The sequence below is a fragment of the Micromonospora sp. IBSANI012 genome, assembly GCF_052814045.1.
In genome coordinates, this window is sequence record NZ_CP199933.1 from 3116832 (window position 1) to 3338206 (window position 221375).

Sequence of the window (221375 nt, forward strand, 5' to 3'; positions counted from 1 at the left end):
TGGGGCCTGGGCGGCATCGGCCGCACGACGAGGATTGTCCTGGTCAAAGGCCGTCCGCGAAGGCCCGGTGGGCGGCATGTTTTTGGCCGGTGGAGGTGGTCATCGAGCCGGGGCGTCGTCGCACTGACGTCCGTGGCGGGGATATGGCCTCCCGGCCGCCCACCGCCTCGTGGTGGCTCCGGACGGCCTGGCGGTGCAGTCAGGTTGGGTGCGTGAGCCACGGTGCCGCAGGGCGTCTCTGGCCCCGACCGCGCCGGGGTTGAGGATCGCGGGTCTGACGGAGGGCCCAGCCCTGCCCGGGAGCAACCTCGCCGGGCCGTCAGTTCGCGTTGAGCTTCAGCGCCGGCCGGGCGGTGAGCGATTGGCCCTCCAGGAAGGCCAGGTCGACAGCCACGCCACTGAACGTGACCGGGCCCGGCGAGGCGGTGGCGATCCCCGGGGGGAGCGGCAGGTCGGGGCTCAGCGTGATCGTCACCCCGAGGATTCGTCCGACGAACCGGGTGGCGTAGACGGCGATGTCGCCGCTCAGCCTCAGTTGATCGGTGGCGACCCGCAGCGTGCGGCCGGCCCGGCCGGGCGCGCGCAGCCGGGCGTCGTCGGTCATCACCTCATCCATGCTGAACTTCAAGGCCCGCAGGGTGCCGCCGGCGGTGGGCAGCTCGACGATCCCCTCGATCCGCAGCCCCGTCATGGTCATGGTGGAGCCGGTCAGGTGGACCGGGCTCTCCGCGACCAGCGGCTGGCCGGGCTCGGCGGGGATCCGCGGCAAGGTTCTCCCGGCCCCGGGGGCGGTCGGGGTCGGCTCGGGGTGGCAGTCCAGAGCCAGGACGATCGGCCCCGAGCTGGTGGCCAGCAGGTTCGCAAGCGGTGGCGGGCCGGGTGCGGCCGCACGCTCCGGCTGCGCCCTGGCACCCTCCTCGTCGTCCTGGCCCCCGTGAAACGGGCCGAGGCCGCTGAGGGCGAGGACGTTCGCCTTGGCGTACCCGCTCGGGCTGATCGAGGACGAACCGGCCGGCCCGCCCGGCGCCGGTTCGGTCGGGCAGGTGGGTCCGTCCCGAGCCGGGGCGGGTACGCCCGACGCCCTCGCCGGGCCGGGCGCGGCGAGCGTCACGGTGGCGGAGATCCCGAGCAGCCCCAGCAGCGCCGCGAAGAACCGTAGGCCGCGCTGTGGGGGCCCCGGCTGCTCGGCCTTCGTCCGCTCGGCCGGCCAGCGCCTCGGGGCCGTGGCGGACTCCTGGTACGCGCCGGGCGACGGCCGGGTGAGGTGCAGCCCCAGGCTGTCCCGGCCGGACATCAGTTCGTCGACGAGGGCCGGCTGCCCGTGCTGGGGGCAGCGTCGGGGGCCGACAGGTCAGCTCCCGTACCGGCCGTGGGCTGGTCCCGCCCCGTCCCGTCCTCCGACGTCCCGGGCCGCGCAGTTCGGTCGCCCGCGGCCTCGTCGGGCTCGCTCGCGTCGTCGGCTGTCTCGTCCCGTACCCCTGCCTCGCCGGCCGGCTCGCTGGCCGGCGCGGCGCTCGGCGGGGTGTCCGGCGTCCAGGCGAAACCGAGGGCGCTGCCGACCAGGCCGAGCAGCAGGCCGACGAAGAAGCCGCCGAGGTTCACCCCGATCAGCGAGAAGAGCGCGGTCACGGCGGCGACCACGGCGTAGAGGACCCGGTGGGGGGGCTTGAACCACATCAGCAGCCCACAGGTCACCAGGATGGTGGGGATCAGCCAGGACAGGAAGCCGGTCGGCCCCGTCTGGAGAGTGAGGCCGGCGAGCGACATCTGGGTGGTGCCGAAGATCTGCAGACCGGCCAGTGCGGTGAACAGGCCGCCCCAGAACGGTCGGGTCCGTCGCCAGCGGCGGAAGCCGCGCCGGTCGCGGAGCCGCTCCGGCCGGGCGTTCCGCGGTTCGCCGTTGTCCACCCATGCCTCCTGCCGAATGAGGGGTCGAGCGCAGCCCCCCGCCACACGGAGAGCGGGGCGGTGGTCAGCTCAGAAGCACTCCTTGGCGGCCGCGCCCGTTTTGACCTTCAGCTTCAATCCGGTGAGGTTGAAGGTCCCGGCCTGGGTGGAGCGGGCCACCTGGCGGAGGTTCGTGATCGTGACGGTGTCGGCCTGCTGGCCGAACGTCCCCCGGGGGCCCTTCGCGTTCTCGGGACCGCCCTCGAGGGTCGACGCGTCCCGGTTGATCTGGATGTTCGTGAACCGGGCCTCACCCTCGAGCTCTTCGGCGTCGATCAGCAGATCCGTGGCGGTGGCCGGCCTGCCGCCGCCGCCGGCGGTGAGGGTGATCACGGCGGGCGCGCCGGGCACCCTCACCGACTGGCAGAGGTCGAAGAGCTGCGCCCTGCGGATACCGGTGGTCGCCACGACGTGCCTCGTCCCGTCGACCTCCTGGGCGACGCCGCCGTACTGGACGAAGCCCTCACCGCGCAGCTCCGAGGCGGAGACCTTGAACGTCTGCCCGGAGACGGCGAACGAGGCGGCCATGGCGCCGTTGGCCATGCCGAGCACGATCGCGCCGGCGACCGCGGTCGCCGGGATCGCCAGGGCGGCGAAGCGCCGCCAGCGGGTACGTCCCGGGATGTCGGACCTCTCCTGCACGGTTCCTCCTCAGGGTGGATGTCGTGCCGGTGGTCGGACGAGCGCCAACGAGGGCTCGTGGCCAGCTGGGCGATGACGGCGGCCAAGATGGGCCATCCCCTGCGCGTACGCCAGCAGGCACCGCCGCCCCGACGCTAACACGCTGTAGACAGCCAGGTGCGGATTCGTCACCTAGCGTCAGGCGCCGTGGGTGGCTCGGCGTCGCCGCGTTCGTTCGCCGCACTGCCCGTTGCCACCTTCGACACCCTCGTCCCAGCGGCCACGACTTCTCGCGATGCCCTGCGGGGTCACCCGAACGAGAACCATGATGCCGGTGTCGGCTGCCATCCCACGTCGGTGCGTCGACGACTGTGCCCACGTGCAACCGAATGTGCCAGCCCAACGGCGGGAGCCGTCCCTTCGGAACGGACAGCAGGGCGAAGGCCTCACGTGATCCGAGCAGATACGCGGTCCGAGGCCGCGGCATCAATCCCGGGAGGTTGTGGAATGTACGCACGGAAGCGGCGCTTCTACCTGTCCGCGCTGGTGCTGACGCTCGTCTTTCCGGCCCTGTCGTCAGCGGTCACCGGAGCGAACTCGGCTGCGGCGCGTGCCGACTCGTGCGCGAACCCCACCACCGGCCGGGAAGCCGACGCCGTGGGTCGGAAGTTCATGGTGGCGGCGGCCAATCCCTTCGCCGTCCAGGCCGGCTGCAAAATCATCGCCAAGGGCGGCACGGCCGCGGATGCCGCGGTGGCCGTGCAGGCGGTTCTGGCCGTCGTGGAGCCACACGCCTCCGGACTGACCGGTGGCACGCTCATCAACTACTGGGATCCCGACAAACACACGGTGCGGTACTTCGACGGCATGTCCCGAGCGCCGAAGAACGTGCCGCAGAACCTGATGACTCCCACCGACCAGGAGCGCAAGGCGCTCGGCGTCGACCGGTTCCCGTACGCGGCGTCGTCGACAGCCCGGGCGTTCGCCGTACCGGGCACGCTGCGGGTGCTCTCGGACGTCCATGAGGTGTACGGGGACCTCCCCTGGGACGAGCTCTTCGACGACGCCATCAACCTGGCCGCGAACGGCTTCCCCATGCCGGAGGCCCTGAGCAGTGGACTCGACGAGCGCAACAACGGGCGCAAGCGCTGCAACTACCCCGATCTGCGCCCCCGTTACTGCAACGGCGACAAGGCCAAGAAGCCGGGTACGACGATTCGCAACCCGGAGATCGCGCAGGTGTTGCGGGAGGTTCGGGACGGCGGGGCGGACGCCTTCTACGACCCGAAGGGCAAGATCGCCCCGGCGATCGTGCAGCAGGCGGCGAAGGGGCCGTTCAAGTTGAAGGGAAACACCGCCGGACCGGTCGTGATCCCCAGTCTCATGACCGTCGGGGACTTCGCCGAGTACGCCCCCATCGAACGCAAGCCGCTGTGCCGGAAGGTGTTGGGCGTGCTGGTGTGCACGTCGGCGCCGCCCGCGTTCGGGGGAGTGTCCGTACTGGAGATGCTGGGCCTGCTCGACCGCGGTCAGGTGGGCAGGAGCGAGCCGGACTCGGCCGATCGGATGCACCTCTTCGTCGAGGCCAGCCGCCTGGCGAACTTCGATCGCCGGGGGTACATCGGGGACCCGGCGTACCACAAGGTGCCGGCGGCCGGCCTGCTGGACAGCAAGTATCTCGACCAGCGCTTCTCCCTCTATTCTGCGGACCGCGCGATCGACCCGATCACACCGGGAGAGCCGCCGGAGCGGATCCCTCCGGGGCCCACCGGGGACGTCCCGAGCACCATCGACGTCGGCGACCCGACCAGCAACGTGAGCATCGTGGACAGCGACGGCGACGCCGTCTCCATGACGACCACCATCAACACGCACTTCGGGGCGCACATCGAGGCGCGGGGGATGATCCTCAACAACGCGATGAACAACTTCACCGACACGTCGTCGGTGTCACCCGGCAAGCCGGTGAACGTCATGCAGTCGAAGAAGCGCCCCACCGCGTCGATGGCGCCGACCATCGTCCTCGATGAGCAGGGACGAAAGCTGAGGCTGGTGGTGGGCGCGGCCGGCGGCTCGCACATTCCGGACTACGTGACCCAGGCACTGGTGGGTGTGATCGTCGACGGCATGGGGCCGGCCGAGGCCATCGACCAGGGGCATTTCAGCGGGCAGGACATCACGCGCAAGTGCGGGGGGTCGGTCGGGGCGCCTTCCGAGCTCGAAGCGGGCCGGAAGATCAGCGCGATCATGGCCGAACTCGTGGTCCGGGAGCACCCGTGTCCCCGGCTCATCGCACTGGACAGCGGTCTCACCGCGATCGAGATACGCGGCGACGAGCTGCTCGGCGCGGCGGACAAGCGCCGGGACGGCAGCGCGATCGGGCGCTGACGGACCGGTTCACCTCCGTGGTGTGAGGCGGCCTCACCCCGCCGGCCGCCACGCTGGTGCCACCGCTCGACGCGGCCGCGACGCGGATTCGACGCCCGCCGAGTTCATCCCGGTCGGGTGAAGTCTCCTCACCCTGCCGAGTTCGATGATCGACATGACGCGCAAGTTCCGATGTCGCCGAGAGCGAAGGGTTGCCATGAAGAGCACGAACGGAGGCGAACAGCCCGCCCCCGACCGGGGTCGCGATCAGCAGCCCTTCCGCGGCCGCGCGTCCGTGCCGTCAGTGCCCTCCGACCCACCGCAGGAGCAGGCGGTCCCGTGGCGGCGGCGGGCGCTGGACCAGCAGCTCCCGACAGCCGGCTTTCCCGCCGGCTCCGGTAAGCCGTCACTGCTGTATTTCTGGGCGATCATGTGTCTGGCGGCCGCCATCGTGCTCGGGTTCGCCATCAACAACCAACGGGGCGTCCCCCCGGCCGTCGTCGACTCGCAGCGGGACAACGTGTCGAAGGTCGCCTCCAGCATGCGGCTGACCATCAACCACTACGTGGAGGACCTCGACCAGCGCATCGCGGCTCGGCCGCCGACGACGCCCGACCCCGAGTTCGTCAAGCAGGTGGTGGGCAACGGTACGGAGTGGACCGGGGCCGCGATCGTGGAGACCGCCTCGCGGCGCCCGCTGGCCACCGCCGGCAGCGGCGTACCGATGGAGCTGCTGCCACCGGCGCTTCCCGCCAAGGACACGTTTCCGATCACCACTCCGGACGGGCCGGCGCTGGTCCGCAGCGTCGCGCTGGACGGGTCGCGGACCCTGCTGGCGACCCAACCGCTCGACGTGGACGAACTGCGCCTCAACCCCAACGCCCGACAGGGCATCTTCGTCATCACACCGGACGGCAAGAGCACCCTGATGCAGGGGGTCAGTGCCGTACCCGATGTCCACCTGCCGGTGGTCTTCCAGGGGCTGGCGCAGTCCCAATCCACCGAGGGCCACCCGATCCGGGTGACGGAGTGGCTGAACAAGCAACTGGTCGTCTCCTCCGCTCCGGTGGGGGAGACCGGGGCGACGGTGGCGACCCTCGTCGTCGCCGAGGAAACGGGCGGCACCTCCACCCTCCATGGCTTCCTGCTCGGCCTGACCCTGCTGGCGATGGCGGTGCCCAGCTTCCTGCTGATGCGGCTGGCAATGGTCAGGCCCGTGCGGTCGCTGCTGGAGCGGGCCAAGGCGGACGCCTGTGGCGAAGTCCTCAGCAAGCGGCACCCGTTGCGCAACGCGGAGGCCCACCGCATCGCCCGGGCGCTGTCGCTGACGTCCGACGATCCATCGTCCGGCACCGGCGGCCGGAAGCGGTGGCGGTGGCGGTGGCGTCCGACCGTGAACCAGGGCCTGGCCCTGGCCACCGTCGTGGCGCTGCTCTGGCCGGCGGCGGCGGTGGCCTACACGCTGAGGTCACCTGAGCCGCCGATCCCCAACCAACTCGTCCGGGACGAGGAGAGCAGGGCCGAGGCGGCGAGCAACGTCATGGGCAAGGCGCTGAACAACGGCCTGCAGACGGTGACCCGGATCTCCCAGGCGTCGGAGGCGACGCCCGACCCGGCTCAACTGGCCCCGCAGCTCAAGCAGGAGCTGGCCGACAAACACCGCTTCCGGAGCCTCTACCTGATGGACCCGAGCGGATCGGTCGTCAGCGCCGCGGGACGGGAGCCGCTTCGCAAGGAGCCGCTGCACGGTGAGACCGGCATCGACCTGGACGGCGAAACGGCGCGCGTGCCGCTGGTGTACGCCTTCCGGGTCGCTCCCAACGGCGTCGCGACCGTCGGCGAGTTCGACATCGACTACCTGCTGGAGATGATCCGGGCGGTGGACGGGCAGGTACGGGTCGTCGACGAGGATCTGCGCACCGTCTTCGACTCCAACGGCTTCCGCGCCTTCCAGCAGTTGGAGGGCACCGCCCGGGTTGCCGCCTCCGAGGCGCTGAAGGGCGGCACCGTGGGTATGGCGAAGACGCCGGACGGCAGGCCGGCGCTGATCGCCGCCGCCGGCCTGAACAAGCCGAACACCGTCGCTCCGCTGAAGTGGTCGCTGGTGGTGGAGCAGGACCTGGCCGGGCTGCGGCTGCCGCAGAGCGACGGCCGGCGGTGGACGCTACTCGTCGCCGGTGCCACGACGGGCGTGGTGCTGCTGACCCAGACGTGGCAGTACTTCGTCTTCGCGCGGCCACTGCGCCGCCTCGCCGTGCAGGCCGACCGGATCAGCGACGGGGACGTGGAGGAGCCGATCTCGCCGCAACGCCACGACGACATCGGGGCGCTGGCGATGTGCCTGGAGGTCTGCCGCCAGGTCCGGCACACCGGCTCCAGCCGGCTGGGCGGTGCGAGCCGGCTGCGCGGCACGGAGGAGGACCGCACCGTCGTGCTGCCCGAGGTCCCGCCGCAACCCGAAGCCGGTCGGGCCACTCTCTGGCTGAGCGAGAGTTCCGACACCCGCGCCGACGACCGAGACGAAAGGAGTTGACGTGGTATACCTCTACGTCGTTTTCGTCCTCTGCTGTGTGGCGCTGTTCGGCGCGGGGATGGTCGAGCAGCGTAACCACTATCGGAACCTGACCATGATTCCGGACCGGGTGCTGGTCAACGGCATCCGGGGCAAGAGCTCGATCACCCGGCTCTGTGCCGGCGCGTTGCGCGGCGGTGGGCGGGTGGTGGTGGCCAAGACCACCGGCACGGCGGCCCGGTTCATCTTCCCGGACGCCAGCGAGGAGCCGGTGCACCGCAAGTTCGGCATCGCCAACGTGGTCGAGCAGATCGGCATCGTGCGGCGGGCCGCCGTCTACCACCCGGACGCTCTGGTCATGGAGTGCATGGCGGTGATGCCGGCGCTCCAGGAGGTCAACCAGAGCAAGCTGATCCGGTCGAACATCGGGGTGCTGTGCAACGTCCGCGAGGACCATCTCGCCGAGATGGGGCCCACCCTGGACGATGTCGCCCGGTCGCTGAGCCGGTCCATGCCGGTGGGCGGCACCTGCATCACCGCCGAGCGGGAACGGCTCGCGATCCTGCAGGAGGAGGCCGATCGGCGGGACTGCCGCCTGATCGCGGTCGACCCGGAGTCGGTCAGCGACCACGAGATGAACGGCTTCGGCTGGATCACCTTCAAGGAGAACGTCGCGATCGCGCTGGCCGTCGCCGGGGAACTGGGCGTCGACCGGCAGAGCGCGCTGCGGGGCATGTGGGAGGCGCCGCCCGACCCGGGCGTGCTCTCCGTGGCCCGGGTGATGCACGGCGACAAGCGGTTCCGGTTCGCGAACATCTTCGCCGCCAACGATCCCGAGTCGACCTTCATGAACATCCAGCAACTGGAGGACCAGCAGCTCATCACCCGCCCGCTGACGATGGTGATCAATTGCCGGCCGGACCGGATCGAGCGCAACGGGCAGATGGGCGAGCTGAGCGGCCGGGTCAGACCGGAGACCATCGTCCTGATCGGAGAGGTCACCAAGAGCGCCCGGACGACCGTGCCCGCCGACCTTCAGGACCGGGTGATCGACCTCGGCGGCAAACCGGACCCGGACAGCCTGCTGCAGGGCGTGAGCGCGGCGACCCCGGACGACTCCTCGATCGTCGCCGTCGGGAACATCCACGGGCAGGGTGAGGTGCTGGTCCACCAGCTGGCGACACTGCCGGGCTGGACCTGCGAGGACGGCTCTCCCTCCGCCTCCACCCTTCGTACGTCGACCGGAGAAGGGAGCCAGTGATGACCTTCGGCGGAGAACTCAGCGCCCAGATGGCCACGGCGAGCCTCGGCATCGGGCTGGTGTTCGCCCTGCTGTGTTACCTGACCACCAACCTCTCGCCCGGCGGCATGATCACCCCGGGCTGGATCGCGTTGACCCTCATCGAGGACCAGCTCCAGGCGGTGATCGTGGTCGCGGTCACCATCGTCACGTACCTCATCGCCCGGCTGATGCATCGGGTGATCATCCTTTACGGGAAGCGGCTGTTCGCCGCGATCGTGCTGGTCAGCGTCCTGTTGCAGCTGACCATGTTCCTGCTCGTCCAGCGCGACCTGCCACTGCTGTTCGCCCACCAGACGCTGGGCTTCGTGATTCCCGGGCTCATCGCCTACCAGCTCGTACGCCAGCCGCCCAGGGCGACCATCCTGGCGACCGTCATCGTCACGGCGATCACCTTCGGCATCACGTACAGCGGCGTGGTCGCGGGTTTCGTGCCGGTGACCTGATCGTTCCGTCCGCCTCGCAAACGTCTCGAAAGGAGAAGCAGGAATGAGCTACCGCAGGTATCTCCGCAGGCCGGCCGTGTCGAGCATCCTCGGGCTCGTCCTGCTGATCACCGCGAGCATGCTCACCTACCTGGTGGCCCGGCCGTCGCCCGGGGACGAACCCGAGCTGACCCTGGGCCTGGCGAAGGCGACCGAGGGCCAGGCGGCCGGCGCGTCGGGCTACCACTACCAGCGGTCGTCCGAACCGGACCGTACGGAGATCATCGACTCGTCGGGGGAGCCGGTCGCGATCATGACCGACGGCGCGCGGACCGCACACATCTACGGTCCGTCCCGGACGTTCGAGGAGCCGCGCTACACGGACGCGAAGATCGAGACCGACATGTGGGTCCGGCTCGCGCCGCAGCCGTGGCGGGCCGGCGCCGAACAGGAGCAGTGGTTCGTCGACTGGTTCGCCGCGGCCCGCCGGGACCGCTCGCCGGACGTGCTGTCGATCGCCTTCGAGTACGTCGACGGGGCCCCGGTGAAGCGGGACAACCAGGGGCAGCAGTATTCCGGCGACGCCTCGTTCGGGCCGCCGGACCCGGCGGACCCCGACGGCCGTCAGGAGCGCTCCGACTTCTACGACTACCTGGGTCTGCCCTGGTCGTTCCTGGACGGCAAGGCGGCAATCCCCGAGCCGCAGCGCAAGCTGGCCCTGGACTGCTCCGGTTTCCTGCGGATGGTCTACGGTCACCGGCTCGGCTATCCGCTGCGCGGTACCAACACCCCGGGCGAGGGCCTGCCGCGCCGGGCGTACGCCATGGCGGAGGTGGGCCCGGGAGTCCAGCTGATGCCCAACTCGGGCCAGCGGGCCCGCGGGATCGACAAGCTGCTCCCCGGCGACCTGGTCTTCTTCAACGCCCAGCCGATACCGAGCCGCCAGGTCGACCACTCCGGGATCTACCTCGGCATCGACGACGGCGGCCACCACCGGTTCATCTCCAGCCGGTCGCAGACCGACGGCCCCACCATGGGTGACCTCTCCGGGGCACCCCTGCTTGACGGGGTCGGCTACTGGCCGGACCGGTGGCTCACCGCCCGCCGGCTCTGATCGACCCCCACCGGGGGTCCGCCGCTGCCCAGGCGGCTGCTCAGAGGACCTGGGAAAGGAAGCGGCGCAGCCGGGGGTGCTCCGGCGCCTCGAAGATCGCGGCGGGCTCGCCGGCCTCCAGCACCACCCCGTGGTCCATGAAGGCGACGGTGTCGGCGACCTCACGGGCGAAGCCCATCTCGTGGGTGACCACCACCATGGTCATGCCGCCGGCGGAGAGGTCGGCCATCACCGCGAGGACGCCCTTGACCAGTTCCGGGTCGAGCGCCGAGGTGGCCTCGTCGAAGAGCATCACCTGCGGTTGCAGCGCCAGCGCCCGGGCGATGGCCACCCGCTGCTGCTGCCCGCCGGACAGGTGCGCCGGTCGGGAGTCCGCCTTGCCGGCCAGCCCGACCAGCTCCAGCTGGGCGCGGGCGACCGCGGTGGCCTCCTCCTCGGAGAGCTTCCTGATCCGGCGCAGCGCCAGGGTGATGTTGCGCAGCACGCTCATGTGCGGGAAGAGGTTGAACTGCTGGAAGACCATGCCGATCCGCTGGCGTAGCGCGTCCGGGTCGTCGCGCAGCACGCTGCGCCCGTCGAGCAGCACGTCGCCCCGGTCCGGCTCGATCAGCCGGTTGATGGTGCGCAGCAGGGTGGACTTGCCCGAGCCGGAGGGGCCGATCACGCAGGCGGTGCCGCCGCGCCCGACGTCCAGGTCCGCGCCGCGCAGCACCCGGTTGGCGCCGAAGGCGAGGTGGACGTCCCGGACGGCGAGGCTGACCGAGGTGGTGGTGGCGGTGCCGGTCATCGGTGATCCTTCCCGGTCGGGGTCTGCGGGGGCAGGGCGGTCTCGCCGGCCAGGGCCAGCCCGCCGTCGTCGTCGGGGTCGACGGTCACCGACCGTCCCTGGCGCAGCCGCCGGTCGATCCAGTTGACCGCGTGGGTCAGCGGCACGGTCAACGCCAGGTAGAACAGGCCGGCCAGCAGCAGCGCCGACTCGTTGCCGGTGGTGGCGGCGTAGTCCTGGCCGATCCGGAACAACTCCCGCTGGCTGGCCACCAGGCCGAGGAAGTAGACCAGGCTGGAGTCCTTGATCAGCGCGATCAGCTGGTTGACCCAGGCCGGCAGGACCCGGCGTACACCCTGCGGGATGATCACCAGCCGCATCGCCTCGCCCCAGGAGAATCCGAGCGCCCGGGCCCCCTCCAGCTGCGCGGCCTCGACGCTCTGGATGCCGGAGCGGAAGATCTCCCCGATGTACGCGCCGGCGATCAGCGACAGCGCCAGGATGCCCAACGGGTAGGGGTTGGGTCCCCAGACCTCCATGCCGAGCGGCGCCAGGCCGACACCGATGAGCAGGATGGTCGCCGCGGCCGGCAGGCCGCGGAAGACGTCCGTGTAGACCCGCGCCGGCCACCGCAACCATCGGGTACGCGAGATGCCCGCGATGGCCAGCAGCATGCCGAGGATCGAGCCGAGCAGGGCGGCGGAGATCGCCAGGATCAGCGTGTTGGGCAGCCCGACGGTCAGCATCTCGGGCAGCGCCTCGCGCATCGAGTCCCCGTCGAAGAAGGTCTCCCAGAGGGTGCTCAAGGTGTCCATCGGTCTCCTCCCCGTCCGCCCCGCTCGCTCGTCATCCGTACCGTCAGGAGGTGGTCGACGCCGAGGCCGCCGGCACCGCGACGGTGCCGCTGCCCGGCTTGAAGTCGGCCGGGATCGGCCGGCCCGGGTAGTACTGCGCCTGGAGTCGGGTCCAGGTGCCGTCGGCGATGACCTCGTCGAGGCCCTTGTTCAGCGCCTCGCGCAGCTTGTCGTTGCCCTTGGCGAACGCGTACGCGGTGGGGGCGGGGCTGAGCTGCTTGGCCGCCACCGTGATCTTGCCGTTGCTGTCCGCCGCCGACTTATCGCCGATCTCGGCCGGGGCGATCCAGGCGTCGGCGGTGCCGGCCTTGAGCTGGTTGATCGCGCCGTTGTAGTCGGGCACCCGGACCGGGTCGAGGTTCCGGCCGGTGGCGTAGTCGTCCTGCACCGTGCCCTGCACGACGACGACCCGCTTGCCGGCGAGCTGGTCGAAGCTGGTGATCGGGGAGCCGGCGGGCACGTCGAGTCCGAAGTAGCCGAAGTCGTAGCCGTTGCCGAAGTCGACGGTCTTCTTGCGCGCCTCGGTGATGGTGATCGAGGAGCTGCCGATGTCGAACTTGCGGTTGTTGACCTGGGACAGCAGCGCGGAGAAGTCGGTCCCGACGAACTCCACCTTCAGGCCGACCTTCGCCGCGGCCGCGGTGAGCAGGTCGTTGTCGAAGCCGGTGAACGTGCCGTCCTTCAGGTACACGTTCGGCGGCGCGTCGGTCAGCGTGCCGGTGCGCAGCACGCCCGGCTGGAGCAGGCCGTACGGGTTCTCGGCGGCCTCGGACGAGTCGTCGCCGCAGGCGGTCAGCGCGGTGGCGGCGAGGACGGCGGCGGCGCCGAGCGCGGCCACCTTGGACAGAGCGGGAAGAAATCGCACAGGTGTCTCCGGGTTGATCGGTCGGCGGGCACACGGGCACGCCGGGAGACGGCGTGCCGGACCGGCACACCGCTGCGGTGGTACGAGGAAAGGGGTCGTCGACTACGCGGTCGGGCGGCGACAGCCGTCGCTGCAGACCCGCATCAGGTCGACGTGTCGCCGCTTGACCAGCATCAGGCGAGCAGCCGGCGCGTCGGACCGGGCCGCGGGCACGGCGCCGCCGACGGGCGGGGCGAAAAGCTGTGCAGACATGGCTCTCCTAGGTCGGTGCTGACCTGGGAACCAGGCCACGCTTGCACCGGTGCCACACCGGTGCCTGGTCTTCACCCGGAGCACCCCACCGTGGAGGAGGGTTGCCGGCCAGCGAGCCGGGGCTTGACGCTGGCGCTCATGACCTGCCGAGAAGGCTAGCAGCAGGGCCGGGCCGATCGTCCAGCCGTTATGACGGCCCTCACGTCCGCCCCTTACCGGCGGGCCGCGTCACCGGGCGTAGGAGGTCGTCGGGTGCGCCATCCTCCGCGGGCCACCGCGGCGGAATTGGCCGGCGCGAACCGCGCCGACCGGTGCGAGGGTAGGGGAGGACCGGGCCGGCTCCGTCGGGATGAGGCTGCACCAGGGCTGCCGCTCCACCGGCGTCCCGACCGCCACCCGACCGCCGAGGAGGGCGCTGCGATGACCGATCCGCTGCGGGACGCCGACGGGGACGAGGCGCTGCGCCGGGTGTACGAGGCGGCCGGGCCGTACCTGTCGTCGTTGGCGGACCGGCCGGTGCACGACCCGGACAGCCAGGCGCTGCTCGGCCAGCTCTGGCACCCGGCCGACGGCGGCGCGCTGCCTGAGCGGGGCGAGGGCGCGGCCGCCGCGCTGGACCGGTTGCTGCGGGTCGGGACGGCCGCGGCCACCCACTCGGCCGGCCCCCGCTTCTTCCACTTCATCATCGGCGGGACGACCCCGGCCGCCCTCGCCGCCGACTGGACCGCGGCCCTGCTCGACCAGAACGCCGCCTTCCGCGCCTCCTCGCGGCTCGCCAGCGAGGTCGAGACGATCGCGCTGACCTGGCTGCGGGAACTGTTCGGGCTGCCCGCGACGTACGGCGGCGCGCTGGTCACCAGCGCCACCTTCGCCAACGTCACCGGGCTCGCCGCCGCCACCCACTGGTGGGGCGAGCGGCACGGCGTCGACGTCGCCGCGGACGGGCTGGCCGGGCTGCCCCGGATGCCGGTGCTCTCCGGCGGCTACCTGCACCCCAGCGACCGCAAGGCGCTGCAACTGCTCGGCCACGGCCGCAACACCGTCGAGATCCACGCCCGTGACGGCGCGGGCCGGGTCGACCTCGTCGCCCTCGACCGGCGGCTCGCCGAGCTGGCCGCCCCGGCGGTGGTGATCGCCAACGCCGGGGAGGTGGACACCGGTGACTTCGACCCGCTGGCAGACCTCGCCGACATCGCCGAACGGCACGGCGCCTGGCTGCACGTCGACGGCGCGTTCGGCATCTTCGCCGCGCTCTCCCCGCGCACCGCCGGGCTGGTCGCCGGCATGGAACGCGCCGACTCGATCGCCGGCGACGGGCACAAGTGGCTCAACGTGCCGTACGAGAACGGCTTCGCCTTCCTCAAGGACCCGTCCCGGCTGGCGGTCGCGTTCGGCATGCCCGGCGCGGCGTACCTGCCGGGGGAGGGCAGCGCGCTGCCGACACCGGGCGAGGGCGCGGACTACGCCCTGCTCGGCCCGGACTCCTCCCGCCGGGCCCGGTCCCTGCCGATCTGGGCGACCCTCGCCGCGTACGGGCGGGAGGGCTACCGGTCCATGGTGGAACGGCACCTCGACCTGGCCCAGCGCCTGGCGCGCCGGGTCGACGAGACGCCCGAGCTGGAACGCCTCGCCGAGGTGCCGCTCTGCATCGTCTGCTTCCGCGCCCGGCCGGCGGGCGTTCGCGAAGCGGCGCTCGACGAGGTCAACCGGCGGCTCGGCGCGGCCCTGCTCGCCGACGGCCGGGTGTACGCCGGCACCACCGTCCACGACGGACGGGTGGCGCTGCGCCCGGCGATCGTCAACTGGCGTACCACCGAGGCCGACGTCGACCTGCTGGTCGACGTGGTCCGCGAACTCACCGCGAAGGTGGTCGCCGAACTCGGTTGAGGCGAGGTGCATCCACCGGGCGTCAGTCCACCGGATCGGTCGGCCCGGCCGGCGGGCCGAACAGCGGCAGCAGCCGGTCCGCGTCGAGGTAGGTGGTGATGCCCCGCACCCGGTCGCCGGCCAGGTCCAGGATGACCAGCCCGAAGGGCCGGTGGACGCCGTCGGGCCCCGGCCGGGTCTGCCAGTACGCCGGTGCGCCGTTCGCCGCGGTGGGCACCAGCCGCGAACCCGCGCACGAGGCCGCCGGATCGGAGAGCGCCTGCGCGATCCGGTCCCGGCCGCGCAGCCACCAGCGCAACGGCGGCATGGACATGGTGGCGTCGGCGTGCAGCAGCGCCACCAGGGCCGGTACGTCGTGACGTTCGAACGCGGTGCAGTACTGGGTCAGCAGCTCGCGCTGGGCCGCGTTGGCGGGCCGGATCGGCTCCCCGGGGTCGGGGGCGACCGCGCGCAGGGTGGACCGGGCCCGCTGGAGCGCGCTGTTCACCGACGCGACGCTGGCCTCCAGCAGGTGTGCGACCTCGTCGGCCCGCCAGCAGAGCACGTCGCGCAGGATCAGCACGGCCCGCTGTCGGGGCGGCAGGTGTTGCAGGGCGGCCACGAACGCCAGCCGGATGCTCTCCCGCCGCAGCGTCTGTTCCGCCGGGTCGCCGTACCCGGGCAGCACCCGGTCGTCCGGGACCGGCTGGACCCACACGTGCTTCGGCTCCGGCGCCCCCAGCGCCGCACCGGCCTCGGCGGCGGGGCCGAGGTCCATCGCCCGCGCCCGGCGTTGCGCGCCGCGCAGCATGTCCAGGCAGACGTTCGTCGCGATCCGGTAGGCCCAGGTCCGCAGCGACCCGCGGGTCGGCTCGTAACGGTCGGCGGCCCGCCAGATGCGGGTCAACGTCTCCTGCACGGCGTCCTCGGCCTCGAAGCCGGAGCCGAGCATCCGGTAGCAGAAGCCGGTCAGCTCGGTGCGCAGCAGCTCGACCGGGACGTCCTCGGCCACCGCTTCCTCCCGCACCCGGCGACCATACGCCGACCGACCGATGAGTTTCGCGGGTCCGGCCCGTATCAGGTGCGAGGGCCCCGGCGAAGGGTGCCCCGCACTGGACGGGAGGAATCCGGATGACCGACGACGACGTCCGCGCTGCGGTGGTGGCGGAGCGAACGGAACTGGCCGACCTGCTGGCGGCGCTGCCCGCCGACCGGTGGGACGCGCCGACGCTGTGCGACGAGTGGCGGGTGCGGGAGGTCGTCGCACACACCACGATGCCGTTCCGGACCTCGCTCGGGCGGACCCTGGTGGAGTTGGCCAGGGCGCGCGGGAACGTCAACCGGATGGCCGACCGCACCGCCCGCCGCGACGCCGCCGCGCTGTCGCCCGCGCAGTTGCTCGCGGCGCTGCGGGACAACGTCGACCACCGGTGGACGCCGCCGGGCGGGGGCGTGCGCGGGGCGCTCTCCCACGACGTCATCCACGGCCTGGACATCACCGTCGGCCTCGGGCTGGACCGCCGCGTCCCACCGGAGCGGGTCGCCATGGTGCTGACCGGGATGTCGCCGCGCAACGTGGCGTTCTTCGGCACCGACCTGACCGGTGTCCAGCTCCGGGCGACCGACCTCGACTGGTGCCACGGCGAGGGCACACCCGTGCGCGGGCTCGCCCAGGATCTGCTGCTGGTGGTCTGCGGGCGCCGGCTCCCGTCCGGCCGGCTCGACGGCCCGGCAGCGACCCGGTTCAGCCGGCGGGACCCGTAGCGGGCGGCGCCTCGCCCCGGGCGCCGTCGTGGCGGCGTCCGCCCCGGCGCGTCCGGGGCGAGGCGGTATCCCGTCGCCACCGCCTCCGGCCATGGTCGACAATGGTGCGATGGACGATCGGGCGCTGGTGCGGCTGAGCAAGCGGATGTCACTGGCACTGCGCCACCAGCCCGGGAAGTTCGGCCTGGCCCCGGACCGGGCCGGCTGGGTCACCGTGGACGACCTGCTCGCCGCCCTGCGGATCGACCGCGCCGATCTCGACGCCGTCGTGGCCGGCAACGACAAACAGCGTTTCGCCGTCGAGCGGGGCGCCGACGGGGTGGACCGGATCCGGGCCAGCCAGGGGCACTCCATCCCGGTCGACCTCCAGCTGGAGCCCACCGCGCCGCCGGAGCGCCTCTACCACGGCACCGGCGCCGCCGCGCTCGACTCGATCCGGGCCACCGGCCTGCACCGGGGCGGGCGGCACCACGTACACCTCTCGCCGGACGTGGCTACGGCCCGGCGGGTCGGCGCCCGCCGCAGCGGGGCGGTGGTGGTGCTCAGCGTCGACGCGGCGGCGATGGCCCGCGACGGGCACGTCTTCTACCGCAGCGCGAACGGGGTGTGGCTCACCGACGCGGTGCCGCCGGCCTACCTCGTCGCCTGACGGCGCGTTCCGCGCCCGATCGGCCGCGACGCCCGACCGCGCCGGATTACCCTCGGACCACGACCTGGAGGGAGCGGCATGAGCGGTCAGACCAGCCCCGGCACGATGCCCGCCGCCTTCTTCGGCCACGGCAATCCGATGAACGCCCTGGCGGTCAACCGGTACACCTCGGCCTGGCGGGCGTTCGGGCGGGCGGTGCCGCGCCCCCGGGCGATCCTGGTGATCTCGGCGCACTGGTACATCGGCGCGACCGCCGTCACCGCGATGCCCCGGCCGCGCACGATCCACGACTTCTACGGCTTCCCCCCGCAGCTCTTCGACGTCGAGTACCCGGCCCCGGGCCTGCCCGAGCTGGCCGAGGAGGTCAGCGACCTGGTGCATCCCACCTGGGTGGGCGCCGACGTGGACTCGTGGGGCATCGACCACGGCACCTGGTCGGTGCTGACCCACGCCTTCCCGGCGGCGGACATCCCGGTGGTGCAGCTGAGCATCAACGCCTTCAAGGGGCTGGACTACCACCTGGGGCTGGGCGCCCAGCTCGCGCCGCTGCGCGAGCGCGGGGTGCTCATCGTGGCCAGCGGCAACGTGGTGCACAACCTCGGCGGGGTGGATCCGCAGCTGGTCGACCAGGGCTTCGACTGGGCGCGACGCTTCAACGACGCGGCCCGCGAGGTGATGCGGGACGAGCCCACCGAGGCGGCCCGGCTGGACGCCCACCGCGACTTCGGGTCGGCGGTGCCGACGCCGGACCACTTCATCCCGCTGCTCTACCTCGCCGGCATCGCCGGTGCGACCAGAACCCGGCCCGAGGTGCTGGTGGACGGGTACGCGTACGGGTCGCTGTCGATGACCGCGTACACCCTGGGGTTGGCCTGCCGGGGCGGCGACCAGCCGGCGGGTGCGCCGTCGCTGCCGGCTGACGTGCCGGCCGACTCGGCGAACATCTGACCCCGGCCGGCGTCAGCCCTGCACCGCGTTCCCGGCCGGCGCGGACTCCGCCGGGGCGCGCACGCCGTCGACGAACAGCGCGACGAGCTGGTGGCCGACCTCGGTGAAAGTCAGCGGCCCGTCCGGGTGGAACCAGGTGTGGACGTTGCCCAGGGCGCTGAGGAACGTGTGGGTGACCACGGTGGCGGAGACGTCGGTGCGGACCACGCCGGCCAACTGGGCCTCGTGCACCAGGTCGCGGAACAGGTCGTGGTAGCGCCGGCGCTCCCGGCGGGTGGCCTCGGCGTGCTCGTCGTCGAGCAGGTGCGCCGAGCGGGCCCAGACGGTCAGCTCGGCCAGGTGTTCGGCGGTGTGCTCGACCACGTCGAGGGCCGCGGCGCGCAGCCGCTCCCGGACCGGCCCGTCGCCGGCCGCGATCTCGGCCAGCCGCCGGGTCTGCTCCGCGAGCAGTTCCCGGTAGATGCTGGTCAGCAGCTCGGACTTCGACCCGAACCAGTGGTACAGCGCCCCCTTGGTCACCTCCGCCGCCGCCACGATCTCCTGGACGCTCGTCGCCTCGTAGCCGCGCCGGGCGAACAGCTCGGTGGCGGCCGCGACGATGCTCTGCCGGGCCGACCCGCGGGGCGCCCGCCGCCGCTCGGGGGTGACGGAGGGCTCGGTCGCCACGGTCACCGCGACTCCAGCTGGCGGCGGATCTCCCGGCGGGCCACGTCGCGCACGTGCACCTCGTCGGGGCCGTCGGCGATGCGCAGGGTACGGGCGCCCGCGTACATCGACGCGAGCGGGAAGTCGTCGGAGACGCCGGCGCCGCCGTGCACCTGGATGGCCCGGTCGAGCACCTCCAGCGCGACGCGGGGCGCGATCACCTTGATCGCGGCGATCTCGGTGCGGGCGGCCTTGGCGCCGTACCGGTCGATCATCCAGGCCGCCTTGAGGGTGAGCAGCCGCGCCTGCTCGATCGCCATCCGGGACTCGGCGATCTGCTGCTGCACCACGCCCTGGCGGGCCAGCTCCTGACCGAAGGCGACCCGGGTGGTGGCGCGGCGCACCATCAGGCTCAGCGCCCGCTCGGCCAGGCCGATGGCGCGCATGCAGTGGTGGATGCGGCCGGGGCCGAGCCGGGCCTGGGCGAGGGCGAAGCCGCCGCCCTCCTCGCCGAGCAGGTGCGACGCCGGCACCCGGACGTCGGTGAAGACGACCTCGCCGTGGCCGTGCTGGTCGTGGTAGCCGAAGACGGGCAGCGAGCGCACCACCTCGACGCCGGGGGTGTCCACCGGGACCAGGATCATCGACTGCTGCCGGTGGGTGTCGGCCGACGGGTCGGTCTTGCCCATCACGATCATGACGGCGCAGCGCGGGTCGGCGATGCCGGTGGTCCACCACTTGCGGCCGTTGATGACGTACGAGTCGCCGTCGCGCTCGATGCGGGTGCGGACGTTGGTGGCGTCGCTGGAGGCCACGTCCGGTTCGGTCATCGCGAAGGCCGACCGGATCTCGCCGTCGAGCAGCGGGCGCAGCCAGCGCTCCTGCTGCTCGTCCGTGCCGAACATGTGCAGGATCTCCATGTTGCCGGTGTCCGGGGCGGCGCAGTTGACGGCCTCCGGGGCCAGCTCGATGGAGCGGCCGGTCAGCTCCGCGAGGGGGGCGTACTCCAGGTTGGTGAGCCCGGAGACGTCGGGCAGGAACAGGTTCCACAGCCCCCGGCGGCGCGCCTCGGCCTTGAGTTCCTCGACGACCGCGGGCAGGTGGTGGCGGCGGCCGGCCTCGGTGAGCTCGGCGCGCTGGGCCGCGTAGACCGGTTCGGCGGGGTAGACGTGGTCGTCCATGAACTCCTGGAGCCGCTTGAGGTACTCGGCGGACCGTGCGCTCGGTTCGAAGTCCATGGCTGTCTCCCCATTGACGGGTGTGTCGGCGGCTCGCTACCGTCGCCGGACGCCGAACATACCGGCTGGTCGGTATGGCGTCCAGAGCACCGTGACCGTGAGGAGTCCCAGGTGAGCGTGATGGACCGGTTCCGCCTCGACGGGAAGGTCGCCGTCGTCACCGGCGCCTCCTCCGGCCTGGGGGTGTCGTTCGCCCGCGCGCTCGCCGAGGCCGGTGCCGACGTCGTGCTCGGCGCCCGCCGCGTCGAGCGCCTGCCGGAGACGGGCGCGCTGGTCGAGGCGGCCGGCCGGCGGTACGCGGCCCGCGCCACCGACGTCAGCCGGCCGGAGGACTGCCAGGCGCTGGTCGCCACCGCCATCGCGCAGTTCGGTCGGGTGGACGTGCTGGTCAACAACGCCGGGGTCGGCACCGCCGTGCCCGCCTCCCGGGAGACCCCGGAGCAGTTCCGCTCGGTCGTCGACGTCAACCTGATGGGCAGCTACTGGATGGCCCAGGCGTTCGCCCGGGCGGTGACCGGCGGCGGCGCCATCGTCAACATCTCCAGCGTCATCGGCCTGCGCCCGGGCGGCATCCCGCAGGCCGCGTACGCCGCCAGCAAGGCCGGTGTCATCGGCCTGACCCGCGACCTCGCGGCACAGTGGACCGGCCGCAAGGGCATCCGGGTCAACTGCATCGCCCCCGGCTTCTTCGCCTCGGAGATGAGCGACCAGCTCGAGCCGGGCACCTTCGAGATGGTCAAGGCGCTCGCCCCGGCCGGGCGGCTCGGCGAGCACGAGGAGCTCGCCGCCACGCTGATCTGGCTGGCCAGCGACGCCTCGTCGTACGTGACCGGAGTGACCGTGCCGGTCGACGGCGGCCTCGTCATGCCTTGACGCCCGAGGGTGGAGGGCGTAGACCGGCTGTCACGTTGCTCGATGTCCCAGCGACTCGCCGCACAGGAGGAGCACCGATGAGCTTCAACCTCGCGACCATCCTCCGGGAGCCCCGCCGGGCGCATCCCGACAAGCCGCTCTGCCACCTCGACCACCTGAGCTTCAGCTACCGCCAGGTGGACGAGATCTCCGGGCGGGTCGCCACCGCCCTGCTCGGGCTGGGTCTGCGCCGGGGCGACAAGGTGGCGGTGCAGCTGCCGAACGTGCCGCAGTTCCTCTTCGCCTACTTCGCCGTCCTCAAGGCGGGCCTGGTGATGGTGCCGCTCAACCCGCTGCTGCGCGCCGGTGAGGTCGCGTACCACCTGGCGGACTCCGACACGAAGGTCTTCATCACCTTCGAGCTGTTCGCGCAGGAGGCGGCCAAGGGGGCCGCCGAGGTCGAGGGCGTGACGACGTACGTGGTCAACCTGCCGGGCAGCGACCGGCGGCCCGACGGCACCCGGCACTTCGACGAGCTGTACGCGGCCGAGGACACCGGCGAGATCGCGCCGACGAACGCCGACGACACGGCCGTGCTGCTCTACACCAGCGGCACCACCGGCCGGCCCAAGGGCGCCGAGCTGACCCACTTCCAGCTCTACATGAACTGCAGCGTCGGCGGCGACCTGTTCGGCTTCCGCGACGACGACATCGGCCTGGCCGTCCTGCCGCTGTTCCACGTCTTCGGCCTCTCCAGCGTGCTCAACGTGGCCGTGCGCTACGGCGGCACCATCGTGCTCGTGCCGCGCTTCGAGGTGGGGCCGGTGGTCGACGCCATCGAGCGGCACCGCTGCACGATCTTCTCCGGCGTACCCACCATGTACTTCGCCCTGTTGCAGGCCGACCTCACCGGTCGGGATCTCTCCTCGCTGCGGGTCGGCGTCTCCGGTGGGGCGGCGATCCCCGGCGAGGTGATCCGGTCCTTCGAGGAGCGGTTCCCGGGCGTGGTGATCCTGGAGGGGTACGGGCTCTCGGAGACGGCCAGCACGACGACGTTCAACATCAGCGCCGAGCAGCGCAAGGTGCTCTCCATCGGCAAGCCGATCTGGGGTGTGGAGACCCGCATCGTCGACGACGCCGACCGGCCGCTGCCGCCCGGGCCCGAGCACGTCGGCGAGATCGTGGTCCGCGGCCACAACGTGATGAAGGGCTACTACAAGAACCCCGAGGCGACCGCGGAGGCGTTCCGTGGCGGCTGGTTCCACACCGGAGACCTGGCGTACGCCGACGCCGACGGCTACCTGTTCATCGTCGACCGCAAGAAGGACATCATCATCCGGGGTGGGTACAACGTCTACCCCCGGGAGGTCGAGGAGGTCCTGTACGCCCACCCGGCGGTCGTCGAGGCCGCGGTGCTCGGCCGCCCCGACGCCAAGCTGGGGGAGGAGGTCGTGGCGGTGCTCAGCGTCACGCCGGATGCCGAGTTGACGCCCGACGACCTGGTGGCGTACTGCCGGGAGCGGCTCGCCGCGTACAAGTACCCGCGGCAGGTCCGCATCGTGGCCGAACTGCCGAAGGGCCCGACCGGCAAGCTGCTCAAGCGGGAACTGAAGCAGGACCTGTTGGAAACCCCTGCACAGCAAGTGCAATAGCCGCCGAAACCTGGGTCGGCAACGACCCGGGCGCACCGCCATTGTCCTGGTACGACCCGTCCACATCACAGCGTCGTAACAAGTCATTGACGGTCTCCACTCGAAAAGTACACTCCCGATGTAATAACTACCCCCTGATGCTTCGCCCGAGTCGCACCGCGCTCTCCCCCGTCGCCGTGTCCCGTAAGAGGTGAAGATGAGCCCACCACCCACCGACACTCCCGCCGGCGGCACCGACCTGGTCCTGCGCGACGTCGGCGTCCGGTTCGGCGGACTGGTCGCGCTGGACGGCGTCTCCCTGCGGGTGCCGCCCGGCCGGATCGTCGGCGTGATCGGCCCGAACGGCGCCGGGAAGACCACCCTGTTCAACGTGGTCTGCGGCTTCGTCCCGCCGACCAGCGGCTCGCTCACCCTCGACGGCCGGCCGTTCCGGCCGCGTCCGCACCGACTCACCCGCCTCGGCATCGCCCGCACGTTGCAGGGCGTCGGTCTCTTCCCCGGCCTCACCGTCGTCGAGAACGTCATGGCCGGCGCCAGCCACGCCGCCCGGGCCGGCTTCACCACCGCCCTGTTCGGCCTGCCCCGCAGCGACCGCGACGAACGGCGGCTGCGCGAAGAGGCCCTCGACCTGCTCACCGAGCTGGGTGTCGGGCGGCACGCCGCCGCCGCGCCCGGCACCCTGCCGTACGCGGTGCGCAAGCGGGTCGCCCTCGCCCGCGCCCTGATCGCCCGACCCCGCCTGCTGCTGCTCGACGAGCCGGCCGGCGGGCTCGGCGCCGAGGACATCGGCGAGCTGGCCGAGCTGATCACCGCGCTGCCCGGCCGGGCCGACGCCGCCTGCTCGATCATGCTCGTCGAGCACCACATGGACCTGGTCATGTCGGTCTGCCACGAGATCGTGGTGCTGGACTTCGGCAAGGTCATCGCCGCCGGCACCCCGGAGCAGGTCCGCGACGACCCGCTGGTGACCGAGGCGTACCTCGGCGCCGACGTCCCGGCCGGCGCCACCGGCACCACCGCCGGTCCGGTGGTCGCGCCGTGAGCGCCATCCTGGCGGTCGACGGGCTCAGCTCCGGCTACGGCCCGGTGCCGGTGCTGCGCGACGTCACCTTCGAGGTGCCGACCGGAACGATCGCCGCCGTCCTGGGCGCCAACGGCGCCGGCAAGACCACCCTGCTGCGTACCCTGTCCGGCCTGCTGCGTCCCACCGCCGGCCAGGTCCGGTTCGACGGCGCGGACCTGCGCGGCGTCCGCGTCGAGGCGCTGGTGCGCCGCGGCCTGGCGCACGTGCCGGAGGGCCGCGGCATCGTCGCCGAGCTGACCGTCGAGGAGAACCTGCGCCTCGGCGGGCTGTGGCGGCGCGACCGCGCCGACGCCCGGCGCGCCCAGGACGAGGTGTACGAGCTGTTCGAGCCGCTGGCCCGGCGGCGACGGCACGCCGGGCACCAGCTCTCCGGCGGGGAGCGGCAGATGCTCGCCCTCGGCCGGGCGCTGATCGCCCGGCCCCGGCTGCTGCTGCTCGACGAGCCGTCACTCGGCCTGGCACCCCGGGTCACCGCGCAGATCATGGCGCTGCTGCGCCGGCTCTGCGACGACACCGGGCTGACCGTCCTGCTCGTTGAGCAGAACGTGCGCAGCGCCCTCTGGATCGCCGACCAGGGCGTCGTCATGTCCCTGGGCCGCGTCGTCATGGCCACCCCGGCGGCACAGCTGCGCGAGGACGAGACGCTACGTCACGCGTACCTCGGGTTCTGACCACCCACCCGTAGGAAGGATCCGCGCTTGGACCGGTTCTTGTTCCTCACCTTCGACGGACTGTCCACCGGCGCCGTCTACGCGGCGTTCGCCCTCGCCCTGGTACTCATCTGGCGGGCCGCCCGTCTGGTCAACTTCGCGCAGGGCGCGATGGCGGTGACGACGGCCTACGTCGGCTACGCGGTCGCCTCCGCCACCGGTTCATACTGGCTCGGCCTCGGGGCGGCCGTCCTCGCCGGCCTCGCGCTGGGCGCGCTCGTCGAACGGGTGCTGATGCGCTTCGTCGGCCACGCCAACCCGCTCAACGACGTCATCGTCGCCCTCGGCCTGGTGCTGCTGATCCAGGCGGTGCTCGGCATGGTCTTCGGCAACGAGTACCGGCCGGCGGCCGCGCCGTTCGACACCGACGCCCTGTCGATCGGCGGGATCGCCGCACTGTCCCCGTACGACCTGTGGGTCCTCGGCGCCGTCCTGGTGGTCGTGGTGCTGCTCGCGCTGCTGTTCACCCGTACGCCGATCGGCCTGCGGATGCGGGCCTCCGCCTTCGCTCCCGAGGTGTCCCGGCTGCTCGGGGTGAACGTCAACCGGATGCTCACGATCGGCTGGGCGCTGGCCGCCGCGGTCGGCGCCCTCGCCGGCATGCTGGTCATCCCCACCGGGCTGGGGCTGCACCCGCACGCGATGGACCTGGTCTTCGTCGTCGCGTTCACGGCCGCCGTCGTCGGCGGCCTGGACAGCCCGGCCGGGGCGGTGGTCGGCGGCCTGCTGGTCGGCGTGATCCTGTCCTACGTCACCGGCTACCTCGGCCCGGACACCACGCCGCTGGCCGTCCTCGTCCTGCTGCTGGCGGTCCTGCTGGTCCGCCCCGGCGGGCTCTTCTCCGGCGCGAGAGCGAGGCACGTGTGACCACCACCCAGCCCGACGTGTCCACGGCCGAACCGCCACCCGGCCGGCCGTCACCGCTGCGCCGGCTGCTGCCCGGCCCGCCGGACGCCACCAAGGCGGGCGGCTCCACGCTGCTGCGCCACCTGGCCCCGGTCGTGCTCGCCGGGACGCTCGTCGTGCTGCTGACCAACCAGTTGCCGCCGTACCAGAACCTCCAGGTGGCCCGGGTCTGCGCGTTCCTCTGCGTCACCGCCGGCTACACCGTCCTGGTCGGGCTCAACGGCCAGCTCTCGCTCGGGCACGGCGCCCTGATGGCGACCGGCGCGTACACCGTCGCGCTGGTCCAGCGGGGCTTCGAGGCGCGCGCGGTGCAGGGCCGGTGGATCCTGCCGCTGTCCCTGCTGGCCGCGGTCGCGGTGACCGCGGCGGCCGGGCTGGTCATCGGGCTGGCCGCCGCCCGGCTGCGTGGGCCGTACCTGGCCGGCGTGACCCTCACCGTCGCCACCCTGGTCCCGGCGATCACCACGATCTTCACCGGCGTCTTCAACGGCGAGCAGGGGCTGCGCTTCCCGGCGGAGGCGCCACCGGCGTTCCTCGGCGCGTACTTCCAGCCGGAGCGGTGGCTGGCCTGGGTCGCGCTGCTCGCCGCGCTGCTGACCATGCTGCTCATGGCGAACCTGGTGCGCAGCCGGTTCGGCCGGTCGCTGCGCGCCGTCCGGGACGACGAGGTGGCCGCCCGGCTCTCCGGCATCCACGTCGCCCGAAACCAGGTGCTCGCCTTCGTGGTGAGCGCCGCCTGCGCCGGGCTGGGCGGGGGCGTGTACGCGGTGCTGACCGCCACCGTGGCCCCCGGCAAGTTCTCCCTCGACCTGTCGCTGTTCCTGCTGATGGCCATCGTGATCGGTGGGCTGGGCAGCCTCGCCGGGGCGGTCTGGGGAGCCGTCCTGCTGGTGGCCCTGCAGGACCTGCCGAGCCTCGTCACCGACACCTTCACGCTGCCGGCGGGCCTCGCCCAGCGGCTGGAGGGCAACCTGGCCCTCGCCGTGTTCGGTCTGATCCTCATCGTCGTCATGCTCGCGGCCCCGGGCGGCCTCCAGGGCGCCGCCCGCACGCTCACCGCACGCCTCCGGCCGGGCCGCCGGACCCCGCACCCCTGACTCACTCGGTTCCACCCCACCCCCGTTTCGCACCCGCACCGGAATGGAGAACCATGGATCCCACCACACGCCGCGTACTCGCGGCCGCTGCCGGCCTCGCGCTCTTGGTCGGCGCGTCGGCCTGCGCCAACGACGAGCAGCAGGCGGCCGAGAACGTCCCGGGCGTCACCGACACCGAGGTCGTGATCGGCACCCACCAGCCACTCACCGGCCCCGCCGCGGCCGGCTACTCGAAGATCTCCGCCGCCACCAAGGCGTACTTCGAGCACATCAACAGCAAGGGCGGCGTCAACGGCCGGAAGATCGTCTACAAGGTGATGGACGACGGCTACAACCCGGCGAACACCGACAACGTCGTCCGCAAGCTCGTCCTCGACGACAAGGTCTTCGCGCTCCTCGGCGGCCTCGGCACCCCCACCCACACCAACGTGCTGGAGTTCGTCAAGACGCAGAAGGTGCCCGACCTCTTCGTCTCCTCCGGCAGCCGCAACTGGAACCAGCCCGACAAGTACCCGACCACCTTCGGCTGGCAGCCCGACTACACCGTCGAGGGCAAGGTCCTCGCCACCTTCGTCAAGCAGCAGTTCCCCGGCCAGAAGGTGTGCCACTTCGGGCAGAACGACGACTTCGGCCGCGACTCCCTCGCCGGGGTGGAGAAGATCCTCGGGCCGGTGACCGCCAAGCAGACCTACACCCCCACCAATCCGCAGGTCGGACCGGCGATCGGCGCGCTGAAGGCGGCCGGCTGCCAGGTGGTGATCTCGGCGAGTATCCCCGGCTTCACCGCGCTGGCCATGGGCCAGGCCGCCGGGCAGGGGTTCCGGGCGCAGTGGGTGGTGTCCAACGTGGGCGCCGACTACACCACGCTCTCCAACCAGCTCGGCGACAAGAAGGTGATCCTCGAGGGGATGATCGCCGACAACTACCTGCCGATGGCGAACGACCCGAGCAACCCGTGGATCCAGGAGTACACCAAGATCCACCAGCGGTACAACGCCGCCAACCCGATCGACGGCAACGCCGTCTACGGCTACTCGATGGCGTACACCTTCGTGCAGGCGCTGCTGGCGGCCGGCAAGGACCTGACCCGCGAGAAGCTGGTCGATGCGGTGCGCAAGGGCGGCTTCACCGGGCCGGGCCTGACTCCGTTCCGCTACAGCAAGGACGTCCACGCCGGCTACAGCGGCGTCCGGATGAACAAGGTGCAGAACGGCGTCCAGTCGTACTTCGGCCCGACCTACACCACCGACGACGGTGACGGCGCCGTCACCGAGCTGACCGGTGCGCCGGCCGCGCCGCCGGCGGAGGCGATCCCGACGAGCTGATCCGCGACCGCCGCCGGCCACCCCGCCGCGCGGCGGTCCGACCCGGGCCGCCACCCGACGGTGGCGGCCCGGTTGTCGTCGCGGCGAGCGCGGCCAGCTGGGCCTGGTCGACCACGTGCCGGTCGCTGCGGCCAACAGGTCGCACCTGCGGTGCGCATTGTCGGGCCGGATCGGCCGCGGATCGGCGGAGGGAACGCCCTCCGAACCCCGGTTGCCGTATGTCGATACACTGCCGGTGCAGATTCTCGGTATCGGCCTACGACAGGGGACCATCACATGATCGACGTGGACGCCGACGGGCCGGCACGGGTGGACGGGCGCTCGGCGCGCGCCGAGCGTACCCGGACCGCCATCGTCGACGCACACCTCGCGCTGATCGACGAGGGGGACCTCCGGCCCACCGGGGAGCGCATCGCCGAACGCGCGGGGGTGTCGCTGCGTACCTTGTGGACCAACTTCAAGGACATGGAGACCCTGTTCGCCGCGACCGGCCGGCGGGTCAGCGAGCGGCAGGAGTCGATGGTCCGGCCGATCTCGCCGGAGTTGCCGCTGACCCGGCGGATCGGGGAGTTCAGCGCCCAGCGCGCCCGGATGCTGGAGGTGCTGGCACCCTCGGCCCGCGCCTCCGCGCTGCGCGAGCCGTTCTCGCCGCAGCTGCGCCGCAACCGCGAGGGCAACATCGCCCGGGCACGCGGCGAGATCGAGACCGTCTTCGGCCCGGAGCTGGCGCACGCCGGGCCGGGACGCGAGCAGCTGCTCGACGCGCTGACCGTGGCGAGCACCTGGTCGGCCTGGTCGATGATGCGCGACGCGATGGGCCTGGACGTCGAGGCGGCGCGGGCGACCCTGACGCGGATCCTGGGCGCGCTGCTCGTCGACGCCATCGCCGCCGGGCTGCGGTAGCCCGCCCGGTCGGCGTCACCGCCCCCGGCCGCTGGTTCCCCGAACGTTGCCGTCCTACATGGACGGGTCGCTGACCGGCTGGGCCCCGGCGGCCAGGCCTGGCCCGCTGCCGTCGCGTCGGTCGCGGACGTAGGTCAGCTCGAAGTCGAGGTCCCAGGTCACGTCGTCGCGGGAGATCTCCCAGCGGGCGGCGATGCGGTCCTGCCGTCCTGCCAGGTGAACTCGCACCACGCCGCGCCGAGGCCCTCGACCTCGGGCTGCACCCGCCATGAGTCCCTCCCACGCTGGTCCCGGCGGGACCGCTGTCCACGGTACCGCCGGGACCGCTGGTGGTTCGCGGTGAAACCGGACCGTCAGCCGCGCCGGGACCGCCTCCGAAGGGCCGTCAAGCATGGGGACGTACAGTCGCCCCGGGCGGCGGACGGGATGCGAGGTGGGGAGTGGAGCTGGTGCGAGCGACGAACCGGGGGCTCCGGCTGCGCAACCGGTCCACCCTGCTGACGAAGGTCTTCCTCGACGGCCCGCTGACCCGGCAGGACCTGGTGCGCAGCAGCGGGCTGAGTCAGCCCGCGGTGAGCAACGTCGTCGGTGACCTGATCGACGAGGGGCTGGTCGTCGAGGCGGGCGCCGCCTCCTCCGACGGGGGGCGGCCGAGCATGATGCTCCGGGTCGCGCCGGGGTTCGCCGCCGTGATCGGCGTCAACGTGGGGGAGACCCGGGTCCGGGTCGAGCTCTTCGACCTGGCGATGACGCTGCTGGCCAGCAGCGAGTACCCGCTGGACCCGGCCCGCACCGAGCCCGCCGCGGTGGCCGGCCACGTGCTGGCCGGCATCGACGCGGTGACCGCCCGGGCGGGCGTCGCGGCGGCCGACGTGCTCGGCGTCGGCATCGGCGTCTCCGGGGTGGTCGAGCAGGGCGTCCAGGCGGTGGTGCACGCCCAGGCGCTCGGGTGGGACGGGGTCCCGCTGCAACGGCTGATCGCCGACGGGACCGACCTGCCGCTGTACCTCGACAACGGGGCCAAGACCCTCGGCCAGGCGGAGATGTGGTTCGGCGCCGGCCGGGGCGCCCGGCACGCCGTGTTCGCGCTGGTCGGCTCCGGCGTCGGCGCGGCCGTGGTGACCAACGGGATCACCTACCGGGGGGCGTCCAGCAGCGCCGGCGAGTGGGGGCACACCACCCTGGTGTACGGCGGCCGGGCCTGTCGCTGCGGCGCCCGGGGCTGCCTGGAGGCGTACGTCGGGGCCGAGGCGATCATCGACCGCTACCGGGAGGCCCGCCGGGGTCGGCCGGTGCCCGGCGACGACGAGGAGTCCCAGCTCGCCGCGCTGGTCGAGGCGGCGGCCACCTCGGCCACCGCCCGGCGGGTGCTGGACGAGACCGCCGGCTACCTGGGCGCCGGGGTGGCCAACCTGATCAACCTGTTCAATCCGGAGCGGGTGGTGCTCGGCGGCTGGGCCGCCGTGGCCCTCGGCGATCTGCTGCCGGCCATCCGGGCGGCCGCCGGCCGGCAGGCGCTGCGCCAGCCGTACGAGCAGGCGTCGATCCAGCTCGGTCGGCTTGGGGTGGACGCGGTGGCGTTGGGCGCGGCGACCCTGCCGATCGCCCGGCTGCTCGCCTCGGGCGGCGTACGGGACTGACCGTCACCGGTCCCGCTGGAAGGCGTGGCCGACCTCGGTGGCGACCGGGCCGTCGCGGAACAGCCCGGACCGGTCCTTGTCGCCGGCGGGCAGCCCGAACCAGGCGTAGCGCCGCAGCCGGCTCCGGCCCTCGCCGGCGCGCGGACAGTCAGCCGACCTCCTCGGCCAGCACCCGTCGGCCCGGCTCCGGGAGCCGGTCGAAGGGATCCTCGTCGGCCAGGTGGTCGCGCAGGGTCCGGTGGATGAAGGCGTACCCGCCGAAGACCCGCTGCATGACGACCCGGTCGTCGGCGTAGGAGAGGAAGTCGACCAGGTTCGGCGGCAGCAGCCCGGACCGGGCGATGCCGAAGCTGACCGCCCGGTGGCGCAGCCAGGCTCGGCCCGGCCCCGCCGTCAGCATCAGGGCGACGGTCATCGGCAGGGCGGCGACGACGGCGAACCAGGGGCCGCGCAGCGCGAAGGTGACCGCCAGCAAGGCCGCGACGAGGGCGAGGAGGATCATCATCAGCCGGGTGAACCGGCGCAGCGAGGCGCGCAGGGCATGGCCGGGCGACGCCGGCGGTTTGGCGAAGTCGGGCACGCTGCCGCCGCTGAGCCCCCCACCCGTGCCGAGGGTCAGCGCGATCAGCGCGGCGGCCGGCCAGGTGGACGAGAGCGCCACCGGGACGCCGACCACCACCGCGCCAAAGGCCGACCAGAACAGGAAGCCGATGGCCGCGGACCGCGCCGAGGTGGTCCACTCGGAGGCGGCGTAGGCGGTGCTCTCCTCCCGCCCGATGAAGGGCACGAAGAGGCGGTTGAGCCGGGGCACCTGGAGCAGCACTCCGAAGGTGAGCCCGATGCCGAGGCCGAAGAACGCGGCGGCGCCCGCCGCGGTGACGACCGCGCCCCGTACCCCGCCGATCAGGGCGCCGAAGGGCATCGTGGCGACGGCCCCGATCAGGGCGGCGAGACCACCGCCGACCAGCCCGGTGCTGGTGTGGTCCCACCCGAGCCGCCGGGCCAGCCGGGCGGCGAGACCCCGCGCCGGCGGGAGCGTCCACTCGGGATGCCGGCCCGGCAGCCAGGCCGGCGTGAGCCAGTCCGGGTAGAACACCGTCTGGCTCCGGCGGCGCATCAGCCGCGCGAGCCAGATCAGCGCGCAGCGCGCCTCGCGGGGCGGGAAGCTCGCGCCGTCCGCCTCCGGCCGGCCGCGCAGGCTGCGCCGGCGGGTCAGCATCCGCTGCACGAAGAGTCGGTAGAGCACCTCGCGGTGCGCGTCGCTGTCCCCGCCGGCCGGAAGCAGGTCGGGGGTCGCGCCGCGGTAGGCGATCGTGGCCACGCCGAGCATCAGTGGCGTGGTCAGCAGTTCGCGCAGCGTCTCGTCCCGGTCCAGGGAGTGCCGGAAGGTGTCCAGGTCGGCGCCGGCGGAGCGCAGCGCCCGGTCGATCTGGCCGCGGCTCAGCGGCCGCACCACGAGTGCGGTGTCGAAGGCGAGGCGGTGCAGGCGTTCGTAGTCCTGCGACCGGCAGGTCACCACCATGCCGGTGGCCGCGAAGTTCTCCGCCCTGGCGAACGAGTTGATCGCCTCCAGGCAGGCGTCCTGGTAGTCGCCGTCGACCTCGTCGAGGCCGTCGAGGAGCAGGATCATCCGCCCGTCGTCCAGGGACTGTCGCACCTCGGCGGGGGCGACACCGTAGCGTTCACCGATCTCGGCGCTCGCCCACGAGCAGAAGTCCGGGTGGTTGGTGCGCCACCGGGACAGCAGCAGCACCACCGGCACCGGACTGTCCTCGTCGTCCCGCGCTCGCCGCAGGAGTTCCTCGGTGAGCTGCAGCAGATGGGTGGTCTTGCCGGAGCCCGGTCGGCCGATCAGCAGGACCCGGCGGCCGGCGTCGTAGACGTCGACGAGGCGGGTCCCGTCGGGCAGCGGTTCGGGCTCGCCCAGTCTTTGCAGGGCGGCCTGCGTCGGTCCCTCGTACGCCTCGACCGCGTCGGGCTGGGCGTCGAGCGCCACGGCCAGGCGTACCGCCTGTTGCAGCGAGCGGTGCAGCGCGTCGCGTACCCACCACTGGTCCACGCGCTGCAGCACACGTCTTCTCGTGGTGATGCCCGCCTCCCCGGTCCGGGTGGCCTCGGCGGTCGGGTGCGGCCGTCCCGCCCTCACCGCCCACCATGCCACGAGCCAGGCCCAGACGGCGAAAACGACCAGGGTCAGGACGACAGTCAGCCGCTCCCGCCCGCTCAGCCCCGCCCCCAGCCAGATGAAGGTGGCCAGCCCGGAGGTCAGGGTGACGGCGCCGACGGCGAGGATCCAGCGCTGCCGGGTCGTCATCGGGCCGGCGGCGGCCGGCGTGTCCGGCGCACGCGGCGGTGCGGACGCCGCGTCGGCTCTCCGATCGAGCCAGGCCGACACGGCGCTGACCACGGTCACCGCCGCCACGATCGAGGCCATCACGGTGAAGTTGTCCGTCCACCCGTGCGCCTGCGGGAACTCGGCGGTCGCGACGTTCACGGCGATCGCGACGGCGGACGAGTTGACCGCGTTGAGCACGGAGAAGAGGAGCAGTGACGGCGATCCCGAGCGACGGCGCGGCCACATGCTGTCATCATCGCGGTGACCGGCCGTATCCGCCAGATCGCCGTAGGCCATAGTGGACGGGCGGTGGGGCAGCGCTCGGTGCCCGTTCCGCCACCGCCTCCTGGCCGTTCCGCCCGGCACGTGGTCGCCGTGGCGCCCATGTCACGACAGCGGGGACCCACGTCGCGAGGGAACTCGCGGTGCGACATCGCCGGCTCGGTGCACGCCCCTGGACGAGGGTCACCGCTGGTCCGCTTGGGACGGTGCGGCGGCGCACCCGGTCATCTCGCGACCCACTCCCGCGCCCGGTTCTGCTCCGGTCGGGGCGGTCGCGCGGCCGGCCAGCGGGCGACGTTGGCGCCCCGTCGCCCAGGCTGCGACGCCGGACGCCACATCGGGTGCACCAGCATCCCGTTCAGCAGGGGGAAGCCGTCGCGCTCCAGGTACCCGTGCCGACCGTGCAGGGCGCGGTGGCCGTCGCTGAAGGTCTCCGCGTACGTCGGCAGGCCGAGCGTGTCCATCCACCGCTGACTGCCGGCGAGGACGGCATGGGCCCGCGCGGCACGGTCCGGGCCGGGCGGCACCGCCAGGATCGCCAGGTGGTGGTGCGCCTCGGTGGGGCGGTGCGCGGCCAGGGCCTGGTCGAGGAGGAGGAACCGTTCGTGGTCCGCGCCGCAGGCCAGCGCGAGCCGTTCCTCGTAGCGGGCGGGCTGCGGGATGGGGCGGTAGCGGTGGAACCAGACGGTGGCGGCCGTGCCGGCGCGCAGCAGGAACACGTCGCCGACCAGCAGCGCGTGTTCGGTCCAGATCCGGGCCACGGCGGCCAGCACGAGCGGCCTGCGCTGCTCGTCGGGGACCAGCCAGGCGCCGAGCACGGTGGTGGCGAGGCTCGCGGTGACAAGGTCGACGGTCCGGCCGACGTCGCACCAGCGGGCGCGGGCGACGGGCATCGGGTAGCTCATGGTGTGACTCCTGATCAAGATCATGATCGGGGGTACGGCAGGCGTGGCCGACGCCGGTGGCCCGGTGACACCAGGCGCTGGTGTGGTCGGCGACGCGGGGCCCGCGTAGGGCCGTCAGTCCGGCGGACGCCGGAGCGGTGAGAGACAGGGACGCGCGGCCGGCGGCGGCGGGGGAAGCGGGGTGGCGACGGCCGTCGGGTCGGACCCGATCCGAGGCGACGGCGGCGCCGCCACGACGAGGTGGACCCCACGTCGCGTCGGCGGACGGCGTCAGGCGGGTCTGCTCCCGGGCCGGGGACAGCGGGACGGCAGCGGAGCGGGACCGTCCGGCTGGCAGAGCCGCAGTCCGCTGGCGGGCGGCGTCCAGGCGACCGTCGAGGCGTCGGCGACGGGCTGGTGGACACCGCCGGCTGACCCCGCGCCGCCGGTGTCGGTGGCGGGCTCGCCGCGGTGCGGGATGACCTCGGGTCGGACCGGATCGGCGCTGGCGTCCGCCGGCGCCCACGCGGCCGCCCTCGTCCGTGCCGGGCCGGCCAGGGCCGCGCCGATCCAGGGTTGGCCGGTGAGCGGCATCGCGGCAGATGGTGTCGGCGGGGCGGTCGTGGCCGCATCGGATGGTCGCCCGACCGCGCCCTTCGCCCTGGGCGCCTGCCTGGCCGTGCCGTCCGCCCCGGGTGCCCGCCTGGCGGGCGGGGTGCCGTTGGCCGGACGCAGCGCCTCCAGCGCGGGCTTCTGCGGCCCGGGCGCGGGCTTGTGCGGCCCGGGTACGGGCTTGTGCGGCCCGGGTACGGGCTTGTGCGGCCCGGGTACGGGCTTGTGCGGCCCGGGCGCGGGCTTCTTCGGCCCGGGTACGGGTTTCTTCGGCCCGGGTACGGGTTTCTTCGGCCCGGGTACGGGTTTCTTCGGCCCGGGCACCGGGTGGAGGCCGCGCAGCAATGGGTCGACCACGGGGGGCGGGGCGCCGAGGACGGGGCCGGCCACCGGGTCGAGCACGGCGGGCGGAGCCCCCACCACGGGGGTGGCCACCCGGTCGACGGCGGCGGACGGCGGCGCCGCCACCCGATCCCGCGGCGGCCCGCTCGGGCGCGCGGCCACGGTCTCCGGCGCCCCCGCGCGCGACGGGACGGATCGGGTCGGTGGGCCGGCGGGCGGGGTTGTCCGGTGTTTCGGTGGCGGCGTCGCGTGGAGGGTGTCGGTCGCCGGGACGACGGGCGGCGCGTCGGCGCGCGCGGCGTGGTCGTCGCCCGCCTCGTAGCCGATCCAGGCGCAGGCGGTGGCGCCGAGCACGAGCCCGAGGCGCAGCGCGAGAGGCCCCAGCCGCCCGCTGCGCACGCCCATCGCCGCACCCCCGACCTCAGCCGTCCCGGAGGGCCGACACCGGGGACTCTACCGAAAGCGCCGGTGCGGTAACAGAGAGCGCGCGGCGCGGCGCGCAGTTTTCTGTGCCGCTGATCAGGTTTCTGTGCCGCTGGTCAGGCCGACACCTCCCGGCCGCTGGGCAGCGGCGGCCGACCGGCGTCCATCCGGGAGTTTGGCGACAGGGCGCCGGTGGCTGGCCTCGGCGGGACGCGGTCGCCGGTGGCGGCCGGCCGGCCCATGGCGCGTCGAGCACCGCGACGGCGCACCTGTTCGGAGTGGACGAGGGCCCGGTCCCCCCACGCGGCACCGGCCCGGCGCCGGCTCGGCACCGGCTGCGGGCGGTCACCCCCGGCACCTGAACGCGCGGCCCGCCCCGCCCGGTCAGGCCAGCCGGATGCTGTTCCCCTCGACCGAGACGGCCGCCTCCGGTAGCGGCTGACCGGCCGGTCCGCTGCGCACCGATCCGTCGGCGATGTCGAAGACGCTGTTGTGGCACGCGCAGACGATGGTGCGGTCGCGGACGGCGGTGACGGTGCAGCCCTGGTGGGTGCACCTGGCCGAGAACGCCTTGATGGTGCCCTCGGTGGGCTGGGTGACCACCACCCCCTGGGCGGCGAAGATCCTCCCGCCGCCGACGGGGATGTCCGCCACCGTGGCCAGCGGCTTCGCCGCTCCGCCCGCCGGGCCGGTCGCCTCGAGGGCCGGGGCCGCGGCCTCGCCGTACGTCTGGCAGCCGGTCAGCAGGGCGGTGAGACCCGCCGCGCCGGCACCGGCCAGCATCGCCCGCCGGGACGGGCAGCCGGGATCGCGGTCGTCGACCATGTCCTCGCCTTCCTCTCGTACCTCAGGTGCCGACGCCGACCGTGGTGAAGTACCACAGCGACGAGGTCAGCCAGATGCCCATCAGGACGGTGAAGACCACCCCGCCGATCACCGGCAGCACCCAGCCGGCCAGGCCCGGCCGGGGCAGGGCGAGCATCTTGGTGGTGAAGGCGCCGAAGAACAGGCAGCCGAGCAGCGAGTGCAGCAGGGTGCGCGGCTCGTGGTCGGCGAAGCCGAGCGCGTAGAGGCAGTGCACCGCCACCGGCACGGTCAGCAGGAACGCGATCCGGCCCGACCAGCGGTGCGCGGTGGCCGCCCAGGACGGGGAGAAGCCGCCCAGCCGGCCCCACATGGCCAGCGCGGAGAGCAACTGGAGGACGGCGAAGAACGCCGCGCCGCTGCCCAGCCACACCTTCACCGCCTGTGGGCCGGAGAAGCCGGCCAGGTTGACGGCGATGCCGGTCGGGGTGTGGAGCCGACCGTAGACGCCCGTGGCCACCGCGACGGCCGCGCCGACCAGCAACGGAACGAGCAGCGACGCCCGAGGCGCACCGAACGTGGCGGGGCGGTCCGGCGCGGGAGCCGGGTCGAACCGTACGTGCACGACCGGCGTGGTGTCGTCGGCGGAGTCCGCGTCGACGCCGTGCCGGGGACCGATTCTCACTCCGCCGTCTCCGGGACGCCGGCCACCGGCTGGGCGGTGACGGTGCTGCCGTCGACGATCGTGGTGCCGAACGCCGGGTCGAGCGGCGGGGCCGGTGCCGGGGAGCCGTCGCGGGTGAGCACGCCGATCTGGGAGCCGTCCGGCAGCATGATCCAGCCGCCGTCGACGCCGGCCCGGCGCGTCTGCGCGGTGGCCCGGTAGAGCACGGGCGCGGGCGTGGCGCCGGCCTTGGCGGTGAACCTCCACCGCTTGTCGCCGACGGCCAGTTCGCCGGTGACGTCGCCGTCGCCGATCGTGCCGGTGAGGGTGGCGCCCTTCTTGCCGGTCAGCTTCAGCCGGCCGTCCGCGGCGGTGCCCCGCAGCCAGATCTCCAGCCGGCGGCCGTCGCAGACATACGCCACGGCCGTGCCCTTGGTGGCGGTGATGGCGATGGTGGCGCCGCTGTCGAGCCGGCCGGTCCAGTTCGCGGTGACCGGCGTGGCCGGGGCGGTGGTGGGAGCGCCGGGTCGGCTGCGCTGCTCGGACGGCTGCGCGGGCGGTTGCCCGGTCGGGTCGGCCGGTGGTGTCGGGGGCGCGTCGGGCGGGGCCGTGGCGCTGGCCGAGGGGGTGGCGCCGGCCGCCGGCTGGACCGTACGCGGCGCCGCCTGGGCGCTCATCGCGAACAGCACGGCGGCCGTCCCGGCCCCGGTCAGCAGGGTCAGCAACGGGGTGATGCGCTTCATGAGCAGCTCCCTTCACCCGGTCGTACGGTGCCGGGGCGCCGGTCGTTCAATCCGCGCGCCGATCCGTGGAGGCAATTCCGCCGGCACGGCCGGGAGCAGCCGCGGCGGCGCCGGGCTTGCGGACCCGGAAAGGTGGGGCTGCGCTCAGGCCGGCCGGCGGGTGCTCTGCCGGACGATCAGCGGGGTGGCCAACTCGATGCGGTGGCTGTCCAGTTCCTCGCCGGCGATCAGCGCGAGCAGCATCCGGGTCGCCATCCCGGCCATCTCGGTCAGCGGCTGGCGGACGGTGGTCAGCGGCGGGGCCGACCAGCGGGCGGCGTCCAGGTCGTCGAAGCCGACGATGCTCACGTCGTCGGGGACCCGCGCGCCGCGCTCGTAGAGCGCCTCGTAGGCGCCGAGGGCCATCTGGTCGGCGCAGGCGAAGACGGCGGTGGGCGGGCGGGAGAGGTCGAGCAGGGCGTTCATCTCCCGGTATCCGGACGGCGCGTTGAAGTCGCCGTGCCGGACGTAACCGGCGGGGATCTTGCGGCCCGCCGCGTTCATCGCGGCCCGGTAGCCGTCGACGCGGGCCCGGCTGCACGGCACGGTGGGCTGGCCGCCGATCACGGCGATCCGGTCGTGGCCGAGGCCGAGCAGGTGCTCGGTGGCGGCGACGCCACCGGCCCAGTTCGTCGCGCCGACGGACGGGATGCCCGCGCCGGGCTGCCCGGCCGGGTCGATGATGACCACCGGGATGCCCAGCTCGTCGAGTTGGCTCTGCTGGCTGGGGGAGAGGTCGGAGAGCACCAGCAGCACCCCGTCGCAGCGGCGGGCGGAGAGTTGCTCGATCCAGCGCCGATCGGGGCGGGTGCGGTGCCGGCCGTGCACGGCGGAGACCACCACGCCCATGCCGGCCCGGTAGGCCAGTTCCTCGACGCCGTCGAGGATCTGCATCGCCCAGGGGCTGCCGAGGTCGCGGAAGACCAGGTCGATGAGGCCGGCGCCACCGGAGGAGGTGGCCCGCCGGGCCGTGTAGCCGCGCCGGTCGAGCAGGTCCTGCACCTTCTGCCGGGTGGTGGGCGCGACGTCCGGCCGGCCGTTGAGCACCTTCGAGACGGTGGGCACGGACACGCCGGCGGCGGCCGCGATCTCCGACAGGGTCGCCCGCTGGTCCGGCATGCCACTCTCCTCGGCGATCGATGTGCCCTGCCCTCGATCGTATCCCGAAAGTTTCGAAGACTGCGCACCGACGTGTCCGATCCGTTAGATTCCGCTGCCGTTCCATCGACAGCGACCTCTTGACCCGATCTCGCGGCGCTGCCTAGTCTGCCTCGAAATCGAAACTTTCCCGAAACTTGTCGAGGTGTCCGGTCGGGCGCGGCCGGGTCGTGGAGAGGACGGTGATCGGCCATGCGTCGACGCGATTTCCTGGGTGGTACGGCCGCAGCCCTGCTCAGCACCGGCGTGCTGGGCTCGCTCGCCGCGTGCGGCAACTCCGGACCGGGCGGGGGCGATCAGCTTCAGCTCTGGGCTCTGCAGGACGCCGAATACCAGAAGGTGGTCAAGCCCGCCATCGACGCCTACAACTCCGGCGTCGAGAACAAGATCCAGTTCACCACGTACGTCAACGACGCCTACAAGCAGAAGCTCCAGGTCGCGATGGGGTCGCCGCAGGGGCCGGACGTCTTCTTCAACTGGGGCGGCGGCAACCTCGCCCAGTTCGTCAAGGCCGGCCAGGTGGTCGACCTGACCGACCGGACGGCCGACCTCTCCGCCGCGTTCCTGCCGAGCGTGCTGTCGGTGGGGCAGGTCGACGGCCGGCAGTACGCCCTGCCGATGAACGGGATCCAGCCGGTGATCCTCTACTACCACAAGGGCGTCTTCGCCGCCGCCGGGCTCGAGCCGCCGAAGACGTACGACCAGCTGCTGGCCGTGGTCGACGCGCTGAAGGCGAAGGGGGTCACCCCGATCGCGCTGCCCGGCTCGCAGGGCTGGACCGAACTGATGTACCTGGAGTACCTGCTGGACCGGGTGGGCGGGCCCGACAAGTTCGCCGCGATCGCCGCCGGCGCGGCCGACGCCTGGTCGGACCCGGCGGTCGTGCGGGCCGCCGCGATGTGCCAGGAGCTGGCGAAGCGGGGCGCGTTCGGCGCGAACTTCGCCTCGATCAACTATGACAACTCCGGCGCCTCCAAGCTCTTCGCCACCGGCAAGGCGGCCATGTTCCTCATGGGCAGCTGGGAGTACTCCGCCCAGCTGACCAACAACCCGGCCTTCGTCAAGGACGGCAAGCTGGGCTGGCTGCCCTTCCCGACGGTCGCCGACGGCGCCGGGGACCCGACGGCGGTGGTCGGCAACCCGAGCAACTACTACTCGGTGTCCGCCAGCTCCAAGCACCCCGACACGGCGGTCGACTTCCTGAAGCGGACCCTGACCTCCGAGTCGTACGTGAAGGGGTTGATCGCGGCCGGGCAGGTACCGGCGGTCAAGGGCGTGGAGACCAAGCTGGCCGGCACCCCGGGCGCCGAGTTCACCACCTTCACCTACCAGCTGGTGTCCGGCGCGTCGTCGTTCACCCAGTCCTGGGACCAGGCGCTGCCGCCCTCGGTCGGCAGCGAGCTGCTGACCAACCTGCAGAAGCTCTTCCTCTCCCAGCTCACCCCGGCGGAGTTCGTCGCCGCGCTGGGGAAGGCGCGGTGACCGCGGCCGTGCCGGCCCTCGGCCGCGCCCCGGCGGACCGGCGCCGGCACGGCCGGCCGGGCGCGCTCTGGGCGGTCCCCGCCGGGCTGTTCTTCACCGCCTTCGGGCTGGCGCCGATCCTGGTCGTGGCCTACCTCAGCCTGACCCGCTGGAACGGGCTCGGCGATCCGGTGTGGACGGGCCTGGACAACTGGCGGGCGCTGCGCGAAGACGCCGACCTGACCCACGGGATCTGGACCACGCTGCTGCTGACGGCGCTGTGCTGGCTGGTGCAGACCCCGCTGGCGCTGCTGCTGGGCGTCTGGGCGGCGGCGCCGCAGCGCAACCGTGCCATCCTCTCGGCGGCCTTCTTCCTGCCCCTGCTGCTCTCCACCGCCGCGATCGCGCTCGCCTGGCTGTCCCTGCTGGACCCGAACTTCGGCGCCGCGGCGACGCTGGGGCCTTGGCTGGGCGCGCCCGACGGCAACCTGATCGGCGACCCGGACCGCGCGTTGTACGTGGTCGCCCTCGTCATCGCCTGGCAGTTCGTCCCGTCCCACACGCTGATCTACCAGGCCGCCGTCCGGCAGATCCCCGCGAGCCTCTACGAGGCCGCGGCCATCGACGGCGCCGACCGGGTACGCCAGTTCCGGTCGATCACCCTGCCGCTGCTGCGCCACACGATCGTCGCCTCCTCGGTGCTGATGATCGTCGGATCGCTCACCTACTTCGAGACGATCCTGCTGCTCACCGGTGGCGGGCCGGGCACCGAGACCCGGGTGCTGCCGCTGCACATGTACATCAAGGGCTTCGTCGGCTTCGACATGGGCTACGCCAGCACGCTGTCGGTGCTGCTGGTGGCCGTCGGCACCGTGCTGTCGGTGCTGATCGTCCGCGCCACCGGCTACCACCGGATGGCCAGCGACCGGGAGGGCCTGTGAGACACCCCCAGTCCGTGCATCCGGCGCCGCCGCCGACGCGCGGCACGTCCGCGCCGGCCACCACGGGGGTACGCGCCGACCTGCCGCCCGCCCCGGGCCGGGCGCGTGCCCGCGGGCCGGTGAACCTGCCGGCCGGGGTCGGGGCGACCCTGTGGCTGCTCGTCGTGGTGCTGCCGCTCTACTACATCCTGGTCACCAGCCTGCGCACCCCCGACGGCTACCTCAACGACGGCGCGCTGGCCCTGCCCAGGACGCTGACCCTCGACAACTACGGCCGGGTGCTGGGGCAGGGCTTCGCCCGGCTGCTGCTCAACAGCGCGGTGGTGACCGCCGCGACGATCGTGCTGGTGCTCGCGCTCGCGCTGCCCGCGGCGTACGCGATCGTGCGCGGTACGAGTCGGGCCGTGCGGGTCGGGTTCTCGCTCTTCCTGCTCGGCCTGGCCATCCCCGCCCAGGCCGTGGTCGTCCCGATCTACCTGATCATCACCCGGCTCCAGCTCTACGACTCGCTGCTGGCGATCATCCTGCCCACCGTGGCGTTCTCCCTGCCCATGTCGGTCGTCGTGCTCACCAGCACGCTGCGCGACATCCCCGACGAGCTGTACGAGGCGATGACGGTCGACGGGGCGGGCCCGGCGCGCACCTTCACCCGGCTCGTGGTGCCGCTGGCCCGGCCCGGCCTGGTCAGCATCGGCATCTTCAGCGGGCTGGGCGCCTGGAACGGCTTCCTCTTCCCCCTCGTGCTCACCCAGAGCCCCGAGCAGCGGGTGCTGCCGCTCGGGCTGTGGAACTTCCAGAACCAGTTCGGCACCGACGTTCCCGGCCTGATGGCGCTGGTGGTGTTCTCCGCCCTGCCGGTGCTCACCCTCTACCTGTTCGGCCGGCGTCACCTGCTCGGCGGCCTCACCGCCGGCTTCGGCAAGTGACCCGCCCCCCACGAGGAGACCTCCCCATGACCAGCGGGGTAACCACGCCCACCACCACCCGTCTGATCCACAACCCGGTGCTGCCGGGCTTCCACCCCGACCCGTCGATCCTGCGGGTGGGGGACGACTACTACCTGGCCACCTCGACGTTCGAGTGGTACCCGGGGGTGCGGCTGCACCACTCCCGGGACCTGGTCCACTGGCGACCGCTCGGCGGCATCCTCACCGAGCGCCGCCTGCTCGACCTCACCGGCGTCGGCGACTCGTGCGGCGTCTGGGCGCCCTGCCTGTCGTACGCGCACGGGCGGTTCCACCTCGTCTACACCGACGTGGCCAGCTTCGCCGGCGGCTACTGGGATCCGCAGAACTACATGGTCACCGCGCCCGACGTCACCGGCCCCTGGTCGGACCCGGTGCCCGTGCACGCGCACGGCTTCGACCCGTCGCTCTTCCACGACGAGGACGGCGGCACCTGGCTGCTGGCCATGCGCGCGGACTGGCGCCCCGGGCGCGACTCGTTCGGCGGCATCGAGATCCAGCGGTACGACCCGGTGGCCGGGCGGCTTGTCGGCCCGCCCCGGCTGATCTTCGAGGGCACCACCGCCGGGGTCACCGAGGGGCCGCACCTCTACCGCCGCGACGGCTGGTACTACCTGCTCACCGCCGAGGGCGGCACCAGCTGGGAGCACCAGGCGACGGTGGCCCGCTCCCGGTCGCTGTTCGGCCCGTACCGGCCGGACCCGGCGGGCCCGCTGATCAGCTCGCACGGCCGGCCGGAGCTGCGGTTGCAGAAGGCCGGCCACGGCAGCCTGGTCGAGACCGGCGACGGCCGGTGGTACCTGGCCCACCTCACCGGCCGCCCCTACACCCCGCTGGGCAACTGCGTGCTGGGCCGGGAGACCGCCCTGCAACCGGTCGAGTGGAGCGCCGACGGGTGGCCCCGGGTGAGCGGGGGCGTACCGGCCGACGTGGTGGCCGCCCCCGACCTGCCGCCGGCGCCGTGGCCGGCGGAGCCGGCGACCGACCACTTCGACGCCCCCACCCTCGGGCCGGCCTGGTCCACCCTGCGCCGCCCGGCCACCCCGGACTGGGTCGACCTCGCCGCCCGCCCCTCCCACCTGCGGATCGTCGGCGGCCAGTCACCGGTCGGGCGGCACCGGCCCAGCGTGGTCGCCCGCCGGGTCACCGACCCGCGCTGCGCCCTGTCCACCGTGCTGGAGTTCCGGCCGGAGACCTTCCGCCAGCTGGCCGGGATCACCGGCTACTACAACAGCCGCAACTGGCACTACGCCTACGTCAGCCTCGACGACGCGGGGGAGCCGGTGCTGGAGGTGCTCAGCTGCGACTCCGGCCGGCGCACGGCGTACCCGGAGGCGACCGTGCGGCTGGGGCGGCGCGCGCGGATCGGGCTGCGGGTGGTCTTCGACGGGCCGACCCTGCGGTTCTGGTACGACCTCGGCGACGGGTGGCGGCCCCTGTCGCCCGTGCTCGACGCCACCATCCTCTCCGACGAGCACGCCGCCCGTGCGGTGGACGGTGAGCCGACGGGCTGGGGCTTCACCGGGGCGTTCGCCGGCCTCTGGGTGCAGGACATCGGCGCCGACGGCGGGTACGCCGACTTCGACTCGGCGACCTGGCACACCGGCGTGGCCGTCGACTGACCGAGGAACGCCCGCCACCGGGACACCCGGTCGGCGCGCCGGGTGCGGGCCGGAGCGCCGACCGGGGCGGGGCGCTGTTCGGCGACGGCGGGCACCCGCGCCGGCGTACCCGGCCGCTCAGCCGGCGGTTCCGGCGGCTCAGCCGGCGTGCCGCGGGGGTCAGCCGGCGTGCCCCGGGGGCTCAGCCGGTGTGCCCGGCGGCTCAGCCAGCGTGCCCGGCGGCTCTGCCGGCCTGGCCGGCGGCGGGCTCGCCCGTGTCCCGGGGGTGCCTCAGCCGACCGGCACGGTGGCGGTGACGGTGGCCTGGTCGACGTCGCTGGTCCGGGCGGTGAACCGCAGCGTCCACTCGCCCCGGACCGGGAAGGTGATCTCCGCGCTGGCATGGTGCGGTTCCGGCGTGTCGACCGGCACCCGGACCGCTTCCACGCCGGCCGCCGGCAGAGCCAGACTGACCGTCCACTCCACGACCGGCAGCGCCTGGCCCTGCGGGGTGTAGACGTAGGCGTGCAGCGAGTTCGGCGTCCCGACCCGGACCGGGTAGACGTCGAACTGCAAGGTGTACAGGCCGCTGGTCAGCGTCTGGGCGACCCCCTCCCGGCTGGCCCGGGCGGCCTCGGTGCCGGCCGTGCGGCCCGGCGGCGCCTGCACCAGCACGGCGCTGAGGGCCAGCACCAGCGCGGTGGCGGCCAGTTCGACTCCCGCCGCCCGGCTGACCCGGCGCGGCCGGCCCGCCGCCAGCCCCCGGCGCACCAGCCGTCGCTGCCCGGCGGCGACCGCCAACACCACGGCGAGCAGGGCGGCCTTGCCGCACAGCAGCCGCCCGTACGTCGTGTCGAGCAGCGCGGCGGGCCGGCCGAGCTCGACCGCGGCCTGGGCGACGCCGCTGGCGACCAGCCAGCACACCGCGAGGGTGGCCAGCCGGGACCAGGCGGGCAGGACCCGGGCGCGCACCCGCTCGTGCAGGCCGGGCAGCAGGAACGCCACCAGGGTGAGCAGCCCGCCCGCCCAGACCGCCATCGCGGCCAGGTGCACCACGCCGACGGCGACACTGACCGGGGGCAGCGGCGCGGCCACCGGGTGCCCGGCCAACGGCCAGGTGGTCAGCGCGGCGCCGCCGACCACCGCCAGTGCGGCCCGCCGCCCCCCACCCGACCGGCCGGCCACGACGGCGGGCAGCAGCGCCGCGGCCACGGCGACCAGGGCCAGCCGGGCGCCCAGCACCGGGCCGACGTCGCTGGCGCCCACCGCCCCCAGGTCGGCCAGGGACAGCTCACCGACCGGCGCTCCCACCATGTCCGCGGCCTGCGCCACCCACTGCCCGACGGTGGCCACCACGACCAGGCCGAGCCCCGCCCAGGCGGCCACCACGGCCGGGCGGCGGGAGCGCCGGCGCGGCCACATCCCGACGGCCAGCAGCACCGGACCGACGGCCAGCACCAGCCCCAGGTAGCCGACGTACCGGGCGGCCGGCGCCAGCGCACCGCTCGTCCGGGTCCGCCCGTCGGGCGGCGGGGGAGTCGCCGACGGGGCGCCGGCGGAGTAGGTGAAGCTGCCGGCCACCGGATGGCTGTCGGCCGAGATCACCCGGTAGCTGACCAGGTAGGTGCCGAGCGGCCGGTCGGGCACCCGGACCGGGATGCGCAGGGTGCCGCCGCGCACCACCGGCTCACCCGTGTGGACCTTCCGCCCGTCCGGGCCGAGGACCTGCACCCGCCCGGCGACGGGGGACACCGGCTCGCTGAAGGTCACCACCACCTCCCGGGGCGGGGAACCGATCACCGCGTCGCGTACCGGGCTGGTGGCGACCAGCGCGGCGTGGGCGGCGGCGGGGACGGGCGGCGTCAGCGGGACGGACAGCAGGGCGAGCAGCAGCCCCAGCAGCGCGGCGGTTCGGTTACGCACGACCAGTGGTTCGGATCGGACGGCCGTACGGTTCAACGCGGGCGCGCACCGGGGCCGGATCAGCGGCCGTCGGCCCCGGCGGGCCGGCTCAACCGGTGCCGGAGGGCGAGTTGCAGGGTGAGCCGGGCGTCGGGATCGTCCAGCGCCGGGCCGAACAGCTCACGCAGCCGGCGCATCCGGTACCGCACGGTCTGCGGGTGGGTGTGCAGCTCTTCGGCGACGGCGACCACCTGCCCTTGCCGGCGCAGCCAGCTGTGCAGTGTTTCGGCCAGTGCCTGCCGGCCGGCGGGCCGGACGCCGTCCAACGCGGCCAGCCCGACGGCGGTCAGCCGGTCGGCGAGGCCCGGCTCCCACGCCATCAGCAGGGTCAGCAGGTGCTCGTCGCAACCGAGCGGCCCCGCCGGGAGCACGCCGTCGTGTTGCAGGGCCAGCGCGCGGCGGGAGAGCCGGTACGACAGCCGGGCCCGGCCCAGCTCGACGGTCGGCCCGAGCGCCGCCCGCCGACCGGACAGCGCCTGCCGGGCGCGGGCCAGCCGTCCGGGCGTGCCCGGGTCGGGCAGGACGAGCCGTACGGCGTCGTCGATGACGGTGGCGATCGCGCCCCCGCCGGTGGACCGCGCCAGGTGCTCGGCGTCGGTGCCGTCGACGCTGACCACGGCGACGCTGCGGGGCAGCGACCAGCGGGCCGCGTCGGCCGCCGCGTGCAGCGCGCTCTCGGCCGGCGCCTCGGGCTGCACCAGCAGGGTGATCAGCCGGCGCCGGGTGGTCGCCCAGTCCTGCGCGGCGTCGCGCTGCTCGTCGAGGAACCCCTCCGCCGCCGCGCCGGCGAGGGCGTCGGCGAAGCCGAAGAGCGCACCGGCGATGACGTACAGGTCGCCCGGTGCCGGGCCGGCCGGGCCGGCGTTCTCCACCAGGAAGGCCCAGATGTCCCGGGCGCCGAGGGTGAGGACGGTGCGCAGCGCGTCCACCCGGTGGCCCTCCCGGTACTCGGTGCGGCCGAGGGCGTGGAACACCGCCCGGGTGGCGGCGAGGTCGCGGCCCGGATCGGCGACCGCCTCGACGAACGCGTCGACGGCGGTCTCGACGCCGAGGGTGAGGCCCTGCCCCTGCCCGCCGGTCAGCGACCGGCCCTGCGCCCGCATGGCCGCGCGGACGGTCGCGAGGATCCGCCCGTGCAGGGGTGACCGCAGCCCGCGGAGGTGCGCGCCGACCGTCGGCGGGAGGGCGGCGAGCCCCGGCTCGATGTCGATGAGCGCGTCGGACACGCTTCCGCCCCTCACTTTTGTCATCCGGGTTACAAAACCTACCCTGGATCTTGCGCGTGGACCGCCACCATCTTGGCAACCTCGTACATAGCGTCGGTGGCATGGATACGGATGTCATCGTGATCGGCGCCGGGCTGGCCGGCCTGGTCGCCGCCGCCGAGGCCGCCGACGCGGGTCGGCGGGTGCTGCTGCTCGACCAGGAGCCCGCGCAGAACCTCGGCGGGCAGGCGTTCTGGTCGTTCGGCGGCCTCTTCCTGGTGGACTCGCCCGAGCAGCGGCGGATGGGCATCCGCGACTCGGTCGAGCTGGCCTGGCAGGACTGGACGGGCAGTGCGGCCTTCGACCGGCCCGAGGACCACTGGCCGCGCCGGTGGGCTGAGGCGTACGTGCACTTCGCGGCCGGGGAGAAGCGGGCCTGGCTGCGGGGGATGGGGCACCGGGTCTTCCCGGTGGTCAGCTGGGCCGAGCGGGGCGGGGGAGCGGCCGACGGCCACGGCAACTCCGTACCCCGGTTCCACGTCACCTGGGGCACCGGCCCGGGGCTGGTCGAGCCGTTCGCCCGGCGGGTCCAGGACGCCGTCGCGCGCGGCCGGGTGCGGCTGCTGTTCCGGCACCGGGTCGACGAACTCGTCACCGCCGGCGGCGTGGTCACCGGGGTACGCGGGACGGTCCTCGAACCCGACGACGCCCCGCGCGGCCGCAGCACCTCCCGGGTGGCCGTCGGCGACTTCGCGTACGGCGCGCAGGCCGTGATCATCACCTCGGGCGGCATCGGCGGCAACCACGACCTCGTCCGGCGGGCCTGGCCGGCGCGGCTCGGCACGCCGCCGACCCGAATGGTCGCCGGGGTGCCCGCCCACGTCGACGGCCGGATGCTGGGCATCACCGAGGCCGCCGGCGGGCAGGTGATCAACCCGGACCGGATGTGGCACTACACCGAGGGCCTGCGCAACTGGGACCCGGTCTGGCCGGACCACGGCATCCGGATCCTGCCCGGCCCGTCGTCGCTGTGGCTCGACGCGACCGGCCGGCGCCTGCCCGCGCCGCTGTTCCCCGGCTTCGACACCCTCGCCACCCTGCGGCACCTGCGGAGCACGGGCCACGACTACAGCTGGTTCCTGCTCACCCAGAAGATCATCGAGAAGGAGTTCGCGCTGTCGGGCTCCGAGCAGAACCCGGACCTGACCAACCGCAGCGTCCGGCAGGTCCTGCAACGGGTCCGTCCCGGCGCGCCCGGCCCGGTTGAGGCGTTCAAGCGCCACGGCGCCGACTTCGTGGTCGCCGACACCCTGGAGGAGCTGGTCGACGGGATGAACGCGTTGGCGGCCGAGACGGGCGGCCCGCAGCTGGACGTCACGCCGCTGCGCCGGCTGGTCGAGGCGCGCGACCGCGACATCGCCCACCCGTTCGGCAAGGACGCCCAGCTGCACGCCGTCCGGGGCGCCCGCCGGTACCGGGGCGACCGGCTGGTCCGGGTCGCCACCCCGCACCGCCTGCTCGACCCGGCGGCGGGCCCGCTGATCGCCGTCCAGCTGCACGTGCTGACCCGCAAGACCCTCGGCGGGCTGCACACCGACCTCTCCGGCCGGGTGCTGCGTGCCGACGGCGAGCCGCTCGGCGGGGTGTACGCCGCCGGCGAGGTCGCCGGGTTCGGCGGCGGCGGCATGCACGGCTACAACGCCCTGGAGGGCACCTTCCTCGGTGGCTGCCTCTTCTCCGGGCGGACGGCCGGGCGGGCCGCCGCGGCGGCCGTCGCCTGACGGGTCCCGCCGGTCGCGGGGCGGCCCCGCCCCGCGACCGGCCGGCGCGTCGCCGCCGGAACGGACGGCGCCCGCCCCGACCGGGACGGGCGCCGTGCGGTGTCGCTCCGGTCAGCTGGTGGGGAAGTTGTCCGGGGTACGGATCCGGTTGCGCATGAAGACGCCGGACTCGGTGAGCACGCCGGTGCCGGCGTACGTGCCGCCGTAGCAGGTGCCCGGCTTGAAGGCGGCGCTGCCCTCGTCGGCGTCGGAGTAGGTCCAGTTGGCGTAGCTGATCTTCAGCCGGTCCAGCAGGTCCAGCCAGGCGGTGCTGCTGCCCGCGTCGACGGCCCCGCCGCCGGTGTAGGTGACCGTGCCGAACTCGGTGACGAACAGCGGCAGCCGGGCGGCGGCCCGCTCGACCTCGGCCCGGTAGTTGTCCTTGTGCGACGCGGCGTAGAAGTGGAACGCGTACATGACGTTGCTGGCGTTCACCGGGTTGTTGATCACCTCGGTGGAGTTGCCGCCCTCCGACACGCCCAGCGAGGACCAGCCCCGGGTGCCGACGACGACGATCGCGTCCGGGTCGTTGGCCCGGATCACCGGGATGACCTGTTCGGCGTAGTTCTTGATGGTCTGCCAGCTGACCCCGTTGGGCTCGTTGGCGATCTCGTAGATGACGTTGTTGCGGTTGGCGTTGCGGGCCGAGACGGCGGCGAAGAAGGTCTTGGCCCGCTCCAGGTTGTACATCGGGTCGCCGGGGGTCAGCGTGTGGAAGTCGATCAGCGCGTACAGGCCCCGCTCACCGGCCTCGTCGACCAGCGTGTTGACCCGGTCGGTGAAGCCGCTCGGGTTGGTCTCGTAGCCGCCCTCCTGCACGTACATCGAGATCCGCAGCAGGTCGGCGCGCCAGTCGGTGGCGAGCGCGTCGAGGGACGCGTCGTTGTAGCACTGGGCGAACCACTGCAGGCCGTGGGTGCTCATGCCGCGTAGCTGGATCGGCCGGCCGTACTGGTTGCACAGGTTCACCCCGCAGACCCGGAGCTGACCGTTGACCGCCGCCGGCGTCTGGCCGGTGGGCGGGGGCGTAGTCGGCGGGGGCGTGGTCGGGGGCGGCGTGGTGGTCGGTGGCGGGGTGGTGGGGGTCGTCGCGCCGGTGCAGACCGTGCCGTTGAGGGTGAACGACGTGGGCGCCGGGTTGCTGCCGGTCCAGGTGCCGTTGAAGCCGATGGTGGTGGACGCCCCGCCGGCCAGGGAGCCGTTCCAGCTCAGGCTCTGCGCGGTGACGGACTGGCCGCTCTGCTGGTACGTCGCCGACCAGCCCTGCCCCACCCGCTGCCCGGCGTCCGGGAAGCTGAAGCCGAGGGTCCAGCCGTTGACCGCGTCCCCGAGGTTCTTGATCGTGATGTTGGCGGTGAACCCGCCGGTCCAGGAACTGGTCGTGTAGGTGACGGCGCAGCCGGGTGCCGCCATCGCGTTGGCGACCGGCAGGAACGCCGACGCGCCGATGGTCAGTGCGGCCGCGGCACCGGCGGCGAGCAGGTGCCGCCGCGCCGGGCGGGGGATCTTCTGCATGGGACCGTCTCAATCTGTGCGGGGGTCGGGTGCGAGGTGGTGGTGCCCGGGCCGGCCGTGGACCGGATGGATGTGGTGCCCACACATCACCCACCGGTCGCAGGCGGTGCCAGGTGTCGCCTCGATGCCCGGACGAGGCTCGGGAGCGCTCCCATAGCAGCCTAGAGCCGTCCGCAACATCCTCGCAACATGTCGATGCGTCGAAGTGTCCGGCGCGGGTCCGGCCGCCCGACCGCAGGGCGCGGGCGCAGGCCGGCCCCGCGCCCCGGTGAGCGGGGGCGGGGCCGGGGGAGTCGATCTCAGCGGCCCTGCAGGGACCGGACGTTGTCGCCGAAGGTCCAGCCCTTAGCACCGTCCCAGTTCAGCGACCAGGTCATCAGCCCCTTCAGCCCGCCGCGGTAGGTGTTCCACGCCTGCGCCACCGACGACGGCGGCAGGTGTCCGCCGCCGGCACCGGGCTGCGCCGGCAGGCCGGGGACCTGCTTGTCGTACGGGACGCGGATCGTGGTGCCCTGGACGACCAGTCCGGTGTGGAGGCAGTCGGTCTGCGCGGTGAAGCCCTGCACGGTGCCCGCCGGGTAGGAGTCGCCGGAGCAGCCGTACATGCTGCCGTTGTAGTACTGCATGTTCAGCCACCAGAGCCGGCCGTTGTCGGCGTACCGCTTCACGATCGGCAGGTACGCGCCCCAGATGGAGCCGTAGGTGACGCTGCCGCCGGTGACGTACGCGGTCTCCGGGGCCATGGTGAGGCCGAAGCCGGCCGGCATCTGGGCCAGCACCCCGTCGATGATCCGGATCAGGTTCGCCTGGGAGGGGGAGAGCCGGTTGATGTCGCCGCTGCCGATCAGGCCGGTCTCGATGTCGATGTCGATGCCGTCGAAGTTGTACTTCTTCAGGATCGGCACCACCGTGGCGACGAACCGGTCGGCGACCGCCGTCGAGCTGAGGTCGATGCCGGCGGTGGCGCCGCCGATCGACAGCAGGATGGTCAGGCCGGCCGCCTTCGCCTGGCACATCTCGGCGGGGGTGGGCACCTTGACGGTGGCGTCCATGCCGTCCTCCCAGAGCGCCGTGCCGTCGGCGCGGATCACCGGGAAGGCGGCGTTGACCACGTTGTAGCCGTGTCCGATGATCCGCGGGTCGGTGATCGGGATCCAGCCCAGCGGCGGGTGGACGCCGTTGGCGGCGCCGTCCCAGTTCTCCCAGTAGCCCTGCAGCACCTTGCCCGCCGGCCGGGATTTGACCGCGCAGGTCGGCGTGCCGGGCGGCGGGGTGGCGGTCGGCGTCGCGGTCGGCGTCGGTGTGGGCGACGAGGTGCGGGTGGGCGACGGCGTCGGTGTGGGCGTGCCGCCGCCGTCACAGGCGCCGAGGTCCCGCCAGAGCGCCGGCGTGGCTGCCGGGTTCCAGCCGGCGCCCGGCGGTGGCGTGTGGGTCACCAGGGCCTCGTAGCGCCGGCCCGCGTAGCTGACCTGGCTGCCCGCCGGGTAGGTGGTGCCCTCGGCCCAGGCGGGCGCGGTGCAGGCGACGGCCGCGACGTCGGTGGTGGCCGCGGCGAGCCCCTGCGTCGTCGGCAGGGCGGCGGCGGCCGTGGCCAGCGCCAGGCCGGCGGCCAGGGCGGTGAGTGCGGGTCGGAGTCGCATGACATACCTCCTCGTCGATGCGCGGGAGGCTATCAGTTAACTTTGTTAAATGTGAATGTCGCGATGTCTCGGTCCGTCAGGCGCGGCTACGGACGAAGGTCTCCTCGCCCCACGACCCGTCGTCGGCCGCCAGCCGGATCACCAGCCGGTCGCCGGCGCAGCGGTACGAGCCCTCGGAGTCCGCCATCACACCATCCGTCACCTCCCACCCTCGGCGCACCCTTCGGCTCTGCGTGATCAAGAAGTTTGCGTCGGAATCAGCCCCGGACCTGACGCAAACTTCTTGATCACCGAGGCGGGCGGCTCCCGACCGGGCCGGCGCCGGGGTGGGTGCGGGGTGAGGCCCGCCACCCCGGCTCCGCGCCGCGTGGGGCGCGTCCCCGGTGCCGGTACGGTCGTCCGGGCCCGTTGCCCGCCCGCCCGGCGGCGGCGTGCCGCCGATCACTGTCGATCCCCCGAAGGACGGTCACATGCGCGCCACCGTGATCCACGGCCCGAACGACATCCGCGTCGAGGAGGTCCCCGACGCCGCCGTGCGGCACCGGACCGACGCGGTCGTCCGGGTGGTAACCGCCTGCATCTGCGGCAGCGACCTGTGGGCGTACCGGGGGGTGGCCGCCCGCCAGCCGGGGCAGCGCATCGGCCACGAGTTCCTGGGCGTGGTGGAGGCCACCGGCACCGAGGTGACCTCGGTACGCGTGGGTGACCTGGTGGTGGCGCCGTTCGTCTGGTCCGACGGGGTCTGCGACTTCTGCCGCGAGGGCCTGCCCACCTCCTGCCCGCACGGCGGGTTCTGGGGCGAGCCCGGCTCCGACGGCGGGCAGGGCGAGGCCGTCCGCGTCCCGTACGCCGACGGCACGCTGGTGCGGCTCCCCGCCGAGGCCGCCGGCGACGAGCGCCTGCTCACCGCGCTGCTGGCGCTGTCGGACGTGATGTCCACCGGCCACCACGCGGCGCTCGCCGCCCGGGTCCGCCCCGGCGTCACCGTCGCGGTCGTCGGCGACGGCGCGGTGGGGCTCTGCGGGGTGCTGGCCGCCCGGCGGCTCGGTGCCGAGCAGATCATCGCGCTGGGCCGGCACACCGCCCGCACCGACATCGCCCGGGCGTTCGGCGCCACCGACGTGGTCGCCGAGCGCGGCGACGCGGCGGTCGCCGCTGTTCGGGAGCTGACCAAGGGGCAGGGCGCGCACGCCGTGCTGGAGGCCGTCGGCACCGAGGAGTCCATGCGTACGGCGATCTCGATCGCCCGCGACGGTGGCGCGGTCGGCTACGTCGGGGTGCCGCACGGGGGCAGCGCCGGCGTGGACATCCGCCAGATGTTCGGCCGCAACGTCGCCCTCGGCGGCGGGGTCGCTCCGGCCCGCACCTACATCCCGGAGCTGCTCGCCGACGTGCTCGACGGCACCATCGACCCGTCGCCGGTCTTCGACCGGACCGTCACCCTCGACGGGGTGCCCGACGGCTACCGGGCGATGGACGAGCGCACCGCGCTGAAGGTCCGCATCACCTTCTGACCGCCACTACCGCCGGTGACGACGCCGCCTCTGGTGGGCGGCGTCCGCCGTACCGTACGGTGCTCGCCGTGACCGCAGACGATCACTCCTCGACCGGCCCCGTGGCCGTGCTCGCCAACCCCACCGCGGGCCGGGGTCGGCACCGTGGCCTGCTGCCCGCACTGCTGGAGCGGCTGGCCACCGCCGGCCGCCCGGTCGAGCTGCTGAAGGCGGCTACCCCGGCCGAGGCGGAGGCGGCCTGCCACGCCGCGGTCGCCGACGGCGCGGGCGCACTGATCGCGGTCGGTGGCGACGGCACGGTGCACCGGGCGTTGCAGGCGGTCGCCGGTACGGCGGTGCCGTTCGGCCCGGTCCCGGCCGGCACCGGCAACGACTTCGCGGCCGACAACGGCTTCCCGGCCGACCCGTTGGACGCCGTCGAGGTGATCGCCGCCGCGTTGCGCGAGGGGCGCACCCGGCCGGTCGACCTGGCCCGGATGACCGGGGCGGACGGCGGCGACCGCTGGTACGGGGCGGTGCTCGCGGCGGGCTTCGACGCGATCGTCAACGAGCGGGCCAACCGGATGCGCTGGCCGCGCGGTCCCCGCCGCTACGACCTGGCGATCCTGATCGAGCTGGCCCGGCTGCGCCCGCGCCGCTACACGCTGCGCCTGGACGGCGAGGTGCACGAGCTGGACGCGGTGCTGGTGGCGGTCGGCAACGGCGCCAGCTACGGCGGCGGGATGCGGATCTGCCCGGACGCCGACCCCACCGACGGGCTGCTGGACGTGGTGGTCGGCGGGCGGTTCGACCGGCGCACCCTGATGCGGGTCAAGCCGCGCATCTACCAGGGCACCCACGTGACGCACCCGCTGGTGCGCAGCTACCGGGCCCGCACCGTGGAGCTGGCCGCCGAGGGCATCACCACGTACGCCGACGGGGAACGCTCCCTCGACCTGCCGGTGCGGATCACCGCCGTGCCGGGGGCGGTGCGGCTGCTGCGCTGAGCTGTTCCTCGGTGCCGGTGGCCACCGGGCCGGCCGGTGCGGCGTCGGGGTGCTCCGGTCGGTCGGCGGTGCGCGGCGTGCCGGCCCGTACGGCTCCGATGCTGGCGGCGACCACCAGGGCGATGGCGAGCACCTCCGTCACGTGCAGGTCCTGCCCGAGGACCAGCCAGCCGGCGAGCGCGGCGAGCGCCGGGCCGAGGCTCATCAGCACCGCGAAGGTCGAGGTGGCCAGCCGGCGCAGCGCCAGCAGTTCGAGGGTGTAGGGCAGCACCGAGGCGAGCAGCGCCAGCCCGGCGCCGAGCGCCAGCACGGCCGGGTGCCACAGCCGCGTCCCGGCGTCGGCCAGCCCGAACGGCAGGGTGAGCAGGGCCGCGACCGTCATGGCCAGGGCCAGCCCGTCGGCCCGGGGGAACCGGCCGCCGACCCGGGCCGAGCAGACGATGTACGCCGCCCAGAGCGCCCCCGCGCCCAGTGCCAGGTCGGCGCCGACCGGGTTCAGCCGGTCGAACCCGCCCTGGCCGAGCAGCGCCACCCCGGCCAGTGCCAGACCGGCCCAGCACCAGGCGGTCCACCGGTGGGCGGTCAGCACCGAGAGCGTGAGCGGCCCGAGCACCTCCAGGGTCACCGCCGGCCCCAGCGGGATCCGCTCGATGGCCTGGTAGAACACCGAGTTCATGCCGGCCAGGGCGAGCCCGAACAGGACCACCGACGCCCAGTCGCCCCGGCCGTAGCCCCGCAGGCGGGGCCGGCACACCAGCAGCATGAGCAGCGCGCCGATGGTCAGCCGCAGCGTGACCGTGCCGGCCACCCCGGCCCGGGGGAAGAGCAGCGCGGCGACCGCCGAGCCGAAGTGCACCGACAGCGCGCCGCCGAGCACCAGCCCGACCGCCCCCACCTGGCCGGTGCCCCAGCGTCGCAGGATGCGGGCGGGCGTCGACGGGCGGGCGTGGGAGTCCATTCCCGCGACGCTAGTGCGCCCACCGGGCCGGCCCGCAGCCGGTGGCCCGACACGTGCAGGCCCACACACCAGCCACGGCGCTCGCCGCCGCCCGGCCGGCTCACCATGTCGCCGACCTGGCGGTCTCCCGCCCCCTCGGCCACCGCCATGCCGCCGTAGCGGAGTGGGTCACGCCTGCCGGTCGGCGCGCCGGCCGTGTCGCTGACTAGGCGGTTGCCCGCGCGCCTGGATCCCGCCATGCCGCCGTAGCGGAGTAGGTCGCGCGTGCCGGTCGACGCGCCGGCCGTTTCGCTGACCCGGCGGTTGCCCGTGCGCCTGGATCCCGCCACGCCGACGGGACGGAGTGGGTCACGCTTGCCGGTCGGCGCCGGCCAGCCGGTCCAGCCACTCGGCGAGCAGCGCCCGCTCGGCCGGGGTGAGGTCGCCGGCCAGCTGCGGCAGCGCCGCCCGCAGCGCGACGGCGTGGCGGACCGGCCGGTCGGGTGGGCGGATGGCGCGGGCGGCGGGGCTGTCGGCGCAGATCGCCGTGACGACCGCCTCCCGGGTCGCGACCGACAGGCCCGGGTCGCCGCCCTCGATCAGGGTGAGGGTGACGCCACAGCTGGCCGCGTGGACCATCTCGGCCGCCCGGTCCACGTCGACGCGCAGCCGCCCCGCCTCGGCCACCCGCACGACGAGCTGGCGGAAGATGTCGGCGGCCACCCGGGCGGCGGTGGGGCGCGCGCCGGGGCGCGGGTCGCCGTACATCAGGGTGTGGAAGGCCGGGTTGGCCACGCCGAATCCGACGTGCATGTCCCAGCCCCGGCGCAGGTCGTCCACCGGGTCGTCGGCGGGCTCGCGGGTGGCCTGCGCGTGCAGGTGCGCGGCGAAGCCGTAGCTGGCGGCGGCGTCGAGCAGGCCGCGCAGGTCGCCGAACTGGCGGTAGATGGTGGGGGCCTGCACCCCGGCGGCGCGGCTCACCGCGCGGGTGGAGACCGCCGCCCGGCCGCCCTCGGCGAGCAGCGCGGCGGCGGCCCGCACGATCCGGTCCCGGGCCGACGTCTCGGTCACGATAGCGACGGTAACCCCTCGGTGTTAGCGGCCGGTCCTAACGCGATTATCAAGATCCTGTTAGCGCTGATGTATTGCCGCAGGTCAGTCGCGCAGCGTCAGGTCGAGCACCGCGCCGAGGCCGTTGTCCCGGCCCGGGTCGGCGCAGGGCAGCACCAGCACCGCGCAGCCGGCGTTGACCGCGCCGGCGTCGGCCGGGGTGTCGCCCACCATCAGCGTCCGCTCCGGGTCCACGCCGAGCATTCCGCAGGCGCGCAGGAAGATCCCCGGGTCCGGCTTGCAGCGCCCCACCTCGTACGACAGGGCGTACGCGTCGACCAGCCCGTCGAGACCCCAGGCGGCGAAGAGCGGCCGGATGTCGAAGCCGATGTTGCTCACCACCGCCACCTTCACCCCCGCCTTGTGCAGAGCGCCCAGGGTGGCCTCGACGCCCGGGTAGGGCACCCAGCCCTCCGGGACCAGCAGCCGCTCGTAGAGCGCCTCGGCGAAGCCCTCGATGCCGGCGTCCACCGTCTCGGCCAGCCCGGTGTAGGCCCCCCGGTGCGCGTACGGGTACAGATCCCGGTCGGCCCAGAGCTCGGCCAGCCGCGGCGGCACCCGCGCCGGCAGCGGCCCGCCCGCCCGACCCGCGGTGAGCAGCCGGTCGGCCAGCGCGGTGGCCCGCATCCGCTCCAAGGTCACCCCGCACGCGGCAGCCGCCTGGAGTACCCACTCGTGGGGCTCCTCCACCTGGGCCAGGGTGCCGTGGAAGTCGAACAGGACCGCCTCCACGGCGCGGCGGGGCGGACCCGGGCGGACGGCGTCGTCGGCGCCGCTCGGGACAAGGGGCGGTTGGGCATGATCCGGCACGTCGTGCACCCTACCGACCCCCACCGACCACCCCACCGGACGGCCTTGGCGGGTAGCCGTGCGGAGTACGCACTAATCTTGAGGACATGTCGAGCCCCGCCGAGCGGTACGCCGCGGCGCGCCGCCGGGCCGCGCAGGCCTCCCAGTTCCCGGCGCTGGACGAGTTCGCCCTCGATCTGGGGTTCGACCTCGACGACTTCCAGCGCGAGGCGTGCCAGGCCCTGGAGCGGGGCAGCGGCGTGCTGGTCTGCGCTCCCACCGGCGCCGGCAAGACGGTCGTCGGCGAGTTCGCCGTACACCTGGCCCTGCGGGGGACGCCCGCGCGGCCGGCGGCGGCCGGCGGCGGCGAGCAGCCTCCCGCCCGGCGCAAGTGCTTCTATACCACGCCGATCAAGGCGCTGTCCAATCAGAAGTACCACGACCTCGTCGACCGGTACGGCGCCGAGCAGGTCGGCCTGCTCACCGGCGACAACGCGATCAACGGCGACGCCCCCGTGGTGGTGATGACCACCGAGGTGCTGCGCAACATGCTCTACGCCGGCTCGGCCACCCTGGAGGGCCTGGCCTACGTGGTGATGGACGAGGTGCACTACCTCGCCGACCGGTTCCGCGGCGGGGTCTGGGAAGAGGTGATCATCCACCTGCCCGCCTCGGTCACCCTGGTCTCGCTGTCGGCCACCGTCTCCAACGCCGAGGAGTTCGCCGACTGGCTGGTCACGGTGCGCGGCGAGACCGCCGTGGTGGTCAGCGAGCACCGGCCGGTGCCGTTGTGGCAGCACATGCTGGTCGGCAAGCGAATGTTCGACCTGTTCCACGACGCGGACGCGGCCCGCAAGCACGACGTGCACCCGGAGCTGCTGCGCTACACCCGCGACACGGTGCGCCGCCTGGAGCTGGGCGAGGGGCGCAGCGCCGGTCCCGGCGCCGGGCGGCGCGGTCCCCGCTGGCGCGGCCCGATGCGTCCGGACATCGTCGACCGGCTCGACCGCGAGGGGCTGCTGCCGGCGATCCTGTTCATCTTCAGCCGCGCCGGCTGCGCCGCCGCCGTGCAGCAGTGCCTCGCCGCCGGGCTGCGCCTCACCTCGCCCGAGGAGCGCGCCGAGATCCGCCGGGTGGTCGAGTCCCGGGTCACCGCCATCCCCGGCGAGGACCTGACGGTGCTGGGCTACTGGGAGTGGCTCGACGGGCTGGAGCGCGGCCTGGCCGCGCACCACGCCGGCATGCTGCCGGTGTTCAAGGAGGTCGTCGAGGAGCTGTTCGTCCGCGGCCTGGTCAAGGCGGTCTTCGCCACCGAGACCCTCGCGCTGGGGATCAACATGCCGGCCCGCTGCGTGGTGCTGGAACGGCTGGTCAAGTTCAACGGCGAGGCGCACGTCGACCTGACGCCGGGGGAGTACACCCAGCTCACCGGCCGGGCCGGCCGGCGCGGCATCGACGTCGAGGGGCACGCCGTGGTGGTGTGGTCCCCGGAGACCGACCCGCGGCACGTCGCCGGGCTCGCCTCCACCCGGACGTACCCGCTGCGCTCCAGCTTCCGGCCGTCGTACAACATGGCGGTCAACCTGGTCGGCACGGTGGGCGCGGAGCCCGCCCGGGCGCTGCTGGAGTCGTCGTTCGCGCAGTTCCAGGCGGACCGGTCGGTGGTCGGCCTGGCCCGGCAGGTGCAGCGCAACACCGAGACCATCGAGGCGTACGGGGTGGAGGCCGCCTGCCACCACGGCGACTTCGACGAGTACTTCGCGCTGCGGGTGGCGATCGCCGACCGCGAGCGGGCCATCGCCCGGCAGGGGCAGACCCAGCGCAAGGCGGCGGCGGTCGCCTCCCTGGAGCGGCTGCGGGTCGGCGACGTGATCCGGGTGCCGTCCGGCCGTCGGGCCGGGCTCGCCGTCGTCCTCGACCCGGCCACCGGCGGCTTCGGCGAGCCGCGCCCGCTGGTGCTCACCCAGGACCGCTGGGCCGGTCGGGTCAGCCCCGGCGACTTCACCACCCCGGCGGAGGTGCTCGCCCGCATCCGGGTGCCCAAGCACTTCAACCACCGCTCCCCGGGGGCCCGGCGCGACCTCGCCGCCGAGGTCAGCGGCACCGGCCTGGACCGACACGGCGGTCGCCGGGGCGGCCGGTCCCGGCAGGCCGCCGGCGAGGACCACCGGCTCAGCCAGCTCCGCACCGAGCTGCGCCACCACCCCTGCCACGCCTGCCCGGACCGGGAGGAGCACGCCCGCTGGGCGGAGCGGAGCCGCCGGCTGGAGAAGGACACCGAGGAGCTGCGCCAGCGGGTGGCCGGCCGGACCGGCTCGCTGGCCCGGACGTTCGACCGGATCGTCGCGCTGCTCACCGCCCGGGGCTACCTCTCCGCCGACGGCGGGGTCACCGACGCCGGCCGGATGCTCGGCCGGATCTGGACCGAGGCCGACCTGCTGGTCGCCGAGTGCCTGCGCCGGGGCGTCTGGGACGGGCTCTCCCCGGCCGAGCTGGCCGCCGCCGTCTCGGTGGTGGTCTTCGAGGCCCGCCGCGACGTCGACGAGCGGGCCGGGCTGCCGCGCGGTCCGGTCGCCGACGCGGTCGACGAGACGCTCAAGCTGTGGGGGGAGATCGAGGCCGACGAGGCCGGCCGAGGTCTCACCGTCACCCGCGAGCCGGACCTCGGCTTCGCCTGGCCGATCTACCGCTGGGCCCGGGGCGAGGCCCTGGCCAAGGTGCTGGCCAGCGGGCACGAGATCGACGGGGAGATGCCCGCCGGCGACTTCGTGCGCTGGTCCCGGCAGGTCGTCGACCTGCTCGGTCAGCTCGCCGACTCCGGTGGCGCCTCGGCCGACCTGCGGTCCACCGCGCGGCAGGCGATCGCCGCCGTCAACCGCGGCGTGCTGGCATACCACTTCTCCACCTGAGACCCGCGGCGTCCGTCGCCCGTCCCGGCCCGCCCCGCCGGCCGCCCCGGCCGGTGGTCAGGGCCGGTCGGCGAGTGCGTCGACCAGTCGCCGGCAGGAGCCGGCCAGGTTCCACCGCTGCGCCAGCTCCAGCAGCCGCTCCGGCTGCGCGGGCGCCGTCGGCAACGCGGTGGGCAGCGCCGGCAGCGGTACGTCCCGCGCCACCTCCACCACCTTCGGCGCGACCGCCAGGTAGCCCCGGGCCGCGTCCAGCTTGGTGCGCAGCCCCGGCGCGAAGCCGGAACCGGGCTCGTCCAGCGCGGCGAGGATGCCGGCGAGGCCGCCGTACCGGTCGATCAGCCGGGCGGCCGTCTTCTCACCCACCCCGGGCACGCCCGGCAGCCCGTCGCTCGGGTCGCCGCGCAGCGCGGCGAAGTCGGCGTACCGGTCGGCGGGCACCCCGTAGCGGGCGCGGACCGCCGCGTCGTCGCAGTCCTCCAGCTTGGCCACGCCCCGCCCGATGTAGAGCAGCCGCACCCCGCGCACGTCGTCGACGAGCTGGAACAGGTCGCGGTCGCCGGAGACCACCTCCACCGGCGCGTCCTGGGTCACCGACAGCGTGCCGAGCACGTCGTCGGCCTCGTAGCCGGTCGCGCCGACCGCGGTGATGCCGATCGTCTCCAGCACGTCCAGGATCATCGGCACCTGCGGGGAGAGGGTGTCCGGCACGACCTCGCCGCCCTGCGGCGCCACCCGGTGCGCCTTGTACGACGGCAGCAGCTCCACCCGCCAGGCCGGCCGCCAGTCGTGGTCCAGCGCGCAGACCATCCGGTCGGGGCGGCGGGTGCGCACCAGTTGGGCGAGCATGTCGAGGAAGCCGCGGACGGCGTTGACCGGCTGGCCGTCCTCGGTCTTCGCGGCCGACTCGGGAATGCCGAAGTAGGCCCGGAAGTAGAGACTCGGCGCGTCGATCAGCAGGATCGGGGGTCGCTGTGCCACGCCCGACAGCCTGTCACAGCCCTACGACGGTGTGGGGACGTGGCGTGCCGCGCCGACCCGGTCGGCTCCGGTCCGGGCCCTTGCCGTCCCGCCGTGGCTCACCGCTCGTCGTCGTGGCGGTAGAGCGTCTCGCGACGGGCCACATACTGCAGGGCGTAGCTGGCCAGCAGCAGCACGATCGCCAGCACCACCTCGACGCCGGCGAGGACGCCGTCGGCGACGGTCAGCCCGAGCCCGAGCAGCGCCAGGCCGAGCACGGCGAGGATGCCGGCTACGAGCAACCGGCGACGCCGCCCGACCGCGCGCTCCTGCGCCACCGTGCCCCCTTCCGCCGACCGACTCCGGTCCAGGCTATCGGCGACGATCGGCGGGCGGACCGAATCACCGGTGGCCGAGGCCGCACCCGGCAGACCGGCGAACGACGAGAGCGTCGCGTCCGCTCAGCGGGCGCCGACGACGTCCCGGTCCCCGGCCCGGTCGACCGGCAGGTCGGCGAAGTCGCGCAGCCGGCGTACGGGCGAGCGGAGCAGGGCCAGCGGCGCGCAGACCGCGGCGGCGGCGAAGACGAACAGGGTGCCCCGCGCGCCGACGACACCGGCGAGGCCGCCGGCGACCAGCCCGCCGACGGGGATCGCGCCCCAGGAGACGAAGCGGACGGTGGCCATCACCCGGGAGAGCAGCTCGGGTGGGCTGGCCGTCTGCCGGTAGGTGCGGGTGGTCACGCTGAGCACCACCACGCTGCCGGCGAAGACCACGTTGCCGACGGCGAACGCCAGGTACGCCGGCCAGCCGACCCCGAGCGGGACGACGAACGCGCCGGCGACGGAGACCAGGCAGGCGACCAGGACCGATCGGGCGGTGCCCCACCGACCGGTGATCCACGGGGTCAGCGCGGCGCCCACCAGCGACCCGACGCCCTCCACGGCGAGCAGCACGCCGACCAGCACGGCCGGGGCGTGCAGCTCGCGGACGAGGTAGAGCGGGTAGACCGCGAGCTGCGCCCCGCAGACGAAGTTCACCGCGGTGGCGGTCCACATGGTCGGGCCCATGACCGGGTGGCGGGTCACGTACCGCCAGCCCTCGCCGATCATCTGGCGGATCGGGGGCCACCGGTCGGGGGCGTTCGCGCGGCGGGCCGGCAGCGAGCGCAGCAGCGCCGCGGAGACGAGGTAGCTGGCCGCGTCGACCAGCACCGTCGGCACCGCGCCGAGGGCCTGCACCGCGAGCCCGCCCAGCGCGGGGCCGCTGAGCTGGGTGGCGGCGTGTGTGGCCGAGGTCAGGCTGTTGCGGGAGTGCAGCTGCTCGCGGCCGACGATGGCCGGCAGGAAGGTGGAGTTGGCGACGTCGAAGAGCACATTGGCGAAGCTGACCACCAGCGCCACCACGACCAGTTGGGCGACGGTCAGCCACCCCCACCACCAGGCCAGCGGGATGGACGCCACCGCGAGGGCGCGGGCCAGATCGGCGCCGACCTGCGCGCCGCGCAGCGGCAACCGCTGCACGATGACCCCGGCGGGCAGCCCGATCACCAGCCAGGCCACGTAGCCGGCGGCGGCGACCAGGCCCATCTCGAAGGCGGTCGCGTCCAGCACGGTCAGCGCGGTCAGCGGCAGCGCCACCCCGCCGACCGCCGACCCGACCAGGCTGGTCGTGCCGGCGGCCCACCAGCGCCAGAACACTCCGGCTCCCTGCTCGACGGTCATGACCGTCAACCCCCGTCCCCGAGCCAGTGAGTTCCAATCTGGAACGGACTATAGTCGACGGCGGACCGAGCGAGGGGGTGGGTAATTGAGGCGGGCGGACCTCGCCGACGCCGACTGCGGCATCGCCCAGGCCCTCGGCGTGCTGGGCGACTGGTGGACCTTCCTGATCGTGCGCGACGTCGCCGGCGGCACCACCCGCTTCGACGCGCTCCAGCGCGAGCTGGGGGTCAGCCGCCGGGCGCTGACCGAACGACTCGCCGCGCTGGTCGAGCACGGGGTGCTTCGCCGGGAGGCGTACTCGCACCATCCGCCGCGCTACGACTACCTGCTCACGCCGAAGGGGGAGGGGCTGCTGCCGGTGCTGGTCGCCCTTCAGGACTGGGGCAGCCGGCACGTGCTGGGCGACGGGGCCCTCACCGGGACTGCGCGCGCCGACTCCGCCGAGGCCCGCCGGGTGCGCCAGTTCGTCGGCCGCCGGCTGCCGGCGGTCACGCTGCCCCGGCACGACGGCGGCGACGAGCCGCCGGCCGTACCGGGCCGCTGGACGGTGCTCTACCTCTTCCCCGGGGCGTTCGCCCCCGGCGACCAGGGACTCCCGCCGGGCTGGGGGGACATTCCCGGCGCCGTCGGGTGCACGCTGGAGGCCCGCACGTACGCCGACCGGCACGAGCTCATCCGGACCGCCGGCGCCGAGGTGCGGGGCGTGAGCACCCAGCGCCCCGACCAGTTGCAGGCCTTCGCCGGGTACGCCCGGCTGCCGTACCCGCTCCTGTCCGACCAGGACGGGCGGCTCGCGGCGGGGCTGCTGCTGCCGACGTTCCGGGCCGGCGGGGTGGACCGGTTCAAGCGGCTCACCCTGCTGGTCGACCCCGACGCCGTGGTCCGCGCGGTGCAGTTCCCGGTGACCGACCCGGCCGGCTCGGTGGCGGAGATGGTGGAGCTGGTCCGTCAGTCGTGCGGGCTCCCGTCGCCGCACTGACCCGGGTACGCCCGAGCGTCACCCGCCCACCGCCGTCCCCGCCACGCCGGCGCAGCTCACCCCGGTTCGCTCTCCCATGCGGGCCGCTCGCCCAATGGGCATACTTGCGCGGTTGATGGTGTCGCCGGCACGGCTCCGCCCGTGCCCGGCGGCTCGGCGATGGGGGCGAGTGGTGGTCGAACAGACGGTGCCGCGGCGACGCGAGACGGCTCCGAGCGCCGGCGGCCCGATGGCCGATCCGGGCCTGCGGCAGCTGCTGGCGGGCCTGACGGCGGTGCGCGACGGCGACTTCGGCACCCGGCTGCCCGAGGACGCCGACGGGCTGCTCGGCGAGATCGCCACCGTCTTCAACGGCATGGTGGACCAGTTGTCGCTGTTCACCTCCGAGGTCACCCGGGTGGCCCGGGAGGTCGGCACCGAGGGCCAGCTCGGCGGTCAGGCCGAGGTGCCCGGCGTCTCCGGCACCTGGAAGGACCTCACCGACTCGGTCAACGCGATGGCCGGCAACCTCACCGACCAGGTCCGCGACATCGCCGAGGTGGCCACCGCGGTGGCGCGAGGCGACCTGTCGCAGAAGATCACGGTCGACGTGCGCGGCGAGATCCTCGAACTGAAGATCACCATCAACACGATGGTGGACCAGCTGTCGTCGTTCGCCGACGAGGTCACCCGGGTCGCCCGGGAGGTGGGCAGCGAGGGCCGCCTCGGGGGTCAGGCCGAGGTGCCCGGCGTCGCCGGCACCTGGCGCGACCTCACCGACTCGGTGAACTTCATGGCCGGCAACCTGACCAGCCAGGTCCGCAACATCGCCCAGGTCACCACCGCCGTGGCCCGGGGCGACCTGTCGCAGAAGATCACCGTCGACGCCCGCGGCGAGATCCTGGAGCTCAAGAGCACCATCAACACGATGGTGGACCAGTTGTCGTCGTTCGCCGACGAGGTCACCCGGGTCGCTCGGGAGGTCGGCACCGACGGGCGGCTCGGCGGCCAGGCCCAGGTCAGCGGCGTCGCCGGCACCTGGCGCGACCTGACCGACTCGGTCAACTCGATGGCCGGCAACCTCACCGACCAGGTGCGCAGCATCGCCCAGGTGGCCACCGCGGTGGCGCGGGGTGACCTGTCGCAGAAGATCACCGTCACCGCGCACGGCGAGATCCTGGAGCTGAAGAGCACCATCAACACGATGGTGGACCAGCTGTCGTCGTTCGCCGACGAGGTCACCCGGGTCGCCCGCGAGGTGGGCACCGAGGGTCGCCTCGGCGGCCAGGCCGACGTGAAGGGCGTCTCCGGCACCTGGAAGGACCTCACCGAGTCGGTCAACGTCATGGCCGACAACCTCACCGCGCAGGTGCGCAGCATCGCGGAGGTCACCACCGCGGTCGCCAAGGGCGACCTGACGCAGAAGATCCGGGTCGACGCGCGGGGGGAGATCCTGGCGCTGAAGGAGACCATCAACACGATGGTCGACCAGCTCTCCGCGTTCGCCGACGAGGTGACCCGGGTGGCGCGCGAGGTCGGCACCGAGGGGCGGCTGGGCGGTCAGGCCCGGGTCTCCAACGTGGGCGGCACCTGGAAGGACCTGACCGACAACGTCAACGAGATGGCCAACAACCTGACCAACCAGGTGCGCTCGATCGCCCTGGTCGCCACCGCCGTCGCCCAGGGCGACCTGAGCCGGCAGATCACCGTCGAGGCCAAGGGTGAGGTCGCGGTCCTGGCCCAGACCATCAACACGATGGTCGGCACGCTGAGCGCCTTCGCCGACGAGGTGACCCGGGTGGCGCGCGAGGTGGGCACCGAGGGACGCCTCGGCGGTCAGGCCCGGGTGCCCAACGTCGCGGGCACCTGGAAGGACCTCACCGACAACGTCAACTCGATGGCGAACAACCTCACCGGCCAGGTCCGCAACATCGCCCAGGTCACCACGGCGGTGGCGCAGGGCGACCTGACCAAGAAGATCGACGTCGACGCCCGCGGCGAGATCCTGGAACTGAAGACCACCATCAACACGATGGTCGACCAGCTCTCCAGCTTCGCCGCCGAGGTCACCCGGGTGGCCCGGGAGGTGGGCAGCGAGGGCCGCCTCGGCGGTCAGGCCGAGGTCGAGGGCGTCTCCGGCACCTGGAAGCGGCTCACCGAGAACGTCAACGAGCTGGCCGGCAACCTGACCCGCCAGGTGCGGGCGATCGCCGAGGTGACCAGCGCCGTCGCCACCGGCGACCTGACCCGGTCCATCACTGTGGACGCCCCGGGCGAGGTCGGCGAGCTGAAGGACAACATCAACTCGATGGTGGAGTCGCTGCGCGAGACCACCCGCACCAACCAGGAACAGGACTGGCTCAAGACCAACCTGGCCCGCATCTCCGGGCTCATGCAGGGCCACCGCGACCTCGAGGTGGTCGCCGGTCTGGTGATGAACGAGCTGGCGCCGCTGGTCTCCGCGCAGCTCGGCACGTTCCTGCTGGTCGACGACCTCGCCGAGGGCAAGGCGCTGCGGGTCGTCGGCGGCTACGGGCACGACGCCACCCGGCGCCGCTACGTCCTCGGCGACTCCCTCGTCGGCCAGGTGGCGGTGAGCAAGCAGGCCATCGTGGTCGACGCGGTGCCGGCCGACTACGTGACCGTCTCGTCCAGCCTGGGGGCCGCCGCCCCGCTTCACCTGGTGGTGCTGCCGGTGCTCTTCGAGGACCAGGTGCTCGGTGTCATCGAGCTGGCCAGCATGAGCCGGTTCACCGACACCCAGCGCGACTTCCTCGACCAGCTCACCGAGACCATCGGGGTGAACGTCAACACCATCGTCGCCAACGCCCGTACCGATATCCTGCTCACCGAGTCCCAGCGCCTCGCGGCCGAGCTGCGGACCCGGTCGGAGGAGCTGCAGGCCCGCTCCGAGGAGCTGCAGCGTTCCAACGCCGAGCTGGAGGACAAGGCGGCGCTGCTGGCCCGGCAGAACCACGACATCGAGACGAAGAACTCCGAGATCGAGCAGGCCCGCCAGGAGCTGGAGGCGCGCGCCCAGCAGCTCGCGCTCGCCTCGAAGTACAAGTCCGAGTTCCTGGCCAACATGAGCCACGAGCTGCGTACCCCGCTGAACTCGCTGCTCATCCTGGCCCAGCTGCTCGCGCAGAACCCGAACCGCAACCTGACCAGCAAGCAGGTCGAGTACGCGACGGTCATCCACTCCGCCGGCACCGACCTGTTGCAGCTGATCAACGACATCCTCGACCTGTCGAAGGTCGAGGCCGGCAAGATGGACATCAACCCGGAGACCTTCGACCTGTCCGTCCTGCGCGACTACGTCGACGCCACCTTCCGCCCGCTGACCACGCCGCGTGGGCTGGAGCTGGACATCGTCACCGGCCCGGACGTGCCCACCACCCTGCACACCGACGAGCAGCGGCTGCGCCAGGTGCTGCGCAACCTGGTCTCCAACGCGGTCAAGTTCACCGAGCAGGGCAGCGTGCAGCTGCGCATCGAGCGGGCCCGGCCGGACGAGCTGCCCGGCGGCGTCGAGCCGGCGGAGCCCGTCATCGCGTTCCGGGTGATCGACACCGGCATCGGCATCGCCGAGCAGCACCTGACCGCCATCTTCGACGCGTTCCAGCAGGCCGACGGCACCACCAGCCGCCGGTACGGGGGCACCGGCCTCGGTCTCTCCATCAGCCGCGAGATCGCCCACCTGCTGGGCGGCCGGATCACCGCGCAGAGCGTCCTGGGCCAGGGCAGCACCTTCACCCTCTACCTGCCCGCCACCGTCGTCGGGCCGTACGGCGTCGAGGCCGCCGGCCCGGTCGGCGGTCACCTGGTCGGGACGGCGGAGCCGGACACCTACCGGCGTACCGAGCAGCGGCGCCTGCTGGTGCTCGAGGGACACGACAACGGCCTGCTCACCATGCTCGCCCAGGGCGTCGCGGCGGGGCCGGCGGAGCACGCGGTTGACGTGTCCACGGCGGTGGACACGACGTCGGCGATCGAGGCGCTCGCCGCGCACCGGCATCACCTGCTGGTGCTGCACCTGGACATGTCCGTCGAGGGCGGGACGGCCCTGCTCAAGGCGCTCGACGACCACCCGGACCTGCACCGCCTGCCGGTGCTGGCCTACCACGGGCAGCCGCTGACCGCCGGCCAGGAGACGCTGCTCCAGGCCATCGCCAAGGACCGGCCGCTGGAGGTGCTGCGCAGCCTGGACGACCTGCGCGAGCGCATCGCCCTGCACCTGTCGGCGGAGAGCCCCGAGCGGGTCGTGCCGCTCACGCCCCCCACCGCCGACGCCGCGCTGGCCGGGGACGCGTTCGCCGCGGCGCTGACCGGGCGCAAGGTTCTCGTCGTCGACGACGACGCCCGCAACGTCTTCGCGCTGACCAACATCCTGGAACTGCACGGCATCGACGTCGTCTACGCCGAGAACGGCCGCAAGGGCATCGAGACGCTGATGCGCCACGACGACATCGACCTGGTGCTGATGGACGTCATGATGCCGGAGATGGACGGGTACGCCGCCACGGCGGCGATCCGGGCCATGCCCCGCTACGCCGAACTGCCGATCATCGCCGTCACCGCCAAGGCGATGCACGGCGACCGGGAGAAGAGCATCTCCTCCGGCGCCAGCGACTACGTCACCAAGCCGGTCGACGCCGACGACCTGCTGCACTGCATCCACCGCTGGCTCAGCAGCTGACGCCGCCGTCCGCCTCCCGGGACCCCGTGCCCTGGGAGGCGGACGTTTTTCCCGACGCGCCCGTCCGGCCCGCCACCAGCCCTAGCATCGGATCCAGTCGGCGGGACGGACGGGTGGTGGTGCCGTGCGGTTCTCGGCGCGCGGCCCGGCGGCCCGGGTTGCGCGGGACCATCCGGCCACCACCTTCGAGATCTTCTTCGACCTCGTCTTCGTCTTCGCGCTCACCCGGATCATCGCGTTCATGGGGCAGCCGCCGTCCCCGCAGTCCATGGCGCGGGGACTGCTCCTGCTCGTGCTGCTCTGGTTCTCCTGGTCGTCGTACGCGTGGTTGGGCAACCAGACACCCGCGGACGTCGGCGTGGTCCGCGTGGGTGTCCTGGCTGCCATGGCCGCGTTCTTCGTCGCCGCCCTGGTCATGCCGCAGGCCTGGTCGTCCGGCCCGGGCCTCGGCGGTCCGCTGCTGCTGACGCTGGCCTACGTGCTGCTGCGCGCGGTGCACCTGGCGCTCTACTACTGGGCGGCGGCGGCGACGCCGGGCCTGCGCACCCGGATCCGGTCTTCGCGGCGGCCAGCGCCGTGGGCTGGCTGCCGCTCGTGCTCGGCGCGCTGCTCGGCGGCGCGGCGCAGTCGGCGCTCTGGGTGCTGGCGTTCGCGGTCGAGGTCGGCGGGCAGCGGCTCGCCCACGCCTTCCGCGGTGGCTGGCCGCTGCGCAACCCGCACCACTTCGCCGAACGGCACGGGCTGGTCCTGATCATCGCGCTGGGCGAATCGCTGGTCGCCGCCGGTGTCGGCGCCGGATCGGCCGTGACCCGGCCGCCGGTGCTCGGCGCGGCGCTGGTCGGGCTCGCGGTGATCGTCTGCCTGTGGTGGCTCTACTTCGACCACGTCGCGCCCGCCGCCGAGCGGACGCTCGACCTGTCGACGGGGGACCGCCGGGACCGGATCGCCAGCGACGCCTACAGCCTCTCCCACCTGCTGCTCGTCGTCGGCGTCATCTACGTCGCGCTCGGCGTCGAGGAGGTGCTGACCGTCGTGCACGGCGCGCCGCCGGCCGCCGGGTCGATGAGCTGGCCCGGCGTCACCGCCCTGTACGGCGGGACGGCGCTGTTCCTGGTCGGCCGGTTGCTCTTCCTGCGGTTCTCGGCGCATCAGGTGCGCCGGGCCCAGGTGGCCCTCGTCGGTGTCATCCTGGCGCTGCTGCCGCTCGGTCATGCCCTGCCCGCGGTGGTGGCGCTCGGCCTGCTCGCCGTGGTCCTCCTGGTCACCGCCGTGCAGGAGCGGCGGCACCGGGCCCGGCCCGGGGCGGGTGCGTCCGAACCGGCGACCGACTCCCGGGAGCGCCCAAACGACCGTTAAGCTGACGGGATGGGAACCGCCGAGCTGTATCCGCCCGACCGGCTGGCCGCCGCGCGCCGCGTCACCGCCGCCGCCGGCCTGGACGCGCTGCTGCTCACGCCCGGCTCCGACCTGCGCTACCTGACCGGCTACGACGCGCACTTGGGGGAGCGGCTGACCTGCCTGGTGCTGCCCGCCGAGGGCGAGCCGACTCTGATCGTCCCCACCCTGGAACGGCCGGCCGCCGAGGCGTCCCCGGCGCCGGCCACCGGCGTGCGCATCGTCGACCACGCCGACGGCACCGACCCGTACCCGCTGGTCACCGCCGCCCTCGGCGGACCGGTCGCGGCGGTCGGGCTGGCCGACCGGATGTGGGCCGAGCAGGTCCTCGCGCTGCGCGCCGCGCTGCCCGACGCTGCCCAGCGGCTGGCCGGGGAGGTGCTGCGCGAGTTGCGGGTGCGCAAGTCGCCCGCCGAGGTCGCCGCCCTGGCGGAGGCGGGCGCCGCGATCGACGCGGTGCACGCAAGGATGGGTGAGTGGCTGCGGCCGGGGCGGACCGAGGCCGAGGTGGCCACCGACATCGCCGCGGCGATCCGCGCCGCCGGCCACGCGACCGTGGACTTCGTCATCGTCGCCGCCGGTCCGAACGGCGCCAGCCCGCACCACGGCACCTCGGACCGCCCGATCCAGGCCGGCGAACCGGTCGTCGTCGACATCGGCGGCACCATGCCCTCGGGCTACTGCTCCGATTCGACCCGCACCTACCTGGCCGGCGGGCGCGCCCCGGCCGAGTTCACCGACTACTACCAGGTGCTGCACGCGGCGCAGCGCGCCGCCGTGGCCGCGGTCCGGCCCGGCGTGACCGCCGAGGCGGTCGACGCGGCCGCCCGCGAGCCGATCACCACCGCCGGGTACGGCGACGCCTTCCTGCACCGCACCGGCCACGGCATCGGCCTGGACGGGCACGAGGAGCCGTACGTCGTCGCCGGCAACTCCCGGCCGTTGGAGCCCGGCATGGCGTTCTCCATCGAGCCCGGCATCTACCTCGCGGGCCGACACGGCGCCCGCATCGAGGACATCGTCGTCTGCACAACGGACGGCGTGCACCGGCTCAACACCACCCCCACGGAGCTCATCGCGCTATGACTGTCGACCGGATCCTCCCCACCGACGAGGCCCACGACCTGCTCGACCTCGCCACCGAACTCGCCGACCGCGAGCTGGCCCCCCGGGCCGCTGGGTTCGAGGAGCGCGCCGAGTTCCCCCGGGAGGTGCTGCGCACCCTGGGCCGGGCCGGCCTGCTCGGCCTGCCCTACGCCGAGGAGCACGGCGGTGCCGCCCAGCCGTACGAGGTCTACCTCCAGGTGCTGGAGATCCTGGCCAGCCGCTGGCTCGCCGTGGCCGAGGCGGTCAGCGTGCACACCCTGTCCTGCTACCCGGTGGCCCAGTTCGGCAACGACGCCCAGCGCAAGCTGCTGCCCGACATGATCGGCGGGGAGCTGCTCGGGGCGTACTGCCTCTCCGAGCCGCAGGGTGGCTCGGACGCGGCGGCGATGACCACGAAGGCCGTCCGCGACGGTGACTCGTACGTCGTCTCCGGCACCAAGGCGTGGATCACGCACGCCCGGGTCGCGGACTTCTACAACATCTTCTGCCGCACCGGCGGTCCCGGCCCGAAGGGCATCTCCTGCCTGTTGGCCGACCGGAACACCCCGGGCCTGCACCCGCAGGCCGCCGAACGGACCATGGGCCTGCACGCCTCCCCGGTCGCGCAGATCGCCTTCGACGACGCCCGGGTGCCCGCCGACCGGCTGATCGGCGGCGAGGGCATGGGCTTCACCATCGCCATGTCGGCCCTGGACTCCGGCCGGCTCGGCATCGCCGCCTGCGCGGTCGGGCTGGCCCAGGCCGCCCTCGACTACGCGGTCGGCTACGCGAAGGAACGGCGGCAGTTCGGCCAGGCGATCATCGACTTCCAGGGGCTCGGCTTCAACCTCGCCGACCTGGCCACGCAGATCTCCGCCGCCCGGGCGCTGACGCTCTCCGCCGCCCGGCTGCGCGACGCCGGCCGGCCGTACTCGATCGAGGCGGCGAAGGCGAAGCTCTTCGCCACCGACGTGGCGATGCGGGTGACCACCGACGCGGTGCAGGTGCTCGGCGGCGCCGGATACGTGGCCGACCACCCGGTGGAGCGGTACATGCGCGAGGCGAAGGTGCTCCAGATCGTCGAGGGCACCAACCAGATCCAGCGGCTGGTGATCTCCCGGGCGCTGGCGAAGAGCTAGCCTGTGCCGGTGACCTTCCCCCGGATCACCGTCGACCCCGAGGTGATGGGCGGCGCGCCCTGCGTGCGGCAGTCCCGGATCCCGGTGGCCACCCTGCTGGCGATGATGGCGGAGGGGATGTCGGTCACCGACATCCTCACCGACCTGCCCTTCCTCGACGAGGAGGACGTGGCCGAGGTGCTGAACTACGCGGCCGATGCGGTGCGCGACCGGACGGCCCGCCCAGCGTGACCGCGGCCGGCCGGTCGTCGCACCCCGGGCTTCCACCCGGTAGGTTGCACGCCGTGGAGGAGATCGACCGCGCCATCGTCGCCGCGCTGACCGTTGACGGTCGGCTGTCGTACACGGATCTGGCGGAGAAGGTGGGGCTGTCGGTCTCCGCGGTGCACCAGCGGGTCCGCCGGCTGGAGCAGCGCGGGGTGATCAGCGGCTACGTCGCCCGGGTCTCGTTCGAGGCGCTGGACCTGCCGCTGACCGCGTTCGTGGCGATCCGCCCGTTCGACCCGTCGCAGCCGGACGACGCGCCGGAGCGGCTGGCCCACCTGCCTGAGATCGACTCCTGCTACTCGGTGGCGGGGGAGGACTTCTACCTGCTGCTGGTGCGGGTGGCCGGCCCGGCCGACCTGGAGCGGGTGCTCCAGGAGATCCGCACCGCGGCCAACGTCACCACCCGCACCACGGTGGTGCTCTCCACCCCGTACGAGGGGCGGCCGCCGAAGATCGACCTCGACCCGCGGACCCGGGTGCGGCCCCGCGCCAACGGCGAGGCCGGCTGAGCGGGCCGGTCAGCCGCCGTTCCAGCGGAGGATGACGCGGCGCCCGTGCTCGTGCCCGAGCACGCTGACCGTGGCGGTGTCCAGCCGGAGCTTCCCGCCGCCGGACGGGGGCAGCCCGATCCAGCGCGCGCCCACGACGCGCAGGCTGTGCGCGTGCCCGACCAGGGCGACGCTGCCCTGGTCGAGCAGGGCAGTGACCCGGTCGAGCAACCGGTCGACCCGCTCGCCGATCTGTGCGGGCGTCTCGCCGCCGGGACAGCCGTCGGTCCAGATGTTCCACCGCGGATCGTCGGTGTGAATGTCCACCGTGGTCCGGCCCTCGTACTCGCCGTAGTTCCACTCGGCCAGGTCCTCGTCCAGCTCGTCCACGGTGAGGCCGGCGAGCTGCGCGGTGGTCCGGGCGCGTGCCCGGGGGCTGGACAGCACCCGGGCGAACCGCCGGCCGACGAGCACCCCGCCGAGGGCCCGGGCCTGCCGCTCGCCGTCGGGGGTCAGCTCCAGATCCGTGTACGAGGTGTGCCGGTGGCTGGCGCTCCAGGTGGTCTCGCCGTGCCGGACCAGGAGGATCTCGCTCATGCCCTCAGTCAACCAGTACCGGACGCCGTCGGCCGGACAGTGACGAACCCACCTATTGTCCTAGGACGGCCTAGCGGGTGGTGGCGGGGCCACGCTGCGGACGGCGTGCGGGTCGAGCGGGTCCGCGAAGCCGGCGACCTGCGGGGGAGGCTTCCCGGCGGCGCGGTGCGACGGTCATGCGTGGGCGCAGCGGGTCGGGTCGTCCCGGGCGGTCGCGGCAGTAGGGCAGAGGGCGCGCGAATCTGGCCGGCACGGGTGCCGCAGGACCACCGCAGTGCGGCTGCGCGCGTCGGTCCCGGTCGGGGCGGCACGAGCCCACGCCGGCGCCGTCACGGCGCCAGCGCCGCCCGCCGGGATGACGCCTCCAGGCACCCCTCAGACCAGTATCCTAGGATGCCTTACGCGACGTGACCCTGGTCACGGCCCAACGGACCCGCGACCAGGAGAAGCACGGTTTCGGGTCCTGGTGGCCGGGGACGCACCGGGCAAGCGAGGCGGAGCGCCTCGCACACCGCCGGAGCAGCAGGAGGCGACATGAGCTTCACGGACAAGGCGAAGAACAAGGCCCAGCAGCTCACCGGCGTCGCGAAGGAGCGGATCGGCGACGTCACCGACAACGAGCGGTTGCGCGGCGAGGGCGCCACCGAGCAGAGCACCGCCCGGGCCCGGCAGATGGGCGGGGACCCCAGGGACGCCCGTCGCCGGGCGCGCGACACGTTCCGCTGACCCAGGCACCTGACGAGCGGTCCCCGGCGATGCCCGGGGACCGCTCGGTTAGCGTGGCGGGCGTGACGGTCGCCCGGTCCCTGCTGCTGTTCGCCCTGGCCGCGCTCGCCGAGATCGGCGGGGCGTGGCTGGTCTGGCAGGGCTGGCGGGAGCACCGGGGCCTGTGGTGGATCGCGGCCGGGGTGATCGCGCTGGGCTGCTACGGCTTCGTGGCCACCTTCCAGCCGGATCCGCACTTCGGCCGGATCCTGGCCGCGTACGGCGGTGTGTTCGTGGCGGGGTCGCTGGCCTGGGGGATGCTCGTGGACGGCTTCCTGCCGGACCGGTGGGACCTGGCCGGCGCGGCGATCTGCCTGGTCGGCGTCGCGGTCATCATGTACGCGCCCCGCGCCGGCTGACCCCTACGCCCGCTGAACGGGCCGCGAACGGCATCGCCCGGCACCCCCGTGGCGCGGGTGCCAGGCGATGGCGGGTCGGGTCAGTCGTCGCGGTGGGCGGCCCACCACTGCTGGCCGGCCTCGGGCAGCGTGTCGATCGGGTCGTAGTAGGCGTAGCGCTTGTTGAGCGCCTCCAGGTCGGCGGACTCGATCGAGGTGCGGTAGTTCTTGGTCCAGTACGAGATGCCGCGTTCGCGGTCGTACTCGGTGAGCATGTGCACCCAGCGCTTGCCGACGAAGGGGACGTCGCAGACGATCCGCGGGGTGGCGTAGCCGGGCAGGTAGCCCATGATGTCGTGCTGGAGCTGCTGGGCGTGCCAGACGGGGACCCGCCAGTGCTCGGCGTTGGGGATCATGTCGCACATGTAGAAGTAGTACGGCAGGATGCCCGCCTCGCCCTGCAGGGCGAAGCAGAGGTCGAGCAGGTCGGGGGCGGTGGCGTTGACCCCGCGCATGAGCACGCCCTGGTTGCGTACGTCGCGGACGCCGACGTCGAGGGCGGTCTGGGCGGCCTTGGCGACCAGCGGGGTGATCGACTGGGCGTGGTTGACGTGGGTGTGGATGGCCAGGTTGACGCCGCGGCGGGCGGCGGTGCGGGCGACCCGCTCCAGGCCCTCGACGACGTCGTGCTGGAGCCAGTGCTGGGGCAGGCCCATCAGCGCCTTGGTGGCGAGCCGGATGTCCCGCACGGTCTCCAGTTCCAGCAGCCGCATCAGGTACGACTCGAGGTTCTTCCACGGCACGTTGGCCACGTCGCCGCCGGAGACGACGACGTCGCGGACGCCCGGGTGGGCCTTGAGGTAGGCGATGTGGGCGTCGTAGCGGTCGACGGGCTTGAGGGTGAGCTTGAGCTTGTCGACGGCCGGGGTGGAGTTGCCGACCAGGTCCATCCGGGTGCAGTGCCCGCAGTACTGCGGGCAGGTGGAGAGCAGCTCGGCGAGGACCTTGGTGGGGTAGCGGTGAGTGAGGCCCTCGGCGACCCACATGTCGTGCTCGTGCAGCGAGTCGCGGCTGGCGTACGGGTGTGACGGCCAGTCGGTGCGCCGGTCGGAGGCGACGGGGATCATGTAGCGCCGGACGGGGTCGGCGAGGAACGCCTCGGTGGTCATCGGGGCGAACGGGACCATGGTGTTGATCATCTGCGGCGGCACCAGCATGGACATGGTGGCCAGGGCCTTCTGGTCGGCCTCGAGGTCCTCGTAGAAGGAATCGTCGACGAGGTCACCGATGACGACGCGGAGCTGCTTGATGTTCTTGACGCAGTTGACGCGCTGCCACTGGGCGTTCTCCCACTGGTCGCGGGTGACGTGGCGCCAGCCGGGGAAGCGGGTCCAGTCGGGTTCGACCAGGGGGCTGCGGCGGTATTCGTACGGCTGCCCGGCGGTCGGCGTCGCGACCGGGGCGTGACGGGGTTGAGGGATGGTCTCAACCGGTTGGGTCTGGGTCACGGCCCCTCCTCGGTGCGTAGTGGTGCAGATGATCGGCGGCCCGTAGGCTACTGGAAAATATCCGGTGAAGAAATTAGTCTGCCGGAAGTTTTCCCGCGATGCGAGCCCAGGCCGGGGCTTCACGCGGCTGACAGGGGAGGTCGGCGTGACGTCACCGGTGGGTCTGCACCGCGTTGTGGAACCGGCGGGGGTGCTGCCGCAGGCGGCGTGGCGGCTGGACGCCGACCCGCGGATCGCGCCGAACGAGGTGCGGATCCGAGTCGAGCGGCTGAACCTGGACGCGGCGAGCTTCCGGCAGTTGTCGGAGAAGCACGGCGGCGACGGGGAGAAGGTCCGCGCCGAGGTGCTGGAGATCATCGCCACCCGGGGCAAGATGCAGAACCCGGTGACCGGGTCGGGCGGCATGCTGATCGGCACCGTGGAGGAGGTCGGCCGGCGTTCGCCGCTGGAGCTGACGGCCGGTGACCGGGTGGCGACGCTGGTGTCGCTGACGCTGACCCCGCTGACCATCCTCGACGGGCTGGCCCGCTGGGACGGGCGCAGCGAGCAGGTGCCGTGCGACGGGTACGCGATCCTGTTCGCCCGGTCGATCGCGGCGGTGCTGCCGGCGGACCTGCACCCGGAGCTGTCCCTGGCGGTGCTGGACGTGTGCGGGGCGCCAGCGCTGACCGGGCGGGTGGTGGCCGGGTACGTCGAGCAGCGGCGCCGCGCCGGTGACCCGACGCCGGTGACCGTGGCGGTGATCGGTGGGGCAGGTAAGAGCGGGTCGCTGTCCCTCGCGGCGGCGCGGCGGGCGGGCGCGGGTCGTACCGTCGGGGTGGTGCCGGTGGCGGCGGAGCGCGACGCGCTGAGCGACGCCGGGCTGGCCTCGGTGGTCGCGCTGGCCGACGCCCGGGATCCGGTGGCGCTGTCGACGGCGGTGACGTCGGCGCTGGGGGTGCCGGCGGACGTGACGGTGGTCTGCGTGGACGTGCCGGGTTGCGAGCACGGGGCGGTGCTGGCCACGGCGGACGGCGGCACGGTGATCTTCTTCTCGATGGCGACGAGCTTCGCGGCGGCGGCGTTGGGCGCGGAGGGCCTGGCGGCGGACGTGACGATGCTGGTGGGCAACGGGTACGTGCCGGGTCACGCGGAGCTGGCGCTGGGTCTGCTGCGGTCGGAGCCGGGGGTCCGCGCTCTGTTCGAGTCCCGGCTGGCGGCAGACTGAGTGTCATGACGAACCCCTCGACTCTGTACCGCGGCGGCGTGCTGCACTGTCCGGCCGATCCGCGCGCCACGGCCCTGCTGGTGACCGACGGCCGGATCGCCTGGTTGGGGGCGGACCGGGACGCGCCGGCCGCCGACCGGGTGGTGGAGCTGGACGGTGCGCTGGTGACGCCGGCGTTCGTGGACGCGCACGTGCACGCCACGGACACGGGGTTGGCGTTGTCGGGGCTGGACCTGTCCGGGGTGCGGTCGGCGGCGGGGCTGCTGGAGGCGGTGGCGGCGTTCGCGGCGGGGTTGCCGTCGGACGCGGTGGTGCTGGGGCACGGGTGGGACGAGTCGAACTGGCCGGTGCCGCAGTTGCCGGACGCGGCGGCGCTGGACCGGGCGGCCGGGGGTCGGCGGGTGTACCTGTCGCAGGCGTCGATCCATTCGGCGTTGGTGTCGGCGGCGCTGCTGGCGGCGTGTCCCGAGGCGGCGCGGGCGGCCGGCTACGACGCGTCGGGGTGGTTGCGTCGGGACGCGCACCACGTGGTCCGGGCGGCGGCGTTCGCGTCGGTGACGCGCCCGCAGCGGGTGGCGGCGCAGCGGGCGGCGTTGGCGCACGCGGCGTCGTTGGGCATCGCGGCGGTGCACGAGTGCGGTGGCCCGGAGATCTCCGACGAGGACGACTTCACCGGTCTGCTGGCGGTGTCGGGCGACGGTGTGCCGGAGGTGTACGGCTACTGGGGTGAGCTGCTGGGTGCGGCGCGGGCCCGGGAGTTGGGCGCGGTGGGGGCCGGTGGTGACCTGTTCGCCGACGGCGCGTTGGGGTCGCGGACGGCGCACGTGTCGTCGGCGTACCTGGATTCCGAGGGCGGGTCGTGCGGGCACGGGTACGTCTCCGCGGACGAGGTGCGTGACCACCTGCTGGACTGTGCGGCGCACGGGATGCAGGGCGGGTTCCACGCGATCGGGGACGCGGCGATCTCGACGGTGTTGCAGGGGTTCGCGGCGGCGGCGGAGAAGCTGGGCACGGACCGGGTGCGGGCGGCGCGGCACCGGGTGGAGCACGCGGAGATCATGAACAAGCGGCTGATCGCCGGGTTCGTGGAGTACGGGATCGTGGCGAGCATGCAGCCGGCGTTCGACCGGTTGTGGGGTGGCGCGGGTCGGATGTACGAGTCGCGGTTGGGTTTGGACCGGTCGTTGGAGTCGAACCCGATGGGGGCGATGCACGCGGTCGGGGTGGCGTTGGCGTTCGGGTCGGATTCGCCGGTGACGCCGCTGGACCCGTGGGGTTCGGTGCGGGCGGCGGCGGCGCACCACAACCCGGTGCAGCGGATGAGTGCGCGGGCGGCGTTCGCGGCGCACACCCGGGGCGGCTGGCGGGCGGTGCACCTGGACAACGAGGGTGTGCTGGCGTTGGGGGCGCCGGCGACGTTCGCGGTGTGGTCGACGCCGGCGGGGGTGGAGCGGGGTCTGCCGGTGTTGCAGGCCGAGGACCCGGAGCTGCGGGGTCCGCAGGATCCGACGCCGTTGCCGGTGTGCCGGCGCACGGTGCTGCGCGGTGAGGTCATCTATGAGGAAGGGTCTGCGTGAGCGAGCGAACCATCGAGGCGGCACGGGCGTGGGTCGCGCCGGCGGCGAGTGGGGCCGGGGTGACGGCGTGACGGGCAAGCTCGACCTGGATCCGGTGCTGGTGGCGCGGGCGCGGGAGTTGGCGCGCCGCGCCGGGCAGCCGGTGGTGGATCTGGCGCGTAGCCACACGACGGTGTCGGTGGAGCGGGCGGTGTTGCGGCTGGCCGGGGTGACCGGCGCGGACCCGGACGGCATTCCGTGGGTGAACCGGCTGGTCGACGCGGTGGTGGCCGATGTCGGGTTGGGGCACGGGGTGGCGGTGCCGGTGTTCGACGCGCTGGCCCGGGAGCAGATCAGCGACGTGACGTTGCTGGCGCAGAAGGCGGCGGCCGGGTCGGTGCGCTTCACCCAGCCGACCGGAAAGGCGGCCACCGCCGCCCGGAAGGCGGCCCGCAAGGCGGTCGGGGCGGGCGTCCGGTTGATCGACCGGCGGCGCGCGGACCGGGACCGGCTGGTGAAGCGGTACGGGGATCCGGCGCAGCGGCCGTGGATCTACCTGATCGTGGCCACCGGTGACATCTACGAGGACATCCCGCAGGCGCAGGCCGCGGCGCGGGCCGGCGCGGACGTCATCGCGGTGATCCGGTCGACGGGGCAGTCGCTGCTGGACTACGTGCCGGAGGGCGCGACCCGGGAGGGTTTCGCCGGCACGTACGCCACGCAGGAGAACTTCCGGCTGATGCGGGCGGCGTTGGACGAGACGTCGAAGGAGCTGGGCCGGTACGTGCGGTTGACGAACTACGCGTCGGGTCTGTGCATGCCGGAGATGGCGACGCTGGCCGGCCTGGAGCGGCTGGACATGATGCTCAACGACTCGATGTACGGGATCCTGTTCCGCGACATCAACCCGATCCGCACGTTCGTGGACCAGCGGTTCTCCCGGCAGGTGCACGCCCGGGCGGGGATCATCATCAACACCGGTGAGGACAACTACCTGACCACCGCCGACGCGGTGGACGAGGCGCACACGGTGACGGTGTCGCAGCTGCTCAACGAGTTCTTCGCGCACGAGGCGGGGTTGGCCGACTGGCAGTTGGGGCTGGGGCACGCGTTCGAGATCAACCCGGATCTGCCGGAGTCGTTCCGGTTGGAGTTGGCGCACGCGCTGCTGGCGCGGGAGCTGTTCCCGGACGCGCCGTTGAAGTGGATGCCGCCGACGAAGCACATGACCGGGGACGTGTTCCGGGGCAATCTGCTCGACGGGTTCTTCAACCTGGTGGGCACCATGACCGGGCAGGGCATCCTGCTGGTGGGGATGATGACCGAGGCGGTGGTGACGCCGTGGCTGTCGGACCGGGACGTCGCCCTGCAGAACGTGCGGTACGTGCTGGGCGCGGCCGGTGGGCTGCACGAGGACTTCGTGCCGGCGCCGGGCGGGTTCATCCAGCAGCGCGCCAACCGGGTGCTGGGTGAGGCGCTGGATCTGCTGGAGCGCATCGGTGACCAGTCGCTGTTGACGGCGATCGCCGAGGGCACGTTCGGGATCATGAAGCGGCCCGCGGACCGGGGCAAGGGCCTGGCCGGGGTGGCCGCCCACGACGCCGACTACTACAACCCGGCCACCGAGATCCTGGAAGGGGACCGCGCGTGACGGCCGCGGCGGAGAAGAAGATCGTCCGGCCGTACGGGGACACCACCGGTGACGGCATGGTGCAGGTGTCGTTCACGTTGCCGGTGCCGCACGACAAGCGGGCCGAGGGCGCGGCGATCCAGCTGGCCAACAAGATGGGCATCGACCCGGCGATGCTGGTGCACGCCAAGCCGATGAGCGAGGGGTTCACCTTCTTCGTGGTGTACGGGCGGGTGAACCATCTGGTGGACCTGTCCGCGGTGCAGGTGGTGGAGCGGGACTTCCCGCTGCTGAGCGCCAAGGAGGTCAACGCGGTGGTGAAGCAGCGGTTGCGGCGCAAGCTGTCGGTGGTGGGGGCGTGCATCGGCACGGACGCGCACACCGTGGGCATCGACGCGATCCTCAACGTCAAGGGCATCGCGGGGGAGAAGGGCCTGGAGTACTACCGGGAGCTGAAGGTCACCAACCTCGGCGCGCAGGTCAGCGTGCCGGAGCTGGTGGAGGCGGCCCGGGTGGAGAAGGCCGACGCGGTGCTGGTGTCGCAGGTGGTGACGCAGCGCGACGCGCACCTGCACAACACGCGGGAGATGTCCGCGGCGTTCCGGGAGGCGATGCCGGCGGGGAAGCGGCCGCTGCTGATCGTGGGCGGGCCGCGGTTCGACGAGACGATGACCGGAGAACTGGGCGTGGACCGGATCTTCGGCCGGGGCACCACCCCGGGTGAGGTGGCCAGCTACCTGGTGCACGCGCTGATCACGAACAAGAAGGCGAAGGCATGAGTGATTCCCGGGTCGGGCTGACCGTCATCCACCGGCGGTATGTGCCGTACTCGCACGCCCACTACGCGGGGAACCTGGTCGACGGGGCGTACGCGCTGGGGTTGTTCGGGGACGTGGCGACGGAGGTGTGCATCCGCACCGACGGCGACGAGGGCCTGTTCGCGTCGTACTCGGATGTGCAGTTCCGCAGCGCCATGCGGGCGGGCGACGTGCTGGAGGTGACCGCGACGGTGACCCGGGTGGGCACCCGCAGCCGCACCATCGACTTCGAGGCGCGGGTGGTGTGCCGGGGTCGTCCGGACCGGTCGGAGTCGGCGGCGGAGGTGCTGGACACGCCGATCGTGGCGGTCACCGCGACCGGCACCGTGGTCGTCCCGCCGCCGGCGTGACCCTCGCCGTCTGCGCCGACGTCGGGTCCACGTACACGAAGGTCGCGGTGGTGGACCTCGACGGCGCCGCGCTGGTCGCGGCGGCGTCGGCGCCGACCACGGTCGGCACGGACGTGCTGCACGGCCTGGACGCCGCGGTCGGCGCGGCCACCGCCGGGCTGGGCGCGCCAGACCTGCCGTGGTACGTGTGCTCGTCGGCCGGTGGTGGGCTGCGCCTGGCGGTGGTGGGCTACGAGCCGCTGGTCACCGCGCAGGCGGGCCGCCGGGTGGGGTTGTCGGCGGGCGCGAACGTGGTGCACGTGGCCGCGGGCCGGCTCGGCGCGGCGGAGCTGACGGCGTTGCGGGCGGCCCGCCCGGACGTGGTGCTGCTGGTCGGTGGCACCGACGGTGGGGACGCCGACACGTTGACGCACAACGCGACCCGGTTGGCGAAGGCCCGCTGGCGGGTGCCGGTGGTGCTGGCCGGCAACGTCGCGGTCCGCGACGAGCTGTCCGCGCTGCTGGCCGGGGCGGGGGTGCCGGTGACGGCGGCGGACAACGTGCTGCCGCGCATCGGGGTGCTGGCCCCGGCGTCGGCGCGGGCGGCGATCCGGGAGGTGTTCCTGCGGCACGTCATCGGCGGCAAGCGGCTGTCGCGGGGTACCCGGTTCGCGCGACTGGTGCGCGCGGCAACCCCGGACGCGGTGCTGACCGGGGTGGAGGTGCTCGCCGACACCCTGGGCGGTGACCTGGCGGTGGTGGACGTCGGTGGGGCCACCACCGACGTGTACTCGGTGCTCACCCCGGACGAGCGGGCCGACGGGCCGGGCCGGGAGGTCGCCGGGACGCTGTGGCGGGCCCGCACCGTCGAGGGGGACCTGGGGATGCGGTGGAGCGCCCCCGGGGTGGTGCGCGCCGCCGCGGAGGAACGCCTGCTCGCGGTGGGGGAGCAGGACGATCTGGAGCGGGCGGCGGCGGCGCGGGCCGCCGACCCGGGGTTCCTGGCCGAATCCGGCGCGGAGCGGGCCGCCGACCGGCGGATCGCGGCGCTGGCCGCGACGGTGGCGCTGCGCCGGCACGCCCGGGGCGCGGCCACCGGGGAACGCGCCGGCCGGGACCTGCGCGACGTGCGGCTGATGGTGGGTTCCGGCGGTGTGCTGCGGCATGCGCCCGCCGCGGACGCCGCCGGGGTGCTTGCCGCGGTGCTGGCCGACCACGCCGGCGGGTGGCCGCTGCCCCGGGAGGCGCGCGCGGTGGTCGATGTGGACTATGTGCTGGCCGCCGGCGGGCTGCTCGCCGAAGACCATCCGGGGGCGGCGCGGGCGTTGCTGCGCCGGCATCTCGGCACGGATTGAGACGCGCCGACGCGACACGCCGTGTCGCAACACACGACTGGCCGGGGGTGGGTTGACAGCGGCGGGGGTGCAAGCCGTACCGTCTTTGAGTCCTACTACGGGAAGCGGCTGTTGTTCGCTTCGTCCCTTCGTCCGCTGGCCGAGCGACACGGTGCAACTCGTCGCGGCGGCCAGGTCCAGCGGGCGGGGGTCGGCGGGGCGGCGCGAACCGGCCGCGGTTACCGGTGTACGGGCAGGGTGAGAGGCACGGCCAGTAGACAACGGCCCGGCGGGGGCAGCCAGTCCGCGTCCGGTCGGTCCGAAGGTCGGCGCACCTCACTCTCGCCCCACCGGCCGGGAAGGGCCTGGGAGCATCGGGGCGCGGTGTATGCCGCGCCCCGATTTCTGTTCCCGCCCGCCCGTTCAGATGTCCCGGGCGTAGGACTCCAGCAGGTCGGCCAGCCGGCGTGGCTGGCTCAACGCCAGCAGGTGCCCGCCGGGCAGTTCGTCGGGGCGCACACCGAGACGCTCGACGGCCAGGCGGCGCTGGAAGTCCGCCGGGAAGAACCGGTCGTCGCGGCCGGTCACCACCCGGGTCGGCACGTCCGGCCAGCGGCGCAGCGGGTTCGGCCGGACGAACACCGCCTCCGACTCCTGGCTGCCCGCCCCGTCGAGCATCCGCGCGGTCACCTCGGCGGGCACGTCGTGGAAGAAGTCCACCGCCAGGTCGACGCCGGCGTGCGGGTCGCGGCCCTGCGCGGCGGCGTACGCGGCGCGGGCCGGGCCGTGGCCGGTGGCCGCCCACCAGTCGCCGGCGGTCTCACCCGGCGCCGGCACCATCGGGTTGACCAGCACCAGCAGCCGCACCGCCGGATGGTCGGCGACCAGCGGGGCGGTGAACGCGCCCAGCGACTGCGCCACCAGCACCACCCGCGGGTGCGGGTCGACGGCGGCGCGGACGATGGCCGCGTACTCGGGCAGCGCGGCGTGCGGGTCGGCGGCGGGCAGCGCCACCGCCACCGCGTCCCGGCCCCGCCGGCGCAGCTCGTCGACCAGCGGGTGCCAGTAGTCGGCGCTGCCGCCGGCGCCGGGTATCAGCACGTACGTCACGGTCGAGGGCGCTGTCATGCCGGTCACCCTGCCAGCCGGGTACGACACGACCCCGCCCGGCCGGCGGCAACCCCCTGCGCCGGCCGGGTAGCCTTCGGCGCGTGATCGTGGTGAGGTGCCGGTGACGACGCTCGACCGGGATGAGACCCGAGCCGCCGAGGTGGCCGGCCGCGCGGACGCCCCGCGCGCGCTGCCGCTGCGGCTGGCCGTGCCCGCCGCCGTGCTCGCCGGCCTGGCGATGCTGCTGGCGTTCCCCCCGTACGGGGTGTGGCCGCTGGCGCCTCTGGGGGTGGCGCTGCTGGGCGCGGCGGCGCACCGGCGGCGGCTGCGCGCCGGCGCCGGCCTGGGCTTCCTGACCGGGGTGGCGCTGTTCGCGCCGATGCTGGAGTGGACCAACCTGCACACCGGCTACCTGCCGTGGGTGTTGCTGTCGCTGCTGCAGGCCGGCTACCTGGCGCTGCTCGGCGTCGCCACCGCGTGGGTGTCGCCGCTGGTCGACCGGCGCCGCTGGGCGTGGCCGGTGGTGACCGGGCTGCTCTGGGTGGCGCAGGAGGCGCTGCGCGACCGCACCCCGTTCGGCGGGTTCCCCTGGGGGCGGCTGGCGTTCAGCCAGGACACCTCGCCGCTGCTGCGGCTGGCCTGGCTCGGCGGCGCGCCGCTGGTGACGTTCGCCGTGGCGCTGACCGGTGGGGTGCTGCTCGCCGCCGGGTGGCGGCGCTGGCCGGGCCGCGACCGGCGCGGCTGGGCGCCGGTGGCGCTGCTGGTGGCGTCGGCCCTGGCGCTCACCGGCGGTGCGCTGCTGGTGCCCACCGGCGCGGCCGGCACCGGCCGGACGGTGACCGTCGCGGTCGTGCAGGGCAACGTGCCGCGCCTCGGGTTGGACTTCAACGCCCAACGTCAGGCGGTGCTCAACAACCACGTCGACGCCACCCTGGAGCTGGCCGCCGGGGTCGACGCCGGCACCCGGCCTCGCCCCGACCTGGTGGTGTGGCCGGAGAACTCCTCCGACATCGACCCGCTGCGCAACGCCGTCGCCGGGGAGCGGATCTCCCAGGCCGCCAACGCGATCGGCGCCCCGATCCTGGTCGGCGCGGTGCTGCTCGGCCCCGACCGGGGGCAGGTGCGCAACGCGGGGATCCTGTGGCGCCCGGGTACCGGGGCGGACATGTCCCAGCTGTACACCAAACGGCACCCCGTCCCGTTCGCCGAGTACGTGCCGCTGCGCACGATCGCCCGGAAGGTCAGCAAGCAGGTCGACCTGGTCCGCAACGACTTCGTGCCCGGTGAGCGTCCCGGCGTGGTCCGGTCCGGGCCGGCGGTGCTCGGCGACGTGATCTGCTTCGAGGTCGCCTACGACGGCCTGGTGCGCGACACCGTCGACGGTGGGGCGCAGCTGCTGGTGGTGCAGACCAACAACGCCACCTTCGACGTCGCCGAGGCCCGCCAGCAGCTGGCGATGGTGCGGCTGCGGGCCGTCGAGCACGGCCGAGGGGCGTTGATGGCCTCCACGGTCGGGGTGTCCGGGTTCGTGACCCCCGACGGGCGGGTAAGCGGCGCCACCGGGTTCAACACCCGCGCGGTGGTGCTGCGTCAGATGGCGCTCGCCGACGGGCGTACCCCGGCCACCCGGGCGGGTGTGTGGCCGGAGCTGGCCCTGGCCGGGCTCGCGGTGGCGGTCCTGGTGGCCGCCGGCGGGCTGCGCCGCGTACGCCGCCGGGAGGTCGACGCCGGCCGCTGAGGCCGGGGCGGATGCGCGGAAGGGGTGCGGTGAGCGAGCCAGTGCCGGTGGGCCACCCCGGGGTGGGGCGCGTGCTGGTGGTGATCCCCACCTACAACGAGGCGGAGAACCTCCCCGACGTCGTCGCCCGGGTCCGCGCCGCCGCGCCGGCGGTGGACATCCTCGTCGCCGACGACAACAGCCCCGACGGCACCGGCGCCCTCGCCGCGGCGATGGCGGCCACCGACCCGCACGTCAACGTGCTGCACCGCCCCGGCAAGGACGGCCTCGGCGCCGCGTACCTGGCCGGGTTCGCCTGGGCGCGCCGGCGCGGCTACGACGCGGTGGTGGAGATGGACGCCGACGGCTCGCACGCCCCGGAGGACCTGCCCGTGCTGCTGGCCGCCGCCCGCGACGCCGACGTGGTCATCGGCTCCCGGTGGACCCGCGGGGCGCGGGTGCTGAACTGGCCGCTGCGGCGGCTGCTGCTGTCGCGCTGCGGCAACCTGTACGCGCGGTTGGCGCTGGGCATGCCGGTCTCCGACGCCACCGGCGGCTACCGGGTGTACCGGTCGACGGCGCTGACGGCGATGGAGCTGGAGTCGGTCCGCTCGCAGGGTTACTCGTTCCAGGTGGAGCTGTCGCGGCTGGCGCACCGGGCGGGGGTGCGGATCGTGGAGGTGCCGATCACGTTCGCCGAACGGGAGCGCGGCGCGAGCAAGATGAGCCCGCTGATCGTGGCGGAGGCGCTGTGGCGGATCACCACGTGGGGGCTGCGGGACCGGCGGGCGGCGGCGTGGCCCGGCCGGCGGGTCGCGGGACGGTGGCCGTGACGCCCGGGCGTGTCATGCTGGAGGGGCGGGGTTTCCGCCCCGTGTCCGGTTCACGGCGGCGTCGTCGACCGGGCGCCGCGCGACGCGGATGAGGTGAGATGCGCCGATACCTGAGGTTCGTGCCACCGGCCCTGCTGCTGGCGGTGGTGCTGGAGCTGGCGGTCTTCGTCGGGGTGGGCCGGGTGATCGGGTTCGGCTCGGCGGTGCTGCTGGTGTTCGCGGCTTCACTGCTGGGGCTGGTACTGCTGCGCCGGGAGGGGATGCGCGCCTGGCGCGGGTTCCGCTCCTCGGTGGAGGCCCGGCAGCCGCCGGGTCGGCAGGTCACCGACGGCCTGGTGGGGCTGCTGGGGGCGCTGCTGCTGGCCACCCCGGGCCTGTTCAGCGGCGTGGTGGGTCTGTTGCTGCTGGTGCCGCCGGTGCGCCGGCTGGCCCGCGCCGGGGTGCAGCGTGCCGCCGAGCGCCGAGTGTCATCAATGGTCGCCGGTGACCTGTTCGGGCCGCGCACCGTGCGGGTGCGCCGCGGCGCCAGCCGGCCCGCGCCGGAGCCGACCGTCGACGGGCAGGTCGTCGATGCCGGCCCGCCGCAGGTCGTCGACGGCGGTCGGGCCATCGAGGGTGAGATCGTCGAGCCACGCCGCCCCTGACCCGCACACGACGGCGCCCCCGGGAGATATCTCCCGGGGGCGCCGTCGTCGTCAGGTGGGGCGCTCAGGCGCGGCCGCGGCGGGTACGGACCTCCTGCAGCCGCTCGGCGAGGATGTCCTCCAGCTCGGCGATGGAGCGCCGCTCCAGCAGCATGTCCCAGTGGGTACGCGGCGGCTTGGCCTTCTTCTGCTCCGGCTCGGTGCCGTCGACCAGCCGAGCGACGCTGCCGTCGAACTTGCACTCCCAGGTCGTGGGGACCTCGGCGTCGACGGCGAACGGCACCTCGAACTGGTGACCCTTGGCGCACAGGTACTCGCGGGTCTGACGCGGCGCGAGCTCCGTGTTGCGGTCGGATTCGTAGCTGACCGCGCCCAGCCGGCTACCGCGCAGCATACGCTCGCCCATGATCGACTTCCCCTCGTTCGTGGTGCTGGTCTTCTCGTGTAACGGCCCGTCGCCCCCGCGGCATTCCCGCCCGGCTGGGTGATCCGGCCGGTGGCCCCTGCAAGGGTAACCGGCCACGGACGGGACCCGGCGGGGTCGTCCCCGGCCGGGTCGAATCGGTGGAGTGTTTCGGCGCTCACCGGGGATGTTAGCCGCCCCAGGTTGCCGGAGGTGACGATGACCAGTGACACGCCGGTCGACGCCCGACCGCCCGGCGGGAAGACCTTCTTCGGTCACCCCCGCGCGCTGTCGACGCTGTTCCTCACCGAGATGTGGGAGCGGTTCAGCTTCTACGGCATGCGCGCCATCCTGGTGCTCTACCTGACCGCCGCGGTCGCCGAGGACGGCCTGGGCATGGGGGAGTCCACCGCCAACGCGGTCTACGGCACCTACAACGCCATGGTCTACCTGATGGCGCTGCCCGGCGGCTGGGTCGCCGACCGGCTGATCGGGGCCCGCCGCAGCGTGCTGTGGGGCGGCGTGGTCATCGCCGTCGGGCACTACGTGATGGCGATCCCCGCCCGGTGGAGCGTGTTCGCCGGCATGACCCTGATCGTGCTCGGCACCGGGCTGCTCAAACCCAACATCTCGACCATGGTCGGCGCGCTCTACGACCGCGACTCGCCCCGCCGCGACGCCGGCTTCTCCATCTTCTACATGGGCATCAACCTGGGCGCGTTCATCGCCCCGCTGGTCACCGGCTTCCTCGGCGAGAAGATCAACTGGCACCTGGGTTTCGGGGCCGCCGCGATCGGCATGACCTTCGGCGTGCTCCAGTACGTCCTGGGCCGGCGCAACCTCGGCGACGCCGGCGAGCGCCCCGCCGACCCCCTGCTGGGCGCCGACCGTCGCCGCGCGCTGACCCGCATCGGCGTCGGCGTACTGGTGCTGCTGCTGGTGCTCGCCGCGCTCGCCGTGGCCGACCTCTTCACCGTCAACACCGTGGTCAACTCCCTCACCGTCGCCACCGTGCTGATCACCATCGGCTACTTCGCGCGGATCATCACCGACCGGGAGATCAGCAACACCGAACGCAGCCGGATGAAGGCGTACCTGTGGCTGTTCGTCTTCGCCGCCGCCTTCTGGCTGATCTACGACCAGGCCGGGTCGGTGCTGAACATCTTCGCCGCCGACCGGACCGACCGGGACGTTCTCGGCTTCACCTTCCCCGCCTCCTGGCTGCAGTCGGTCAACCCGATCCTGGTCATCATCGGGGCGCCGCTGTTCGCCTGGCTCTGGCTGCGCCTGGGCCACCGGGTGTCCACGCCGGTGAAGTTCGCCGTCGGCCTGGTCCTCAACGGCCTGTCGTTCGTGCTGATGGCCGCCGCCGCGCAGGCCGCCGTCGGCGGGGACCTGGTCTCCCCGTGGTGGCTGGTCGCCGTGTACGCCATCCAGGTCGCCGGTGAGCTGTCGCTGAGCCCGGTGGGCCTGTCCGCCACCACCAAGCTCGCCCCGGTCAAGTACGCCAGCCAGATGATGGGTTTGTGGTTCCTCGCCACCGCCGTCGGCGACGCCATCGGCGGGCAGGTGGCCCGGCTCGCCGAGACCTGGCCCGAACCGACCTACTTTCTCACCTTCGGCCTGGCCTCGGTCCTGCTCGGCCTCGGCGCGGTGATGTTCACCCGGCACATCTCCCGGCTGATGGCCGGCATCCACTGACCCCGTCCGGCCCGCACCCGGCGTGCGCGGGGCCGCCCCGCGCGGCGCGGTGGGGATACGATCCGCGCCATGGCCCGCACCACGATCCACCCCGGCGCCTGCCCGCTTGACTGCCCGGACACCTGCACCTGGCAGCTCACCGTCACCGACGGCAGGGCGGTGGCGCTGCGCGGCGACCGGGACCACCCGTTCACCCGCGGCGCGCTGTGCGGGAAGGTCAACCGCTACCTCGACGCGGTCAACGGCCCCGACCGGCTCACCCGGCCGCTGGTGCGGGTCGGGCCCAAGGGCGTCGGACCGGTGTCGTACCGGCCGGCGAGCTGGGACGAGGCACTGGAACGGGTGGCGGCCGGGCTGCGCGCCACCCTCGACGCCGACGGGCCGCAGGCGATCCTGCCGTACTACTTCGCCGGCACGATGGGCCTGGTGCAGGGCTGGACGATGGGGCCCCGGCTCTTCGCCCACCTGGGCGCGTCGCGGCTGCGCACCACCATCTGCACCGCCGCCGCCCGCGCCGCCCTCCAGTCGATCTACGGCGGGTCGGTCGGCTTCGAACCGGAGTCGATCGTGGACGCCCGGCTGATCGTGCTGTGGGGCGCCAACCTGCTCTCGACGAACCTGCACCACTGGCCGTTCGTGCAGGAGGCGCAGCGGCGCGGCGCGTACGTGGTGACGATCGACCCGCTGCGCACCGACACCGCCGCGCGCAGCGACGAGCACATCGCGCCGCTGCCCGGCACCGACGCCGCCCTCGCGCTGGGGCTGATGCGCCACATCCGCGACCTCGGTGGCGTCGACCGGGAATGGCGGGACGCGCACACCACCGGCGGGGAACGGCTCGACGCCCGCCTCGACGAGTGGCCGGTCGAACGGGCCGCCGCCGAGTGCGGTCTCGACGCCGACGTGCTGCGCCGGCTCGGCGCGCGGATCGCCGGCACCCGGCCCACCGCCATCCGGGTCGGGCTGGGCCTGCAACGGCACGCCGGCGCCGGCCAGGCCGTCCGGGCCATCGCGGCGATCCCGCTGCTCACCGGAGACTTCCGCTACCCGGGCGGCGGGGCGCTGGTCACCACCTCCGGGCACCACCGGATCGACCCCGACCGGGTGGCCCGCCCGGCCGACCTGCCCACCCCGCCGGCCCGCTCGATCAACATGAGCCGCCTCGCCGCCGCGCTGACCGGCGAGGCCGACCCGCCGGTCACCTCCCTGGTGGTGTTCGACGCCAACCCGGCCGCCACCGTCCCCGACCAGAACCGGCTGCGCGCCGGGCTGGGCCGGGCCGACCTGTTCACCGTGGTGCTGGAACAGCGCTGGACGGACACCTGCGACTGGGCCGACGTGGTGCTGCCGGCCACCATGCAGCCCGAACACCTCGACCTGCACACCTCCTACGGGCACCACTACGCGACGCTGAACCTGCCGGCGAGCACCCCGCCGGGGGAGGCGCTGCCGAACACGGAGATCTTCCGCCGCACCGCCGCCGCCCTCGGCCTGACCCATCCCCGGCTGCGCGACACCGACGAGGACCTGGCCCGGCAGCTGCTCGACGGCGCCGGGGTCAGCTTCGAGGAGCTGCGCGAACACACGTACGCGCGGGCCACCGGCGTGGACGTCGGCGCCGCCCCGTACGCCAAGGGCGGCTTCCCCACCCGCGACGGGCGGGCCCGGTTGTACGACCCGCAGCTCACCGGGCAGGGCGTCGACCCGCTGATCGGCTACACCCCGCCGGTGGAGGCCACCGACCCGCAGCTGGCGCGGCGGTTCCCGCTGGCGCTGATCTCCCCGGCCGGCCGGTTCCTGATGAACTCCACCTTCGCCTCGCTGCCCTGGCACCTCGACCGCACCGGCCCGCCCCGCATCCACCTGCACCCCGTCGACGCGGCCGCCCGGGGCCTGACCGACGGCGACGCGGCGCGGGTGCACAACGACCGGGGTGCGTTCCTGGCCACCGTCGCGGTGGACGAGGCCACCCGGCCGGGCCTGGCGTTCACCTACAAGGCGTACTGGGCGCGGCTGAGCCCCGGCGGCAGCACCGTCAACGCGGTCACCGCCGTACGCGACACCGACCTGGGTGGCGGGCCGACGTTCCACGACACCAGGGTGCAGGTCGAGGCCGCCCCGGCCGAGGCGCCCGCTCAGCCCGCCTGAGGCGGTGCGCCGAGTCGGGCCAGCGCGGCAGCCAGGTCGCTGACCTGGTCGGCGAGCTGCGCGGCCCGCCGCTGGGCGGCGTCCCGGTCGGCCTCGGCGGCGCGCAGCCGTACCTCGGTCTCGGTCAGCCGGGCCTGCGCGGCGTCGCCGCTGCGGCGGGCCTCGGCCAGCTCGGCCGCGAGGGCGTCGCGCTGCGCGGCGGCCCCGGCGGCCTCCTCGCGGGCGCGGGCCGACACCGCGGCGGCCTCCTCGCGGGCGGCGTCGGCCGCCGCCCGCGCGGCGTCGCGGTCACCGGCCGCGGCGGCGGCCTCCGCGTGCGCCCGCCGGGCCTGCTCGGCGTGCCGGTCGGCCTCGGTCCGCGCCCGCTCCGCCTCGGCCGCGGCCCGCTCGGCCTGCCGCACCGCCTCCGCGGCGGCGGCGGTGGCCCGCTGGGCGTCGGCGCGGGCGGCGTCGCGCTCGACGGTCAGGTCGGCGGCGCGCTGCCGGTCGGTGTCCCGCTCGGCGCGCAGGCCGCGCAGCTCGTGGCGGGCGGCGTCGCGGTCCCGTTCGGCCTGGGCGCGCAGCGCCTCGGCCGCGCTGGCCTCGCGGCGGGCGACGTCCCGGTCCGCCTCGGCGCGCTCGGCGCGGTCCCGCGCGGTGGCGGCCCGCGCGTCGGCCTGCTCGGCGCGGGCCAGGGCGGCGTCCCGGTCGGCGGCGGCGGCGCGGGCCTCCTGCCGGGCGCGGGTGGCCTCGGCGGCGGCGGTCTCGGCGTCGGTCCGGGCCTCGTCGCGCTCGGTGTGCGCCCGGGCGACGTCGGCGGCGGTCTCGGCGCGTAGCTGGGCGAGCTGGCGTTCCACCCCGGCCGGGGACAGCTCGGCGTGCAGCGCCTCGGTCAGCGTCTCGACGATCTGGTCGAGCCGGTCCACCGCCTCCCAGGTGCGGGCCACCTGACCCGGCAGGCCGGGGGCGGTCCGGTGCCGCATCCGGGAGTTGCGCGAGGCCCGCTGGCAGGCGCCGTCGTTGTCGCGGCAGTAGCGGAACGGCCGGCCGGCGCCGACGCGCTGCGGCACGTCCCGTCCACAGTGGGCGCAGGGGCGGGTGTCGGCGGGGGTGGGCTGGGCGTCCATCGAGGCGGAAGTCTAGTGCCGGCGCCGGAACGGTCAGTCCCCGGCGCGGGCGGTGCGGTCCAGGGTGTAGCGGCGTTGCAGCAGCAGCGCCGCGAGCATCGCCGCGGCGGGCAGCAGCCCGAAGCCCCAGCGGATCGCGTCCAGCGCCGCCTCGGGCTGGGTGACGCTCTGCCCGGCGGCGGAGGCGACGAACCCGCCAGCGGCCAGGCAGAGCGCGTACGCCCAGGGGCCCAGCGCCGCGCCGGTGGCCTCGGTGGCCGTCCACACCCCGGTGTAGGTGCCGGCGGCGCCGCTGCCGGCGCGGATCACGTCGGGCACCATCGAGAACGGCAGCAGCTGCATGCCGGCGAACGCCACCCCGAGCACCGCCACCGCGGCCACCAGCACCGGCAGCCCCGCCGGCCGGCCCACCGCCAGCACCAGCGAGCCGGCCGCGAACGCGCCCTGGGCGCCCAGCAACGCCCGCTGCTTGCCGACCCGGCGGGCCACCGCCAGCCAGCCGGGGGTGACCAGCAGCGCCGGGGCGACGAACGCGGCCACCAGCACCGTGGTCAAGCCCGGGCGGCCCAGCTCGTACTCGGCGTAGTAGGGCACCCCCGCCAGCACCAGGTGGGTGGTGGTGGACATGGCCAGGTAGGCGGCGACGAGCCAGCGGAACTGCCGGTCGCGCAGGGCGGCGGCGAGCGCCCGCCAGCCGCCGGCGTGCGGGGCGGTGGCCGCGGCGGCGGCCCGGCGCAACCGGGCGATGCCGGCGACGCCGACCAGCATGGCGGCCAGCATCCCGGCGGCGAGCAACACGCCCATCCGCTGGTAGCCGCCGCGGGTGGCGGCGTCCCCGCCGGCCAGCAGCGGGGCCAGCAGACCGGAGACGAGGATGCCCAGCGTCAGCACCACCATCCGGAAGGCCATCAGCCGGGTCCGCTCGTGGTAGCCGATCCGCAGGTCGGCGGGGGTGGCCAGGTAGGGGACCTGGTAGGCGGCGAAGAGCAGGTTGCCGGCGACGAAGAACACCGCCACCCAGGCGGCGGCGGCCGCGCCGGTCAGTCCGCCGGGCACCGCGAAGAGCGCCGCGAAGGCGACCGGCAGGGCGCAGCCGAGCAGCAACAGCCGCCGCCGGTCGCCGCGGCGGGCCTGTTCGACGTCGCAGCGGTGCCCGACCCACGGGTGCAGCAGCACGTCGGCGACCTTGGGCAGCAGCAGCGCCAACCCGGCCAGCCAGGGCGCGACGGCCAGCACGTCGGTGAGGAAGTAGAGCAGCAGCAGGCCGGGCACGGTGACCCAGATGCCCATGCCGAGCGAGCCGGCGGCGAAGCCGAGCAGCGGACCACGCGGCAGGGCCGCCGCCTCCGCGCTGGTCGGCTGCTGGTCGAGCCCGGTCATGCCGCGTCTCCTCCCGGCCAATCCAACGGATGCTGGATTGTAGGGGCACAATGGCCGGCATGACCATGCCCCGACGCCGCCCGGGCCGTCCCCGCCGAGACGAGACCCGGCAGACCCGTGAGGTGGTGCTCGCCGCGGCGACCGAGCTGTTCGCCCGGCGCGGCTTCGACGCCGTCGGGCTCCGGGAGGTCGCCGCCGCCGCCGGCGTCGACGTGGCCACGGTCTCGCACCACACGGGTACGAAGGCGCAGCTCTACGACGCATGCTTCGCGCGGGTCTTCGCGGCCGAGCGGGCGGCCCTGGAGGACGCGACGGCACGGGCCCGGACGGCTCTGGAGGCGGGGCCGGGCGAGGCGCTGCGGGCACTGCACGAGCTGGTCGACGTGTTCGTGGACTTCCTGGAGGACCGGCCGGAGACCACCGCGCTGTGGCTGCGCCGCTGGTTGGAGCCGCAGCGCCACGCCGAGCTGGACGAGCGGTACGCGGCGCCGCTGTACCGGCTGGTCGCCGAGCTGCTCACCGCCGCCGCGGCGACCGGCGCGCTGACCGAGCCCACCCCGCACGTCACGGTGCGCAGCCTGGTCTGGGCGGTGCACGGGCACGTGGTGGCCCTGGCCGCCGGCGGCGGATCGCAGGCCCGCGAGCGCCGCGAGTTCCGCGCCTTCGTGCACCGCTTCCTCGACGGCCTGTACGGCTCTTGACGCGTGGCCCCACCCACGACCATTATCCGACAGTCGTTGGATTTGGCGGGGGAGGGGAGGCGGGGATGGGCGCACCACCGTCAGTGGCGGTGATCGGGGCGGGCGCGGCCGGGCTGGCCGCCCTCAAGGCCCTCGCCGACGCCGGCGTGCCCGCGGTCTGCTTCGAGGCCGGCGACCGGGTCGGCGGCCTGTGGGTCTACGGGTCGCCCGGCTCACCGGCGTACCGGACGCTGCACCTGAACACCAGCAGGAGGCGGACCGAGTTCGCCGACCACCCGATGCCGGCGCACTGGCCCGACTACCCCGACCACACCCGGGTCGCCGGTTGGCTCGCCGACTACGCCGACCGGTTCGGCCTGCACGAGGCGGTACGGCTGCGGCACACCGTCGACCGGGTCGTCCCCGAGGCCGGCGACCGGTGGACCGTGCACGCCGACGGACCCGACGGGCCGGTCAGCGTCACCGTGGCCGCCGTGGTCGTCGCCAACGGGCACAACCGGGTGCCGAAGTCACCGGTCCCGCCGCCCCCGGGCACCTGCACCGCCCGGCAGCTGCACAGCCACGCCTACCGCGGGCCGGAACAGCTCGCCGGCCGGCGGGTGCTGGTCGTCGGCGGCGGCAACTCCGCGATGGACATCGCCGTCGACGCCTCGTACGCCGCCGCGCGCACCCTGCTGTCGCTGCGCCGCGGCGTGTGGGTGGTGCCCAAGCACCTGCTGGGCCGCCCGTCGGACACCCTCAACGGGGCGCTGGCCCGCCGGCTGCCGTGGCGGCTGCGCCAACGGATCAGCCAGACCATGCTCACCGCCACCGTCGGACCCCCGACCCGCTACGGCCTGCCCGCCCCCGCTCACGGCTTCCTCCAGGACCACCCCACCCTCTCCGACGGGCTGCTGTCCCGCCTCACCCACGGCGAGATCGAGGTACGGCCCGGCGTCGCCGGCTTCGACGGCGACCGGGTCACCTTCACCGACGGCCGCGCCGACGAGGTCGACCTGGTGGTCTGGTGCACCGGCTACCGGGTGGACCTCCCGTTCCTGGACCCGGCGCTGCTCGGCGACCAGCCGGACGCCCTGCCGCTGTACCGGCACGTCTTCCACCCCGACGTGCCCGGCCTGGCGTTCGTCGGGCTGATGCAGTCCACCGGGGCGGCGTTCCCGCTCGTCGAGGCGCAGGCCCGGCTGGTCGCCGCCCAGCTCGCCGGCACGTACGCGCTGCCCGACCCGGCCCGGCAGCACGCCGACATCCGGGCGGAGCTGCGCGCGGCGACCGACCGCTGGGGCGACCGCCGCCCGGCGATGCGGGTCGACTTCGACGCCTACCTCGCCCAGCTCGCCCGGGAACTCGACGAGGGCACCCGCCGGGCCGCCGCCACCACCCGGGTGCCGGCGTGAGCGGGCTGGCCGGCCGCCGGGCGGTCGTCACCGGCGCGCACGGCACCTTCGGCCGGCAGCTCTGCGCCGCGCTGCACGCCGCCGGGGCGCGGGTCGTCGGCGTCGACCGCTACCCGGGCGTGGCCGCCGGGGTGCCTGTCCTCGGCTGCGACCTGACCGACCCGGCCGCCGTCCCGCCCGCCGTACGCGCCGTCGTCGACCGCCTCGGCGGGCTGGACCTGCTGGTCAACAACGCCGGCGTCGGCGGTCCCGCCCCGGCGGAGCTGCCCCCCGACGAGACCGTCCGCCAGCAGTTGGAGGTGAACCTGCTCGCCGCCTGGCGGACCACCGCCGCCGCGCTGCCCGACCTGGTCGCCGCCCGCGGTCGGGTGATCTTCGTGGCCAGCCGGATGGCGGTGCTGCCGCTGCCCCTCGCCGCCGCGTACGGGGTGAGCAAGCGGGCCCTGGTCGCCTACGCCGACGCGCTGCGCCACGAGGTCGGCACCCACGTCGGCGTCAGCGTCGTCTACCCGAGCATGGTCGCCTCACCGATCCACGACAGCACCGCCGAGGCCGGTCTGTCGCTGGGCGGGGTGTCCCGGATGGAACCCGTCGAGGGAGTGGTGGCGGCGATCCTGCGGGCGGCCACCGCCCGCCGGGCGCCCCGCGACGTGGCCACCACGACCCGGGGCCGGCTGGAGATGGCCCTCGCCCGGCACGCGCCCGCGCTGGCCGACCGGATGGTGCGCCGTACCGTCGCCGGCCGGATCGCCGCCGGTGACCTCGACGCGGCGCCGCTGGCCGCCGGGATGGTCCGCCGGCACCGCGACGCCACCGGCTAGCGTGTGCCGCTGCGCGCCGGTGGGTGGCGAGCCGACCGGGGTGGGCTGGTTCGCCCCGGACGACCTGCCGGAGCTGGACGAGTGGGCGCGGCTGCGCATCGACACGACGCTGCGCGAGGACGCCCCGACCTGGCACGCGCGGCCCGGCGAGCGGCACCCGGCGTTGCGCCGACCCGACGCCCTCTGAGGCCCAGTGCCGACCTGGCGGCCGGGACGGGTCAGCCGGTGGCGACGGCGGCCCGGGAGCGGTCGGCGGCGATGCGCACCGCGAGGCCGGCCAGCACGCTGCCCATCACGTACCGCTGCGCCCGCGCCCAACCCGGCCGGCGGACCAGGAACGCCGACACCGAACCGGCGGTCAGCACGATCAACGCGTTGACCGTCAGCGCGATCACGATCTGGGTCAGCCCGAGCAGCAGGCTCTGCACCGCCACGTGGCCGCGCGCCGGGTCGACGAACTGCGGCAGCAGCGACACGTACAGGATGGCGATCTTCGGGTTGAGCAGGTTGGTGACCAGGCCCATGGTGAACAGCCGGCGCGGCCGGTCCGGCGGCAGCGGCGTCGGGGTGAACGCCGATTGCCCGCCCGGCCGCAGCGTCCGCCAGGCCAGCCACAGCAGGTACGCCGCGCCGGCCAGCTTCACCGCCGTGTACAGCGGCGGCACCAGCACGAAGACCGTGGCGATGCCGGCCACCGCGGCGGCCAGGTAGACCAGGAAACCGACCGCCACCCCGAGCAGGGAGACCAACCCGGCGCGGCGGCCCTGGGTCACCGACCGGGACACCAGGTAGACCATGTTCGGCCCGGGCGTCAGCACCAGACCGAGCGCCACCAGACCGATCCCCACCAGCGCGCCCACCGTGACCATCGCCGCACCGCCCTCCCCGTGCCCGCCCCGACCCTACGCCGGGAACCACTGCGCCGTGCGCACCGCATCTTTGCGCCGGCCCGTTCAGCGGTGACACTGCTGTGATGTCCGTCGTCCTGCGGGTGCCCGCCACCACGTCCACCGTAGAGCTGGTCCTGCGCCCGTGGCGCGACGACGACGTCGACGCGCTGCTGGAGATCTACCGCGATCCGGAACTGCGGGCGCGCACCCGGCGCCCGGTGCGCACCGTCGCCGACGCCCGCCGCTGGGTGGCCCGGCACCGGCAGGGCTGGGCGGCCGGCCGCCGCTTCTGCTTCGCCGTCTGCGAGGCGGACCCGGTCGACGGCGGGCAACGGCTCGTCGCCTGCGTGGTCCTCAAGGACGTCACGCCGGGACGGCCGGACGCCGAGGTGGGCTACTGGACGGCCGCGGCGGCCCGGGGCCGCGGGGTGGCACCGCGCGCGGTGGACGCGGTGAGCCGCTGGGCGTTCACCCGCTTCGCCGCCACCGGACTGACCCGGCTGGAGCTGCTGCACGAGGTCGACAACCCGGCGTCCTGCCGGGTGGCGGAGAAGAGCGGATACGCGTTCGTGGAGGTGCTGCCCGCCCGGCCGCCGTACCCGGGTGACGGGCATCGCCACGTGCGCCGGCGGGACTGACCTCACCCGCCCAGCAGGAACAGCACCCCGGCGACGACCAGACCGGCCTCGACCAGCAGCACGAAGACCCGGTCGCCGAGCCGGGCCATGATCCGCCGCCCGACGGCCGCGCCGAGCAGGGTGGCCGGGGTCATCGCCGCACCGAGCAGCAGCACCTGCCGGTCCAGTAGGCCGCCGACGGCGTACCCGGCGGTCTTGGCCAGGTGCAGGGTCAGCGCGCCGGCCGCCTCGGTGCCGACGTACGCGCCGCGGGTCAGCCCGTACGCCAGGAAGAACGGCGCAGTCAGCGGCCCGACCGAGCCCAGCAGCGCCGAGCCCAGGCCGGACGCGGCGCCGACCACGGTGAACGTCCACTGCCGGGGGCGCCCCGGCCGGGGCCCGAGCCGCCGCCAGGCCACCGCCGCCAGCAGGAACACCCCCAGCAGCCGCTTGAGCGCGGCCAGCGGGGCGTGCGCCAGCAGCAGCGCCCCCGCCAGGGCGAACGGCACCGCGCCGAGGGCGAACCGGCCCACCAGCGGCCGGCACAGCTCGCGGCGGTTGAGCCACACCCGGGCACCGTTGCTGGACAGCTGCGCCAGGGTGAGCACCGGCACCGCGACCCGCAGCCCGAACAGGGCGGTGAAGACCGGCAGCAGCAGCACGCCGCCGCCGAAACCGGTCACCGCCGACAGCAGCGCCAGGCCGAAGGCGGCCGCCGAGGCGACCAGCAGGGTCTCGACCGGGCTCACGCCGCCGGCGTGGCGGGCGGGCCGAGCAGCCGCAGCAGCAGGCGCGGCTCCCCGGGCCAGGCGGCGAGCAGCACCTCACGCGGCACCTGCCGGCCCGCGTAGCGCAGCGCGAGCGCGACCACCACGATGTCGTCCAGCGGGCCGATCACCGGCAGGAACTCCGGGATCAGGTCGATCGGGCTGGCCAGCCAGAGGCCCGCCACCACGATGGCGATCTTCGCCTTGCGGGGGACCCGGGGGTCGGCGCGCAGCCGTCGTACCGTGGTCAGACAGTCGGGAATGAACGCGGCCAGGTCGCGCAGGATGCCCGGCGGCAGCCGCCGGGCCAGCAGCACCAGCAGCGCCCAGCTGGCCAGCAGGCAGGCCACCGCCACACCGAGCCCGATCAGCCAGTCCCGCACGCTGCCTCCTCCGCCCCGCGTCGACCCTGCCGGGAATCTACGCCCCGCCCGCTGCCACCGCCCGCCGGCGGGGAATGCCCGGCCGCGCCGGGGCGCTGAACCTCGGCGGTACGGCGGATACCGTGGTTCGGGGAGGTGGGCGACGTGAGCAACGCGTGGGAAGCGGCGGTCGAGGCGCAGATCCGTACCGCCGTGGAGCGCGGCGACTTCGACAACCTGCCCGGCATGGGCAAGCCGATCCCGGGCCGCGGCGCCCCCTACGACGAGTCGTGGTGGATCAAGAGTTTCCTGGAGCGGGAGGCCCTGCCCAGCGATCTGCTGCTGCCGACGCCGCTGCAACTGCGCCGCCGGGTCGAGCAGGTTCCCGACGAGGTCCGTGACCTGCCCACCGAGGAGTCCGTCCGGGCGTACGTGGCCGCGCTGAACACCGAGATCGTGGCCTGGATGCGCACCCCGACCGGCCCGCGGGTGGTGGTCCGGCCGGTCAAGGTCGACGAGACGGTACGACGCTGGCGGGCCGACCGGGAACAGCGGTCGGCGGCTGTCGTGACCGCTGCCACCGAGCCGGCGACCACCACCGGCCGGCCGGCCCGGCGCCGCCGCTGGCGTTTCCCGTGGCGGCGCTCGCGCTGACCGGACCGCCGTCGCGGGCGCCCACCACCCCCGAGCCGGTGGCCGCCCGCGACGACGATCAGGCCCCCGGCGCCGCGGACTGCGGGCGGGCGGCCGGCAGCAGCAGCGCGGGCAGCGCCGCTAGCAGGGTGAAACCCAGCACCCACCAGAACGTCGAGGCGAACGCCGCCGCCCGGACGCCCGGGTCGAGGCCCGCCGCGGCGCCCTTCCCGGCGAGCTGCTGGAAGATCCGGATCGCGCTGGTGGCCCGGGGGATCGCCCGGGCGGCCAGGCCCCGGTACGGGCTGGCCAGCACCGGCACGATGGTGGCGCCCATGCCGACGCCGCTGACCAGCAGCGCGGCGCCGAGCAGCGACTGACCGCCTGCCGTGAGCGTCCGCACCATCCGTCGGCGGCGCTCGGACGTCCGCCCCCGTCACGGTCGATCAAGCCGACGCTGCTTCGAACCTCCGCAGCCCCGCCCCAGGACGGTGTGTGGCGGTTTACCGAATAACCGGTAATGACAATGCGGTAATCGGCCCGGACATAACGGGCAAAATCGCGATGCATCATAATGTCTGTTCTGTTGATTCCTACTGGAGCGATAGGTTTTTGGCGTACGGCGGAGCAGAGTCACGCCAGCGACGTTCCAGGCCGGTCCACAGAGCTGGGGTACGGCACGAGCCGGGCCACCGCTTGCTTCGCTGCGGTGGCAGACTGCACCGATGATCGACGAGGCAGGTGACGAGGATGCCCTGGACCGCAGCGATTTCGTTCCGGCCGAGGGCGGTGAGTGGCGTGGGCTGTTGTTCGAGAACCCGACGCTAGGACTGGCACCGCAGCTGACCTGGAGCTTCCACTTCCCCTTCCAGCCGGTGTCACGCGATCATGGGAGCAGCCCACTCACCCTCGACCTCGAGTGGCTGCCGATCCAGGCGGACGGGTGGCGCAGCATGGCAGGCCGGAGCGCCAGCAGCTCACGATTCGCAGAGCCGGGCGAGGCCAGCGTCTACTACTTCGCGCACCACCGCTATGACGCGATCGACCTGCAGATACTGGAGCAGCGCGACCTGGCCATCCAGGTCCGGACGAACGTGTCCGGTGACCTGGACGGCCTGGGAGTCGAATCGGTCGCCGCAGACGCGTGGTTGCACTTTGCCGGCATCACCGTGTCGCTGAGCGACACGGTGACCGCCGACGCGGCCCTCGCTCGGCTCAGCGAATTCAGCGACATCACCGGGCTGACGCATGTCGCCGTTCCCAACGGGATCCACTTCCGGTTCGCTCCCTCCGGCCCCGTCGAATAGGTGCGGCGGTGCGCAACGCGGAGTTCACCGATCCTCGCCTCGTCGCGGTCTACGACGTCGAGTGCCCGTGGGGCCCCGACGACGACTTCTTCCTCACCGAGGTCGGCGTCGACCCGGCCCGGGTGCTGGACTTCGGCTGCGGCACCGGCCGCCTGGCCCTGGCCCTGGCCGCCGCCGGGCACACCGTCACCGGCGTCGACCCGGCCCGCGCGTCACTGGACGCGGCGCGCGCCAAGCCCGGCGCGGACCAAGTCACCTGGATCGAGGGTGGCGCGGAGGTGCTTCCCAGCGGGGCGTACGACGTGGCGGTGATGACCAGCCACGTGGCGCAGTTCGTGGTGGACGACGACGAGTGGCGGCGGGTCCTCGCCGCGCTGCGTCGGGCGCTGCGTACGGGTGGCCGGCTGCTCTTCGACTCCCGGGATCCGGCCGACCGGCGCTGGGAGCGGTGGAACCCGATCGACTCGCACCGGTCCGTCCACCTGCCGGACGGCTCCGTCGTGGTCACCTGGACCGAGGTGACCGACGCCCGGGACGGCGTCGTGCGGTTCACCCGTCACTTCGGCTTCGCCGGCGGCGAGCTGCGCGGCGACGCGGTGCTGCGGTTCCGTACCGAGGGGGAGTTGCGGAACTCGCTCGGGCAGGCGGGTTTCCGGGTGCAGCGGATCCACGGCGGCTGGCAGGGGGAACCGGTGGGTGCGGGGAACGACGGCGAGTTCGTGGTGGTGGCGACGGCGGTCTGACGGCCCCCGGCGGTACCCCGCTCCCATGGTGACCGCTCGGGTGTGTGCCGCGCTGTCCCGGATCGGTCACGGTTCGGCACCGTCGAATCCGTTTGGCGTCGCGGCGGGGCTGCGGTTAGCTTTGCCCCGATGCTGATCAGAGAGTTCACCGACGCCGACTGGCCGCAGGTGTGGTCGATCGTGCGGGAGGTCGTCGTCGCGGCCGACACCTTCGTCTACGACCCGGGGCTGACCGAGGAGTCAGCACGCGCCATGTGGGTGGAGGCGCCGCCGGGGGTGACCGTGGTCGCCCTGGACGGTGACCGGGTCCTCGGCACGGCGAAGATCGGCCCGAACAAGCCCGGGCCGGGCGCGCACGTCGCCACGGCCAGTTTCATGGTGTCCGCCGACGCGCGGGGTCGCGGCGTCGGCCGGGCGATGGTCGAGTACGCCCTGGACTGGGCCCGGCAGGGGTACGCGGCGATGCAGTTCAACGCGGTGGCCGAGTCCAACACGTGGGCGGTGGAGCTGTACCGACGGCTCGGGTTCACGGTGATCGGCACCGTGCCGGAGGCGTTCGCGCTGCCCGACGGCAAGCGGGTCGGCCTGCACATCATGCACCGCTTCCTCTGAGCCCTGCGGGAGACACCCGTGCGCTGCGGGAGACACCGCGCGCCCTGCGGGGGACACCCGCGCGGGCGCGGCGGTGCCAGGATGGGCCGATGAGCGATGAGCCGATCGACCTGGCGGTGGCGCTGGCCGGTTTCGACCAGCTGTGGAGCCCGCGGATCGTCACCCGGGTCAACGACTACGACGTACGGATCGCCAAGGTGGCCGGGGAGCACGTCTGGCACGTCCACGAACACACCGACGAGTTCTTCCTGGTGCTCGACGGCGAGCTGCGCATCGCGCTGCGCGACGGCGACGGCGAGCGGACGGTGGTGCTGCCCCGCGGCGCCGTGTACGTGGTGCCGCGCGGGACGTCGCACCGGCCGTCCTCGGTGGACGGGGCGTCCATCCTGATGTTCGAGCCTTCCGGCACGTCCAGTGTCGGGGACCGGCACGACGAGATCCCCGAGCACGTGGACGCCACCACCGGCCACGCGCTCTGACCGGTCAGCCCACCGCCGCCCCGGCCCGCTCCGGCTCCGGGGCGGCGGGCCAGGCCAGCCGCCGTACGCCCGGCACGGCGGCGGTGCCGGCGCAGGCGAGCGCGACCAGCAGCGCCGCCCCGGCCAGCGGCGCGGACGCGCCCCAGGCTCCGGCGGCGAGCGGGGCGACGGCGTAGCCGATCGGCATCGCGCCCAGCGACATCAGCCAGTCGTACGAGGTGACCCGGGCGAGCACCTCGGGCGCGAACTGCCCCTGCACCACGGTCTCCCAGATCGGGTTGAGGAAGCCCAGCGCGGTCAGCGCGAGGCAGTACGCGGCGATCACGGCCGGGGCGGGCGCTGCGGCGGCCAGCAACGCCAGCGGGACCGCGTACGTGGCCAGGGCGAGGTTGCCGACCAGGACGGGCCGGCGGGGCCGGAACCGGCCGGCTGCCAGCGAACCGGCCAGCATGCCGACGGCCCCGCCCTGGAGCATGAGCACCCACACGCCCTCGCCGCCGAGGCGGTCGACGGCGACCGCGGGGCCGAGGGTCATCAGCACGGCCGCGGCGCCGTTCCACACGCCGTGCCCGACCAGGCTGGTCCAGTACCAGTCCCGGGCGCGCACCTCCCGCCAGCCGCGCATCAGGTCGGTGCCGAGGGAGCGGTGCGGCACCGGCACGTGCCGGACCCGGATCGCGGCCACCAGCAGGGCGCTGACAGCGAAGGAGATCCCGTCGAGGACGAACGCCCAGCCGGGGCCGGCGGCCCAGATCAGCAGGCCGGCCAGGGCGGGGCCGGCGAGCCGGCTGGCGTTGGCGGTCACCCCCAGCAGGGCGTTGGCGCGTTGCCGCCCGTCGGCCTCGACGGTGCCGGCGACCAGCGGCGCGGCGGTGGGGATGGCGAAGGCGGAGGCGGCGCCGCCGACCGCGGCGGCCACCGCCACGTGGGTCAGCGAGGGGACGTCGGCGAGTAGTTGCACCCCGACCACCAGTTGGGCGGCGCAGCGCACCAGGTCGGTGGTCACGGCGACCCGTTGGGCGTGGAACCGGTCGGCCACCACGCCGCCCAGGGGCAGCAGGAGCAGCCGGGGGACCATGGCGCAGGCCAGCACCAGGGCCAGCGAGCCGGTGGAGCCGGTCGCGCGGAGCACCGCCAGGGCGAGGGCGACCGGTACGACCGCGTCACCCAGGCCGGAGACGGTACGACCGAGGAAGAGCAGCCGGAAGGAGCGTACGCGGAGAGGATGAGTCACCCCGCCAAGCTATTTCGACGTCGAACATTTCGTCAACGAATATTTAGCTGTCGACGTACAGTGGCCGACATGACCGCACGCGACCGCACCGATCGGCACATCGAGCGCTGGCTGCCCGTGCTGCCGGAGCTCGACCCCGACGTCGAGGGGGCGGTCACCCGGATGTCCGGCTTCACCCGGCACCTGCGTACGGTCAAGGACCGCTCTCTGGCCGAGCTCGGCCTGCCCGCCCACGAGTACGACACCCTGCACGCCCTCGCCGGTCGGCGCGGCCGGGCCACCCCCGGCGAGCTGGCCGACGACATGGCGATGGCGCCCGCCTCGGTGACCGCCCGGGTCGACGCCCTCGAGCGACGCGGCTTCGTGCGGCGCATGCCGTCGACGGTGGACCGGCGCCGGGTCGACGTGGAGCTGACCGAGGCCGGGCACGCGGCCTGGCACGCGGCGATCGAGGTGATCGGCCAGGAGGAGCACCGCCTGCTCGGCGTGCTCACCCCGGACGAACGCCGACTCCTGGCCGACCTGCTGCGGCGGGTCTCCCTGCACGCGGAAGGCACCACCGGCTGAGCCGGCCGGGAAAACGCCTGGCGTCGCCGGTGAGCCGGCTGGCAGGGTGGCCGGCATGACGGCCCAGGCTCTGGCGGGCGCCCTCGCCGACGACGTACGGCGACAGGTCTTCGCGGCGATCGTGCTCGGCGCCGCCGACGCGACGGCGGTAGCGGACCGCACCGGTCTGCCGACCCGGCAGGTGGTCACCGCGCTGCGGCGGCTGGTCGAGGCCGGGGTGATCGCCGACGCGGGCGGTGACCTGCGGGTCGACGCCGACCGGTTCCGCGAGGCCGCGCGGACGCCGACACCGGACGCCGCCGCGGAGGAACCGGCGGACCGGGTGCTGCGCACCTTCCTGCGCGACGGGGTGGTGGTGCGGCTTCCGGCGCAGCGCGGCCGGCGGCGGGTGCTGCTGGCCCACCTCGTGGCCGCGTTCGAGCCGGGCGTGCGCTACCCGGAACGGGCGGTCGACGAGATCCTGCGGCGCTGGTGCGACGGCGGCGGCTCGGATCACGTGACCCTGCGTCGCCATCTGGTCGACGAGCAGTTGCTCGCCCGTGAGCAGGGGATCTACTGGCGCATCGGGCCGTGACCGTCCGGCGCGCAAACCATCCCGTGCCGGACGGTGTTGTTAGCCTCGGGGCATGACCTCGCGCTCGCCCGGTGGCTCACCCGACCTGATGTTCCTGCTCTCCTGGGCGAGTCACGCGCTGATGGCGGAGCACGCCGCCGGCCTGGCCCGGCTGGGCATCTCCCCGCGCGCGCACTGCGTGCTGCTCAAGGCCCGGCCCGGGGGGCTCACCCAGCGGCAGATCGGCGAGCTGTGTGGGATCGACAAGACCACCATGGTGGTGACCCTGGACCAGTTGGAGGGCGCCGGCCTGGCCCGACGCCTGCCCTCGCCGAGCGATCGGCGGGCGCGGCTGGTCGAGGTGACCCCGGAGGGGGAGAAGGTCCTCGACGAGGCGCAGGAGATCGCCGGCCGGATCCAGCAGGACGTGCTGGCCACCCTGCCCGAGGCCGACCGCGCCGTGTTCCTGCGCTCGATCAGCGCTCTGGTCGGCGGCCGACTCGCCGGCGGCGGGGCCTGCGGCGTCCGCCCCACCTGCTAGTCCCGAGCCAGATAGTTCCGGACGAGACTATCTGGTACGGTCGCACCTGTCTGGTTCCCTGACCGAGGAGCACGCATGACCGCGACCGCGCATCCCACCGCCACCACCCCGTCCCTGCGCCGCCGCGCCCTCGGCGTGGCCGTCACCGTTCTGACCTGCGTCGTGCTCTGGACCGTGGGCGCGGTCGCCGGGGTCGACTACACCGTCGAAAACCCCGGGCAGCCGGCGTTCGTCGTCGGCGTCGTGCCGGTCATCGTCTTCTCCCTCGGCTCGGCGCTGGTGGGCTGGGCCGGACTGGTCCTGCTGGAGCGCTTCGCCGGCCGGCGGGCCACCGTCGTCTGGATCGCGCTCGCGGTGCTGATCGCCCTGCTCTCCCTCGTCCCCGTCGTCGCTACCGAGGCCACCACCGGCGCCAAGGTGATGCTGGCGACGATGCACCTGGCGGTCGCCGCGGTGCTGATCGCCTTCCTGCCACGGCGCGCCCGCTGACGACGACCGACGGCTGACGGCGGCGTCCCCGCTCCGGGGGGCGCCGCCGCCGTGTCCCCGGCCAGGTCTCGTCGTCGGCGGAATTGCGTTGACCTGGGCGCGAGGATCGACGGGTGCGCACCACTGATCCGAGCACCTGGACGCTGACGCCGGCCCGGCCCGCCGACCCCGACGCGGCGGATCTGCTGTGGCGGTACTTCGAGGAGATCGTCCGCCGCTACCACCGCCGGCCCGTCCGGCCCGGCGAGGTCGAGGCGGCGATGGCCGAATCTCCCAGCGATGACCTCGTCCCGCCGACCGGGGCTGCTGCTGGTGGCGTACCGCGCCGGCCGACCCGCCGGCTGCGCCGGTCTGCGGCTGCGGCCCGACTGGGCGGAACTGACCCGGGTCTTCGTCCACCCCGCCCACCGGGGCCACGGTGGCGGCGCCGCGCTGCTGGCCGGCGCCGAGCGGCAGGCCCGGACGTTCGGTGCCGAGCGGATCCGGCTGGACACCCGCGCCGACCTCGTCGAGGCCCGCGCCCTGTACGCCCGGCACGGCTACCTCGAGATCGGCGCCTACAACGACGACGTGTACGCCGAGCACTGGTTCGAGAAGGTCCTTTGCGAGTTGACGCCGGGCCTGCAACGCGCTAAATAGAAGAAGAGGAAGTTGAGTCGTACGGACTCAACTACGACACCTTCGGCCAGGAGACCCGAGGAGGCACGACCATGCTGATGCGTACCGACCCGTTCCGTGAGATCGACCGGCTCGCCGAGCAGCTGTTCGGCACCACCAGCCGCCCCGCCGTCATGCACCTGGACGCCTACCGCGACGGCGACCACTTCTACGCCGCGTTCGACCTGCCCGGCGTCGACCCCGACAGCATCGACTGCACCGTCGAGCGCAACGTGCTGACCGTCCGCGCCGAGCGGCGCCGCCCCACCGGCGACAACGTCGAGCTGGTCGCCGCCGAACGCCCGATGGGCACCTTCACCCGGCAGCTGTTCCTCGGCGACACCCTCGACGCCGACCGCCTCGAGGCCGGGTACGACAACGGCGTGCTGACGCTGCGCATCCCGATCGCGGAGCGCGCCAAGCCGCGCCGGGTCACCGTCACCGCCGGCAGCAGCGGCAACGGGCACAGGCAGCTCACCTCGTGACGGATTCGCCGGTGGACGCGTGCGGCGCGTCCGCCGGCGCCGGATAGATGGCGGCCATCGCGTGGGCGCTGGCCGCCATCAGCTCCCGCAGCTCCGCCGGGGCGAGCACCTCCACCTGCGCGCCCAGCTTCAGCAGCTCGGTGTGCCCGTGCCGCACCGACTCGATCGGCACCGTCGTGTGCAGCCAGCCGTGTTCGTCGGGCACGCCCGCTGCCGCCCGGGCCGCCCGGCTCATCGCCGGCGGGAAGACGTACGCCATGAACTCCAGCGCCGCGGCCGTGACCCGCACCCGGGCCTCGTCGCGGTAGACGCCGCGCTCGTACCGGTCGGTCCACTCGCGCCAGAACGCGACCAGGTCGAAGTCGGCGGGCCGGTCGAACCGCTCGTCGCGCACGGTGAGCGCCAGGACGGCCGCGACCCGGTAGGTGCGGACCTGCTCCCCGGCCCGGGCCACCAGGTACCAGCGGCCGGCCTTGAGCACCACGCCCAGCGGCGCCAGCACCCGACTGACCTCGCGGGGCCGCTTCCACCGCTGGTAGCGGACCTCGACCAGGCGCTCCTCCCAGATCGCGTCGGCCAGCGCGGTCAGGTGCGGGGTGGGTTCCGGGTCCCGGAACCAGCCGGGCGCGTCCAGGTGGAACCGCTGCCGGATCCGGTCACCCTGCTCGGCCAGGTCCGGTGGCAGGGCGGCGCGCAGCTTCAACTCGGCCGCGGTGAGGACCGCGCCGAGGCCCAGTTCCGCGGCCGGCCCGGGCATTCCGGCCAGGAACAGCGCCGCCGCCTCGTCGGAGGTCATCCCGGTCAGCCGGGTGCGGTAGCCGCCGAGCAGCCGGTAACCGCCGGCCGGGCCCCGGTCGGCGTACACCGGGACGCCGGAGGCGCCGAGCGCCTCGACGTCGCGGTAGACGGTACGCACCGAGACCTCCAGCGCCTCGGCGAGTTCCTGGGCGGTCATCCGCCCCCGGGCCTGCAGGAGCAGCAGCAGGGAGACCAGCCGGCTGGCGCGCACCCGACGACGGTAGCGCGCGCCACGGATCCGCTCGGGCGCGCCTCGTGGTCATTGGCCGCCGAGGCTGAGAGCCTTTTTCACATGCTGCGTTCTGACGTCCCGGTCCTGCCCCGCGCCTCGGCCCGGCCCGCCCTGCCGACCGGGCCGGTCGACTTCACCGAGGCGTGGCTGCGCAACCGGCGGCTGTCGGAGCACACCCGCACCGCGTACCGGCGGGACATCGCCGGCTGGCTGGCCTGGTGCGCCGCCCGCGAGCTGGACCCGCTGCACGCCAACTTCCTCGACGTCAACGCCTACGGCCGCGACCTGGAGGCCACCCTCGGCGCGCGGACCGGCCGGCCGCTGACCCCGGCGACCGTGGCCCGCAAGCTCTCCGCGCTCTCCAGCTGGTACGAGTTCCTGGTGAAGCTGCGGGCGGTGGAGGCGAACCCGGTCTCCGGCGCCGACCGGCCGCGCGTCGACCGGGACCACTCGGCCACCGTCGGGCTCACCCCCGAGGAGGTGGACGCGTTGCTGGCCGCCGCCGACACCGACACCGGCCCGACCGCCGCCCGCAACCGGGCCGCCATCGCCCTGCTCGCCGACCTCGGGCTGCGGGTGGGGGAGCTGGTCTCGCTGAACCTCGACGACCTGGGCGCCGAGCGGGGGCACCGCAGCGTGCGGTTCGTCGGCAAGGGCGGCAAGCCACGCCGTCGGGCGCTGACCCCCGGCACCGCGTACGCCGTGGACGCGTACCTGGCCGACCGGGCGGCGGCGCAGGGGGTGGGCGTGGAGCAACTCACCGGCCCGCTGCTGGCCACCGCCACCGGCGGTCGACTCGACCGGCACTCGGTGTTCCGGCTGGTCCGCCGCCTGGCCCTGGCCGCCGGCATTCCGGCGGCGGCGAAGCTGTCGCCGCACTCGCTGCGGCACGCCTTCGCCACCACCGCCCGCTCCGAGGGCGTGCCGCTGGAGGACGTGCAGGACGCCATGGGTCACGCCGACCCGCGCACCACCCGCCGCTACGACCGGGACCGGCACAACCTCGACCGGGACCCGGCGTACGCGATCTGGGCGGCGCGGGCCCGCCGCCGCGGCTGACCCGCGCCGCACCAGGAGCACGACCACCGGCGCCCCCGGTCCGGCCGGGGGCGGCGGCCGTCAGCCGCGCGGGCGGGGGCAGATGCAGAACGGCTGGCCGACCGGGTCGACCAGCACCACCCAGCGCCCGTCGCCGGGTTGGAACTCGGGCTTCGACGCGCCCGCCGCCACGAACTCCTTCTCCGCGACGGTCAGGTCGTCGACGTACAGGTCGAGGTGGTAGCGCTTGGCGGAGGCCTCGTCGGGCCAGCGCGGCGGCTGGTAGCCGTCGACCCGGCCGAACCCGATCGAGACGCCGTCGGGCCTGCTGATCATGGCGTAGTCGGCTTCGCTGTGGGTGATCTCCCAGCCGAGGACGCGATGGTAGAAGTCGGCGTGCGCGGCCGGGTCGGAACTGTCCAGGTTGACCATGGCGAGGTCGGCGGTGACTGTCATGACCGCAAGCCTGCCGCAGGTACCTGACATCTGCTGGCAGGTTCAGTCGGCGAGCCGGCGGCGGCGCTGGTTGGCATCCTTGCGCACGGCGAAGTCGTACGCGTCGGAGAGCAGTTCCGAGACCAGTTCCCGGGTCGCCGGGCCGGGGTCGACCACGCACACCCAGTGCTGCGGGGCGTAGACCGGGTGCGGCAGCAGCGTGTCGGCGCGGGTGTGGTCGACGCCGGCCGGCGGCGTCGGGAACAACGACAGGTACCGCGCCCGGGTCAGCCCGATGTTGAGCCGCCACGCCCCCGGCCGGTCCAACGCCGAGGCGGTGTCGTAGCGGTCGCCGGTCACGATCGTGGCGAACGGCAGCCATCGGTCGGCGGGCAGGTCACCGAGCGGGTCGTAGACGAGGTACGTGTCGCCGCCGCCGTCGACGGCGGTGACCCCCTCGAACGAGTCGCAGATGTGTCGCTTCATGTCGTCGGCGTCCATGGCTTCAATTTTTTCATTGAAGCTCCTTGGGAAAGTTGAGCCAGACTTCGCGCGCGGAGCCCGGCTCAACCCTCAACTGCGGCGGTAACCCCTCAGCAGAGCAGGTCGAAGTGGTGGTGGGCGTCGGCGGCGATGTCCTCGTGCCGCAGCCACCGCCGCGCCCACAGCCGGGCGGCCAGCTCGGCCTGCTCGTCACCCCACGCGGCGTGCTCCACCAGCAGCGCCGTGGTCAGGGCGTACGCCATCCGCAGGGCCAGCCCGCGCGCGCCGGCCACCACCGCGACCGCGCCCGGGTCGGCGGCGACGTCGGTGAGCGCGCCGCGCAGCTCGCCGGTGACGGCGGCGAGGGTGTCGGCGAGCGTCGGGGACAGCCGGCGGGCCAGGTCGGTGGCGTCGGTGAGCCGCCGCAGCAGCGGCGCGCCGGCGTCCTCGCGGGCCACCGCGCGCAGCACGTCCAGCGAGAGCACGTTGGTGGTGCCCTCCCAGATCGGCAGGACCTGCGCGTCGCGCAGCAGCCGGGGCACCCCGGTGTCCTCGACATAGCCGGCGCCGCCGAACGCCTCGACGTACTCGCTGGCGGAGGAGACGGCGAGTCGGCCGGTGGCCAGCTTGGCCAGCGGCGCCACCACCCGCAGCTCGGCGGCGGCCTCCGGGTCGCCGCCCACCTCGACCCGGCCGAGCAGCGCGAACGCGTGCCCGGCCAGGGCGAACGCGCCGGCCGCGTCGACGGCGAGCGCGCCCAGGGTGGCCCGGTGCAGCGGGTTGCCCGACAGCGGACCCCCGGCGACCTGCCGCGCCTCGGCGTACGCCCGGGCGTAGGCCAGTCCGCGTCGCATGCCGCCGGCGGCGGCCGAGGCGTTGTGCACCCGGGTCACCACCACCAGCGTCATCGCCCGGACCAGTCCGGGCACCGCCGGGTCGCCCAGCGGCAGCGCGTACGCGTCGTGCAGCCCGATCTCGGCGGTGGGCAGCGCGCGGGTGCCGAGCTTGTCCTTGAGCCGGTGCACGGTGACGCCGGGCGCGGGCGCGTACGGCGCGGCGGTGGCCCCGGCCAGCGGGGAGTCGGCGGCGTAGCGGGGCACCAGGAACGGGGCCAGCATCCGGCTGCCCCGGCCGGCGCCCTCGGGGCGGGCCAGGGCGACGGCCATCGTCGCGTCGGCGGCCGAGCAGAACCACTTCTCCCCGGTGAGCCGCCACGATCCGTCCGCCGCCGGCCGGCCGGTGGTGCTGGAGCGGGACAGGTCCGAGCCGCCCTGCGACTCGGTCATCCACTGCCCGCTGACGATCGCGGTCTGCGGGTCGGTGGAGGTCAGCCGGGGCAGCCAGGCGTCCCGCACGTCCGGGTCGACCTCGGGGAGGCTGAGCAGCGCCGTCGCGCCGTCGGCCATCGCCACCGGGCAGGAGAAGGTGGCCGATTCCGGCCCGTACAGGTGCAGCAGGGCGTGCTGGACGACCCGGGCGGCAGCGCCCCAGGTGCCGCGCGCGGACTCCAGGTAGGGCAGCGCGACCACGGCGTGCCGGGCGGCGGCGGCGCGTTGCGCCTGCCAGCCGGCGGAGGTCTGCACCCGGTCGACGCGGGCGCCCCACGCGTCGTAGCGGACCAGGGTGGGCGGGTGCGCCTCGGCGTCGGCGTGCGCCGCCCGCAGCGGCCCGCTGACCTCGGCGGCCAGGTCGGCCAGCCGGCCCTTGGCGGCGGCGTGTCCGGCCGGGCCGAGGTGGCGCTCCAGCCAGGAACGCAGCAGCGCGTCGCCGGTGTACGGGTCGTCCAGGGCCGGTACCGGCTGCACGTAACGACTCATCCGTGGCTCCTTCGGAGGGTGTGCGCCGACCGTAGAGGATGCCGTGGCGAATGCGACAGGGGCGATGTTCCTGCGCGGACCGGACGGTGCGCATACGGTCGCAGGTGATGGGCGGTGAGCAGGCGTGGACCCGACCGGCCCGGCCCCGCCGGCCGGTACGCACCGGTCTGCTGCTGGGTGGCCTGACGATGGCGCTGTGCCTGGTCGGCGTGGCCGGGCTGGGCGCCTGGAACGTGCAGGTGGTGATGCAGGCCGGCGGCCCGGTGCGGGAGACCGCCGACGGGTTCTTCCGGGAGCTGTCCGCCGGCGAGGTCGACCGGGCGTACGACCGGCTCTGCGACCAGGCGCGCGGCCGGTGGAGCGAGGTCGGCTTCGCCGGCTGGGTGAAGACGCCGCCGGTGGTCAGCGGCTACGAGATCCTGGACGTCTCGGTGCGTACCAAGGCCGGCCGCCCGATCGGTGAGGTGACCGTCCGCGTCACCCGCGAGGGTGGGGCCGCCGAGGAACGCCGGCTGCCGGTGGTGAAGGAGGACGGCGAGTGGCGGGTCTGCGGGGACCCGTTCTAGGAGCGCGGGCCCAGGTCGCCCGAGCGGTAGTGCCGCCGGCAGAGCACCTGGTAGCGCACCTCGGCGGAGTCCGCGGTGTCGCCGATGACGACCTGCGCGCCCTCGCGGACCACCCGCCCGTCGACCACCCGGGCGTTGAGCAGCCCCTCCCGGCCGCACCAGCAGAGCACCTCGATCTGGATCCGGGCCACCTCGTCGGCCAGCTCGAACAGCCGCTGGGCGGCGGGGAAGAGGCAGGACCGGAAGTCGGTGGCCAGGCCGAAGGCGTACACGTCGACGTCGTAGCCGTCGACCAGCTCGGCCATCTGCTCGACGTGCTCGACGTTGTAGAAGGACGCCTCGTCGCAGATCAGGTAGTCGACGCGTACCCCCTCGGCCCAGGTGTCGCGGACCAGCGTGCGCAGGTCGAGGGAGTCGGTGACCTCGACGGCGGAGTGGGCCAGGCCGATGCGGCTGGTGACCTGCGGGCCCAGCGACCGGTCGATGCGGGTGGTGACCAGGCCGCGGCGGCCCTGCCGGGCGTGGTTGTAGTTCATCTGCAACGCCATGGTGGACTTGCCGCAATCCATCGGCCCCCAGAAGAACTTCAGCGCGGCGGCGTGCAACGGCCGCCCGTCAACGCCCCGGGCGGCGGCACAGCCGATGCCGTTCTCGTCCGGGCCCGGGAGCGGTCGGGCCAGGCAGGTGGGGGCGGCAGCGGCGTCGTCGGTCACGTCGGGGCAGCCTAGTCCATCGAGCTGCCCCGATCGGTTCGGCTTAGAGCACCTTCGGCGGGGTGTTACCGGCCGCGACGATGGCCCGGCGGATCGGCACGGCGGCCAGCAGCACGAAGCCCAGCACGAAGAAGATCAGCAGTGAGACCAGGCCCACCCGGTAGGAGGCGGTGAGCTGGAACACCAGCCCGAAGGCGAGCGGCCCGAGCCAGCTGGTGCCCTTGTCGCTGATCTCGTAGAAGCCGTAGTACTCGCCCTCCTTGCCGGTGGGGATGAGCTGGCTGAACAGTGAGCGGCTCAGCGCCTGGCTGCCGCCGAGGACCAGGCCGATCGCCCCGCCCAGCGCCATGAACGGCAGCGGCGCCTCGGCGGGCAGCCGGAACGCGGCGATGATCACGCCGGTCCACAGCACCAGGGACAGCAGCACCGTCTTCCACGCGCCGATGCGTCGGGCCAGCGCGCCCAGGGCGAGCGCCCCGCCGAAGGCGAGGAACTGCACCAGCAGGATCGTCACGATCAGGGTGCTCTGCTCCAGCTTCAGCTCCTCGGTGCCGTACTGGCTGGCGAGGGTGATCACGGTCTGGATGCCGTCGTTGTAGACCAGGAAGGCGAGCAGGAAGAACAGCGTCAGCGGGTACGCCTTGATCTCCCGCAGGGTGCGGCCGAGCTGCCGGAACCCGTCGGTGAGCAGGTTGCCGCCGCCAACCCGGGCCGCCGCCGCGGCGGCGGGGTGTTCGCGCAGCCAGCGCAGCGGCACCAGGGTGAACACCGCCCACCACACCCCGGCCGAGACGATCGACCAGCGGGCCAGGTCCAGGGTGCGCTGCGGGTTGCCCTCCTCGCTGAGCATGGTCACCGCGACCAGGTTCAACGCGAGCAGCAGGCCGCCGCCGAGGTAGCCGATGGCCCAGCCGCGGCTGGAGATGGCGTCGCGTTCGTCGGGGCCGCCGAGCTGCGGCAGGAACGAGTTGTAGACGACGACGGCGGCGCCGAAGCTGATGTTGGCGATCAGGAAGAGCACCCCGCCGAGCAGGTAGCGGTCCCCGGTCACGAAGGCCATGGCGATGGTCGCGCCGGCGCCGGTGAACGCGGCGGCGGCCAGTAGCCGCTTCTTGTGCATCGACCGGTCGGCGATGGCACCCATCATCGGCAGCACGAAGACGGTGAGGAAGACCGACAGCGAGATCAGGTACGGGTAGTAGGAGCCGGCGGCGACCCGGATGCCCAGCGGGTGCACGTACCCCTCGCAGCTGTCCGCGCCCAGCTCGCAGCCGGCGGCCAGCTCGGTGACGGTGGTGAGGAACGGGCCGAGGAAGACGGTGATGACGGTGGTCTGGAAGGCCGAGTTGGCCCAGTCGTAGAGGTACCAGCCCCTGCGTTCGCGGCGGGTGCTCGACGGGGGCTCGTGCAGGGTCGGGCTGACCGTCTCGGCCATCGGGTTCCTCCGCCAGGGGTTCAGGCGGCCCAGTGGCCGCGGCTGCGGTAGACGTCGCGCAGCACGCCGACGTGATCGGTCATGATGCCATCCACACCAAGATCAAGTAAGTCGTGCATCTCGGCAGGTTCGTCGATCGTCCAGACGTGCACCTGCAACCCCAACCGGTGGCAGTAGGCGAGGAACCGGCGGTCCACCACCGGCACCCGGCCGTAGCGCGGCGGCACCTGCGCGGCCACCACCGACGGCGGCAGCCGCAGTCGCCACCCGTGCAGCGATGCCAGCCGCAGCCGGGCCACCCCGCGCATGCCGAGGCTGGTCGCGATCCGACCCTCGGTGAGGGCCCGCAGCCGGATCAGCCGGGCGTCGCTGAACGACGCCAGCAGCACCCGGTCGGCCGCGCCCGCCCGCGTCACGGTCTCGACCGTCGGCGCGACCCCGCCGTCGGACTTCACGTCGATGTTGAACCGCACCCGCGGCCACGCGGCCAGGACCTCCTCGAGCCGGGGTACGACCGCCGCCCCGCCGACGCGTACCGACGCCAGGTCCGCCCAGCGCAGGTCGGCGATGCGTCCCCGCTCGCCGGTGACCCGCTCCAGGGTGGCGTCGTGGAAGACCACGGCCACCCCGTCGGCGGTGCCGTGCACGTCGGTCTCGACGTACCGGTAGCCGAGGCCGACGGCCCGGGTGAACGCCTCGACGGTGTTCTCGTCGCCCTCGGCGGCCCCGCCGCGGTGGGCGAAGGCCAGCGGCGCGGGCGCGTCGAGGTAGCCGGATCGGGTCAGCACGCAGCGCAGTATGCCTCGCCCCGGTGGCCCGCGGATGACCGGCCGGCGAGCACCCCGTGTCGCCGCTGCCGGCCACCCGGTACGGTGCCCTGCGACGTCGCGGCGCACCCGCCGCGACCGGCGTGACCGGGGGAGACGCGTGCGGCCCAGCATCCTGTTCGTCACCGACCTGGCCTACCCGGCGCAGGGCCGCCGCTACGGCGACGAGGACGTCTTCCTGACCTCCCGGCTGCGCGAGGACTTCGACCTGGCGCTGTGCCATCCCCGCGACGCGGCCGCCCTGATGGACCGCTTCGACGCGGTCGTGGTCCGCAACAGCGGCCCGGTTCTGGCCTACCGGGAGGCGTACGAGGCGTTCCGCGCCGCCGCGCTGGCCGGGGGCGTGCGGGTGTACAACCCGCTGACCGGCCGGGGCGACATGGCGGGCAAGCGGTACCTGGTGGAGCTGACCGCCGCCGGCGAGCCGGTGATCCCGACCGTCGACCGGCTCGCCGACGTCGACCGGCTACCGCCGACCGACGAGTACGTGGTCAAGCCGATCGCCGGCGCGGACTCCGTCGGCCTGCGGTTCGTCGCGCGCGACCGGCTCGCCGAGGCGGTCGACGGGCAGTCGCTGATCCAGCCCAGGGTGCCTTTCCGGTACGAGGTGTCCTTCTACTTCGTCGACGACGCCTTCCAGTACGCCCTGCACGCCCCGGACCCGCGGCGGCGCTGGGCCCTGGCGCCGTACGCGCCGACCGGGGCGGACCTGGACTTCGCCCGCCGCTTCGTGCGCTGGAACACCCTCGCCCACGGCGTGCAGCGGGTGGACGCCTGCCGCACCGTCGACGGGGCGCTGCTGCTGGTGGAGCTGGAGGACCTCAACCCGTACCTGTCGCTGGACCTGGTCGCCGCCGACGTGCGGGACGAGTTCGTGGCGGCGCTGAGCGCCTCCCTGCGCCGCTTCCTGGCCGCCGGCTAGGGCGGGTCAGCGCAGCCAGCCGGTGGTCAGGTCGGTGACCGCCGTCCCGGCGAGGTCGGCCAGTTTCACCCGGACGAACTCCCGCGCCGTCGTCGAGGTCTGCGTGCGTGGCGACGGGGTCGGGCCGGTGACGGCCGCGACCACGACGGCGGCGGCGTCCGCCGGGGACTGCGCCGCCGCGAAGACCCTGTCGCTGCGGTCGAGGTACGTGCGCAGCGCCGGCCCGTAGACCCCGGCCCGCTCGATCGCCCGGTCGCGGTCGACGCCGACGTTGGCGACGAACTCGCTGGCCACCGCGCCGGGCTCGATCACGGCGACGGTCACCCCGACGCCCGCCGCGACCGGCGCGAGGGACTCCATGAACCCCTCCACCGCGAACTTCGCCGCGCAGTACGCCTCGTTGAACGGCTGACCGACCACCCCACCGACGCTGGTGACGGTGACCAGCCGCCCCCGACAGGCCCGCAGGTGCGGCAGCGCGGCCCGGCTGACGTGCAGCACCCCGAAGAAGTTGACCTCCATGACGGCCCGTACGTCGTCGACGGTCTCCTGTTCCAGGGTGCCGACGTGCCCGGCGCCGGCGTTGTTGACCACCGCGTCGAGCCGCCCGTACGCGGCGACGGTCTCCGCCACGGCGGCGGCGGCCGCGTCGGCGTTGGTGACGTCGAGCGGGCGTACGTCGATCAGGTCGGCGACCCCGGCGGCGTCGGCGGCCTCGCGCAGCCGGTCGGCGCGACCCGGGTCGCGCATGGTGGCCACGGTGCGCCAGCCGGCGCGCGCGCAGCCCAGCGCGATCTCCAGCCCGATCCCGGTGGAGGTGCCGGTGACCAGCACCGTCTGCTCGCTCATGCCCTGCCTGCCTTCCCTCGCCGTTGCCTACCGGGCAGACTCTCACCGTTGGAGTGCGCTCGAAGGCAAATCCACCCGGCCCGCGCCGACTCCACCTGGCGCGCCGGCCGAGTCGGGCGAGTTGGCGGTGGGGTCAGCCCGGCGGGCGGCGGCGGTGGGCGCGGCTGGTGTCGACGGGGCGGCCCGGGTCGACGTGGCGAGGGCGGTCCGGCTCGTCGAGGCGAAGCGGCACCAGGGTGTCGGTGATCGCGTCGATGATCCGGTCGGTGCCCCTTCGGGCGGCGCCGGGCGCGCCGTGGGTCAGGTCGTGCAGGTCGAGCGGGTCGCCGAAGCGCACCCGGATCACCGGTCGGCGCAGCAGCGAGCGGGCGATGCCGGGCAGCATGCCCTGGGGTGTCCGGTAGGGCAGCACTTCGTGCGAGCCCCACTGGGCGACGGGGATGATCGGGGCGCCGCAGGCCAGGGCGAGCCGGGCGGCGCCGGTCTTGCCGCGTTCGGGCCACAGGCCCGGGTCCAGGCCGATGCGGCCCTCGGGGTAGACCAGCACCACCGAGCCGCGCGCCACGGCCGCGGCGGCGTCGTCGAGGGCCCGGTGCACCCCGGCGGTGCCCCGGTCGACGCGCAGGTGCCCGGCGTGGCGCATCAGGGCCCCGATCACCGGGGCGCGGAAGAGCCCGCCGGTGGCCATGATCCGCGGGGCGACGCCCCGCGCCCGGCAGGCCGCGGCGAGGACGATCGGGTCGAACGGGCTGATGTGGTTGGCGGCCAGGATCAGCGGGCCGCGGCGCAGCTCGGCCGGCACGTCGCCGCTGACCTCCAGGCGGGCCAGCAGGGCGACGATGAGGCGGGCGAAGACCTGCGCGGCGCGCCAGAACCGTGGCGGCCGCCAGGTGGCGGTCGGGGTGTCCATCAGTGCTGGATGGTCGCACGCCGGTGGGTGACGGTGGGCGCCGATCCCGGGCCCTGCGGCAGAGGTGATCAGGGTCATTGGTCCCGGGGCGGGTCGGGACCCCCGACCCTGCCGCAATCTCTACGACGCACAGTAGTATTTACTACGTCTCGTAGTATGAACAGCTGGGGGTTACTGGTGGACGCGTTGGACGTCGCCCGCTGGCAGTTCGGTGTCACCACCGTCTACCACTTCCTATTCGTGCCGCTGACCATCGGCCTGTCGGTGCTGGTGGCCATCCTCCAGACCCTGTGGCACCGCACCGGCAACGAGCGCTACCTCAAGCTCACCAAGTTCTACGGCAAGCTCTTCCTGATCAACTTCGCGATGGGCGTGGTCACCGGCATCGTGCAGGAGTTCCAGTTCGGCATGAACTGGAGCGACTATTCCCGCTTCGTCGGCGACATCTTCGGCGCCCCCCTCGCGATCGAGGCGCTGGTCGCGTTCTTCCTGGAGTCGACCTTCATCGGCCTGTGGATCTTCGGCTGGGACCGACTGCCCAAGCGGGCGCACCTGGCCAGCATCTGGGCCGCCGCGATCGGCACCAACCTCAGCGCCTACTTCATCCTCGCCGCGAACTCGTTCATGCAGAACCCGGTCGGCTACCGGATCAACCCCGACACCGGCCGCGCCGAACTCACCGACTTCCTCGCAGTGCTCACCAACAAGGTCGCGCTGATCACCTTCCCGCACACCCTCGCCGGCTCGTTCCTGGTCGCCGGCTCGCTGGTGGTCACCGTCGGGCTGTGGCACGTGATGCGCAACCGCGACAGCGCCGACACCGGGGCGTACCGGTTCGCCACGAAGTTCGGCGCGTGGGTGGTGCTGGTCTCCGCCACCCTGGTCGTGATCACCGGCGACATCCAGGGCAAGATCATGACGCAGGTGCAGCCGATGAAGATGGCCGCCGCCGAGGGCCTCTACACCACCGAGAGCCCCGCCTCGTTCTCCGTGCTCACCGTCGGCAGCCTCGACGGCAGCCGCGAGCTGTTCGCCATCAAGATCCCGTACCTGCTGTCGTACCTGGGCACCGGCGACCCCAACGGCACCGTGCACGGCATCAACGACCTGCAGGCCCAGTACGCCAGCCAGTACGGCGCCGGCAGCTACGCCCCGATCATCCCGGTCACCTACTGGAGCTTCCGCTTCATGATCGCCTTCGGGCTGGCCGCCGCCGCGATCGCCCTGCTGGTGCTCTGGTCCCAGCGCAAGGGCCGCACCCCCACCAGCCGGTGGCTGCTGCGCGCCGGCCTGGTCATGCCGGTGCTGCCCCTGCTCGCCAACTCCTTCGGCTGGATCTTCACCGAGATGGGCCGCCAGCCCTGGATCGTCTTCGGCGAGATGCTCACCCGCGACGGCGTGTCCCGCAGCGTCTCGCTGACCGAGGTGCTCACCTCGTTCACTGCCTTCACCCTGATCTACGCCACCCTCGCCGTCATCGAGTTCAAGCTGCTCGTCCGCTACGCCCGCGCGGGCGTGCCCGACCTGACCCCCGATCCCGCGATCGACGACAGCCACGACGACGCCGAGCGCCCGCTCGCCTTCGCCTACTGACCGGAGCCCACCGTGGAACTGACGACCGTCTGGTTTCTCCTCGTCGCCGTGCTCTTCACCGGCTACTTCATCCTCGAAGGCTTCGACTTCGGCGTCGGCATGCTGCTGCCCGTCCTCGGCCGCGACGACCGGGAACGCCGCGTCCTGATCAACACCATCGGCCCGGTCTGGGACGGCAACGAGGTCTGGCTGATCACCGCCGGCGGCGCCATGTTCGCCGCCTTCCCCGAGTGGTACGCCACCCTCTTCTCCGGCTTCTACCTGCCGCTGCTGCTGATCCTGCTCGCCCTGATCGCCCGGGGCGTGGCCTTCGAGTACCGGCACAAGCGCCCCGAGGCGTCCTGGAAACGCCGCTGGGACACGGCGATCTTCGTCGGCTCCGTCGTACCGGCGGTGCTGTGGGGCGTCGCCTTCGCCAACATTCTGCGCGGCGTGCCGCTGGACGCCGATCACGAGTACGTCGGCGGCCTGGTCGACCTGCTGCACCCGTACGCGCTGCTCGGCGGGGTGACCACCGCGGCGCTGTTCCTCACCCACGGCGCGGTGTTCCTCGCCCTGAAGACCACCGGCGAGATCCGGGAGCGGGCGGGCGCCCTCGCCGTGCGCCTGGGCGTGGGCACCGCGGTGGCCGCGGTGGCGTTCCTGACCTGGACGCTGACCATCCGCTCCAGCACCGCCGCCGTCGTGTTCGCCGTCGGTGCGGCCCTGGCCCTGCTCGGCGCGCTCGCCGCCGCCCAGGTACGCCGGGAGGGCTGGGCGTTCACCGGCACCGCGGTGGCGATCGGCCTGGCCGTGGCGACCCTGTTCGCGGCGCTGTTCCCGAACGTGCTGCCCTCCACCCTGGACGCCGCCGGCACGCTCACCGCCACCAACGCCGCCTCCACCCCCTACACCCTCAAGATCATGACCTGGGTGGCGGTGGTCTTCACCCCGATCGTGCTGGCCTACCAGGGTTGGACGTACTGGGTGTTCCGCAAGCGAATCGGGGTAGTGAACATCCCGCAGCACTGAGAACCTGCGGGGGCGCGGGACGCGGGGCCGGGCGAGGGGGTCGCACCGGCCCCGCGGGCTGTTCCCCGCCGGAAAATCCCCCCGCCCTCAAGATCCGCGCCGCTATGGTGGGCCGATGGCCAGCCCCCCGCACGTGCGTGAGCTCACCGTCGACGACCTCACCGACGCCTGGCAGCTCGGTCGGCGCGCCTTCGGCTCCGACCCGCAACCGGCGCCGCACGCCACCGTCGCGGTGCCCGGCCTGACCCGCTACGGCGCCTTCGATGACACCGGCCGGCTCCTCGGCAAGGCCGTCGACCTGCACCACGAGCAGTGGTGGTCCGGGCGGGCCGTGCCCGCCGCCGACGTCGCCGGGGTCGCCGTCGCCCCCGAGTCCCGCGGCCGTGGCGTGGCCCGCGCCCTGCTCACCGGCCTGCTGCGCGGCGCCCACGACCGCGGCGCCGCCGTCAGTGCGCTGTTTCCCACCGTCACCGCCCCCTACCGCGCCTGCGGCTGGGACGTCGCCGGGGTGATGCGTACCGTCGACGTGCCCACGGTGGCGCTGCCCCGGCACCGCCCGGCCCCGCACCTGAGCGTCCGGGCGGGCGCGCCCGACGACATGCCGGCGGTCGTCGCCCTCTACGAACGCCTCGCCCGGGACCGGCGCGGGCTGCTCACCCGCCGCGGTGACCTCTTCGACCCGCACACCACCGGCGACACCCTGCCCTTCGACGGGCTCACCCTCGTCGAGGACGACGGGCACCTCGTCGGCTACGCCAGCTGGGACCGCGGCCGCGGCTACGGCGACGACGCCGTGCTCACCGTCCACGACGCCCTCGCCACCACCGCCGACGCCGCCCGGGAACTCGTCGGCGTCCTCGCCAGCTGGCACAGCGTCACCCCCACCCTGCGGCTGCGCCTGCTCGACGGCGACGCCGTCAGCGCCCACCTGCCGCTGGAAGCCGTCCGCGAACACGAACAGGAACCGTGGATGCACCGGCCCGTCGACGTCACCCGCGCCGTCGCCGCCCGCGGCTGGCCCACCCACACCCGCGGCACCGTCGAGTTCACCCTCACCGACGAGCTCGCCGAGTGGAACACCGGCACCTGGCGGCTGACGGTCGCCGACGGCGCCGCCCAGCTCACCCGCGTCACCGCCGAGGTCGACCTGCACCTGTCCGTACGCGGCTTCGCCCTGCTCCACAGCGGCGCCAGCACCGCCGCATCAGTCGCCGACGCCGGTCTGCTGCACGCCACCGGCACCGACCCGCGGGCCCTGGACCTGCTGGCCGCCGGGGGAGCGGCGCAACTGCTCGACTACTTCTGAGCGGGCATCCCGGCCGGCTCGAACGGCGGCCGGGCCGCCCGCTGGTGGTGGCCCGGCCGTCGTGATGCGGCGTCAGTGCGCGTGGTGGTAGGCGTGGACGACCGCGTGGCCCTTGCCGCGCGAGATCAGCGACCGGTTGACCGGTGTGGTCAGCAGGAACGCCACCAGCAGCGCGAACGCCAGCGACGCCCAGAACACCCAGCTGGTCAGCCCCGCCTCCATGGCGCCGGGCACGGCGAGCATCACCGCGTTGTCGAGGATCTCCATCACCACGATCGACACGGTGTCGGCGGCCAGCGCCACCTTCAGCGCGGTACGCCCGTCCACGCCGGCGCGCAGCACTCCCCGCATGGTGAGCGCGTAGCCGAAGACGAACGCCAACGCGACCGCGAGGACGACGGTGGGCAGGGCGGACCAGCCCAGCGCCGTGCCGACGACCATGCCGAGCACCTCGCCGATCGCGCAGCCGGTCAGGCAGTGCAGGGTGGCCTGCGCGGCCATGCTCCATGACGTCGCTGCCGTGCCTGGCGCCGCCGAGGCGGGCGGGTGGTGATGGGTTCCGTGGTCCATGACGGGACCTCCCTTCGATGCCACCGACCATACCCCCGGGGGGTATCAGTGGGAAGGGCCGGGCGAGTGAGCCCGGTGACAGCACCACCGCCCGGCGAACGGCGGCTCTCGCCGCCTACGACCGACGGCGCGCCGCACCCTCGCCGACGTGGGCCAGGATGCGGCGCGCCGCCGGCACCGGTCAGCGCGCCTCGCGCAACTCCGCCAGCCGCGCCTCGATCTCCGCCAGCTCCGCGCGCAGCTTCTCCGCCTGCTGCTCCGCCTCGGCCCGCTCCGCGGCCATGATCTGCTCCACCGCCTCGTGCACCCCCGGCACGTCGACCAGCGCCACCATCCTCAACGCCTCCGCCGGCTTCACCACGTACGGCTTCGCCAGCGCCTTGGCTCCCTGCTGTGCCGCCACCGTCCACTCACCGTCGGCGTACGCCAGGGTCACCGTCAGGCCCGCCGGGCCCTTCGGCTTCGCCGCCTTCACCGCCCGCCGGGCCGGCTTCGCCTCCACCTGCTGCTCCACCTTCGACTCCTCCCGACGCGGCGCCGGCACCCGGTCCAACACGAACTCCGGCTCCGCCGGCGCGGCCGGCGGCTGCTCCACCTCCGGCTCCGGCTTGGGCTCGGCCACCTTCCGCCCCGTGCCGCGGGGCGCCACCGCCACGTCGGCGGGGGAGAAGGGCAACTCGTCGCGGCCGAAGCGCACCACCACGAACTCCTCGGACACCTCGGGGTCGGTCAGCTCGACCACCTGGCCCACCTGCCCGGCGATCTGCCCCGCCGACGCCGTGAACACCACCTTGGGCTTCCGCCCGGCGGCCAACGCCTCGCGGATGCCGTGCACCTCGTCCTCGGACAAACCCTGGCCCGCCATCACAGCCCTCTTCCGTACATGTGTTTGACAGCTGCCTTGATACCAGCCGGCCCCGACAACCGGAAGATCAACCCCCCAGCGCCCGCAACGCCCCGTCCGCGTGCTCGTTCATCCCCAACTCGTTGTGGATCACTGCGAGCACCCGCCGGTCCGGTCCGATCACGAACGTCATCCGGCGCATGCTCAACGGCCCCAACGGCAGCCGCCGCCGCACCCCGAATTGCTGCGCCACCACACCGTCGACATCCGACAGCAGCGGATAGTCGAACCCGTGCCGCCGGGCGAACTCCGCCTGCTTCTCCACCGGATCCCGGCTGATGCCCACCCGCCGCGCGCCCACCGCCGCGAACTCCGCCGCCAGGTCCCGGAAGTGGCAGCTCTCCGCCGTGCAGCCCCGCGTCATCGCCGCCGGGTAGAAGAACAGCACCACCGGCCCCGCCGTCAGCAGCTCCGACAGCCGCCGTGGCGTACCCGCCTGGTCCGGCAGCTCAAAATCCTCGACCAGGTCACCGACACCCACACCCACCGCGCACCTCCACCGATCGACCGACGACGCGCGGTGAGCCTAAGCGATCAGCCCCACACCCCGGCCACGTCGGCGGCCACCGCCTCGGCCTGGGCGAACCCCGCCCGCGCCGCGGCCGCCCGCCGCGCCGGATCCAGCACGTTGCGGCCGATCGCCGCCCGCGCCGCCCGATCCGGTGACACCACCGCCACCCGCGCCACCGACCGCAACGCCGCCACCTGCGCCGACAACCGCGGCATCGGCCCGAACCCCGACGTCACCGGCGCCAGCACCACCACCTTCTCCGCGCCCGCCGCCAGGTCCGCGTTCACCACCGACCGCACCCCACCGTCGACGTACCGGCGGTCCCCGATCGTCACCGGCGGCCACACCCCTGGCACCGCGCAACTGGCCCCCACCGCGTCCACCAACGACACCCCACTGGCCGCGTCGAACACCACGAACTCACCCGAGGTCGCGTCCACCGCCGTCACCAGCAGCCGCCGCGCCGGCCACTGCCGCGCCGGCAACCGGGCCTCGATCACCGCCCGCCGCGACGCCTCCGACGGGGTACGCGCCGCCACCGCCATCGCCCCCACCCGGGCCCGGGCCCGCACCGCGTCCCGGGTACGACCACCCGCCCACACCAGGCGCGCCATCGCCGGCCACCCGAACCGCGCCGCCACCTCACCCGTCGCCGGCGCCAACTGCGCCTCGTACGACTCACGCACCGGCCGCCCCGAACACAACTGCGCGCCCACCACCGACCCGGCTGACGTCCCCACCACCAGGTCCGCGTCCGCCAGCACCACCCCCCGCTGCGCCAACCCCGCCAACAGCCCCCACTCCCAGGCCACCCCGGTCACCCCGCCACCACCCAGCACCAACGCCCGCGTCATGTGTGACCACCCTCTCCGTGACCGGCCCGTGCCGGAAACGGTAGCGTCGCCACCACACGGGGGCAGGGGAGCGGTCCATTGAATCCGGTCACGGTCATCACCGGCGGCAGCCGCGGCATCGGCGCCGCCGTCGCCCGCCGCCTCGCCCACGACGGCCACCACATCGCCATCGGCTACCGACGCGACCACGACGCCGCCGCCGCGGTGCTGGCCGACGTGCGCGCCCTCGGCCGCCAGGCCGTCGCCGTACCCGCCGACACCACCGACCCCGACCAGGTCGCCCGGCTCTTCGACGCCGCTGCCGACCTCGGCCCGCTCACCGGTCTGGTCAACAACGCGGGCGTCACCAGCCCCATCGGAGCCTTCACCGACCTGCGCCCCGACGACCTGCGCCACGTCGTCGACGTCAACCTCATCGGCTACGTCCTCTGCGCCCAGCAGGCCGCCCGCCGCCTCGGCACCGGTGGCGCCATCGTCAACATCTCCTCCGCCGCCGCCACCCTCGGCAGCCCGGGGGAGTACATCCACTACGCCGCCGTCAAGGCCGCCACCGACACCCTCACCATCGGCCTGGCCAAGGAACTCGCCCCGCACGGCGTCCGGGTCAACGCCGTCGCCCCGGGCCTGATCCGCACCGACATCCACGCCCTGTCCGGCATGCCGGACCGTCCCGACCGCAACGCCGGCCGGGTGCCGATGGGCCGACCCGGCGAACCCGACGAGGTCGCCGGCGCCGTGGCCTGGCTCCTCAGCCCCGACGCCTCCTACACCACGGGCGCGGTGCTGCGGGTCGCCGGCGGCATGTGAGCCGAGCCCCGGAGGGACGCCCCGGGGCTCCGGCCCGTCAACTCGTGAACAGCTTCGCCGCCGTGATCACGGTCTGCGCCACCCCGTAGCCCAGCAGCGCCGACACCACCAACCAGGAGATCCACAACCGGATCCGCTGCCCGTGCTGGCCACCCTCGCTCATCGCGCACCGCTCCTCTCCGCCGCCGTCGGCTCCGTTCCCTCATCCGCGTCCCCGGCCGGCTCGTGGAACCGCGCCGGCACCGGCCGCACCAGCAGGTTCGCCACGAACCCCACCGCCAGCACCGCCACCATCGTGAACAACGCCGGCCGGTACGCCGCCGCCGTCAACGTCCCCGGCCGGCCCTCGGCGTCGAGGAATCCGTTGACGATCAGCGGCCCGGCGATCCCCGCCGCGGACCACGCCGTGAGCAACCTGCCGTGGATTGCGCCCACCTCGAACGTGCCGAACAGGTCCCGCAGGTACGCCGGCACGGTGGCGAACCCGCCGCCGTAGAACGACAGGATCACGCACGCCAGCAGCACGAACAACGCCGTCGCGGTCTGCCCGAACAGCGCCAGCAGCGCGTACAGCACCATGCCCACACCCAGGTACACCAGGTAGATCGGCTTGCGGCCGATCAGGTCCGACGTGGACGACCACACGAACCGGCCCGCCATGTTGAACAGCGACAGCAACCCCACGAAGCCACCCGCCGCCGCCACCGACACCGCCGACGTGCCACCGGAGCGGAAGAAGTCCTGGATCATCGGGCTGGCCTGCTCCAGGATGCCGATCCCGGCGGTCACGTTGCAGAACAGCACCACCCACAGCAGCCAGAACGACCGGGTCTTCACCGCGTTCGCCGCCGACACGTTCGCCGTGGTCACCAGCGGCTTGGCCGCCACCAGCGCCGGGTCGAAACCCGCCGGCCGCCAGTCCGCCGCCGGCACCCGCACGTTGAACACCCCGAACATCATGATCAGGAAGTAGCCGACGCCCAGCGTCACGAACAGCCACACCAGCGCGCCGCCGGACGCCGTCGAACCCGCGTTCGCCGGCTCGTAGCCCGGGTCGTAGAACGACAGCAACTGACGCGACAGGGGAGAGGCCACCATCGCCCCGCCACCGAACCCCATGATCGCCAGGCCGGTCGCCAGGCCCGGTCGGTCCGGGAACCACTTGATCAACGTGGATACGGGGGAGATGTACCCGATCCCCAGACCGATCCCGCCCAGCAGCCCGTACCCGAGGTAGAGCAGCCACAGCTGGCGCGTCGCGATGCCGAGGGCCCCGACCAGGAAGCCGGCCGCCCAGAAAGACGCCGAGACGAACATCGCCTTACGCGGCCCGTTCGCCTCGACCCAGGTGCCGGCCACCGCCGCCGAGAGTCCCAGCATCACGATCGCAATGCTGAAGATCACCCCGATCGCCGTCTGGCTCGCGTCGAAGTGCGCGATGAGGGAGTTCTTGTACACGCTGGTCGCGTAGACCTGCCCGATGCAGAGGTGGATCGCCAACGCCGCCGGCGGAATCAGCCAACGGCTGTACCCGGGCGGCGCGACGGTGTGCCGACGGTCGAGTGCGGAGAGCATGCTGCTTCCTCTCGGAAGGAGGGCGAGAAACCTTCGGGGTTCATGCCCCCACCGCACGCTGCGCCCAAACCCGCTCCGCGCCCGACGGTCGATCCGGTGAGCCGAACGGTCAGTGGCCTTCACGCGCATTCCGGCCGGTGAGCGCTCGCCGTTGACTTAGGCAGGCATATGCCTGCATGATGGCCGGGTGAGTACCGACGCGAACGGGATGGACTCGGCCTTCAAGGCACTGGCCGACCCCACCCGACGGCTCCTGCTCGACCGGCTGCGGGAGCAGAACGGCCAGACGCTGCGCGAGCTCTGCGAACACCTCGACATGGCGCGCCAGTCAGCGACGCAGCACCTGGACATCCTGCAGCGGGCCAACCTCGTCACCGTCGTCCGGCGCGGACGCGAACGACTGCACTACCTCAACCCCACCCCGATCCACGAGATCGAGCAGCGCTGGATCTCCTCGTTCGACAAGCCCCGCCTGCAAGCGATCAGCGCCATCAAGAACCAGGCAGAGGAGTACGCCATGACCACCGAACCCACACCCGTGCCGACCTACGTCTACACCACCTACATCCGCGCCAGCGCCGAGCAGGTGTGGCAAGCCCTGACCGACGCGGACCTGACGGCGCGCTACTGGGGGCACGCCAACGTCTCGGACTGGCAGCCCGGCTCGAGCTGGGAGCACCGACGCGTCGACGGCTCAGGCGTCGTCGACGTCGTCGGCCAAGTGATCAAGGTCGAGCCCCCGACCCGCCTGGTCATCACCTTCGACGACGCACCGAGCGCCGAGGCGCCACGAAAGCCGTCGGTCGTCACCTTCCTGGTCGAGCCGTACCACGACATCGTCCGCCTCACCGTGACCCACGAGAACCTCGCCAACCTGGAGATGCTCGGCGGGATCTCCCGCGGCTGGCCGGCCGTGCTGGCGAACCTCAAGTCGCTGCTCGAGACCGGCGACGTCCTGCCGCAGGCGCCATGGGAGATGTCCCCGGCGCACACCTGAGCCGGCAGACCACCGAAGGAGACACGATGGACACCACACCGCTGCGGGACGCCTACCGCACGTTGCTGGACGCCGCAACGACAGTGGCCGGCTCCGACGGTACGAGCCCCGTCCCGCCAGCCGGCGAGTGGAACGCCGACCAGATCCTGGCGCACGTCGCCCTGGTCAACGCCGCCACCATCGCCGCCGCCTCCGCCGTCGCGGCGGGAGCGAACACGACGTACGACAACCGCATGACGCTCGACACCTGGAACATCCAGCGCGTCATCACGCTCGCCGGCGGCAACGCAGGGCTACGGGAGCGCATCCGCAGCCAAGGGGACGCCCTCTGCGCACTCGGCGGGCCGGGGCTGAGCGAGGCCGAACTCGACACCCCGGTGCCCACCCTGCTCCTGTCCAACGGCACCGTCCTGGTCGACCAGCCCCTACCGCTGAGGGAACTCATCACCGGGCTCGCCGACGTGGAACTCCCCGGCCACACGCAACAGCTCCTGGCCCTGCTGCCAGCACGCGTCGGGGCCGATGTCGCGACGTAACCACGGTGCGGCACGCCGACTGTCCGGCTGTCACCTGTGGCCGGGCGATCAGGCGAACTGCGGCGCGCGAGACTCCTGGACCGGCTCGAGCGAGATGTGCGCGGACAGCGCGCGGAGGAAGTCGGGCGCGTCGAAGATCTCGCCGGCGGAGGCGACGCCGCTCGTCCTCGTCCGACCGCCGAGAATGCGGTGGACCGCTTCGACCGCCAGCGGTGCGCTGATGGCGTAGATGTCCTGGCCGCTGGCGACGCCCCGCCGTTGCGTGTCGCCGCAGCGCACGATGACGTCGACGGTGAACGTCTGCGCGGACCGGCCGAGCTCGTCGACCGCAGTCGGCGCGGGTGTGCCCGGAGCGGCCAGGTCCCTGGCTGCGTCGGTGGTCATGTACGTGCGCACCTCGGGGATGGACAGGTGGCTGGGGACGGTGACGACGTCGGCCATCGTGAACTCGCCCAGGACGGTCCGGCGGCCCATCGGAGCGGGAAAGTCCCACTCCAGCGTCGGCAGGTCGCGCTCGGCGACGTAATACTCCAGCCGGCCACCGGTGTAGCGGACACGTTGGCCAGCGCGCCGTTCCCGGGAGACGGTGCCGGAGTCGAGGGTCCCGGCCGTGGGGTGCCAACTGCTCAGTCCGTACGCGACGTGCGCCTCGTCGGCCGCCGTCCAATCGCCCATCACCGTCGTGACCAGCAGATCGCCGAGTCCGCCGAAGAAGGCCATCGCCGGGACCACCGCGACTCCCGCGGTCCGGGCGCGGTCGGTGAAGTGCATGAACGTGTCGAGGTTGGCCTCGATCTCGGCCGCCACATCCACGTACGGGACCCCGGTGCGCAGGGCGGCCTCGATCACGGGGCCTGCGGTCGAGGCGAACGGGCCGGCGCAGTTGACGACCGCGGCCACGCCTTTCAACCCTCGGTCGAGCGAGGCCGGATCGTCGACCGACGCCACCCGGTATTCGAGCCCCGGATGCGACGCCGCCAGCGCCTGGAGCTTGCCCGCGTCGCGACCGAGGAGAAGCGGGACGAACCCGCGATCGCGCAACTCCGTCACCACGAACCGCCCGGTGTGCCCGTACGCACCGAACACCGCCACGGTCTGACTCGAACCCATCTGCAGTTCCTCCTCGAAAGATCGACTAGATAGATCCTCCAGCAGCGGCCAGCCCCGGAGTAGTGTCTGGAACGCCATGCCCCATACAATTTCGGACATGGCCACTGTCGCGCTCGCCGCCACCGACGCGATGCTGCACTTCGAGCTCGCCATGGCCTGCGAGGTCTTCGTCCGCGACCCCTCCGGCCTGGCAGACCCGTGGTACGACCTCGTGGTCTGCGGCCCGGGCCCGGTCCGGATCGGCCGATTCCACATGGAACCCGACGACGGGTTGGACCGACTCGCCCGCGCCGGCACCGTGATCATCCCGGCTGTGGAAGACATCGACGCCGACATGCCACCCGACCTGGTTGACGCCGTCCGCGCGGCCCACGAGGCGGGCGCTCGGATGGTCTCGCTGTGCACGGGTGCGTTCGTGCTGGCCGCCGCCGGGGTGCTGGACGGGCTGCGCGCGACCACGCACTGGGCCCACACCGAGGCGCTGGCCGCCCGCTATCCCCGGGTGAAGGTCGACCCGGACGTGCTCTACGTCGACAACGGGAACGTGCTCGCTTCTGCCGGCAAAGCTGCCGCGATCGACCTGTGCCTGCACCTGATCCGCCGCGACCACGGCTCGACGGTCGCCAACGCCGTTGCCCGCCGCCTGGTCGTGCCGCCGCATCGCGCCGGCGGCCAGGCCCAGTTCGTCACCACCCCGGTGCCCGCCCGCGACGACCATCCCCTTGCCAACCTGTTCCCCTGGGCGATGGAACGGCTGAACCGTCCGCTGACCGTGGAGGACCTGGCTCGCCAGGCGAACATGAGCTCGCGCAACCTGGCCCGCCACTTCAAGTCGGTAACCGGCGCCACCCCGCTGCAGTGGCTGTCGACGCAGCGGATCCGCCGGGCCCAGGAGCTGCTGGAGAACACCGACAACAGCATCGACGCCATCGCCGAGGCGGCTGGCATGGGAACCGCCACGACGCTGCGCCGACACTTCCACCGCACCGTCGGTGTACCTCCGGACGCCTACCGTCGCACCTTCCGCAGCGCCGGCCCCTCATCAGAATCGTGATCACCATCCTGTCGGCGTCCTGGCAGGGGGAGCGGTGCCCTCCCTGCACATCGCTCCGTGTGGGAGCGGTGCCCGGGTGTGGGCGGGGACGACTCCGCGCTCCAGTCGTCGGTTGCCTCGCGCCACTTCGCTCGGGTCTGTAAGAGCGCTACCGATCTGCGAGCTCTGTCGACATCGCCACTCGGCGCCGGAACAGTGAAGGGACAACAGCTCGACCCGAGGCCGGGCGAGGCCACTGCCGCTGTATGTCCTGATTCGATAATGTACATTATGTCAAGTAGTGCTGGTGGAGGCCTCCTCCGGGAGGGGTGGGCGGCGCTGTCGTGGGCCCGTGGCGAGCCATGATCGGGTAGCAAATTCCGACTGCCACGTCGGGCGTGTCGCCTCGGAAATTGCTACCCGATCATGGCTGCAGCGAAGGTGGGCCGACTCGGGCTCCCCGGAGAATCCCTGCACGTCCGCCACCCGTGCACCGATGACGGTCGCGTTGGCGCGACATCATGGACACTGCTGCGTGCAGCGCGGCGGCGAACCAGACCGGTGACTTCGAGTGCGCCACCCCCCTCGGCTGGGACGCCACCTCGCGTCCACGGCCATTCGGCGGCACCGCTGCACCTCAGCCCGCCGATCCTGGCGAACCGCTAGCCGGGCACCGCCACTCGAGGGCCGTCCGGAGGGAACCTCCGTCTGCCCGCGCCGCTCCCCCTTCTCGCAGGCTGGCCCGAAACCCGAAAAACCTGCATAATATGCCTTATGCATCATAAACAGGACGAATCGGTAGGACGGCTCATCGAGGAGTTCCTGACGGCGCGGGCCACCCGCAAGCCCTCCCCCCACACGCTGGAGGCGTACCGGCGGGACCTGCGGGCCGTCGCCGCCCTGGTCGGCGAGGACGCCACTCCCCTCCCCCTCGACCAGGTGATGATCTCGGACCTCTCCCCCCGGGTCATGCGTGCCGCGTTCGCCCGGTTCGCCGCTCCCCGGGCGGCGTCCTCGGTGCACCGCGCCTGGTCCAGTTGGAACAGCTTCTTCACGTTCCTGGTGGCCGAGGGGGTGGTGGCGGGAAATCCGATGCCGGCGGTGGGCCGGCCGCGCGCTCCGCTCCCCCAGCCCAAGCCGTTGCGGGGCGAGGACACCCCGGAGGAGTTGCTCGCCTCGGTCGCTCGGGAGGACGGCCGGCAGCGGGACCCGTGGCCGGAGCGGGACGTGGCGGTGCTGGCCCTGGCCCTCTGCGCCGGGCTGCGCCTGTCGGAGCTGCTGGCGCTGCGAGTGTCGTCGCTGACCGGGCGCACCGGCGAGCGGCGGGTGGACGTGGCCGGCAAGGGCGGCCGGCCGCGGGTGGTGCCGGTCGAGCCGGAGCTGGACCAGGTGCTGGCGGCCTACCTGGACAGCCGGGTGCGACGGTTCGGGTCGCGCAGCGTACGGCCGGATTCGCCGTTGCTGGTGGACCGGCGGGGTGAGCCGCTGCGCCGGGGTGGGCTGCAGTACCTGGTGGACTCCTGCTATCGGCGGGCGGGCATCGGTGACCGGGTGCCGCGGGGCGCGCGGCTGCACGCGTTGCGGCACACGTTCGCGACGCGGTTGGCCGAGGACGGGGCGAGCGCCGCGGAGATCATGCGGTTGCTGGGGCACGCGTCGTTGGCGTCGTCGCAGACGTACATCGAGGTGACGGCGGGTCAGCAGCGGGCGGCGGTGCGGTCGAACCGCACCAATCGCGCGTTGGCGGGGCTGGTGCCGCTGTCGTTCGATCCCGCGGGTTGACCGGGGCGTCGGTCACAGGCCGGTGCAGGGGGTGCCGTCGATCGTGCAGCCCTCGGGTGCCTTGGTGCGCGGGTCCGGGTTGCGGACGTCGAAGGTGATGGTCTGCGACTGTCCGGCCGGGACGGGGGCGCCGGTGAAGGTGACGGCCCGACCGTCCTGCTGCCAGTTGGCCCCCTGGGCGTTGGTGACGGTGCCGCCCTCGGCCAGGGTGACGACGAGGGTCCAGCTCTTCGCCGCCGGGCCGTCCGGGTTGTCGAGCACCACCTGGCCGGTGTAGCCGAGGATCCGGGTGGCGGTGGTCGCGTAGCGGGCGGTCATGGTGGCGGCGCTCGGGGCGGCGGAGGTGGGTGTACGCGACGGGGTGGCGGTGGGGGTTCGGCTGGGGCGCGGGGTGCTGCGAGCGGCGGCGGACGAGGGCCGGGAGCTGCGGGTGGTCCGGGGCGCGGCATTGTCGCTGGTGGCGCCGGCGGTGGGTGGTGGGGGCAGCGGGGCCGGTGCGGCGGTCTGGTCCGCGTCGTCGGGCAGCAGGGCCCAGAGGGCCGCGCCGGTGGCGAGGGTCGCGGCGGTCACCGCCGCGACGATCGCCAGCCGGCGTCGGCGGTCGGCCGGTGCGGGTACGCGGCCGGACAGGGCGATGGCGGGCAGCTCGGCGGTCGGCGGGTCCTCGCCGCGGCGCAGGTCGACCTGCTGGAAGGCGAGCCAGTCGAGGATGGCGGGGAGCCGTCCGGTCAGGGTCTGCTGGTAGTACCGCTCGCGCTGGTCGCGGTCCTCGGCGGGCCAGGTGCCGTGTTCCATGGTTTCCTCGACGGACAGTCGGCAGCCGTCGGCGGTGCGGGTGATGGTGCAGGTGAGCCGGGTACGCCGGTCGCCTTCCTGGCACTGCAGGACGAGCAGCTCGGGTGCCCGCTGCTCGGTCACCTCGACGTCGACGGCGGCGTCGAAGCCGGGCAGCCCCGCGGTGTGCAGCAGCAGCCGCCGCGGCGCCTGCGAGACCGTCTCGGTCTCGGTGAACCAGCGGCTGAGCAGCTGCGGATTGGTCAATGCCTGCCAGACCCGGTCGGTGGGGTGCGACAGGTCAACCTGGGCGTCGATCTCGATCACGGCGAGACTGTACGGCTTGTGGTGGGTGGCCGCTGGGCGGGTGCCTGTCCTGACAGGATCGCCGGCGTGCGGGTGGGTGCGGCGCGGGTGGATCTGGGGGTGGTGTCGGCGGTGGATCGGCGGCGGCGGGCGGACGCGGTGCTGGCCTGGCTGCCCGGGTGGTGGGCGGTGGCGGATTCGATCCGGGCCGGCGGTGTGGCAGGCTGAGGGTGGACGCGACTGGCGGCACGGGGATGGGTGAACCATCGGGGAGCTCGTCGCGGGGGTCGACCGCCTGGGCCTCCGCGGACGAGGTGAGCCATGTCTGTTTCCGTTTCCCCGACGACTGCGACGGCCCGGCTGCTGCCCGGTAAGCCGGTGGCGGAGAAGATCCTGACCGAGGTGGCCGAGCAGGTGGCGGCGTTGCGGGCGGCGGGGGTGACGCCGGCGTTGGCGACGGTGCTGGTGGGTGACGACGACGCGAGCGCCGGGTACATCCGGATCAAGCAGCGTCAGGCGGCGGAGTTGGGTTTCGCGTCGCCGCACGTGCACCTGCCGGCGTCGGCCTCTCAGCAGGATCTGCACCGGGTGCTGGCGGATTTCAACGCCGACGCGGGGGTGCACGGGGTGCTGGTGCAGCATCCGATCCCCGGTCATCTGGACTACGACCGTGCGTTGGACGTCCTCGACCCGGACAAGGACGTCGACGGCATGCACCCGGTGAACATGGGCCGGTTGGCGTTGGGGCTGCCGGGGCCGTTGCCGTGTACGCCGGCGGGGATCGAGGCGTTGCTGGCGTACCACGGGGTGCCGGTGTCGGGTCGCGAGGTGGTGATCCTGGGTCGGGGGGCGACGCTGGGGCGGCCGTTGGCGATGCTGTTGGCGCAGAAGCGGCCGACGGCGAACGCGGCGGTGACGGTGGTGCACACCGGGGTGGCGGACTGGCCGCGGTACACGCGGCGGGCGGAGATCCTGGTGGCGGCGGCGGGGGTGCCGGGGATCGTGCGGCCGGAGCACGTGCGCCCGGGCGCGGTGGTCGTCGGTGGTGGGGTGCGTTACGAGGGGCGGCGGTTGCTGCCGGACGTGGACGAGTCGTGCGCCGAGGTGGCGGGGGCGATCACGCCGCGGGTCGGCGGGGTGGGTCCGACGACGGTGGCGATGTTGTTCCGCAACGCGGTGCGGGCGGCGCAGCGGGCCGTCGGGCAGGGCTGAGGCTGCGGCGGCGGCCGGGCCGGGGTCGGGTCGCCGCCGGTCAGCCGAGGTCGACGACGAGGGGCCGGTGGTCGGAGATCGTCGACAGCGGTGTGTCGACGGCGGTGACCGGGGGCAGCCGGTCCAGGCCGTGCCGGTCGGCGAGGATGTGGTCGAGTTGCACGCGGGGCGCGGCGGCCGGGTAGGTGGGGCGGCGGCCCAGCGGCCGCCAGCCGCTGAGCAGTCGGGCGGCGCCGGCGGGGAGGTTGAGGTCGCCGAGCAGGATCCGCGGGGCGGGCAGGGTGCGCAGCGCGCGTACGACGCGGCGCAGCTGGTGGACGTTCCAGCCGGGGACGAACGACAGGTGGGTGGCGGCGACGGTGAGTGGCCCGTGCGGGGTGTCGAGGATCGCGGCGAGCACGACGCGGGGTTCGTCGCGCAGCAGGATGAGGCCGCCGCCGGGGCCGGGAACGTAGATCGGGGACCGTACCGGGGCGGGACGCAGCCGGGTGACCTGCCAGGAGCGGACGGGGTGTCGGCTGACCAGGCCGACGCCGTAGCAGGGTTCGCCGTGGCCGTCGTCGTCGTGGCGCAGGGGGCGGAACCGTTCGCCGGGGGTGCCGACGACGGCGGCGGCGAAGCGGTGTTCCGGGGCGTCGAGGGCGCGGGCGGCGATGGCGGTGAGGTCGAGGTTGCCGCTGCGGGACTGGTCCCGGTCGACCTCCTGCAGGGCGAGGATGTCGACGTCGAGGGTCTGCACCGCGGCGGTGAGCCGGTCGGGGTCGACCAGGCCGTCGGTCAGGGAGCGGCCGTGCAGCAGGTTGAACGTCGCCAGGCGCACTCCTGCACCCTACGTCGCCGTGGCACAGTTGCCCGATGGTCAAGGCGTTGCTCTGTTCGGTCCTGGTGTTCGTGGCGGTGGCCTCGGTGGGGCTGTGGCTGCGTCGCCGGCGCGGTCGGTGAGGGGGTCGCCGGCCGGTGAGGTCGGCCACAGGGTGGCGCGGCGGGTCGGGGCGGGTGGGCAGAATGGCCGGCCGTGGACCCCCTGTCGCTGACCACCCTGCTCGCCGCGGCCGCGATGGCCGGTTGGGTCGACGCGGTGGTCGGTGGTGGTGGTCTGTTGCTGCTGCCGGCGCTGCTGGTGGCCGCGCCGGGGGTGCCGGTGGCGACGGCGTTGGGCACGAACAAGCTGGCCGCGATCTTCGGTACGTCGACGGCGGCGGTGACGTACGCCCGGCGTACGAAGATCGACTGGATGGTGGCGGGGCCGTCGGCGGGGCTGGCGGTGTGCTGCGCGGGTGTCGGGGCGGCGCTGGCGGGGGCGGTGCCGGCGGGGGCGTACCGGCCGGTGGTGCTGGCGGTGCTGGTGTCGGTGGCGTTGTTCGTGGTGTTCCGTCCCCGGTTGGGGGTGGTGGCGGTGCCGGCGCGGCGGACCCGGGTGCGGGTGGTCGCGGCGGTGGCGGTGGCCGGGGTGGGCATCGCCCTGTACGACGGTCTGATCGGTCCGGGTACGGGCACGTTCCTGGTGGTGGCGTTCACGGCGCTGGTGGGCGCGGACTTCGTGCACGGTTCGGCGATGGCGAAGGTGGTCAACGCGGGCACGAACCTGGGGGCGCTGGTGGTGTTCGCGGCCACCGGTCACGTGTGGTGGCTGCTGGGGGCGGCGATGGCGGTGTGCAACGTCGCCGGGGCGGCGGTGGGCGCGCGGATGGCGTTGCGCCGGGGCGCCGGGTTCGTGCGGATCGTGCTGCTGGTGGTGGTGTTCGCGCTGGTGGCGAAGCTCGGCTACGACCAGTGGCGGGCGGGCTGAGCGTCACGGCCGTGGCGTGGCCGGCCGGGCGTCGTGGCCCGGCCGGCCGGCGATGGCGCGCTCAGGCGTGCCGGGCTGGCGTCTTGTCACCCGACCGGCTCGCCCGCGGTGGCGCTCAGGCGTGCCGGACCACGTCGTTGTAGTCCAGGCGGGGCAGGCGGGGGAACCAGGCGTCCGGACCGGGGTGGCCGATGTTGACCAGCAGCAGGGACTTCCAGCCGGTGCCGGCGAAGAACTCGGCGTCGACGCCGGCGGCGTCGAAGCCGCCCATCGGGCCGGCGGCCAGGCCGGCGGCGCGGACGCCGAGCAGGAAGTAGCCGATCTGCAGGCCGGCGTTGAACCGGGCCATGCCCTCACGGCCGGCCGGGTCGCCGGCGAAGTGCTCGCGCATGCCGGGGCGGATCGGGAACACCGTGTCCAGGTGCTCGTGGAAGTCGGTGTCGGCGGCGAGGACGGCGACGACCGGGGCGGTGGCGGTCTTGGCCCGATTGCCCTCGGCGACGTGTGGGAGCAGCCGCTCGCGGCCGGCCCCCGGGCGGACGAACAGCACCCGCAGCGGCTGGATGTTCATCGCGGTCGGCGGGTACTTGACCAGCTCGAAGATGGCTCGCAGCTGGTCGTCGCCGACCGGCTCGTCCGTGAAGGTGTTCGCGGTGCGCGCCTCGGTGAACAGCTGGGCCTGGGCCTCGGGGCTCAGGGCGATCAGGTCGGCGGGCAGTACGTCGGTCATCGGGGCTTCCTCTGTCACTCGGAAACTGTGAGGTGCTGCTGCAACGGTAGCAGCTAGTATTTTAGAAGCCCCTTCCCCGCCTGGGATTCCCGTATCCTCGGGGTATGACGGTCAGCCCCCAGGTCGGCGGCGGCGCCCACGCGTGTGACGGGGGTCTTGCCCGGGTGTTCGCGTTCCTCGGCAAGCGGTGGAACGGAATACTGCTGGGCACCCTGGCCAACGGACCGGCCGGGTTCGCCGAGCTGAGCCGGGCGCTGCCGGGGATCAGCGAGTCGGTGTTGTCCGACCGGCTGGGCGAGCTGGCCCGGGTGGGCCTGGTCAACCGCACCGTGCGGGAGGGGCCGCCGCTGGGGGTGAGCTACCAGCTCACCGAGCGGGGCGCCGCGCTGCTGCCGGCCCTGGACGCGCTGGCCCGGTGGGCACACGAGAACCTGCCCGCCGAGTCGTCGGGTGGCTGCTGACCACCGATGCCGGTACGGGCCGAACACGACCGCGCCGCCCTGGCCGCGCTGCTGCGCCGCAATCCGGTGCTGCACGCCTACCAGCTGGGCGACCTGGACGACTTCTTCTGGCCGTACACGTCGTGGTTTCGTCGTGGCGACCAGGTGGCGCTGCTCTACCACGGGGTGACCCCGCCGGTGCTGCTCGCCTTCGCCGGGCCCGACGGCCTGCGGGAGCTGGCGGCGCTGCTGGCCGACCTGGCGCCGATGCTGCCCGCCCGCCTGTACGCGCACCTGTCCCCCGGCCTGGAGGAGGTGCTGGGCGGCTGGTTCGCCTTCGACCCGGCCGGGGCGCACCTGCGGATGGCGCTGACCGACCCGGCCCGGCTGGCCACCGTCACCCCGGCGGGTGAGGTGCTCGGTGAGGCCGACCTGCCGGCCCTGCGTGCCCTCTACGCGGTGGCGTACCCGGGCAACTGGTTCGATCCGCGGATGCTCGCCACCGGCCAGTACGTGGGGATCCGGCAGGCGGGTGAGCTGGTCGCGGTGGCCGGGGTGCACGTCTGGTCGCCCACCTACCGGGTGGCCGCGCTGGGCAACGTCACCACCCATCCCCGGGTACGCGGGCAGGGCCTGGCCGCCGCCGTGGTCGCCGCGCTGTGCGGCCGGCTGCGCGCCCATGTCGACCACGTCACCCTCAACGTCAAGGCTGACAACGTCGCCGCCGTGCGGCTCTACCGACGGCTCGGCTTCAGCCGGGTCGCCGACTTCGGCGAGTACACGCTGACTGCGGTGACAGACAGCATGTCCAGCCGCCACGCAGGGTCAACAACCCGACCCTGACCTGGGCATGTGTCGGACGGGCGGGTGCCCCTCGGACCCCTAGCGTCTCCTGGCAGAGGCCGCGTCGTGACGCGGCGGAGCCGAAGGAGCACAGATGGCAGTGACATCAGTACGGGGTCGAAGTCGGTTGGCGGTCCTCACCGCCGCCGTGGCGGCCCTGGTGACCGTGGCGGGCGCGCCGGCGCTCGCGGCGCCGGGCGTCGACCCGGCCGTCGTGGACCGGGACGCCGACCCGGGCACGAGCATCGACATCGCCAAGGTGGTCGCCACCCCGCCGATCCCGCCGAAGCCGGACGTGGTCCTGCTGGTCGACACGACCGGCAGCATGGGCACCGTCATCGGTGACGTGCAGGCCAACCTCCAGCAGGTCATCAACAACGTGCGGTCGGTGCAGCCGAGCGCGCAGTTCGCGGTGGCCTCCTACCGGGACGAGAGCGACGGCGCGGAGCTGTTCCGGGTCCGGCAGAACCTCACCGACGACGCGACGGCGCTGCAGAACGCGGTCAACGGGCTGTCCGCCGGCGGCGGCGGGGACACCCCCGAGGCGTGGGTGAACGGGCTGTTCCAGGTCTCCGACGGCGGGATCGCCTACCGCTCCGGCAGCAGCCGGATCGTGGTGCTCGTCGGCGACGCCCCCAGCCACGACCCGAGCGCCGGGCACACCCTGGCGCAGGCCACCGCGGCCCTGCAGGCCGACGAGGCGAAGGTGCTGGCGGTCAGCGTCAGCGGCGGCGGTGGTGGCCTGGACGTCAGCGGGCAGGCCAGCGCGGTGGTCGCCGCGACCGGCGGCCAACTGGTCGGCAGCGCCCCCGAGACCGTCACCGACGCCATCCTCAGCGGGCTGCGGGACCTCGACGTCACCGTCACCCCGACGGTGACCTCCTGCGACCCGGGGCTGACCGTCACCTTCGACGCGGCCTCGCGTACCCAGCAGAGCGGCACGAACGTGCCGTTCGCCGAGACCATCGCGGTGGCCGGGAACGCCCCGCAGGGCGCCACCCTGCACTGCACGGTGGACTTCCTGCTCAACGGGCTCTCCGGTGGGCCGGCGTTCGTCGAGCAGATCAGCGTCACGGTCAACGACGTCACCCCGCCGGTGGTGGTCGTGGACGACCGGACCGTCGAGGCGACGAGCCCCGCCGGCGCGGTCATCACCTACCCGGCCTCGGCGACCGACAACGTCGACGGGCCGCTCACGCCGACGTGCGTGCCGCCGTCGGGCAGCACCTTCCCGCTCGGCGCCACCACGGTGACCTGCACCGCCACCGACGCGGCCGGCAACACCGGCAGCGACACCGCGACGATGCGGGTGGTCGACACCACCGCGCCGGCCACGGCGTGCGTGCCGACGAACAACCCGAGCGGGGGCAACATCCCCGGCTCGTACAACCCGGACGGGTTCTACCAGCTCACCTCGACCGACATTGTCGACACGGCGGTGGACGTCTACATCGGTGACAGCGCCGACCCGACGGTGAAGTTCGGTCCGTTCCCCGCCGGCACCAAGATCAAGCTGGTGCAGGCGCCGGGTGCCCAGTCCCGGGTCAAGGACGGCACCGGCGACGTCGACTACAAGGTGACGCTGCGCGGCGACGCGGTGATCACCGGCGTGGACAACTTCGGCAACAGCTCCACGGCGATCTGCCTGGTGGCTCCGCCGCCGAAGTGACCTGCGGCTGATCGGGTGCGGGGGCGGCCGTCGGCCGCCCCCGCCTCGTCAGCGGTGCCGGCTGGGTGAGTCGAACCGGCCGGCGCGGATCTCCCGCAGCGCCCGGCGGCGTACGTCGCCGGACAGGGTGTCGACATAGAGGCGGCCGCGCAGGTGGTCGGTCTCGTGCTGCAACGCGCGGGCCAGGAAGCCGCTGCCGGAGATGGTCAGCGGTTCGCCGTGCCGGTCGAAGCCGTGCACGGTGGCGTGCATCGCCCGCCGGGTCGGGAAGTACAGCCCGGGGATGGACAGGCAGCCCTCGTCGTCGTCCTGCGTCTCGTCGGACAGCTCGATGCGCGGGTTGATCATGTGCCCGCGGTGGCCGTCGGCGTCGTAGACGAACACCTGGGCGCCCACCCCGATCTGCGGCGCGGCCACGCCGGCCCGGCCGGGCGCGCCCAGCAGGGTGTCCATCAGGTCGTCGACCAGGTGCTGCAACTCGGCGTCGAAGCTGGTCACCGGCTCGCAGGCGGTGCGCAGGACGGGATCACCGATGATCCTGATGGGGCGTACGGTCATGCCGGAAAGGCTATCCGTGCGTCACGGCCGGCGGTGGCGCACCCCGGTCAGCGCTCGCCGACCAGGACGGCGACGCCGTCGAGGATGCGCGCCAGGCCGAACTCGAAGGCCCGCACGGGGTCGCCGGCCGCCTGGTACTCCTGCCCGGCGGCGGTGCCCACCCGGGCGGCGGTGGGGAACCGCTGCGGGTCCATCACCTTCTCCAGGTAAGGCGCGTGCGCCCGCCACCACTGCTCGTCGGTCATGCCGGTGCGCTGCGCCGCCTGGGCGGCCTCCACCGCGCCGCGCACCGCGCCGTGCACGTACCCGTCGACGAGGGTGACCACGGCGTCCATCTCCAGGTCGGTCAGGCCGATGCCCTCCACCGCGCGCAGTTCGTACTCGTACTTGGCGGTGACGTTGGGGCCCAGGGGTGGGCGGGTGGTGGCGACCTGCAGCAGCCAGGGGTGGCGCAGGTAGAGCGCCCAGTTCTCCCGGGCGATCTGCTCCAGCCGGCCGCGCCAGCCGCCGGGGACCTCGGCGGGGCGGGCGGTCTCGCCGTAGACGGTGTCGAGCATGACGTCGAGCAGTTCGCCCTTGCCGGGCACGTGGGTGTAGAGCGACATGGTGCCCACCCCCAGGCGCTCGGCGACCCGGCGCATGGACAGCGCCACCAGTCCCTCGGAGTCGGCCACCTCGATGGCGGCCCGCACGATCCGGTCCACGCTCAGGTCGCCGCCCCGGCGGCTGGCCTTCTCGCTGGTGCGCCAGAGCAGGGCGAGGCTGCGCGCGGGATCCCCGGTGCCGCTGTACTCGACGCTCATGCCGCCACCCTACCGACCCTCGTACCGTATGGTGTACGGTACGGCGCACGGTAACGGGGAGAGGGGCGTGCCCATGCGACGCGACGAACCGGTCATCGAGGCCGAAGGACTCCGCAAGCGCTACGGCGACACCGAGGCCCTCGCCGGGGTCGACCTGACCGTGGCCGGCGGCACGGTCTGCGCGGTCCTCGGACCCAACGGCGCCGGCAAGACCACCCTCGTGCGGATCCTGACCACCCTGCTGCGCGCCGACGCCGGCACCGCCCGGGTCGCCGGCCACGACGTGCGCCGGCACCCCGACCGCGTCCGCGCCCACATCGGCCTGGTCGGCCAGCAGACCGCCGTCGACGAGGTGCTCGGCGGCCGACAGAACCTGGTGCTCTTCGGCCGGCTGCACCACCTCTCCCCCGCCCGGGCCCGCGCCCGCGCCGACGAACTGCTGGCCCGCTTCGGCCTCACCGACGCCGGCGACAAGCCGGTCGGGGCGTACTCCGGGGGGATGCGCCGCCGGCTGGACCTGGCCGCCGCGCTGATCCTCGACCCGCCCGTGCTGTTCCTGGACGAACCCACCACCGGCCTCGACCCGCGCGCCCGCGGCGACGTCCGCGACGCCGTCCGCGCGCTCGTCGCCGCCGGCACCACCGTCCTGCTCACCACCCAGTACCTGGAGGAGGCCGACCAGTTGGCCGACACGATCAGGGTCGTCGACCACGGCCGGGTCATCGCCGCCGGCAGCCCCGACGAACTCAAGTCCGCCCTCGGCGGCGACCGGGTCGACGTGGTGCTGCACCACCCCGGCGACCTGGCCCGCGCCGCCGAGGTCATCGGCGCGGCCGCCGCCACCGCGCCCCGCGTCGCCCCGGACGAGCTGCGGGTCAGCGTCACCACCACCGACCGGGTGACCACCCTCGCCGCGGTGCTGCGCGCACTGGCCGACGGGCGGCTGGAGGCCGCCGACGTGGCCGTGCGCCGACCCACCCTCGACGAGGTGTTCCTGCACCTCACCGCCGACACCGAGGGGGTGAGCGCGTGAGCACGCCGACCCTGGCGCTGCGCCGGGCCCGCTGGGCGCTCACCGACGCGGCCACCCTGACCGGGCGGGCCCTGGCCCACTGGGCGCGGCAACCCGGCCCGGTGATCGTCGCCCTGCTCTTCCCGGTGCTGCTGGTGCTGATGTTCGGCTACCTGCTCGGCGGGGCGATGGTGGTGCCCGGCGGCGGCGACTACAAGGAGTTCCTGCTGCCCGGCATGTTCGCCATGACCATGCTCTTCGGGGTGGAGGCCACCTACACGGCGGTGGCCACCGACGCCGCCCGCGGCGTCACCGACCGGTTCCGCTCCCTGCCGATGGCCCGCTCCGCGGTGGTCACCGGGCGGGCCGTCGCCGACCTGCTGCACGCCGTCGTCGCGCTGGCCGTCATGCTCGGCTGTGGCGCGCTGGTCGGCTGGCAGTGGCACCTCGGCGTCGGCCGGGCCCTCGCCGCCGTCGGGCTCCTGCTGCTGCTGCGCGCCGCGATGATCGTCCTCGGCATCCACCTGGCGCTGCTGCTGCGCGCACCGGAGTCGGTGGCGGTACTGCAGATCCTGGTCTGGCCGCTGGGCTTCGCCTCCAACGTCTTCGTCGCCCCGGACACCATGCCCGGCTGGCTGGCCGCCGTCGCCCGGTGGAACCCGCTGTCGGCCACCGCGGCGGCCTGCCGGGAGCTGTTCGGCAACCCCGGCTGGGGCGGCGAGTCCTTCGCCGCGCAGCACGCCGTCGCCCTGGCGGTCGCCTGGCCGCTGCTGCTGATCGTCGTCTGCGCGCCGCTGGCCGTGCGCCGCTACCGGAACCTGAGCAGGTGAGCGTCGCGTGACCGAAACGGAGCAGTCCGACCCGCCCTGGCACCGGACACTGGGCCGGTGGGGAGGCGGCGCCCGCCGCGAGCGATCCCGCCCCGGACTTAGGACGGGCCACCCGGCGCCGGGGACATCTCCATGGCGCCTGTGGGAGGGACCTCGCCGCCGGCCCGCCGCACATGTCGCTGGGGCGGGCCGGCGCACGGCGCAGGCAGGCTCAGCCGGTGGCGAGCAGGGCGCGTACCGGGGCGGCCTTGGCCGCCGCCTCGGCGACCTCGGCGTCCGGGTCGCTGTCCCAGGTGATGCCCCCGCCGGCCCAGACGTGCAGCCGGTCGGCGTCGGCGGCCACGGTGCGGATGGTCAGGCCCAGGTCGAGGCGGCCCGGGCCGACCCAGCCCAGCGCCCCCATGCTGGCGCCGCGCCCGACGGGCTCCAGGGCGGCGATCTCGGCCAGGGCGGCGAACTTCGGCGCGCCGGTGACCGACCCGCCGGGGCAGGTCGCGCGCAGCAGGTCGGCCAGGCCCAGCCCGTCGGCCACCGCCGCGGACACGGTCGACTCGGCCTGCCACAGGTCGCACCAGCGGCGCACCGCGAACAGCTCGTCCACCCGCACCGACCCGGTGCGCGCGACCCGGGCCAGGTCGTTGCGTTCCAGGTCGACGATCATCACGTGTTCGGCGCGTTCCTTGGCCGAGGCGAGCAGTTCGCGGCGTCCGGCGGCGGTGGCCGGGCGGGTGCCCTTGATCGGTCGGGTGATCAGCCGGCCGTCGGTCACCTCGACCAGGGTCTCCGGGGAGGCGCAGCCGATCGCCCAGCCGGCGCCGTGCAGGGTGCCGCCGTAGCGGGCGCCGGGCAGCGCGCCGAGCCGGGACAGCGCCGGTCGCGGGTCGCCGAGGTAGCGGGCGGCGGCGTGCCCGACGACGTTGACCTGGTAGACGTCGCCGCGGGCGATGGCGTTGCGGACCGCGGTGACGGCGTCGGCGTGCTGCCGGGGGGTCCAGCTCTCCCGCCAGTCGCCCAGCCACCAGCCGGGCCGGGCGGCGCGCGCCGGGGCGGTCGGGGACGGGTGGTGACCGTAAACGACGACGGCGAGATCCGGCAGGGCCGGCGCCGGGGTGGCCGCGCCGGCTGCGGCGCCGATCATGCGGGCGCCGGCGGCGGCGGAGACGTACAGGGCGGCGCCGCAGACGCCGGTCGGCTTATGGGTGGCGGGCCGGGCCAGGTCGGTCAGGTCGAGCCCGTGCGCGGCGAGGAACTGCTCGGCCAGCGTGGCCGGGTCGCCGCCGTCGGCGGGGCGCCACTCGTAGCGGGCGCGCTCGACGAGCAGGCCGCGGCACGACGGCGGCGCGCCGGGTACGTCGATCAGCGGTCGTGGGAGCGTTTCCACACCGGTCGGCCCATTCTTCCTCATCCGTTCAGTGGATTTCGGGTGAACATGACGGATGCCTGCTCGATTCCGCGCACTCGACCTTGGTACTGTGCGTCACTGGTCATGTGAACCATGACACAGTGCCCCCACAGTCCGGAGAACCCGATGTGCCAGCACCAACCCACCTGCCCCTCCGCCGAGGCGACCGACCGCGAAGCCGCCCGCGTCATCGCCTGCTTCCGTGAGCAGGGCTGGAGCCTGCTCTGCAACGGTGTCATCGTCTTCGAGGACACCGGCGAACTGCTCCCCGACGGCAGCACCATCGCCCCGCACCGCGGGCCCGCCCGCCACGCTCTCGTCGCCTGAGTCGACCACGCTCCGTCACAGGAGCAGGTCAACGGCACCAGGCTAGTCCCCCGGCCCGGGACCGCCCTCCCCAGGACCCACCGGCCGGGGCGGCACCACGTCCGCCCCGGCGCAGCGTACGGGTCACTCCTCGAAGGCCTCCGGCGACGGGCACGAGCAGACCAGGTTCCGGTCGCCGTACGCCCCGTCGATCCGCCGCACCGGCGGCCAGTACTTGCCCGCCCGGTCCACCCCGGCCGGGTACGCCCCCACCGACCGCGGATACGGGTGCGACCACGAGTCCCCGGCGACCATCGACGCGGTGTGCGGGGCGTTGGCGAGCGGGTTGTCCCCCGCCGGCCACTCCCCGGCGCCCACCTTGTCGATCTCCGCGCGGATGGCGATCATCGCGTCGCAGAACCGGTCCAGCTCGGCCAGGTCCTCGCTCTCGGTCGGCTCCACCATCAGCGTCCCCGCCACCGGGAACGACATCGTCGGCGCGTGGAAGCCGTAGTCGATCAGCCGCTTGGCCACGTCGTCCACGCTCACCCCGGTCGCCTTCGTCAGCGGCCGCAGGTCCAGGATGCACTCGTGCGCCACCAGGCCCTTGTTGCCGGCGTACAGCACCGGGAAGTGGTTGCGCAGCCGCGCCGCCACGTAGTTCGCCGCCAGCACCGCCACCCCGGTCGCCCGGGTCAGCCCCTCGGCGCCCATCATCCGCAGGTACGCCCACGGGATGGGCAGGATCCCCGCCGAGCCGTACCGGGCCGCCGAGATCGCCGGCCGACCCTCGGTGTGCGCGCCCAGCGGGTCGCCGGGCAGGAACGGCGCCAGGTGCGCCCGCACCGCCACCGGACCCACCCCGGGTCCACCGCCGCCGTGCGGGATGCAGAACGTCTTGTGCAGGTTCAGGTGCGACACGTCCGCGCCGAACTTGCCGGGCTTGGCGAACCCGACCAGGGCGTTGAGGTTCGCCCCGTCGACGTACACCTGGCCGCCGGCGTCGTGCACCTTCGCGCACAGCGACGCGATGCCCGTCTCGTACACGCCGTGCGTCGACGGGTACGTCACCATGATCGCCGCCAGGGCGTCCCGGTGCTTGTCGATCTTCGCGTCGAGGTCGACCAGGTCGACGTTGCCGTCCGCGTCGCAGGCCACCACGACCACCCGCATGCCGGCCATCACCGCGCTCGCCGCGTTGGTGCCGTGCGCCGACGACGGGATCAGGCACACGTCCCGGTGCCCGTCGCCCCGGGAGGCGTGGTACGACCGGATGGCCAGCAGCCCCGCCAGCTCACCCTGCGACCCGGCGTTCGGCTGCACGCTGACCGCGTCGTAGCCGGTCACCTCCGCCAGCCACGACTCCAGCTGGCCGATCATGTCCCGGTACCCGGCGGTCTGCTCATCCGGCGCGAACGGGTGCACGTGCGCGAACTCCGGCCAGGTGATCGCCTCCATCTCGGTGGTGGCGTTCAGCTTCATCGTGCACGAGCCCAGCGGGATCATGCCCCGGTCCAGGGCGTAGTCGAAGTCCGACAGCCGCCGCAGGTAGCGCAGCATCGCCGTCTCGGAGTGGTGGGTGCGGAACACCGGGTGGGTGAGGAAGTCACTGGTGCGGGCCAGGCCCGACGGCAGCGCCGCGTCGACGTCACCGTCGACCCCGTCGACCCCGAACGCCGCCCACACCGCGGCCAGGTGCTCGGCGGTGGTGGTCTCGTCGCAGGAGATCCCCACCCGGTCGGCGTCGACCAGCCGCAGGTTGACCCGCCGCTCGGCGGCCGCCGCGACCACCTCGGCCGCCCGGCCCGGCACGGTCGCGGTGAGGGTGTCGAAGAACGCGACGTCCGCGACCGGCACCCCGCCGGCGCGCAGCCCGGCCGCGAGCCGCGCCGCCATGTCGTGGGTACGCCGGGCGATCTCCCGCAGCCCGTCCGGGCCGTGGTACACGGCGTACATGCCGGCCATCACCGCCAGCAGCACCTGCGCGGTGCAGATGTTGCTGGTCGCCTTCTCCCGTCGGATGTGCTGCTCGCGGGTCTGCAACGCCAGCCGGTACGCCGGGTTGCCGTCGGCGTCGCGGGACACCCCGACCAGCCGGCCGGGCAGCATCCGCTCCAGACCCGAGCGGACGGCCAGGTAGCCGGCGTGCGGCCCGCCGAAGCCCATCGGCACCCCGAACCGCTGGGTGGTGCCCGCGGCGATGTCCACGCCGATCTCCCCCGGCGGGCGCAGCAGCGTCAACGCCAGCAGGTCCGCGGCGACGGTGACCAGCGCCCCGACCGCGTGCGCGGCCGCCACCAGGGCGGCGTGGTCCCGGACCGCGCCGGACGCGCCCGGGTACTGCAGGTGCAGGCCGAAGAACTCCCCGGGCAGCTCGTCGCGCTCGACGTCGAGTACCCGCACCTCGATGCCCAGCGGCTCGGCGCGGCTGGTGATCACCGCGATGGTCTGCGGCAGGGTGTCGGCGTCGACGACGTACACCGGGCTCTTGCTCTTCGACGCGCGGCGGGCGAGGGTCATCGCCTCGGCCGCGGCGGTGCCCTCGTCGAGCATCGAGGCGTTCGCGGTGGCCAGGCCGGTCAGGTCGGTGACCATGGTCTGGAAGTTCAGCAGCGCCTCCAGCCGGCCCTGGCTGATCTCCGGCTGGTACGGCGTGTACGCCGTGTACCAGGCCGGGTCCTCCAGCACGTTGCGGCGGATCACCGCGGGGGTGTGGGTGCCGTGGTAGCCCAGGCCGATCATCGACACGGCGACGGTGTTGCGGGCGGCCAGGGCGCGCAGCTCGGCGATCGCCTCCCGCTCGCTGGCCGGGTCGGGCAGGTCCAGGGTGCCGTGCCAGCGGATCACCTCGGGGATCGCCGCGTCCATCAGCTCGTCGATCGAGCCGTAGCCGACGGCCTCCAACATCCGGCGCTCGTCACCCGGATCGGGGCCGATGTGCCGGTCGGCGAACTTCTCTACGGTCATGCGCGGCGCTCCTGCGGGGGCGAGGTCGACAGGTCGGCCTCCCCCTGAGTCGCACCCGAAGGCGCTCCACAGTGCCTGCCCCCGCGGTCCTTTTGCCTGAGAGGTTCCGGGGAGGATATGCCCCTTCGGCGCCGCCCAAGCGCTGTTTGGGCGGTCTCTCCCGCGTGGGTGGTACCGGCATGGTCAACGCTACCAGCGCCGGTGTTTCCCGCAGATGTCGTACCCCCCGGGGCCGCGTCACCGGGCCGTCCCGCCGGCCCGCCGGCCGCGGTCAGAGCGTGGCGGGGGCCACCGCCGCCGGCAGCGCGCCGTCCGCCGGCCCCCGCGCCGACACCGCGCCGGTGACCCGGTCGGCCAGCGTGGGCAGCAGCCGCCCCAGCGGCGCGTCGACCGTCATCGCCGCGTACCCGTCGCCCCGGGTCGGGCCCTGGTTGGCGATCACCACCGGGATGCCCAGCTTCGCCGCCCGCAGCACGAACCGCCGCCCCGACATCACCGTCAACGACGAGCCGAGCACCAGCAGCAGCCGCGCCGCGCCCACCATCGCGAAGCAGTGCGACACCCGCGGCGCCGGGACCGTCTCCCCGAAGAACACCACGTCCGGTTTCAGCATCCCGGTGCCGCAGAACGTGCAGTCGACCGTGCGGAACCCGGCCACCTGCTCGTCGGCGAGCTCCACGTCACCGTCGGGGTTGACCGCCCCGACCGCCGCGTCGAACCCCGGGTTCGCCTCCCGCAGCCGGCGGTCCAGCTCCTCCCGCGAGGTGCGGTTGCCGCAGTCCAGGCACACCACCTCGTCGAGGCGGCCGTGCAGCTCCACCACCTGCGCGCTGCCCGCCGCCGTGTGCAGCCCGTCGACGTTCTGGGTGATCACCCCGTCGACCAGCCCGGCGTCCTGCAACCGGGCCACCGCCCGGTGCCCGTCGTTCGGCGCCGCCCGGGCGATCATCCGCCACCCCAGGTGGCTGCGCGCCCAGTACCGCCGGCGCGCCAGCGGGTCCCGGGTGAACATCTGATAGGTCATCGGGCTGTGCCGGCGGGCCGCGCCGCTGGGCCCCCGGTAGTCGGGGATGCCCGACTCGGTGGACAGCCCCGCCCCGCTCAGCACCACGACACCACCACCGGCGACCAGGCCGGCCAGCGCGTCGATCGTCTCCGTCACCCGTCCATGCTGCCTCACCGCCACCCCGGGCGGCGAGCGTGAGCCGGTGACCCTCGTCGCCGGCGGCTAGGTTGGCAGCTATGCGCGTCGTCATCGCCGGAGGCCACGGCAAGATCGCCCTCCTGCTGGAACGGGAACTGGCCGGCCGGGGCGACCGCGCCGTCGGGCTGATCCGCAACCCCGACCACGCCGCCGCGCTGCGCGCCGTCGGCGCCCATCCCGTCCTGGCGGACCTGGAACACGCCGGCGTCGACGAGATCGCCGGGCACCTCACCGGCGCCGACGCCGTGGTCTTCGCCGCCGGCGCCGGCCCCGGCAGCGGCGCCGCCCGCAAGGACACCGTCGACCGGGCCGCCGCCGTCCTGCTCGCCGACGCCGCCCAGGCCGCCGGGGTACGCCGCTACCTGCTGGTTTCCTCCATGGGCGTGGAGGACCCGCCGAGGCCCGGCACGGACGAGGTGTGGGCGGCGTACCTGCGCGCCAAGAAGGCCGCCGAGGACGACCTGACCCGCCGCGACCTGGACTGGACGGTGCTGCGACCCGGCCGGCTCATCGACGACGCGCCCACCGGCCGCATCCACCTCGACCGGCGCGTCCCGCGCGGCGCGGTGACCCGCACCGACGTGGCCCGGGTCCTCGTCGCGCTGCTCTACCACCCGGGCAGCGCGGGCCGGATCCTCGAACTCGTCGACGGGGAAGCCCCGATCGGCGAGGCCGTCGCCGCCGCCGGGCCGCCGCACCATCCTGTGTAACCCCGGGCCATGTCGCCGGCCCCGCCGCGCGGCTGGTCAGTCGAGGCAGAACTCGTTGCCCTCGGGGTCGGCCATCACGAGGTGACCGGCGCCGAGCGGCGGCGCCGGCTCGTGGCGCCCGATCCGGGTGGCGCCGTGGCCGGCGAGCCGCTCGGCCTCCGCCTCCAGGGCCGCCATCCGTGCGTCGCCCTCGAGCCCGGGGGCGGCCCGCACATCGAGGTGCACCCGGTTCTTGGCCTGCTTGCGCTCCGGCACCCGCTGGAAGAACAGCCGCGGCCCGGAGCCGTCCGGGTCGACCACCGCCGAGGCGTCGTTGCGCCGCTCGGGCGGCACGCCCATCGCCTCCAGCGCCTGCTCCCACGACTCGAAGCCCTGGGGCGGGTTCTGCAACCGGTAGCCGAGGGCCTCGGCCCAGAACGTCGCCAACCCGGCCGGGTCGGCGCAGTCGAAAGTGATCTGAACGTCGCGGGCCATCTCAGCTCGCCTCCTGTCGGGTCTGCTGGTGGGTGTGCAGGTAGAGGTCGCGGAGCAGGCACACCTCGGCCAGATGGTGGATCAGTTCGCGGTTGATGTGCAGCACCAGCGCTGCCAGCGGACGGTCGGCGTACGGTCCCTCCGCCTCCCCGCACGGGCGGGCGAGGCCGGTTTCGCCGAGGGACTCGACCCCGGCCAGCCACGTGGCGTACTCCGTGTCGAGCTGGGCCAGCGCCGCGGCCGCGGTCGGGGCGTACCCGAACGACTGGTAGTCGGTGGGGGCGCGACCGAAGTGCGCGGCGTTGCGCACCGCGAGCACGCCGACGATGACGTGCCCGAGTCGCCAGGCGATCGTCGTGAACGGCGGCGGGTCGGGCTGCGGCATCGCGAAGTCGATGGTCATCGCGCCGGACCCGGCCCGCACCGGGGCGACGCCGGTGCCGCGCGGGCGCACGCTCCAGCAGCCGGGTGCCGGCTCCCAGAGGTACTCGTCGTCGGTGAGCCCGTCGAGGCGAGCGCGCAGCTGGCTGGTCCAGTGCCAGGCGAGCTGGTCCCGGAGGAGGGGATTCCAGTTCTGGTCGGTCATGGTTGCAGCCTCCCGCAGATAGCGGACAGGATCGTTCCTAAATCCGTGCGACGATGGGCGGGTGACCGTCGAGGCGACGACCGAGCGGGTGCTGCGGTTGCTGGCGCTGCTGCAGCGACGGCCGTCCTGGACCGCCGCCGAACTCGCCGCCGAGCTGAAGGTCACCGACCGCTCGGTGCGCCGCGACGTGGAGCGACTGCGCGCCCTCGGCTACCCCGTGCACGCGACGGCGGGCGTCGGCGGCGGCTACCAGCTCGGCGCGGGCACCCGGCTGCCGCCGCTGCTCCTCGACGACGAGGAGGCGATCGCGACGGCGGTTTCCCTGCGGATGGCGTCGGGCGGCACGGTCGCCGGGGCGGGCGAGGCGGCACTGCGGGCGCTCGCGAAGCTCGACCAGGTGATGCCGGCCCGGCTGCGCGCCGAGGTGCGGGCGGTGCACGGCGCCACCGAGACCCTCGTCGGCCCCGGGGTGGAGATCGACGCGGAGCTGCTGGTGACGCTCGCGCGGGCCTGTCGCGACGCCGTGCGGGTGCGGTTCCGGTACGCCGGCCGCGACGGCGGGGAACGCGAGCGCACGGTCGAGCCGGTGCGGATGGTCACCACCGGCCGCCGCTGGTACCTGATGGCCCGGGACGTCGACCGTGACGACTGGCGCACGTTCCGGCTGGACCGGATGCACGAGGTGGTGGCGACGACCTGGCGCTTCCGGGCGAGGGAGCATCCGGACCCGGTCGCCTACGTGCAGCGGTCCGTGACCGAGGCGCCCTACCGGTATCTCGCCCGGGTGCGGGTGCACGCCCGGCCCGACCGGGTGCGGGAGCTGGTGCCGCCCCAGGTGGGGCGCGTCGAGGACGACCGCGACGGGTGGTGCGTGCTCGTCGTCGGCGGGGACAACCTCGACTGGCTCGCCGCGCAGGTGGCCCGGCTGGGCTTCGAGGCGGAGGTGCTGGAGCCGTCGGAGCTGCGGGAGTCCGCCGCCCGGCTCGCCCGCCGCCTCGCGGCGATGGCCGGGACCGGCTGACCGACCCGGTCAGTCCCTACGCGACACCCCCCGCGACAGCTAGCCGCCGAGGACGGCGCGCAGCTGGGCGCTCGCCCCGCCGGCCGCCGCCGCGTCGGCCCGCAGCTGCTCCGACTGCGCCGACAGGTGCGCCTGCCACCGGTCCAACTGCTGCTGCGCCGCCGCCACCGCCGCCAGCGCCGCGGCGTGCCGCTCCTCCAGCTCCTGCAACCGGCGCTGCACCTCCGGCGACGGCACACCCGCCGGCCCGACCGGCCCCACCGGCCCCGACGTGCTCAGGTCACCGGCGCGCCGGTGCGCCTCGGCGAGGATCTCGTCGGCCTGCCGGCGCGCGTCGGCGATGATCTCCGCCCCCTCGGCGCTGGCCTCACCGATCGTGCGGTTCGCCTCGTCCTGCGCCCGCATCGCCAACTCCACCGCGATCGGGTCCGGTCCCTGCGGGGCGTTGCTCGGCAACGTGCCGTGTCGCAGCATCTCCACCTGGCTGAGCAGCCCGTGGTTCTCCCGCCGCTGCCGCTCCAACTCGTTGACCAGCAACGCGATCCGGTCGTCCGCCGTACGGATCACCACGGCGACCTCGTCGGCCGACAACCAGTGACTGCCCCGGAACCGCCGCGCCTCCAACATGGACAACTGGCGGGCCAGCTCTCCCTGGTCGGGCATGCCGGGCAGGGCGAGGCGGTCGGAGTGGTCGATGCTCATCGGGCACCTGTCCAGCTGAAGTCGCGCGGGGCGGCGTCGTCGGCCTCGGCGAGGGGCGGGTAGAGGGAGTGATCGTAACTCTCGGTCAGGATCTGCTCGGGCTGGACACCCGAGCGGGCCAGAATCGTGATCGTGTCCCGGGTCATCTCCGGGCTCCCGCAGACCAGGACCTCCGTGTCGGTCCACGGTCCCAACCGCACCGCCGTGTCGGCGGCCTTGCCGATCGCCCCCTGCCACCCCCACCCGATCTCCACCGTCGGCACGTACCGCAACCAGGTCGAGCCGCCGTTCTGCCACGCCGCCGCCGGGGGCATCGACGCCAACTGCGCCAACGCCTTGTCGTCGTACAGGTCGTCCGGGGTGCGACCCCCCACCACCAGGGTCGTGCGCCGCCCCTTGCCCTGCTGCAACGCCTCCACCACCGCCCGCAGCGGCGCCAGACCGGTGCCCCCCGCGATCAGCAGCAACGGCAGGTGCGGCGAACGGTCGTACGACGACAACGCCGTACCCGTGGGATGCCCCAGCAGCAGCCGGTCCCCCGTGCGCAGCTTGCGCACCAGGTGGGTGGAGAACCGCCCGGCGGCACGCACGTGGAACTCGATCGTCCCGTCCGCCCGCGGCGCGTTCGCCGGCGACAGGTACCGCCAGGTCCGCAACTGCGGCACCTGCACCGGCAGCGACTGCCCCGGCAGGTAGTTGCACAGATAGTTCGGGCGGACCGTGAACACCGCGATGTCCGGGCGGCGCCGCTCCGCGCCCAGCACCTCCGCCTCCCAGTACGGCGGGGACGTCCGCTCCGACTCCGCCGCCCCGGCGAGCATCAGCTTCGCCACCTGCTCGTACGCCGCCGCCCACTCCGCCTGCAACGCCGGCGTCCAGTACGGCCCGAGGAACCGCTCCAACGTCGCCAGCAGCGCCTGACCCACCCAGATGTAGTGCCGCTCCCCCAACGCCACCGGGTTGCCCCGCTGGTCCTGGCCGTGGAACCGCCGGTGGTCCGCGCCCAACCGCTGCGCGAACGCCGTCAACGCGGTCGGGTCGTCCAGGTTGGTGATGATGTGGCCCAGCGCCTTGAGGAGCTTGTCCTCCTGGTACTGCATGTTCGTCGGGAACATCAACCGCGCCTCCGGCGCCACCACGAACAGCGTCGCGTAGAAGTACTTCGCCGCCTCCACACCGGCGGCCGAGAACTGCGTCCAACTCTGGCGCAGCGCCACGTTGTCCATGTCCGTCAGCCCTCCTGCGCGCGGGCCGTGTCGTGACGCTCCCGAAGCGTCGTCTTCACCACGCCACTGGGGTCGTACACCCGGTCCGTCGGCCAGATGTTCGGGTTCGGCACCGCCGTGTCGTAGTAGCGGTGGTGCACCGCGTGCAACGCCGCCCACCCGACACTGCCGTTGAGCCACGACCAGTCACCGTGCACCGGCCGCCCCGCCCGCTCCTCCTGCGCACAGAACTTCATGAACAGCTCCGACTCGGTGTGCGGGTCCGACACCCGCACCCCCGCCAGCTTGAACGAGTGCAGCACCGCCTGGTTGATCACCAGGACCGCGTGCTCCCGCCACAGGGTGTCATCCCGGCTGGTGTCCAACCCCAACCCGGCCGCCACCACCCGCAGCTGGTCGTACCGTTCCCGGTCGCCCATGTTGCGGGTGCCGATCTCGTCGCTCAGGTAGTGGCCGTTGAACGGGGCGCAGCTGTAGTCCACCCCACCGATGCGCAGCCGCATGTTGCTGATCACCGGCAGGGCGTGCCACCGCAACTTCAGATCCGCGAACCACGGATGCTCCGGATGCGACAGTGCGACCTCCCGCACCAGCTCCCGGGGCACGCCCACCACCGTCGGCTGCTCCTGCGCCGTCTCGATCACCCACGGCAGCAGGTCGAACCGGCCCGGAACCGGCGGCGGCCGCCAACCCAACCGCCGCGCCGCCTCCGTCATCCCCACCTGCGCCGGGTCGCCCAGCACCGAATCGTCGTCGCGCCGGTGTCCGCAGTAGCGGATCAACTGGTCGTTCCAGATCCGCGCCCGCGGCCCCACCCCCGGCTGGTCCGGCGCGAACACCGTCACCACCGACTGGATCCGGCCGCCGTTGTCCCCGGCCGCCAGGTGCGCCGCCAGCTCCTGCGCGATGCCCGCCACCGTCGTCACGTGCCGCCGGTCGCGGACCTTCAACCCCGCCCACCGGACCCGGCCCACGCAGCGCACCGAGTGCCGCCACGCCACCTTCGCCCCGTACACCAGCTCGTCGCGGGTGTGCCGGTACGACCCGGTCAACGCGATCTCCTCGCGGACCTCCGCCAACCGCGCCGCCAGCCCCGGCAGCCGCTGCTCACCGTGGTACAGCTCCAGGAACTCCGCCGCCTCCGCGGCGACGTCCTCCGCGCGCTCCACGGCGGCACCGGCGCCCACCGGCGCCCGGTGCGCCGGCGTGCCGGTGACCGGGCAGGTGGGTGTGGCATGGTCGGCGACAGCACTGCCGGCCCGTCCGGAGCGGAGGCCGACATGGTGGTCAGTGTGCACTTAAGCTCGTTTTCCCGTCCTCTGGCAGGCCACGACGCGACTCTCGCGCCGCCCCCCACACATCAGCTCGGCATCACCCCACCGGCCATCACTCACAGTAACGAGCCGGTGCCTAGGTGATCGCCCTGGACAGGATTCCTGGGAACACCACAACTGTCAACAACACGACTCCACGCGCGGGTGTCCACAGCGGACAGTCGCCGCCGCCCGGCCTTACCGGCCAACGAAACCGGCCCGCCGACACCCGACGATCAGAATCGATACGCCGTGTCGCAGGCGCGCAGCGGCCAGCGCCGCGCGCCGTCCCCGGCCGCGACGCCACCTCAAGAGAGCAGATTCAGCCGGCCCGACGGCGCGCCCGACGCGCCGCCAACTCGTCGCCCACCGCATCCGACGCCGGCTCCGCGGGCTCCCCGCCACCAGGCGTCGCCGGCTCCGCCGGCAGGTGCGACAACGACCCCTGGATCTCCTTGAACGCGCCACCGATCGCGATGCCGAACACGCCCTGGCCGCCCTGCAACAGGTCGACCACCTCCTCCGGCGACCGGCACTCGTACACCGTCGTGCCGTCCGAGATCAGCGTGATCCCCGCCAGGTCCTCCACACCGCGCGACCGCAACGCCTCGATCGCCTTGCGGATGTTCTGCAGGGACACCCCGGCGTCCAGCAACCGCTTCACGACCTTCAACACCACCAGGTCGCGGAACGAGTACAACCGCTGCGTCCCCGACCCCGACGCGTCCCGCACACTCGGCACCACCAGCGCCGTCCGCGCCCAGTAGTCCAACTGCCGGTAGCTGATCCCCACCGCGTGGCAGGCCGTCACACCCCGGTAACCAACCGAACCGTCACCGTCCGTGCCCACCGGCGACGACACCACACCCGGCTCGCCCCGCTCCACACCTGGCTCAGGATCCCGCGGCTCGTGCATCCCGACAACCTCCCCGTCAGTGCGGTGACACGTCGTTTCCGGGACGTGCACCCCTCGACACGGCAACCCTATCGCCGCGCGCAGGGGTTACCACGGAGGAACGGTCGCGACACGCCGCGCAGCGACACCACGCACCACCACACACACCCGGGACGTCACCCACAGTGACGCCCCGACAGAAGATGACCGGGCCCCGACCCTCAGCCGGCGAAATCCTCCGGACGCACCTGGTCCAGGAACTCGCGGAACTTCTCCACCTCGTCCTCCTGCTCGTCGGGAATCACGATCCCCGCCTCGCTGAGGACCTGCTCGGCACAACGAATCGGAGCACCCACCCGCAACGCCAACGCGATCGAATCGCTCGGCCGGGCCGACACCCGCACGCCGTCCCCGATCAGCAGATCGGCGTAGAAGACGTTCTCCTTCAACTCGGTGATCTCCACCGCCCGCAACGGCGCCTTCAACGCCGCCAGCACGTCCCGCAACAGATCATGCGTCAACGGCCGGGCCGGCTTGACCCCCTGCTGCTCGTAAGCGATCGCCGTCGCCTCCACCGCACCGATCCAGATCGGCAGGTAGCGGTCCCCCTCGACCTCCCTGAGCAGGACGATCGGCTGGTTGCTGGGCAGCTCCACCCGAACTCCGACCACGCTCAGCTCGCGCACCGCCGCCTCCGTGTCGTTGTCACCTACGCCCGCACCGCGCCCTTCCCTGCACGGTACACGGACCGCGACACGGTCGTCCCATGCGCACCAGCACCACGCCCCGCGCCAGAAAAGGGGTTACCCCGGCAAGCCTACGACACGCTTCCCGGGGCAGATCTTTCCGCACGACACCTCGACGACCGGCTCACCGACCCAACGTCGAGCGCAACCCCACCCGCACCAACGCGGCATGCAACTGCTGCGACAACGCCATCAACTCCCGCGCCGTCTCCGCCGCCCGCGCCCGCGCCGCCGGATCACTCTGCCGCGCCAACGGCGCCACCAACTGAGCGAACAGACCGACCTCACGATCCGCCGCCGACCGGTACGCCCGCAGGTGCCGCGGCTCCAACCCGTACGCCGCCAGACCCGCCACCGCCCGCGCGATGATCAACGCGTCCGCGTCGTACCAACCCGGCGGATCCGACACCAGCACACCGAGGCGCTCCAACTCGGCCAACGTCGACTCGTCGACCCCGCTGTGCGCCACCAGATCCGCCCGCCCGAGCCGCACCTGCGACGACTCGGGCTCCTCCACCGCACGGCCCGGCACCTCACCACCCGGACCCACCGCCACCAACGTCGGCCGCTGCCGACCCGGGCCGTCAGGACCGGCGTCCCACTCGGCCAACTGATCACGGATCACCCGCAACGGCAGATACTGATCCCGCTGCGCGGTCAACACGAACCGCAGCCGGGCCACGTCGTCCCAGCTGTACTTCCGGTAACCCGCCGCCGTCCGCTGCGGCTCCACCAGACCCTCGGCCTCGAGGAACCGCAACTTCGAGATGGTGACGTCCGGGAACTCCACCCGCAACTGCCCCAGCACCTCGCCGATGCTCATCAGCGGATGCGCACGGGCCGCACCGGGCGGCGAGGAAGCCGCAGGCTCGTTCACCCCCGGCCGGCCTCCTCCTCCGGGCGCGGACCGGCGATGAACACCACCCGGAACTTGCCGATCTGCACCTCGTCACCATTGCTCAACGTGGCCGCCTCGACCCGCTCCCGGTTCACGTACGTGCCGTTGAGGCTGCCCACGTCCCGCACCGTGAACGTGCCACCGTCACGGTGGAACTCCGCGTGCCGCCGCGACACCGTCACGTCGTCGAGGAAGATGTCACTGTCCGGGTGCCGGCCACTCGTGGTCACGTCGTGGTCCAGCAGGAACCGGGCACCCGCGTTCGGGCCACGACGAACCACCAGCAACGCCATTCCCGGCGGCAACGAGCCGGACATCCGGCTCGGCACCACGTCGGTGTCCGGACCCTCCAGCACTTCGTCCAACGAACCGAGATTGAGCGTCGAAGTGACGTCGAGCGGGGGGAACTCGTCGCCTGGGCGCGTCATGGGACCACCTCACGGATCTGTTCGGTCAGCGTCGGGGTAATGGCGGGTCTGGCCGCCGGGCAGTCGCACACCCGGCGGCTGGCTCCCCGTGCCCGGGAAGGCAATTACACAACGCTCAACTATTGGGGTTCTCGGTCGACTGGGCGAGCCTAGCCAGCGCCGAAATGCAGGGCAACCGGACGCGCGGACAACACCCCCGCGCCCGGCCGGGGCAACACTCAGCTCTCGGTCAGCTCGCGGTACGCACCGGCGGTCAGCAAGCCGTCCAGCGCCGACGGATCATCCGGCGTGATCTCCAACAGCCAACCCGCACCGTACGGGTCCGTGTTGATCACCTCGGGCGTGTCGCCCAGCGCCTCGTTCCGCGCCGCCACCGTCCCGCTCACCGGGGCGTAGATCTCCGACACGCTCTTGGTCGACTCGATCTCACCCAGCGGCTCACCGGCCGCCACCACCGCACCCTCGTCGGGCAACTGGACGAACACGATGTCACCCAACGCGTCCTGCGCGAAGTGGGTGATGCCGACGCGGAGCGTGCCGCCGTCGGCGCCGACCACCCACTCGTGCTCGGCGGTGTAACGCAGATCCTCAGGAATCACCAGACGCGTCCTTCATCCATCGGTGCGCCGGAGGTGATCCGACGCGGCCGCGCCGGTCAGGAGACCGGACGGGCGTGTTCCAGCTTCATCGGCGCGTGCAGCGCCGAAACCTCGGCAACCCCACGCTCATCAACGTTCACGGTACCGCCGTCACCCGCGACCGATGCGGCCACCCCGCCCGGAATCTTCAGCGCCGTCTCCATCGTCTTCGGATCACCGATCACCGTGATCGTGAACGGACCCGACAACGAACGCCCGTCGACCACCAACGAGCCGCCCGGCCCGTCCAGGAAGTACGTCGACGCGATGATCCGCACCGGCGACCCGCCGCCGCTGCCGGAGATCTGCATCGCCTCCGCGCCCGCGCCCCGCAACTCCTGCACCGCGTCCAGGATCCGGTCCGCCCGGATCGGCTTGCCCGCACCCGGCCGGAACTCCACACTCAGCCCCGGACCCCGCGCCGGCAACGTCCCCGCCAGGATCCCCAGCTCGTCCGCCCGCCGCCGCGCCTCGTCCAACGCCGCCTGCCGACCCTGCTCACCCGAGCGCAACTGCCGCTGGCTCTCCTCCAGCGCCTCGATGTCCTGCTGGAGGCGCTTCTCCCGGGAATCCAGATCCGAGAAGATCCGGACCAGGTCCTCCTGGCGGGTCGCCGCCAGAGTCGGATCCGTCGACGTCGTCTTGAACTGGACCACCAGGGTGAACCCGAGCAACGCCAGCAACACCGCGATCATCACGCCCGCGGAGGTCCACCGGCGACCCGCCGGCACCGGGGCCGCCGGCTCCGGGTCGGCGCGCTCCGGGTCGGCCTCGGGCCGTTCCGGGTCCACCTCGGCGGGCGCCGGTGCGGCCTCGATCAGCTGCGTCTCGGCCTCCTCCGCCGGCGGCGACGCCGGCGGATCCTGCCGCGCCGGCTCCTGCGCCGGCGGCACCAACGGACTCAACTCGTCCGGATCCGGGGCGTCCGGCCGGGGATCCGGCTCACTTGCCGGCCCCGACGGCCGGCGCGGCTCCGCCGGCTCCGGCCATCCCGTCCCGGTGTCCCGCTGCTCGTCGCTCATCGCCACAAACCTACGCCCGGAACAGGTGACGACGGATCGCCGCCACGTTGCCGAAGATCCGCACCCCGAGCACGACCACCACACCGGTGGAGAGCTGACCGCCCACCCCCAGCTGGTCACCCAGGTACACGATCAGACCCGCCACCAGCACGTTCGAGATGAACGACACCACGAACTGCTTGTCGTCGAAGATCCGGTCCAGCTTCGCCCGCACCCCCCCGAACACCGCGTCCAGCGCCGCCACCACCGCGATCGGCAGATACGGCTGCAACGCGGCGGGCACGGTCGGGTCCAGATAGATCCCGAGAACCACACCGACGAGCAGCGCCAGCACCGCGATCATCGGACACCTCCGGAGGGGCGGGGGGACGTACCCGAACCGGACGGCCCGGGACTCGACGAACGGTCGCCCGAACCCGACGGCGACGGGCTCGGACTGACCGAAGGCTGCGCGTAGCGTAGCCGCGGCTCCGGCGCGGCCGGCAGGGTGAGGTCGTCCGCGTCCCGGACCTGGAAAGACAGTCCGGTCTCCTTCGCCACCCGCCGCATCAGGTACGCCGCCCGGCTCTCGTCGAACTTGTCGCGCATCGACCTCGGCCCGATCGCCGTCACCTCGTACGGGCTCGTCACCGGGCGGAAGTCCACCAGGATCGCCGCACCCGCCGACCGGATCGTCGACGTCGCCGTCAACCGCTGACCGTTGATCGCCACCGCCTCCGCCCCGGAGGCCCACAGGTCGTTGGCCACCTTCTGCAGGTCCGTGTAGATCACCCGGGGCGGACCCGCGTCCGAGTCACCGGAGACCGCGTCGTCGTCCTTCGGCTCCGCGTCGGCCAGCCGGACCACCACCCCGTCGCCCCGTACCCGGCCCAGGCCGGTCCCCGCCTCCAGGTTGCGCAACCGGGCCGCCTGCGAACCGCTCAGCGCGGCGTCGCGCTGCCGACCCACCTCCTCGCGCAGCCGGTCCGCGCGGGCGGTCATCTCGTCGGTCTCGCTCTCCCGCTGCTTGATCTGCGCGACCAGACCGGCCCGGGCCTGGCTGCGGCTCGGCTCATCCGCCATCGTCTCCCGGTAGGCCACCGCGAACAGGAAACCGACCACCGCTATCACCACGACGCTCACCGCGCGCGTGGACGCACCTCGCCACCCCGCCGGGGCCGGCGACTCCCGGCGCCGGGCGGCCGCGTCGGCGTAGCCCGGATCCAGCGGATTGCGGAACAGCTCGGTCAGGAAGTCGGGGGTGAACGCCCGGGTGGTACGCCCACCGGAGTCCGGCGGCGCGCTCATGCCGCCGCTCCCCCGGAGCGGGCCCGCACCGACCGGACCAGCCGGGCCGCCTGCACCACGTACATTGCGCCGGCCACCCAGTAGAGCACCAGGCCCCACCAGGCCAGACCCCAGCCGATCGCCCCGGCGGCGGTGGCCACCGACTCCGACGCGGTGCCCAGCAGCAGGATCGGGAAGGCGGCCAGCAGCAGGAAGGTGGCCGTCTTACCCACGTAGTGCACCGGCGGCGGGCCGTACCCGTGCCGGCGCAGCACCGCCAGCGAGCCGACCAGCAGCAGCTCCCGGGCCAGCAGCGCGGCCGTGAACTGCCACGGCACCACCTCGCGGGCGGTGAAGGCGAGCAGCGTCGCGAGGATGTAGAGCCGGTCGGCGAACGGATCGAGCAGCTCGCCGAGGCGGCTGACCTGGCCGAGGCGCCGGGCGATCCATCCGTCGACCCAGTCGGTGGTGCCGCCGACGGCCAGCACCACGATCGCCGCCACGTCGGCCTCCACCACCAGGAACAGGTAGAGGAACAGCGGGACGCCGAGCAGCCGGACGAAGCTGATCAGGTTCGGCACGGTCAGCACCCGGTCGCCGACCACGGTGCCGTCCGTGCCCTGCGGGTGCTCTGCCCGAGCCGGCCGACGCGACACCGAACCTCCTCCGCAGCACGGACCGGACGCCTCCTGGGCGCCTCGGCGGGACGTGCGCGCTGACGGGCCGGCCAGCGCCGGCGCCTCGGCGGCCCCGGGCTGGGGCCTCCCCTGATGCCGTCCCGGACGTGGTGGTCGCGGGCCGGCGAGTTGCCACTATATCGGGCTCACGTATCGGCCCTCGGGGCCCGCGCTCCCGTCGTTTCCGGCTGTTAGGTGTGTGGTGCGTCACCATATGTAGGGCATCCTAGGACACTAGTGGAGTGCCGCTGACTCCGTGCCTGGGTGAGGAGAGGTCAGGCGGTGCGCGCGGCGGTGGTGTCGGGCTGCGCCGACGCACCGGCCTCCACGGCCTGCGCGAAGGCCAGCAACGACAGCAGCAGGTCGTGCTGCGCCCGCGCTGGCATCCGGTCGAGGATCGCCTGCACGGCCTGGTGGCGCCGCTCCTTCAGCTCGCGCAGCAGGGTCTGGGCCGCGGCGGTGGGGACCAGCCGGACCTCCCGCCGGTCGCGCGGGTCGGCCACCCGGCGCAGCAGCCCGGTGGCCTCCAGCCGGTCGCAGAGCCGGCTGGCCGAGGAGGGTACGACGTCGAGCAGCTCCGCCAGCCGGTTCACGTTGGTGTCCGGCCGCGCGCTGATCAGGGCGAGCACCCGAAGCTGCGTCGGCGGGACGGTGACGTGGTGCCGCGAGGTGGCAGAGTCGAGCACACCGATCAGCGCCTCGGCGGCTGCATCGATCGCCGCGGCGAGGTTCGGAGGTCGCTCCACCCGGTGCCCCCTGCGATTGTTCCGCTCGTACCCGGCTGCCGGCCTGCTACCGCTCGCCACGACCGCTGACACCGACCCAGTCCAGACAGACGACGACGGCGTCGTCGCGTAGGTCCGCTTCGGCGTGATAGGCGAACAGTTCGCGCATCACGGTACCAACCGCCTCGGTCGCCGGCTGCAACCGCGTGGACCGCATGGACCGCGCCATCGCCCGCTCCCCGTACGCCTCCTGGCCGCCCGGCTGCGCGTCGTAGACGCCGTCGCTGACCACGAACAGCCGGTCCCCCGGCTCCAGGTCGAACTCCTGCACGTCGTAGCGCGTCTCGGCGAACATGCCCAGCGGCAGCTGGCGGTCCAGCTCGATCGGCGTCACCGTGGCGCCGCGGACCCGCAGCAGGTGCGGGGAACCCGCGTCCACCGCGCGTACCCGACCGGTGACGGTGTCGACCGTGAGCAGCAGCGTGGCCACGTGCCGCCGGCCGCGGTGCTGGTAGTGGATGGTGTCCGAGGCCAGCTCGGCCTGCTCCACCAGCCCGCCGCCGGAGCGCCGGGCGTTGCGCATCGCGTTGACGGTCAACGTGGTCAGCAGGGCGGCGGACATGCCCGTGCCGGTCCCGTTGAGCACGGTGACGGTGAGCCGGTCCCCGTCGACGGACCAGTCGAAGTGGTCCCCGCCCACGCCGTACGCCGGCTCCAACTGGCCGGCCAGCAGGAACGCGTGGTGCCGCACGCTGCGTCCGGGCAGCAGGTCCCACTGCATCTCGGCGGCCATGCTGAGCCGTTCCCGGCGGCGGGCCCGGCGGTACCGGTCGGTCTCCCGGTCGGCGGCGCGCAGCGCGGTGGCCAGCTCGTCGGCGACCTCGCAGATCGACGCCACCGTCTGCGCGTCCGCCGGCCCGGTCAGCTCGACCAGCAGCACGCCGAGCCGCTCCCCCCAGGCGGTCAGCGGCACCCAGACGCGGCAGTGCCCGTCGTCCCGGGCGTCGAGCACCGGCTGCTGGCTGCTGAAGCAGCGCTGCGCGACCCCCTGGCAGGCCAGGAAGCCGGCGTCCGGCAGGTCGGGGTCGAGCACCGGCCAGAGCCCGGTGATCCGGTAGTCGGCCAGGAACACGTCGGTGCGCGAGGCGGCGAGGCGCGACCGGACGACCTGGTCCGCGGCCTCCACCAGTTGATCCGGTGGGGCTGCGCGCAGCGCGCGGGACACCGCTGCGGGCACGTCCGGCATGTTCGTCCTCCAGAAATTCTTGCTGTAGGGCAAGCATCATACGGACGCGCGGGCCGGACGCCGCACCGGCCGGGTCAGTCGGTGGGCTTGCCGGCCAGCCCGCCGTGGAACGCGTCCGGCACCGCGGCCGGCTCGCCCCGGGGCCGCCACCGGGCCACCGGGAAGTGGTGCTCACCGCCCAACCAGAAGTCGATCATGCGGGCGGTGCTCGGCTGCTCCGGCTCGACCATCGACGGCGCTCCCTTCCGACGGGTGGGCGACAGCGTAGCGAGGCGACCGCCCTCGCGGTATCGCCCCGGCGACAGTCCCGGGGCCGCGATACTGGCCGCGGGCAGGAGGTGCGCGGCGGTGAACTCGGCGAGCGGCGCGGCGGTGGTGGTGGGCGTGGACGGCTCGGAGCCGGCGCTGCGCGCCGTCCGGCTCGCCGCGGCGGAGGCGGCCCGCCGGCACCGGCCGCTGCGGGTGGTGCACGGGTTCATCTGGCCGCTGCTGCGGGTGCCCGTGGACCCACTCGCCGACGCCCCGCCCGGCGGCGGCCTGCGCCACCAGGCGGAGGAACTCGTCGCGCGGGCGGTCGCCGAGGCGGAGGCGACCGCACCGGGGATCCGGGTGACCGGCGAGATCATCGACGGCGAGGCGTCGGCGGTGCTGCTCGGCGAGACACCCACCGCCGCACTGGTCGTGCTCGGTGACCGCGGGCTGGGCGGCTTCGGTGCGCTGGTCCTCGGCTCGGTGGCGGTGCAGGTCGCCACGTACGCGCAGTGCCCGGTGCTGGTGGCGCGCGGCGAGGAACACGGCGGCGGCCCGGTGGTGGTCGGGGTGGACGGCTCCTCGGCGGCCCGGGAGGCCGTGGAGTTCGCCGCCGAGCAGGCCGACATCCGGGGCGCCGCCCTGCACGCCGTGCACGCCTACCGCCACCCGGCCTCCGGCGGCCCCGGCGACATGCAGCCGCTGGTCTACGACGAGTCCGAACTGCGCGCCGAGGAGGACCGGGTGCTCGTCGAGGCCCTCGCCGGCATCGGCGAGCGGTACCCCGACCTGCCGATCACCCGCGAGGTGGTGCGGGACCGGGCGGTCGCCGCGCTCACCGCCGCGTCCCGCCGGGCGCTGCTGGTGGTGGTCGGCGGCCGGGGGCGCGGCGAGCTGGCCGGGCTGCTGCTCGGCTCGGTGAGCCACGGGATGCTGCACCGCAGCGCCTGCCCGGTTGCCGTGGTGCGTACCCCGGACTGAGCGGTTGACCCGCCGGCAGACGGGTAGACGACGCGGGTATGGCACGCGGTGACAGCGACCGAGGAGGCGGCGATGCCAGGACCACGGCCGGGAAGCAACGCGTACGACAAGGAACGCGCGCGCCTGCGCGACCTGATCGAGCAGTCGGGACGGGCGGCGGACCAGGAGGCCAACCAGGTCGCCAACCGGCTCCTGCAGGAGGAACGCGGCCAACGGGGCGTGGTCCGGGGGGAACGGACGTTCGGCCCGAAGGGTGAGCGCGAACCCGGCGACCCGAAGTGAGGGCTTCGGGTGTGGTCGACGGGGCGATCGCCGGCGCGGTCGGCAGCGCCGCGTTGAACGTGGTCAGCTACCTGGACGTAGCGGTCCGGGCCCGACCGACGAGCAGCACCCCGGAGGAGACCGTCGGACGGCTCGCCGGTCTCGCGCACCTGGACCTGGGCCCCGAGGACCGGGCGGCCAACCGCCGCTCGGGCCTCGGGGCCGTCCTCGGCTACGCCCTGGGTATCGGGGCCGGCGCCGTGTTCGGGATGCTCGCCGGCACCCGCCGGATGCCGCTGGCGGTGGCGACCGCGTTGCTCGGCGGCGCGGTGATGGCCACCACCGACGGCTCGCTGGCCGTGCTGCGGATCAGCGACCCGCGCACCTGGCGCCGGTCCGACTGGGTCGCCGACGTCGTGCCGCACGTGGCGTACGGAATGGCGGCCGCAGCCACCTTGAACCGGCTGCGGCCGCCCTCAACGCGGTGCGGTTAGCCCCGGTCGTCGCTCTCGTCGTCGGCGATCGGCTCACCGGCCGGGCCGTACGGCGACACCTGCCCCTTCGGCACCGTCCGCCCCACGTCCGCGTTGGACGTGCCCTTGTTCAGCGGATGCCCGCCCGCGTGCGTGGCGGTCTTCCGGCTGTCCGCACTGGTGGCGCCCTTGGCGTTGCGGCGGAACTCCATCTGCTGCGGGTTCACCACGGGTCTCTCCTTCCGACGGGGTGCACGACCGGCGGGCCGCGCACCCCGCGGCTTACCCGCCGCCGTGGCGCACATTCGACCGGCGGCGGCCCGGCTGATCCGCTACAGGGTGGGTACTGCACGGTGATGGGGGACGACCGACGGGTGGCCCGGGCCCTGCTGGACCGACAGGGGCGCACCTACGCCGAGGAGGCCGACATCCGGCTGACCGACCGGCCGGGACCGCTGTACCAGCTGCTGGTGCTGGCCACCCTGCTGAGCACCCGGATCCGGGCGGGGGTGGCGCTCGCCGCCGCGCGGGAACTCTTCGCCGCCGGCTGGCGCACCCCGCAGGCGATGGAGGCGGCGAGCTGGCAGGAGCGGGTCGACGCGCTGGGGCGCGGGCACTACCGCCGCTACGACGAGCGGACCGCCACGATGCTCGGCACCGGCGCCCGGCTCTGCCTGGACCGCTGGCACGGTGACCTGCGCCGGCTGCACCGGGAGGCCGACGGGCAGCCGACCGCGCTGCGCCGGCTCCTCACCGAGTTCCCCGGCATCGGTCCGACCGGCGCGGACATCTTCCTGCGCGAGGCGCAGGAGGTCTGGCCGGACGTACGCCCGTACGCCGACCGGCGGACCCTGACCGGGGCGAAGCGGCTCGGGCTGCCGGCGAACCCGCGCGGGCTGGCCGGCCTTGTCAGTGAGGCGGACTTCGGCCGGCTCGCCTCGGCGCTGGTCCGGGTGGCCCTCGGCGAGGAGTCCGCGGGCGAGGTCAGCCGGACGGCGGCGGCACGTTGAGCGTCACTTGACCGGCTTGTCCCCCGGCTTGGTCAGGTGCCACACCAGCAGCGCGGCGGCCAGGGCGAGCAGCACCACCCCGCCGGAGATCCCGCCGCCCTCATCGGGGCTGCGCCCGGTGGCGCCGAAGTAGATCACCGCCAGTCCGGCGAGCACCGCCAGGAACGTCCGCATTCCTCGGTCCTTCACGTTCCGCACGGTACGGCCGGTTCCGCCCCGGTACAGCGGTTTTCGCCGCCGGTAACCCGTCCGGGTCACTCCGCCCGGCCGCCGGCCGCCGGGCCGCGCAGCCGAACCCGCCGTACCGCCCGGTCGGCCACCTCGACCACCTCGACGATGAGTCCGGGCAGCCGCACCGACTCCCCCGGCCCGTCGGGCAGCCGGCCCAGGCCGGCCAGGACCAGTCCGGCGACGGTGGTGTAGTCGCGCGGCAGCGGGAAGGCCAGCCGCACCCCCACGTCGGCCAGGTCGTGCAGCGGGAAGTCACCGGGGAGCACCAGTGCCCCGTCCGCCTCCCGCAGCACCCCGGAGACGTCCCGGTCGGTCTCGTCGTACAGCTCGCCGACCACCTCCTCCAGCAGGTCCTCCATGGTGATCAGGCCGTCGATGCCGCCGTACTCGTCGACCACCAGGGCGAGCTGTTCGTGGCGTTGCCGCAGCTGGCGCATGGCGTCGGCGACCGGCAGCGTGCCGGGCAGCAGCAGCGGACGGCGGGCCCGCTGGCCGGCCGTGTCGCCGTGGCCGTCGACCAGGTCGCGGATGTGCACCATGCCCCGGACGTCGTCCAGCCCGCCCGGCCCCACGACCGGGGCGCGGGAGCGCCCGGTGGCGGCCATCCGGCGCATCGCCTCCGCCGCCGACAGCGAGGCGGGCAGCACCGTCACGTCCCGTCGGGGGACCAGGATCTCCCGCAGGGTACGGCCGGCGATGTCGAACGCCCCGGACAGGATCTCCCGCTGCTGCGCCGACAGCCCCCGCTGGCTGACCAGCATCTCCCGCAGCTCCTCCTCGGTCACCTCCTGCCGCCGGGCCCGCGGGTCCCCGCCGGAGAGCCGGACCAGCAGGTCGGTGGCGCGGCTGAGCAGCCAGACCGCCGGCCGGGACAGCCGGGCCAGCACGTCCAGCGGGGGTGCGCTCAGCAACGCCCACCGCTCCGCCCACTGCATCGCCAGCCGTTTCGGGGCCAGCTCCCCGACGACCAGGGTGACGAAGGTCAGCACCACGGTCACCAGCACCACGGCCACCGGCCGGGCCGCGGCGCCGAGGAAGCCGAGCGGGCCGACAAGCGGCTGGGCCAGCGAGACGGCGGCGGCCGCCGAGGCGAGGAACCCGGCGAGGGTGATGCCGAGCTGGATGGTGGCCAGGTAGCGGTTGGGTTCCCGGGCCAGCCGGGCCAGCCGCGCTCCGGCCCGACCGGAGCGGCCCAGCTGGCGTAGCTGCGCCTCCCGCAGCGTCACCAGCGCCATCTCGCTGCCGGACAGGGCGGCGTTGATCAGCACCAGCACGGCCACCAGCGCGAGCTGCCCGAGCATGCCACCCCCTCCCCCGCCACTTGGCCCCTACTCAACCGCAGCGGCGCCGCCGGGGAGGTCGGGTCAGTCGTTTTCCAGGTCGTCGAGGGAGATGGCGTGGGTCATCAGCCAGCGGGCCAGCGCAGACATGCCGAACAGCCACAGTGGGGCCGACTCGGTGGTGCCGTTGGTGGCGAAGATCGCGAACCGCAGGTCCGGCGCCCGGTACGCCTCGATCCGCCAGCGGTGGTTCTTGTCCCGCCAGACCGCCGATGGGTCCATGGCGTCACGGTAGGCGACCCGGCGCCCGTCCCGGTGCGGCTTCCGGCCAGCCCGCAGCGTGACGTTGCGAAGGTCAGGACGGCAGGCCGACCACCTCGCGGGCGTCGTCGGGCAGCCGGCGGGTGGCGCCGCGCCGGTCCAGCAGCTCCAGCAGCGGCACGGCGACCCGGCGGGTGGTGTCCAACGCCTGCCGGGCGGCGCTGAGCGTGAACGGCTGCGGCAGGCCGGCCAGCACCCGGACCGCGTCGTCGAGCGCGCCGGGCAGCAGCACCACGTTCTCCGCCAGCCGCAGCAGCGCCCCGGCGCGCACGGCAGCGCCGATCTCCCGGGGGCCCAGGCCGAGGGTGGCGAGACGGTCCGCCTCGGGGGCACGGAACGGGTGGTCGGCGTACTCGGCGCGGACCCGCTGCACGGCCCGGGCCACCGGTGCGGGCAGCGCGTCGACCTCGGCGGCGGTGACCCGGCCGGCGCGCAGCGCCAGCGGCGGGCGGACCAGGGCCTCGACCAGCGCGCGGTCGGGCAGGTCGAGGCGCCGGCGCAGCACCTCCACCGGGACGCCCGGGTCGAGGGGGTGCTCGCGCGCGTACCGGGTGGTCTCCTCGGCCAGCCGGGTGGCCAGCCGCCGCCAGTGCTCGGGGTCGGCGAGCCAGTCGCCGGCGACCGGGGCGACGGTGGCCGGCACCCCCATCCGGGTCAGCTCCCCGGCGCGGACCAGGGCCCGGCGGCGCAGCTCCCCGGCGAGGTCGGGCCGCCCGTCGAGGTCGGCGAGGACGGCCGCCCGGGCCGCGGCGGCGCCGCGTCGGCGCAGGGGCGGTGGGGCCACGTCCAGCACCGTCACCCCGCCGCTGACGTGGTGCCGTCCGGGGTCGCGCAGCAACGCCCGGTCGCCGACGAGCAGCGGCAGCGGCCGGGCCAGCCGCAGCCGGACGGTGTCGTGCCCGAGCGGGCGGACCCGGGCCGGCACGGCCGCCGAGCCGACGTGCAGGGTGAGGGTGGCGGGCAGGTCGGCGGCCGGGTCGCCGGCCAGCCGGACGTCGAGCAGGTCGGTGAGCCGGAACCGGCCGGGGGTGAGCAGCGCGTCGCCGCGGCCCAGCCGGTCCTTCGCCACGCCCCGCAGGTTGACCGCGACCCGGGCCACCGCGTCCACCCGGTCGTGGGCGGCGCCGAGGGAGTGCAGGCCGCGTACCCGGACCGGCTCACCGGTGGCGGCCAGCTCCAGCTGGTCGCCGATCCGCAGCCGGCCGCCGCCGAGGGTGCCGGTCACCACGGTGCCGCTGCCCCGGATGGTGAAGGACCGGTCCACCCAGAGCCGCACCGGCACGTCCGGCGCGGGCGCCGGCAGGCGGGCGACCAGCCGGTCCAGGGCGGCGCGCAGCTCGGGCAGGCCCGCGCCGGTGACCGCGCTGACCGGTACCGCCTCCACCGCGCCGAGGCTGGTGGCGGCGAGCTCCGCCCGGGCCCGGGCCAGCGCGGGCGCCGGGTCGGCCAGGTCCGCGCGGGTCACCGCCAGCAGCCCGTACGACACCCCGAGCGCGTGCAGCGCGGCCAGGTGCTCGGCGGACTGCGGCATCCAGCCCTCGTCGGCGGCGACGACGACCAGCGCGGCCGGGACGGGCCCGACGCCGGCGAGCATGTTCGGCACGAAGCGCTCGTGGCCGGGCACGTCAACGAAGGCGATGGTGCCGCCGGCGGGCAGCGTGGTCCAGGCGAAGCCGAGGTCGATGGTCATGCCCCGGCGGCGTTCCTCGGCCCACCGGTCGGGTTCCATCCCGGTCAACGCCCGGACCAGGGTCGACTTGCCGTGGTCGACGTGCCCGGCGGTGGCGACGACGTACATGTCAGCCGGCCGCCGGGACCCGCAGCACCGCGGCGCGCAGGGTGTCGTCGGCGGCCGGGGGGACGCAGCGCAGGTCCAGCAGGAGGCGGCCGCGCAGCACCCGGCCGAGCACCGGCGGCGCGCCGAGGCGCAGCGGCCCGGCGTACGCCTCGGGCAGGCTCAGCGCCCACGAGTCCAGCACGACGCCGGGTGCGCCGCCACCGCCGACCACGGCGCTGCTCGGCACCACCTCGGCTTTGCAGCCGTCGGCGCCGAGCGCGTCGCGCAGCCGTTCGGCCCGCTCCCGTAGCACGGCGGGGTCGGCGTGCAGGGCGGACCGGGTGGGGGTGTCCGGGCCGTGCAGGGTGGCCGCCAGGGCGGCGAGGGTGAGCTTGTCGACCCGCAGCGCGCGGGCCAGCGGGTGCCGGCGCAGCCGCTCGACCAGCGCGGCGTCGCCGAGCAGCAGCCCGGCCTGCGGCCCGCCGAGGAGCTTGTCGCCGCTGGCGGTGACCAGTGCCGCGCCGGCCCGCAGGGTGCTGGCGGCGTCCGGCTCGTCGGGCAGCAGCGGGTCCGGCGCGAGGAGCCCGGAGCCGATGTCGGCCACCACCGGCACGCCCAGGGTGGCAAGCGCGCGGACCGGCACGGCCGAGGTGAAGCCGGTGACCAGGAAGTTCGACGGGTGCACCTTCAGCACGAAGCCGGTCGCCGGGCCGATCGCCGCCGCGTAGTCGGCCAGCGTGGTGCGGTTGGTGGTGCCGACCTCCCGCAGCCGGGCGCCGGTGCTCTCCAGCAGGTCCGGCAGGCGGAACCCGTCGCCGATCTCCACCAGTTCGCCCCGGCTCACCACGATCTCCGCGCCGGCGGCCAGGGCGGTGGCCGCGAGGACCAGCGCGGCGGCGCCGTTGTTCACCACGTGCACGGCCGCCGCGTCCGGCACCGCGGCGGCGAGCGCGTCGAGGGCGTCGCGTCCCCGTCGGGCGCGCCGTCCGGTGCGCAGGTCCAGCTCCACGTCCGTGTGCCCGGCGGCGGCGGCGACCGCCGCGACGGCGGCCGCCGACAGTGGCGCCCGGCCGAGGTTGGTGTGCAGCACGACGCCGGTGGCGTTGAGCACCGCGCGGGGCGCCGGCGCGGGCAGCGCGGCGAGGACGTCGTCGGGTACCTGTTCGGGGGTGATGTCGCCGCGGCGGGCGCGCTCCTGGGCGCGGCCCACGGCGGCCTTGACCCGGTCGCGGCCGAGGGTGGCGACCGCCGCGGCCAGGCGCGGGTCGGCGAGCAGGGTGTCGGTGCGCGGCACCCGCCGTCGTGGGTCGGCCGGCGCCTCGCCCATGCGCGTCATCTCTCTCGAGCGGTTTGGCGGAGACGGACGGGAATCGAACCCGCCTGACCCGGGTCCCGGGCCACACCGGTTTTGAAGACCGGGAGGGGCACCAGCCTCCTGAACGCCTCCGTCCAGGAGTCAACCACAGCCCCCGACCCGCCGCGCGGCGAGCCTCAGCCTTCGCCGGCCTCCCGGCGGCGCACCCGCTCCCGCTGCGGCACGACCGTGTACTTCGGATCGCGGGCCGAGGCGACGCCACCGTGGAAGATGCCGAACCGGGTGGCCACCGACGCGGCGAGCAGCGCCGCGCCGGAGAGCGCGGAGATCACCCGGCTGCGCCGGCCGACCAGCGCCCCGGCCACCCCGGCGGCGGTCAGCGCCCGCCCGGCGCGCAGCAACCGGCCGGCCCGGCCCGTCCGGTACGGCTCGCTGAGCAACCCGAGCCGGGTCTCCACCGAGTGCGAGCCGAGCAGTTCCAGCACCGCGCCGGCCACGGCCATCCGCCGCGCCGGGCCGGCCTGCGCGCACGGCGCGGCGATCAACCCCACGCCGGCGCCGCTGGCCAGCGCGCTGCCCGCGAAGATGGTCGGCAGTTCCGGGTACGCCTCGTGCCAGGACGGCACCGCCGTCCCGGCCAGCAGCACCCCGGTGTACGTGGCCAGGGCCGGCGCGGTGGCGGCGGCGGCCAGCCCGGCGGCCTGCCCGACGGGGGGCAGCACCCGGCGGGCCAGCCCGAGCACGCCCCGTTCGGGGAGCCAGGGCGCCGCCTCGGCGATCGCGGCCACGCCGGCGGCCGGCCCGAAGGCGCTCAGGATCCAGGTGCCCACCGACATCGGCGAGGTCGGCTTCGCGACCCGCAGCATGTGGTGGAAGCGGGACGGCCGCCCCAGGTCGTGGATCAGGAAGTACGCGCTGGCGGTGACCGCGCCCAGCGCGGTGACCCGGCCGGCGCGGCGCAACGCCGGGCGGCCGGTGAGCTGCCCGCCGGCGGCCAGCAGCGACGAGCCGGCGGCCAGGCCCCCGGTGAACAGGTACGCGGCGATGTCCCACCGCCACACCGGCGCCTTGAGGATCGGCCGGCCGTAGTACGAGGTGAACTTGGCCTCCGGCACGCGCAGCTCTTCGCCGCCGCGCCCGGCCCGCCTGCGGCGAGTTTTGCGATCGACCGGCGCGACGTCGCGGGGCGGGTGCGGGGCGAGGCGCACCTCGGCGGCTCCCGAGTCGGTACGGGCCAGGTCGGCCCCCACGCCGATCTTCGGCCCGTGGCCGCCCTGGTGGCCGGGGCCGCCGAGGCGGCCCGGTCCCTGCGTCTCCAGCCGGTCGCGGAAGCGACGGAACAGTGAGCCGACGGGTGCGCGGTCCGGACTCACGACGAACCTCCGACGAACGCGGCGACGGCGGCCGCCGTCATGGCCAGCGCGGCCAGCCCGGCCCGCTTCCACATCTTCGGCAGGTCGCGGGTGGTCACCACCGGGTCCGGCGGCAGGCCGTACACCTCGGGCTCGTCGAGCAGCAGGAAGAACGCGCCGTCACCGCCGACGCCGTCGGTGGGGTCGTTGCCGTAGAGCCGCGCCTCCGGCACCCCCCGCTCGTGGAGCTGGGCCACCCGCCGCGCGGCCCGCTCCCGCAGCTCGTCGAGCGGGCCGAACTGGATCGACTCGGTGGGGCAGGCCTGCGCGCAGGCGGGCGTCATGCCCGCGCCGAGGCGGTCGTAGCAGAGCGTGCACTTCCACGCCCGGCCGTCCCCCTTACGCTGGTCGATCACCCCGTACGGGCAGGCGGAGATGCAGTAGCCGCAGCCGTTGCAGATGTCCTCCTGGACCACCACCGTGCCGAACTCGGTGCGGAACAGCGAGCCGGTCGGGCAGACGTCCAGGCAGGCGGCGTGGGTGCAGTGCTTGCAGACGTCCGACATCATCAGCCAGCGGAAGTCGGTGCGCTCCTCGACGCCGGTGGACCGGCCGGGCGGCTGCGAACCGGGCATGCCGAGGAACTGGCCGCCCGTACCTGTGCCGTTGCCGCGATCGGCGACGGTGGCCGGTGCCGCGGCGCCATCGGCGGCCATCCGGGCGGCGGCGGAGGCCGAGCCCGGCGGCACGCCCGGGTCGGTGCCGGTCGGGTTGCCGGTGCCGGCGGCGACGGCCGCCGAGGAGGCGCTGACCGACCCGTCGGTCGGGATGTCGGCGAACGGCGGGGTGCGATGCCCGGCCGGGACTGGCTGCTCGACGAAGGCCACGTGCCGCCAGGAGTTGGCGGTCAGCGCGCCGGTGTTGTCGTACGACATGCCGAGCAGGTCGAAACCGGAGTCCGGTACCCCGTTCCACTCCTTGCAGGCCACCTCGCACGCCTTGCAGCCGATGCAGACGCTGGTGTCGGTGAAGAAACCCACCCGCGGGCCGGCGTCGACCCAGCCGGCGTCCGGGGCGGGGTCGAGGGGGCCGTAGAGGCTGTTGGCTTCAGGCATCGTCGACATCCTCCCCCGCGGCGGACGCCGGCGCAGGAGGGTGCACACCGTCGGTCACCGTGGGCGCCGATCGTCCCGGCACGATCCCGGCCCGCCGCTGGTAGTCGGCGACCAGGTCCCGCAGGGCCGGCCCGGTCGGCCGCCGCCCGGGCCGCACGTCGCAGGTGCCGACCTTGCTCTCCTGAATCAGTACGTTCGGGTCCAGGGTGATGCCGAACAGGTCGTTGGCCGAGTCGCCGGTCACCAGGCCCTCGAAGCCGAAGTGGTACGGCAGCCAGATCTGGTGGATCACCCGGCCGTCCACCCGCAGCGGGGTGAGCCGGTCGGTGACCAGCACCTTCGCCTCGATCACCGCCCGGCCGCTGACCAGGTGCGCCCAGCCCAGGTGGGCCAACCCGACCTCGGCGGCCAGCTCCGGCGACACCTCGACGAACATCTCCGGCTGCAACTCCGCCAGCGGCCGCACCGTCCGGCTCATCGCGCCGGCCGTGTGGTGCTCGGTCAGCCGGCTCACCGTGAACACGTACGGGAAGACCTGGCTGTGCTCCTCGGGCGGACTCGGGTTCACCGAGTTCACCGGGTGGGCGTAGACCTTCCGGGTCGGGTTGGCCTGCTGACCGTAGAGCGGGTTGCGCAGCGGCGACTCGGCCGGCTCGAAGTGCGTCGGCAGCGGGCCGTCGAGCACCCCGCTCGGCGCGTACAGCCAGCCCTTGCCGTCGGGCTGCATGACGAACGGGTCGTCACCGGCGATTCCCGCCGGCCCGGACGCGCCCTCCGGCGGCCGGTACGTCGGCGGCTTGGTCTTCTCGAAGTCCGGCACGTCGTAGCCGGTCCACTCGCCGGCGTCCGGGTCCCACCAGACGTAGCGCTTGCGCTCGCTCCACGGGCGGCCCTGCGGGTCGGCCGAAGCACGGTTGTACAGGGTGCGGCGGTTCGCCGGCCAGGCCCACCCCCACTCGGCGGCCACCCAGTCCTGCTCGTGCCGGGACTTGCGCCGGGCGGCCTGGTTGACCCCGTCGGCGTAGACGCCCGTGTAGATCCAGCAGCCGATGGCGGTGGACCCGTCGTCCTTGGCCTCGGCGAACGCGGACAGCGGGCGGCCGGTCGCCACGTCGTACCCGTTGATCTCGCGCAGCACCGCCTCGGCGCTGGGCTCGGCGTGCGGACCGTGCGTGGGATAGTCCCAGGTCAGGTCGAGCAGCGCTCGGTCCCGCGGCTGGTCCGAGTCGGCCAGCTTCTCCCGCAGCCGACGGCCCAGGTGGTAGAAGAACCACAGCTCGGAGCGGGCGTCGCCCGGCGGGTCGAGCGCCTTCTCCCGCCACTGCAACAGTCGCTGCGTCTGGGTGAAGGTGCCCTCCTTCTCCACGTGCGAGGCGGCCGGCAGGAAGAACACCTCGGTGCGGCACTCCTCCGGCACGATCTCGCCGGTGGCGACCTCCGGGCCGTTCTTCCAGAAGGTCGCACTCTCGATCATGAACAGGTCGCGGACGACCAGCCAGTCGAGGTTGGCCATGCCGAGGCGCTGCGCGCGGCCGTGGGCGGAGCCGACCGCCGGGTTCTGGCCGAGCAGGAGGTAGCCCTTGACCTTGCCGTCGATCATGTTCAGCACCTGCTGGTAGGTGCCGTGGTCGCCGGTCATCCGGGGCAGGTACCCGTAGCAGAAGTCGTTCTCCGGCGTCGCCGCGTCACCCCAGTACGCCTTGAGCAGGCTCGCCCCGAAGGAGCGCGCGTTGCCCCAGAAACCCTTCTGGCCGGGGTGCCGGATGCTGTCCACCCACTGGTCGAAGGTCGGGTGGTCGGCGTGGTGCGGCATCGGCAGATAGCCGGGGAGCAGGTTGAACAGCGTCGGGATGTCGGTCGAGCCCTGGATGCTGGCGTGCCCGCGCAGGGCCAGGACGCCGCCGCCGGGCCGACCCATGTTGCCCAGCAGGAGCTGGATGATCGCGCCGGTGCGGATGTACTGCACGCCGACGCTGTGCTGCGTCCAGCCCACCGAGTAGATGAGCACCCCGGTGCGCTCCCGCCCGGAGTTCTCCGTCCAGGCGCGAGCCAGCTCCAGGAACTTCTCCTGCGGAATGCCGCAGACCCGCTCCACCATCTCCGGCGTGTAGCGGGCGAAGTGCCGCTTGAGGATCTGGTAGACGCAGCGCGGATGCTGCAACGTCTCGTCCCGCGGCACCTGACCGGCGACCTGCGCGCCGTGCGACTCGTGCCGCATCCCCGCCGCGCTGTCCCGCTCCTTGGCGGTGTGCCCACTGCCGGAGGTGCCCTCGTGGCCCTCGTACTGCCAGCTGTCCTGCACGTAGCTGCTGGTCTCCGGATCGAACCCGGAGAAGAAGCCGTCACCGTCCTCGGCGTCGACGTACCGCTCGCTGACGATGGTGGCGGCGTTCGTGTACGCCAACACGTACTCCCGGAAGTCGAGCTCGTTCTCCAGGATGTAGCGCACCACCCCGCCGAGCAGCGCGATGTCGGTGCCCGCCCGGATCGGCAGGTACGTGTCGGCCACGGCGCTGGTCCGGGTGAACCGGGGATCGACGTGGAAGACCTTGGCGCCGCGTCGCTTGGCCTCCATCACCCACTGGAAGCCCACCGGGTGGGCCTCGGCCATGTTCGAGCCCTGGATGACGATGACGTCAGCGTTGGCGACGTCCTGCTGGAAGTCCGTCGCGCCACCGCGACCGAAGCTGGTCCCCAGACCGGGGACGGTGGCGGAGTGTCAAATACGCGCCTGGTTCTCGATCTGGAGCGCCCCCATCGCCGTGAACAGCTTCTTGATGAGGTAGTTCTCCTCGTTGTCCAGCGTCGCCCCGCCCAGGCTGGAGATGCCCAGCGTCCGGTTGAGCGGCCGGCCCTCGCTGTCGACGTCCTCCCAGGTCTCCTCGCGGGCGGCGAGGATCCGGTCGGCGATCATGTCGAGCGCGGTGTCGAGCTCCAGGTCCTCCCACTCGGTGGCGTACGGCCGGCGGTAGCGGACCGTGGTCTGCCGCAGCGGGCTGGTCACCAGGCTCTTGCTGGCCGAACCCTTCGGGCAGAGCCGGCCGCGGGAGATCGGACTGTCCGGATCGCCCTCGATCTGGGTGACCCGACCGTCGGTGACGAACACCCGCTGGCCGCAGCCCACCGCGCAGTACGGGCAGACCGAGCGGGCCATGCTGTCGGCCGTCTCGGTGCGCGCGGTCAACTCGGCGGAGCGGTCGGACTGCGCGGCGGCGCCCCGACCCAGCGGGTCGGTGCCGGTGAGCTGCCGGTAGACCGGCCAGCCCTGGAGGAAGGTACGGACGCCCACGCTCGGTACCTCCTCCCCGACGCCGCGGAAGCTGACCTTCTGAACATAGGGCAGGACGGCAGCGTCCGCGAGGGGAGCTCGGCGATCCCTCCCATGGGTACGAAACAGCGCCGCCCCCGGCCCTGGTGGGTCGGGGGCGGCGCTGGGGTGTCGGTGTGCAGGTCGCCTCTCGGCGAGTGGCACGACGCGGCTCCAGCCGAACGGTATTCCGCGAAGGCAATTTAGGTGAGGCCCGGGGACACTGGACACACCGACACCTGACTCAACAGGCTACCCGCTCCGGGTCTTCCACCCGCTCTGGTGACGCGTGCCACTGCTTGTTTCGGCCGTTCGCGGGCCAAACGCCGCTGGCCGGCACCCCGTTCGGGGTGCCGGCCAGCGTGATGGTTCAGGTGGGTCAGCTGTTCCAGTGCTTGGCGACGAGGTCGGCGGCCTGCTGCTCCCACTGGGCGTAGTGGTCCGGGTAGGCCGAGACCTGCACGGTCTGGGCGGCCTTGGTCAGCGGCATGTCCTTCCAGCCGTCGACCTGCTTCAGACCCTTCAGGAACGCCATCGTGGAGTACTCCGGGTCGGTGATCTGCTCGACCGTGCCCCAACCCGAGGACGGACGCTGCTGGAACAGACCCTGCGAGTCGTAGTCGTTGCGCTCACCCAGGTGACCCAGGTTCTCCAGCTTCGACTCCTGCAGCGACGTGGCGATCGCGACCACGGCGGCCCGCTCGTCCATGCCCGACTTCTTCGTCGCCGCGATGATCGCCTTCACGTTCTTCGTCTGCTCGCTGTCCAGGTCGATACGCGACTGCTTGCCCTGCACACCGTGCGGGATCAGCTTGCCCTCGTCCACACCCGGCTTGTCGGCCTGCACCACCGCAACCGACTTCGCCTCGGCCGCCGGGGCGGCGTGGGCCTCGGTCACGGGGCCGGCGAAAACGCCACCGGCGAAAGCCAGACCAGCAATACCCAGCACGCTCTTACGCAGAATGGTGGTGTTCATCAGAGTGGCTCCATTCGGGGGTTGGCACCCAGGCTCGATGGGGGTCGAGCGGGCACAAGCACCACGACGGCGCTCAAAGATCAAGGGGAAAGTCTTCGCCCGGCAGGCTTCGCGAGCGGGGGGGGGCTCACGGCGCCGGGTCCATGTGTAACGACCGGCGGCCCACCATCATTCCGGGGGTCCGGCATCCCGGGCGACCCATGTGATCGGGCCAGGCCAGCGGGGTGCTGCTGCGATCGTCCAGGTGATGTAACGACCCCGGCCCGGCCACCATTCCGGCGTGAGGGTGCCGCCGGTCACGGGACGACCCGACACTGGCTGGCCCAGACCCGGACATCCGCGCACGCCCAGCGGACTCGGTAACCGGACATCCGGCACGGCGAGGCCAACCCAGACTGCGGTCCGGGCACGCCGATCCGGGCCGGAACCGGACATCCCGACACGGCGAGGGACCGGAACGGGACAACCCCCGCGCATGCCGCCCTCAGTTCGCGGCTGCCTGCACTCACGGCAACCGGCACGGGCCGCCTCCCCGGGCGCACACGGTTTGCAGCGTGTCGCGCGATCCCGCGCCCACGTCCCCGCGACACACCGCAGTCGGCGGAGGCGACGGGTCGACAACGGGCTGGGCGGGGCGGTTCGCGTACCCGAGCAGGGGCAGCCCTGGGCGAAGCGGGCGGTGAGAGCAGGGGCGCGGGACGGGGGGAAATGGGCGGAGGGCGGAATGCGGGCGGCCTGGTCGGCTGCGCGGAGCGGAGTCGGCGTTACCCTGACACCATGCAGGCCGTCGTCAGCACCGCGCCCCACCTGGCCCGCCCGGGCCGTCCCGCCGTGGTGGCGCGCACCCTGGCGGAGCTGGCCGGCCCCACCCGGGGGGTGGTGGAGCTGCCGGTGCGGTTGATGTGGAACGCCGACCGGACGTTCGACCTGGGCGACCCGGACCAGCTGCTCTGGATGTACGAGAACGTGCTGCGGGAGACCACCCGCACCGAGGACCTGCGGTACCTGATCAACGGCCGGACGCTGCGGCGGGTGTGGCGGCGGCTGAACCTGCCCCGGGGCGTCCGGCAGGCGTGGGAGAGCCGGCACCGGGGTCTGCGTACCGCGTGAGCGGCCCCCACCTGCACGAGTTCTACCGGGAGGTCGCCCGGGTGGCGCTCACGGCGGCCGGGCCGCACCGGTTCGTGCTCGGCGGCGGGGTGGCCTGGGCCGCGCACGGGCTGGTCACCCGCCCCACCGAGGACGTCGACCTGTTCGCCGACGTGGAGGGCGCCGCGGCGGCCGCCGCTGCGGAGGTGCGGGCGGCGCTGGAGCGCGCCGGGTTCGAGGTGGCCGACGCCGACCCGGACAGCGACCTGGGCGGGCTGTTCGACGGCTTCGACCGGGACATGAAGGACTTCGTGGTCACCCGCGGCCCGAGGCGGATCCGGCTGAGCCTCGCCCGGCTCGACCGGTACCGCTCCCCCGTGGTGATGGACTTCGGCCCGGTGATGGACGTCCGCGACCTGGTGGCGAACAAGACCGCCGCGCTGGTCAACCGGCGCGAGGTCCGCGACTACATCGACGTGTCGGCGGCGCTGGACCACTACCCGGTGGCCGAGCTGCTGGCGCTGGCCCGGCAGGTCGATCCGGCGCTGGACGACGACGACGTCCGGGAGGCGGGCCGCTACCTGGACCGGGTGCCGGACCAGCGGTTCACCCGCTACGGCCTGGACGCGCCGCGGATCGCCGAGGTCCGTCGCCGGCTGGCCGCCTGGCCCCGCTGACCGCCGCGACGGCCGGCGGGGCGCGCCGCGCTCACTTGGTGAAGCGGCCGCCGGTCACGCCGAGGATCTCGCCGGTGACGTAGCTGGACTCCTGCGAGGCGAAGAAGACGTACGCGGGGGCGAGCTCCGCCGGCTGGCCGGGTCGTCCCATCGGGGTGTCCGTGCCGAACTGCTTGACCTTCTCCTGCGGCATGGTGGCCGGGATGAGCGGCGTCCAGATCGGGCCGGGGGCCACCGCGTTGACCCGGATGCCCTGCTCGGCCAGCTGCGCCGCGAGCCCCTTGGTGAAGTTGGCGATCCCCGCCTTGGTGGTGGCGTAGTCGAGCAGCTGCGGGGACGGGTCGTAGGCCTGGATCGACGTGGTGTTGATGATCGTGGAGCCGCCGACCAGGTGCGGGATCGCCTCCTGGCACAGCCAGAACATGGCGTACAGGTTGGTCTTCAGGACCCGGTCGAACTGGGCGGTGCTGATGCCGGCGATGCCGTCGTCCTGGGACATCTGGTAGGCGGCGTTGTTCACCAGGATGTCGATGCCGCCCAGGTCGGCCAGGGTCCGCTTCACCAGCTCCCGGCAGCCCGCTTGCCGGTCAGCCGGTCGCTGCCCCGGTACGACTCCTCGCCGTGGTCGGGCTTCGGGCCCATCTCGCGGGTCGAGCCGGGCGCGGACTGCTGCTGGGCGGGCTGGCCCTGCTGCTGGCCGTACTGCTCGGTGGGGTCCTGCTGGGTGTACTGGTCCTCGCTCACCGGTGCTCCTCCGGGGTAGTTCGTCCGGCCTTCTGCTCGTCTGCCCTACCCGGCGGTCCGGGCGGGAAACGAGGGCGACGGCTGCCCCGGATGACCTCGGTGTTACGCCACGGTGGCCGGCGGCGCTGGTGGGGTGGAACACCTCGGGCCGCTGTGGCAGTAGTGACAACGGCTCGTTATGGTGCGCAACGGCGCCCACGAGGCGCCTCACCCCCATTGGAAGGGCACCCCATGACCTCCTCCTCCGGCGCCTCGCGGCGCCAGGTGCTGGCCGTCGCCGCCGCCGCGGCGACCGCCCCCCTGATCGCCGGCGCCCCCGCCCGGGCCGCCGAAGCGACGGGACCGAAGACCTGGGACCTGACCGTGCTCGGCACGTCGGACACGCACGGCAACGTCTACAACTGGGATTACTACAAGGACGCCGAGTACGACGACAGCAAGCACAACGACGTCGGCGTCGCCAAGCTGGCCACCCTGGTCAACCAGATCCGCGCCGAGCGCAAGGGCAAGCCGACCCTGGTCCTCGACGCCGGCGACACCATCCAGGGCACGCCGCTGGCCACCTACTACGCCAAGCAGGAGCCGATCACCACCAGCGGTGAGACGCACCCGATGGCGAACGCCATGAACATCCTGAAGTACGACGCCGTGACGCTGGGCAACCACGAGTTCAACTACGGCCTGCCGCTGCTGGCGACCTGGATCTCGCAGCTGGGCTTCCCGGCGCTCGCCGCCAACGCGGTCAACGCGGCCACCGGCAAGCCGGCCTACCTGCCGTACGTGATCAAGAAGGTCCGCCTCGGCGGCTGGGACGCCCCGACCATCAACGTCGGCATCCTCGGCCTCACCAACCCGGGCGTGGCCATCTGGGACAAGGGCAACGTCGAGGGCAAGCTGGTCTTCCCGGGCATGGTCGAGACCGCCGCCAAGTGGGTGCCGATCATGCGCGAGCGCGGCGCCGACCTGGTCATCATCTCGGCGCACGGCGGCGACAGCGGCACCTCCAGCTACGGCCCGGAGCTGCCGAACGAGAACCCCGTCGCGCTGATCGCCCAGCAGGTCCCCGGCATCGACGCGATCCTCTTCGGTCACGCCCACGCCGAGGTGGTGGAGAAGTTCGTCACCAACACGGCCACCGGCGAGCAGGTGCTCACCGCCGAGCCGTCCAAGTGGGGCCAGCGGCTGACCCGGATGGACTTCACCTTCCAGAAGGTGCGCGGCACCTGGAAGGTCGTCACCAAGCGCGCCACCATGCTCAACACCAACACCGTGGTCGAGGACCCGGCGGTGCTCGCGGCCGTGCGCGGCCAGCACGGCAAGACCGTCGACTACGTCAACACGGTCGTCGCCCAGTCCTCCGAGGAGCTGTCGGCCGCCGAGTCGCGGTACAAGGACACCCCGATCCTGGACTTCATCAACCACGTCCAGACCGAGGTCGTCACCGCGGCGCTGGCCGGCACGTCGTACGCGTCGCTGCCGGTGCTGTCGATCGCCGCCCCGTTCAGCCGCACCGCGGTCTTCCCGCAGGGCGACGTGCGGATCCGCGACGTGGCCGGCCTCTACGTCTTCGACAACACCCTCGAGGCCGTGGTGCTCACCGGCGCCGAGGTGAAGGCGTACCTGGAGTACTCGGCGAAGTACTTCGTCACCCTGCCGGTGGGCGCGGCCGTCGACCCGGCCACCATCAGCGACCCGGCCGTGCCGGACTACAACTACGACGTGATCTCGGGCGTCGACTACGACATCGACATCAGCAAGCCGGTCGGCCAGCGGATCACCCGCCTGGTGCTGCCGGGCACCGACACGCCGGTCGCCGACACCGCGCAGTTCGTCATCGCGGTGAACAACTACCGGCGCAGCGGTGGCGGCAACTTCCCCGGCATCGTCAAGACCCAGGTCTACAACGAGCAGCAGGAGATCCGCCAGCTGCTGATCGACTGGGCGCAGGCGAAGAAGACCATCGACCCGGACGACTTCTACGTCCCGAACTGGAAGCTGGTGCGCGAGGGCGTGCCGGTCTTCTGAGCCGTACCACCGACACACGCCGACGGGCCGCGGGGATCGACCCCCGCGGCCCGTTCGCGTCCGGCGCCGCCCCGCCGGTCGGGGTCAGCCGCCCGGCCCGAGCCGGAGGTGCCACTCGTCGTCGTTGGTCGACTCGGGTCGGTCGCGGCGTGGATCGGTCTCGGTGAGCTCCACCCGCTCGTCGGGGCGGACCGCCGGCGGCAGCTCACCGAAGCGCACGTGGCGGAGGAAGGCGTACTCCTCGTCGTCGAACGAGGTGGGCTCCGGGTCGGCCATGCCCGCATTGTGCCGCAGCCGGTCCAGCACCGCCGTCGCATCAACGACGCCCGCGCGGGTAAGCGCGCCGCGACTTGGCGTCGGCGACGAGGTGGGGACGACATGCGCGCGGTACGGATGACCGCTCCGGGAGTGCTCGAACAGGTGGCGGTGCCCACCCCCGTGCCGGGGCCGGGCGAGGTGCTGCTCGCCGTCGGCGCCGTCGGCGCCTGCCACTCCGACCTGCACGTCCTCGACGCGCCCGCCGGGTTCTTCCCCACTCCTATCACCCTGGGCCACGAGATCGCCGGCACGGTGGAGACGCCCGGCGCGGGCGTCACCGGCTGGTCGCCCGGGGACCGGGCGGCGGTCTACGGGATCATCGGCTGCGGCGTCTGCCGGGCCTGCCTGCGCGGGCGGGAGAACCAGTGCCGCCGGGTGTCTCCCGGTGGCATCGGGCTCAGCCAGGACGGCGGGCTGGCCGAGTACGTGGTGGTGCCCGCCTCCCGCCTGCTGCCCGTGGGCGACCTGGACCTGATCCAGGCCGCGCCGCTGACCGACGCCGGGCTGACCCCGTACCACGCCGTCGAACTGGCCCGCCCGGCGCTGCGACCAGGCACCAGCTGCGTGGTGATCGGCGTCGGCGGCCTCGGCCACCTGGCGGTGCAGATCCTGGCGGCGACCACCGCGGTAAAGATCGTCGCGGTGGACACCGACGTGGCCGCGCTGGACCTGGCCACCCGGATGGGGGCGCACCACGTGGTGCGGGCCGACCCGGAGGCGGTCGACCGGATCCGGGAGATCGTCGGGCCCCCACCGGACGGCGCCGACGTGGTGATCGACTGTGTCGGTGTCGACGCCACCCTGACCACCGCCCGCACGGTCGTGGCCAGCGGCGGCCGACTGCTGCTGGTCGGCCTCGGCGGCGGCACCCTGCCGGTGCGGCCCGTCGTCGACGCCCCACCCACCCTGCCGCTGGAGGTCAGCGTCGACATCCCGTTCTGGGGCACCCGCGCCGAACTCCAGGAGGTGATCGCCCTGGGCCAGCTCGGGCTGATCAGCGCCGAGGTGCAGATGTTCCCGCTGGATCGGGCGCCGGAGGTGTACGACCTGCTGCGCCGGGGCGAGATCCAGGGCCGGGCGGTCGTCGTGCCCTGACCGGGGGGTGTCAGCCGGATCGGGTGGTCATCGGCTGGGCGGCGGCCGACGGCGTGCGCTGCCGTACCGGCGGGAGGCGGTCCAGCAGCGCCAGACCGGCCCGGACGGGAGCCCGGGTCAGGGTCTGGTCGAAGCTGGCCCGGCCCTGGCAGAACCGGACGAACATCCCCCAGCCCGCCGGCGTCGCCAGCAGGGCGTGGAAGACGTCAGGCCGGCGTTCGAACACCTCCAGCAGCCGGTACCCGGCCCGCATCGACGGGACCAGTTGCTCGGTCACGTCCCGCTCGTAGCCGGCCAGGTCACCGGCGGCGACCGCCGCGCCGGCGAGCGCCCCGGAGCGCAACGCGTAGCTGATCCCCTCCCGGCTCCACGGCTCCAGCAGGCCGGCCGCGTCGCCGGCGACCAGCACCCGGCCGTGCCGCAACGGCGACCCCTCCGCCCGGCAGCGGGTCAGGTGCCCGGAGTCGTGCTCGGCCGCCACCCCGGACAGCCCCAGCCGGTCGACGAAGCGGCGCAGGTACTCGCGGGTCCGCTCCCCCTCGCCGCGGGCGGCGATCACCCCCACCGTCAGGCTCGACCCCTTGGGAAACACCCAGGCGTACGAGCCGGGCACCGCTCCCCAGTCGAGCAGCAGCCGGCCGCGCCAGCGCCGCTGCTCGGCCGGCGGCACCGGCAGCTCCCGCTCCAGACCCAGGTCCACCTGGCGGAAACGGACACCCACGTGCCGGGAACTGACCCCCGAGGAACCGTCCGCCCCGACCACCGTCCGGGCGTGCACGGTCTGACCGTCGGCCAGCCGTACGCGTACCCCGTCGGGGTCCTGGTCGATGCCGCGCACCGCGACGCCCTCGCGCAGCTCGGCCCCGGCGGCGACCGCGGCCGCGCGCAGCCGGTCGTCGAACTCGTCCCGGCGGACCATGGCCACCAGCGGGGTGCGGTGCCGGCGGGTGAAGGCGCGTCGCCCGTCCCGGGTGAAGGTCACCCGGTCGACCCGGTCGTGCGCGGGCACCTCGATGCGGCCCGCGACCGCCGTCAGCGAAGTGCCGATCAGGCCGCCGCCACACGTCTTGTACCGGGGGTGCACGGCCCGGTCCAGCACCAGCGTGCGCACCCCCGCGCCGGCCGCGGCGTGGGCGGCGGAAAGCCCGGCGGGGCCGGCGCCGACGACGACGAGATCCCAGGTGATCACGGGCTCCACCCTAGGCCACCCCGGGCGCGGCCGGCCGCTCACGACCGACCGATCGGGTGGGCATTGTCGGTCACCCGGCGGGTAAGCCGCGGTACCCAGACCGCCCGTGCGACGGGCGGGTCACGGCAAGGAGGTCACCATGCAGCAGGTACGTCTGTCGGAGGCCGAGGTACGGGTGTACGACGCGGTCGCCACGCTGGAGGCGCGCGGCCAGGTGCCGTACCCCGACTCGATCGCCCAGGAGGCGGGGATGGCGGAGGAGGAGGTGCACGGGCCGTTGCACCTACTCACCGAGAAGGACCTGCTGCACCGGGAGGACTCCCCGATGGCGGGGCTGGACTTCGGTCCGCGGTGGTGTGCCCGCCAGATGGCGTGACCGGTTTGCCCGACGGGGCGCCGGGTAGCGGTCGGTCATGGCTGATCGACGGGCCGCCGTGACGGACGCGGGTGACCGACGCCGTTGGCAGGCCCTCGGCGTCGGGCTGGTCGCGGCGTTCATGACGCTGCTGGACATCAGCATCGTCAACGTGGCCGTCCCGTCGATGGACCGGGCGCTGCACGCGAGCCCGAGCGACCTGCAGTGGGTGCTCTCCGGGTACGCGCTGACGTTCGGACTGATCCTGGTACCCGCCGGTCGGTTCGGCGACGCCCGCGGGCGACGCACCGCCTTCGTGGTGGGCGTCGCCCTCTTCACGCTCACCAGCGCGCTCGCCGGCCTGGCCACCTCGCCCGCCTGGCTGGTCACCACCCGGCTGCTCCAGGGCGCCGCCGCCGGGGTGGTCAACCCCCAGGTGACCGGCCTGATCCAGCAGCTGTTCCGGGGCGCCGAACGGGGCCGGGCCTTCGGTCTGCTCGGCGCGACCATCGGCATCTCCACCGCGGTCGGCCCGCTGCTCGGCGGGCTGCTCATCCAGCTCGGCGGCGAGGAGCACGGCTGGCGTTGGGTGTTCTTCGTCAACGTGCCGGTGGGCATCCTCGCGGTGGTGCTCGGCTGGCGGCTGCTGCCCACCCGACCGACCGGGCAGCCCGACCGGCACCGACTGGACCCGGTCGGCGTCCTGTTGCTCGGCGTCGGCGTGCTGCTCCTGCTGCTGCCGCTGGTGCAACGCGAGCAGTGGCAGAGCCCGTGGAAGTGGGCGCTCGTCCCGGCCGGCCTGGCGGTCCTGGTCGGCTTCGGCCTCTGGGAGCGCCGGTACGCCCGCCACCAGACACCCCTGTTCGACCTGCGACTGTTCCGGCTGCGCTCGTACACCCTCGGCGCGTTGATCGCGCTGGTCTACTTCGGCGGGTTCACCGCCATCTTCTTCATCTTCACGCTCTACCTGCAGAACGGCCTCGGCTACAGCCCGCTGATCGCCGGCCTGGCGATCACGCCGTTCGCCCTCGGCTCCGCGCTGGCCTCAACGCTCGGCGGCCGGATCGTCAGCCGCTTCGGCCGTCCGCTGGTCGGCATCGGGCTGGTCGTCGTGGTGATCGGCCTCGGCACGGTGGTGATCGTGCTGCGCGGCTCGCCGCAGCACTCCGTACCGCTGCTGACCGCGGTGCCGCTGCTGGTGGCCGGGCTGGGCAGCGGGCTGGTCATCACGCCGAACCAGACCCTCACACTCTCCCAGGTGCCGGTGCCGCAGGCGGGCAGCGCGGCCGGGATGCTTCAGACCGGCCAGCGGATCGGCTCGGCGGCCGGGATCGCGGCGGTCGGGGCGATGTTCTTCTCCTCGCTCGCGAGCACGGGTGGGGACTGGGCTGCGGCGTTCCGGCACTCGTTGCTGCTGGCGGCGGGGGTGGTCGTGCTGGCGTTGGTGGCGGCGGGGGCGGACATCTGGGTGGGGCATCGGCGGGGGTGACCTTCGCTCCGCCGGCTGGTCGGTGAATTTTGCTCTCGCCGGCTGGTCGGTGGTGGGGTGTGGCCCGCCGTGCCCGGCTCCGGGCGGTCAGGCTTGATCCCTGCGCCGGGCACGGCGGGCCACACCCCCGTCGTGGGCAACCGCCGCCCGGCCCTCGCCGCCCCGAGCCCCCCGACCGTCCGCCGCCGCCCACCGCGCCGCGCTCCGCCGACCGTGATCTGTTGATCATGAGGTTGGCAGTGGTGGAGGAGATTAACTACGCCGCCAACTTCATGACCAACCGGGTCGTCGGCGGGTGGGTCTGGATATGCCGCTGGCCGGCACCCCGCTCGGGGGTGCCGGCCAGCGTGAGTGTTCACGTGTCAGCTGTTCCAGTACTTGGCGACCAGGTCGGCGGCCTGCCGCTCCCACTGGGCGTAGGCGTCGGGGTAGGCCGAGACCTGCACGGTCTGGGCGGCCTCGGTCAGCGGCATGTCCTGCCAGCCGTCGACCTGCTTGAGGCCCTTGAGGAACGCCTTGGTGGCGTACTCGGGGTCGGTGATCTGCTTCGGGCTGCCCCAACCGCTGGACGGGCGCTGCTGGAACAGGCCCAGCGAGTCGTGGTCGTTGCGGTCACCCAGGTGACCCAGGTTCTCCAGCTTCGACTCCTGCAGGCTCGTGGCGATCGAGATGACCGCGGCCCGCTCGTCCATGTGCGACTTCTTCGTCGCGGCGATGATCGCCTTCACGTTCTTCGTCTGCTCGCTGTCCAGGTCGATGCGGGACTGCTTGCCCTGCACGCCGTGCGGGATCAGCTTGCTCTTGTCCACACCGGGCTTGTCGGCCTGCACCACGGCAACCGGCTTGGCGTCCATGGCCGGGGCGGCGTGGGCCTCAGTGACCGGGCCGGCGAAGACGCCACCGGCGAAGGCCAGACCAGCAATACCCAGCACGCTCTTACGCAGAATGGTCGTGTTCATGAGGGTGGCTCCTTCGGGGGTTGGCGACGTGTCCGAGGGGGGTCGGACACGCGCAAGCACCACGACAAGGCGCTCAAAGATCAGGGGAAAGTCTTCGCCCCGGCAGGCTTCGCGAGCGGGGGGCTCGGCGCCGGGTCCATGTGTAACGACCGGCGGCCCGCCATCATTCCGGGGGCCCATCCCCGGGCCGGCCACGTGATGGGGCCAGGCCAGCGGGGTGCTGCTGCGATCGTCCAGGTGATGTAACGACCCCGGCCCGGCCACCATTCCGCCGCCAGGGTGCCCCCGAGCATCCGACTCCCAGAGCGATTCGGGCGAAACCGGACGCCATGCGGCGCGAATATCGGACGCGGCGAGGATCGGCCACCGTATCGACCTGGGAACTCGACGCGATGCGGACATCCCGGGACAGACCCCACCGAACGGCCCGGATTCGCCGCAGACCGCAAGCGCCGTGGCAGCAAAGCCGGTCGGCCCGTCGGCCTCGACAAGACGATCTACAAGCGTAGGAGCCGAGGTCGAGCGGACGATCAACAGGCTCAAGAGCTTCCGGGCCGTGGCCACGAGGTACGACAAGCGGGCCTACATCTTCCACGGCACCGTCACCGTCGCCGCGATCTGGCTCTGGCTTCGTCCATGATCCGCCGGATCGAACCTGGCGGTGAGGCGCTCGAAAACCAGTGGAGCAGCGCCGCTGTGCGCCATTACCGTGCTGCCGAACCAAGTCGTCTAGTCAAGGACGTGCCGTTGTACACCCTGTGAGACCTCCCGAGCGCTGATTTGTCGCGCGTCGCGCATGTGCGCCGCGCTCCTTTTTGCTGCGGACTTCTCACTGAAACCGGTGTACTTCTGTGCTCAAAAACTGGGTGGTCGTGCCCACCTGCCTGCCGCTCGTTCGCCGCCGGTGCCACGCGTGCGCGTCCGAGCGCTTCCGGGCAAGCGGTAAATTTCGCGTCAACGCAAACCACAAGCTCATCGACGCCTGGCTCCTCGCCCTCTGTACCGCTTGCGGGGAAACTGCAAAGCTCACGGTCCTGGAGCGGATGACTGTGCGCTCCGTACGACCTGAGCTGCTGGACCGGCTGCATGACAACGACCCTGGCCTGACAGCTGAGCTGCTCCAGGATCCGGTCGTGCAGCGCCGTAATCGCATCGCCCTCGACTGGGACAACGCCTGGCGCCTCGACACCGGCGGATCGGATCACCTGGACCGCGAGGTGATCGACGTCTCGGTCCGCTTTGCGGCGCGGATCCCTGTCCGGCCGGTGCGACTGATCGCTGAAGGTTGCGCTCTTTCGCGGGCCGAGGTCGAAAGACTGATCATGGAGGGGAAACTCGTTTCGGCAGTCCGGCTGAGCGGCAAGCTCTCCGGCGACTTCACCTTCACGCTCAAGCGCTGAGTCCTCCTTGGGACCACGGGCCTGTCCGGCATGATCCGCCGGACAGGCCCGTCGCGGCAGCGACGCGCCCGGGCACAGGCGTCGCGACCACCCGGGATCCGGACGGAGCGCACAGGCATCCCGACCGCCCACATCAGGGGCGGCCGCACCCCTCCCACCGACGAGCGGGACACCATGGCCTGTCTCCAGAGGCGGGAGACAACCATGACGTTTCAACGGGTGGGCGGCGGGAGGGCGGCGGCCGGCGGAGAACACCACCACGCAGCGGATTTGTCGGCGTCAGCGGGCAAGCGGACGGGACCGGAACCGGTCAGTCCACAAAGGATGCCGTTAACAAAGTGATCGTCGGTCGGGAAAGCGAAACACAATGGAAGGACTGGCGAACAGTCACCGCAGGGGGCAGCGCGAACACGGTGGGTACCGGTAGACACATAGACCATGACCAACACCCTCGACCGCCGCACCCTCCTGCGTATGGCCGGCGCATCCGCCGGCACGGCCGTCCTCGCCGGCGCCACCCTTGCCGGCGCCGGTGCCGCCCACGCCGCCGGTGGCGCCTTCCTGCACGGCGTCGCCTCGGGCGATCCGCTGCCGGACGGCATCCTGCTCTGGACCCGGATCACCCCGACCCCCGACGCGACGCCCGGCTCCGGCGTGGGCCCCGATGTGGAGGTGAGCTGGCAGGTCGCCACCGACCCCGACTTCGTCACGGTGGCCGCACAGGGCCAGCTGACGACCGGCACCGCCCGCGACCACACCGTGAAGGTGGCGGTCTCCGGGCTGGCGCCGGCGACGACGTACTGGTACCGGTTCGGGTACGCCGGCGGATTGTCGTCGACGGGCCGGACCATGACCGCCCCGCCCACCGACGCGGCCATCGACCGGTTGCGGATCGGCGTAGTGTCCTGCGCGAACTGGGAGGCCGGCTACTTCGCGGCGTACCGGCGGCTGGCCGACCGGGGCGACCTGAACCTGGTGGTACACCTCGGCGACTACCTGTACGAGTACGGCACCGGCCAGTTCGACGCGGCGGGCACGGTGGTGCGCAAGGTCGAGCCGGCGCACGAGGTGCTGACCCTGGCGGACTACCGGATCCGGCACGGGCTCTACAAGTCCGACCCGGACCTGGTGGCGCTGCACGCCGCGCTGCCCTGGGTGATCACCTGGGACGACCACGAGGTGGCCAACGACGCCTGGTCAGGCGGGGCGGAGAACCACACCCCGTCCACCGAGGGCGCCTGGGCGGACCGGGTGGCCGCCGCGCGGCGCGCGTACCAGGAGTGGATGCCGGTACGGATGGGCGAGGACGGCGCGATCTACCGGCGATTCCGGTACGGGCAGCTCGCCGAGCTGTCCATGCTGGACCTGCGGACGTACCGCTCGCAGCAGGCCTCGGGCACGGCGGTGGACGACCCGGGTCGCACCATCACCGGCGACGCCCAGATGACCTGGCTCAAGGCCGGCCTCGCCGCGTCGACGGCGCGCTGGAAGCTGGTCGGCAATCCGGTGATGATGGCGCGGGTCGACGTCGGCTCGCTGCCGGCGTGGCTGCTCGGGCCGCTCGGCACGCTACTCGGCATCCCGCAGAACGGCGCGGTGCTCAACGCCGACCAGTGGGACGGCTACAACGCCGACCGCAACGAGCTGGTCGACCACCTGCGGGCGACCGGGACCCGCGACGTCGTCTTCCTCACCGGTGACATCCACACCTCGTGGGCGAACGAGGTGACCACGAAGTCGACGGGGTTGTCCAACCCGGCCGCGGCCGAGTTCGTGGTGCCGTCGGTGACCAGCGACAACGTCAACGACTTCCTCAAGCTGCCGGCCGGCAATCCGCTGAGCGCCCTCGGCGCCGGGCTGATCCGGTCGACGAATCCGCACGTCAAGTGGACGGAGCTGGACGGGCACGGGTACGGCGTGCTGGAGGTGACGCCGCAGCACTGCCGGATGGACTGGTACCACCTGTCCGACCGGACCCGGGCCGGCAGCGCGAGCCGGTGGGTGGCCGGGTTCTCGGTGGGCGCGGGGTCGGCGAAGCTGCGCCGGGAGACCGCCCCGACGCTCTGAGCCGGGGGTACGCCGCGAACGACGACCGGCCGGCCCCCGTGACGGGGACCGGCCGGTCGTGCTGCTCGTTCAGGAGGTCACCAGAGCTGCTGGACGATGTCCGCAGCCTGCTCCTCCCACTGCGCGTACGCGTACGGGAAGGCCGAGATCTGGACGGTCTGCGCCGCGGTGGTCAGCGGCAGGTCCTCCCAGCCGTGCACGTTCTTCAGTGCCTCGAAGAACGCCCGCGACGAGTACTCGGGGTCGGTGATCTCCTCCGGCGTGCCCCAACCCGACGACGGGCGCTGCTGGAACAGCCCCTGCGAGTCGTGGTCGTTGTACGCGCCGAGGTGCCCCAGGTTGTAGAGCTTCGACTCCTGCAGCGAGGTGGCGACGCCGATGACCGCGCCCCGCTCCCCCACGCCGGTCTTCTTGGCCGTCTTGACAATGGCCTTGGCGTTGGCGAGTTGGTCGTCGTCCAGCGGGATGCGGGACTGCGCGCCCTCCACGCCGTGCGGGATGAGCTTGTCCTTGCCCGGCTTGCCGGTCGGGACCTTGCCGGTCGCGCTGCCGGTGGTCAGGCCCGACTCGACCGTGGCACCCTGCCGGCTCTTGCCGGTGGCGAGGTCGATGGCGGCCACGGCCCCGGCGTGCGGTCCGCTGGTGACGGGGGCGGCCACAGCGGCGGGTCCGAACGCCAGGCCGCCGATACAGGCAACGCCGGCGACCTTCAGTGCGGTGGTGCGGTTCTTCGCGATGGCGGGGAGCCATTTAGTGAAGTCGGCCTTCACGATGGTTGCCCTTTCGTCGGTCGACGCGCTCCGTAAGTGAGCGCCCCTCGGGGGAACTACCTGGCCCGCCGGGGTTTGCCTGCCGGCGGTACTGGGGACACAACCAGGTTCACCTGTCGGGCATTCCGGAAATGCCGGGGCCCGCGAGGGCTGCGGCGCGGGTCACCCCGAGGATCGGACGGCCGGGGCCGGACCGAACGCCCAGGCGCGAGGGGGTCGAACCGGACGTCAGGCGCGGGGCGCGCCGAACCGGACGTCAGGCGCGGGCGCGTCGAACCGGACGTCAGGCGCGGGGCGCGCCGAACCGGACGAGGACGTGCCAGAGCTGCTTGAGGTGCTGGAGGGTGTCGGCGGTCGGCCCCCGGTCCGCCCAGCGCTGCGGCTCACGGACCACCGAGGCCGCCGCCCGGCCGATCAGCGCGGCGTCGACCGGCGCTCCCGGCGTACCGAACTCGGCGTGCACCCGGGCGGCCAGCGCGGGGATGGCCCGCCCCCGGAAGTCCGGGTCGACGTCCTCGACGGGCAGCGCGAAGCCGGGGTGGAAGAGCAGCTCGATGCCGCATCGGCGGGCGATCCGGGCCAGTATGCGCCCGGTGTCCGTGTCCCGGAACGAGGGGTCGATGACGACCGCCTCGACATCCCGGGCCAGTTCGATGCCGCCGTGGACCTGCGCCTCGACGTAGTCGTCCAGGGCACGGCCGGCGGACCCGGGCGCCCACGCCTGCCGCTCCCGCCGGCGCAGCAGCGTCGTGACGAGGCGCGCGGTGTCCATGCCGACGACGCCCAGGCTGACACCGGTGCCGGCGGTCGCCTCCAGCAGGGCGGCCAGCACCGGCTCGGCGACGTCGACCGTGCCGAAGTCCTTCGGCCCCAGGTGGCTGTCGCCGAAGCAGAACGTGGTCCGGGCCAGCACCTCGGGACGCAGCCGCAGGTGGCAGGAGCCGAAGCGGGGGCAGGCGCCGTCGGGGTGGTCGAGCAGGTTCAACCCGCCGTAGACCGGTCGCTCGGCGGGGCGTACGCCGGGGACCTGGTACGCACCGCCGAACATCGCCTCCTCCCAGCGGTCCCGGTCCCCGCCCGGGTACGCGGTGAGCCCGCCGTTGGAGATGCCGGTGACGAACTGGCTGCGGTAGCTCCCCTCCTCGGCGAGCACCTCGGCCACGGTGCGACCGTCGGCGATCAGCCGGTCGGGGTGGAAGTTGACGGTCAGCCCGCCCCCGGCGGTGATCGCGGCGATCAGCTGCTCGGGGTGGTGGCCGGCGCCGGACCCGGCGAGGTGCCGGGCGATGGTGGCCAGCGCGGTCGAGCGGTCCCGCAGCGCGACGGCGCGGACGTGGCCCAGCGCCACGGACTGCGCCGGGGTCAGGGCGACGGGGCGGGTGGCGGCCGGCATGGGCAGCAGTATCGGCGGCGGCCCGCGACCCGTCGACCGGTTTCGGGGCGGCGTCAGCGCTCGCGATCGGTGCCGAAGCCGTCGAGGGTGGCGCGCTCGTCGAGGTCCCGCAGCTCCTGGAAGAGGGTGAGCTGCAACCCGGCCGGCGCGTCGAGGCGCGAGTTGAGCGAGTGCCAGGGCGTCACGGTGGGCGGGGCGATCTCGGTCGCGCCGGCGGCCACCAGCCGGGCGGTGGCGGCCGGCGCGTCGTCCACCTCGAAGGCCACCCGGATCTTTGGAGCCACCTGCCGGCCCACCTCGACGTCGTCGATCATGCGCTTCTGGGCCGGGTTGGCGATCTCGAGGGTGGCCCGGCCGGCGTCGAGGATCACCACGCGGGCGTCGCCGGCGCCGGAGAACGCGGCCTGCTCCGGCAGGCCCAGGGCGTCGCGGAAGAAGGCGACCGCGGCGTCGTAGTCCTCGGCCTCCACCACCAGGCGCAGCTGTCGTACGGTCGGCGTTCGGTCGTCGGTGCTCACCCGGTCGATCCTAGAACCGCGGCTTTCGATGGTCGGCAGGGCGAGCCGCAGTCTCATGGACGGTCCACGTAGGACGCACAGGTTCGAGGGGGGGCGGACCGGCGGCGACCGGGCGCCCGTCGGCGTTGGGCGGTGCCGGGGCGCGGGCTAGAGTGGGGGCGCGCGGCGACCGGAAGGCGATGAGGGTGACTGCAAGCGCGGTGGTCGACCAGCTGCACCTGGGTGACCACGTCTGCTGGGTGGACGACGACGAGACCGGCAGCCTGCACGCCGCCGGCCGCTTCGTCGCCAGCGGCCTCCGCCTCGGTGACAAGGTCGTCTGGTTCACCGACGGGGTCTCCCCGGCCGCCGTCCGGGCCCACCTCGACGGTGCGGGCGTGCCCACGGAGGCCGCGCTGGCCGGCGGCCAGCTGCGGATCGCGCCGGCGGTGGAGAGCTACGTCGCCGGGGGTCGGTTCACCCCGGACGAGATGATCGGCAACCTCACCACCGAGATCCTGCGGGCCCGGCGCGAGGACCGGGCGGGGGTACGCGTCGTCGGCGACATGGGCTGGGCGATCCGCCAGGGCATCTCCGTCGCCGACCTGGTCCGGTACGAGGCCGAGGTCAACCGGCTCTTCCTCGACGGCGAGGTCGCCGCGATGTGCCTGTACGACCGGCGGCTCTTTCCCGCCGAGTACCTGCTGCCGGCCACCGCCGCCCATCCCGCCACCGTGGGGCGCAACGCCGGCCGGGCCTGGGCGCCGATGCTGCGGGCGTACCGGACGCGGGACCCGCACGGACTGCGCCTGGTGGGCGAGGTCGATCAGAGCAACCGGGGGGCCTTCGCCGCCATGCTCGACCACGTCACCGGCCCGGGCACCAACCAGCGGACGGCGGTGCTCGACGTCTCCGAGCTGCGCTTCGCCGACGTCGGCGCCGCGAGTGCGCTGGCCCGCGTCCGCCGCAACGCCCCCTCGGAGGTACGCCTGGCCGGCTGCCGCCCGGCGTTGACGCGGCTGCTCGACCTGGTCGACGGCACCGACCCGGAGCCGCCGGCGTGACGGCCGCGGCGGCGACCGGGCCGATACGCGGAGGCCTGGTCCACGAGGGAGCGTTGTACCGGGACGCCGCGGAGTTGCTGGCGCTGACGGTGCCCTTCGTCCGGGACGGTCTGGCCCGCGGGGAACCGGTGCTGGTGGCCGCTCCGGAGGACCGGCTGGCGCTGATCCGGGCCGCCGTCGGCGCGGACGACGAGCGGGTCCGGTACGTCGACCTGACCGTGCAGGGGCGCAACCCGGGGCGGATCATCCCGTGGGTGTTGCAGGCCTTCGTCGACCGGCATTCCGACCGCCGGGTGCGGATCGTCGGTGAGCCGGTGTGGGCGGAGCGCACCGAGCTGGAACAGCCGGCCTGCGCGCAGCACGACGCCTTGATCAACGTGGCGTTCGCCGAGCGGGACGTCGCGATCCTCTGCCCGTACGACGTGGCGCGGCTCGCCCCCGCGGTGCTCGCGGACGCCCACCGCACCCACCCGGTGCTGCTCGACGGGGCCGGCCGGCGGCCCAGCCCCACCTTCGCACCGGAGCAGGTCGTCGCCGGGCACAACAAGCCGCTGCCGGTCCCGGCCGAACCGGTCGCCCTGCTGCGCTACGACCTCGACACGCTGGCCGACGTGCGCCGCTTCGTCACCGGGCACGCGCAGGCCGCCGACCTGCACCCGGACCGGGTGGCCGACCTGCAGATCGCGGTGACCGAGCTGGCCAGCAACAGCATCGCCCACGCCGGTGGCGGCGGTGTGCTCCACGTGTGGCGCACCGGTGAACACCTGGTGTGCGAGATCCACGACGGCGGCTGGCTGACCGATCCGCTCGCCGGCCGGCTGGCGCCCCGGCACGACGGCATCGGCGGTCGTGGCCTGGTCATCGTGCAGGCGCTCTGCGACCTGGTGCTGGTGCACACGACCCCGGCCGGCACCACCGTACGGCTGCACCTGCGCCTGGCGGACGCGTGAGCGGGGCGTACGAGCTGCGGCCGGTCGGGCGGGTGGAGTCCCCGCTGACCGAGGCGGATCTCGCGCCGAAGCAGGGGGACGAGGGCGCGCCGGAGGCGTGGCTGGTCTTCTCCCCCGCCGTCGGCGCGGGCCTGCGCGACCTGCGGCCGGGCGCGGAGGTGCTGGTGCTGACCTGGCTGGACCGGGCCCGGCGAAACGTCCTCACGGTGCATCCGCGGGGCGATCGGAGCCGGCCGGAGACCGGGGTGTTCAGCACCCGCTCCCCGCACCGGCCCAACCCGATCGGGCTGCACCGGGTGCGGGTGCTGGCGGTCGACGGCCTGCGGGTGCGGGTCGCCGACCTGGAGGCCCTGGACGGTACGCCGGTGCTGGACGTCAAGCCGGTGCTGGCGGGGCTCGGGGAACGCTGAGCCGACCCCGGTGCCGGCGTCGGTCAGTGCCCCCGGGCCAGCCAGTCCGGAAGGTGCGGGGCCTCTGCGCCGATGGTGGTGTCGTCGCCGTGCCCGGTGTGCACCACGGTCTCCGGCGGCAGGGTGAGCAACCGGTCGCGGATCGACGCCACGATGGTGCCGAAGTCGCTGTACGAGCGGCCGGTGGCGCCCGGGCCGCCCGCGAACAGGGTGTCGCCGGTGAAGACCGCGCCGAGGTCGGGGGCGTGGAAGCTGCACGCGCCGGGGCTGTGGCCCGGGGTGTGCAGGACCCGCAGGGTGGTCCCGGCGACGTCGATCCCCTGCCCGTCGGCGAGTGTCCCGTCGGGCGGCAGGTCGGGGTGGACCAGGTCCCACAGCACCCGGTCGGCGGGGTGCAGCAGCACCGGCGCTCCGGTCGCCTTCGCCAGCTCGGGAGCGACCCGTACGTGGTCGTCGTGGGCGTGGGTGGCCAGGACGGCGACGACCCGGCGACCGGCGACCGCGCGCCGGATGGCGTCCACGTCGTGCGGGGCGTCGATCACCACGCACTCGGTGTCGTCACCGACCACCCAGACGTTGTTGTCGACGTCGAAGGTCTGGCCGTCGAGGGAGAAGGTGCCGGAGGTGACGGCATGGTCGACGCGGGCGGTCACGGGAACACCACCACCGAGCGCAGCACGTCGCCGTGGTGCATCCGGCGGAACGCCTCCTCGACCTGGTCCAGGGCGATCTCCTCGGTGACGAAGGCGTCCAGGTCGAGGCGGCCCTGCAGGTAGAGCTCGGTGAGCAGGGGGAAGTCCCGGCTGGGCAGGCAGTCGCCGTACCAGCTGGACTTGAGGGCGCCGCCCCGGCCGAAGACGTCCAGCAGGGGCAGCTCGACGGTCATCTGCGGGGTGGGCACCCCGACCAGCACCACCGTGCCGGCCAGGTCGCGGGCGTAGAACGCCTGCTTCCAGGTCTCCGGGCGGCCGACCGCGTCGATCACCACGTCGGCGCCGAACCCGCCGGTGGCGGCGCGGATCGCCTCGACCGGGTCGTCCGCCGAGGCGTTGACGGTGTGGGTGGCGCCGAACCTGCGCGCCCACTCGAGCTTCCGGGCGTCGGTGTCCACCGCGATGATCGTCGTCGCGCCGGCGAGGGCCGCGCCGGCCACCGCGGCGTCGCCGACCCCGCCACAGCCGATCACGGCGACCGAGTCGCCCCGGGTGACCTGGCCGGTGTTCATCGCCGCGCCGAGCCCGGCCATCACTCCGCAGCCGAGCAGCCCCACGGCGGCGGGCCGGGCGGCAGGGTCGACCTTGGTGCACTGCCCGGCGTGGACCAGCGTCTTCTCCGCGAAGGCGCCGATACCCAGCGCCGGGGCGAGCTCGGTGCCGTCGGTGAGGGTCATCTTCTGGGCGGCGTTGTGGGTGTTGAAGCAGTACCAGGGCCGCCCACGCCGGCAGGCCCGGCACACGCCGCAGACCGCCCGCCAGTTGAGCACCACGAAGTCGCCCGGCGCGACACCGGTGACCCCCTCCCCCACCTGCTCGACCACCCCGGCCGCCTCGTGGCCGAGCAGGAACGGGTACTCGTCGTTGATCCCGCCCTCCCGATAGTGCAGGTCGGTGTGGCAGACCCCGCAGGAGCGCACCTTCACCACCGCCTCGCCGGGCCCCGGGTCGGGCACCACGATGGTGGTGACCTCGACCGGCGCGCCCTTGCGCCGCGACACGACTCCCCGGACTTCCTGGCTCACGGTGTCCTCCCGGCTGCGCCCACGATCATGCCTCCCCCGAACCTACCGCCGCGCACGCTCGGGGACACAGCCCACGCGGCGGGTTATCGCGGCCGATGCGGGGTAGGCGGGGGCACGATTCTCCGCGGGACGGGAGTGCACATGAAGCTCACGCATGCGCCGTTGCGGCTCATCATCGGCGCGTTCTTCCTCAATTCGGGGCTCGGCAAGCGGACGCTGGAGGGCGAGGCCGCCGAACAGCTGCACGGCATGGCCGCCGGGGCGCTCCCCCAGCTGCGGCAGATCGACGCGGCCCGCTTCGCCCGGCTGCTGTCCGCCAGCGAGATCGCGCTGGGCGCCGCCCTGCTCACCCCGTTCGTGCCGTCCCTGCTGGGCGGGCTGGGGCTGACCGCGTTCGGGGCCGGGCTGGTGCAGCTCTACGTGCGTACGCCCGGCCTGCGCGAGCCGGGCAGCCTCCGACCCACCCAGGCGGGCATCGGCATCGCCAAGGACTCGTGGCTGGTCGGCGCCGGCCTCACCCTCGTCCTGGACTCGCTCACCCACCGCCGGTTGGTCCGCTGACCGCCGCGCGGTCAGCGGCCGGCCAGGCTCCCGACGGGTACGGCCTCGGCGGCCCGTTCGGCGGCGTGCCGGCGGCGGGCGGCATTGCGGTAGCGCAGAACCTGGACCGCGCCGAGCGCCCAGAGCAGGTACTGCACGGCGAAGGCCCAGCGGTAGGCGTCCAGCGTCGGGGTCGCCTGTCCGGCCGGGCCGGCCAGGTCCAGCACGACGCCGACCGCGAGGATCAGCACGATCGAGGCGACGAACCCGCCGACGTTGACGATGCCGGTGGCGCTGCCGATCCGGTGCACCGGGTTGAAGGTGCGCGCGTAGTCGAACCCGATCACCGAGCCGGGACCGTTCACCGCCAGGACCAGGACCAGGACCACCAGCAGCCAGTGCGGCGCGCGACCCGGCCAGGCCAGCACCACGGCCCAGACCGCGGCGGTGGCGGCGGTGATGGCGAAGACCACGACCGAGCGGCGGAACGGGTGCCGCGCGCACAGGTGCGCGACGACCGGGCCGCTGAGCAGCGTCGCCACGGTCATCAGGGTGAGCAGGCCGGCCGCGGCGGTGGGTGACAGGCCCTGCCCCTGCACCAGGAACGGGTAGCCCCAGAGCAGCGCGAAGACCGCCCCGGAGAACTGGGTGACGAAGTGGGTCCACAGGCCCAGCCGGGTGCCCGGCTGCGCCCAGGCGGCGGCGAGCTGCCGGCGTACGGTGGCGAGGTCGGGGGCGCGGGCGCCGGCGTGTTCCCGGTGCGGGGTGTCCCGGACGCCGGCGGCCACCATCAGCAGCACCGTCGCGCCGAGCGCGGCGGCGGTGAGGAAGGCCGGGGTCCAGCCGGCGTGGTGCAGCAGCGCCACCAGCGGCACCGCGCCGAGGATCGCCCCGAGCTGGCCGAGGGTGCCGGTGAGCTGCACCATCAGCGGGTTGCGCCGGCCGGGGAACCAGAACGCGACGATCCGCAGCACGCTGATGAAGGTCATCGCGTCACCGAGGCCGACCAGCACCCGGGCGGCCACGGCCAGGCGTACGTCGGTGGCGACGGCGAAGCAGAGCTGCCCGGCGACCATCAGCGCCCCGCCGAGGAGCAGCAGCCGGCGGGAGCCGTACCGGTCGAGCAGCACCCCGACCGGCACCTGCATGGCCGCGTACACGGCCAGCTGCGCCACCGAGAAGGTGGCCAGGGCGGCGGCGTTGATGTCGAACCGGTGCGCGGCGTCGACCCCGGTCACCCCGAGCGAGCTGCGGTGGAACACGGCCGCCACGTACGCGCAGAGCGCGACCGCCCAGACCAGCGCGGCGGACCGGCGCGGGATGGCCGGGGCGACGCTCACCGCAGGGACCGGAAGACGGTGGCGGCGCTGTCGATGTGCGCGCCGACGGCGTCGAGCCAGGCGTGCGGGTCGTCGCCGTCGAGGGCGGCGAGCTGGCCGGCGTGCTCGGTGAGCGCCACCCGGGCCCAGCCGGGCGAGAGCCGGAAGCTGGCCTCCCCCATCCGCAGCTGGCGGTCGCGCAGCCGGTGGTACAGCTCGGCGAGGATCTCGTTGCCGGCCGCCTCCACCACACTGGCGTGGAAGGCCCGGTCGGCCTCCATCAGCGCGCGCAGGTCACCGGCGGCGTGGGCCGCGCGCATCCGGTCGAGCCAGTCGGCGAGCACCGGGCGCAGGGCGTGCCGCTGCGGCCAGACCCGCTCGGCGGCGTGCAGCTCGACCAGCCGCCGGGCCTCGACGACGTCGGTGATCTCGCGGGCGGAGACCGGCCGGACCAGCGCGCCGCGCTTGGGGTAGAGCGCCACCAGGCCCTCGGCTTCGAGCCGGAGCAGCGCCTCGCGGACCGGGGTGCGGGAGACCCCGGCCGCCTCGGCGATCTCGCCCTCGCTGATCAGCGACCCGCCCGGATGGACCTGCTCCAGGATGGCCCGCTTGAGGTGACGGTAGGCCCGTTCCGCGGCCGACGGCGCGGCGGTGCGCGCCGGCGAGCTGGGATGCGTCATGTATCTATGATGCGTCCCAGCTCGGTGGGTCGGTGTGGCGGGAGGGCCGCGGGTGGGGCGCGCCACACCCGCCGGCGGCCGGGCCGGCCGGATCAGGCGGTGCCGCCGGCCGGGTCGAGCGCGATCAGGCCGTCGTCGCCGAGGCGGAACCGGGTCTGGTACGGCGCGCCGAGGCGATCGGCCAGCTCGGCGAGCCAGCGGGCCTCGTCGGGCGCTACCGATTCCAGCCGCATCCGGCGGACCCGCACCGGCACCAGGCGCAGCCCGGCCAGGCCGTCCGCGTCGAACGTGGGCAGGTACAGCGTCCGCAGTTCCGGGCGGAACGACTCCTGCCCGCCGATCCCCTCGTAGTCGTCGATCAGGTCACCGCAGCCGTACAGGATCAGCCCGCCCCGGTACGCCTCGATCGGCCGCGGGTGGTGCGAGGAGTGGCCGTGCACCAGGTGCACCCCGGCCGCCACCAGCCGGCGGGCGAAGCTCACCTGCTCCGCCGGCACCTGGTAACCCCAGTTCGATCCCCAGTGCACGGAGACCACCACCAGGTCGCCCGGCCCGGCCTCGCCGGTCACCCGCTCGGCGAGCGCGTCGGCGGACGCCTCGCTCGTCTCCGGCAGGTACGCCACCCCCGGTCGCCCTTCGGCCGCCGCCCACTGTGGCGGAACCCCGGCGGACGGGGCGCCCACCGACCAGAGCAGCAGCCGGCGGTCGCCCCCCAGGTCGATCCGGGCCGGCCGCCAGGCCTCCGCCGCGTCCCGGCCCGCGCCCGCCGGCGTGATGCCGACCCGGCGCAGCCCGTCGACGGTGTCGGTGAGCCCGTCCGGGCCGAAGTCGAGCACGTGGTTGTTGGCCAGTGCGCAGACGTCCAGCCGGGCGGCGCTGAGGCAGGCCAGGTTGTCCGGGTGCATCCGGTAGTGGATCTCCTTGCTGGCGGCGAACTCGCCCCGGCCGGTCACCGAGGTCTCCAGGTTGATGATCCGCACGTCCGGTCGCAGGTCGTCGAGCAGCCGCAACGCCTCCCCCCACGGCCAGTCCGGCGGGACCGGGCGCGGGATGGGACCGGATGCCCGCTCGGCCAGCTCCACGTACCCGCGGGCGTCGCCCATCATCGGCTCCCGCAGCTCGGGCAGTCCCGGTCGGGGCAGGATCTGATCCACGCCACGACCGGTCATCACGTCGCCGCTGAGAAACAGGGTCACCTGGTCGCCGGGCATGACGCCAGCTTCCCCGTACCGGCGGCGTCGTACCCCGACCATGGTGGGAATTGCACCCACGATTGCGTGAGTCACCCGGATCGGGGTACCAGGGCCGCCATGACGGCGGACGTGACAGTGGTGGTGGCCACCCGGAACCGGCGCGAGCAGCTGTTCGACGTGCTGCGCCGGCACTCCGGGCCGGTGATCGTGGTGGACGACAACTCCGACGACGGCACCCCGGAGGCGGTCGCGGCGGCCTTCCCCGAGGTACGGGTGGTGCCGCTCGGCACCAACCTGGGCGCCGGCGCCGCCCGCAACGCCGGGGTGGCGCTGGCCCGTACCCCGTTCGTGGCCTTCGCCGACGACGACTCCTACTGGGCGCTGGGGGCGCTGGACCGGGCGGCGGAGATCCTGCGGGCGCACCCGCGTGCCGGGCTGGTGACCGCCCAGGTGCGGGTGGGCACGCAGTGTCGGCTCGACCGGGTCTCCGCCGGGATGGCGCGGGCGCCGCTGGGCACCCCGGCGGGCGCGCCGGGCCCGGCGGTGCTGGGCTTCCTGGCCTGCGCGGTGGTGCTGCGCCGCGCCGCGTTCATCCAGGTCGGCGGGTTCGCCGCCCGGCTGGGGACGTACGGCGAGGAGGCGCTGCTGGCAATGGACCTGGCCACCGCCGGCTGGCACCTGGCGTACGTGGACGAGCTGGTCGTGCACCACCTGCCGCTGCCGGCCGGTCGGGACCGGCGGGCCCGGCACCGGCAGGAGGCGCGCAACCGGGTGCTGACCGCGGCGCTGCGCCGGCCGTCGCGGGTGGTCGCCGGGGTGGTCCGCGAAACCTGGCGGGACCCGGAGCGCCGGGCCGGCCTGCTCGACGCGGCGCGACAGCTCGGCTGGGTGCTGCGGGAGCGCCGGCGGTTGCCGGCCGCCGTCGAGGCGGACCTGGCGGTGCTGGAAGGCGCCGCCCCGCCGCGGGTGCCCGCCCAGGGCGCCCCGGTGGCGCGCGCGGTGCCGGCGCCGGCCGGCACGGAGGTCGGGTAGCCCCCGCTCGGGCCGGCGCCGGTCGCGGTCAGCCGGCCTCGGTCACCGCCTGCCGCTGCGGGGCGGCCTCGTCGGCGAGGTCGCCGGCCTCGGCCGCGGCCCAGAAGTCGACCAGCAGTCGGTGGAACTCCTCGGCCCGCTCGATCTGCGGCATGTGCCCGCAGTCGGCGAACAGGTGGGTCCGGGCCCGGGGCAGCCGGGCCCGCGCGGCGTCGAGGTGCCCGGCGGGGAGGATGAGGTCCCGGTCGCCCCAGACGATCAGGGTCGGCACGTCGAGCCGGGCAACCTCGGTCAGCAGCTCCTCGCGCCACTGCGGGCGGACGCCCCGGTAGGTGCCGAGGTCACGGCACGTCTCCAGCATCACCCGGGCGGCGTACGGCTGCCGGGCCACCTCCAGGGCGTACGCGATCCGCTCCTCGGTGGCGAACGACGCGTCGTGGAACAGGGCGCGCTCGGCGCGGCGGGCGAAGGACCGGTTGGGGCGCAGCAGCAGCCGGCCGAACGGGCGCAGGGCGAGCACCCGCAGGGCGGCGGTGACCTCCTGGCCGAACCCGGCGCTGTTGATCAGCACGAGGCTGGCCACCCGGGCCGGCTCGGTCACGGCGAAGCGCATCGCGACGGCCCCGCCGAGCGAGTTGCCGACCAGATGCGCCGGCTCGTCGACGCCGACCGCGTCGAGGTAGTGCCCGACGAAGCGGCCCAGCGCCGGCAGGGTGCACGGCTCGGCCATCGGCAGCGACCCGCCGTACCCGGGCAGGTCGACGCTGTGCACCCGGAAGCCGCGGGCGAGCAGTTCGTGCTGCTCGGTGAAGTCGCGCATGGTGCGCCCGATGCCGTGCAGCAGCACCACCGGCGGCCCGTCGCCGTCGATCCGGTGGCGCACCCGGCGCCCGTTCACCGTGACGTGCCGGGGGCGCGGGTCGGTCGTGGCGGTCATGCCCGCTCCCCCGTGGACAGCTCCGGCGTGGTCGCCGTGGGCGTTCGGCCGGCCTGGCGCGCCGGATCGGCGGCGCCCCGGTTGAGCCCGGCCGCCAGCACCCGGTGGTACGACGCGGGGGCGACCCGGGCCAGCAGGTCGGGCAGCTTCGCGGACCAGCCGATCAGCACCCGGCCGCGCCGTCGCTCGACGCCGCGCAGGATCACCTCGGCGGCCTTCGCCGGCGGGATGGAGAGCAGTTTCTCGAACTGCCGCAGCCCGGCCTCGTACTCCTCGGGCGCCACGCCGCTGCCGATCCGGGCGTTGCGGGCGATCCGGGTGGCGATGCCGCCGGGGTGCACCGAGGTCACCCCGATGCCGTCGTCGGCCAGCTCGTGGCGCAGCGCCTCGGTGAAGCCGCGCACGGCGAACTTGCTGGCCGAGTAGGCGGCCTGGCCGGCGGGGGCGATCAGTCCGAAGAGGCTGGAGACGTTGACCAGGTGCGCGCCGGGCTCGGCCTTGAGCGCCGGCAGCAGGGCGTGGGTCAGCCGCACCACCGCCCGGAAGTTGATGTCGACCACCCAGTTGAACTCGTCGAGGGTGACCTGGTCGAACCGTCCGCCGAGGGCGACCCCGGCGTTGTTGACCAGCAGCCGGATCCGAGCGTGTCGGGCCCGGATCTCCTCGGCGACCCGGTCGGTGGCGGCCGGGTCGGCCAGGTCGACCAGGTGCGTGTCGACCTGCCGCTCGGGGTGCGCGGCGCGGATCGCCGCCGCCACGGTGTCGAGCCGGTCGGCGTCCCGGTCGAGCAGCACCAGGTCGGTGCCGCGCCGGGCCAGCCCGTGGGCGAGCGCCTCACCGATCCCGCTGGCGGCGCCGGTGACCACGGCGGTTCCGGCGGGGAAGACGAACCTTCGCACGGCGTTCTCCTTCTGCGGTGCGGGTGGTGGAGCCCGGGTCAGACGACCGGGGCGTCGGCGGTACGGGCGCCGGCGGCGGCCGGCGTGGCGCGGGAGAACCGGATGCCCTCGTCGACGAGCCGCCCGCGCTTCATCAGCAGCACGTCGCGGGCGTAGTTCTGATGCAGCCGCCAGGGGGCTCGGGCACCCTGCTTCGGCAGCGCGTCGACGCTGCGCAGCACGTACCCGGACTTCAGGTCGATCAGCGGGACCAGCGCGCCGGAGCCCGGCGCGACCGGGGTGACGACCTGCTGGCCGGTGGCGTCGAGGTGGCGCAGCAGCCGGCAGACGTAGGTGGCGACCAGGTCGGCCTTCAGGGTCCAGGAGGCATTGGTGTAGCCGATCGTCATCGCGAAGTTCGGCACGCCGGAGAGCATCATCCCCTTGTACGCGACGGTCTTCGCGAGGTCGACGTCGACGCCGTCCACGGCGAGGGTCATCCCGCCGAGGGCGAGCAGGTTGAGCCCGGTGGCGGTGACGACGATGTCGGCGGGCAGCTCCTCGCCGGAGCCGAGCCGGACGCCGCGCTCGGTGAAGGTGTCGACGGTGTCGGTGACCACGGACGCCCGGCCGGCCCGCACCGCGTCGAACAGGTCACCGTCGGGAACCACGCAGAGCCGCTGGTCCCAGGGGTCGTAGCGGGGCGAGAAGTGCCGGTCGACGTCGTAACCGGCCGGCAGGCGACCCTTGGCGGCCCGCAGCAGCAACGATTTGACCAGCTTGGGAGCGCGCCGGCTGAGCTGGAAGTTGACCGTGCCGAGCAGCACGTTCTTCCAGCGCACCACCGGATACGCGGCCTTCGCCGGCAGCCAGCGCCGCAGCGCGTCGGCGACCACGTCGCGCGACGGCAGCGAGATGACGTACGTGGGTGAGCGCTGGAGCATGGTGACATGGTCGGCGCGTTCGGCCATCGCGGGGACCAGGGTCACCGCCGTGGCGCCGCTGCCGATCACCACCACCCGCTTGCCGGTGTGGTCGAGATCCTCGGGCCAGTGCTGCGGGTGCACCAGCTCCCCGGTGAACCGCTCGGCCCCGGGGAACTCTGGCGTGTAGCCGGCGTCGTAGCGGTAGTAGCCGGAGCAGGCGAAGAGGAACGCGCAGGTGAGGACGACGTCCTCGCCGGTGTCGTCGCGGTGCGCGTGGACGGTCCACCGGGCGCTCGCGCTGTCCCACTCGGCGCGCAGGACCCGGTGGTCGAAACGGATGTGCTCCTCGACGCCGTACTCGCGGGCGGTCTCGCGCACATAGCGGCGGATGGCGTCGCCGTCGGCGATGGCCTTCGGGTCGGTCCACGGCTTGAAGGAGTAGCCGAGGGTGAACATGTCCGAATCGGAGCGGATGCCCGGGTAGCGGAACAGGTCCCAGGTGCCGCCGATCGCGTCGCGGGCCTCGAGCACCGCGTACGTCTTGTCCGGACAGTTGCGCCGCAGATGGCAGGCCGCGCCGACGCCGGACAGGCCGGCTCCGACGATGAGCACGTCGACGTGGTCGGAGGCCATGGCAACTCCCTGGCTGAGGCGGTGGACGGACACTATCCACCACCGTCGACGCCCGTCAACACTCTGTCGAGAGTAATCGACACCCTGTCGAGCGCGTGTAACATCGGCGTTCATGACGACCGTCCGTACCTCCACCGGCGCCGCAGCCGGGCGCGGACGGCGGGCCGGACGGTCCGCGGGCGACGACCGCGAGCAGGCCATCCTGGCCACCGCCGAGCGGCTGCTGGAGCAGCGCGCGTTCGGCGAGATCTCCATCGACGACCTGGCCCGGGGCGCGGGCATCTCCCGGCCGACCTTCTACTTCTACTTCCCCTCCAAGGACGCGGTGCTGCTGACCCTGCTGGACCGGGTCACCGAGGAGGCCGACGCCGCCGCCGGTGACGTGCTGGTCCACCTCGCCGAGAACCCCCGGGCCCGGTGGCGGGAACTGATCAGCCGGTTCCACGCCACCTTCGGCGGCCACCGGGCCGTGGTGCTGGCCTGCGCCGAGGTGCGCGGCACCAACGCCGAGGTGCGCCGGCTCTGGGCCCGGGTGCTGGAGCGCTGGGTGCAGGCGGTGGAGGCCGCCATCGAGGCGGAACGCCGCCGCGGCGCCGCGCCACCGGGCCTGCCCGCGCGGGACCTGGCGATCGCGCTGAACTCGATGAACGAGCGGGTCTGGTACGCGACCTTCGCCGGCGACGGGCCGGCCGTGGCCGAGCGGGACGTGGTGGACGTCCTGCTCGACGTCTGGCTGACCGGCATCTACCGCACCACCGATCCGAGCTGAGGGCGTGGCGGCCGCGCTGCCACGCCCTCGACCGCTCAACCGGCCCGGCTGAACTCCATGACCCAGTTGGTCTCCCAGTTCGCGCCGTCGTCGGTGGAGAACGCCTGCTCCCACCGACAGGAGATGGCGGTGATGCCGGACCAGACGAACCGGCACCGGATCGGGCGGCCCTCGTCGTTGTCGTCGGCGTAGAAGGTGCCCACCCCGTGGGTGAACCCGCCGACGACCGGAGGCAGTTCCAGCAGGCCGCGCCGGCTGTGCATCCAGTAGATCGACCACTGCGCCGAGACGGGGTCGAAGATCCGCACGGTGGCGCCGGAGAAGCCCCTGGTCGGGCAGGTCATCTCGTCGAAGCTGCCCGACCCGTCGAAGAACCGGTGGGCGAGCATGGTGGCCGGGAACTCGTCCCAGTCGTCGCTGCCGACGTGCCGCCGGGTCAGCCGACGGTTGGCGACGTCCCACCGGCCAACCAGGAAGTCGAAGTCGCCGCTCACCGGCCCACCGGTCCGTCCACCCGATTGTCGGCGAGGTAGCCGGCCAGGTCCGGGGCGTCCGGGGTCAGGACGTGGCGGACCCAGGCGGCCCGCTCGTGCTCCAGCACGCCGAGTTCCCAGACGCAGCCCACCCCGGGCCGATCCAGCGGCACGAAGTGCGCCGGGTCGTCGTCCGGGCAGCTCAGCGCCGGCTGCCCGGCCACCGCGATCCGACACTCCACCACGTTGTCCCAGAACCAGGTGTACGCCAGCAGGTAGGCGCCGGTGTCGGCGCCTCGGTGCAGCACCACCCACCCGGCCGGTGGGGTGCTGCCGTCGGGCGGCGGCAGCAGGCGGGGCAGAAGGGCGTACGCGGCGCGCTCCACCTCCGGCGTGAGGCGCGGCTCCGGCTGGTCGATGTGATAGCGCTTGAGCTGCCGCCCGGCAACCGTGACCGGTCCGGGCGCCCGCAGCTCCTTGTCTCGGAAAGCCATGCCGGGACGGTAGACCCGGTCCACTGACAGCTACTGTCAGCGGAATGCGCGCCAGTCGCCTGCTCTCGGTCCTGCTCCTGCTCCAGACGCACGGCCGGATGACCGCTGCGGCACTCGCCGAACGGTTGGCGGTCTCCACCCGCACCATCTACCGGGACGTCGAGTCGCTGCACGCCGCCGGCATTCCGCTCTACGGCGAGGCCGGGCACGCCGGCGGTTACCAGCTGCTCGACGGCTACCGCACCCGGCTGACCGGGCTGACCACCGAGGAGGCCGAGCGGCTGTTCCTCGCCGGCCTGCCCGGCCCGGCCGCCGAACTCGGCTACGGCGCCGTGGTCGCCGCGCTGCAACTGAAGTTGGACGCCGCGCTGCCGGCGGCGCTGCGGGACCGGGCCGAGGCGCTCCGCCAGCGGTTCCACCTGGACACGCCGAGCTGGTACTCCGACGGCGACGCCTCGCCGTACCTGGCGTCCACGGCTGATGCGGTGTGGCGGCAGCACCGGTTGCGGGTGCGCTACCGCAGCTGGCGTGGCGAGCGGACGACCGTGCTGGCGCCGTACGGGTTGGTCCTGAAGGGCGGCCGCTGGTACGTGGTCGCCGACGGGGGAAACGGCCCGGCCAGCTACCGGGTCAACCAGATCCTCGACCTGACCGCCCTGCCGGAGACCTTCGAGCGGCCGGCCGACTTCGACCTGCCGACCTGGTGGCAGGCCCACGTCATGGACTTCCGGGCCCGCCTGCACCGGGACGAGGCGTTGATCCGGCTCTCCCCCGCCGGGCGAGAGCGGCTCCGCGAGATCGGCAGTGCGGTGGTGGTCGCGGCGGCCGAGGCGGGCGCGGGCGCCCCCGACGCCGACGGTTGGGTGACCACCGTGGTCCCGATCGAGTCGCTGACCCACGCCCACGGCGACCTGCTGCGGCTCGGCGCCCAGGTGGAGGTGATCGCCCCGGCCGAGCTGCGGGAGCTGCTGGCGCAAACGGCGGCCGGGCTCGCCGCCCTCTACCGGACCACGCCCGCCCCGTCATCGAGGCCCCGCTCCCCGGACGCCGTCACCTCGGCGCCGGGACAGCGACGACGTCCCTGAGGTCACGCGGAACCCTGACGGCCGCAGAGCACCGCGCCGATCGTTGCGACGCCCTCGTCGATCTCGCTCGCGGTGTTCGCAGCGTAGCCGCCGGGCGTCAGGTCGATGCGGGCGGGAGCGGCCCGCAGCGCCTCGAAGATCTCGGTGCCGACGGCGGCCCCGAACAGCGCTTCGGGTGGTGGCACTGCCGCCCTGGTCGGTGCCGCAGGCGGGGTGGCCGGGGTGGCGACCACCACCGTGCCGGCCCGCCCTCGCCCGGCGACCTGCCCCTCCTCGGCCAGCCGCTGGTACGCCTCGGTGACCACGCCCCGGGACACGCCGAGCTCGTCGGCGAGCACCCGGCTGGCCGGCGGTCGCCCGCCCAGTGGGAGGCGGCCGTCGGCGATGGCGGCGCGCAGCCGCCCGGCCAGCCGTGCTCATCGTGGCCGAGGCGCTGCACGATTCGGCCGGTCGGGACGTGCCGGCGCTGCTGGACACCCTGACCGCGGAGCTGGCCGCCGGCTGGCAGGTCGGCACGCGGGGCGCAATGCTGACGACCGCCGCGCCGGCCGTCGACGTACCCGGCTGAGGTCGCCCGTCGTTTGGCAGGGACCGCCGCCGCCCCACGGGCGACATCGGTCAGCGGAGCACTGCGGGGAGCGGGCCTCGGCCCGGACCGGGACGGCGCGTCATCCGACGGCAGAGCCGAGCGCTGTCCCGCCGATTGCGGCGTGTCGCGGTATCCGGCCCTCGCGACACCGCGACACGCCGCAACCCGCGCAGAGCCGGGACAGCGACACCGCGACACACCGCAACTCGGGCAGGCCGGATGGGGACCCCGCAGCGCGGTGGAGGCGCACCGACGCCGGGGGCCGGCCGGGACGGCGCGAAGACCGCACGGCCGGCCGCGGTCGGGTCAGGCCGTCTCGCCGGGCGCGAGGTAGCGGTAGCCGTCGCCGAGCGTCTCGGCGAACCAGCCGTTCACGCTGGCCAGGCCCCGCTCGTTGAGCTGCGCGTCGTGAATCGGGTGGGTACGCGCCGCGCCGACCGCACGGGCGAACCCGATCGCCTCGGTCAGTTTCAGCCAGGACGCCTGAGCCGGCACCAGCAGCGTCCGCATCGGCTGCCCGGGCAGGTGCAGGGAGTCACCCGGGTGGTAGACCTCGTCGTCCACGACGTACCCGAGGTTGGCGCAGTCGGGCTGGCCGTCGTGGATGGTGGCGTGCCGGCCACCCACCGCGGTGACCGCGAAGCCGGCGGCGGTGAACCGCTGCCCGGCCCGTACCCGCTGGACCGGCAGCGTGGGCAGGGCGGGCAACTCGGCGCCCTCGGGCGCGAAGACCGGTACGCCGAGGCCGGCCAGCCGCAGCACGTCGATGTGGTCGGCGTGTTCGTGGGTGACCAGGACGGCGTCCGCGCCCACGAGAGCGGCCGGCTCGCTCCAGGTGCCGGGGTCGACAACGAGCACGCGACCGTCGCGTTCCAGGCGCACGCAGGCGTGGGTGTACTTCGTGATCCGCATCGGACGGACGCTACCGCAGCCCTGCTCGACGTCGCTGTCCGTGCCCCCAGCGGCACAGATTGATGTATTGACATCAAAAGGCAACCCGTCAGTAACATCCGTCACATCGGAGTAACCGAGACCCCCGTCGATCGACGTCCGACCACCAGTTGGGCGTCGGTCCGCGCACACCCCCCTCCCCGCGCGGGCACCCGAGAAAGACAGACGACCATGAGGACGTACATCAGCAGGTGGCTGTTCGCGGTGGCCGTGGCGGTCGCCGCCGTCGCCGTCGCACCCGCCCCCGCACAGGCCGCCGCGTACACCGCGTCGAGCAACCCGATCCTGTTCGTGCACGGCTGGAACAGCAGTGCCAGCACCTGGAACACGATGATCAGCCGGTTCCAGGCCGACGGCTGGCCGTCGAGCCGGCTGCGCGCCTTCTCCTACAACACCAGCCAGTCCAACGCCACCACCGCGCAGCAGGTCGGCCAGGAGGTCGACAAGCTGCTCGCCAGCACCGGCGCGACGAAGGTGGACATCGTCACGCACTCGATGGGCGGGCTCTCCTCCCGCTACTACCTGAAGAACCTCGGCGGTGGCGCCAAGGTCGACCGGTGGGTGTCCCTCGGCGGCCCGAACCACGGCACCAGCTCCGCCAACGCCTGCTTCAGCACCGCCTGCACGGAGATGCGGGTCGGCTCGACCTTCCTGGCCAACCTCAACTCGGTCGACGAGACCCCCGGCGTCCCGACGTACGGCACCTGGCGGTCGAACTGCGACGGCGTGATCAACCCCGTGGACAGCACGGTGCTCTCCGGGGCGAGCAACACGCTGGCGGGCTGCGTGGCACACACCAGCCTGCAGAGCAACGCCACCATCTACGGCCAGGTGCGCGACTTCGTCAACCCGTGACGGCGGTGGGGCCGGCGGTGGCGCGGACTCACTCCGCAGGCCGGCGGCCCCTCGGGGGTCAGCCTCGGGTCGGGCCGCCGTCGTCGTCGTCCATGATCTCGTGGAACTCGGCCGGCGTGATCTCCCCCTCGCGCAGCCGCCGGGCGTTGGCGGCGAACTTCCCGATCGCCGCGCCCCGGGCGGACTCCGGCGTCGCCGGAGCTTGGTCGGGCTCGCCGTGCAGGCGGCGCAGCGCGTCGGCCAGTCGGGCGTCGGCGGCCGGCCCGGTGCCCCAGTCGCGGGCCAGCTCGACGGTGCGGCCGAGGGTGTCGGCACCGGGTCGTTCGGCGGCGAGAACGGCCCGCATCATGCGGTGGAACGTGACGGCCAGGGCGTCCGCGTCATCGGCGATCATGGGAGCAACGTAGCGTCCCGGTGCGACAGTTCCGGCCGCCGGGGAGCCGTGGCGGGGGCATGATCGGGGCATGGACCGAGGGCACCGCGCCGTCCCGCACACCGCCGACGTGCGGATCGAGGCGTGGGCGCCGGACCGGGAGGGCTGCCTGGCCGAGGCGGTCGCCGCGCTGGTGCAGACCTTCGTCGACACCACCGGCGCCCACCCGGACGGCGAGACGACGGTCGAGCTGCCGGCTGGCCGGGACGAGGACCTGCTGGTGGGGATCCTCGACGAGGTGATCTTCCGGTTGGAGACCGAGGGCACGGTGCCGCTGGCCACCGAGGCGCAGCCGAGCGCCGACGGCCTGCGGGTGTGCTGGCACACCGTCGGCACCGACGCGGTGGAGCTGGTCGGCGCGGTGCCGAAGGCGGTCTCGCTGCACGAGCTGCGGTTCGCCGGCACCGACTCCGGCTGGCGCTGCGCGGTGACCGTGGACGTCTGACCGGCTCAGCCCTTCACCACGCCGAGCGGCACCAGCCGGGCCACCTTCCGGCACAGGCCGGCCCCCTCGGCCGCCGCCACCACGGCGGTGACGTCCTTGTATGCGGCCGGCATCTCCTCGGCCAGCCCGCGCCGGCTGGCGCCCCGCACCGCGATGTCCTGCGCCTCCAGCTCCCGGCGCGGGTCGTGCCCGCGGACCGACTTGGTGGCCTGCTTGCGGCTCTGCACCCGGCCAGCGCCGTGGCAGGTGGACGCCCAAGCCGGCGAGCCGGCCACGCCGGTGAGCACGTACGAGCCGGTGCCCATCGAGCCGGGGATGAGGACCGGCTGCCCGGCCGGGCGCAGGTCGTCGGGCAGCTCGGGGTGTCCCGGCGGGAGAGCCCGGGTGGCGCCCTTGCGGTGCACGCAGAGCGGGCGGGACGCCCCGTCCACCTCGTGCGTCTCGATCTTGGCGAGGTTGTGCGAGATGTCGTACACCAGGTCGAGGTCGCAGCCGGTGACCCGGGCGAAGACCTGCCGGGCGGCGTGGGCGAGCAGTTGCCGGTTGGCCCGGGCGTAGTTGGCCGCGGCGGCCATCGCCCCGAGGTAGGCCCGACCCTCGTGGGACGAGACCGGCGCGCAGGCCAGCTGCCGGTCGGGCACGTGAATGCCGTGCCCGGGCATCACCTTCTCCATCTCCCGGACGTAGTCCGTGCAGATCTGGTGGCCCAGCCCGCGCGAGCCGCAGTGGATCATGACGCAGACCTGGCCGGCTCGCAGCCCGAAGGTTCCCGCCACGGCCTCGTCGTAGACCTCCTCCACCGCCTGCACCTCGAGGAAGTGGTTGCCGGAGCCGAGGCTGCCCACCTGGCGGGCACCGCGCTCCACGGCCCGCTCGCTCACCTGGGCCGGGTTCGCGTCGCCCACCGCGCCGTAGTCCTCGCAGCGGTCCAGGTCCCGCTGGACGCCGAAGCCGCGCTCGACGGCGTACCGGGAGCCGCCGCAGAGCACGGCGTCGAGCGCGGCCCGGTCGGTCAGGTGCCACACGGCGCCCTTGCCCATGCCGCGCGGGGTGGATTCGCTCAGGCCGTCCATGACGGCGTCCAGCCGCGGGCGCAGCGCGGCCCGGTCCAGGTCGGCGGTGAGCAGCCGCACCCCGCAGGAGATGTCGAAGCCGACCCCGCCGGGCGAGACCACTCCCCCGTCCTCGACGGCGGTGGCGGCGACCCCGCCGATCGGGAAGCCGTAGCCCCAGTGCACGTCCGGCATGGCGTAGGAGGCGCCGACGATGCCGGGCAGGGTGGCCACGTTCGCCACCTGCTCCAGCGACTTGTCCGCCCCGGCGTCCGGGAGCAGAGCCCGGGACGCGAAGACCACGCCCGGCACCCGCATCGGGTCATGCCGGTCGATGCGGAACCGGTACGGCGACTCCTCGACCAGGTCCATGACCCGCCGCCTACCCGGCGCGCGGCGCGGCACACCTGCCGGGATTGGGCCGACCCCGGCGGGGTAGTGCGCGAGCATGCCGCAGCGATACGAGAACTACCCGAAGGTCGCCATCGTCACCGGCGCGGACTCCGGCATCGGCAAGGCCTGCGCCGTCGCCCTCGCCGAGGCCGGCTTCGACATCGGCATCACCTGGCACCGCGACCGCGCGGGCGCGCAGCGCACCGCCGGAGAGGTCGGCGCCCTGGGCCGCCGCTGCGAGGTAGCCGAGCTGGACCTGACCAGGCTGCCGGAGGCCGCCGCCGTCGTCGACGAGCTGGCCGACCTGCTCGACGGTATCGGCGTGCTGGTGAACAACGCCGGCACCGGGGCGTCCGTCCCGTTCGTCGACACCGGCTGGGAGCAGTGGCGCGAGGTGCTCGCGGTGGACCTGGACGGCCCGTTCCTCTGCTCGCAGCGGGCGGCCCGACGGATGCGCGCCGCCGGGCGGGGCGGCCGGATCGTCAACATCACCAGCGTGCACGAGCACGCGCCCCGGGTCGGGTCGGCCGCGTACTGCGCGGCGAAGGGCGGGCTGGGCCTGCTCACCCGCGTCATGGCGCAGGAGCTGGCCGCCGACGGGATCACCGTCAACGCGGTGGCGCCCGGCGAGATCTCCACCCCAATGACCGGCCAGGAGGACGTCGACCCGTTCACCGAGGACCGTCCGGGCGTACCGGTGGGCCGGCCCGGCGACGCGCGGGAGGTCGCCGCGGTGGTGGCGCTGCTCGCCTCGCCCGCCGCGGCGTACGTGACCGGGGCGTCCTGGCCGGTGGACGGCGGCATGCTGCTGATGGGCCCGCAGGCCGGCTCGCACCTGCACTCGGACGACTGGCGCTCGGTCTGAAATCACCCCTGCGACCGGGGCGGGCGACGACATGCGCCCGGCGCGGGCGGGGTGGTCGGCAACACCGCGGCAACTCATGGGTCGGGCCGGAGACCATGTCGCGGCGGACGGGCGCCCTCCCGGCGCACACCGGCGCAGGTTGTCACACCTGACGCCCTCCGGAGGGCGCGTGGTGTAACAAATCGTGACGCTTCGCGTTCACACCGTCCACCTAGGGTTCTCGACGGCCCGGCCACACGACGGACGGGCCGTCCACCGGCCCCGAGACCCGGGGTCCCGCAACCGGAAGGACGTCACGATGCCCTTCGCCCGACGCGCCGCCGCCACGGCGGCCGCCCTCGCCGTCGCCGTACTGACCGCGCAGGCGGCCCTGCTCCCCCAGGCCGCCCAGGCCGCACCCCGATCCGGCCCGGAGACCCCGTCGGTGCTGCTGCTCGACATCGACCGGCCGGGCACCGCCGAGGACCGCTCGGCCGTGCTGGTCTGCGGACCGACCGGCGGCACCCACCCCGACGCGGTCGCCGCCTGCCGCACCCTGGCCCGCGTCGACGGCGACCTGTCCGCCCTGTCGGCGGACCCGGGGCCCTGCACCTTCGAGTACGCGCCGGTCACGGTCCACGCCTGGGGGTTCTGGCAGGACCGGCCGGTGACCTGGTCGAAGTCGTACGAGAACCGGTGCCTGCTGCTGCGCGGCACCGGCGCCTTGTTCGCCTTCTGACCGGATCGGCGCGGCGCCCGTCCCTGGGGAACGGGCGTCGCGCCTCCCGGTCACGGCACGCGCGAGATGGACCGGCGGCTGATGAAGGCGACCTGAGCGGCGAAGGCGGCCAGCGCGACCACCACCCCGACGCCGACGGCCACCGCCGACCCGGCGCCGAGCAGCCCGACGAGCAGCGTCACGCCGAGCCCGACCAGCAGGGCGTTGACCGCCCCGACCATGGCCGCCGTGGTGAGCATCAGCTGGAACCACCCGGGCCGGGCGCCAACCTCCCGCCAGGCGGCGCGGGCGATGTCCTCGTCCGACACCGCGTCGGCGAAGAAGTCGTGGCCGGTGGAGACGTTGTGGTGGTAGTAGGCCCGGATCCGCTGGATCCGTTGCAGGTCCAGCGAGTTCTCCACCATGTTCTGCACCAGCCGGGCGAACGTCAGCAGCCCGGTCACCACCAGCGTCGGCAGCACCGCCCCGAGGTACGGCGTGACGAGCCGCTCGCTGCTGGAGACGAAGCCGAGACCGATCAGCGACGCCGACAGCAGCGACAGGAACACCGTCGCCCGCCCCACCGACTCGGTGACGGTGGCGCCGCGGGAGGTCTGGAGCACGAAGTGCTCGGTGGTCAACGCGGTGAGCAGTGCCTGCTCCCGCTCGCCCTCGTCCATGCTCCGACCCCCGGCCGTCCTGGATAGGCCCACCATACGAAAGCGGGCAGCCCGGCTGACGTCGAATCCGCAGACCCTCCCCCGGGCGGCCCGGGCACCCCGCTGGCGGACAATGGGTACGCCGGCCCGGCGACGCGGGCGGCAGACCAACCAACCAGTGGGAGACCGGTCAGCGTGTCCGAAACACCCCGAGGCGGCACCGAGCTGCGGGCCGACTGCGCCCGCTGCGTCGGGTTGTGCTGCGTGGCCCCGGCCTTCGCCGCCTCGGCGGACTTCGCGCTGGACAAGCCCGCCGGCCAGCCCTGCCCGAACCTGGGCGCCGACTCGCGCTGCGGCATCCACCCCCAGCTGCGCGAGCGGGGCTTCCCCGGCTGCACCGTGTTCGACTGCTTCGGCGCCGGCCAGCACGTCACCCAGGTCACCTTCGGCGGGCGGGACTGGCGGGACGACCGGGCGACGGCGTCGGCCATGTTCGCCACGTTCGCCGTGGTGCGCCCGCTGCACGAGCTGCTCTGGTATCTCACCGAGGCGTTGGCGCTGAGCCCGGCGGGGGCGCTGCGCGACGAGCTGCGGGCTGCCGTGGACGAGACCCGAGAGCTCACCGCCGGCGGCGCCGACGCGCTGCGCGACGTGGACGTGGACGCGTACCGGGGGCGGATGAACCCGCTGCTGGTGCGGGCCAGCGAGCTGGCCCGGGCCGGCCACGACGGCGTCGACCGGCGGGGCGCGACGCTGCTCGGCGTCGACCTGCGCGGAGCGGACCTGGTGGGGGCGAACCTGCGCGGCGCCTGCCTGATCGGCGTGGACCTGCGGGGTGTGCGGCTGCGGCTGGCCGACCTCACGGGCGCGGACCTGCGCGGCGCCGACCTGCGCGGCGCGGACCTGTCCGGCGCGTTGTTCCTGCACCAGTCGCAGCTCGACGCGGCCCGCGGTGACCGGCGCACCGTGCTGCCGCCCGCGCTGCGCCACCCGGCGCACTGGTCGGGGCTGGGCATCACCCCGGTCGGCCGTCCCCGCCCGGGCGGGGCCCGCGCCGCGGCCCGCCCGACCGGCCGGCGCAAGCGCGATCCCCGCCGCTGACCGGCGTGTTTGCCGGCCGGCCAGACGGGCAGGTAGGTCGGTATGACGGATGAACAGCGTTCCGACCGGGCCGCCTCCGACGAACCGGACGGCACTCCCGCGTACGAGGCGTCCCTGCGTCCGCCGGGCGACTCGCTGCGCAGCACGGACGACACCGGCGACGACTTCGCGGACCTGCCCGCCGAGGAGCACCTCTCGGCTCGGGACACCAGCCGCGCCGGCTACGACGTGGATGCGGTATCCGGCACGGCCGACCCCTCGCAGGAGGAGGCGGTCAATCCCCCCACCGAGCGGTGACGGCGCCCCGACCCGGGTCGGGCCCGGCCGGCGGCGTCCGGCCGGGCCCGACGACGTAGCGGGACGGCGCGAGACGCCCGCGCGGATCATCGAGCTCTTCCTGGCCGATCTGACCGCCGCGCAGGTACGCGGCTACGCCCGCGACGCGCTCGGCGTCGACGACGCCCTGGTCAGCGCCCTGCGCGAGCGCCTGCTGGAGCGCTGAGCGGCGCCGCTGTCCGCGCCTCGGTCATCCCCTTGTTGGCCAGCCCGTCCGCCCGCTCGTTCTCCGGGTGGCCGTTGTGCCCCTTGACCCACAGCCAGGTCACCTCGTGCCGGGCGCAGGCCGCCTCCAGCCGCTGCCACAGGTCGGCGTTCTTGACCGGCTGCTTCGCCGCCGTCAGCCACCCGTTGCGCTTCCAGGAGGCCAGCCAACTGGTGATGCCGTTGCGCACGTACGTGCTGTCGGTGTGCACATGGACGGTGACCGGCCGGGTCAGGCTCTCCAGCGCCTCGATGGCGGCGGTCAGCTCCATCCGGTTGTTGGTGGTGGGGGTGGCCTCGCCACCGCAGATCTCCCGCTCATGGCTGCCGTAGCGCAGCACCGCTCCCCAGCCGCCCGGGCCGGGGTTGCCGCTGCAGGCCCCGTCGGTCCAGATCTCCACGACCCTGCCAGTCGCCGCGTCCACCATGGCCCAGAACCTACCGGTGCGGGCGGCCGGCGACCCGGGCGGCCGGTCCCGGCGCCTCTGCGTTACCACATCCCGCCGTGGTCCTGTTCGCAGTCGACGAAGAGTTGGAGCACATCGAGCGACTCCGCGTGCCAGCCATCGACCTCGGCCCGGGAGAGCCCCGCCTCGTGGTGGCCCAGGGGCTCCTCGTGCCGCAGCCGCTTGACGATGACCCGGCACATGCCGGACTCCGGGCTGCGGCCCTCGCCCGCAGCGAGGTATTCCCAGAACCGGTCGACCACACGCGTGTCGGGCGCGAGGACCAGTCCCCCACCGGTGAAGACGGCCACCGGGTCGACGTCGGCAGGGCCGACGAACGACCGGAGCAGGTTGCAGCCGCAGGTCCCGTCGCTCCAGTCGGAGTCGGCGAGCTGCCGGTAGCCCTGGCCGACGGTCAGCTGGTCGGCGTAGGCGACGGCGTGGGCGTTCTCCGGGCGCAGCAGCAGGAACACGCTGCCGGCCAAGAGCCCGCCGCAGCAGAGCAGCGCAACGGCCACCGTCGCGGCGACCAGCCCGATCACGTGTCCGCGCCGCACGCCCGCCCCCGTTCCCGACCGTCCCGGCCGCTCGCGCCCGGGTGACCGTACCGGCAGAAGACCCGCGGCGGAAGCGCGCTTGGTGGGGGCGTCACCACCATCACCGGGGAGGTGATCGCGACCTACGAGCCGGTCTGAGCCGCCCGGTCCGGGGCCGTACCGACGGGTCCCGGCTGGGGCCGCAGCCGGGCACTCAGCCGGCCGACGGCGTCACCGACCACCGCCGAGGTCATCGGCAGCAGCGGACTGGACCGCATCACCGCCAGGTCCTCCGCCGGGGTGGTGGCGCCGTCGAGGAAACGCAGCACCCGCTGCGCCGGGTTGCGGTCGAAGAGCCGGTCGAAGAACTCCGGGCCGCCGACCGTCCCGCGGTCCAGCGCCCGCAGCGCGACGGCGTCCATCCACAGGTGCCGACGCGGGTACGCCGGCCGGGGCACGGGGGCCCGGCCGGCGGCCAGCGCCCGGGCCACGTCGTCGGCCTGCCGGTGCATGGCGGAGAAGGTGAACCCGGTCGACGGCCGGGTGGCCCCGCCGGCGGTGCCCAGCCGCACCACCCTCGGCGACGGCCGGCCCTCGAACGGGGCGTCGGTCATCGGGATCACCCCGTCCTCCACCTCCCGCACCCTCAGCGCGGTCAGGTCGAGGCCGAGCAGGTCGGCGTAGCCGCGCAGTGCGGCGTCGTACCCGGCGTCGGTCAGCCGCCGCGGGGAGAACTCGGTGTACTCGACCAGGGCGTACCGGTCGCTGACCGGCAGCACGTAGCCGAAGGAGACGCCCCGCACCGGTTGCGGGGTGCGGAAGTCCATCAGCACCGCCCGGCCCGGGTCGAACACCGGCCCGGCCGACTCCAGCCACCAGCCCCGGAAGTGCTGCAACCAGCTCGTGCGCCCCGCCCGCCGGGGTGGCCGGGGGCGGGAGTCCAGCACCCACCGGGCCCGCAGCAGCGCCGCGCCGTCGGCGTCCCGGACGGTCACCGACCCGCCGTCGTCGTCGAGGGCGCCGACCGCCGCGTCGACCCGGGTGGCGCCGAGGCGCCGTTCCGCCTCGGCGGCCCGCTCGTAGACCGGGGCGGAGCGCAGCATCGCGTACCGCAACGGGGCGAGGTCGAGCCGGCGCCGCCCGGCCGGCGTGGTCACCTCCACCTGCCGCCAGCTCGCGCTGAGCATCGGCTCCAGGTCGGTGCCGGGCGTACCCCAGAACGCCCAGGTGCGGTCCTGGCCGCGCTTGCGCACCGGGTCCACCACGGCGATCCGCAGCCCACGCAGGTCGTGCCGATCCAGCGCGGCGAGGAG

At 73.8% G+C, this 221375-nt stretch carries 222 protein-coding genes, 1 tRNA gene, 5 pseudogenes and 3 riboswitches (1 of these 231 only partly in view); of the genes and pseudogenes, 111 read left to right on the top strand and 117 right to left on the bottom strand.

What is annotated here, in order from left to right:
- Window positions 1-319: 319 nt before the first annotated feature.
- From ACTWM8_RS14315 to ACTWM8_RS14325, 3 genes are all read right to left on the bottom strand, one after another.
- On the bottom strand, window positions 320-1294 hold the full coding sequence (locus ACTWM8_RS14315; protein ID WP_446214259.1) for a hypothetical protein: 975 nt from the start codon (window positions 1292-1294) through the stop codon (window positions 320-322).
- On the bottom strand, window positions 1294-1908 hold the full coding sequence (locus tag ACTWM8_RS14320) for a DUF6114 domain-containing protein (RefSeq protein ID WP_446214260.1): 615 nt from the start codon (window positions 1906-1908) through the stop codon (window positions 1294-1296). The genes ACTWM8_RS14315 and ACTWM8_RS14320 overlap by 1 nt, the downstream gene beginning before the upstream one ends.
- A gap of 69 nt (window positions 1909-1977) precedes the next feature.
- Window positions 1978-2589 (bottom strand): DUF6230 family protein, encoded by a 612-nt coding sequence (locus ACTWM8_RS14325; protein WP_446214261.1) that lies wholly within the window; start codon window positions 2587-2589, stop codon window positions 1978-1980.
- A gap of 186 nt (window positions 2590-2775) precedes the next feature.
- Between ACTWM8_RS14325 and ACTWM8_RS14330 the strand changes: the two genes are divergently transcribed.
- From ACTWM8_RS14330 to ACTWM8_RS14350, 5 genes are all read left to right on the top strand, one after another.
- Window positions 2776-4956: a gamma-glutamyltransferase family protein gene (locus tag ACTWM8_RS14330; RefSeq protein WP_446214262.1), complete on the top strand. Its 2181-nt coding sequence runs from the start codon at window positions 2776-2778 to the stop codon at window positions 4954-4956.
- 283 nt (window positions 4957-5239) lie between these two features.
- A complete protein-coding gene (locus ACTWM8_RS14335; RefSeq protein WP_446214263.1) occupies window positions 5240-7468 on the top strand; it encodes a HAMP domain-containing protein in 2229 nt (742 codons plus the stop codon).
- A 1-nt stretch (window position 7469) separates the two neighbouring features.
- Complete coding sequence (gene pgsB, locus ACTWM8_RS14340; RefSeq protein ID WP_446214264.1) at window positions 7470-8708, top strand: poly-gamma-glutamate synthase PgsB; 1239 nt, start codon at window positions 7470-7472, stop codon at window positions 8706-8708.
- On the top strand, window positions 8708-9193 hold the full coding sequence (locus ACTWM8_RS14345; protein ID WP_446214265.1) for a poly-gamma-glutamate biosynthesis protein PgsC/CapC: 486 nt from the start codon (window positions 8708-8710) through the stop codon (window positions 9191-9193). The genes pgsB and ACTWM8_RS14345 overlap by 1 nt, the downstream gene beginning before the upstream one ends.
- A 43-nt stretch (window positions 9194-9236) precedes the next feature.
- Window positions 9237-10286: a C40 family peptidase gene (locus ACTWM8_RS14350; RefSeq protein WP_446214266.1), complete on the top strand. Its 1050-nt coding sequence runs from the start codon at window positions 9237-9239 to the stop codon at window positions 10284-10286.
- A gap of 40 nt (window positions 10287-10326) precedes the next feature.
- Here ACTWM8_RS14350 and ACTWM8_RS14355 read toward each other — a convergent pair whose 3' ends face one another.
- The 4 genes from ACTWM8_RS14355 to ACTWM8_RS14370 form a co-directional block, all read right to left on the bottom strand.
- Window positions 10327-11073, bottom strand: coding sequence for an amino acid ABC transporter ATP-binding protein (locus ACTWM8_RS14355; RefSeq protein ID WP_446214267.1), 747 nt, complete (start codon window positions 11071-11073; stop codon window positions 10327-10329).
- Window positions 11070-11867 (bottom strand): amino acid ABC transporter permease, encoded by a 798-nt coding sequence (locus ACTWM8_RS14360; RefSeq protein ID WP_179804698.1) that lies wholly within the window; start codon window positions 11865-11867, stop codon window positions 11070-11072. Before ACTWM8_RS14360 ends, ACTWM8_RS14355 begins: the two co-directional genes overlap by 4 nt.
- Window positions 11868-11910: 43 nt before the next feature.
- Window positions 11911-12771: an ABC transporter substrate-binding protein gene (locus ACTWM8_RS14365; protein WP_446214268.1), complete on the bottom strand. Its 861-nt coding sequence runs from the start codon at window positions 12769-12771 to the stop codon at window positions 11911-11913.
- A 102-nt stretch (window positions 12772-12873) separates the two neighbouring features.
- Window positions 12874-13023, bottom strand: a complete 150-nt coding sequence (locus tag ACTWM8_RS14370; protein ID WP_446214269.1) for a hypothetical protein — start codon at window positions 13021-13023, stop codon at window positions 12874-12876.
- A gap of 32 nt (window positions 13024-13055) precedes the next feature.
- Window positions 13056-13167: riboswitch (SAM riboswitch) on the bottom strand.
- Window positions 13168-13443: 276 nt separating this feature from the next.
- Here ACTWM8_RS14370 and ACTWM8_RS14375 point away from each other — a divergent pair.
- Window positions 13444-14910: a pyridoxal phosphate-dependent decarboxylase family protein gene (locus ACTWM8_RS14375; RefSeq protein WP_446214270.1), complete on the top strand. Its 1467-nt coding sequence runs from the start codon at window positions 13444-13446 to the stop codon at window positions 14908-14910.
- A gap of 22 nt (window positions 14911-14932) precedes the next feature.
- On the opposite strand, the gene ACTWM8_RS14380 is transcribed toward ACTWM8_RS14375, so the two are convergent.
- Window positions 14933-15916, bottom strand: coding sequence for a sigma-70 family RNA polymerase sigma factor (locus ACTWM8_RS14380; RefSeq protein WP_446214271.1), 984 nt, complete (start codon window positions 15914-15916; stop codon window positions 14933-14935).
- Between the two features lie 104 nt (window positions 15917-16020).
- Between ACTWM8_RS14380 and ACTWM8_RS14385 the strand changes: the two genes are divergently transcribed.
- From ACTWM8_RS14385 to ygiD, 3 genes are all read left to right on the top strand, one after another.
- Complete coding sequence (locus tag ACTWM8_RS14385) at window positions 16021-16653, top strand: maleylpyruvate isomerase family mycothiol-dependent enzyme (RefSeq protein WP_446214272.1); 633 nt, start codon at window positions 16021-16023, stop codon at window positions 16651-16653.
- Between the two features lie 109 nt (window positions 16654-16762).
- The gene (locus ACTWM8_RS14390) at window positions 16763-17302 is read left to right on the top strand and encodes an RNA 2'-phosphotransferase (RefSeq protein WP_446214273.1); all 540 of its coding nucleotides are present in this window, start codon (window positions 16763-16765) and stop codon (window positions 17300-17302) included.
- Window positions 17303-17380: 78 nt separating this feature from the next.
- Window positions 17381-18250 (top strand): 4,5-DOPA-extradiol-dioxygenase, encoded by an 870-nt coding sequence (ygiD, locus tag ACTWM8_RS14395; protein ID WP_446214274.1) that lies wholly within the window; start codon window positions 17381-17383, stop codon window positions 18248-18250.
- A gap of 12 nt (window positions 18251-18262) precedes the next feature.
- Here ygiD and ACTWM8_RS14400 read toward each other — a convergent pair whose 3' ends face one another.
- Both ACTWM8_RS14400 and ACTWM8_RS14405 read right to left on the bottom strand, forming a co-directional pair.
- Window positions 18263-18922 carry a TetR/AcrR family transcriptional regulator gene (locus ACTWM8_RS14400; protein WP_446214275.1) on the bottom strand — a complete coding sequence of 220 codons (660 nt, stop codon included), beginning with the start codon at window positions 18920-18922 and terminating at the stop codon, window positions 18263-18265.
- Window positions 18919-20133 (bottom strand): acyl-CoA dehydrogenase family protein, encoded by a 1215-nt coding sequence (locus tag ACTWM8_RS14405; RefSeq protein ID WP_446214276.1) that lies wholly within the window; start codon window positions 20131-20133, stop codon window positions 18919-18921. Before ACTWM8_RS14405 ends, ACTWM8_RS14400 begins: the two co-directional genes overlap by 4 nt.
- A gap of 120 nt (window positions 20134-20253) precedes the next feature.
- On the opposite strand from ACTWM8_RS14405, the gene ACTWM8_RS14410 reads away from it, so the two are divergent.
- From ACTWM8_RS14410 to ACTWM8_RS14445, 8 genes are all read left to right on the top strand, one after another.
- A complete protein-coding gene (locus tag ACTWM8_RS14410) occupies window positions 20254-21006 on the top strand; it encodes an SDR family NAD(P)-dependent oxidoreductase (RefSeq protein WP_446214553.1) in 753 nt (250 codons plus the stop codon).
- Window positions 21007-21083: 77 nt separating this feature from the next.
- Entirely contained in the window at window positions 21084-22637 is a 1554-nt protein-coding gene (locus tag ACTWM8_RS14415) for a long-chain-fatty-acid--CoA ligase (protein ID WP_446214277.1), read from the top strand.
- A 196-nt stretch (window positions 22638-22833) separates the two neighbouring features.
- Window positions 22834-23679, top strand: a complete 846-nt coding sequence (locus ACTWM8_RS14420) for an ABC transporter ATP-binding protein (RefSeq protein ID WP_446214278.1) — start codon at window positions 22834-22836, stop codon at window positions 23677-23679.
- Entirely contained in the window at window positions 23676-24392 is a 717-nt protein-coding gene (locus ACTWM8_RS14425; RefSeq protein WP_446214279.1) for an ABC transporter ATP-binding protein, read from the top strand. The genes ACTWM8_RS14420 and ACTWM8_RS14425 overlap by 4 nt, the downstream gene beginning before the upstream one ends.
- A gap of 27 nt (window positions 24393-24419) precedes the next feature.
- On the top strand, window positions 24420-25298 hold the full coding sequence (locus ACTWM8_RS14430; protein ID WP_446214280.1) for a branched-chain amino acid ABC transporter permease: 879 nt from the start codon (window positions 24420-24422) through the stop codon (window positions 25296-25298).
- Window positions 25295-26434 (top strand): branched-chain amino acid ABC transporter permease, encoded by a 1140-nt coding sequence (locus ACTWM8_RS14435; RefSeq protein ID WP_446214281.1) that lies wholly within the window; start codon window positions 25295-25297, stop codon window positions 26432-26434. Before ACTWM8_RS14430 ends, ACTWM8_RS14435 begins: the two co-directional genes overlap by 4 nt.
- A 53-nt stretch (window positions 26435-26487) precedes the next feature.
- Window positions 26488-27759, top strand: coding sequence for an ABC transporter substrate-binding protein (locus ACTWM8_RS14440; RefSeq protein WP_446214282.1), 1272 nt, complete (start codon window positions 26488-26490; stop codon window positions 27757-27759).
- Between the two features lie 276 nt (window positions 27760-28035).
- A complete protein-coding gene (locus ACTWM8_RS14445) occupies window positions 28036-28662 on the top strand; it encodes a TetR/AcrR family transcriptional regulator (RefSeq protein ID WP_446214283.1) in 627 nt (208 codons plus the stop codon).
- Between the two features lie 54 nt (window positions 28663-28716).
- On the opposite strand, the gene ACTWM8_RS14450 is transcribed toward ACTWM8_RS14445, so the two are convergent.
- On the bottom strand, window positions 28717-28890 hold the full coding sequence (locus ACTWM8_RS14450; RefSeq protein ID WP_446214284.1) for a hypothetical protein: 174 nt from the start codon (window positions 28888-28890) through the stop codon (window positions 28717-28719).
- A 221-nt stretch (window positions 28891-29111) separates the two neighbouring features.
- Here ACTWM8_RS14450 and ACTWM8_RS14455 point away from each other — a divergent pair, with 221 nt between their 5' ends.
- Window positions 29112-30302 (top strand): ROK family transcriptional regulator, encoded by a 1191-nt coding sequence (locus tag ACTWM8_RS14455; RefSeq protein ID WP_446214285.1) that lies wholly within the window; start codon window positions 29112-29114, stop codon window positions 30300-30302.
- A gap of 148 nt (window positions 30303-30450) precedes the next feature.
- Here the strand turns inward: ACTWM8_RS14455 and ACTWM8_RS14460 are convergent, their stop codons facing one another.
- The 7 genes from ACTWM8_RS14460 to ACTWM8_RS14490 all read right to left on the bottom strand — a co-directional run bounded on the left by ACTWM8_RS14460 (window position 30451) and on the right by ACTWM8_RS14490 (window position 38549).
- Entirely contained in the window at window positions 30451-32883 is a 2433-nt protein-coding gene (locus ACTWM8_RS14460; protein WP_446214286.1) for an NACHT domain-containing protein, read from the bottom strand.
- A 260-nt stretch (window positions 32884-33143) separates the two neighbouring features.
- A complete protein-coding gene (locus ACTWM8_RS14465; RefSeq protein ID WP_446214287.1) occupies window positions 33144-33824 on the bottom strand; it encodes a hypothetical protein in 681 nt (226 codons plus the stop codon).
- A gap of 270 nt (window positions 33825-34094) precedes the next feature.
- Window positions 34095-35162 (bottom strand): hypothetical protein, encoded by a 1068-nt coding sequence (locus tag ACTWM8_RS14470; RefSeq protein ID WP_446214288.1) that lies wholly within the window; start codon window positions 35160-35162, stop codon window positions 34095-34097.
- A gap of 402 nt (window positions 35163-35564) precedes the next feature.
- Complete coding sequence (locus ACTWM8_RS14475) at window positions 35565-36005, bottom strand: Rieske (2Fe-2S) protein (RefSeq protein ID WP_446214289.1); 441 nt, start codon at window positions 36003-36005, stop codon at window positions 35565-35567.
- A 22-nt stretch (window positions 36006-36027) separates the two neighbouring features.
- Entirely contained in the window at window positions 36028-36540 is a 513-nt protein-coding gene (locus ACTWM8_RS14480; protein WP_446214554.1) for a DUF6529 family protein, read from the bottom strand.
- Window positions 36541-36665: 125 nt separating this feature from the next.
- Window positions 36666-37391 carry a hypothetical protein gene (locus ACTWM8_RS14485; RefSeq protein ID WP_446214290.1) on the bottom strand — a complete coding sequence of 242 codons (726 nt, stop codon included), beginning with the start codon at window positions 37389-37391 and terminating at the stop codon, window positions 36666-36668.
- Between the two features lie 144 nt (window positions 37392-37535).
- A complete protein-coding gene (locus tag ACTWM8_RS14490) occupies window positions 37536-38549 on the bottom strand; it encodes a LacI family DNA-binding transcriptional regulator (RefSeq protein ID WP_154936984.1) in 1014 nt (337 codons plus the stop codon).
- A 231-nt stretch (window positions 38550-38780) separates the two neighbouring features.
- On the opposite strand from ACTWM8_RS14490, the gene ACTWM8_RS14495 reads away from it, so the two are divergent.
- The 4 genes from ACTWM8_RS14495 to ACTWM8_RS14510 are packed head-to-tail and all read left to right on the top strand — an operon-like array spanning window position 38781 to window position 43577.
- Window positions 38781-40070, top strand: a complete 1290-nt coding sequence (locus ACTWM8_RS14495; RefSeq protein WP_446214291.1) for an ABC transporter substrate-binding protein — start codon at window positions 38781-38783, stop codon at window positions 40068-40070.
- Window positions 40067-40990, top strand: coding sequence for a carbohydrate ABC transporter permease (locus tag ACTWM8_RS14500; RefSeq protein ID WP_446214292.1), 924 nt, complete (start codon window positions 40067-40069; stop codon window positions 40988-40990). The genes ACTWM8_RS14495 and ACTWM8_RS14500 overlap by 4 nt, the downstream gene beginning before the upstream one ends.
- Window positions 40987-41916, top strand: coding sequence for a carbohydrate ABC transporter permease (locus tag ACTWM8_RS14505; protein ID WP_446214293.1), 930 nt, complete (start codon window positions 40987-40989; stop codon window positions 41914-41916). Before ACTWM8_RS14500 ends, ACTWM8_RS14505 begins: the two co-directional genes overlap by 4 nt.
- A gap of 26 nt (window positions 41917-41942) precedes the next feature.
- Window positions 41943-43577 carry a glycoside hydrolase family 43 protein gene (locus ACTWM8_RS14510; protein WP_446214294.1) on the top strand — a complete coding sequence of 545 codons (1635 nt, stop codon included), beginning with the start codon at window positions 41943-41945 and terminating at the stop codon, window positions 43575-43577.
- Between the two features lie 270 nt (window positions 43578-43847).
- On the opposite strand, the gene ACTWM8_RS14515 is transcribed toward ACTWM8_RS14510, so the two are convergent.
- Together ACTWM8_RS14515 and ACTWM8_RS14520 are read right to left on the bottom strand one after the other, a co-directional pair.
- Window positions 43848-45479: a copper resistance CopC/CopD family protein gene (locus tag ACTWM8_RS14515; RefSeq protein ID WP_446214295.1), complete on the bottom strand. Its 1632-nt coding sequence runs from the start codon at window positions 45477-45479 to the stop codon at window positions 43848-43850.
- A gap of 59 nt (window positions 45480-45538) precedes the next feature.
- Window positions 45539-46744: a PucR family transcriptional regulator gene (locus tag ACTWM8_RS14520; protein WP_446214296.1), complete on the bottom strand. Its 1206-nt coding sequence runs from the start codon at window positions 46742-46744 to the stop codon at window positions 45539-45541.
- A gap of 101 nt (window positions 46745-46845) precedes the next feature.
- Here ACTWM8_RS14520 and ACTWM8_RS14525 point away from each other — a divergent pair, with 101 nt between their 5' ends.
- The gene (locus ACTWM8_RS14525) at window positions 46846-48504 is read left to right on the top strand and encodes an FAD-binding dehydrogenase (protein WP_446214297.1); all 1659 of its coding nucleotides are present in this window, start codon (window positions 46846-46848) and stop codon (window positions 48502-48504) included.
- Between the two features lie 111 nt (window positions 48505-48615).
- Here the strand turns inward: ACTWM8_RS14525 and ACTWM8_RS14530 are convergent, their stop codons facing one another.
- Complete coding sequence (locus ACTWM8_RS14530) at window positions 48616-50058, bottom strand: cellulase family glycosylhydrolase (protein ID WP_446214298.1); 1443 nt, start codon at window positions 50056-50058, stop codon at window positions 48616-48618.
- Between the two features lie 299 nt (window positions 50059-50357).
- Window positions 50358-51698 (bottom strand): carbohydrate-binding protein, encoded by a 1341-nt coding sequence (locus tag ACTWM8_RS14535; RefSeq protein WP_446214299.1) that lies wholly within the window; start codon window positions 51696-51698, stop codon window positions 50358-50360.
- Window positions 51699-52168: 470 nt separating this feature from the next.
- On the opposite strand from ACTWM8_RS14535, the gene ACTWM8_RS14540 reads away from it, so the two are divergent.
- Together ACTWM8_RS14540 and ACTWM8_RS14545 are read left to right on the top strand one after the other, a co-directional pair.
- A complete protein-coding gene (locus ACTWM8_RS14540; RefSeq protein WP_446214300.1) occupies window positions 52169-53212 on the top strand; it encodes a zinc-dependent alcohol dehydrogenase family protein in 1044 nt (347 codons plus the stop codon).
- A gap of 59 nt (window positions 53213-53271) precedes the next feature.
- Entirely contained in the window at window positions 53272-54198 is a 927-nt protein-coding gene (locus tag ACTWM8_RS14545) for a diacylglycerol kinase family protein (RefSeq protein WP_446214301.1), read from the top strand.
- On the opposite strand, the gene ACTWM8_RS14550 is transcribed toward ACTWM8_RS14545, so the two are convergent.
- The 3 genes from ACTWM8_RS14550 to ACTWM8_RS14560 form a co-directional block, all read right to left on the bottom strand.
- Window positions 54161-55156, bottom strand: a complete 996-nt coding sequence (locus tag ACTWM8_RS14550) for an EamA family transporter (protein WP_446214302.1) — start codon at window positions 55154-55156, stop codon at window positions 54161-54163. The genes ACTWM8_RS14545 and ACTWM8_RS14550 overlap by 38 nt on opposite strands.
- Before the next feature lie 348 nt (window positions 55157-55504).
- A complete protein-coding gene (locus ACTWM8_RS14555) occupies window positions 55505-56206 on the bottom strand; it encodes a TetR/AcrR family transcriptional regulator (protein ID WP_446214303.1) in 702 nt (233 codons plus the stop codon).
- An 84-nt stretch (window positions 56207-56290) separates the two neighbouring features.
- Window positions 56291-56977, bottom strand: coding sequence for an HAD family hydrolase (locus ACTWM8_RS14560; protein WP_446214555.1), 687 nt, complete (start codon window positions 56975-56977; stop codon window positions 56291-56293).
- A gap of 164 nt (window positions 56978-57141) precedes the next feature.
- On the opposite strand from ACTWM8_RS14560, the gene ACTWM8_RS14565 reads away from it, so the two are divergent.
- Window positions 57142-59943: a DEAD/DEAH box helicase gene (locus ACTWM8_RS14565; RefSeq protein ID WP_446214304.1), complete on the top strand. Its 2802-nt coding sequence runs from the start codon at window positions 57142-57144 to the stop codon at window positions 59941-59943.
- 57 nt (window positions 59944-60000) lie between these two features.
- On the opposite strand, the gene ACTWM8_RS14570 is transcribed toward ACTWM8_RS14565, so the two are convergent.
- The 3 genes from ACTWM8_RS14570 to ACTWM8_RS14580 all read right to left on the bottom strand — a co-directional run bounded on the left by ACTWM8_RS14570 (window position 60001) and on the right by ACTWM8_RS14580 (window position 62624).
- Entirely contained in the window at window positions 60001-60921 is a 921-nt protein-coding gene (locus ACTWM8_RS14570) for a 5'-3' exonuclease (RefSeq protein WP_446214305.1), read from the bottom strand.
- A 98-nt stretch (window positions 60922-61019) separates the two neighbouring features.
- Window positions 61020-61238, bottom strand: coding sequence for a hypothetical protein (locus ACTWM8_RS14575; protein WP_446214306.1), 219 nt, complete (start codon window positions 61236-61238; stop codon window positions 61020-61022).
- Window positions 61239-61361: 123 nt separating this feature from the next.
- Complete coding sequence (locus ACTWM8_RS14580) at window positions 61362-62624, bottom strand: MFS transporter (RefSeq protein ID WP_446214307.1); 1263 nt, start codon at window positions 62622-62624, stop codon at window positions 61362-61364.
- A gap of 85 nt (window positions 62625-62709) precedes the next feature.
- Here ACTWM8_RS14580 and ACTWM8_RS14585 point away from each other — a divergent pair, with 85 nt between their 5' ends.
- From ACTWM8_RS14585 to ACTWM8_RS14615, 7 genes and pseudogenes are all read left to right on the top strand, one after another.
- Entirely contained in the window at window positions 62710-63603 is an 894-nt protein-coding gene (locus ACTWM8_RS14585) for a winged helix-turn-helix transcriptional regulator (protein WP_446214308.1), read from the top strand.
- Window positions 63604-63832: 229 nt separating this feature from the next.
- Window positions 63833-68281, top strand: a complete 4449-nt coding sequence (locus ACTWM8_RS14590) for a HAMP domain-containing protein (RefSeq protein WP_446214556.1) — start codon at window positions 63833-63835, stop codon at window positions 68279-68281.
- Window positions 68282-68405: 124 nt separating this feature from the next.
- Window positions 68406-69637 (top strand): annotated as a pseudogene (locus ACTWM8_RS14595) (low temperature requirement protein A).
- A 9-nt stretch (window positions 69638-69646) separates the two neighbouring features.
- The gene (locus ACTWM8_RS14600; RefSeq protein WP_446214309.1) at window positions 69647-70762 is read left to right on the top strand and encodes a M24 family metallopeptidase; all 1116 of its coding nucleotides are present in this window, start codon (window positions 69647-69649) and stop codon (window positions 70760-70762) included.
- On the top strand, window positions 70759-71901 hold the full coding sequence (locus ACTWM8_RS14605) for an acyl-CoA dehydrogenase family protein (protein ID WP_446214310.1): 1143 nt from the start codon (window positions 70759-70761) through the stop codon (window positions 71899-71901). Before ACTWM8_RS14600 ends, ACTWM8_RS14605 begins: the two co-directional genes overlap by 4 nt.
- A gap of 9 nt (window positions 71902-71910) precedes the next feature.
- Entirely contained in the window at window positions 71911-72132 is a 222-nt protein-coding gene (locus ACTWM8_RS14610) for a DUF433 domain-containing protein (protein WP_446214311.1), read from the top strand.
- A gap of 53 nt (window positions 72133-72185) precedes the next feature.
- The gene (locus ACTWM8_RS14615; RefSeq protein ID WP_446214312.1) at window positions 72186-72677 is read left to right on the top strand and encodes an Lrp/AsnC family transcriptional regulator; all 492 of its coding nucleotides are present in this window, start codon (window positions 72186-72188) and stop codon (window positions 72675-72677) included.
- Between the two features lie 9 nt (window positions 72678-72686).
- On the opposite strand, the gene ACTWM8_RS14620 is transcribed toward ACTWM8_RS14615, so the two are convergent.
- Window positions 72687-73253, bottom strand: a complete 567-nt coding sequence (locus ACTWM8_RS14620; RefSeq protein WP_446214313.1) for a histidine phosphatase family protein — start codon at window positions 73251-73253, stop codon at window positions 72687-72689.
- A 534-nt stretch (window positions 73254-73787) separates the two neighbouring features.
- Here ACTWM8_RS14620 and ACTWM8_RS14625 point away from each other — a divergent pair.
- Window positions 73788-73979, top strand: coding sequence for a CsbD family protein (locus ACTWM8_RS14625; RefSeq protein ID WP_446214314.1), 192 nt, complete (start codon window positions 73788-73790; stop codon window positions 73977-73979).
- A gap of 62 nt (window positions 73980-74041) precedes the next feature.
- The gene (locus ACTWM8_RS14630) at window positions 74042-74377 is read left to right on the top strand and encodes a YnfA family protein (protein ID WP_446214315.1); all 336 of its coding nucleotides are present in this window, start codon (window positions 74042-74044) and stop codon (window positions 74375-74377) included.
- A gap of 80 nt (window positions 74378-74457) precedes the next feature.
- Here the strand turns inward: ACTWM8_RS14630 and ACTWM8_RS14635 are convergent, their stop codons facing one another.
- Window positions 74458-75864: a KamA family radical SAM protein gene (locus tag ACTWM8_RS14635; RefSeq protein ID WP_446214316.1), complete on the bottom strand. Its 1407-nt coding sequence runs from the start codon at window positions 75862-75864 to the stop codon at window positions 74458-74460.
- Window positions 75865-76009: 145 nt separating this feature from the next.
- Here ACTWM8_RS14635 and kdd point away from each other — a divergent pair, with 145 nt between their 5' ends.
- From kdd to ACTWM8_RS14665, 6 genes are all read left to right on the top strand, one after another.
- Window positions 76010-77071 (top strand): L-erythro-3,5-diaminohexanoate dehydrogenase, encoded by a 1062-nt coding sequence (gene kdd, locus ACTWM8_RS14640; protein ID WP_446214317.1) that lies wholly within the window; start codon window positions 76010-76012, stop codon window positions 77069-77071.
- A 5-nt stretch (window positions 77072-77076) separates the two neighbouring features.
- A complete protein-coding gene (locus ACTWM8_RS14645; RefSeq protein WP_446214318.1) occupies window positions 77077-78648 on the top strand; it encodes an amidohydrolase in 1572 nt (523 codons plus the stop codon).
- Between the two features lie 67 nt (window positions 78649-78715).
- On the top strand, window positions 78716-80278 hold the full coding sequence (gene kamD / locus ACTWM8_RS14650) for a lysine 5,6-aminomutase subunit alpha (RefSeq protein ID WP_446214319.1): 1563 nt from the start codon (window positions 78716-78718) through the stop codon (window positions 80276-80278).
- 56 nt (window positions 80279-80334) lie between these two features.
- Window positions 80335-81036, top strand: coding sequence for a lysine 5,6-aminomutase subunit beta (gene kamE, locus ACTWM8_RS14655; protein WP_446214557.1), 702 nt, complete (start codon window positions 80335-80337; stop codon window positions 81034-81036).
- Window positions 81033-81425 carry a 3-aminobutyryl-CoA ammonia lyase gene (gene kal, locus ACTWM8_RS14660; RefSeq protein WP_446214320.1) on the top strand — a complete coding sequence of 131 codons (393 nt, stop codon included), beginning with the start codon at window positions 81033-81035 and terminating at the stop codon, window positions 81423-81425. The genes kamE and kal overlap by 4 nt, the downstream gene beginning before the upstream one ends.
- On the top strand, window positions 81422-82759 hold the full coding sequence (locus tag ACTWM8_RS14665) for a glutamate mutase L (RefSeq protein WP_446214321.1): 1338 nt from the start codon (window positions 81422-81424) through the stop codon (window positions 82757-82759). Before kal ends, ACTWM8_RS14665 begins: the two co-directional genes overlap by 4 nt.
- Window positions 82760-83161: 402 nt before the next feature.
- Here ACTWM8_RS14665 and ACTWM8_RS14670 read toward each other — a convergent pair whose 3' ends face one another.
- Entirely contained in the window at window positions 83162-83866 is a 705-nt protein-coding gene (locus tag ACTWM8_RS14670; protein ID WP_446214322.1) for an alpha/beta fold hydrolase, read from the bottom strand.
- A gap of 142 nt (window positions 83867-84008) precedes the next feature.
- Here ACTWM8_RS14670 and lnt point away from each other — a divergent pair, with 142 nt between their 5' ends.
- The 3 genes from lnt (at window position 84009) to ACTWM8_RS14685 (ending at window position 87042) form a co-directional block, all read left to right on the top strand.
- The gene (gene lnt, locus ACTWM8_RS14675; RefSeq protein ID WP_446214558.1) at window positions 84009-85586 is read left to right on the top strand and encodes an apolipoprotein N-acyltransferase; all 1578 of its coding nucleotides are present in this window, start codon (window positions 84009-84011) and stop codon (window positions 85584-85586) included.
- An 11-nt stretch (window positions 85587-85597) separates the two neighbouring features.
- Window positions 85598-86398 (top strand): polyprenol monophosphomannose synthase, encoded by an 801-nt coding sequence (locus ACTWM8_RS14680; RefSeq protein WP_446214323.1) that lies wholly within the window; start codon window positions 85598-85600, stop codon window positions 86396-86398.
- A gap of 98 nt (window positions 86399-86496) precedes the next feature.
- Window positions 86497-87042 (top strand): FxsA family protein, encoded by a 546-nt coding sequence (locus ACTWM8_RS14685; RefSeq protein ID WP_446214324.1) that lies wholly within the window; start codon window positions 86497-86499, stop codon window positions 87040-87042.
- A 64-nt stretch (window positions 87043-87106) separates the two neighbouring features.
- Here the strand turns inward: ACTWM8_RS14685 and ACTWM8_RS14690 are convergent, their stop codons facing one another.
- Window positions 87107-87448, bottom strand: a complete 342-nt coding sequence (locus ACTWM8_RS14690; protein ID WP_007070998.1) for an RNA polymerase-binding protein RbpA — start codon at window positions 87446-87448, stop codon at window positions 87107-87109.
- 216 nt (window positions 87449-87664) lie between these two features.
- On the opposite strand from ACTWM8_RS14690, the gene ACTWM8_RS14695 reads away from it, so the two are divergent.
- Both ACTWM8_RS14695 and ACTWM8_RS14700 read left to right on the top strand, forming a co-directional pair.
- Window positions 87665-89146: a peptide MFS transporter gene (locus ACTWM8_RS14695; protein ID WP_446214325.1), complete on the top strand. Its 1482-nt coding sequence runs from the start codon at window positions 87665-87667 to the stop codon at window positions 89144-89146.
- Between the two features lie 69 nt (window positions 89147-89215).
- Window positions 89216-91294 (top strand): molybdopterin-containing oxidoreductase family protein, encoded by a 2079-nt coding sequence (locus tag ACTWM8_RS14700; RefSeq protein WP_446214326.1) that lies wholly within the window; start codon window positions 89216-89218, stop codon window positions 91292-91294.
- Here the strand turns inward: ACTWM8_RS14700 and ACTWM8_RS14705 are convergent.
- On the bottom strand, window positions 91282-92400 hold the full coding sequence (locus ACTWM8_RS14705) for a hypothetical protein (RefSeq protein ID WP_446214327.1): 1119 nt from the start codon (window positions 92398-92400) through the stop codon (window positions 91282-91284). The two genes, ACTWM8_RS14700 and ACTWM8_RS14705, sit on opposite strands and share 13 nt — an antisense overlap.
- 33 nt (window positions 92401-92433) lie before the next feature.
- Window positions 92434-93780, bottom strand: coding sequence for an MFS transporter (locus ACTWM8_RS14710; RefSeq protein ID WP_446214328.1), 1347 nt, complete (start codon window positions 93778-93780; stop codon window positions 92434-92436).
- Window positions 93781-93845: 65 nt separating this feature from the next.
- Here ACTWM8_RS14710 and ACTWM8_RS14715 point away from each other — a divergent pair, with 65 nt between their 5' ends.
- The 4 genes from ACTWM8_RS14715 to ACTWM8_RS14730 all read left to right on the top strand — a co-directional run bounded on the left by ACTWM8_RS14715 (window position 93846) and on the right by ACTWM8_RS14730 (window position 96883).
- Window positions 93846-94481, top strand: a complete 636-nt coding sequence (locus tag ACTWM8_RS14715; RefSeq protein ID WP_446214559.1) for a TetR/AcrR family transcriptional regulator — start codon at window positions 93846-93848, stop codon at window positions 94479-94481.
- Window positions 94482-94546: 65 nt separating this feature from the next.
- A complete protein-coding gene (locus ACTWM8_RS14720; protein WP_446214329.1) occupies window positions 94547-95875 on the top strand; it encodes a flavin-containing monooxygenase in 1329 nt (442 codons plus the stop codon).
- Complete coding sequence (locus tag ACTWM8_RS14725) at window positions 95872-96696, top strand: SDR family NAD(P)-dependent oxidoreductase (RefSeq protein ID WP_377608996.1); 825 nt, start codon at window positions 95872-95874, stop codon at window positions 96694-96696. The genes ACTWM8_RS14720 and ACTWM8_RS14725 overlap by 4 nt, the downstream gene beginning before the upstream one ends.
- A 19-nt stretch (window positions 96697-96715) precedes the next feature.
- On the top strand, window positions 96716-96883 hold the full coding sequence (locus ACTWM8_RS14730) for a hypothetical protein (protein WP_446214330.1): 168 nt from the start codon (window positions 96716-96718) through the stop codon (window positions 96881-96883).
- Window positions 96884-96914: 31 nt separating this feature from the next.
- On the opposite strand, the gene ACTWM8_RS14735 is transcribed toward ACTWM8_RS14730, so the two are convergent.
- Complete coding sequence (locus ACTWM8_RS14735; protein WP_446214331.1) at window positions 96915-97565, bottom strand: LysE family translocator; 651 nt, start codon at window positions 97563-97565, stop codon at window positions 96915-96917.
- Window positions 97566-97669: 104 nt separating this feature from the next.
- Here ACTWM8_RS14735 and ACTWM8_RS14740 point away from each other — a divergent pair, with 104 nt between their 5' ends.
- On the top strand, window positions 97670-98224 hold the full coding sequence (locus ACTWM8_RS14740; RefSeq protein WP_446214332.1) for a GNAT family N-acetyltransferase: 555 nt from the start codon (window positions 97670-97672) through the stop codon (window positions 98222-98224).
- A 2-nt stretch (window positions 98225-98226) separates the two neighbouring features.
- Here the strand turns inward: ACTWM8_RS14740 and ACTWM8_RS14745 are convergent, their stop codons facing one another.
- Window positions 98227-98952, bottom strand: a complete 726-nt coding sequence (locus tag ACTWM8_RS14745) for a sulfite exporter TauE/SafE family protein (protein WP_446214333.1) — start codon at window positions 98950-98952, stop codon at window positions 98227-98229.
- Window positions 98949-99353 carry a YkvA family protein gene (locus tag ACTWM8_RS14750; RefSeq protein WP_446214334.1) on the bottom strand — a complete coding sequence of 135 codons (405 nt, stop codon included), beginning with the start codon at window positions 99351-99353 and terminating at the stop codon, window positions 98949-98951. The genes ACTWM8_RS14745 and ACTWM8_RS14750 overlap by 4 nt, the downstream gene beginning before the upstream one ends.
- A 144-nt stretch (window positions 99354-99497) precedes the next feature.
- Here ACTWM8_RS14750 and ACTWM8_RS14755 point away from each other — a divergent pair, with 144 nt between their 5' ends.
- Entirely contained in the window at window positions 99498-99986 is a 489-nt protein-coding gene (locus ACTWM8_RS14755; RefSeq protein ID WP_446214335.1) for a DnaJ family domain-containing protein, read from the top strand.
- Between the two features lie 58 nt (window positions 99987-100044).
- Here ACTWM8_RS14755 and ACTWM8_RS14760 read toward each other — a convergent pair whose 3' ends face one another.
- Window positions 100045-100371 carry a hypothetical protein gene (locus ACTWM8_RS14760; RefSeq protein WP_446214336.1) on the bottom strand — a complete coding sequence of 109 codons (327 nt, stop codon included), beginning with the start codon at window positions 100369-100371 and terminating at the stop codon, window positions 100045-100047.
- 319 nt (window positions 100372-100690) lie between these two features.
- Between ACTWM8_RS14760 and ACTWM8_RS14765 the strand changes: the two genes are divergently transcribed.
- The 4 genes from ACTWM8_RS14765 (at window position 100691) to ACTWM8_RS14780 (ending at window position 103106) form a co-directional block, all read left to right on the top strand.
- A complete protein-coding gene (locus ACTWM8_RS14765; RefSeq protein WP_446214337.1) occupies window positions 100691-101272 on the top strand; it encodes a hypothetical protein in 582 nt (193 codons plus the stop codon).
- 8 nt (window positions 101273-101280) lie between these two features.
- The gene (locus tag ACTWM8_RS14770; RefSeq protein WP_446214338.1) at window positions 101281-102015 is read left to right on the top strand and encodes a class I SAM-dependent methyltransferase; all 735 of its coding nucleotides are present in this window, start codon (window positions 101281-101283) and stop codon (window positions 102013-102015) included.
- A 129-nt stretch (window positions 102016-102144) separates the two neighbouring features.
- Window positions 102145-102627, top strand: a complete 483-nt coding sequence (locus ACTWM8_RS14775) for an N-acetyltransferase family protein (RefSeq protein ID WP_446214339.1) — start codon at window positions 102145-102147, stop codon at window positions 102625-102627.
- An 89-nt stretch (window positions 102628-102716) separates the two neighbouring features.
- A complete protein-coding gene (locus ACTWM8_RS14780; protein ID WP_446214340.1) occupies window positions 102717-103106 on the top strand; it encodes a cupin domain-containing protein in 390 nt (129 codons plus the stop codon).
- A 4-nt stretch (window positions 103107-103110) separates the two neighbouring features.
- On the opposite strand, the gene ACTWM8_RS14785 is transcribed toward ACTWM8_RS14780, so the two are convergent.
- Window positions 103111-104340 (bottom strand): MFS transporter, encoded by a 1230-nt coding sequence (locus ACTWM8_RS14785; RefSeq protein ID WP_446214341.1) that lies wholly within the window; start codon window positions 104338-104340, stop codon window positions 103111-103113.
- A gap of 69 nt (window positions 104341-104409) precedes the next feature.
- Between ACTWM8_RS14785 and ACTWM8_RS14790 the strand changes: the two genes are divergently transcribed.
- The 6 genes from ACTWM8_RS14790 to ACTWM8_RS14815 all read left to right on the top strand — a co-directional run bounded on the left by ACTWM8_RS14790 (window position 104410) and on the right by ACTWM8_RS14815 (window position 107632).
- The gene (locus ACTWM8_RS14790; RefSeq protein WP_446214342.1) at window positions 104410-104907 is read left to right on the top strand and encodes a MarR family winged helix-turn-helix transcriptional regulator; all 498 of its coding nucleotides are present in this window, start codon (window positions 104410-104412) and stop codon (window positions 104905-104907) included.
- Between the two features lie 55 nt (window positions 104908-104962).
- On the top strand, window positions 104963-105481 hold the full coding sequence (locus tag ACTWM8_RS14795; protein ID WP_446214343.1) for a DUF2087 domain-containing protein: 519 nt from the start codon (window positions 104963-104965) through the stop codon (window positions 105479-105481).
- A 52-nt stretch (window positions 105482-105533) separates the two neighbouring features.
- Window positions 105534-106001, top strand: coding sequence for a MarR family winged helix-turn-helix transcriptional regulator (locus ACTWM8_RS14800; RefSeq protein ID WP_446214344.1), 468 nt, complete (start codon window positions 105534-105536; stop codon window positions 105999-106001).
- A gap of 75 nt (window positions 106002-106076) precedes the next feature.
- Window positions 106077-106490 (top strand): DUF6069 family protein, encoded by a 414-nt coding sequence (locus ACTWM8_RS14805; protein WP_446214345.1) that lies wholly within the window; start codon window positions 106077-106079, stop codon window positions 106488-106490.
- 279 nt (window positions 106491-106769) lie between these two features.
- Entirely contained in the window at window positions 106770-107129 is a 360-nt protein-coding gene (locus ACTWM8_RS14810; protein WP_446214346.1) for a GNAT family N-acetyltransferase, read from the top strand.
- Window positions 107130-107200: 71 nt separating this feature from the next.
- The gene (locus tag ACTWM8_RS14815) at window positions 107201-107632 is read left to right on the top strand and encodes an Hsp20/alpha crystallin family protein (RefSeq protein WP_446214347.1); all 432 of its coding nucleotides are present in this window, start codon (window positions 107201-107203) and stop codon (window positions 107630-107632) included.
- On the opposite strand, the gene ACTWM8_RS14820 is transcribed toward ACTWM8_RS14815, so the two are convergent.
- Window positions 107622-108641, bottom strand: coding sequence for a helix-turn-helix transcriptional regulator (locus tag ACTWM8_RS14820; RefSeq protein ID WP_446214348.1), 1020 nt, complete (start codon window positions 108639-108641; stop codon window positions 107622-107624). The two genes, ACTWM8_RS14815 and ACTWM8_RS14820, sit on opposite strands and share 11 nt — an antisense overlap.
- 81 nt (window positions 108642-108722) lie before the next feature.
- Here ACTWM8_RS14820 and ACTWM8_RS14825 point away from each other — a divergent pair, with 81 nt between their 5' ends.
- Complete coding sequence (locus ACTWM8_RS14825) at window positions 108723-109721, top strand: tyrosine-type recombinase/integrase (protein WP_446214349.1); 999 nt, start codon at window positions 108723-108725, stop codon at window positions 109719-109721.
- Window positions 109722-109781: 60 nt separating this feature from the next.
- Here the strand turns inward: ACTWM8_RS14825 and ACTWM8_RS14830 are convergent, their stop codons facing one another.
- The 3 genes from ACTWM8_RS14830 to ACTWM8_RS14840 all read right to left on the bottom strand — a co-directional run bounded on the left by ACTWM8_RS14830 (window position 109782) and on the right by ACTWM8_RS14840 (window position 112435).
- On the bottom strand, window positions 109782-110156 hold the full coding sequence (locus tag ACTWM8_RS14830; protein WP_446214350.1) for a VOC family protein: 375 nt from the start codon (window positions 110154-110156) through the stop codon (window positions 109782-109784).
- Window positions 110157-110198: 42 nt separating this feature from the next.
- On the bottom strand, window positions 110199-110636 hold the full coding sequence (locus tag ACTWM8_RS14835; RefSeq protein ID WP_446214351.1) for a DUF6194 family protein: 438 nt from the start codon (window positions 110634-110636) through the stop codon (window positions 110199-110201).
- 92 nt (window positions 110637-110728) lie between these two features.
- Window positions 110729-112435 carry an acyl-CoA dehydrogenase family protein gene (locus tag ACTWM8_RS14840; RefSeq protein WP_446214352.1) on the bottom strand — a complete coding sequence of 569 codons (1707 nt, stop codon included), beginning with the start codon at window positions 112433-112435 and terminating at the stop codon, window positions 110729-110731.
- A gap of 107 nt (window positions 112436-112542) precedes the next feature.
- Between ACTWM8_RS14840 and ACTWM8_RS14845 the strand changes: the two genes are divergently transcribed.
- On the top strand, window positions 112543-113001 hold the full coding sequence (locus tag ACTWM8_RS14845; RefSeq protein ID WP_154936922.1) for an Rv0361 family membrane protein: 459 nt from the start codon (window positions 112543-112545) through the stop codon (window positions 112999-113001).
- On the opposite strand, the gene ACTWM8_RS14850 is transcribed toward ACTWM8_RS14845, so the two are convergent.
- The 3 genes from ACTWM8_RS14850 to ACTWM8_RS14860 are packed head-to-tail and all read right to left on the bottom strand — an operon-like array spanning window position 112998 to window position 115937.
- Window positions 112998-113714 (bottom strand): thymidine kinase, encoded by a 717-nt coding sequence (locus tag ACTWM8_RS14850; RefSeq protein WP_377608951.1) that lies wholly within the window; start codon window positions 113712-113714, stop codon window positions 112998-113000. The genes ACTWM8_RS14845 and ACTWM8_RS14850 overlap by 4 nt on opposite strands.
- Window positions 113715-113757: 43 nt before the next feature.
- Window positions 113758-115149: an MFS transporter gene (locus ACTWM8_RS14855; RefSeq protein WP_446214353.1), complete on the bottom strand. Its 1392-nt coding sequence runs from the start codon at window positions 115147-115149 to the stop codon at window positions 113758-113760.
- Window positions 115150-115169: 20 nt separating this feature from the next.
- Window positions 115170-115937 carry a glycerophosphodiester phosphodiesterase gene (locus ACTWM8_RS14860; RefSeq protein WP_446214354.1) on the bottom strand — a complete coding sequence of 256 codons (768 nt, stop codon included), beginning with the start codon at window positions 115935-115937 and terminating at the stop codon, window positions 115170-115172.
- 139 nt (window positions 115938-116076) lie between these two features.
- Here ACTWM8_RS14860 and ACTWM8_RS14865 point away from each other — a divergent pair, with 139 nt between their 5' ends.
- Complete coding sequence (locus ACTWM8_RS14865; protein ID WP_446214355.1) at window positions 116077-116898, top strand: hypothetical protein; 822 nt, start codon at window positions 116077-116079, stop codon at window positions 116896-116898.
- A 6-nt stretch (window positions 116899-116904) separates the two neighbouring features.
- On the opposite strand, the gene ACTWM8_RS14870 is transcribed toward ACTWM8_RS14865, so the two are convergent.
- Together ACTWM8_RS14870 and ACTWM8_RS14875 are read right to left on the bottom strand one after the other, a co-directional pair.
- Window positions 116905-117747 carry an SDR family NAD(P)-dependent oxidoreductase gene (locus tag ACTWM8_RS14870; RefSeq protein ID WP_446214356.1) on the bottom strand — a complete coding sequence of 281 codons (843 nt, stop codon included), beginning with the start codon at window positions 117745-117747 and terminating at the stop codon, window positions 116905-116907.
- A gap of 133 nt (window positions 117748-117880) precedes the next feature.
- Entirely contained in the window at window positions 117881-118657 is a 777-nt protein-coding gene (locus ACTWM8_RS14875) for a lysophospholipid acyltransferase family protein (protein WP_446214357.1), read from the bottom strand.
- 177 nt (window positions 118658-118834) lie between these two features.
- On the opposite strand from ACTWM8_RS14875, the gene ACTWM8_RS14880 reads away from it, so the two are divergent.
- From ACTWM8_RS14880 to ACTWM8_RS14890, 3 genes are all read left to right on the top strand, one after another.
- Window positions 118835-120250, top strand: a complete 1416-nt coding sequence (locus ACTWM8_RS14880; protein ID WP_446214358.1) for a cytochrome ubiquinol oxidase subunit I — start codon at window positions 118835-118837, stop codon at window positions 120248-120250.
- A 12-nt stretch (window positions 120251-120262) separates the two neighbouring features.
- Complete coding sequence (gene cydB, locus ACTWM8_RS14885; protein WP_446214359.1) at window positions 120263-121261, top strand: cytochrome d ubiquinol oxidase subunit II; 999 nt, start codon at window positions 120263-120265, stop codon at window positions 121259-121261.
- 115 nt (window positions 121262-121376) lie between these two features.
- A complete protein-coding gene (locus ACTWM8_RS14890) occupies window positions 121377-122567 on the top strand; it encodes a GNAT family N-acetyltransferase (RefSeq protein WP_446214360.1) in 1191 nt (396 codons plus the stop codon).
- Window positions 122568-122639: 72 nt separating this feature from the next.
- On the opposite strand, the gene ACTWM8_RS14895 is transcribed toward ACTWM8_RS14890, so the two are convergent.
- The 4 genes from ACTWM8_RS14895 to ACTWM8_RS14910 all read right to left on the bottom strand — a co-directional run bounded on the left by ACTWM8_RS14895 (window position 122640) and on the right by ACTWM8_RS14910 (window position 125406).
- Window positions 122640-123137, bottom strand: a complete 498-nt coding sequence (locus ACTWM8_RS14895; protein WP_446214361.1) for a DUF4396 domain-containing protein — start codon at window positions 123135-123137, stop codon at window positions 122640-122642.
- A gap of 181 nt (window positions 123138-123318) precedes the next feature.
- Window positions 123319-124002 (bottom strand): hypothetical protein, encoded by a 684-nt coding sequence (locus ACTWM8_RS14900; protein WP_210775534.1) that lies wholly within the window; start codon window positions 124000-124002, stop codon window positions 123319-123321.
- A 67-nt stretch (window positions 124003-124069) separates the two neighbouring features.
- On the bottom strand, window positions 124070-124528 hold the full coding sequence (locus ACTWM8_RS14905; protein WP_446214362.1) for a peroxiredoxin: 459 nt from the start codon (window positions 124526-124528) through the stop codon (window positions 124070-124072).
- Window positions 124529-124575: 47 nt separating this feature from the next.
- The gene (locus ACTWM8_RS14910) at window positions 124576-125406 is read right to left on the bottom strand and encodes a patatin-like phospholipase family protein (RefSeq protein ID WP_446214363.1); all 831 of its coding nucleotides are present in this window, start codon (window positions 125404-125406) and stop codon (window positions 124576-124578) included.
- A 78-nt stretch (window positions 125407-125484) separates the two neighbouring features.
- Between ACTWM8_RS14910 and ACTWM8_RS14915 the strand changes: the two genes are divergently transcribed.
- Window positions 125485-126213 (top strand): SDR family NAD(P)-dependent oxidoreductase, encoded by a 729-nt coding sequence (locus ACTWM8_RS14915; protein ID WP_446214364.1) that lies wholly within the window; start codon window positions 125485-125487, stop codon window positions 126211-126213.
- 37 nt (window positions 126214-126250) lie between these two features.
- Here the strand turns inward: ACTWM8_RS14915 and ACTWM8_RS14920 are convergent, their stop codons facing one another.
- Window positions 126251-126376, bottom strand: coding sequence for an MFS transporter small subunit (locus tag ACTWM8_RS14920; RefSeq protein ID WP_255541124.1), 126 nt, complete (start codon window positions 126374-126376; stop codon window positions 126251-126253).
- Complete coding sequence (locus ACTWM8_RS14925) at window positions 126373-127788, bottom strand: OFA family MFS transporter (protein ID WP_446214365.1); 1416 nt, start codon at window positions 127786-127788, stop codon at window positions 126373-126375. The genes ACTWM8_RS14920 and ACTWM8_RS14925 overlap by 4 nt, the downstream gene beginning before the upstream one ends.
- A 187-nt stretch (window positions 127789-127975) precedes the next feature.
- Here ACTWM8_RS14925 and ACTWM8_RS14930 point away from each other — a divergent pair, with 187 nt between their 5' ends.
- Together ACTWM8_RS14930 and ACTWM8_RS14935 are read left to right on the top strand one after the other, a co-directional pair.
- Complete coding sequence (locus tag ACTWM8_RS14930) at window positions 127976-128785, top strand: ArsR/SmtB family transcription factor (RefSeq protein WP_446214366.1); 810 nt, start codon at window positions 127976-127978, stop codon at window positions 128783-128785.
- Between the two features lie 26 nt (window positions 128786-128811).
- Complete coding sequence (locus tag ACTWM8_RS14935; protein WP_446214367.1) at window positions 128812-129321, top strand: hypothetical protein; 510 nt, start codon at window positions 128812-128814, stop codon at window positions 129319-129321.
- A gap of 48 nt (window positions 129322-129369) precedes the next feature.
- Here ACTWM8_RS14935 and ACTWM8_RS14940 read toward each other — a convergent pair whose 3' ends face one another.
- On the bottom strand, window positions 129370-130554 hold the full coding sequence (locus ACTWM8_RS14940; RefSeq protein ID WP_446214368.1) for a saccharopine dehydrogenase family protein: 1185 nt from the start codon (window positions 130552-130554) through the stop codon (window positions 129370-129372).
- On the opposite strand from ACTWM8_RS14940, the gene ACTWM8_RS14945 reads away from it, so the two are divergent.
- A complete protein-coding gene (locus ACTWM8_RS14945) occupies window positions 130529-131485 on the top strand; it encodes a helix-turn-helix domain-containing protein (protein ID WP_446214369.1) in 957 nt (318 codons plus the stop codon). The two genes, ACTWM8_RS14940 and ACTWM8_RS14945, sit on opposite strands and share 26 nt — an antisense overlap.
- A gap of 753 nt (window positions 131486-132238) precedes the next feature.
- The gene (locus ACTWM8_RS14950) at window positions 132239-133246 is read left to right on the top strand and encodes a tyrosine-type recombinase/integrase (RefSeq protein WP_446214370.1); all 1008 of its coding nucleotides are present in this window, start codon (window positions 132239-132241) and stop codon (window positions 133244-133246) included.
- Window positions 133247-133258: 12 nt separating this feature from the next.
- On the opposite strand, the gene ACTWM8_RS14955 is transcribed toward ACTWM8_RS14950, so the two are convergent.
- Window positions 133259-134347 (bottom strand): cellulose binding domain-containing protein, encoded by a 1089-nt coding sequence (locus ACTWM8_RS14955; protein WP_446214371.1) that lies wholly within the window; start codon window positions 134345-134347, stop codon window positions 133259-133261.
- Between the two features lie 66 nt (window positions 134348-134413).
- Here ACTWM8_RS14955 and ACTWM8_RS14960 point away from each other — a divergent pair, with 66 nt between their 5' ends.
- Both ACTWM8_RS14960 and ACTWM8_RS14965 read left to right on the top strand, forming a co-directional pair.
- Complete coding sequence (locus tag ACTWM8_RS14960) at window positions 134414-134554, top strand: hypothetical protein (protein WP_446214372.1); 141 nt, start codon at window positions 134414-134416, stop codon at window positions 134552-134554.
- 3 nt (window positions 134555-134557) lie between these two features.
- A riboswitch (ZMP/ZTP riboswitch) is annotated at window positions 134558-134634 on the top strand.
- A 13-nt stretch (window positions 134635-134647) separates the two neighbouring features.
- Window positions 134648-135538: a bifunctional 5,10-methylenetetrahydrofolate dehydrogenase/5,10-methenyltetrahydrofolate cyclohydrolase gene (locus ACTWM8_RS14965; protein ID WP_154936898.1), complete on the top strand. Its 891-nt coding sequence runs from the start codon at window positions 134648-134650 to the stop codon at window positions 135536-135538.
- 40 nt (window positions 135539-135578) lie between these two features.
- Here ACTWM8_RS14965 and ACTWM8_RS14970 read toward each other — a convergent pair whose 3' ends face one another.
- A complete protein-coding gene (locus tag ACTWM8_RS14970) occupies window positions 135579-136358 on the bottom strand; it encodes an endonuclease/exonuclease/phosphatase family protein (RefSeq protein ID WP_446214373.1) in 780 nt (259 codons plus the stop codon).
- A 237-nt stretch (window positions 136359-136595) separates the two neighbouring features.
- On the opposite strand from ACTWM8_RS14970, the gene ACTWM8_RS14975 reads away from it, so the two are divergent.
- A complete protein-coding gene (locus tag ACTWM8_RS14975; protein ID WP_446214560.1) occupies window positions 136596-137327 on the top strand; it encodes a sulfite exporter TauE/SafE family protein in 732 nt (243 codons plus the stop codon).
- Between the two features lie 115 nt (window positions 137328-137442).
- Here ACTWM8_RS14975 and ACTWM8_RS14980 read toward each other — a convergent pair whose 3' ends face one another.
- A complete protein-coding gene (locus tag ACTWM8_RS14980; protein ID WP_446214374.1) occupies window positions 137443-138057 on the bottom strand; it encodes a malonic semialdehyde reductase in 615 nt (204 codons plus the stop codon).
- A gap of 104 nt (window positions 138058-138161) precedes the next feature.
- Between ACTWM8_RS14980 and ACTWM8_RS14985 the strand changes: the two genes are divergently transcribed.
- From ACTWM8_RS14985 to ACTWM8_RS14995, 3 genes are all read left to right on the top strand, one after another.
- Complete coding sequence (locus ACTWM8_RS14985) at window positions 138162-138518, top strand: winged helix-turn-helix transcriptional regulator (protein ID WP_446214375.1); 357 nt, start codon at window positions 138162-138164, stop codon at window positions 138516-138518.
- Between the two features lie 6 nt (window positions 138519-138524).
- Window positions 138525-139340, top strand: a complete 816-nt coding sequence (locus tag ACTWM8_RS14990; RefSeq protein ID WP_446214376.1) for a GNAT family N-acetyltransferase — start codon at window positions 138525-138527, stop codon at window positions 139338-139340.
- A gap of 94 nt (window positions 139341-139434) precedes the next feature.
- Window positions 139435-141009 (top strand): VWA domain-containing protein, encoded by a 1575-nt coding sequence (locus tag ACTWM8_RS14995; protein WP_446214377.1) that lies wholly within the window; start codon window positions 139435-139437, stop codon window positions 141007-141009.
- Between the two features lie 48 nt (window positions 141010-141057).
- Here ACTWM8_RS14995 and def read toward each other — a convergent pair whose 3' ends face one another.
- A complete protein-coding gene (def, locus tag ACTWM8_RS15000; RefSeq protein WP_238451519.1) occupies window positions 141058-141567 on the bottom strand; it encodes a peptide deformylase in 510 nt (169 codons plus the stop codon).
- Between the two features lie 47 nt (window positions 141568-141614).
- On the bottom strand, window positions 141615-142370 hold the full coding sequence (locus ACTWM8_RS15005; RefSeq protein WP_446214378.1) for a TetR/AcrR family transcriptional regulator: 756 nt from the start codon (window positions 142368-142370) through the stop codon (window positions 141615-141617).
- A gap of 73 nt (window positions 142371-142443) precedes the next feature.
- On the opposite strand from ACTWM8_RS15005, the gene ACTWM8_RS15010 reads away from it, so the two are divergent.
- Together ACTWM8_RS15010 and ACTWM8_RS15015 are read left to right on the top strand one after the other, a co-directional pair.
- Entirely contained in the window at window positions 142444-143403 is a 960-nt protein-coding gene (locus ACTWM8_RS15010) for an ATP-binding cassette domain-containing protein (RefSeq protein ID WP_446214561.1), read from the top strand.
- Entirely contained in the window at window positions 143400-144212 is an 813-nt protein-coding gene (locus ACTWM8_RS15015; RefSeq protein WP_446214379.1) for an ABC transporter permease, read from the top strand. The genes ACTWM8_RS15010 and ACTWM8_RS15015 overlap by 4 nt, the downstream gene beginning before the upstream one ends.
- A gap of 211 nt (window positions 144213-144423) precedes the next feature.
- Here ACTWM8_RS15015 and ACTWM8_RS15020 read toward each other — a convergent pair whose 3' ends face one another.
- Window positions 144424-145617, bottom strand: coding sequence for a chorismate-binding protein (locus tag ACTWM8_RS15020; protein ID WP_446214380.1), 1194 nt, complete (start codon window positions 145615-145617; stop codon window positions 144424-144426).
- Window positions 145618-145740: 123 nt separating this feature from the next.
- On the opposite strand from ACTWM8_RS15020, the gene ACTWM8_RS15025 reads away from it, so the two are divergent.
- Window positions 145741-145941, top strand: a complete 201-nt coding sequence (locus tag ACTWM8_RS15025; protein ID WP_088962150.1) for a DUF5999 family protein — start codon at window positions 145741-145743, stop codon at window positions 145939-145941.
- A gap of 123 nt (window positions 145942-146064) precedes the next feature.
- Here ACTWM8_RS15025 and gcvP read toward each other — a convergent pair whose 3' ends face one another.
- The gene (gcvP, locus tag ACTWM8_RS15030) at window positions 146065-148887 is read right to left on the bottom strand and encodes an aminomethyl-transferring glycine dehydrogenase (protein WP_446214381.1); all 2823 of its coding nucleotides are present in this window, start codon (window positions 148885-148887) and stop codon (window positions 146065-146067) included.
- A gap of 74 nt (window positions 148888-148961) precedes the next feature.
- Window positions 148962-149060: riboswitch (glycine riboswitch) on the bottom strand.
- Between the two features lie 98 nt (window positions 149061-149158).
- A complete protein-coding gene (locus tag ACTWM8_RS15035) occupies window positions 149159-150049 on the bottom strand; it encodes an NAD-dependent protein deacetylase (protein WP_446214382.1) in 891 nt (296 codons plus the stop codon).
- Window positions 150050-150129: 80 nt separating this feature from the next.
- On the opposite strand from ACTWM8_RS15035, the gene ACTWM8_RS15040 reads away from it, so the two are divergent.
- A complete protein-coding gene (locus ACTWM8_RS15040) occupies window positions 150130-150801 on the top strand; it encodes an NAD(P)H-binding protein (RefSeq protein ID WP_446214383.1) in 672 nt (223 codons plus the stop codon).
- Between the two features lie 36 nt (window positions 150802-150837).
- Here ACTWM8_RS15040 and ACTWM8_RS15045 read toward each other — a convergent pair whose 3' ends face one another.
- Together ACTWM8_RS15045 and ACTWM8_RS15050 are read right to left on the bottom strand one after the other, a co-directional pair.
- Window positions 150838-151275: a VOC family protein gene (locus tag ACTWM8_RS15045; protein ID WP_446214384.1), complete on the bottom strand. Its 438-nt coding sequence runs from the start codon at window positions 151273-151275 to the stop codon at window positions 150838-150840.
- Between the two features lies 1 nt (window position 151276).
- Complete coding sequence (locus ACTWM8_RS15050) at window positions 151277-151861, bottom strand: DinB family protein (RefSeq protein ID WP_446214385.1); 585 nt, start codon at window positions 151859-151861, stop codon at window positions 151277-151279.
- A 61-nt stretch (window positions 151862-151922) separates the two neighbouring features.
- Between ACTWM8_RS15050 and ACTWM8_RS15055 the strand changes: the two genes are divergently transcribed.
- On the top strand, window positions 151923-152882 hold the full coding sequence (locus ACTWM8_RS15055; protein WP_446214386.1) for a helix-turn-helix transcriptional regulator: 960 nt from the start codon (window positions 151923-151925) through the stop codon (window positions 152880-152882).
- Window positions 152883-152921: 39 nt separating this feature from the next.
- Here the strand turns inward: ACTWM8_RS15055 and ACTWM8_RS15060 are convergent, their stop codons facing one another.
- From ACTWM8_RS15060 to ACTWM8_RS15130, 15 genes are all read right to left on the bottom strand, one after another.
- Window positions 152922-153584, bottom strand: a complete 663-nt coding sequence (locus ACTWM8_RS15060; RefSeq protein WP_446214387.1) for a hypothetical protein — start codon at window positions 153582-153584, stop codon at window positions 152922-152924.
- Window positions 153581-154810, bottom strand: a complete 1230-nt coding sequence (locus ACTWM8_RS15065; protein ID WP_446214388.1) for a globin domain-containing protein — start codon at window positions 154808-154810, stop codon at window positions 153581-153583. The genes ACTWM8_RS15060 and ACTWM8_RS15065 overlap by 4 nt, the downstream gene beginning before the upstream one ends.
- A gap of 5 nt (window positions 154811-154815) precedes the next feature.
- Window positions 154816-155997: a nitric oxide synthase oxygenase gene (locus ACTWM8_RS15070; RefSeq protein WP_446214562.1), complete on the bottom strand. Its 1182-nt coding sequence runs from the start codon at window positions 155995-155997 to the stop codon at window positions 154816-154818.
- 448 nt (window positions 155998-156445) lie between these two features.
- The gene (locus ACTWM8_RS15075; protein WP_280840264.1) at window positions 156446-157039 is read right to left on the bottom strand and encodes a MerR family transcriptional regulator; all 594 of its coding nucleotides are present in this window, start codon (window positions 157037-157039) and stop codon (window positions 156446-156448) included.
- 200 nt (window positions 157040-157239) lie between these two features.
- The gene (locus ACTWM8_RS15080) at window positions 157240-157704 is read right to left on the bottom strand and encodes a bifunctional nuclease family protein (RefSeq protein WP_200214433.1); all 465 of its coding nucleotides are present in this window, start codon (window positions 157702-157704) and stop codon (window positions 157240-157242) included.
- Window positions 157705-157888: 184 nt separating this feature from the next.
- Entirely contained in the window at window positions 157889-158587 is a 699-nt protein-coding gene (gene ftsR / locus ACTWM8_RS15085) for a transcriptional regulator FtsR (RefSeq protein ID WP_446214389.1), read from the bottom strand.
- A 50-nt stretch (window positions 158588-158637) separates the two neighbouring features.
- On the bottom strand, window positions 158638-159090 hold the full coding sequence (odhI, locus tag ACTWM8_RS15090) for an oxoglutarate dehydrogenase inhibitor Odhl (RefSeq protein WP_088962138.1): 453 nt from the start codon (window positions 159088-159090) through the stop codon (window positions 158638-158640).
- 218 nt (window positions 159091-159308) lie between these two features.
- Window positions 159309-159689 carry a glycine cleavage system protein GcvH gene (gene gcvH, locus ACTWM8_RS15095; RefSeq protein ID WP_088962137.1) on the bottom strand — a complete coding sequence of 127 codons (381 nt, stop codon included), beginning with the start codon at window positions 159687-159689 and terminating at the stop codon, window positions 159309-159311.
- Window positions 159690-159745: 56 nt separating this feature from the next.
- A complete protein-coding gene (locus ACTWM8_RS15100) occupies window positions 159746-160750 on the bottom strand; it encodes a DUF881 domain-containing protein (protein WP_446214390.1) in 1005 nt (334 codons plus the stop codon).
- A gap of 10 nt (window positions 160751-160760) precedes the next feature.
- Window positions 160761-161093 carry a small basic family protein gene (locus ACTWM8_RS15105; protein ID WP_446214391.1) on the bottom strand — a complete coding sequence of 111 codons (333 nt, stop codon included), beginning with the start codon at window positions 161091-161093 and terminating at the stop codon, window positions 160761-160763.
- Complete coding sequence (locus tag ACTWM8_RS15110; protein ID WP_446214392.1) at window positions 161090-162037, bottom strand: DUF881 domain-containing protein; 948 nt, start codon at window positions 162035-162037, stop codon at window positions 161090-161092. The genes ACTWM8_RS15105 and ACTWM8_RS15110 overlap by 4 nt, the downstream gene beginning before the upstream one ends.
- The gene (locus ACTWM8_RS15115) at window positions 162034-162672 is read right to left on the bottom strand and encodes a CDP-alcohol phosphatidyltransferase family protein (RefSeq protein ID WP_446214393.1); all 639 of its coding nucleotides are present in this window, start codon (window positions 162670-162672) and stop codon (window positions 162034-162036) included. The genes ACTWM8_RS15110 and ACTWM8_RS15115 overlap by 4 nt, the downstream gene beginning before the upstream one ends.
- 296 nt (window positions 162673-162968) lie before the next feature.
- Window positions 162969-163439, bottom strand: a complete 471-nt coding sequence (locus tag ACTWM8_RS15120) for a MarR family transcriptional regulator (RefSeq protein ID WP_446214394.1) — start codon at window positions 163437-163439, stop codon at window positions 162969-162971.
- A 46-nt stretch (window positions 163440-163485) separates the two neighbouring features.
- Entirely contained in the window at window positions 163486-164664 is a 1179-nt protein-coding gene (locus tag ACTWM8_RS15125) for a PP2C family protein-serine/threonine phosphatase (RefSeq protein WP_446214395.1), read from the bottom strand.
- 74 nt (window positions 164665-164738) lie between these two features.
- A complete protein-coding gene (locus ACTWM8_RS15130) occupies window positions 164739-164894 on the bottom strand; it encodes a hypothetical protein (RefSeq protein WP_446214396.1) in 156 nt (51 codons plus the stop codon).
- A 118-nt stretch (window positions 164895-165012) separates the two neighbouring features.
- Here ACTWM8_RS15130 and ACTWM8_RS15135 point away from each other — a divergent pair, with 118 nt between their 5' ends.
- From ACTWM8_RS15135 to ACTWM8_RS15145, 3 genes are all read left to right on the top strand, one after another.
- Complete coding sequence (locus ACTWM8_RS15135; protein WP_446214397.1) at window positions 165013-165894, top strand: universal stress protein; 882 nt, start codon at window positions 165013-165015, stop codon at window positions 165892-165894.
- Between the two features lie 72 nt (window positions 165895-165966).
- A complete protein-coding gene (locus tag ACTWM8_RS15140) occupies window positions 165967-166176 on the top strand; it encodes a phosphatidylethanolamine-binding protein (RefSeq protein ID WP_446214398.1) in 210 nt (69 codons plus the stop codon).
- Window positions 166173-166649 carry a hypothetical protein gene (locus ACTWM8_RS15145; RefSeq protein ID WP_446214399.1) on the top strand — a complete coding sequence of 159 codons (477 nt, stop codon included), beginning with the start codon at window positions 166173-166175 and terminating at the stop codon, window positions 166647-166649. Before ACTWM8_RS15140 ends, ACTWM8_RS15145 begins: the two co-directional genes overlap by 4 nt.
- Here the strand turns inward: ACTWM8_RS15145 and ACTWM8_RS15150 are convergent.
- Window positions 166646-166858, bottom strand: a complete 213-nt coding sequence (locus ACTWM8_RS15150; protein ID WP_446214400.1) for a hypothetical protein — start codon at window positions 166856-166858, stop codon at window positions 166646-166648. The two genes, ACTWM8_RS15145 and ACTWM8_RS15150, sit on opposite strands and share 4 nt — an antisense overlap.
- A 126-nt stretch (window positions 166859-166984) precedes the next feature.
- On the opposite strand from ACTWM8_RS15150, the gene ACTWM8_RS15155 reads away from it, so the two are divergent.
- Entirely contained in the window at window positions 166985-167638 is a 654-nt protein-coding gene (locus ACTWM8_RS15155; protein WP_446214401.1) for a hypothetical protein, read from the top strand.
- A 3-nt stretch (window positions 167639-167641) separates the two neighbouring features.
- Here ACTWM8_RS15155 and ACTWM8_RS15160 read toward each other — a convergent pair whose 3' ends face one another.
- From ACTWM8_RS15160 to ACTWM8_RS15205, 10 genes are all read right to left on the bottom strand, one after another.
- Window positions 167642-167827 carry a hypothetical protein gene (locus ACTWM8_RS15160; protein ID WP_446214736.1) on the bottom strand — a complete coding sequence of 62 codons (186 nt, stop codon included), beginning with the start codon at window positions 167825-167827 and terminating at the stop codon, window positions 167642-167644.
- A 65-nt stretch (window positions 167828-167892) separates the two neighbouring features.
- Entirely contained in the window at window positions 167893-169170 is a 1278-nt protein-coding gene (locus ACTWM8_RS15165; RefSeq protein ID WP_446214402.1) for a hemolysin family protein, read from the bottom strand.
- 63 nt (window positions 169171-169233) lie between these two features.
- Entirely contained in the window at window positions 169234-169431 is a 198-nt protein-coding gene (locus ACTWM8_RS15170; RefSeq protein ID WP_088962125.1) for a hypothetical protein, read from the bottom strand.
- 73 nt (window positions 169432-169504) lie between these two features.
- Window positions 169505-171268, bottom strand: a complete 1764-nt coding sequence (gene selB / locus ACTWM8_RS15175) for a selenocysteine-specific translation elongation factor (protein ID WP_446214403.1) — start codon at window positions 171266-171268, stop codon at window positions 169505-169507.
- 1 nt (window position 171269) lies between these two features.
- Complete coding sequence (gene selA / locus ACTWM8_RS15180) at window positions 171270-172574, bottom strand: L-seryl-tRNA(Sec) selenium transferase (protein ID WP_446214404.1); 1305 nt, start codon at window positions 172572-172574, stop codon at window positions 171270-171272.
- A gap of 24 nt (window positions 172575-172598) precedes the next feature.
- Window positions 172599-172694: transfer RNA gene (locus tag ACTWM8_RS15185), tRNA-Sec, on the bottom strand.
- Between the two features lie 44 nt (window positions 172695-172738).
- On the bottom strand, window positions 172739-173770 hold the full coding sequence (nrfD, locus tag ACTWM8_RS15190; RefSeq protein WP_446214563.1) for an NrfD/PsrC family molybdoenzyme membrane anchor subunit: 1032 nt from the start codon (window positions 173768-173770) through the stop codon (window positions 172739-172741).
- A gap of 161 nt (window positions 173771-173931) precedes the next feature.
- Entirely contained in the window at window positions 173932-175029 is a 1098-nt protein-coding gene (locus ACTWM8_RS15195) for a 4Fe-4S dicluster domain-containing protein (RefSeq protein ID WP_446214405.1), read from the bottom strand.
- Complete coding sequence (gene fdh / locus ACTWM8_RS15200) at window positions 175022-178318, bottom strand: formate dehydrogenase (protein WP_446214406.1); 3297 nt, start codon at window positions 178316-178318, stop codon at window positions 175022-175024. The genes ACTWM8_RS15195 and fdh overlap by 8 nt, the downstream gene beginning before the upstream one ends.
- Window positions 178319-178715: 397 nt before the next feature.
- Window positions 178716-179312, bottom strand: coding sequence for a hypothetical protein (locus tag ACTWM8_RS15205; RefSeq protein WP_446214407.1), 597 nt, complete (start codon window positions 179310-179312; stop codon window positions 178716-178718).
- Between the two features lie 777 nt (window positions 179313-180089).
- Between ACTWM8_RS15205 and ACTWM8_RS15210 the strand changes: the two genes are divergently transcribed.
- Together ACTWM8_RS15210 and ACTWM8_RS15215 are read left to right on the top strand one after the other, a co-directional pair.
- Entirely contained in the window at window positions 180090-180422 is a 333-nt protein-coding gene (locus ACTWM8_RS15210; RefSeq protein ID WP_446214408.1) for a hypothetical protein, read from the top strand.
- On the top strand, window positions 180419-181078 hold the full coding sequence (locus tag ACTWM8_RS15215) for a nucleotidyl transferase AbiEii/AbiGii toxin family protein (protein ID WP_231925054.1): 660 nt from the start codon (window positions 180419-180421) through the stop codon (window positions 181076-181078). Before ACTWM8_RS15210 ends, ACTWM8_RS15215 begins: the two co-directional genes overlap by 4 nt.
- A gap of 31 nt (window positions 181079-181109) precedes the next feature.
- On the opposite strand, the pseudogene ACTWM8_RS15220 reads toward ACTWM8_RS15215, so the two are convergent.
- A pseudogene (locus ACTWM8_RS15220) lies at window positions 181110-181822 on the bottom strand (SDR family oxidoreductase).
- A gap of 231 nt (window positions 181823-182053) precedes the next feature.
- Between ACTWM8_RS15220 and ACTWM8_RS15225 the strand changes: the two are divergent.
- On the top strand, window positions 182054-183847 hold the full coding sequence (locus ACTWM8_RS15225) for a bifunctional metallophosphatase/5'-nucleotidase (protein ID WP_446214409.1): 1794 nt from the start codon (window positions 182054-182056) through the stop codon (window positions 183845-183847).
- An 84-nt stretch (window positions 183848-183931) separates the two neighbouring features.
- Here the strand turns inward: ACTWM8_RS15225 and ACTWM8_RS15230 are convergent, their stop codons facing one another.
- Window positions 183932-184123 carry a hypothetical protein gene (locus ACTWM8_RS15230; RefSeq protein ID WP_446214410.1) on the bottom strand — a complete coding sequence of 64 codons (192 nt, stop codon included), beginning with the start codon at window positions 184121-184123 and terminating at the stop codon, window positions 183932-183934.
- Between the two features lie 102 nt (window positions 184124-184225).
- Between ACTWM8_RS15230 and ACTWM8_RS15235 the strand changes: the two genes are divergently transcribed.
- A complete protein-coding gene (locus ACTWM8_RS15235; RefSeq protein ID WP_446214411.1) occupies window positions 184226-185260 on the top strand; it encodes an NAD(P)-dependent alcohol dehydrogenase in 1035 nt (344 codons plus the stop codon).
- Window positions 185261-185270: 10 nt separating this feature from the next.
- On the opposite strand, the gene ACTWM8_RS15240 is transcribed toward ACTWM8_RS15235, so the two are convergent.
- Window positions 185271-186449, bottom strand: a complete 1179-nt coding sequence (locus ACTWM8_RS15240; RefSeq protein ID WP_446214412.1) for a geranylgeranyl reductase family protein — start codon at window positions 186447-186449, stop codon at window positions 185271-185273.
- 139 nt (window positions 186450-186588) lie between these two features.
- On the opposite strand from ACTWM8_RS15240, the gene ACTWM8_RS15245 reads away from it, so the two are divergent.
- Both ACTWM8_RS15245 and ACTWM8_RS15250 read left to right on the top strand, forming a co-directional pair.
- A complete protein-coding gene (locus ACTWM8_RS15245; RefSeq protein WP_088962112.1) occupies window positions 186589-186825 on the top strand; it encodes a hypothetical protein in 237 nt (78 codons plus the stop codon).
- Window positions 186826-186862: 37 nt separating this feature from the next.
- The gene (locus ACTWM8_RS15250; RefSeq protein ID WP_446214413.1) at window positions 186863-188293 is read left to right on the top strand and encodes an MFS transporter; all 1431 of its coding nucleotides are present in this window, start codon (window positions 186863-186865) and stop codon (window positions 188291-188293) included.
- A 362-nt stretch (window positions 188294-188655) separates the two neighbouring features.
- Here the strand turns inward: ACTWM8_RS15250 and ACTWM8_RS15255 are convergent, their stop codons facing one another.
- Entirely contained in the window at window positions 188656-189252 is a 597-nt protein-coding gene (locus ACTWM8_RS15255) for a hypothetical protein (protein WP_446214414.1), read from the bottom strand.
- A gap of 438 nt (window positions 189253-189690) precedes the next feature.
- Here ACTWM8_RS15255 and ACTWM8_RS15260 point away from each other — a divergent pair.
- From ACTWM8_RS15260 to ACTWM8_RS15270, 3 genes and pseudogenes are all read left to right on the top strand, one after another.
- Window positions 189691-189892 (top strand): annotated as a pseudogene (locus ACTWM8_RS15260) (transposase); the annotation flags it as partial.
- A 211-nt stretch (window positions 189893-190103) separates the two neighbouring features.
- On the top strand, window positions 190104-190652 hold the full coding sequence (locus ACTWM8_RS15265; protein ID WP_446214415.1) for a DUF1062 domain-containing protein: 549 nt from the start codon (window positions 190104-190106) through the stop codon (window positions 190650-190652).
- 438 nt (window positions 190653-191090) lie between these two features.
- Window positions 191091-192719: an alkaline phosphatase D family protein gene (locus ACTWM8_RS15270; protein ID WP_446214416.1), complete on the top strand. Its 1629-nt coding sequence runs from the start codon at window positions 191091-191093 to the stop codon at window positions 192717-192719.
- A 77-nt stretch (window positions 192720-192796) separates the two neighbouring features.
- Here the strand turns inward: ACTWM8_RS15270 and ACTWM8_RS15275 are convergent.
- The 4 genes and pseudogenes from ACTWM8_RS15275 to ACTWM8_RS15290 all read right to left on the bottom strand — a co-directional run.
- Window positions 192797-193228: pseudogene (locus tag ACTWM8_RS15275) on the bottom strand (hypothetical protein); the annotation flags it as partial.
- A gap of 81 nt (window positions 193229-193309) precedes the next feature.
- Window positions 193310-193489 (bottom strand): annotated as a pseudogene (locus tag ACTWM8_RS15280) (hypothetical protein); the annotation flags it as partial.
- A 283-nt stretch (window positions 193490-193772) separates the two neighbouring features.
- Entirely contained in the window at window positions 193773-194882 is a 1110-nt protein-coding gene (locus tag ACTWM8_RS15285) for a DUF3626 domain-containing protein (RefSeq protein WP_446214417.1), read from the bottom strand.
- A gap of 53 nt (window positions 194883-194935) precedes the next feature.
- Window positions 194936-195400 carry a VOC family protein gene (locus ACTWM8_RS15290; RefSeq protein ID WP_446214418.1) on the bottom strand — a complete coding sequence of 155 codons (465 nt, stop codon included), beginning with the start codon at window positions 195398-195400 and terminating at the stop codon, window positions 194936-194938.
- 185 nt (window positions 195401-195585) lie between these two features.
- Here ACTWM8_RS15290 and ACTWM8_RS15295 point away from each other — a divergent pair, with 185 nt between their 5' ends.
- From ACTWM8_RS15295 to tsaA, 3 genes are read left to right on the top strand one after another with little or no spacing between them, the layout of a single operon-like run.
- A complete protein-coding gene (locus tag ACTWM8_RS15295) occupies window positions 195586-196443 on the top strand; it encodes an MEDS domain-containing protein (protein WP_446214419.1) in 858 nt (285 codons plus the stop codon).
- Window positions 196444-196496: 53 nt separating this feature from the next.
- Window positions 196497-197393, top strand: a complete 897-nt coding sequence (locus ACTWM8_RS15300; RefSeq protein WP_446214420.1) for an anti-sigma factor RsbA family regulatory protein — start codon at window positions 196497-196499, stop codon at window positions 197391-197393.
- Window positions 197390-197803, top strand: a complete 414-nt coding sequence (gene tsaA, locus ACTWM8_RS15305; protein ID WP_446214421.1) for a tRNA (N6-threonylcarbamoyladenosine(37)-N6)-methyltransferase TrmO — start codon at window positions 197390-197392, stop codon at window positions 197801-197803. Before ACTWM8_RS15300 ends, tsaA begins: the two co-directional genes overlap by 4 nt.
- A gap of 23 nt (window positions 197804-197826) precedes the next feature.
- Here tsaA and ACTWM8_RS15310 read toward each other — a convergent pair whose 3' ends face one another.
- Together ACTWM8_RS15310 and ACTWM8_RS15315 are read right to left on the bottom strand one after the other, a co-directional pair.
- Window positions 197827-198456 carry an MBL fold metallo-hydrolase gene (locus tag ACTWM8_RS15310; protein WP_446214422.1) on the bottom strand — a complete coding sequence of 210 codons (630 nt, stop codon included), beginning with the start codon at window positions 198454-198456 and terminating at the stop codon, window positions 197827-197829.
- Entirely contained in the window at window positions 198453-199541 is a 1089-nt protein-coding gene (locus ACTWM8_RS15315; protein ID WP_446214423.1) for an S-(hydroxymethyl)mycothiol dehydrogenase, read from the bottom strand. Before ACTWM8_RS15315 ends, ACTWM8_RS15310 begins: the two co-directional genes overlap by 4 nt.
- Window positions 199542-199682: 141 nt before the next feature.
- Here ACTWM8_RS15315 and ACTWM8_RS15320 point away from each other — a divergent pair, with 141 nt between their 5' ends.
- A complete protein-coding gene (locus ACTWM8_RS15320; protein WP_446214424.1) occupies window positions 199683-200102 on the top strand; it encodes a hypothetical protein in 420 nt (139 codons plus the stop codon).
- Between the two features lie 11 nt (window positions 200103-200113).
- Here the strand turns inward: ACTWM8_RS15320 and ACTWM8_RS15325 are convergent, their stop codons facing one another.
- From ACTWM8_RS15325 to ACTWM8_RS15335, 3 genes are all read right to left on the bottom strand, one after another.
- Window positions 200114-201421 carry an MFS transporter gene (locus ACTWM8_RS15325; RefSeq protein ID WP_446214425.1) on the bottom strand — a complete coding sequence of 436 codons (1308 nt, stop codon included), beginning with the start codon at window positions 201419-201421 and terminating at the stop codon, window positions 200114-200116.
- Window positions 201418-202080, bottom strand: coding sequence for a GntR family transcriptional regulator (locus tag ACTWM8_RS15330; RefSeq protein ID WP_446214426.1), 663 nt, complete (start codon window positions 202078-202080; stop codon window positions 201418-201420). Before ACTWM8_RS15330 ends, ACTWM8_RS15325 begins: the two co-directional genes overlap by 4 nt.
- A gap of 92 nt (window positions 202081-202172) precedes the next feature.
- Window positions 202173-203291, bottom strand: coding sequence for a CapA family protein (locus tag ACTWM8_RS15335; RefSeq protein ID WP_446214427.1), 1119 nt, complete (start codon window positions 203289-203291; stop codon window positions 202173-202175).
- A gap of 99 nt (window positions 203292-203390) precedes the next feature.
- On the opposite strand from ACTWM8_RS15335, the gene ACTWM8_RS15340 reads away from it, so the two are divergent.
- Window positions 203391-204305: a glycosyltransferase family 2 protein gene (locus tag ACTWM8_RS15340; protein ID WP_446214428.1), complete on the top strand. Its 915-nt coding sequence runs from the start codon at window positions 203391-203393 to the stop codon at window positions 204303-204305.
- 28 nt (window positions 204306-204333) lie between these two features.
- Here the strand turns inward: ACTWM8_RS15340 and ACTWM8_RS15345 are convergent, their stop codons facing one another.
- The 3 genes from ACTWM8_RS15345 to ACTWM8_RS15355 are packed head-to-tail and all read right to left on the bottom strand — an operon-like array spanning window position 204334 to window position 207679.
- On the bottom strand, window positions 204334-205242 hold the full coding sequence (locus tag ACTWM8_RS15345) for an alpha/beta fold hydrolase (protein ID WP_446214429.1): 909 nt from the start codon (window positions 205240-205242) through the stop codon (window positions 204334-204336).
- Window positions 205239-206141, bottom strand: a complete 903-nt coding sequence (locus ACTWM8_RS15350) for an SDR family NAD(P)-dependent oxidoreductase (protein ID WP_446214430.1) — start codon at window positions 206139-206141, stop codon at window positions 205239-205241. The genes ACTWM8_RS15345 and ACTWM8_RS15350 overlap by 4 nt, the downstream gene beginning before the upstream one ends.
- Before the next feature lie 38 nt (window positions 206142-206179).
- Window positions 206180-207679: a flavin-containing monooxygenase gene (locus ACTWM8_RS15355; protein ID WP_446214431.1), complete on the bottom strand. Its 1500-nt coding sequence runs from the start codon at window positions 207677-207679 to the stop codon at window positions 206180-206182.
- Window positions 207680-207791: 112 nt separating this feature from the next.
- Between ACTWM8_RS15355 and ACTWM8_RS15360 the strand changes: the two genes are divergently transcribed.
- A complete protein-coding gene (locus ACTWM8_RS15360; protein ID WP_446209605.1) occupies window positions 207792-208448 on the top strand; it encodes a TetR/AcrR family transcriptional regulator in 657 nt (218 codons plus the stop codon).
- A 35-nt stretch (window positions 208449-208483) separates the two neighbouring features.
- Here ACTWM8_RS15360 and ACTWM8_RS15365 read toward each other — a convergent pair whose 3' ends face one another.
- On the bottom strand, window positions 208484-208942 hold the full coding sequence (locus ACTWM8_RS15365; RefSeq protein WP_446209606.1) for a hypothetical protein: 459 nt from the start codon (window positions 208940-208942) through the stop codon (window positions 208484-208486).
- Window positions 208939-209415 (bottom strand): hypothetical protein, encoded by a 477-nt coding sequence (locus tag ACTWM8_RS15370; RefSeq protein WP_446209607.1) that lies wholly within the window; start codon window positions 209413-209415, stop codon window positions 208939-208941. The genes ACTWM8_RS15365 and ACTWM8_RS15370 overlap by 4 nt, the downstream gene beginning before the upstream one ends.
- 44 nt (window positions 209416-209459) lie before the next feature.
- Here ACTWM8_RS15370 and ACTWM8_RS15375 point away from each other — a divergent pair, with 44 nt between their 5' ends.
- Complete coding sequence (locus ACTWM8_RS15375; protein WP_446209608.1) at window positions 209460-210500, top strand: helix-turn-helix transcriptional regulator; 1041 nt, start codon at window positions 209460-209462, stop codon at window positions 210498-210500.
- A 2-nt stretch (window positions 210501-210502) separates the two neighbouring features.
- Here the strand turns inward: ACTWM8_RS15375 and ACTWM8_RS15380 are convergent, their stop codons facing one another.
- Window positions 210503-210910 carry a GntR family transcriptional regulator gene (locus ACTWM8_RS15380; protein WP_446214564.1) on the bottom strand — a complete coding sequence of 136 codons (408 nt, stop codon included), beginning with the start codon at window positions 210908-210910 and terminating at the stop codon, window positions 210503-210505.
- 2 nt (window positions 210911-210912) lie between these two features.
- On the opposite strand from ACTWM8_RS15380, the gene ACTWM8_RS15385 reads away from it, so the two are divergent.
- Window positions 210913-211068, top strand: coding sequence for a hypothetical protein (locus tag ACTWM8_RS15385; protein ID WP_446209609.1), 156 nt, complete (start codon window positions 210913-210915; stop codon window positions 211066-211068).
- A gap of 327 nt (window positions 211069-211395) precedes the next feature.
- On the opposite strand, the gene ACTWM8_RS15390 is transcribed toward ACTWM8_RS15385, so the two are convergent.
- Complete coding sequence (locus tag ACTWM8_RS15390; RefSeq protein ID WP_446209610.1) at window positions 211396-212001, bottom strand: MBL fold metallo-hydrolase; 606 nt, start codon at window positions 211999-212001, stop codon at window positions 211396-211398.
- Window positions 212002-212211: 210 nt separating this feature from the next.
- On the opposite strand from ACTWM8_RS15390, the gene ACTWM8_RS15395 reads away from it, so the two are divergent.
- Window positions 212212-212895, top strand: coding sequence for an esterase/lipase family protein (locus ACTWM8_RS15395; protein ID WP_446209611.1), 684 nt, complete (start codon window positions 212212-212214; stop codon window positions 212893-212895).
- 58 nt (window positions 212896-212953) lie between these two features.
- On the opposite strand, the gene ACTWM8_RS15400 is transcribed toward ACTWM8_RS15395, so the two are convergent.
- Window positions 212954-213289, bottom strand: a complete 336-nt coding sequence (locus ACTWM8_RS15400) for a hypothetical protein (RefSeq protein WP_446209612.1) — start codon at window positions 213287-213289, stop codon at window positions 212954-212956.
- A gap of 70 nt (window positions 213290-213359) precedes the next feature.
- Between ACTWM8_RS15400 and ACTWM8_RS15405 the strand changes: the two genes are divergently transcribed.
- Window positions 213360-213773, top strand: coding sequence for an archease (locus ACTWM8_RS15405; RefSeq protein WP_446209613.1), 414 nt, complete (start codon window positions 213360-213362; stop codon window positions 213771-213773).
- A 5-nt stretch (window positions 213774-213778) separates the two neighbouring features.
- Here the strand turns inward: ACTWM8_RS15405 and ACTWM8_RS15410 are convergent, their stop codons facing one another.
- A complete protein-coding gene (locus ACTWM8_RS15410) occupies window positions 213779-215197 on the bottom strand; it encodes an RtcB family protein (protein WP_446209614.1) in 1419 nt (472 codons plus the stop codon).
- Between the two features lie 76 nt (window positions 215198-215273).
- Between ACTWM8_RS15410 and ACTWM8_RS15415 the strand changes: the two genes are divergently transcribed.
- Together ACTWM8_RS15415 and ACTWM8_RS15420 are read left to right on the top strand one after the other, a co-directional pair.
- Window positions 215274-216083: an SDR family oxidoreductase gene (locus ACTWM8_RS15415; protein ID WP_446209615.1), complete on the top strand. Its 810-nt coding sequence runs from the start codon at window positions 215274-215276 to the stop codon at window positions 216081-216083.
- A gap of 298 nt (window positions 216084-216381) precedes the next feature.
- Complete coding sequence (locus ACTWM8_RS15420) at window positions 216382-216801, top strand: SSI family serine proteinase inhibitor (RefSeq protein WP_446209616.1); 420 nt, start codon at window positions 216382-216384, stop codon at window positions 216799-216801.
- Between the two features lie 50 nt (window positions 216802-216851).
- On the opposite strand, the gene ACTWM8_RS15425 is transcribed toward ACTWM8_RS15420, so the two are convergent.
- Entirely contained in the window at window positions 216852-217460 is a 609-nt protein-coding gene (locus ACTWM8_RS15425) for a hypothetical protein (RefSeq protein WP_446209617.1), read from the bottom strand.
- Window positions 217461-217634: 174 nt separating this feature from the next.
- Between ACTWM8_RS15425 and ACTWM8_RS15430 the strand changes: the two genes are divergently transcribed.
- Window positions 217635-218540, top strand: coding sequence for a pentapeptide repeat-containing protein (locus tag ACTWM8_RS15430; protein ID WP_446209618.1), 906 nt, complete (start codon window positions 217635-217637; stop codon window positions 218538-218540).
- Between the two features lie 42 nt (window positions 218541-218582).
- Complete coding sequence (locus tag ACTWM8_RS15435; protein ID WP_446209619.1) at window positions 218583-218837, top strand: hypothetical protein; 255 nt, start codon at window positions 218583-218585, stop codon at window positions 218835-218837.
- A gap of 170 nt (window positions 218838-219007) precedes the next feature.
- Here ACTWM8_RS15435 and rnhA read toward each other — a convergent pair whose 3' ends face one another.
- The 3 genes from rnhA to ACTWM8_RS15450 all read right to left on the bottom strand — a co-directional run.
- Window positions 219008-219508, bottom strand: a complete 501-nt coding sequence (gene rnhA / locus ACTWM8_RS15440) for a ribonuclease HI (protein WP_446209620.1) — start codon at window positions 219506-219508, stop codon at window positions 219008-219010.
- A 62-nt stretch (window positions 219509-219570) separates the two neighbouring features.
- Window positions 219571-220083, bottom strand: coding sequence for a hypothetical protein (locus ACTWM8_RS15445; protein WP_446209621.1), 513 nt, complete (start codon window positions 220081-220083; stop codon window positions 219571-219573).
- Between the two features lie 122 nt (window positions 220084-220205).
- A protein-coding gene (locus ACTWM8_RS15450) for a lycopene cyclase family protein (protein ID WP_446209622.1) crosses the window boundary here: on the bottom strand, window positions 220206-221375 show its 3' portion. The gene runs 51 nt beyond the window's last position; only the last 1170 of its 1221 coding nucleotides appear in the window; its start codon lies off the right edge, out of view; it ends in the stop codon at window positions 220206-220208.

Bases quoted from the DNA above. Each gene is read 5' to 3' on its own strand.
- ACTWM8_RS14525 (WP_446214297.1), top strand. From the start codon at position 46,846: ATGGATACGGATGTCATCGTGATCGGCGCCGGGCTGGCCGGCCTGGTC.
- ACTWM8_RS15345 (WP_446214429.1), bottom strand. From the start codon at position 205,242: ATGACCGCCACGACCGACCCGCGCCCCCGGCACGTCACGGTGAACGGG.
- ACTWM8_RS14965 (WP_154936898.1), top strand. From the start codon at position 134,648: ATGTCTGTTTCCGTTTCCCCGACGACTGCGACGGCCCGGCTGCTGCCC.
- ACTWM8_RS15415 (WP_446209615.1), top strand. From the start codon at position 215,274: ATGCCGCAGCGATACGAGAACTACCCGAAGGTCGCCATCGTCACCGGC.
- ACTWM8_RS15230 (WP_446214410.1), bottom strand. From the start codon at position 184,123: ATGGCCGACCCGGAGCCCACCTCGTTCGACGACGAGGAGTACGCCTTC.
- ACTWM8_RS15355 (WP_446214431.1), bottom strand. From the start codon at position 207,679: ATGGCCTCCGACCACGTCGACGTGCTCATCGTCGGAGCCGGCCTGTCC.
- ACTWM8_RS14685 (WP_446214324.1), top strand. From the start codon at position 86,497: ATGCGCCGATACCTGAGGTTCGTGCCACCGGCCCTGCTGCTGGCGGTG.
- ACTWM8_RS15210 (WP_446214408.1), top strand. From the start codon at position 180,090: ATGCAGGCCGTCGTCAGCACCGCGCCCCACCTGGCCCGCCCGGGCCGT.
- ACTWM8_RS14830 (WP_446214350.1), bottom strand. From the start codon at position 110,156: ATGACAGTCACCGCCGACCTCGCCATGGTCAACCTGGACAGTTCCGAC.
- ACTWM8_RS14835 (WP_446214351.1), bottom strand. From the start codon at position 110,636: ATGGACGCCGACGACATGAAGCGACACATCTGCGACTCGTTCGAGGGG.
- ACTWM8_RS15225 (WP_446214409.1), top strand. From the start codon at position 182,054: ATGACCTCCTCCTCCGGCGCCTCGCGGCGCCAGGTGCTGGCCGTCGCC.
- ygiD (WP_446214274.1), top strand. From the start codon at position 17,381: ATGAGCGGTCAGACCAGCCCCGGCACGATGCCCGCCGCCTTCTTCGGC.
- ACTWM8_RS15425 (WP_446209617.1), bottom strand. From the start codon at position 217,460: ATGGACGAGGGCGAGCGGGAGCAGGCACTGCTCACCGCGTTGACCACC.
- ACTWM8_RS14510 (WP_446214294.1), top strand. From the start codon at position 41,943: ATGACCAGCGGGGTAACCACGCCCACCACCACCCGTCTGATCCACAAC.
- ACTWM8_RS15375 (WP_446209608.1), top strand. From the start codon at position 209,460: ATGCGCGCCAGTCGCCTGCTCTCGGTCCTGCTCCTGCTCCAGACGCAC.
- ACTWM8_RS15040 (WP_446214383.1), top strand. From the start codon at position 150,130: ATGCGCGTCGTCATCGCCGGAGGCCACGGCAAGATCGCCCTCCTGCTG.
- ACTWM8_RS14580 (WP_446214307.1), bottom strand. From the start codon at position 62,624: ATGACCGTCGAGCAGGGAGCCGGAGTGTTCTGGCGCTGGTGGGCCGCC.
- ACTWM8_RS14605 (WP_446214310.1), top strand. From the start codon at position 70,759: ATGACTGTCGACCGGATCCTCCCCACCGACGAGGCCCACGACCTGCTC.
- ACTWM8_RS14345 (WP_446214265.1), top strand. From the start codon at position 8,708: ATGACCTTCGGCGGAGAACTCAGCGCCCAGATGGCCACGGCGAGCCTC.
- ACTWM8_RS14410 (WP_446214553.1), top strand. From the start codon at position 20,254: ATGGACCGGTTCCGCCTCGACGGGAAGGTCGCCGTCGTCACCGGCGCC.
- ACTWM8_RS14565 (WP_446214304.1), top strand. From the start codon at position 57,142: ATGTCGAGCCCCGCCGAGCGGTACGCCGCGGCGCGCCGCCGGGCCGCG.
- ACTWM8_RS14420 (WP_446214278.1), top strand. From the start codon at position 22,834: ATGAGCCCACCACCCACCGACACTCCCGCCGGCGGCACCGACCTGGTC.
- ftsR (WP_446214389.1), bottom strand. From the start codon at position 158,587: ATGAGCATCGGCGAGGTGCTGGGGCAGTTGCGGGTGGAGTTCCCGGAC.
- ACTWM8_RS15420 (WP_446209616.1), top strand. From the start codon at position 216,382: ATGCCCTTCGCCCGACGCGCCGCCGCCACGGCGGCCGCCCTCGCCGTC.
- ACTWM8_RS14490 (WP_154936984.1), bottom strand. From the start codon at position 38,549: ATGCCGGACCAGCGGGCGACCCTGTCGGAGATCGCGGCCGCCGCCGGC.
- ACTWM8_RS15245 (WP_088962112.1), top strand. From the start codon at position 186,589: ATGCAGCAGGTACGTCTGTCGGAGGCCGAGGTACGGGTGTACGACGCG.
- ACTWM8_RS15065 (WP_446214388.1), bottom strand. From the start codon at position 154,810: ATGGACAACGTGGCGCTGCGCCAGAGTTGGACGCAGTTCTCGGCCGCC.
- ACTWM8_RS14350 (WP_446214266.1), top strand. From the start codon at position 9,237: ATGAGCTACCGCAGGTATCTCCGCAGGCCGGCCGTGTCGAGCATCCTC.
- ACTWM8_RS15130 (WP_446214396.1), bottom strand. From the start codon at position 164,894: ATGGTCGAGCCGGAGCAGCCGAGCACCGCCCGCATGATCGACTTCTGG.
- ACTWM8_RS14735 (WP_446214331.1), bottom strand. From the start codon at position 97,565: ATGGTCACGGTGGGCGCGCTGGTGGGGATCGGTCTGGTGGCGCTCGGT.
- ACTWM8_RS14530 (WP_446214298.1), bottom strand. From the start codon at position 50,058: ATGCAGAAGATCCCCCGCCCGGCGCGGCGGCACCTGCTCGCCGCCGGT.
- ACTWM8_RS14385 (WP_446214272.1), top strand. From the start codon at position 16,021: ATGACCGACGACGACGTCCGCGCTGCGGTGGTGGCGGAGCGAACGGAA.
- ACTWM8_RS14550 (WP_446214302.1), bottom strand. From the start codon at position 55,156: ATGGACTCCCACGCCCGCCCGTCGACGCCCGCCCGCATCCTGCGACGC.
- ACTWM8_RS14355 (WP_446214267.1), bottom strand. From the start codon at position 11,073: ATGACCGGCACCGCCACCACCACCTCGGTCAGCCTCGCCGTCCGGGAC.
- ACTWM8_RS15395 (WP_446209611.1), top strand. From the start codon at position 212,212: ATGAGGACGTACATCAGCAGGTGGCTGTTCGCGGTGGCCGTGGCGGTC.
- ACTWM8_RS15045 (WP_446214384.1), bottom strand. From the start codon at position 151,275: ATGGCCCGCGACGTTCAGATCACTTTCGACTGCGCCGACCCGGCCGGG.
- ACTWM8_RS15105 (WP_446214391.1), bottom strand. From the start codon at position 161,093: ATGATCGCGGTGCTGGCGCTGCTCGTCGGTGTGGTTCTCGGGATCTAT.
- ACTWM8_RS15140 (WP_446214398.1), top strand. From the start codon at position 165,967: ATGCCAGGACCACGGCCGGGAAGCAACGCGTACGACAAGGAACGCGCG.
- ACTWM8_RS14760 (WP_446214336.1), bottom strand. From the start codon at position 100,371: ATGGTGCGGACGCTCACGGCAGGCGGTCAGTCGCTGCTCGGCGCCGCG.
- ACTWM8_RS14775 (WP_446214339.1), top strand. From the start codon at position 102,145: ATGCTGATCAGAGAGTTCACCGACGCCGACTGGCCGCAGGTGTGGTCG.
- ACTWM8_RS14360 (WP_179804698.1), bottom strand. From the start codon at position 11,867: ATGGACACCTTGAGCACCCTCTGGGAGACCTTCTTCGACGGGGACTCG.
- ACTWM8_RS14840 (WP_446214352.1), bottom strand. From the start codon at position 112,435: ATGAGTCGTTACGTGCAGCCGGTACCGGCCCTGGACGACCCGTACACC.
- ACTWM8_RS14535 (WP_446214299.1), bottom strand. From the start codon at position 51,698: ATGCGACTCCGACCCGCACTCACCGCCCTGGCCGCCGGCCTGGCGCTG.
- ACTWM8_RS15155 (WP_446214401.1), top strand. From the start codon at position 166,985: ATGGGGGACGACCGACGGGTGGCCCGGGCCCTGCTGGACCGACAGGGG.
- rnhA (WP_446209620.1), bottom strand. From the start codon at position 219,508: ATGGTGGACGCGGCGACTGGCAGGGTCGTGGAGATCTGGACCGACGGG.
- ACTWM8_RS14705 (WP_446214327.1), bottom strand. From the start codon at position 92,400: ATGGACGCCCAGCCCACCCCCGCCGACACCCGCCCCTGCGCCCACTGT.
- ACTWM8_RS14590 (WP_446214556.1), top strand. From the start codon at position 63,833: ATGGCCGATCCGGGCCTGCGGCAGCTGCTGGCGGGCCTGACGGCGGTG.
- ACTWM8_RS14405 (WP_446214276.1), bottom strand. From the start codon at position 20,133: ATGGACTTCGAACCGAGCGCACGGTCCGCCGAGTACCTCAAGCGGCTC.
- kamE (WP_446214557.1), top strand. From the start codon at position 80,335: ATGGTGCAGGTGTCGTTCACGTTGCCGGTGCCGCACGACAAGCGGGCC.
- ACTWM8_RS14845 (WP_154936922.1), top strand. From the start codon at position 112,543: ATGGGCGGTGAGCAGGCGTGGACCCGACCGGCCCGGCCCCGCCGGCCG.
- ACTWM8_RS14900 (WP_210775534.1), bottom strand. From the start codon at position 124,002: ATGGCGGGCCAGGGTTTGTCCGAGGACGAGGTGCACGGCATCCGCGAG.
- ACTWM8_RS15165 (WP_446214402.1), bottom strand. From the start codon at position 169,170: ATGCTCGGGCAGCTCGCGCTGGTGGCCGTGCTGGTGCTGATCAACGCC.
- ACTWM8_RS15410 (WP_446209614.1), bottom strand. From the start codon at position 215,197: ATGGACCTGGTCGAGGAGTCGCCGTACCGGTTCCGCATCGACCGGCAT.
- ACTWM8_RS14895 (WP_446214361.1), bottom strand. From the start codon at position 123,137: ATGGACCACGGAACCCATCACCACCCGCCCGCCTCGGCGGCGCCAGGC.
- def (WP_238451519.1), bottom strand. From the start codon at position 141,567: ATGACCGTACGCCCCATCAGGATCATCGGTGATCCCGTCCTGCGCACC.
- ACTWM8_RS14370 (WP_446214269.1), bottom strand. From the start codon at position 13,023: ATGTCTGCACAGCTTTTCGCCCCGCCCGTCGGCGGCGCCGTGCCCGCG.
- ACTWM8_RS14460 (WP_446214286.1), bottom strand. From the start codon at position 32,883: ATGTGGCCGCGCCGTCGCTCGGGATCGCCGTCACTGCTCCTCTTCTCC.
- ACTWM8_RS14495 (WP_446214291.1), top strand. From the start codon at position 38,781: ATGCGTCGACGCGATTTCCTGGGTGGTACGGCCGCAGCCCTGCTCAGC.
- ACTWM8_RS14445 (WP_446214283.1), top strand. From the start codon at position 28,036: ATGATCGACGTGGACGCCGACGGGCCGGCACGGGTGGACGGGCGCTCG.
- ACTWM8_RS14925 (WP_446214365.1), bottom strand. From the start codon at position 127,788: ATGCTCTCCGCACTCGACCGTCGGCACACCGTCGCGCCGCCCGGGTAC.
- ACTWM8_RS14825 (WP_446214349.1), top strand. From the start codon at position 108,723: ATGCTGCGTTCTGACGTCCCGGTCCTGCCCCGCGCCTCGGCCCGGCCC.
- ACTWM8_RS14620 (WP_446214313.1), bottom strand. From the start codon at position 73,253: ATGAGCGAGATCCTCCTGGTCCGGCACGGCGAGACCACCTGGAGCGCC.
- ACTWM8_RS14740 (WP_446214332.1), top strand. From the start codon at position 97,670: ATGTCCGTCGTCCTGCGGGTGCCCGCCACCACGTCCACCGTAGAGCTG.
- ACTWM8_RS15235 (WP_446214411.1), top strand. From the start codon at position 184,226: ATGCGCGCGGTACGGATGACCGCTCCGGGAGTGCTCGAACAGGTGGCG.
- ACTWM8_RS14695 (WP_446214325.1), top strand. From the start codon at position 87,665: ATGACCAGTGACACGCCGGTCGACGCCCGACCGCCCGGCGGGAAGACC.
- ACTWM8_RS15005 (WP_446214378.1), bottom strand. From the start codon at position 142,370: ATGAGCGTCGAGTACAGCGGCACCGGGGATCCCGCGCGCAGCCTCGCC.
- ACTWM8_RS15405 (WP_446209613.1), top strand. From the start codon at position 213,360: ATGGACCGAGGGCACCGCGCCGTCCCGCACACCGCCGACGTGCGGATC.
- ACTWM8_RS15435 (WP_446209619.1), top strand. From the start codon at position 218,583: ATGACGGATGAACAGCGTTCCGACCGGGCCGCCTCCGACGAACCGGAC.
- ACTWM8_RS15320 (WP_446214424.1), top strand. From the start codon at position 199,683: ATGAAGCTCACGCATGCGCCGTTGCGGCTCATCATCGGCGCGTTCTTC.
- ACTWM8_RS14600 (WP_446214309.1), top strand. From the start codon at position 69,647: ATGGGAACCGCCGAGCTGTATCCGCCCGACCGGCTGGCCGCCGCGCGC.
- ACTWM8_RS14935 (WP_446214367.1), top strand. From the start codon at position 128,812: ATGGACACCACACCGCTGCGGGACGCCTACCGCACGTTGCTGGACGCC.
- ACTWM8_RS15010 (WP_446214561.1), top strand. From the start codon at position 142,444: ATGCGACGCGACGAACCGGTCATCGAGGCCGAAGGACTCCGCAAGCGC.
- ACTWM8_RS14470 (WP_446214288.1), bottom strand. From the start codon at position 35,162: ATGGGCGTGCGCAGCGGGCGGCTGGGGCCTCTCGCGCTGCGCCTCGGG.
- ACTWM8_RS15170 (WP_088962125.1), bottom strand. From the start codon at position 169,431: ATGGACCCATCGGCGGTCTGGCGGGACAAGAACCACCGCTGGCGGATC.
- ACTWM8_RS15330 (WP_446214426.1), bottom strand. From the start codon at position 202,080: ATGACGCATCCCAGCTCGCCGGCGCGCACCGCCGCGCCGTCGGCCGCG.
- ACTWM8_RS15250 (WP_446214413.1), top strand. From the start codon at position 186,863: ATGGCTGATCGACGGGCCGCCGTGACGGACGCGGGTGACCGACGCCGT.
- ACTWM8_RS14625 (WP_446214314.1), top strand. From the start codon at position 73,788: ATGAGCTTCACGGACAAGGCGAAGAACAAGGCCCAGCAGCTCACCGGC.
- ACTWM8_RS15020 (WP_446214380.1), bottom strand. From the start codon at position 145,617: ATGAGGAAGAATGGGCCGACCGGTGTGGAAACGCTCCCACGACCGCTG.
- odhI (WP_088962138.1), bottom strand. From the start codon at position 159,090: ATGACGCGCCCAGGCGACGAGTTCCCCCCGCTCGACGTCACTTCGACG.
- ACTWM8_RS14800 (WP_446214344.1), top strand. From the start codon at position 105,534: ATGACCTCGCGCTCGCCCGGTGGCTCACCCGACCTGATGTTCCTGCTC.
- ACTWM8_RS15125 (WP_446214395.1), bottom strand. From the start codon at position 164,664: ATGCCGGACGTGCCCGCAGCGGTGTCCCGCGCGCTGCGCGCAGCCCCA.
- ACTWM8_RS14540 (WP_446214300.1), top strand. From the start codon at position 52,169: ATGCGCGCCACCGTGATCCACGGCCCGAACGACATCCGCGTCGAGGAG.
- ACTWM8_RS15360 (WP_446209605.1), top strand. From the start codon at position 207,792: ATGACGACCGTCCGTACCTCCACCGGCGCCGCAGCCGGGCGCGGACGG.
- ACTWM8_RS14440 (WP_446214282.1), top strand. From the start codon at position 26,488: ATGGATCCCACCACACGCCGCGTACTCGCGGCCGCTGCCGGCCTCGCG.
- ACTWM8_RS15110 (WP_446214392.1), bottom strand. From the start codon at position 162,037: ATGAGCGCGCCGCCGGACTCCGGTGGGCGTACCACCCGGGCGTTCACC.
- ACTWM8_RS15285 (WP_446214417.1), bottom strand. From the start codon at position 194,882: ATGCCGGCCGCCACCCGCCCCGTCGCCCTGACCCCGGCGCAGTCCGTG.
- ACTWM8_RS15370 (WP_446209607.1), bottom strand. From the start codon at position 209,415: ATGGCTTTCCGAGACAAGGAGCTGCGGGCGCCCGGACCGGTCACGGTT.
- gcvP (WP_446214381.1), bottom strand. From the start codon at position 148,887: ATGACCGTAGAGAAGTTCGCCGACCGGCACATCGGCCCCGATCCGGGT.
- ACTWM8_RS14875 (WP_446214357.1), bottom strand. From the start codon at position 118,657: ATGGACACCCCGACCGCCACCTGGCGGCCGCCACGGTTCTGGCGCGCC.
- ACTWM8_RS15400 (WP_446209612.1), bottom strand. From the start codon at position 213,289: ATGATCGCCGATGACGCGGACGCCCTGGCCGTCACGTTCCACCGCATG.
- ACTWM8_RS14680 (WP_446214323.1), top strand. From the start codon at position 85,598: ATGCGCGGAAGGGGTGCGGTGAGCGAGCCAGTGCCGGTGGGCCACCCC.
- ACTWM8_RS14690 (WP_007070998.1), bottom strand. From the start codon at position 87,448: ATGGGCGAGCGTATGCTGCGCGGTAGCCGGCTGGGCGCGGTCAGCTAC.
- ACTWM8_RS15050 (WP_446214385.1), bottom strand. From the start codon at position 151,861: ATGACCGACCAGAACTGGAATCCCCTCCTCCGGGACCAGCTCGCCTGG.
- ACTWM8_RS14315 (WP_446214259.1), bottom strand. From the start codon at position 1,294: ATGTCCGGCCGGGACAGCCTGGGGCTGCACCTCACCCGGCCGTCGCCC.
- ACTWM8_RS14465 (WP_446214287.1), bottom strand. From the start codon at position 33,824: ATGAGCTACCCGATGCCCGTCGCCCGCGCCCGCTGGTGCGACGTCGGC.
- ACTWM8_RS14390 (WP_446214273.1), top strand. From the start codon at position 16,763: ATGGACGATCGGGCGCTGGTGCGGCTGAGCAAGCGGATGTCACTGGCA.
- ACTWM8_RS14415 (WP_446214277.1), top strand. From the start codon at position 21,084: ATGAGCTTCAACCTCGCGACCATCCTCCGGGAGCCCCGCCGGGCGCAT.
- ACTWM8_RS14715 (WP_446214559.1), top strand. From the start codon at position 93,846: ATGCCCCGACGCCGCCCGGGCCGTCCCCGCCGAGACGAGACCCGGCAG.
- ACTWM8_RS14700 (WP_446214326.1), top strand. From the start codon at position 89,216: ATGGCCCGCACCACGATCCACCCCGGCGCCTGCCCGCTTGACTGCCCG.
- ACTWM8_RS15255 (WP_446214414.1), bottom strand. From the start codon at position 189,252: ATGAACACGACCATTCTGCGTAAGAGCGTGCTGGGTATTGCTGGTCTG.
- ACTWM8_RS14645 (WP_446214318.1), top strand. From the start codon at position 77,077: ATGACGAACCCCTCGACTCTGTACCGCGGCGGCGTGCTGCACTGTCCG.
- ACTWM8_RS14375 (WP_446214270.1), top strand. From the start codon at position 13,444: ATGACCGATCCGCTGCGGGACGCCGACGGGGACGAGGCGCTGCGCCGG.
- ACTWM8_RS15195 (WP_446214405.1), bottom strand. From the start codon at position 175,029: ATGCCTGAAGCCAACAGCCTCTACGGCCCCCTCGACCCCGCCCCGGAC.
- ACTWM8_RS14995 (WP_446214377.1), top strand. From the start codon at position 139,435: ATGGCAGTGACATCAGTACGGGGTCGAAGTCGGTTGGCGGTCCTCACC.
- ACTWM8_RS14475 (WP_446214289.1), bottom strand. From the start codon at position 36,005: ATGGTCGACGACCGCGATCCCGGCTGCCCGTCCCGGCGGGCGATGCTG.
- ACTWM8_RS14890 (WP_446214360.1), top strand. From the start codon at position 121,377: ATGGCCAGCCCCCCGCACGTGCGTGAGCTCACCGTCGACGACCTCACC.
- ACTWM8_RS14950 (WP_446214370.1), top strand. From the start codon at position 132,239: ATGCATCATAAACAGGACGAATCGGTAGGACGGCTCATCGAGGAGTTC.
- kal (WP_446214320.1), top strand. From the start codon at position 81,033: ATGAGTGATTCCCGGGTCGGGCTGACCGTCATCCACCGGCGGTATGTG.
- ACTWM8_RS14790 (WP_446214342.1), top strand. From the start codon at position 104,410: ATGACCGCACGCGACCGCACCGATCGGCACATCGAGCGCTGGCTGCCC.
- ACTWM8_RS14720 (WP_446214329.1), top strand. From the start codon at position 94,547: ATGGGCGCACCACCGTCAGTGGCGGTGATCGGGGCGGGCGCGGCCGGG.
- ACTWM8_RS14670 (WP_446214322.1), bottom strand. From the start codon at position 83,866: ATGACAGCGCCCTCGACCGTGACGTACGTGCTGATACCCGGCGCCGGC.
- selB (WP_446214403.1), bottom strand. From the start codon at position 171,268: ATGTACGTCGTCGCCACCGCCGGGCACGTCGACCACGGCAAGTCGACC.
- ACTWM8_RS15025 (WP_088962150.1), top strand. From the start codon at position 145,741: ATGTGCCAGCACCAACCCACCTGCCCCTCCGCCGAGGCGACCGACCGC.
- ACTWM8_RS14855 (WP_446214353.1), bottom strand. From the start codon at position 115,149: ATGGCCGAGACGGTCAGCCCGACCCTGCACGAGCCCCCGTCGAGCACC.
- ACTWM8_RS15075 (WP_280840264.1), bottom strand. From the start codon at position 157,039: ATGCACGAGCCGCGGGATCCTGAGCCAGGTGTGGAGCGGGGCGAGCCG.
- ACTWM8_RS14980 (WP_446214374.1), bottom strand. From the start codon at position 138,057: ATGACCGACGTACTGCCCGCCGACCTGATCGCCCTGAGCCCCGAGGCC.
- ACTWM8_RS14870 (WP_446214356.1), bottom strand. From the start codon at position 117,747: ATGAGCGAGCAGACGGTGCTGGTCACCGGCACCTCCACCGGGATCGGG.
- ACTWM8_RS14765 (WP_446214337.1), top strand. From the start codon at position 100,691: ATGATCGACGAGGCAGGTGACGAGGATGCCCTGGACCGCAGCGATTTC.
- ACTWM8_RS15335 (WP_446214427.1), bottom strand. From the start codon at position 203,291: ATGCCCGGCGACCAGGTGACCCTGTTTCTCAGCGGCGACGTGATGACC.
- ACTWM8_RS14945 (WP_446214369.1), top strand. From the start codon at position 130,529: ATGGCCACTGTCGCGCTCGCCGCCACCGACGCGATGCTGCACTTCGAG.
- ACTWM8_RS14975 (WP_446214560.1), top strand. From the start codon at position 136,596: ATGGCCGGTTGGGTCGACGCGGTGGTCGGTGGTGGTGGTCTGTTGCTG.
- ACTWM8_RS14810 (WP_446214346.1), top strand. From the start codon at position 106,770: ATGACCTCGTCCCGCCGACCGGGGCTGCTGCTGGTGGCGTACCGCGCC.
- ACTWM8_RS14815 (WP_446214347.1), top strand. From the start codon at position 107,201: ATGCTGATGCGTACCGACCCGTTCCGTGAGATCGACCGGCTCGCCGAG.
- ACTWM8_RS15060 (WP_446214387.1), bottom strand. From the start codon at position 153,584: ATGAGCATCGACCACTCCGACCGCCTCGCCCTGCCCGGCATGCCCGAC.
- ACTWM8_RS14985 (WP_446214375.1), top strand. From the start codon at position 138,162: ATGACGGTCAGCCCCCAGGTCGGCGGCGGCGCCCACGCGTGTGACGGG.
- ACTWM8_RS15205 (WP_446214407.1), bottom strand. From the start codon at position 179,312: ATGAACACCACCATTCTGCGTAAGAGCGTGCTGGGTATTGCTGGTCTG.
- ACTWM8_RS14920 (WP_255541124.1), bottom strand. From the start codon at position 126,376: ATGAGCGAGGGTGGCCAGCACGGGCAGCGGATCCGGTTGTGGATCTCC.
- ACTWM8_RS15270 (WP_446214416.1), top strand. From the start codon at position 191,091: ATGACCAACACCCTCGACCGCCGCACCCTCCTGCGTATGGCCGGCGCA.
- ACTWM8_RS15340 (WP_446214428.1), top strand. From the start codon at position 203,391: ATGACGGCGGACGTGACAGTGGTGGTGGCCACCCGGAACCGGCGCGAG.
- ACTWM8_RS14990 (WP_446214376.1), top strand. From the start codon at position 138,525: ATGCCGGTACGGGCCGAACACGACCGCGCCGCCCTGGCCGCGCTGCTG.
- ACTWM8_RS14910 (WP_446214363.1), bottom strand. From the start codon at position 125,406: ATGACGCGGGCGTTGGTGCTGGGTGGTGGCGGGGTGACCGGGGTGGCC.
- ACTWM8_RS15100 (WP_446214390.1), bottom strand. From the start codon at position 160,750: ATGAGCGACGAGCAGCGGGACACCGGGACGGGATGGCCGGAGCCGGCG.
- ACTWM8_RS14780 (WP_446214340.1), top strand. From the start codon at position 102,717: ATGAGCGATGAGCCGATCGACCTGGCGGTGGCGCTGGCCGGTTTCGAC.
- ACTWM8_RS14795 (WP_446214343.1), top strand. From the start codon at position 104,963: ATGACGGCCCAGGCTCTGGCGGGCGCCCTCGCCGACGACGTACGGCGA.
- ACTWM8_RS14710 (WP_446214328.1), bottom strand. From the start codon at position 93,780: ATGACCGGGCTCGACCAGCAGCCGACCAGCGCGGAGGCGGCGGCCCTG.
- ACTWM8_RS14485 (WP_446214290.1), bottom strand. From the start codon at position 37,391: ATGAAGCGCATCACCCCGTTGCTGACCCTGCTGACCGGGGCCGGGACG.
- ACTWM8_RS14805 (WP_446214345.1), top strand. From the start codon at position 106,077: ATGACCGCGACCGCGCATCCCACCGCCACCACCCCGTCCCTGCGCCGC.
- selA (WP_446214404.1), bottom strand. From the start codon at position 172,574: ATGGGCGAGGCGCCGGCCGACCCACGACGGCGGGTGCCGCGCACCGAC.
- ACTWM8_RS15390 (WP_446209610.1), bottom strand. From the start codon at position 212,001: ATGCGGATCACGAAGTACACCCACGCCTGCGTGCGCCTGGAACGCGAC.